The organism is Streptomyces sp. NPDC093018 (genome assembly GCF_040684035.1).
Lineage (GTDB): Bacteria > Actinomycetota > Actinomycetes > Streptomycetales > Streptomycetaceae > Streptomyces > Streptomyces murinus.
Genome location: NZ_JBFBFF010000006.1, coordinates 171,426 through 365,298, shown reverse-complemented (window position 1 = coordinate 365,298; position 193,873 = coordinate 171,426). Strand labels below are relative to the sequence as shown.

General features: G+C 72.7%; 181 protein-coding genes, 8 pseudogenes and 6 riboswitches (1 of these 195 running past the window's edge). Of the genes and pseudogenes, 90 read left to right on the top strand and 99 right to left on the bottom strand.

Translation table 11 applies throughout. The features are described 5' to 3' along the window. Both AB0N90_RS17565 and AB0N90_RS17560 read left to right on the top strand, forming a co-directional pair. The coding region (locus AB0N90_RS17565) for a phosphopantetheine-binding protein (RefSeq protein ID WP_365197359.1) at positions 1 to 228 on the top strand (228 nt) is incomplete at its 5' end. Between the two features lie 133 nt (positions 229 to 361). Next, complete coding sequence (locus tag AB0N90_RS17560; RefSeq protein WP_365197356.1) at positions 362 to 1,591, top strand: MFS transporter; 1,230 nt, start codon at positions 362 to 364, stop codon at positions 1,589 to 1,591. A gap of 49 nt (positions 1,592 to 1,640) precedes the next feature. Here AB0N90_RS17560 and AB0N90_RS17555 read toward each other — a convergent pair. After that, positions 1,641 to 2,239 (bottom strand): annotated as a pseudogene (locus AB0N90_RS17555) (FAD-binding oxidoreductase); the annotation flags it as partial. A gap of 57 nt (positions 2,240 to 2,296) precedes the next feature. Here AB0N90_RS17555 and AB0N90_RS17550 point away from each other — a divergent pair. Then, positions 2,297 to 2,734, top strand: a complete 438-nt coding sequence (locus AB0N90_RS17550; RefSeq protein WP_361672715.1) for a MarR family transcriptional regulator — start codon at positions 2,297 to 2,299, stop codon at positions 2,732 to 2,734. An 87-nt stretch (positions 2,735 to 2,821) separates the two neighbouring features. Beyond that, the gene (locus AB0N90_RS17545; RefSeq protein WP_365197354.1) at positions 2,822 to 3,406 is read left to right on the top strand and encodes an isochorismatase family protein; all 585 of its coding nucleotides are present in this window, start codon (positions 2,822 to 2,824) and stop codon (positions 3,404 to 3,406) included. A 120-nt stretch (positions 3,407 to 3,526) separates the two neighbouring features. On the opposite strand, the gene AB0N90_RS17540 is transcribed toward AB0N90_RS17545, so the two are convergent. From AB0N90_RS17540 to AB0N90_RS17530, 3 genes are all read right to left on the bottom strand, one after another. Next, positions 3,527 to 3,712 carry a hypothetical protein gene (locus AB0N90_RS17540; RefSeq protein WP_365197351.1) on the bottom strand — a complete coding sequence of 62 codons (186 nt, stop codon included), beginning with the start codon at positions 3,710 to 3,712 and terminating at the stop codon, positions 3,527 to 3,529. Positions 3,713 to 3,860: 148 nt separating this feature from the next. After that, positions 3,861 to 4,229, bottom strand: a complete 369-nt coding sequence (locus tag AB0N90_RS17535) for a DUF6479 family protein (RefSeq protein ID WP_365197349.1) — start codon at positions 4,227 to 4,229, stop codon at positions 3,861 to 3,863. Between the two features lie 65 nt (positions 4,230 to 4,294). Beyond that, on the bottom strand, positions 4,295 to 4,579 hold the full coding sequence (locus tag AB0N90_RS17530; RefSeq protein WP_361672724.1) for a hypothetical protein: 285 nt from the start codon (positions 4,577 to 4,579) through the stop codon (positions 4,295 to 4,297). Positions 4,580 to 4,819: 240 nt separating this feature from the next. On the opposite strand from AB0N90_RS17530, the gene AB0N90_RS17525 reads away from it, so the two are divergent. From AB0N90_RS17525 to AB0N90_RS17505, 5 genes are all read left to right on the top strand, one after another. Next, positions 4,820 to 6,955, top strand: coding sequence for a SpoIIE family protein phosphatase (locus AB0N90_RS17525; protein WP_361672725.1), 2,136 nt, complete (start codon positions 4,820 to 4,822; stop codon positions 6,953 to 6,955). A 434-nt stretch (positions 6,956 to 7,389) separates the two neighbouring features. Continuing rightward, positions 7,390 to 7,605 (top strand): type A2 lantipeptide, encoded by a 216-nt coding sequence (locus tag AB0N90_RS17520; RefSeq protein ID WP_361672727.1) that lies wholly within the window; start codon positions 7,390 to 7,392, stop codon positions 7,603 to 7,605. Positions 7,606 to 7,708: 103 nt separating this feature from the next. Beyond that, positions 7,709 to 8,515: an HlyD family efflux transporter periplasmic adaptor subunit gene (locus AB0N90_RS17515; protein ID WP_365197346.1), complete on the top strand. Its 807-nt coding sequence runs from the start codon at positions 7,709 to 7,711 to the stop codon at positions 8,513 to 8,515. Then, complete coding sequence (locus AB0N90_RS17510; RefSeq protein WP_365197343.1) at positions 8,512 to 10,737, top strand: NHLP family bacteriocin export ABC transporter peptidase/permease/ATPase subunit; 2,226 nt, start codon at positions 8,512 to 8,514, stop codon at positions 10,735 to 10,737. The genes AB0N90_RS17515 and AB0N90_RS17510 overlap by 4 nt, the downstream gene beginning before the upstream one ends. Then, entirely contained in the window at positions 10,737 to 13,571 is a 2,835-nt protein-coding gene (locus tag AB0N90_RS17505; protein ID WP_365197340.1) for an NHLP bacteriocin export ABC transporter permease/ATPase subunit, read from the top strand. The genes AB0N90_RS17510 and AB0N90_RS17505 overlap by 1 nt, the downstream gene beginning before the upstream one ends. A 49-nt stretch (positions 13,572 to 13,620) precedes the next feature. Here AB0N90_RS17505 and AB0N90_RS17500 read toward each other — a convergent pair whose 3' ends face one another. Beyond that, on the bottom strand, positions 13,621 to 14,499 hold the full coding sequence (locus AB0N90_RS17500; protein WP_365197390.1) for a ribonuclease BN: 879 nt from the start codon (positions 14,497 to 14,499) through the stop codon (positions 13,621 to 13,623). A 246-nt stretch (positions 14,500 to 14,745) separates the two neighbouring features. Between AB0N90_RS17500 and AB0N90_RS17495 the strand changes: the two genes are divergently transcribed. Next, a complete protein-coding gene (locus tag AB0N90_RS17495) occupies positions 14,746 to 15,822 on the top strand; it encodes a galactosyldiacylglycerol synthase (RefSeq protein WP_365197388.1) in 1,077 nt (358 codons plus the stop codon). Here the strand turns inward: AB0N90_RS17495 and AB0N90_RS17490 are convergent, their stop codons facing one another. Genes AB0N90_RS17490 through AB0N90_RS17480 form a run of 3 tightly spaced genes read right to left on the bottom strand, consistent with a single transcriptional unit; the run spans position 15,823 to position 18,346 of the window. Further along, complete coding sequence (locus tag AB0N90_RS17490; protein ID WP_365197339.1) at positions 15,823 to 16,584, bottom strand: polysaccharide deacetylase family protein; 762 nt, start codon at positions 16,582 to 16,584, stop codon at positions 15,823 to 15,825. Next, complete coding sequence (locus tag AB0N90_RS17485; protein WP_365197336.1) at positions 16,577 to 17,488, bottom strand: DMT family transporter; 912 nt, start codon at positions 17,486 to 17,488, stop codon at positions 16,577 to 16,579. Before AB0N90_RS17485 ends, AB0N90_RS17490 begins: the two co-directional genes overlap by 8 nt. A 6-nt stretch (positions 17,489 to 17,494) precedes the next feature. Further along, on the bottom strand, positions 17,495 to 18,346 hold the full coding sequence (locus tag AB0N90_RS17480) for an SDR family NAD(P)-dependent oxidoreductase (RefSeq protein ID WP_365197333.1): 852 nt from the start codon (positions 18,344 to 18,346) through the stop codon (positions 17,495 to 17,497). 280 nt (positions 18,347 to 18,626) lie between these two features. On the opposite strand from AB0N90_RS17480, the gene AB0N90_RS17475 reads away from it, so the two are divergent. The 4 genes from AB0N90_RS17475 (at position 18,627) to AB0N90_RS17460 (ending at position 22,229) form a co-directional block, all read left to right on the top strand. Continuing rightward, positions 18,627 to 20,129: an MFS transporter gene (locus AB0N90_RS17475; RefSeq protein WP_365197331.1), complete on the top strand. Its 1,503-nt coding sequence runs from the start codon at positions 18,627 to 18,629 to the stop codon at positions 20,127 to 20,129. 219 nt (positions 20,130 to 20,348) lie between these two features. After that, positions 20,349 to 21,344 carry an iron-containing redox enzyme family protein gene (locus tag AB0N90_RS17470; protein WP_365197330.1) on the top strand — a complete coding sequence of 332 codons (996 nt, stop codon included), beginning with the start codon at positions 20,349 to 20,351 and terminating at the stop codon, positions 21,342 to 21,344. Between the two features lie 14 nt (positions 21,345 to 21,358). Beyond that, positions 21,359 to 22,051 carry a HemK2/MTQ2 family protein methyltransferase gene (locus tag AB0N90_RS17465; protein ID WP_365197328.1) on the top strand — a complete coding sequence of 231 codons (693 nt, stop codon included), beginning with the start codon at positions 21,359 to 21,361 and terminating at the stop codon, positions 22,049 to 22,051. Continuing rightward, on the top strand, positions 22,032 to 22,229 hold the full coding sequence (locus tag AB0N90_RS17460; RefSeq protein WP_085568099.1) for a CDGSH iron-sulfur domain-containing protein: 198 nt from the start codon (positions 22,032 to 22,034) through the stop codon (positions 22,227 to 22,229). Before AB0N90_RS17465 ends, AB0N90_RS17460 begins: the two co-directional genes overlap by 20 nt. Positions 22,230 to 22,444: 215 nt before the next feature. Here the strand turns inward: AB0N90_RS17460 and AB0N90_RS17455 are convergent, their stop codons facing one another. After that, on the bottom strand, positions 22,445 to 22,879 hold the full coding sequence (locus tag AB0N90_RS17455; RefSeq protein ID WP_085568909.1) for a subtilase-type protease inhibitor: 435 nt from the start codon (positions 22,877 to 22,879) through the stop codon (positions 22,445 to 22,447). 342 nt (positions 22,880 to 23,221) lie between these two features. Then, positions 23,222 to 24,208 carry an alpha/beta hydrolase gene (locus tag AB0N90_RS17450; protein ID WP_365197325.1) on the bottom strand — a complete coding sequence of 329 codons (987 nt, stop codon included), beginning with the start codon at positions 24,206 to 24,208 and terminating at the stop codon, positions 23,222 to 23,224. Positions 24,209 to 24,352: 144 nt separating this feature from the next. Here AB0N90_RS17450 and AB0N90_RS17445 point away from each other — a divergent pair, with 144 nt between their 5' ends. After that, positions 24,353 to 25,003 (top strand): helix-turn-helix domain-containing protein, encoded by a 651-nt coding sequence (locus AB0N90_RS17445; protein WP_365197323.1) that lies wholly within the window; start codon positions 24,353 to 24,355, stop codon positions 25,001 to 25,003. 297 nt (positions 25,004 to 25,300) lie between these two features. On the opposite strand, the gene AB0N90_RS17440 is transcribed toward AB0N90_RS17445, so the two are convergent. After that, entirely contained in the window at positions 25,301 to 25,780 is a 480-nt protein-coding gene (locus tag AB0N90_RS17440; RefSeq protein WP_365197321.1) for a hypothetical protein, read from the bottom strand. Positions 25,781 to 26,040: 260 nt separating this feature from the next. On the opposite strand from AB0N90_RS17440, the gene AB0N90_RS17435 reads away from it, so the two are divergent. Next, positions 26,041 to 26,418, top strand: a complete 378-nt coding sequence (locus AB0N90_RS17435; RefSeq protein ID WP_365197318.1) for a barstar family protein — start codon at positions 26,041 to 26,043, stop codon at positions 26,416 to 26,418. 287 nt (positions 26,419 to 26,705) lie between these two features. On the opposite strand, the gene AB0N90_RS17430 is transcribed toward AB0N90_RS17435, so the two are convergent. Both AB0N90_RS17430 and AB0N90_RS17425 read right to left on the bottom strand, forming a co-directional pair. Beyond that, a complete protein-coding gene (locus tag AB0N90_RS17430; protein ID WP_365197315.1) occupies positions 26,706 to 27,302 on the bottom strand; it encodes an NAD(P)-binding domain-containing protein in 597 nt (198 codons plus the stop codon). Between the two features lie 43 nt (positions 27,303 to 27,345). Continuing rightward, a complete protein-coding gene (locus AB0N90_RS17425; protein ID WP_365197313.1) occupies positions 27,346 to 28,176 on the bottom strand; it encodes a 3'(2'),5'-bisphosphate nucleotidase CysQ in 831 nt (276 codons plus the stop codon). A 139-nt stretch (positions 28,177 to 28,315) separates the two neighbouring features. On the opposite strand from AB0N90_RS17425, the gene AB0N90_RS17420 reads away from it, so the two are divergent. Next, positions 28,316 to 29,221: a LysR family transcriptional regulator gene (locus AB0N90_RS17420; RefSeq protein WP_365197310.1), complete on the top strand. Its 906-nt coding sequence runs from the start codon at positions 28,316 to 28,318 to the stop codon at positions 29,219 to 29,221. Between the two features lie 47 nt (positions 29,222 to 29,268). On the opposite strand, the gene AB0N90_RS17415 is transcribed toward AB0N90_RS17420, so the two are convergent. Then, the gene (locus AB0N90_RS17415) at positions 29,269 to 30,477 is read right to left on the bottom strand and encodes an MFS transporter (protein ID WP_365197308.1); all 1,209 of its coding nucleotides are present in this window, start codon (positions 30,475 to 30,477) and stop codon (positions 29,269 to 29,271) included. A gap of 103 nt (positions 30,478 to 30,580) precedes the next feature. On the opposite strand from AB0N90_RS17415, the gene AB0N90_RS17410 reads away from it, so the two are divergent. Next, positions 30,581 to 31,414, top strand: coding sequence for a helix-turn-helix transcriptional regulator (locus AB0N90_RS17410; protein ID WP_365197305.1), 834 nt, complete (start codon positions 30,581 to 30,583; stop codon positions 31,412 to 31,414). A 135-nt stretch (positions 31,415 to 31,549) separates the two neighbouring features. On the opposite strand, the gene AB0N90_RS17405 is transcribed toward AB0N90_RS17410, so the two are convergent. Both AB0N90_RS17405 and AB0N90_RS17400 read right to left on the bottom strand, forming a co-directional pair. Further along, a complete protein-coding gene (locus AB0N90_RS17405) occupies positions 31,550 to 31,927 on the bottom strand; it encodes a hypothetical protein (RefSeq protein WP_037652724.1) in 378 nt (125 codons plus the stop codon). Positions 31,928 to 31,930: 3 nt separating this feature from the next. After that, complete coding sequence (locus AB0N90_RS17400; RefSeq protein ID WP_037652492.1) at positions 31,931 to 32,170, bottom strand: hypothetical protein; 240 nt, start codon at positions 32,168 to 32,170, stop codon at positions 31,931 to 31,933. 210 nt (positions 32,171 to 32,380) lie between these two features. Here AB0N90_RS17400 and AB0N90_RS17395 point away from each other — a divergent pair, with 210 nt between their 5' ends. Both AB0N90_RS17395 and AB0N90_RS17390 read left to right on the top strand, forming a co-directional pair. Beyond that, positions 32,381 to 33,103: a 2OG-Fe(II) oxygenase gene (locus AB0N90_RS17395; RefSeq protein ID WP_365197302.1), complete on the top strand. Its 723-nt coding sequence runs from the start codon at positions 32,381 to 32,383 to the stop codon at positions 33,101 to 33,103. Positions 33,104 to 33,231: 128 nt separating this feature from the next. After that, on the top strand, positions 33,232 to 35,631 hold the full coding sequence (locus tag AB0N90_RS17390; protein ID WP_365197299.1) for a SpoIIE family protein phosphatase: 2,400 nt from the start codon (positions 33,232 to 33,234) through the stop codon (positions 35,629 to 35,631). Here the strand turns inward: AB0N90_RS17390 and AB0N90_RS17385 are convergent. Then, on the bottom strand, positions 35,618 to 36,166 hold the full coding sequence (locus AB0N90_RS17385) for an RNA polymerase sigma factor (protein WP_361672785.1): 549 nt from the start codon (positions 36,164 to 36,166) through the stop codon (positions 35,618 to 35,620). The two genes, AB0N90_RS17390 and AB0N90_RS17385, sit on opposite strands and share 14 nt — an antisense overlap. 46 nt (positions 36,167 to 36,212) lie before the next feature. On the opposite strand from AB0N90_RS17385, the gene AB0N90_RS17380 reads away from it, so the two are divergent. The 4 genes from AB0N90_RS17380 to AB0N90_RS17365 all read left to right on the top strand — a co-directional run bounded on the left by AB0N90_RS17380 (position 36,213) and on the right by AB0N90_RS17365 (position 40,317). After that, positions 36,213 to 37,610: a serine/threonine-protein kinase gene (locus AB0N90_RS17380; RefSeq protein WP_365197296.1), complete on the top strand. Its 1,398-nt coding sequence runs from the start codon at positions 36,213 to 36,215 to the stop codon at positions 37,608 to 37,610. 160 nt (positions 37,611 to 37,770) lie between these two features. Continuing rightward, positions 37,771 to 38,472, top strand: a complete 702-nt coding sequence (locus AB0N90_RS17375; RefSeq protein WP_365197293.1) for a DUF4232 domain-containing protein — start codon at positions 37,771 to 37,773, stop codon at positions 38,470 to 38,472. A gap of 84 nt (positions 38,473 to 38,556) precedes the next feature. Next, positions 38,557 to 39,810, top strand: a complete 1,254-nt coding sequence (locus tag AB0N90_RS17370; RefSeq protein ID WP_365197385.1) for an SLC13 family permease — start codon at positions 38,557 to 38,559, stop codon at positions 39,808 to 39,810. Between the two features lie 15 nt (positions 39,811 to 39,825). Then, entirely contained in the window at positions 39,826 to 40,317 is a 492-nt protein-coding gene (locus AB0N90_RS17365; protein ID WP_361672793.1) for a universal stress protein, read from the top strand. Between the two features lie 14 nt (positions 40,318 to 40,331). On the opposite strand, the pseudogene AB0N90_RS17360 reads toward AB0N90_RS17365, so the two are convergent. After that, positions 40,332 to 40,529: pseudogene (locus AB0N90_RS17360) on the bottom strand (helix-turn-helix domain-containing protein); the annotation flags it as partial. A gap of 4 nt (positions 40,530 to 40,533) precedes the next feature. Here AB0N90_RS17360 and AB0N90_RS17355 point away from each other — a divergent pair. Beyond that, a pseudogene (locus tag AB0N90_RS17355) lies at positions 40,534 to 40,722 on the top strand (phytanoyl-CoA dioxygenase family protein); the annotation flags it as partial. Between the two features lie 17 nt (positions 40,723 to 40,739). Here the strand turns inward: AB0N90_RS17355 and AB0N90_RS17350 are convergent. Next, positions 40,740 to 41,708: an aldo/keto reductase gene (locus tag AB0N90_RS17350; RefSeq protein ID WP_361672795.1), complete on the bottom strand. Its 969-nt coding sequence runs from the start codon at positions 41,706 to 41,708 to the stop codon at positions 40,740 to 40,742. A 101-nt stretch (positions 41,709 to 41,809) separates the two neighbouring features. On the opposite strand from AB0N90_RS17350, the gene AB0N90_RS17345 reads away from it, so the two are divergent. Beyond that, positions 41,810 to 42,616 carry an endo alpha-1,4 polygalactosaminidase gene (locus tag AB0N90_RS17345; RefSeq protein ID WP_361672797.1) on the top strand — a complete coding sequence of 269 codons (807 nt, stop codon included), beginning with the start codon at positions 41,810 to 41,812 and terminating at the stop codon, positions 42,614 to 42,616. Positions 42,617 to 42,753: 137 nt separating this feature from the next. Then, on the top strand, positions 42,754 to 43,611 hold the full coding sequence (locus AB0N90_RS17340) for a hypothetical protein (protein ID WP_365197289.1): 858 nt from the start codon (positions 42,754 to 42,756) through the stop codon (positions 43,609 to 43,611). On the opposite strand, the gene AB0N90_RS17335 is transcribed toward AB0N90_RS17340, so the two are convergent. From AB0N90_RS17335 to AB0N90_RS17320, 4 genes are read right to left on the bottom strand one after another with little or no spacing between them, the layout of a single operon-like run. Beyond that, positions 43,608 to 44,150 carry a flavoprotein gene (locus AB0N90_RS17335; RefSeq protein ID WP_365197286.1) on the bottom strand — a complete coding sequence of 181 codons (543 nt, stop codon included), beginning with the start codon at positions 44,148 to 44,150 and terminating at the stop codon, positions 43,608 to 43,610. The two genes, AB0N90_RS17340 and AB0N90_RS17335, sit on opposite strands and share 4 nt — an antisense overlap. Beyond that, on the bottom strand, positions 44,147 to 45,046 hold the full coding sequence (locus AB0N90_RS17330) for an MOSC domain-containing protein (protein ID WP_365197284.1): 900 nt from the start codon (positions 45,044 to 45,046) through the stop codon (positions 44,147 to 44,149). Before AB0N90_RS17330 ends, AB0N90_RS17335 begins: the two co-directional genes overlap by 4 nt. Before the next feature lie 47 nt (positions 45,047 to 45,093). Continuing rightward, positions 45,094 to 45,870 carry an alpha/beta fold hydrolase gene (locus AB0N90_RS17325; RefSeq protein WP_365197282.1) on the bottom strand — a complete coding sequence of 259 codons (777 nt, stop codon included), beginning with the start codon at positions 45,868 to 45,870 and terminating at the stop codon, positions 45,094 to 45,096. After that, the gene (locus tag AB0N90_RS17320) at positions 45,867 to 46,865 is read right to left on the bottom strand and encodes an LLM class flavin-dependent oxidoreductase (protein ID WP_361672809.1); all 999 of its coding nucleotides are present in this window, start codon (positions 46,863 to 46,865) and stop codon (positions 45,867 to 45,869) included. Before AB0N90_RS17320 ends, AB0N90_RS17325 begins: the two co-directional genes overlap by 4 nt. 349 nt (positions 46,866 to 47,214) lie before the next feature. Between AB0N90_RS17320 and AB0N90_RS17315 the strand changes: the two genes are divergently transcribed. From AB0N90_RS17315 to AB0N90_RS17305, 3 genes are all read left to right on the top strand, one after another. Beyond that, the gene (locus tag AB0N90_RS17315; protein ID WP_361672812.1) at positions 47,215 to 48,084 is read left to right on the top strand and encodes an AfsR/SARP family transcriptional regulator; all 870 of its coding nucleotides are present in this window, start codon (positions 47,215 to 47,217) and stop codon (positions 48,082 to 48,084) included. A gap of 384 nt (positions 48,085 to 48,468) precedes the next feature. Beyond that, positions 48,469 to 49,923, top strand: a complete 1,455-nt coding sequence (locus tag AB0N90_RS17310; protein WP_365197279.1) for an NAD(P)/FAD-dependent oxidoreductase — start codon at positions 48,469 to 48,471, stop codon at positions 49,921 to 49,923. A 205-nt stretch (positions 49,924 to 50,128) separates the two neighbouring features. Further along, complete coding sequence (locus AB0N90_RS17305) at positions 50,129 to 51,094, top strand: alpha/beta hydrolase fold domain-containing protein (protein WP_365197277.1); 966 nt, start codon at positions 50,129 to 50,131, stop codon at positions 51,092 to 51,094. A gap of 49 nt (positions 51,095 to 51,143) precedes the next feature. Here the strand turns inward: AB0N90_RS17305 and AB0N90_RS17300 are convergent, their stop codons facing one another. From AB0N90_RS17300 to AB0N90_RS17280, 5 genes are all read right to left on the bottom strand, one after another. Beyond that, entirely contained in the window at positions 51,144 to 51,602 is a 459-nt protein-coding gene (locus AB0N90_RS17300; RefSeq protein ID WP_365197275.1) for a hypothetical protein, read from the bottom strand. Positions 51,603 to 51,708: 106 nt separating this feature from the next. Continuing rightward, a complete protein-coding gene (locus tag AB0N90_RS17295; protein WP_365197273.1) occupies positions 51,709 to 52,092 on the bottom strand; it encodes a hypothetical protein in 384 nt (127 codons plus the stop codon). Between the two features lie 139 nt (positions 52,093 to 52,231). Beyond that, positions 52,232 to 53,779, bottom strand: coding sequence for a long-chain-fatty-acid--CoA ligase (locus tag AB0N90_RS17290; protein ID WP_365197270.1), 1,548 nt, complete (start codon positions 53,777 to 53,779; stop codon positions 52,232 to 52,234). Positions 53,780 to 53,811: 32 nt separating this feature from the next. Then, positions 53,812 to 58,347: a beta-ketoacyl synthase N-terminal-like domain-containing protein gene (locus tag AB0N90_RS17285; protein ID WP_365197268.1), complete on the bottom strand. Its 4,536-nt coding sequence runs from the start codon at positions 58,345 to 58,347 to the stop codon at positions 53,812 to 53,814. Positions 58,348 to 58,372: 25 nt separating this feature from the next. Continuing rightward, positions 58,373 to 58,699 carry an acyl carrier protein gene (locus AB0N90_RS17280; RefSeq protein ID WP_274506008.1) on the bottom strand — a complete coding sequence of 109 codons (327 nt, stop codon included), beginning with the start codon at positions 58,697 to 58,699 and terminating at the stop codon, positions 58,373 to 58,375. Positions 58,700 to 58,834: 135 nt separating this feature from the next. Between AB0N90_RS17280 and AB0N90_RS17275 the strand changes: the two genes are divergently transcribed. Further along, on the top strand, positions 58,835 to 60,289 hold the full coding sequence (locus AB0N90_RS17275; RefSeq protein WP_361672825.1) for a CoA transferase: 1,455 nt from the start codon (positions 58,835 to 58,837) through the stop codon (positions 60,287 to 60,289). A 74-nt stretch (positions 60,290 to 60,363) separates the two neighbouring features. Next, the gene (locus AB0N90_RS17270; RefSeq protein WP_361672828.1) at positions 60,364 to 60,921 is read left to right on the top strand and encodes a carboxymuconolactone decarboxylase family protein; all 558 of its coding nucleotides are present in this window, start codon (positions 60,364 to 60,366) and stop codon (positions 60,919 to 60,921) included. Between the two features lie 197 nt (positions 60,922 to 61,118). Here the strand turns inward: AB0N90_RS17270 and AB0N90_RS17265 are convergent, their stop codons facing one another. The 3 genes from AB0N90_RS17265 to AB0N90_RS17255 all read right to left on the bottom strand — a co-directional run bounded on the left by AB0N90_RS17265 (position 61,119) and on the right by AB0N90_RS17255 (position 63,191). After that, positions 61,119 to 61,328: a ferredoxin gene (locus AB0N90_RS17265; protein ID WP_037652461.1), complete on the bottom strand. Its 210-nt coding sequence runs from the start codon at positions 61,326 to 61,328 to the stop codon at positions 61,119 to 61,121. 12 nt (positions 61,329 to 61,340) lie between these two features. Further along, on the bottom strand, positions 61,341 to 62,570 hold the full coding sequence (locus AB0N90_RS17260) for a cytochrome P450 (protein WP_365197263.1): 1,230 nt from the start codon (positions 62,568 to 62,570) through the stop codon (positions 61,341 to 61,343). A 162-nt stretch (positions 62,571 to 62,732) separates the two neighbouring features. Then, positions 62,733 to 63,191: a nuclear transport factor 2 family protein gene (locus tag AB0N90_RS17255; protein WP_365197261.1), complete on the bottom strand. Its 459-nt coding sequence runs from the start codon at positions 63,189 to 63,191 to the stop codon at positions 62,733 to 62,735. A gap of 190 nt (positions 63,192 to 63,381) precedes the next feature. On the opposite strand from AB0N90_RS17255, the gene AB0N90_RS17250 reads away from it, so the two are divergent. Beyond that, positions 63,382 to 63,831, top strand: a complete 450-nt coding sequence (locus AB0N90_RS17250) for a nitroreductase family deazaflavin-dependent oxidoreductase (protein WP_361672835.1) — start codon at positions 63,382 to 63,384, stop codon at positions 63,829 to 63,831. Between the two features lie 81 nt (positions 63,832 to 63,912). Here AB0N90_RS17250 and AB0N90_RS17245 read toward each other — a convergent pair whose 3' ends face one another. Beyond that, positions 63,913 to 64,977, bottom strand: coding sequence for a cation diffusion facilitator family transporter (locus AB0N90_RS17245; RefSeq protein WP_365197258.1), 1,065 nt, complete (start codon positions 64,975 to 64,977; stop codon positions 63,913 to 63,915). Positions 64,978 to 65,114: 137 nt separating this feature from the next. Here AB0N90_RS17245 and AB0N90_RS17240 point away from each other — a divergent pair, with 137 nt between their 5' ends. Next, on the top strand, positions 65,115 to 66,131 hold the full coding sequence (locus tag AB0N90_RS17240) for a glutathione S-transferase C-terminal domain-containing protein (protein WP_365197256.1): 1,017 nt from the start codon (positions 65,115 to 65,117) through the stop codon (positions 66,129 to 66,131). Positions 66,132 to 66,159: 28 nt separating this feature from the next. Continuing rightward, positions 66,160 to 66,435, top strand: a pseudogene (locus AB0N90_RS17235) (DUF4235 domain-containing protein); the annotation flags it as partial. A gap of 114 nt (positions 66,436 to 66,549) precedes the next feature. On the opposite strand, the gene AB0N90_RS17230 reads toward AB0N90_RS17235, so the two are convergent. Continuing rightward, entirely contained in the window at positions 66,550 to 67,014 is a 465-nt protein-coding gene (locus AB0N90_RS17230; RefSeq protein ID WP_128793078.1) for a pyridoxamine 5'-phosphate oxidase family protein, read from the bottom strand. A gap of 147 nt (positions 67,015 to 67,161) precedes the next feature. Continuing rightward, positions 67,162 to 68,025 carry a hypothetical protein gene (locus AB0N90_RS17225; protein WP_365197253.1) on the bottom strand — a complete coding sequence of 288 codons (864 nt, stop codon included), beginning with the start codon at positions 68,023 to 68,025 and terminating at the stop codon, positions 67,162 to 67,164. Positions 68,026 to 68,153: 128 nt separating this feature from the next. Here AB0N90_RS17225 and AB0N90_RS17220 point away from each other — a divergent pair, with 128 nt between their 5' ends. Both AB0N90_RS17220 and AB0N90_RS17215 read left to right on the top strand, forming a co-directional pair. Continuing rightward, positions 68,154 to 69,104: an NADP-dependent oxidoreductase gene (locus AB0N90_RS17220; protein ID WP_365197251.1), complete on the top strand. Its 951-nt coding sequence runs from the start codon at positions 68,154 to 68,156 to the stop codon at positions 69,102 to 69,104. 126 nt (positions 69,105 to 69,230) lie between these two features. After that, positions 69,231 to 69,611, top strand: coding sequence for an anti-sigma factor antagonist (locus tag AB0N90_RS17215; RefSeq protein WP_365197248.1), 381 nt, complete (start codon positions 69,231 to 69,233; stop codon positions 69,609 to 69,611). A gap of 20 nt (positions 69,612 to 69,631) precedes the next feature. Here the strand turns inward: AB0N90_RS17215 and AB0N90_RS17210 are convergent, their stop codons facing one another. The 8 genes from AB0N90_RS17210 to AB0N90_RS17175 all read right to left on the bottom strand — a co-directional run bounded on the left by AB0N90_RS17210 (position 69,632) and on the right by AB0N90_RS17175 (position 76,771). Then, on the bottom strand, positions 69,632 to 70,576 hold the full coding sequence (locus tag AB0N90_RS17210) for a ribose-phosphate diphosphokinase (RefSeq protein WP_037652440.1): 945 nt from the start codon (positions 70,574 to 70,576) through the stop codon (positions 69,632 to 69,634). A 43-nt stretch (positions 70,577 to 70,619) separates the two neighbouring features. Beyond that, positions 70,620 to 72,791, bottom strand: coding sequence for a glycosyltransferase family 39 protein (locus AB0N90_RS17205; protein WP_365197244.1), 2,172 nt, complete (start codon positions 72,789 to 72,791; stop codon positions 70,620 to 70,622). A 153-nt stretch (positions 72,792 to 72,944) separates the two neighbouring features. Continuing rightward, positions 72,945 to 74,714 (bottom strand): complex I subunit 5 family protein, encoded by a 1,770-nt coding sequence (locus tag AB0N90_RS17200; RefSeq protein WP_365197242.1) that lies wholly within the window; start codon positions 74,712 to 74,714, stop codon positions 72,945 to 72,947. Then, entirely contained in the window at positions 74,714 to 75,073 is a 360-nt protein-coding gene (locus AB0N90_RS17195; RefSeq protein ID WP_361672855.1) for a sodium:proton antiporter, read from the bottom strand. The genes AB0N90_RS17200 and AB0N90_RS17195 overlap by 1 nt, the downstream gene beginning before the upstream one ends. Beyond that, the gene (locus AB0N90_RS17190) at positions 75,070 to 75,810 is read right to left on the bottom strand and encodes an MnhB domain-containing protein (protein WP_365197239.1); all 741 of its coding nucleotides are present in this window, start codon (positions 75,808 to 75,810) and stop codon (positions 75,070 to 75,072) included. Before AB0N90_RS17190 ends, AB0N90_RS17195 begins: the two co-directional genes overlap by 4 nt. Continuing rightward, a complete protein-coding gene (locus AB0N90_RS17185; RefSeq protein WP_037652431.1) occupies positions 75,807 to 76,067 on the bottom strand; it encodes a hydrogenase subunit MbhD domain-containing protein in 261 nt (86 codons plus the stop codon). Before AB0N90_RS17185 ends, AB0N90_RS17190 begins: the two co-directional genes overlap by 4 nt. Before the next feature lie 60 nt (positions 76,068 to 76,127). After that, a complete protein-coding gene (locus AB0N90_RS17180) occupies positions 76,128 to 76,580 on the bottom strand; it encodes a monovalent cation/H+ antiporter complex subunit F (protein ID WP_365197237.1) in 453 nt (150 codons plus the stop codon). Next, positions 76,577 to 76,771: a hypothetical protein gene (locus tag AB0N90_RS17175; protein ID WP_361672861.1), complete on the bottom strand. Its 195-nt coding sequence runs from the start codon at positions 76,769 to 76,771 to the stop codon at positions 76,577 to 76,579. The genes AB0N90_RS17180 and AB0N90_RS17175 overlap by 4 nt, the downstream gene beginning before the upstream one ends. A 293-nt stretch (positions 76,772 to 77,064) precedes the next feature. On the opposite strand from AB0N90_RS17175, the gene AB0N90_RS17170 reads away from it, so the two are divergent. Then, positions 77,065 to 78,306, top strand: a complete 1,242-nt coding sequence (locus tag AB0N90_RS17170) for a family 16 glycosylhydrolase (protein WP_365197235.1) — start codon at positions 77,065 to 77,067, stop codon at positions 78,304 to 78,306. 9 nt (positions 78,307 to 78,315) lie between these two features. On the opposite strand, the gene AB0N90_RS17165 is transcribed toward AB0N90_RS17170, so the two are convergent. Next, a complete protein-coding gene (locus AB0N90_RS17165; RefSeq protein WP_365197232.1) occupies positions 78,316 to 78,561 on the bottom strand; it encodes a hypothetical protein in 246 nt (81 codons plus the stop codon). A gap of 141 nt (positions 78,562 to 78,702) precedes the next feature. On the opposite strand from AB0N90_RS17165, the gene AB0N90_RS17160 reads away from it, so the two are divergent. Both AB0N90_RS17160 and AB0N90_RS17155 read left to right on the top strand, forming a co-directional pair. After that, positions 78,703 to 79,743, top strand: coding sequence for a PHP domain-containing protein (locus tag AB0N90_RS17160; RefSeq protein ID WP_365197229.1), 1,041 nt, complete (start codon positions 78,703 to 78,705; stop codon positions 79,741 to 79,743). A 21-nt stretch (positions 79,744 to 79,764) separates the two neighbouring features. Beyond that, a pseudogene (locus tag AB0N90_RS17155) lies at positions 79,765 to 80,313 on the top strand (HAD family hydrolase); the annotation flags it as partial. Positions 80,314 to 80,605: 292 nt separating this feature from the next. Here the strand turns inward: AB0N90_RS17155 and AB0N90_RS17150 are convergent. Next, positions 80,606 to 81,508, bottom strand: a complete 903-nt coding sequence (locus AB0N90_RS17150) for an alpha/beta hydrolase (protein ID WP_365197227.1) — start codon at positions 81,506 to 81,508, stop codon at positions 80,606 to 80,608. Positions 81,509 to 81,741: 233 nt separating this feature from the next. On the opposite strand from AB0N90_RS17150, the gene AB0N90_RS17145 reads away from it, so the two are divergent. The 3 genes from AB0N90_RS17145 to AB0N90_RS17135 all read left to right on the top strand — a co-directional run bounded on the left by AB0N90_RS17145 (position 81,742) and on the right by AB0N90_RS17135 (position 83,921). Then, positions 81,742 to 82,773 (top strand): SDR family oxidoreductase, encoded by a 1,032-nt coding sequence (locus tag AB0N90_RS17145; RefSeq protein WP_365197224.1) that lies wholly within the window; start codon positions 81,742 to 81,744, stop codon positions 82,771 to 82,773. 50 nt (positions 82,774 to 82,823) lie between these two features. Next, a complete protein-coding gene (locus AB0N90_RS17140; RefSeq protein WP_365197221.1) occupies positions 82,824 to 83,099 on the top strand; it encodes a hypothetical protein in 276 nt (91 codons plus the stop codon). Between the two features lie 69 nt (positions 83,100 to 83,168). Beyond that, entirely contained in the window at positions 83,169 to 83,921 is a 753-nt protein-coding gene (locus AB0N90_RS17135) for a dienelactone hydrolase family protein (RefSeq protein WP_365197218.1), read from the top strand. A gap of 41 nt (positions 83,922 to 83,962) precedes the next feature. Here the strand turns inward: AB0N90_RS17135 and AB0N90_RS17130 are convergent, their stop codons facing one another. Then, positions 83,963 to 85,255 (bottom strand): ROK family protein, encoded by a 1,293-nt coding sequence (locus AB0N90_RS17130; RefSeq protein WP_365197215.1) that lies wholly within the window; start codon positions 85,253 to 85,255, stop codon positions 83,963 to 83,965. A 308-nt stretch (positions 85,256 to 85,563) separates the two neighbouring features. Continuing rightward, positions 85,564 to 86,082: a DUF3626 domain-containing protein gene (locus AB0N90_RS17125; protein ID WP_365197213.1), complete on the bottom strand. Its 519-nt coding sequence runs from the start codon at positions 86,080 to 86,082 to the stop codon at positions 85,564 to 85,566. Positions 86,083 to 86,165: 83 nt separating this feature from the next. On the opposite strand from AB0N90_RS17125, the gene AB0N90_RS17120 reads away from it, so the two are divergent. From AB0N90_RS17120 to AB0N90_RS17110, 3 genes are all read left to right on the top strand, one after another. Continuing rightward, positions 86,166 to 86,660: an FBP domain-containing protein gene (locus AB0N90_RS17120; protein ID WP_365197211.1), complete on the top strand. Its 495-nt coding sequence runs from the start codon at positions 86,166 to 86,168 to the stop codon at positions 86,658 to 86,660. 125 nt (positions 86,661 to 86,785) lie between these two features. Then, on the top strand, positions 86,786 to 88,036 hold the full coding sequence (locus AB0N90_RS17115; RefSeq protein WP_361672892.1) for an aromatic acid exporter family protein: 1,251 nt from the start codon (positions 86,786 to 86,788) through the stop codon (positions 88,034 to 88,036). 88 nt (positions 88,037 to 88,124) lie between these two features. Further along, complete coding sequence (locus tag AB0N90_RS17110; protein ID WP_365197208.1) at positions 88,125 to 89,318, top strand: lactonase family protein; 1,194 nt, start codon at positions 88,125 to 88,127, stop codon at positions 89,316 to 89,318. Here the strand turns inward: AB0N90_RS17110 and AB0N90_RS17105 are convergent. Both AB0N90_RS17105 and AB0N90_RS17100 read right to left on the bottom strand, forming a co-directional pair. Next, entirely contained in the window at positions 89,286 to 90,011 is a 726-nt protein-coding gene (locus tag AB0N90_RS17105; protein WP_361672897.1) for a DUF2470 domain-containing protein, read from the bottom strand. The genes AB0N90_RS17110 and AB0N90_RS17105 overlap by 33 nt on opposite strands. A 245-nt stretch (positions 90,012 to 90,256) precedes the next feature. Beyond that, positions 90,257 to 90,862, bottom strand: a complete 606-nt coding sequence (locus AB0N90_RS17100) for a TetR/AcrR family transcriptional regulator (protein WP_365197205.1) — start codon at positions 90,860 to 90,862, stop codon at positions 90,257 to 90,259. A 121-nt stretch (positions 90,863 to 90,983) separates the two neighbouring features. Here AB0N90_RS17100 and AB0N90_RS17095 point away from each other — a divergent pair, with 121 nt between their 5' ends. Then, positions 90,984 to 92,561, top strand: coding sequence for a cytochrome P450 (locus AB0N90_RS17095; protein WP_365197203.1), 1,578 nt, complete (start codon positions 90,984 to 90,986; stop codon positions 92,559 to 92,561). Between the two features lie 714 nt (positions 92,562 to 93,275). Here AB0N90_RS17095 and AB0N90_RS17090 read toward each other — a convergent pair. Further along, the gene (locus AB0N90_RS17090) at positions 93,276 to 94,133 is read right to left on the bottom strand and encodes a pentapeptide repeat-containing protein (RefSeq protein WP_365197201.1); all 858 of its coding nucleotides are present in this window, start codon (positions 94,131 to 94,133) and stop codon (positions 93,276 to 93,278) included. A 207-nt stretch (positions 94,134 to 94,340) separates the two neighbouring features. On the opposite strand from AB0N90_RS17090, the gene AB0N90_RS17085 reads away from it, so the two are divergent. Next, the gene (locus AB0N90_RS17085) at positions 94,341 to 95,495 is read left to right on the top strand and encodes a glutathione-independent formaldehyde dehydrogenase (protein ID WP_365197199.1); all 1,155 of its coding nucleotides are present in this window, start codon (positions 94,341 to 94,343) and stop codon (positions 95,493 to 95,495) included. Positions 95,496 to 95,540: 45 nt separating this feature from the next. Here the strand turns inward: AB0N90_RS17085 and AB0N90_RS17080 are convergent, their stop codons facing one another. Together AB0N90_RS17080 and AB0N90_RS17075 are read right to left on the bottom strand one after the other, a co-directional pair. Further along, entirely contained in the window at positions 95,541 to 96,842 is a 1,302-nt protein-coding gene (locus AB0N90_RS17080; protein ID WP_365197197.1) for an alpha/beta fold hydrolase, read from the bottom strand. Positions 96,843 to 96,980: 138 nt separating this feature from the next. Beyond that, entirely contained in the window at positions 96,981 to 97,256 is a 276-nt protein-coding gene (locus tag AB0N90_RS17075) for a hypothetical protein (protein WP_361672911.1), read from the bottom strand. Between the two features lie 153 nt (positions 97,257 to 97,409). Between AB0N90_RS17075 and AB0N90_RS17070 the strand changes: the two genes are divergently transcribed. From AB0N90_RS17070 to AB0N90_RS17055, 4 genes are all read left to right on the top strand, one after another. Beyond that, positions 97,410 to 98,165, top strand: a complete 756-nt coding sequence (locus AB0N90_RS17070; protein ID WP_365197195.1) for a (Fe-S)-binding protein — start codon at positions 97,410 to 97,412, stop codon at positions 98,163 to 98,165. Next, positions 98,162 to 99,637: a LutB/LldF family L-lactate oxidation iron-sulfur protein gene (locus AB0N90_RS17065; protein ID WP_365197192.1), complete on the top strand. Its 1,476-nt coding sequence runs from the start codon at positions 98,162 to 98,164 to the stop codon at positions 99,635 to 99,637. The genes AB0N90_RS17070 and AB0N90_RS17065 overlap by 4 nt, the downstream gene beginning before the upstream one ends. Next, positions 99,634 to 100,278, top strand: coding sequence for a lactate utilization protein C (locus AB0N90_RS17060; protein WP_365197189.1), 645 nt, complete (start codon positions 99,634 to 99,636; stop codon positions 100,276 to 100,278). Before AB0N90_RS17065 ends, AB0N90_RS17060 begins: the two co-directional genes overlap by 4 nt. Positions 100,279 to 100,366: 88 nt before the next feature. Continuing rightward, complete coding sequence (locus AB0N90_RS17055) at positions 100,367 to 101,521, top strand: betaine/proline/choline family ABC transporter ATP-binding protein (protein WP_365197187.1); 1,155 nt, start codon at positions 100,367 to 100,369, stop codon at positions 101,519 to 101,521. Between the two features lie 84 nt (positions 101,522 to 101,605). On the opposite strand, the gene AB0N90_RS17050 is transcribed toward AB0N90_RS17055, so the two are convergent. From AB0N90_RS17050 to AB0N90_RS17040, 3 genes are read right to left on the bottom strand one after another with little or no spacing between them, the layout of a single operon-like run. Further along, positions 101,606 to 102,541, bottom strand: coding sequence for an ABC transporter substrate-binding protein (locus AB0N90_RS17050; RefSeq protein WP_365197185.1), 936 nt, complete (start codon positions 102,539 to 102,541; stop codon positions 101,606 to 101,608). Next, a complete protein-coding gene (locus tag AB0N90_RS17045) occupies positions 102,538 to 103,209 on the bottom strand; it encodes an ABC transporter permease (protein WP_361672926.1) in 672 nt (223 codons plus the stop codon). The genes AB0N90_RS17050 and AB0N90_RS17045 overlap by 4 nt, the downstream gene beginning before the upstream one ends. Continuing rightward, positions 103,206 to 103,886: an ABC transporter permease gene (locus AB0N90_RS17040; protein ID WP_037652380.1), complete on the bottom strand. Its 681-nt coding sequence runs from the start codon at positions 103,884 to 103,886 to the stop codon at positions 103,206 to 103,208. The genes AB0N90_RS17045 and AB0N90_RS17040 overlap by 4 nt, the downstream gene beginning before the upstream one ends. Positions 103,887 to 104,134: 248 nt before the next feature. On the opposite strand from AB0N90_RS17040, the gene AB0N90_RS17035 reads away from it, so the two are divergent. From AB0N90_RS17035 to AB0N90_RS17005, 7 genes are all read left to right on the top strand, one after another. Next, a complete protein-coding gene (locus AB0N90_RS17035; RefSeq protein WP_361672928.1) occupies positions 104,135 to 104,992 on the top strand; it encodes a MoxR family ATPase in 858 nt (285 codons plus the stop codon). After that, positions 104,989 to 106,341, top strand: a complete 1,353-nt coding sequence (locus AB0N90_RS17030) for a VWA domain-containing protein (RefSeq protein ID WP_365197182.1) — start codon at positions 104,989 to 104,991, stop codon at positions 106,339 to 106,341. Before AB0N90_RS17035 ends, AB0N90_RS17030 begins: the two co-directional genes overlap by 4 nt. 160 nt (positions 106,342 to 106,501) lie before the next feature. After that, the gene (locus tag AB0N90_RS17025) at positions 106,502 to 107,470 is read left to right on the top strand and encodes a pyridoxal-phosphate dependent enzyme (RefSeq protein WP_365197180.1); all 969 of its coding nucleotides are present in this window, start codon (positions 106,502 to 106,504) and stop codon (positions 107,468 to 107,470) included. A 159-nt stretch (positions 107,471 to 107,629) separates the two neighbouring features. Next, the gene (locus AB0N90_RS17020; protein ID WP_365197178.1) at positions 107,630 to 108,082 is read left to right on the top strand and encodes a hypothetical protein; all 453 of its coding nucleotides are present in this window, start codon (positions 107,630 to 107,632) and stop codon (positions 108,080 to 108,082) included. A 61-nt stretch (positions 108,083 to 108,143) separates the two neighbouring features. Next, the gene (locus tag AB0N90_RS17015; RefSeq protein ID WP_361672937.1) at positions 108,144 to 108,797 is read left to right on the top strand and encodes a SigE family RNA polymerase sigma factor; all 654 of its coding nucleotides are present in this window, start codon (positions 108,144 to 108,146) and stop codon (positions 108,795 to 108,797) included. After that, positions 108,794 to 109,144, top strand: coding sequence for a hypothetical protein (locus AB0N90_RS17010; protein ID WP_365197175.1), 351 nt, complete (start codon positions 108,794 to 108,796; stop codon positions 109,142 to 109,144). The genes AB0N90_RS17015 and AB0N90_RS17010 overlap by 4 nt, the downstream gene beginning before the upstream one ends. An 84-nt stretch (positions 109,145 to 109,228) precedes the next feature. Beyond that, entirely contained in the window at positions 109,229 to 110,194 is a 966-nt protein-coding gene (locus AB0N90_RS17005) for a pirin family protein (protein ID WP_361672941.1), read from the top strand. Positions 110,195 to 110,380: 186 nt separating this feature from the next. On the opposite strand, the gene dacB is transcribed toward AB0N90_RS17005, so the two are convergent. Then, the gene (gene dacB, locus AB0N90_RS17000; RefSeq protein ID WP_365197172.1) at positions 110,381 to 111,952 is read right to left on the bottom strand and encodes a D-alanyl-D-alanine carboxypeptidase/D-alanyl-D-alanine-endopeptidase; all 1,572 of its coding nucleotides are present in this window, start codon (positions 111,950 to 111,952) and stop codon (positions 110,381 to 110,383) included. Here dacB and AB0N90_RS16995 point away from each other — a divergent pair. Next, complete coding sequence (locus AB0N90_RS16995; protein WP_365197392.1) at positions 111,909 to 112,073, top strand: hypothetical protein; 165 nt, start codon at positions 111,909 to 111,911, stop codon at positions 112,071 to 112,073. The two genes, dacB and AB0N90_RS16995, sit on opposite strands and share 44 nt — an antisense overlap. Here the strand turns inward: AB0N90_RS16995 and AB0N90_RS16990 are convergent. From AB0N90_RS16990 to AB0N90_RS16980, 3 genes are all read right to left on the bottom strand, one after another. Continuing rightward, positions 112,070 to 112,813 carry a DUF4097 family beta strand repeat-containing protein gene (locus AB0N90_RS16990; RefSeq protein ID WP_365197169.1) on the bottom strand — a complete coding sequence of 248 codons (744 nt, stop codon included), beginning with the start codon at positions 112,811 to 112,813 and terminating at the stop codon, positions 112,070 to 112,072. The genes AB0N90_RS16995 and AB0N90_RS16990 overlap by 4 nt on opposite strands. 122 nt (positions 112,814 to 112,935) lie before the next feature. Next, complete coding sequence (locus AB0N90_RS16985) at positions 112,936 to 114,273, bottom strand: FtsX-like permease family protein (protein ID WP_365197166.1); 1,338 nt, start codon at positions 114,271 to 114,273, stop codon at positions 112,936 to 112,938. Beyond that, complete coding sequence (locus AB0N90_RS16980) at positions 114,273 to 114,998, bottom strand: ABC transporter ATP-binding protein (protein ID WP_365197164.1); 726 nt, start codon at positions 114,996 to 114,998, stop codon at positions 114,273 to 114,275. The genes AB0N90_RS16985 and AB0N90_RS16980 overlap by 1 nt, the downstream gene beginning before the upstream one ends. A gap of 162 nt (positions 114,999 to 115,160) precedes the next feature. Between AB0N90_RS16980 and AB0N90_RS16975 the strand changes: the two genes are divergently transcribed. Beyond that, positions 115,161 to 116,333, top strand: a complete 1,173-nt coding sequence (locus AB0N90_RS16975) for a sensor histidine kinase (protein WP_365197161.1) — start codon at positions 115,161 to 115,163, stop codon at positions 116,331 to 116,333. Between the two features lie 36 nt (positions 116,334 to 116,369). Further along, a complete protein-coding gene (locus tag AB0N90_RS16970; RefSeq protein ID WP_361672964.1) occupies positions 116,370 to 117,035 on the top strand; it encodes a response regulator transcription factor in 666 nt (221 codons plus the stop codon). 1,011 nt (positions 117,036 to 118,046) lie between these two features. Here the strand turns inward: AB0N90_RS16970 and AB0N90_RS16965 are convergent. Next, entirely contained in the window at positions 118,047 to 118,916 is an 870-nt protein-coding gene (locus AB0N90_RS16965) for a helix-turn-helix transcriptional regulator (protein WP_365197158.1), read from the bottom strand. A 114-nt stretch (positions 118,917 to 119,030) separates the two neighbouring features. Between AB0N90_RS16965 and AB0N90_RS16960 the strand changes: the two genes are divergently transcribed. Both AB0N90_RS16960 and AB0N90_RS16955 read left to right on the top strand, forming a co-directional pair. Beyond that, positions 119,031 to 119,729, top strand: a complete 699-nt coding sequence (locus tag AB0N90_RS16960; RefSeq protein ID WP_365197156.1) for an SDR family NAD(P)-dependent oxidoreductase — start codon at positions 119,031 to 119,033, stop codon at positions 119,727 to 119,729. A gap of 98 nt (positions 119,730 to 119,827) precedes the next feature. Further along, a pseudogene (locus AB0N90_RS16955) lies at positions 119,828 to 120,728 on the top strand (transposase); the annotation flags it as partial. 36 nt (positions 120,729 to 120,764) lie between these two features. On the opposite strand, the pseudogene AB0N90_RS16950 reads toward AB0N90_RS16955, so the two are convergent. Further along, positions 120,765 to 120,854, bottom strand: a pseudogene (locus AB0N90_RS16950) (DUF1772 domain-containing protein); the annotation flags it as partial. Between the two features lie 75 nt (positions 120,855 to 120,929). Here AB0N90_RS16950 and AB0N90_RS16945 point away from each other — a divergent pair. The 3 genes from AB0N90_RS16945 to AB0N90_RS16935 all read left to right on the top strand — a co-directional run bounded on the left by AB0N90_RS16945 (position 120,930) and on the right by AB0N90_RS16935 (position 123,751). Then, positions 120,930 to 121,814, top strand: a complete 885-nt coding sequence (locus AB0N90_RS16945) for an alpha/beta hydrolase (RefSeq protein ID WP_365197382.1) — start codon at positions 120,930 to 120,932, stop codon at positions 121,812 to 121,814. A 59-nt stretch (positions 121,815 to 121,873) separates the two neighbouring features. Continuing rightward, a complete protein-coding gene (locus AB0N90_RS16940) occupies positions 121,874 to 122,539 on the top strand; it encodes a nitroreductase (protein WP_365197153.1) in 666 nt (221 codons plus the stop codon). A gap of 237 nt (positions 122,540 to 122,776) precedes the next feature. Further along, on the top strand, positions 122,777 to 123,751 hold the full coding sequence (locus AB0N90_RS16935; protein ID WP_365197151.1) for a hypothetical protein: 975 nt from the start codon (positions 122,777 to 122,779) through the stop codon (positions 123,749 to 123,751). Between the two features lie 35 nt (positions 123,752 to 123,786). On the opposite strand, the gene AB0N90_RS16930 is transcribed toward AB0N90_RS16935, so the two are convergent. From AB0N90_RS16930 to AB0N90_RS16910, 5 genes are all read right to left on the bottom strand, one after another. Beyond that, entirely contained in the window at positions 123,787 to 124,902 is a 1,116-nt protein-coding gene (locus AB0N90_RS16930; RefSeq protein ID WP_365197148.1) for an NAD(P)/FAD-dependent oxidoreductase, read from the bottom strand. 212 nt (positions 124,903 to 125,114) lie between these two features. Further along, on the bottom strand, positions 125,115 to 125,468 hold the full coding sequence (locus AB0N90_RS16925) for a DUF190 domain-containing protein (RefSeq protein ID WP_365197145.1): 354 nt from the start codon (positions 125,466 to 125,468) through the stop codon (positions 125,115 to 125,117). Beyond that, a complete protein-coding gene (crcB, locus tag AB0N90_RS16920; RefSeq protein ID WP_365197142.1) occupies positions 125,465 to 125,950 on the bottom strand; it encodes a fluoride efflux transporter CrcB in 486 nt (161 codons plus the stop codon). Before crcB ends, AB0N90_RS16925 begins: the two co-directional genes overlap by 4 nt. A gap of 208 nt (positions 125,951 to 126,158) precedes the next feature. Further along, on the bottom strand, positions 126,159 to 126,467 hold the full coding sequence (locus tag AB0N90_RS16915; protein ID WP_365197140.1) for a hypothetical protein: 309 nt from the start codon (positions 126,465 to 126,467) through the stop codon (positions 126,159 to 126,161). 419 nt (positions 126,468 to 126,886) lie between these two features. Then, the gene (locus AB0N90_RS16910; protein ID WP_365197137.1) at positions 126,887 to 128,140 is read right to left on the bottom strand and encodes an MFS transporter; all 1,254 of its coding nucleotides are present in this window, start codon (positions 128,138 to 128,140) and stop codon (positions 126,887 to 126,889) included. Between the two features lie 158 nt (positions 128,141 to 128,298). Here AB0N90_RS16910 and AB0N90_RS16905 point away from each other — a divergent pair, with 158 nt between their 5' ends. After that, entirely contained in the window at positions 128,299 to 128,841 is a 543-nt protein-coding gene (locus AB0N90_RS16905; protein WP_361672997.1) for a Chromate resistance protein ChrB, read from the top strand. Between the two features lie 28 nt (positions 128,842 to 128,869). Here AB0N90_RS16905 and AB0N90_RS16900 read toward each other — a convergent pair whose 3' ends face one another. From AB0N90_RS16900 to AB0N90_RS16880, 5 genes are all read right to left on the bottom strand, one after another. Then, complete coding sequence (locus AB0N90_RS16900) at positions 128,870 to 130,426, bottom strand: hypothetical protein (RefSeq protein WP_365197134.1); 1,557 nt, start codon at positions 130,424 to 130,426, stop codon at positions 128,870 to 128,872. Then, on the bottom strand, positions 130,423 to 131,982 hold the full coding sequence (locus AB0N90_RS16895) for a hypothetical protein (RefSeq protein WP_365197132.1): 1,560 nt from the start codon (positions 131,980 to 131,982) through the stop codon (positions 130,423 to 130,425). The genes AB0N90_RS16900 and AB0N90_RS16895 overlap by 4 nt, the downstream gene beginning before the upstream one ends. A gap of 58 nt (positions 131,983 to 132,040) precedes the next feature. Continuing rightward, positions 132,041 to 133,318, bottom strand: coding sequence for a phosphopyruvate hydratase (eno, locus tag AB0N90_RS16890; protein WP_365197129.1), 1,278 nt, complete (start codon positions 133,316 to 133,318; stop codon positions 132,041 to 132,043). 282 nt (positions 133,319 to 133,600) lie between these two features. Further along, positions 133,601 to 134,368, bottom strand: coding sequence for a hypothetical protein (locus AB0N90_RS16885; RefSeq protein ID WP_365197127.1), 768 nt, complete (start codon positions 134,366 to 134,368; stop codon positions 133,601 to 133,603). Between the two features lie 19 nt (positions 134,369 to 134,387). After that, on the bottom strand, positions 134,388 to 134,927 hold the full coding sequence (locus tag AB0N90_RS16880; RefSeq protein WP_365197125.1) for an NUDIX hydrolase: 540 nt from the start codon (positions 134,925 to 134,927) through the stop codon (positions 134,388 to 134,390). Positions 134,928 to 134,958: 31 nt separating this feature from the next. Continuing rightward, positions 134,959 to 135,025, bottom strand: a riboswitch (Fluoride riboswitch). 150 nt (positions 135,026 to 135,175) lie between these two features. After that, positions 135,176 to 135,241: riboswitch (Fluoride riboswitch) on the top strand. Between the two features lie 136 nt (positions 135,242 to 135,377). Here AB0N90_RS16880 and AB0N90_RS16875 point away from each other — a divergent pair. Genes AB0N90_RS16875 through AB0N90_RS16845 form a run of 7 tightly spaced genes read left to right on the top strand, consistent with a single transcriptional unit; the run spans position 135,378 to position 143,382 of the window. Beyond that, on the top strand, positions 135,378 to 136,340 hold the full coding sequence (locus AB0N90_RS16875; protein WP_365197122.1) for an NADH-quinone oxidoreductase subunit H: 963 nt from the start codon (positions 135,378 to 135,380) through the stop codon (positions 136,338 to 136,340). Further along, complete coding sequence (locus tag AB0N90_RS16870; protein WP_365197120.1) at positions 136,340 to 137,023, top strand: hydrogenase; 684 nt, start codon at positions 136,340 to 136,342, stop codon at positions 137,021 to 137,023. Before AB0N90_RS16875 ends, AB0N90_RS16870 begins: the two co-directional genes overlap by 1 nt. 7 nt (positions 137,024 to 137,030) lie before the next feature. Continuing rightward, positions 137,031 to 138,503, top strand: coding sequence for a proton-conducting transporter membrane subunit (locus AB0N90_RS16865; RefSeq protein WP_365197118.1), 1,473 nt, complete (start codon positions 137,031 to 137,033; stop codon positions 138,501 to 138,503). Further along, positions 138,500 to 140,020 (top strand): NADH-quinone oxidoreductase subunit C, encoded by a 1,521-nt coding sequence (locus tag AB0N90_RS16860; protein ID WP_365197115.1) that lies wholly within the window; start codon positions 138,500 to 138,502, stop codon positions 140,018 to 140,020. The genes AB0N90_RS16865 and AB0N90_RS16860 overlap by 4 nt, the downstream gene beginning before the upstream one ends. Further along, positions 140,020 to 140,820 carry an NADH:ubiquinone oxidoreductase gene (locus tag AB0N90_RS16855; RefSeq protein WP_365197112.1) on the top strand — a complete coding sequence of 267 codons (801 nt, stop codon included), beginning with the start codon at positions 140,020 to 140,022 and terminating at the stop codon, positions 140,818 to 140,820. Before AB0N90_RS16860 ends, AB0N90_RS16855 begins: the two co-directional genes overlap by 1 nt. Next, positions 140,817 to 142,895, top strand: a complete 2,079-nt coding sequence (locus AB0N90_RS16850) for a proton-conducting transporter membrane subunit (protein WP_365197109.1) — start codon at positions 140,817 to 140,819, stop codon at positions 142,893 to 142,895. The genes AB0N90_RS16855 and AB0N90_RS16850 overlap by 4 nt, the downstream gene beginning before the upstream one ends. Positions 142,896 to 142,923: 28 nt before the next feature. Beyond that, positions 142,924 to 143,382 (top strand): universal stress protein, encoded by a 459-nt coding sequence (locus tag AB0N90_RS16845; RefSeq protein ID WP_361673030.1) that lies wholly within the window; start codon positions 142,924 to 142,926, stop codon positions 143,380 to 143,382. A gap of 78 nt (positions 143,383 to 143,460) precedes the next feature. Here AB0N90_RS16845 and AB0N90_RS16840 read toward each other — a convergent pair whose 3' ends face one another. The 16 genes from AB0N90_RS16840 to AB0N90_RS16765 all read right to left on the bottom strand — a co-directional run bounded on the left by AB0N90_RS16840 (position 143,461) and on the right by AB0N90_RS16765 (position 168,543). Further along, on the bottom strand, positions 143,461 to 144,408 hold the full coding sequence (locus AB0N90_RS16840) for a methionyl-tRNA formyltransferase (protein WP_365197108.1): 948 nt from the start codon (positions 144,406 to 144,408) through the stop codon (positions 143,461 to 143,463). Positions 144,409 to 144,482: 74 nt separating this feature from the next. After that, positions 144,483 to 145,508, bottom strand: coding sequence for a 3-deoxy-7-phosphoheptulonate synthase (locus AB0N90_RS16835; RefSeq protein WP_365197106.1), 1,026 nt, complete (start codon positions 145,506 to 145,508; stop codon positions 144,483 to 144,485). Then, positions 145,508 to 146,911: a DHA2 family efflux MFS transporter permease subunit gene (locus AB0N90_RS16830; RefSeq protein WP_365197103.1), complete on the bottom strand. Its 1,404-nt coding sequence runs from the start codon at positions 146,909 to 146,911 to the stop codon at positions 145,508 to 145,510. The genes AB0N90_RS16835 and AB0N90_RS16830 overlap by 1 nt, the downstream gene beginning before the upstream one ends. Continuing rightward, positions 146,908 to 156,948 carry an amino acid adenylation domain-containing protein gene (locus AB0N90_RS16825; RefSeq protein ID WP_365197100.1) on the bottom strand — a complete coding sequence of 3,347 codons (10,041 nt, stop codon included), beginning with the start codon at positions 156,946 to 156,948 and terminating at the stop codon, positions 146,908 to 146,910. The genes AB0N90_RS16830 and AB0N90_RS16825 overlap by 4 nt, the downstream gene beginning before the upstream one ends. A 1-nt stretch (position 156,949) precedes the next feature. Further along, a complete protein-coding gene (locus AB0N90_RS16820) occupies positions 156,950 to 157,735 on the bottom strand; it encodes an ABC transporter ATP-binding protein (protein WP_136103497.1) in 786 nt (261 codons plus the stop codon). Then, entirely contained in the window at positions 157,732 to 158,706 is a 975-nt protein-coding gene (locus AB0N90_RS16815) for an iron chelate uptake ABC transporter family permease subunit (protein ID WP_365197097.1), read from the bottom strand. The genes AB0N90_RS16820 and AB0N90_RS16815 overlap by 4 nt, the downstream gene beginning before the upstream one ends. A 17-nt stretch (positions 158,707 to 158,723) precedes the next feature. Continuing rightward, on the bottom strand, positions 158,724 to 159,746 hold the full coding sequence (locus AB0N90_RS16810) for an iron chelate uptake ABC transporter family permease subunit (RefSeq protein WP_365197094.1): 1,023 nt from the start codon (positions 159,744 to 159,746) through the stop codon (positions 158,724 to 158,726). Then, positions 159,743 to 160,741, bottom strand: a complete 999-nt coding sequence (locus AB0N90_RS16805; protein ID WP_361673050.1) for an ABC transporter substrate-binding protein — start codon at positions 160,739 to 160,741, stop codon at positions 159,743 to 159,745. Before AB0N90_RS16805 ends, AB0N90_RS16810 begins: the two co-directional genes overlap by 4 nt. A 143-nt stretch (positions 160,742 to 160,884) precedes the next feature. Then, positions 160,885 to 161,739, bottom strand: coding sequence for a siderophore-interacting protein (locus AB0N90_RS16800; protein WP_365197090.1), 855 nt, complete (start codon positions 161,737 to 161,739; stop codon positions 160,885 to 160,887). Beyond that, the gene (locus tag AB0N90_RS16795) at positions 161,736 to 161,975 is read right to left on the bottom strand and encodes a phosphopantetheine-binding protein (RefSeq protein WP_085568006.1); all 240 of its coding nucleotides are present in this window, start codon (positions 161,973 to 161,975) and stop codon (positions 161,736 to 161,738) included. Before AB0N90_RS16795 ends, AB0N90_RS16800 begins: the two co-directional genes overlap by 4 nt. A 60-nt stretch (positions 161,976 to 162,035) precedes the next feature. Continuing rightward, positions 162,036 to 163,238 (bottom strand): isochorismate synthase, encoded by a 1,203-nt coding sequence (locus tag AB0N90_RS16790; RefSeq protein ID WP_365197087.1) that lies wholly within the window; start codon positions 163,236 to 163,238, stop codon positions 162,036 to 162,038. 253 nt (positions 163,239 to 163,491) lie between these two features. Then, positions 163,492 to 163,722, bottom strand: coding sequence for an MbtH family protein (locus tag AB0N90_RS16785; RefSeq protein ID WP_361673060.1), 231 nt, complete (start codon positions 163,720 to 163,722; stop codon positions 163,492 to 163,494). Positions 163,723 to 163,741: 19 nt separating this feature from the next. Next, the gene (locus AB0N90_RS16780) at positions 163,742 to 165,166 is read right to left on the bottom strand and encodes a SidA/IucD/PvdA family monooxygenase (RefSeq protein WP_365197084.1); all 1,425 of its coding nucleotides are present in this window, start codon (positions 165,164 to 165,166) and stop codon (positions 163,742 to 163,744) included. Between the two features lie 207 nt (positions 165,167 to 165,373). Further along, entirely contained in the window at positions 165,374 to 166,006 is a 633-nt protein-coding gene (locus AB0N90_RS16775; protein ID WP_365197083.1) for an isochorismatase family protein, read from the bottom strand. Positions 166,007 to 166,021: 15 nt separating this feature from the next. After that, entirely contained in the window at positions 166,022 to 167,686 is a 1,665-nt protein-coding gene (locus AB0N90_RS16770; protein ID WP_365197080.1) for a (2,3-dihydroxybenzoyl)adenylate synthase, read from the bottom strand. 62 nt (positions 167,687 to 167,748) lie between these two features. Further along, on the bottom strand, positions 167,749 to 168,543 hold the full coding sequence (locus tag AB0N90_RS16765) for a 2,3-dihydro-2,3-dihydroxybenzoate dehydrogenase (RefSeq protein ID WP_365197077.1): 795 nt from the start codon (positions 168,541 to 168,543) through the stop codon (positions 167,749 to 167,751). Between the two features lie 666 nt (positions 168,544 to 169,209). Between AB0N90_RS16765 and argB the strand changes: the two genes are divergently transcribed. Beyond that, positions 169,210 to 170,166: an acetylglutamate kinase gene (gene argB / locus AB0N90_RS16760; RefSeq protein WP_365197074.1), complete on the top strand. Its 957-nt coding sequence runs from the start codon at positions 169,210 to 169,212 to the stop codon at positions 170,164 to 170,166. Here argB and AB0N90_RS16755 read toward each other — a convergent pair. Both AB0N90_RS16755 and AB0N90_RS16750 read right to left on the bottom strand, forming a co-directional pair. Next, positions 170,140 to 170,592: a GNAT family N-acetyltransferase gene (locus AB0N90_RS16755; protein WP_365197072.1), complete on the bottom strand. Its 453-nt coding sequence runs from the start codon at positions 170,590 to 170,592 to the stop codon at positions 170,140 to 170,142. The two genes, argB and AB0N90_RS16755, sit on opposite strands and share 27 nt — an antisense overlap. A 92-nt stretch (positions 170,593 to 170,684) precedes the next feature. Beyond that, positions 170,685 to 172,133 (bottom strand): MFS transporter, encoded by a 1,449-nt coding sequence (locus tag AB0N90_RS16750; RefSeq protein ID WP_365197069.1) that lies wholly within the window; start codon positions 172,131 to 172,133, stop codon positions 170,685 to 170,687. Between the two features lie 214 nt (positions 172,134 to 172,347). Here AB0N90_RS16750 and AB0N90_RS16745 point away from each other — a divergent pair, with 214 nt between their 5' ends. The 3 genes from AB0N90_RS16745 (at position 172,348) to AB0N90_RS16735 (ending at position 175,006) form a co-directional block, all read left to right on the top strand. Next, positions 172,348 to 173,040, top strand: a complete 693-nt coding sequence (locus AB0N90_RS16745) for a helix-turn-helix domain-containing protein (protein WP_365197066.1) — start codon at positions 172,348 to 172,350, stop codon at positions 173,038 to 173,040. 123 nt (positions 173,041 to 173,163) lie between these two features. Beyond that, complete coding sequence (locus tag AB0N90_RS16740) at positions 173,164 to 174,102, top strand: alpha/beta hydrolase (RefSeq protein WP_365197064.1); 939 nt, start codon at positions 173,164 to 173,166, stop codon at positions 174,100 to 174,102. A gap of 148 nt (positions 174,103 to 174,250) precedes the next feature. After that, positions 174,251 to 175,006: a class I SAM-dependent methyltransferase gene (locus AB0N90_RS16735; RefSeq protein WP_365197061.1), complete on the top strand. Its 756-nt coding sequence runs from the start codon at positions 174,251 to 174,253 to the stop codon at positions 175,004 to 175,006. 34 nt (positions 175,007 to 175,040) lie between these two features. Here AB0N90_RS16735 and AB0N90_RS16730 read toward each other — a convergent pair whose 3' ends face one another. From AB0N90_RS16730 to AB0N90_RS16715, 4 genes are all read right to left on the bottom strand, one after another. After that, positions 175,041 to 176,555, bottom strand: a complete 1,515-nt coding sequence (locus AB0N90_RS16730) for an amidohydrolase family protein (RefSeq protein WP_365197059.1) — start codon at positions 176,553 to 176,555, stop codon at positions 175,041 to 175,043. A 192-nt stretch (positions 176,556 to 176,747) separates the two neighbouring features. After that, on the bottom strand, positions 176,748 to 177,419 hold the full coding sequence (locus tag AB0N90_RS16725) for an isochorismatase family protein (RefSeq protein ID WP_365197056.1): 672 nt from the start codon (positions 177,417 to 177,419) through the stop codon (positions 176,748 to 176,750). Between the two features lie 16 nt (positions 177,420 to 177,435). Continuing rightward, the gene (locus AB0N90_RS16720; protein WP_365197053.1) at positions 177,436 to 178,140 is read right to left on the bottom strand and encodes a DUF2470 domain-containing protein; all 705 of its coding nucleotides are present in this window, start codon (positions 178,138 to 178,140) and stop codon (positions 177,436 to 177,438) included. Positions 178,141 to 178,291: 151 nt separating this feature from the next. After that, on the bottom strand, positions 178,292 to 179,656 hold the full coding sequence (locus AB0N90_RS16715; RefSeq protein WP_365197051.1) for a beta-1,3-glucanase family protein: 1,365 nt from the start codon (positions 179,654 to 179,656) through the stop codon (positions 178,292 to 178,294). Between the two features lie 544 nt (positions 179,657 to 180,200). Here AB0N90_RS16715 and AB0N90_RS16710 point away from each other — a divergent pair. Continuing rightward, positions 180,201 to 180,635: a VOC family protein gene (locus AB0N90_RS16710; protein WP_365197048.1), complete on the top strand. Its 435-nt coding sequence runs from the start codon at positions 180,201 to 180,203 to the stop codon at positions 180,633 to 180,635. A gap of 59 nt (positions 180,636 to 180,694) precedes the next feature. Here the strand turns inward: AB0N90_RS16710 and AB0N90_RS16705 are convergent, their stop codons facing one another. The 3 genes from AB0N90_RS16705 to AB0N90_RS16695 form a co-directional block, all read right to left on the bottom strand. Further along, positions 180,695 to 181,945 carry an MFS transporter gene (locus AB0N90_RS16705; RefSeq protein WP_365197045.1) on the bottom strand — a complete coding sequence of 417 codons (1,251 nt, stop codon included), beginning with the start codon at positions 181,943 to 181,945 and terminating at the stop codon, positions 180,695 to 180,697. Further along, on the bottom strand, positions 181,942 to 183,081 hold the full coding sequence (locus tag AB0N90_RS16700; RefSeq protein ID WP_365197042.1) for a PLP-dependent cysteine synthase family protein: 1,140 nt from the start codon (positions 183,079 to 183,081) through the stop codon (positions 181,942 to 181,944). Before AB0N90_RS16700 ends, AB0N90_RS16705 begins: the two co-directional genes overlap by 4 nt. A 117-nt stretch (positions 183,082 to 183,198) precedes the next feature. After that, entirely contained in the window at positions 183,199 to 183,627 is a 429-nt protein-coding gene (locus AB0N90_RS16695; RefSeq protein WP_365197039.1) for a hypothetical protein, read from the bottom strand. 116 nt (positions 183,628 to 183,743) lie between these two features. Here AB0N90_RS16695 and AB0N90_RS16690 point away from each other — a divergent pair. Then, positions 183,744 to 184,027, top strand: a pseudogene (locus AB0N90_RS16690) (heavy metal translocating P-type ATPase); the annotation flags it as partial. Here the strand turns inward: AB0N90_RS16690 and AB0N90_RS16685 are convergent. After that, positions 183,963 to 184,601 (bottom strand): phosphatase PAP2 family protein, encoded by a 639-nt coding sequence (locus AB0N90_RS16685; RefSeq protein ID WP_361673102.1) that lies wholly within the window; start codon positions 184,599 to 184,601, stop codon positions 183,963 to 183,965. The pseudogene AB0N90_RS16690 and the gene AB0N90_RS16685 sit on opposite strands and share 65 nt — an antisense overlap. A 234-nt stretch (positions 184,602 to 184,835) precedes the next feature. Further along, positions 184,836 to 185,042 (bottom strand): DUF2180 family protein, encoded by a 207-nt coding sequence (locus AB0N90_RS16680; RefSeq protein ID WP_365197036.1) that lies wholly within the window; start codon positions 185,040 to 185,042, stop codon positions 184,836 to 184,838. A 167-nt stretch (positions 185,043 to 185,209) separates the two neighbouring features. After that, a riboswitch (Fluoride riboswitch) is annotated at positions 185,210 to 185,281 on the bottom strand. A gap of 196 nt (positions 185,282 to 185,477) precedes the next feature. On the opposite strand from AB0N90_RS16680, the gene AB0N90_RS16675 reads away from it, so the two are divergent. After that, the gene (locus tag AB0N90_RS16675; RefSeq protein WP_365197033.1) at positions 185,478 to 185,714 is read left to right on the top strand and encodes a hypothetical protein; all 237 of its coding nucleotides are present in this window, start codon (positions 185,478 to 185,480) and stop codon (positions 185,712 to 185,714) included. A 100-nt stretch (positions 185,715 to 185,814) separates the two neighbouring features. After that, positions 185,815 to 185,964, top strand: a complete 150-nt coding sequence (locus AB0N90_RS16670) for a hypothetical protein (protein WP_365197030.1) — start codon at positions 185,815 to 185,817, stop codon at positions 185,962 to 185,964. A gap of 38 nt (positions 185,965 to 186,002) precedes the next feature. Here AB0N90_RS16670 and AB0N90_RS16665 read toward each other — a convergent pair whose 3' ends face one another. Then, complete coding sequence (locus AB0N90_RS16665) at positions 186,003 to 187,304, bottom strand: GAF domain-containing SpoIIE family protein phosphatase (protein WP_365197028.1); 1,302 nt, start codon at positions 187,302 to 187,304, stop codon at positions 186,003 to 186,005. Between the two features lie 565 nt (positions 187,305 to 187,869). Between AB0N90_RS16665 and AB0N90_RS16660 the strand changes: the two genes are divergently transcribed. The 6 genes from AB0N90_RS16660 (at position 187,870) to AB0N90_RS16635 (ending at position 192,683) form a co-directional block, all read left to right on the top strand. Beyond that, the gene (locus AB0N90_RS16660; protein ID WP_365197025.1) at positions 187,870 to 188,064 is read left to right on the top strand and encodes a hypothetical protein; all 195 of its coding nucleotides are present in this window, start codon (positions 187,870 to 187,872) and stop codon (positions 188,062 to 188,064) included. Positions 188,065 to 188,151: 87 nt separating this feature from the next. Continuing rightward, positions 188,152 to 188,215, top strand: a riboswitch (Fluoride riboswitch). Between the two features lie 122 nt (positions 188,216 to 188,337). Then, complete coding sequence (locus AB0N90_RS16655; RefSeq protein ID WP_361673116.1) at positions 188,338 to 188,622, top strand: DUF211 domain-containing protein; 285 nt, start codon at positions 188,338 to 188,340, stop codon at positions 188,620 to 188,622. Next, complete coding sequence (locus AB0N90_RS16650; protein ID WP_365197023.1) at positions 188,619 to 189,170, top strand: hypothetical protein; 552 nt, start codon at positions 188,619 to 188,621, stop codon at positions 189,168 to 189,170. The genes AB0N90_RS16655 and AB0N90_RS16650 overlap by 4 nt, the downstream gene beginning before the upstream one ends. A 95-nt stretch (positions 189,171 to 189,265) precedes the next feature. Further along, a riboswitch (Fluoride riboswitch) is annotated at positions 189,266 to 189,329 on the top strand. 42 nt (positions 189,330 to 189,371) lie between these two features. Continuing rightward, on the top strand, positions 189,372 to 191,039 hold the full coding sequence (ettA, locus tag AB0N90_RS16645; RefSeq protein WP_365197020.1) for an energy-dependent translational throttle protein EttA: 1,668 nt from the start codon (positions 189,372 to 189,374) through the stop codon (positions 191,037 to 191,039). Between the two features lie 23 nt (positions 191,040 to 191,062). After that, the gene (locus tag AB0N90_RS16640; RefSeq protein WP_365197018.1) at positions 191,063 to 191,449 is read left to right on the top strand and encodes a hypothetical protein; all 387 of its coding nucleotides are present in this window, start codon (positions 191,063 to 191,065) and stop codon (positions 191,447 to 191,449) included. A 22-nt stretch (positions 191,450 to 191,471) separates the two neighbouring features. After that, positions 191,472 to 192,683, top strand: coding sequence for an MFS transporter (locus AB0N90_RS16635; RefSeq protein ID WP_365197016.1), 1,212 nt, complete (start codon positions 191,472 to 191,474; stop codon positions 192,681 to 192,683). 45 nt (positions 192,684 to 192,728) lie between these two features. On the opposite strand, the gene AB0N90_RS16630 is transcribed toward AB0N90_RS16635, so the two are convergent. Continuing rightward, positions 192,729 to 193,070, bottom strand: coding sequence for a hypothetical protein (locus AB0N90_RS16630; protein WP_365197015.1), 342 nt, complete (start codon positions 193,068 to 193,070; stop codon positions 192,729 to 192,731). A gap of 252 nt (positions 193,071 to 193,322) precedes the next feature. Continuing rightward, positions 193,323 to 193,387: riboswitch (Fluoride riboswitch) on the top strand. Positions 193,388 to 193,604: 217 nt separating this feature from the next. Here AB0N90_RS16630 and AB0N90_RS16625 point away from each other — a divergent pair. Beyond that, on the top strand, positions 193,605 to 193,873 hold the 5' portion of the coding sequence (locus AB0N90_RS16625) for an inorganic diphosphatase (RefSeq protein ID WP_346075531.1). It continues 220 nt past the right edge of the window; 269 of the gene's 489 nt are visible here — the first part of the coding sequence; its start codon is at positions 193,605 to 193,607; the stop codon falls past the right edge of the window.

The window sequence follows — 193,873 nt, the reverse complement described above, 5'->3', positions numbered from 1 at the left end:
CTGGACCTCGAACGCGTCGGCATCGACGACAACTTCTTCGAACTCGGCGGCCACTCACTGTCCGCGACCCGACTGGTCAGCCGGATACGGGCGGCCTTGGGCGTCGACCTTTCCCTCGCGGACCTGTTCGAAGGGCCGACGGTGGTCCGGTTGGCCAGCCGGCTCGACGAGACGAGGCGCGCGACTGCCACCGCGCGGCCCAGGCTGCGGCCCCGCGGACAGGGATGAGCCGGCCTTCCGGGTCGGTGACGACCTGCACGCGAGGCAGGTCGAGTGCGGTAGGCCAGGGAACCAACAGGGCTCATGGAGCGGCAGGTTGAGACTTCACTTCCGAAGCAGACCACTTGGTACGGTGCCCGTCATGGGGGAATCACTCGCGCCGTTGGCGCATCCGGCTTTCCGTTGGCTGCTCAGTGCCCGCGTAACGACCATGGCCGGCAACGCGATGGCGCAGATCGCGCTCGTGTTCGCCGTACGGGACGTGACCCAGTCGGTCACGGCGCTCGGTGTCGTCGTGGCGGCGCGCTCGATCGCGAACCTGGTGTTCCTGCTGTGGGGCGGTGTCGTGGCGGACCGGCTGCCCCGCCAGTTCGTGCTCGTGGGGTCGTCCGCGGTGTCGGCGGTGAGCCAGGGGCTTCTGACCGTCCTGGTGCTGACCGGGACGGTGTCCGTGCCGGCGTTCGTCGTACTGGCGGCCGTGAACGGCATGTCGAGCGCCTTCGCGTTCCCCGCCTCCTCGGCGCTCACGCCGCAGACGGTGCCCACCGAGCAGCGGCAGCGCGCCAACGCGTTGCTGCGCCTCGGGCAGAACTCGTCGACGATCGCGGGCGCGTCCCTCGGCGGCCTGCTGATCGCGTTCATCGGCCCTGGCTGGGGCCTGGGGGTGGACGCGCTGTCGTTCGCGCTGTCGGGCCTGTGCTTCGCGTTCGTGCGTGTACCGGCGGCCGGGGTCGCCGCCGAGCACAGGCCGGGGGTGCTGTCCGAGCTGCGGATCGGCTGGACGGAGTTCGTCTCGCGGAGCTGGGTCTGGGGCGTGGTCGTGGCTTTCGTCTTCGTCAACGCGGCGCACGCGGGCGGCACGATGGTCCTCGGCCCGGTCCTCGCGGACACCGTGATCGGGCGTGAGACGTGGGGCTTCGTGCTGGCCGCGCAGACCGTGGGCATGGTCGCCGGTGCCTTCGTGGCGCTGCGGATCAGGGTGCGCAGGCTGCTGTTGCTCGGCGTGGCGTGCGTGGCGGCGTTCGCGGGCCTGCCGTTGGCGCTCGCCATGTACCCGAAGCCGTGGCTGCTCATGACCACCGCCTTCGTGGCCGGGCTGTGCCTTGAGCAGTTCGGCGTGGCGTGGGAGACATCGTTGCAGCACCACGTGCCGGCGGAACGGCTCGCGCGGGTCTACTCCTACGACATGCTCGGGTCGATCGCGGCGGTTCCGCTGGCCCAGCTCGTGGTCGGCCCGGTGTCGCAGGCCGCGGGGATCACCGCGACCCTGATCGGTTGCGCGACGATACACGTGGTCGCGACGGCCGCGATGGTCGCTTCGCGGTCGGTGCGCGCGGTGGAGAACGTCGCCTCGGTCCAGCCGGCGGGCTGACACGGTGACGTCCCGCCCCGCCGGCAGGGTTGGCGCGAGTCCGAAGGATGTCGAGAGAGTCGAGGTAGGCGCCCTCCTCGCGCACCAGCTGGGCCATGCGCCCGTCCAGGGCCTCCAGCCGAGTGGGCGAGCAGTGCTCCGGGAGGCGGGGGACGTCGTCGGCGACGGCGCAGATGTCGTCGTGGCCGAGGACGAGCAGCGACTGGTACGGCGGCACGGGCAGGAGGTCGGGTTCGGCGCGCAGTGCGGTCACGACGGTGCTCTCGCTGCCGATGAGCGCCCTGGCCACGTCGAAGCCGTTCTCGGACAGCAGGGAGTCGGGGTTGTGGCCGGAGACGCGGCGCCGGATCCTCGGGTAGCCGCGGCGAATGCCGGCCAGGTGGTCGGTGGCGATGCGGTCGAGGCCGGGGTAGATCTCGCCGGGCGGGGTGGGGCCGGCCCAGGCGCCCTGCCCGTCATAGGCGAGGATCTCCAGGCGCCGCACCAGTTGTTGCCGATCATGCCGCCGGGGGAACAGTGGCTGTGGGCGGACGGCTTGGGGCCGAACTGGGGCTGGTGGCGGGCGAGTCGGGCGTCGAGTTCGTCGAGGACGGGGGCGGCGAAGCACGCGTCGGTCGTGTCGCCGGTGCCGCCCCTGAGTTTCTTCAGGCAAAGCTGAACAGTTTCAGCTGGACAGTCCAGCCTGACGGACCTAGGGTGATCGGCGTGGAAGACATCTCCGACGCGGCGGTCCGGGCGGCACGCGATCTACGGGTGGCGTTCAGCCGGCTGCGGCGCCGTATCCGCGAGGTCGCCCAGGACGCGGACCTGACTCCGTCGCAGGAGTCGGCGCTGACCCTGGTCGGCAAGCACGGCGCGGCCACCGCGAGCGCGCTGGCCGCCGCCGAGGGGGTGCGCCCGCAGTCCATGGCCACCACGCTGGCCGGGCTGGAGCAGCACGATCTGATCCGCCGCGCCCCCGACCCGGACGACGGCCGCCGCCAGCTGGTCACCCTGACCGACGCCGGCCGGGCCCGTGTCGAGGGCAACAAGCAGGTGCGCGAGGAGTGGCTGGCGCGCGCCTTCCAGGACCGGTACAGCGACGAGGAACGGCAGACGATCCTGGCGGCGCTGGAGCTGATGCAGCGGCTGTCGCGGCCGTAGCCATGGAACGGACACGCTGAACTCCGCACACCCCCGAACGACCCTGAACGACCCCTGAAACAACCCCTCGAAAGGCCTGACCGACTCATGTCGCTCACCACGCTCGACCCCCGTACCGCCCTCGTCGTGATCGACCTCCAGCACGGCATCGTGGGCTCCCCCACGCAGCCGCACTCGGGCGCCGACGTGCTGTCCCGCTCGGTGGAGCTGGCCGAGGCGTTCCGCGCCCGGAACCTGCCCGTCGTCCTGGTCCGGGTGTCCTTCGCCGCCGACTTCTCCGACGTCATGCCCGGCCGCACCGAGCAGCAGGGCGGCGGCGCGGCGTTCCCGGAGGGCTGGGACGTCATCGTCGACGAACTGACCGGTCACGCCGGGGACATCCAGGTCACCAAGCACAACTGGAGCGCCCTGTTCGGCACCGACCTGGATGTGCAGCTGCGCCGCCGCGGCGTCACCCAGATCGTGCTGACCGGCATCGCCACCAGCATCGGCGTCGAGTCCACCGCGCGTGACGCCTACGCCATGGGCTACCACGTCACCCTGGCCACCGACGCGATGGCCGACCGCGACGCCGCGACGCACGCGCACAGCGTCGAGAAGATCTTCCCGCGGCTGGGCGAGACCGGCACGACGGCGGAGATCCTTGAGCTGCTGGCGAAGACGCACGGCTGAACTCCCTCTCCGGCGACGCACGGCTGAACTCCGCGGCCGGACAGCGCGGCGGCCCGGTTCCCTCGTCCGTACGAGGGGCCGGGCCGGTGCGGTGCCGGGGGCCGCGGATGTGCCGCGCGCTCAGTCCTCGCCACGCACGATGGTGTCCTCGGGGCCGTTTCCCGGCCGCCAGGTCCCGGTGCGGTCCGGCACGGCGGGAACACAGGTACGCACCCCCAGGTCCGGGCGGTCCCGGCGGCTGTGCGCCTGCGCCCACCCCGTCTCGGCCCGCGGTATGTCCGGATTCTCGGTCGGCTGCGCGATCACGTCGTGTCATCCACCCTCTGCGTACGGCGTCCGGCGGGACCGGTACATCGGCCCCGCGGACCTGGTCTCGGCTTTCCGCCGCGGGTATCCGCCCGGCGTCACCCGTAAACGGGGGCCGCGCGTAAACGGGGGCCGCGCGGCGGGCCGTTCAGGTACGGCCGCCGCCACCGCCGCCGAAGGAACCGCTGGACCCCGGTGACCAGCGCGGACGCCGCTGGTCGTCGGCGCGCCGGGAGCGGATGTTGTCGAGCTGGTGCGGGGTGAGCCGCTCGCTCCCGTCATCGGCCCTCGGCACATCGCGGGGCTCGCGCATCTCGCTGGTCTCGCGGACCGGGCCCGTCGGCGGCAGCTTGGGCTGCTCCTCCGGGCGCGGTGGGGCGGGCTCGCGCTGACGCACCTCGAAGCCCAGCCGGAACGCCCAGATCAGTCCGCCGACCAGGACGACCCCGGCGACCAGGATGAGGACGTAGCCGAAGACCTGCCTGCCGGTGGCCGCTTCGTACATGGCAGTGTTCATGGCCGCCGGGTACCCGGGGCGAGCCGACGAATACCGGCTCACATGGGCCTTTCCCCGGCCGCCGGTCAGCCCGTCGGCGGTCTCTCGCCCGCCGCGGCGGCGCGTTCCACCTCGGCCTCGATGTCGGCGCGCGGGCGGCCGGTGTCCTTCGCGTACTCGCTCAGCGCGGTCTGCACATCGCGGGCGAGGTCGCGCCAGGCCCGCAGGGCGGTCTCATAGGTGCCCGACTGGGCGCCGGTCATGCCGCGTTCGGCCGGTGGGCCGTACGTCTCCCGCAGCTCCTCGACCGTGGTGTGCGCCGCGTCGGCCGCCCGCTGCTTCTGCACCAGTTCCTCGAAGGTGTGTGCCACCCCATCGAATCTAGGCGCGGTCCCGTCGGCGCGCCTGTCCAACCCGCAACCATGCACTCCGACACGCCCGACCCGCTCCAGGCGGCCGGCGCCGCGGCTTGGCCGCTGGTCACGACGGCGAGTCGTACCGTCCCCGCCGCCCGGCACGCCACCGGGGGCGCGCTCGCCGTGCGCGGGACGCCGTCACGGGGGAGTCTTGATCCGGGATGCGACACGCGGCCGTAGGAGGAGGTGGTCGGCGTGTCCGACGGGCCAGGGCCCGCACGGGCGGCGGCCGCCGGGACACCCGCCGGTGAGCCGGTGCTGTCGGTCGCCCTGGCCGCGATGATGGAGGAGGTGCACGCCCACTCCGGCGCCGTGTACCTGCTCAGACCCGATGAACCGGTCCTGGAGATGGCGGTGCACGCGGGCCTGCCCCGGGCGTTCGCGGCGCCCTGGGAGCGGCTCGGGCTCGGTGCGTCGGTGCCGGTCGCGGACGCGGTGCGCAAGCGGCGTCTGATCTGGGTGGGCGGCGAGGAGGAGATGGCGGGGCGCTATCCGCGGATCGCGGTGGTGCTGCCGTACTCGTTCGCGCTGGCCGCGCTGCCGCTGGCGACCGCGCGCGAGGTGTACGGCGCGGTGTTCGTGACCTGGCCCGGGAGCCATCCGCCGGAGCTGTCCACCGAGGAGCGCGTGCGGCTGACGGCGTCCTGCAAGCGGCTGGCGCTGCGGCTCGCCCGGGCCGCGAAGGAGCGCAGGCCGCTCGGCCGTGAGCGCGATCTGCTCGCGGCGCCCGGACCCGAGGTGGCGGGCACCCTGGGCTCGGTGGAGGCCGCGCGGATGGTGGACCGGCTGCCGTACGGCCTGGCGTCGCTGGATCTGCACGGCCGGATCGGCTACGTCAGCCCGGCCGCCGCCACCCTGCTCGGCAGGACCCCGGACGAACTGCTCGGCGCCCTGCCGTGGGTCGCGGTGCCCTGGCTGAACGATCCGACCTACGAGGACCGCTACCGGGCCGCGCTGCTGAGCCAGCAGCCCACCTCGTTCGTGGCGCTGCGGCCGCCCGGCGACTGGCTGTCGTTCCGGCTGTATCCGAGCCTGACCGGAATCAGCGTGCGCATCGGGCGGACGCGCCCGATGGCCGACGTGGCGCCGGCCGCCGCCCCGGTGGCGGCGGGGCCGTCCCGGCTGGTGACGATCTCCCAGGTGCTGAACCTGGCGGGGGCGCTGACCGAGGCGGTGGGGGTGCGGGACGTGGTGCGGCTGGTGTGGGACGAGCTGGCGCCCGCGGTGGGCTGCCGGGCGCTGGCGATCGCCTCGCCGCAGGACGGCCGGCTGCATCTGCTGGGGCACCGGGGGTACGACGATCCGAGCGTGGTGGAGCGGTTCGAGGGGCTGCCGCTGTCCGAGCGGACCCCGGGCATGCGGGCGCTGAGCAGCGGAGTGCCCGCGTTCTTCGAGTCCCGGGAGCAGCTGGGGCGGCTCTACCCGGAGCGGGAGGAGAGCCCGGACGGCTTCGCGGCGTGGGCGTATCTGCCGCTGATCGCCTCCGGACGGCCGGTCGGCACCTGTGTGCTGGCGTATGCCGAGCCGCGGCTCTTCCCCGCCGACGAACGGGCCGTGCTGACCGCCCTCGGCGGGCTGATCGCCCAGGCCCTGGAGCGCGCGATGCTCTACGACGCCGAGCACCAGCTGGCGCACGGGCTGCAACAGGCGCTGCTGCCGCACTCGCTGGCGTCGCTGCCGGGTGTGGAGGCGGCGGCCCGGTATCTGCCGGCCACCCATGGCATGGAGATCGGCGGCGACTTCTACGACCTGGTCGCGGCCCGGCCCCTGACGGCGGCGGTGATCGGGGATGTGCAGGGGCACAACGTGACGGCGGCGGGTCTGATGGGGCAGCTGCGCACCGGGGTGCGGGCGTACACCGCGGTGGGGCAGGGCCCGCACGAGGTGATGGCCAGCACCAACCGGCTGCTGATCGACCTGGGCGCGGAGCTGTTCGCCAGTTGTCTGTATCTGCGCCTCGATCCGGCGGCCGGGCTCGCCGTGATGGCGCGCGCGGGACATCCGCCGCCGCTGCTGAGGCGGCCCGACGGGCAGGTGCGGGTGCTGGACCTGGCCGGCGGCCCGCTGCTCGGCATCGACGCGGCGGCGGCGTACCCGACGACCGAGGTCGCCCTCACGCCCGGTTCGGTCCTCGTCCTCTACACCGACGGCCTGGTGGAATCGCCCGGCGTGGACATCGAGGACGCCCTGGCGGAACTGGGCGCACGCCTCGCGGAGTTGGGCGACCTGCCGCTGGAGACCCTCGCGGACGAACTGGTGCGCCGGAGCGTGCCGGCGGGGGCGCGGCGGGACGATGTGGCGCTGCTGCTCCTGCGCGCGTGCGGCGACTGAGAGCACCGGCAGCTGAAAGAACACGTGCAGCGATCGCTCCATGACGTTCAGTTCCTGGAACGTACCGGAATCCCCGCTTCAGCGAATCTGCACATTGAATGCTCAACCAAGCCACCGCGGTCAGCGCTTCTGCACATCCGGGCGCCCCCGGCCCGCCCCGGGCGGGTGCCGTGCCGGACGCGCCGACCGAGGCAACCCCGCGGCCGCGACGATGCCGTGCCGCATGTGAAAAAGTCGCCGACAAGCCGTGCCCGCGCCTGCACGGTTGCACCCCCTCGTGGATCAAGTTCCCTGGTGAGAGCCCTGTTTGAGTGGAAGCGCGGACGGCGTGCGTGCTTTGATCCTTCGCACCGCGGCCCGCCTCCTGTTGATCGCCTGTCGACCGGAGAGGCCGTTCCCCCCTTGTGAATATCCATATGAAGGGAAGTTCCATCATGAACTCCACCTCCCAGGTCCAGACCGCCGAGATCGCCGACGCCGAGCTGGACGCCGTCTCCGGTGGTCTCCAGGTGAACGCCCTCAGCACCGTGACCGGCGCCGTCAACGGCATCGCCCCGGTCTCCGACCTGGCCAACACGGCCATCGGCACGGTCGAGGGTGTCACTGGCCTGAACGTGGCCCCGGTCACCGGCCTGGTCGCCGGTCTCTGACCGAGCCCTCTTGTGATCCGTCGGTCCCGGAGCCGTCCCCCGGCTCCGGGGCTCTCGGGCGTCCCGACACATCCGCGACTCCCCCACAGGTGAGGGAAGTTCCGTGCAGTTCCGCCAACAGGCCCTCGCCAAACTCCAGTCGCCCCAGGAGCTGGACCTCCCGGTGCGGCTCGCCCGCCCGCAGGGCCGGCTCGCGCTCGGGGTCACCGTCGCCGTCATGGCCGCCGCCTCCGTCTGGGCGGTGACCGGTTCGGTCGCCTCCACGGTGAGCGCGGGCGCCATCCTCACCCACGGACAGGGCAGTTACGTCCTCCAGAGTCCCGTGGCGGGGCAGGTGACGGCCGTCCTCGCCCGCCAGGGCCGGCAGCTGCCCGCGAACGCCCCCGTGGTCAAGGTCCGTACCCCGCAAGGGGATTCGGTGGTCCGCACGGTCGCCGCCGGCCGGATCACCACGCTCGCCGCCAGCATCGGGCAGATCGTGCAGACCGGCACCGACGTGGCCGCCGTGGAGAAGGTCGCCCACGCGGACGACCCGCTGTACGCGACCGTGTACGTCCCCGCCGAGAACGCCGCCGCCATCCCCGCGGGCGCCGCCGTGGACCTCACCGTCTCCTCCGTACCGGCGCAGCGCTACGGCGTGCTGCGCGGCCGGGTGCGCTCGGTGGACCGGGCCGCGCAGTCCGCGCAGTCGATCGCCGCGTTCCTCGGCGACAGCCAGCTCGGCCGGCAGTTCACCAAGGACGGCCGTCCGGTCGCCGTGACCGTGGAACTGGACAACTCCCGTACCACCAAGAGCGGTTACCGGTGGTCGACGGCCGACGGGCCGCCGTTCCGGCCGGCCTCCATGACCCTCGCCGCCGCCTCCGTCCGGCTGGCCGACCAGCACCCCGTCGATTGGCTGCTCCCGTGACGACCGCTCCGCAGGAGACCCGCGGCCGCAGACGCGCCGCCCCCGCCCGGCGTCCGGCCCCCACGTCCCGTACCGGCACGGTCCGTACGCCCACCGTGCTCCAGATGGAGGCCGTCGAGTGCGGCGCCGCCGCCCTCGCGATGGTCCTCGGCCACTACGGGCGGCACGTCCCGCTGGAGGAGCTGCGCATCGCCTGCGGTGTGTCCCGGGACGGCTCGCGCGCCAGCAACCTCCTGAAGGCGGCGCGCGGTTACGGCCTGACCGCCAAGGGCATGCAGATGGACCTGGCCGCCCTCGCCGAGGTGCGCGCCCCGGCCATCCTGTTCTGGGAGTTCAACCACTACGTCGTCTACGACGGGACGGGCCGCCGCCTCGGCCGGCGCGGCGTCCACATCAACGACCCCGCCAAGGGCCGCCGTTTCGTGCCCCTGGAGGAGTTCGACGGCAGCTTCACCGGTGTCGTCCTGGTGCTGGAACCCGGCGCGGAGTTCACCCGCGGCGGGCGCAGGCCGGGCGTGCTCGGCGCGCTGCCGGCCCGGCTGCGCGGCACCGCGGGCACCCTGCCCGCCGCGGTGCTGGCCAGCCTGCTGCTGGTCGCGGTCGGCGCGGCCGTACCGGCGCTGAGCCGCACCTATATCGACATGTTCCTGATCGGCAAGCAGACCTCGCTGCTGGGGGTGCTGTTCACCTCGATGGCCGCCTGTGTGCTGCTCACCCTGGTGCTGACCTGGCTGCAGCAGGCCAATCTGCTGCACGGGCGGATCATCTCCTCCACCCTGACCAGCGCCCGTTTCCTGCGCCATCTGCTGCGGCTGCCGGTGACGTTCTTCGCCCAGCGCTCCCCCGCCGACCTGGTGCAGCGCCTGCAGTCCAACGACCAGGTGGCGGAGACGCTGGCCCGCGATATCGCGGCGGCCGGCGTGGACGCGATCGTGGTCGTGCTGTACGCGGTGCTGCTCTACACCTACGACCCCCAGCTGACGTTCCTCGGCATCGGCGTGGCCCTGCTGAACATCGTCGCCATGCGGCTGGTGGTACGGCTGCGCGCGACCCGCACGGCCAAGCTGCGTGCGGACACCGCCCGGTTGACCAACACGGCATACACCGGGCTTCAGTTGATCGAGACGATGAAGGCGACCGGCGGCGAGGACGGCTACTTCCGCAAGTGGGCCGGGCAGCACGCCGCCACGCTGGAGGAGCAGCAGCGGCTCGGGGTGCCGAGCGCCTGGCTCGGGGTGGTCGCCCCGACGCTGGCCACGTTCAACAGCGCGCTGATCCTGTGGATCGGTGGGCTGCGCGCTATCGAGGGGCATATCTCGGTGGGTCTGCTGGTGGCCTTCCAGGCGCTGGTCACCCGCTTCACCGCGCCGCTGACCCGGTTGAACGGGGTGGCGGGCCGCATCCAGGACTTCGCGGCCGACGTGGCGCGGCTGAAGGACGTGGAGAACTTCCAGGCCGATCCGCTCTACGCGCGGGGCGGCCCCGGCGACGAGACGCGGCGGCTGCGCGGCCATGTCGAGCTGGAGAACGTGACGTTCGGCTACAGCCCGCTGGACAAGCCGCTGCTGACCGGCTTCGACCTGACCGTGGGGCCGGGGCAGCAGGTGGCGCTGGTGGGCGGCTCGGGCAGCGGCAAGTCCACGGTGTCCAGGCTGATTTCGGGCCTCTACGCGCCCTGGGACGGGGTGATCCGGATCGACGGCCGCCGCCTGGAGGACATCCCGCGCGGCGCGCTCGCCGCCTCCGTCTCCTTCGTGGACCAGGAGGTGTTCCTCTTCGAGGGCTCGGTCCGCGACAACATCGCCCTGTGGGACCCCTCGATCCCGGACGAGGCGGTCGTCGAGGCGCTGAAGGACGCGGCCCTGTACGAGGTGGTGGCGCGCCGGCCCGGCGGCATCCACGGCAGAGTCGAGCAGGACGGCCGCAACTTCTCCGGCGGGCAGCGCCAACGCCTGGAGATCGCGCGGGCGTTGGTGCGGGGGCCGAGCGTCCTGGTGCTGGACGAGGTGACCAGCGCGCTGGACGCGCAGACCGAGCTGGTGGTGATGGACAACCTGCGGCGGCGCGGCTGCGCCTGTGTGGTGATCGCGCACCGGCTGAGCACGGTCCGCGACAGCGACGAGATCGTCGTGCTCCAGCACGGCACGGTGGTCGAACGCGGGCGGCACGAGGAGCTGGTGGCGCGCGGCGGCGCGTACGCGGCGCTGGTCAGGGAGCGTTGATGACATCCGTTCAGGAGGGGCGGGAGGGTTACGACGGCGACCTGGTGCTCGGCGCCCTGGGCACGCTCGGCACCCGGGTCGACTGCGCCGGATTCACCCGCCTCGACCTGGCGGGCCCCCAGGTGCTGTGGCTGGTGGCGGCCGGTGCCCTGGACCTGTTCGCGGTGGACGCCGACCAGCAGGGCCACTGGCACCATCTGGGCCGCCTGGAGGCGGGCGCGCTGCTGCTCGGCCCGGTCGCCGGTCCCCGGCACACCCTGGTGGCCCGCCCGGTGCGGGACTGCGTGGTGCACCGGGTGAACCTGCGCGAGCTGTACCAGCAGACGGCCACCCAGACCTGGTCGTACGACGAGTACGGGCGGCCGCAGTACGTGCCGCCCGCGTCCAGCCCGCTGGAGTACGCCCTCGCGCTCGGCGTCGGCCGCGGCCTGTCCGTCCTCTTCCAGGCCGCGCTGGCCGAGGAGCGGCCCGAAGTCCCCGCGGACGACGACGTGTTCTGGATGCAGGTGCCGCCCGGCAGCGTCCAGTACGGCTCCCTGTACGGCGCGGAGGCCGCCGCCGATCTGCTGATGGACCCGGCGCTGTGGCAGTCGCTGGTCGACCAGCAGTACCGGCTGCTGACCGCGCTGGACCGCTGGATCGAGCAGCTGGAGCGCAGCCATGAGACGCGAACGGCCGCCGGGATCAAGGCGGGTGAGGCGGCGGGCGCCCAGGCGGACCGCACCCTGCTGGCCTCGATCGGCCGCCGCTCGGAGCGTCGTACGACGGCCGCCGACGCCGATGCCACGTACGCGGCCTGCGCGTTGGTCGCCGAGGCCGCCGGGATCAGGCTCGCCGAGCCCGCGCGGAGCGGCGGCGAGAGCGAGCGCCTCGATCCGGTGGAGCGGGTGGCGCTGGCCTCCCGGGTGCGCACTCGTGCCGTACGGCTCGAAGGACGCTGGTGGCGGGAGAACGTGGGCCCGCTGGTGGGGCGGCGGGCGCTGTCCGGGGCGCCGGTCGCCCTGCTGTGGCGGCGCGGCGGCTATGCGGCCGTCCACCCCGGCAGCGGCCGGGAGACAGCCGTCGGCAGGGCGAACGCCGAGGAGTTCGAGCCGCGCGCGGTGATGTTCTACCGGCCGCTGCCCGACAGGGCGCTCTCGCCGCTCGGGCTGCTCCGGTTCACGCTGGGCGGCGCCCGCGGCGATCTGCTCGGGCTGCTGCTCGCGGGCCTGGTGACGGTGGCGATCGGCGCGCTGGTGCCCATCGCGACCGGCAAGGTGCTCGGCGAGTACGTGCCGAGGGCCGAGGAGGGCCCGATCGTCCAGGTGTGCCTGGCGGTGCTGGTGAGCGGGGTGGTGTCGGCGGCGTTCACCCTGCTGGAGAACCTGTCGATCCTGCGGCTTGAGGGGCGTGTCGAGGCGGCGCTGCAACCGGCCGTCTGGGACCGGCTGTTGCGGCTGCCCACCCGCTTCTTCACCCAGCGCTCCACCGGTGAACTGGCCAGTGCGGCCATGGGGATCAGCGCGATGCGCCGGATGCTGGCGGGTGTCGGCCCGGTGGTCGCCCAGTCGGTGACGGTCGGCGCGATGAATCTCGGTCTGCTGCTGTGGTACAGCGTGCCGATGGCGCTCGCGGCGATCGGCATGCTGGTCGTGATCGCGGCCGTGTTCCTGGGGCTCGGGCTGTGGCAGGTGCGCTGGCAGCGGCGTCTGGTGGTGCTCGGCAACCAGCTGAACAACCAGGCGTTCCAGACCCTGCGCGGGCTGCCCAAGCTGCGGGTCGCGGCCGCCGAGAACTACGCGTACGCCGCGTGGGCACGGGAGTTCGCGCGCGGCCGGGGGCTCCAGCAGAAGGCCGGGCGGATCAAGAACCTCACCGCGGTGCTCGGCGCGGTCTATCTGCCGGTGTGCTCGCTGCTGATGTTCATGCTGCTGGCGGGCCCGGCGCGGGGCACCCTGTCGGCGGCGGACTTCCTCACCTTCAACACCTCGGTGACGATGGTGCTGACCTCCGTCACCCAGCTGACCGGCTCGCTGGTGTCGGCGGTGGCCGCGCTGCCGCTGTTCGAGGAGATCCGGCCGGTCCTCCGGGCCGCCCTCGAGGTCCGCGCCGGGAGCACCCGGCCCGGTCCGCTCACCGGCGCGCTGGAGGCCCGCAAGCTGTCCTTCCGTTACTCCGAGGACGGCCCGCTCGTCCTGGACGGTGTCGACTTCGCCGTACGGGCCGGGGAGTTCGTGGCGGTCGTGGGTCCCAGCGGCTGCGGCAAGTCCACCCTGCTGCGGCTGCTGATCGGCTTCGACCGGCCGGTCTCGGGCAGTGTCCTGTACGACGGCCAGGACCTCGCCGCCCTCGACCAATCGGCGGTGCGCCGCCAGTGCGGGGTGGTGCTCCAGCACGCCCAGCCCTTCACCGGCTCCCTCCTGGACGTCATCTGCGGCACCGAGCCGTACACCCCCGAGGAGGCGATGGCGGCGGCCGAGATGGCGGGGCTCGCGGAGGACATCGCGCGCATGCCGATGGGCCTGCACACCATCGTCTCCGGCGGCGGCTCGGTCTCCGGCGGGCAGCGCCAGCGGCTGATGATCGCCCAGGCGCTGATCCGCCGCCCCCGCATCCTCTTCTTCGACGAGGCGACCAGCGCGCTGGACAACGACACCCAGCGCATCGTCATCGACAGCACCCGCAAACTGAACGCCACCCGTGTCGTCATCGCCCACCGCCTGTCCACGGTCCTGGACGCGGACCGGGTGATCGTCATGGAGGACGGCCGCGTGGTCCAGCAGGGCAGCCCGGCCGAACTGCTCGCGGACACGACGGGCCGGCTGCATGAACTGGTGCGGCGGCAGCTGACGTAGGTCCGGGCCGTCGTACCCGGCGCGGGGCGTCCCGACCGCGACAGGTCCCCTAAGGAACCTCGTCCTCCCCCGGATGCCCCCTCTCCCCCGGATCCCCGGTCTCCCCCGGGTCCCCACTCTCCCCGCCGTCCTCGTCCCCATGGCGGCGCAGATGGACCGGCATCACCCAGTGGTGCTCGCAGAACCAGCGGCCGAACAGGGCGCCGCCGTAGATCACGAAGCCGACGCCGATCAGCCAGGACTCCAGGACGAGGACGGTGCCGACCGCGCCGTAGCTCAGCGCGTTGGTGACGATGAGGGGCGTGAAGACGAGGTAGGAGAAGGCGCGCAGCCCGGCGAGGCCCACCATGGTGGCCAGCGCGCCCGGCAGCAGTTCCCGCCAGCGGACCTGGTCGCCGAGCAGGAAGTGCTGCCCCCACCAGAAGAACAGCACACCGCTGAGCCCGGACAGCAGGATCCGCTGGGAGCCGTGCAGCGCGGCCTTGGTCGCCACCTCCTGGTAGAGGTAGGCCGTCAGCACGATCAGCCAGGTGGCCTGCCGCCAGACCCGGTGCCAGGGCCCGGCGGCGAGGCCCCAGATGCGTTCGTAGGCGTTCTGCACGCTGCCCCCGAAGGACACGCCGAACACGGCGAGCAGTACGGCGCTCCAGGCGCTGGTGGTGCCGATGACATTGTGCGGGGGGCTGATGACGTCCGTGACCACGCGCGCGGAGGGGCCGGACAGTCCCATCCCGTCGGTCAGCCAGGAGGCGAACCCGCCCTGGACCAGCGGGTCGGCGGCGGCGACCACGATCAGCAGCGGGGCCAGCGTCACCAGCGCCAGGGTGGCGAAACCCATGGCCCGGTGCATCAGCTCCAGCTCCCGGCCGTGCGCGAACAGGGCCTGGACGCGGATCCACCGCCAAGCGCGGTGCAGGCCGCGCCGCAACCGACTCACGGCACCTCCCGTGCTCACCGCCGCGCGCGTGCGGGTCCGGCGTGAACGCGCGCCTGGCTTCACTCTGGCACGGTCCGGGCGTCCCGCCACGGAGGAGTCGGCCAGTCGGGTCCATCGAGGCGGTGCGACACGGCCCGGGTTGCCCGGTTCGGCCGTCCCGGCCCCGGAGAATCGGTCTCCGTGTGCGCATCTGCCGCGGTGCCCCGGCGGCGCCGGACGCTGATCCTGAGCGCGAGCATGGGAGCAGGACATGACACGGTCGCCGCCGAACTGGCGCGGCGGGCCGGGGGGTACGGCCATGAGCCGTACGTCGTCGACGTGCTGACGCTGCTGCCCCGCGGGTTCGGGGCGGGGCTGCGCGGCTGGTACCGGGCGGTGGTCCGGCACGCGCCCTGGGTGTACGCCGGGGTCTACGAAGCGTTCCTGCGCGGCGGTCCGGGCGGCACCCGGCCCAGCGGAGTGCCCCTGGCTCGGCTCGCCGGGGAGCGGCTGCTCGCCCTCGTGGACCGGGTGGACGCCGATGTGGTGGTGTCGGTCTTCCATCTGGCCGCGCAGCTGACCGGGCATCTGCGGGCGCGGGGGCGGCTGCGGGTGCCGAGCGCGGTCTATCTGGTCGACTTCGCGGTGCACCGGCAGTGGCTGCACCCGGGCAACGACCGCTATCTGTGCCTGACGGACGCGGCGGCCCGGGAGGTGCGCGGGAGCCTTCGGGTGGCGGCCGTGCCGACCGGTCCCGCCGTGGCCCCGGCGTTCTCGGCGCCGGCCCCGGGCGCGGCGCGCTGGCGGGAGCGGTTCGCCGGGCATGCGCCGGGCCGGCCGCCGGTGCTGCTGTCCGCGGGTGCCTGGGGCGCGGCGTCCCGGCCGGAGGCCACCGCCGCGCTGCTCGCCGGTGCCGGGTATCTGCCGGTGGTGCTGTGCGGTCGCAACCGGCGGCTGTACGACCGGATCGGCCGGGTTCCGGGGGTGCTCGCCCTGGACTGGGTCGCGGACATGCCGGGGCTGCTCGGCGCGTCGTACGCCCTGCTGGACAACGCGGCCGGTCAGACCGCCGTCCAGGCCCTCGCGGCCGGGCTGCCGGTGATCGGCTACCGTCCGCTGCCGGGCCATGGTCTGGAGGGCGTCCACCGGATGGCCGACCTGGGGCTGTCGGTCCTCGCCCCGGACCCGCCCGGTCTGCTGAAGGCCCTGGCCGGCCTTCCCTCGTCCGCCCCGGCGCGGGCGGCACAGGCCCGCGCCCTGTTCCGGGCGGACCCGATGGCGGCGGTGGCGGAACTCGCCGAAAACGCCAAGAACGCCGGCCCCTCGTCTTCCTGATCAGCCGATCCCGTGCTCCCCCAGCGGCCCCACCGTCAGCCCCGTCTCCCGGCAGTCCCCGACGATGCCCGGCAGGGCGCCGAGGGCCGCTCGCCAGCAGCCGGGCGCGGACTGCCGGTCCGAGTCGTGGAGCAGGATCGTGCCGCCGCCCCGCAGCTGCGCGGTGACCAGGGCGTGCACCGACTGCGGGGTGGCGTCCGCGCGCCAGTCCTTGCCCCAGGCGGACCACAGGACCGGTCGCAGCCCCACGCGCCGGGCGGCCAGCCAGCGCGGGGAGGTGAGGATGCCGTAGGGCGGCCGGTACCAGCGGGGGCGGCGGCCGGTGAGGTCGTGGACGGCGCGGGCGGTGCGGGCGACGCCCTCGCGTTCGCGGGCGAGCGCGGGGTGCCAGGGCCGGTCGTGGCGCCAGCCGTGCACCGCGATCTCGTGCCCGCGCAGGGCGGTCTCCGCGACCAGCGCGGGATGGCGCACCGCGTGTTCGCCGAGCACGAAGAAGGTGGCGCGCACACCGAGGCCGTCCAGCGCGTCGAGGAAGCGTGGTGTGGCGACCGGGTCGGGGCCGTCGTCGAACGTCAGGGCGACATGGTGGGGCGCTCCGGTGCCCGAGAGCCGGGGGAACAACGGCAGCCGTACGGCGGGGAGCCAGGTGGCGGCCGGGCCGACCTGGGCGCCCGCGAGCCCGAGCGGCAGCAGCGCGGCGGCCGTACCCAGGGCGCGCGCCGACGGCGAGGATGCCCGCCACGGGATCAGGTGTTCACTCATGGCGGGTCCGGACCTCACTGCCGTCCGGCTCGGCGGGTGCGTCCCAGCCCCGCCCGGCGGAGAGCGTGTTGGCCAGTCCGATGCTGCCCGCGCCGATCAGCACGATACCGATGGCCTCGGGGATCATCCGCAGCCCGAGCTGCACGGACTCCTCGAACAGCGCCCAGCCGAGCGCCACGCTGGTGAGCGCGTCGCCCAGGGTGAGCGCGGGCTGGGAGGCGGCCAGCGATCCGGCGCCGAGCGCGCTCTGGAGCAGCAGGAAGGCGACGAGCCCGACGGCGGCGGTGGCGTACGGCGACCAGTGGGAGAACATCACCCCGGGCCCCAGCCGCAGCCGTCCCACGCTCTCCTTGAGCAGCGCGGCGGTGGTCGCGAAGGACACGGCGGAGGCGAGGCCCAGCAGCGCCGCGCGGGCGGGCCCCCGTACCGTACGGGCGGCCAGCACCAGCAGCAGGACGACGGCGCAGGCCACCCCGCCCGCCATCAGCCAGGCCCGGGAGGTGGCGTCGTCGCGGCCCGGGCGCGGCGCGGCCGACAGCAGGAAGACGGCCAGCCCCGCGGCGAGCGCGACGAACGCCAGCCAGGTGCGGCGGCCCGGGCGGCGCCGGAAGACGAGGCCGCCCACGATCAGCGTGAACAGCAGCTCGGTGGCGAGCAGCGGCTGGACCAGCGAGAGGCTGCCCACGGCCAGTGCCCAGCCCTGCATGACGGCGGACAGCATCAGCAGGGCGACGCCGGCCAGCCAGTCCGGGCGCCGCAGCAGTCGCCGCAGCCCGCGCAGCAGCGCGCCGGCCCCGCCGGGTTCCGCCGGGGTGTCCACCGCGGCGGCCCGGCGTTGCAGTACCGAGGAGGCGGCGTTCGCCAGGGCCGAGCACAGGGCGAGGCCGACCGGGAGGGCGAGCACGGGCGCTCACCCGAAGCGGGCGGCGAGCCGCCGGTAGAGCCCCGGCGCGGCGCCGCGCACCCGGGCGGGCAGCCGCAGCCAGCCGGGCACGTACACCTCGTCGGTGCCGCGCCGTACGGCGGTGAGCACGGCGTCCGCGACCCGCTCGGGCGGCACCGGGCGGGGCCAGGTGCGCCGGTAGGGGGCGCCGCGCCGGTCGAAGAAGGGGGTGTCGACCACGCCGGGGACCACATGGGTGACGCCGACGCCGGTGCCGCGCAGTTCGTAGCGCAGCGCGTCGGCGAACGCGGCCACGGCGGCCTTGGCCGCGGAGTACACCGCCTCGCCGCGCACGCCCACACTGCCCGCGACGGAGCCGAGCAGCACGATCCGTCCGGAGCCGGCCGCGACCATGTGGGGCAGCAGTCCGCGGACGAGGTGCAGGGTGGCCAGCAGATCGGTGCCGATCAGTTCGTCGATGCGGGCGCGGGGCATGCCGGTGAACTCGCCGGCCCAGCCGACACCGGCGCCCGCCACGAGCAGGTCCACGCGGCCCAGGTGGTCGAGGGCGGCCTCGGTCACCCGGCGGTCGGCGCCGGGCCAGCTGAGGTCGGCGGCGACGGTCAGCGCCGACATCCCGGCGGCCACCTGCTCCAGACGGGTGAGGTCGCGGCCGTTGAGCACCAGCCGCCAGCCCCCGTCGGCGGCCAGCCGGCGGGCCACGGCCGCGCCGATTCCGGAGGAGGCGCCGGTCACCAGGGCCGTGCAGCGGGGTGTCCGCTGATCGGCGGGCCGGGCGCCGGGATCCGCCGCCGGGCCGGACTTCGTCACCGGCCGAGCGCGGTTCGACGGTCCTGCGGGGGACGGGGCGTGGGACATGGTGGCGACCTCATCGCGACGGCGTGCGGGATCCGCGGGCTCCTGGGCCAAAGCCCACGGTGTATCCAGGGCGCCACATCCGGATACTCCGCGCACGTGGAAGCGGCGCGGACGGGGGCCCGGCGGGCTGTTCCGTCGCCGTGTGGCCGCGCTTTTCCGGGCGCGACAGCGAAACGTTGCCGTTTCGCTCAAGCTGGTCTAGCCTCGATGCGTACGAAACCGTTTCGTTTATGTACGCCGTATGGCTCGCGCGTGAACGACTTCCCTGGAGTGGTTCCCCATGTCCCAGAAGACCCTGACCGACGACCCCCGAGCGGGGACCGGGGCGGCACCGCACGATGCCTCGCCCCGGCGGTGGTGGATCCTCGCGGTGATCGCCGTCGCCCAGCTGATGGTGGTCCTCGACGCCACGATCGTGAACATCGCCCTGCCCTCCGCCCAGCGCGACCTCGGCTTCTCCGACGGCAACCGGCAGTGGATCGTCACCGCCTACGCGCTGGCCTTCGCCTCGCTGCTGCTGCTCGGCGGCCGCATCGCCGACCTGTTCGGGCGCAAGCCCGCCTTCCTCGTCGGCGTCGTCGGCTTCGCCGGGGCCTCCGCGCTCGGCGGCGCCGCGAACGGCTTCACCATGCTGGTCGTCGCCCGCGCCCTGCAGGGCGCCTTCGGCGCGCTGCTCGCACCGGCCGCGCTGTCCCTGCTCAACACCACGTTCACCGACGCCCGCGAGCGGGCCCGCGCGTTCAGCGTCTACGGCGCGATCGCCGGGGCCGGCGGCGCGGTCGGCCTGCTGCTCGGCGGACTGCTCACCGACGCCCTGGACTGGCGCTGGACGCTGTACGTGAACGTGGCCATCGCGGTCATCGCCTTCGCGGGCGGCTGGATCCTGCTGGGCAACCACCGCGACGCGAGCCACGCCAAGCTGGACGTGCCGGGCACGGTCCTGGTCGCCGCCGGACTCTTCTCCGTGGTCTACGGCTTCTCCAACGCCGAGAGCCACCACTGGCACTCCCCGCTGACCTGGGGCTTCCTGCTCGCCGGCGCCCTGCTGCTCGCCGCGTTCGCCTGGTGGCAGACCCGTGCCGCGCACCCCTTGCTGCCGCTGCGGATCCTGCTGGACCGCGACCGGTCGGCATCCTTCCTCGCCGTGCTGATCACCGGTGCCGGCATGTTCGGCGTGTTCCTCTTCCTCACCTACTACCTCCAGCTCAACCTCGGCTTCAGCCCCACCAGGACCGGTGTGGCGTTCCTGCCGATGGTCGGCGCGCTGATGGTGGCGGCGCAGCTGGGCACCACGCTCCTGGTGCCGCGCCTCGGCCCGAAGACGGTCATCCCGCTGGGCTTCGCCATCGCGATGGCCGGCATGGCCTGGCTGACCGGCATCGGCCTCGGCTCGCACTACAGCGGCGCCGTGCTGCCGCAGCTGATCGTGACGGGCTTCGGCCTCGGTCTTGTGATGCCGCCCGCGATGCAGCTGGCCACCGGCGGGGTCGCCGCCGAGGACGCGGGCGTGGCCTCGGCGAGCGTCAACGCCATGCAGCAGGTGGGCGGCTCGGTCGGTACGGCCCTGCTGAACACCCTCGCGACCAGCGCCGCCACGCACTACGTGACCGGTCGTGACGCCACCAGCAAGCTGGTCCAGGCGCAGGCCACGATCGAGAGCTACACCACCGCCTTCTGGTGGTCGGCGGGCTTCTTCGCCGCGGGCACCGTGCTCACCTTCCTGCTCTACCGGCGCGGGGTGCCGCGGCAGGACGCGGGCGCGGCGGCGGTCGTCCATATGTGAGGCCACCCGGCCCGGCGGAGCCGCCGAGGGGCCACCTGGACCGAGGGGCCGCCGTCCGCAGGGAGACGGCGGCCCCTCGCCCATGTCCCGGGGACCGCACGGGGCACACGCCGGACCCGCGCGCGGGTCCGGACACCCAGGCCCAGGAACAGTCGGGCGGCGACCGGACCGCACCCGGACGGCGCCACTGACCTGCCCGGATCCGGGTACCCGGCCGCCATGAACCGAAGAGGACCCGAGCTTCCGCCCGCACGGGGCCCGCTGTCCGCGGCGCTCGTCGCACATCTGCGCGGCACCGGCCCGCTGCCCGCCCCGGCTGACTTCGGGGACCCTTACGGGGACGACCCGCAGCTCGCCCTGTACCTCTGCTACGAGCTGCACTACCGCGGCTTCGCGGGCGTGCCCGCCGAGGCCGAGTGGGACCCGGACCTGCTGCGTCTGCGGGCCGCCCTTGAGCACCGCTTCCTGGCCGCGCTGCGCGCCGACACCCCGGGGCACGAAAGCCTGGACGACGCGCTCGGCGCGCTCCTGGTGGAACCGGCCGAGGGCACCGGCGTCACTCATTTCCTGTGTGCCGAGGGCGAGTTGTGGCAGCTGCGCGAGTACGCGGCACAGCGCTCCCTGTACCACCTGAAGGAGGCCGACCCGCACGCCTGGGTGCTGCCCCGGCTGTGGGGCCGGGCGAAGGCGGGGATGGCGGCGGTGGAGTACGACGAGTTCGGCGGCGGCCGGGCCGAACGGGTGCACGCGCGCCTGTTCGCCGGCCTGATGCGGGACCTGGGCCTGGACACCGCGTACGGCCGCTATCTGGACGCGGCGCCCGCCGAGATGCTGGCCGTCGTCAACCTGATGTCCCTGTTCGGGCTGCACCGCGCGCTGCGCGGCGCGCTGGTCGGCCACTTCGCGGACGTGGAGATCACCTCCTCCCCCGGCTCCCGGCGGCTCGCCGAGGCGCTGCGCCGCACCGGCGCGGGAGCGGCCGCGCAGTTCTTCTACGACGAGCACGTGGAGGCCGACGCGGTGCACGAACAGGTGGTCCGGCACGAGGTGATCGGCGGACTGCTGGAGGAGGAACCGGAGTTGGCCGCGGACATCGCCTTCGGCATCGACGCGACCGAGTATCTGGAGGACCGGCTCGCCCGCCGGCTGCTCACCGAGTGGCGCGCGGCCCGGTCCTCGCTGCGCATCCCCCTCGAACAGCCGAGCACGATATAAGCCATATTTTCGAAATGTCCGGGTACTCGCGTCACGTGATCGCTTTGCTGCTTCCGGGCGTCTACGCCCCTCAGGACGACACCGCGCTGCTGGCCGAGGCCCTGGGCGAGGAGGCGGTGCCCGCCGGGGCGCGGGTGCTCGACGTGGGCACCGGGAGCGGGGCGCTGGCACTGGCGGCGGCCCGGCGGGGTGCCGAGGTGACCGCGGTGGACGTGTCCCGGCGGGCGGTGTGGACGGCCCGGCTGAACGCCCTGCTGTTCCGGCTGCCGGTACGGATCCGGCGCGGCGACCTCTTCGCACCGGCGCGCGGACGGTCGTACGACGTGATCCTCGCGAACCCGCCCTATGTCCCCGCCCCGCACGGCGGGCGCGGTCCGCACGGTGGGCAAGGTCCGCGCGGCCGGTCCCGGGCCTGGGACGCGGGCCATGACGGACGGCTGCTGCTGGACCGGATCTGCCGGGACGCACCCACACTGCTGGCGTCCCGGGGCGTGCTGCTGATCGTGCAGTCGGCGCTGAGCGACCCCGGGCACACCCTGGAACTGCTGCGCGGCGCGGACCTGAAGGCCGCGGTGGTGCGGCGGCGCCGGCTCGCGCTGGGTCCCGTGCTGCGCTCCCGGGAGGACTGGCTGCGCCGGCGCGGGCTGCTCGCGCCGCACGAGAGAACGGAAGAGCTGGTGGTGATCCGTGCCGAACGAACCCGCTGACCGCGCCCGCCGGATCACCGTGCGGCGGCGGGGGCCGCTGCTCGTGGAGGGTCCGGTCGAGGTGGAACTGGAAGACGGTACGACGGTGTCCTCGGACCGCTTCCGTGTCGCTCTGTGCACCTGTCGGCGCAGTCGCCGCTACCCGTGGTGCGACACGAGCCATCGACGCAAGGCCTGAGCACCGTTCGTTTTTCGCCGCTCCCCGGGAGGCCCCCCACGGGCCTGTCCGGGGAGCGGCTCTGTGTGCCGGAATACCGGCGGGCGACCCCACTTCGCCCGGCGGTCCGGCGCGAGATCACGGGTTCCCCGTTCCGAGAGGTCCGCACTCCCCAGTCACGGTCCTGATCCGGTGTGTACGGAGACCCTGCGATCCCGGTCCTTGGGCAGCCCTCGCTAGAACGCGAAGAGGCTGCCGCCGACGGCGTCCCGCTCACAGGAGTTGCCGAACGTGCGCTCGTAGCTGACCCGCTGGCCCTGCCACACGCCCTGGGCGGTGACGACCACGGGGTCGTAGAGCTTGTTGCACCAGACGTCGTCGCGCGCCTTGAGGGCGGCGAAGTCGCCGCCGACACCGCGCAGTTCCGCGCAGGCCGCGGGGGCGGCCGGGTGGGTGCCGGAGGAGGTCGGGGCGCAGCTGAGTGTGACGGCGCGTTCGGGGGTCGCGGTGGCCGCTTCGCCGCCGTGGCCGATGGTCAGCACCAGCGCCGAGGGGGCGTAGAGCGAGGCCGGGGCGGCGTCCGGGGCGGCGACGGCGGCCCCGGTCAGGGGTCCGCAGACGGCGACGGCCGTGAGGCCGAGGGCCGCTGCCCAGCGCGCGGTGTTCCGCATGGTATGCATCCTTCCGCTCGAACTAGACGGGTGCCGGCTCCGTTTCCGGTAGGACGTCGGAGCGGCGAGCGCCACTCTGCCGAGTCCCCGCCGGAAACACACATCGACCCCACAGGTTTCGGTAACATTTCGTGTTGAAGCAGTGGCGTGAAGTCACGGAATTCGAACGGCGGGGCCCCGGAACTGGGCGGCGGGAGCCCCTGAGAAGTCGTCAATTGGCCGAAAATCAGCGGTTATTTAATCGTCCGGAAACATTCCGACACCGCCGTCCCGGACCCCCTTCATGACTCCCTGTGTTCACCCGAAGATCACCGTCCCGAGCGGGCCGGGGTGGCCGCCGGTTCAGCCCTGGAGGGTGGCGAGCCAGTCGGTCAGCAGGCGGTTGACGTCGCCGGGGCGCTCCTGCTGGATCCAGTGGCCGCAGCCGTCCAGGAGGTGGGAGGCCGACAGGCCGGGGAGGGTGGTGGGGTAGGCGTCGATGGCGTCGGACATCCAGGTGGTGGAGGCGTCCAGGGCGCCGCCGATGAACAGGGACGGCTGTGCGATCGGGGCTCCGCGGTGCGGGGTGAGGTCTTCCCAGTCCCGGTCCATGTTGCGGTAGCGGTTGAGCGCGCCGGTGACGCCCGTGCGTTCGAACTCCCCGGCGTAGACGTCGAGATCGTCCTCGCTCAGCCAGGCCGGGAGGACCCCCGCGGGGAAGCGGTCGCGCAACAGGCCGCCGCGGGCGACGAAGTGCGGGTCGGGCGCGCCCTGGGCCGGCATGGTGTCGGCGGACAGCGCCGCGTAGAAGCCCGCGAGCCAGCCCCGGACGTCGGGCTCGATCTCCGCCTCGGCGCGGCCCGGCTCCTGGAAGTAGGAGACGTAGAACTCCTGCTCGGGGCCGCCGATCCGGCCGAAGACGTCGGTGGGGCGGGGGCCGCCGGGCGGCGCGTAGGGGACGCTCAACAGGCCGACGGCGCGGAAGACCCCGGGGTGGAGCAGGGCGGAGGCGGCGGCGATGTTGGAGCCCCAGTCGTGGCCCACGACCACCGCGTGCTCCTCGCCGAGGGCGCGCACGACGGCGACGTTGTCCGCCACCAGGTCCAGCATCCGGTAGGCGTCGGTCGCCGCTGGCTTGGAGGAGCGGCCGTAGCCGCGCACGTCGATCGCCACGGCCCGGTAGCCGGCCGCGGCGAGGGCCGGGAGCTGGCGGCGCCAGGAGTACCAGGACTCGGGGAAGCCGTGCACGAGCAGGACCAGCGGGCCGGTGCCCTGCTCGACCAGGTGCAGGCGCCCGGCCGGGGCCTCGACGGTGCGGTGGCGGAGCGCGGCGGTGGGCTCGGGCTGCATGGGTTTCTCCTCGGTTCGCGGTGGGTGCGGCTGTCCGTCGATCATGCGACGGGGCACCCGCCCGACGCGATCAGCGTTGCCGTTCTGGCAAACTCGCAGAACAGAGGGGTGGAGCGGCACGGTCTGCACAAGGGAGCGGGAGTGATGGCGGTCGACGAGATGGACGCCACCCTGGCCGCGATGGGGCCCCGGTTGCGGGCGGCGCGTGAGCGCCACGGCGCCACGCTCGCCGGTGTCAGCCGCTCGACCGGCATCTCGTCCAGCACGCTGTCCCGGATCGAGACCGGCCGGCGCAAGCCCACCCTGGAGGTGCTGCTGCAGCTGTCGAAGGAGTACGGCGTCGGCCTGGACGAGCTGGCCGGCACCGCGCCCGCCCCCGGGGCCGAGCCGCGCCCCACGGCGCCGCTGAGCTTCGGCGACGACAAGGCGGTGCTGCCGTTGACCCGGTACGTCGGCGGCCTGCACGCCCACAAGCATGTCCTGCCCGCCCTCGGGGACCCGCCCGCGCGTCCTCGTCAGGTCTCCCACGACGGCTACGAGTGGCTGTGCGTCCTGTACGGACGGCTGTGGCTCGCGCTCGGCGACCAGGACCTCGTCCTGACCGCGGGGGACGTCGCCGAGTTCGACACCCGCACCCCGCACGGAGTGGCGAACGCCGGCCCGGGCGGTCCGGTCGAGTACCTGATCATGTTCGGCCCCCAGGGCGAGCGCCTACGGCCACGCACCCCTGCGACCGCAGACCGCGGAAACCACCGGCCCCATCGTGCCCGCCCCGACCGGGAACAACAGCCGTAGGCTCCAGAACCCGCTTCGACAGGACAGCGACATCACGACGCGCACACAGGTCCGCGGCCAAGGGCCGCCCACGTTCCCGGAATTCACGCACTGCCGACCGCGCGACGTCCAGGGCCCGCAACGGCGAGCGCGGCCGGGACGGCCGGAACCGCCCCGGGGTCCCCGGGCCGTACCGCTCCAAAGGGTGAGCAACGTCCACGTACACGCTCGACTCGCCCGATCGCCTGCTCACTCATCAACGGGAACGCTCAGCCACAACGGGTGCGGCCGAGCACCCGAGTCGGCCGGTCGAGTACCTCACCTGGACACCGTGGGCTCCCGGTCGGCTCCGAGATCGAAGCGCATGGCGTCACGAAGTCGAGTGAGCGCGGTCTCGTACTCGGCGCGGCCACCCGAGTACGCCTCGTCCCCGGCGAGGGTGCCGGCCGCGGCGAGATCCCGTACGTCACGTAGCCGGCGAAAGGCGCTCTCGGAGGCGACGAATACGTTCGACGCTGCGGTGATCGACATCTGGTAGCGCACGCCGTAGCACGGAGCGAAGCTGTCGCGGGCGGAACGCTCTCGTTCGACCAAGTCCACGCTCTGATTGCGTGCCAGGCTACGGAAGTCGTTGCGGGCCTGAGAGAGGCACGCGAGGTACTCGCCGTAGAGAGCACGTCGTGCGCTGATGAGGCGGTCATCCTGCTCCCGTCGCCAGCGGCTGCGGTCGAGTAATGCGGCGGAAGCGGTCGCGATCAAGGCGCCGACCACGGCACTGGCCAGTGTTGTCCAAGGCATGGCCAGAGGGTAGGACGCGTGCCGACGCGTCAAAAGCCTGCTGAACGCCGGATGCTCAGTCGGCCACCGACAACAGCGCCCTTCGCACCGTAGGGTCGGGACAGGTCGACCGAAGACCCACGGCACCCCACGGCCAAGCACTGGCAGGGCTGCACGGACATGCACGACTTCCTGGACCAGATTCACGGCGGAGCCTTCAGCCAGTGGCTCGGAACACGCCTGGGCGGCACCGGTCCACTCGGCTCCCCGGCATCGAATACATGATCAACACGTTTGTCACCTTCTTCTGGCGCAAGCGTCTCCTCACACAGGCGACCGAACGTCTCGAAGACCGCGGCTTCCGCGTGATCTGTCTGGAGGCCGGCCGATGGAGCACGGAGCGAGATATGCACCGTGCCATGGCCGCGGCCCTGGACTTCCCCGACTACTACGGGCACAACCTGGACGCGCTCAACGACTGCCTCGGCGACGTGGCCTGCTACGGCGGCTACGACGACGCTCCCGAGGGCGCCGGACTGGTCCTCGTCCTCACCGAGACTACGACCGGTTCGCGACGGCCTGCCCCAGGGCGGCCCAGATCGTCCTGGACATCATCGCCGACCAGGCCAGGGAGGCAGCTGTACTTCGCCGCCGTCTGATCTGCCTGGTCCAGAGCAACGACCCGCAGATCCGGTTCGAACCCGTCGGAGCCATGCCCGTCATGTGGAACAGCGATGAATGGGCGGACGTGGACTCGATCATGCTTCACATTCGGGGCTCCGGCGACGACGTTCTCGGACCAACAGCTCCATGACCGTGTGATCGGATCCGCTCAGTGATACGCCCGAATGGTCACGTCCGGTGAAGGCCCAGGTCGACGCCGCGGGCGTTCGTGGTAGTCGACCGGGCGTCCGGATGGCCCGGGCTGCGCGGCCGAGGGCCGTGGTCAGCGGGCGATCGTGATGGCGAAGGGTGCGAATCCGTTGGACCGGAGGATGTGCGGTACGAACAGGATCGCGGCCTCCGTGGCGCGGGCGGTGATGATTCCGCCGAGGTCGGTGATCCATTCCGTGCGCCAGCCGAGGCTGATGAGCAGTTCGCGGACGGTCCGCTTGGCCTGTGGGTCCTCGCCGGAGAGGAAGGCTTCGGGGGCCTGGGTGAGGGTGGCCGGGGCGGTCATCACCGGGAAGAGCATGGTGTTGAGCGTCTTGACGACGCGCGTTTCGGGGAGCGCTTCCTGGAGTCGCTCGGCGAGGCTGGAGCCGGGGTAGATCAGGTCGGCGGGCAGTCCGTCGGGGCCGTCGACGGTGGCGTTGGAGACGTCGATCAGGATCTTGCCGCGCAGTTCCTCGCGCAGGGCGGCGAGCCGGTCCAGCGAGCCCGCGCCCGGTGTGGCGTTGATGACGACCTGTGCGGTGCGGGACGCCTCGGCGGCGGCGCCCGGCGTGCGGTCCGCCACCCTCACCTCGTGTCCCGCCCGGGTGAGGGCCGTGGCCAGGTTGCCGCCGACGCGGCCGTTTCCGAGGACGGTGATCGTGGTCATGGTGGTCTGGTTCCTCCGTGTGTGCGGGTGGTGGTGCGCGCGGTCAGCGGGTGAGGGTGGCGACGGCCTGGGTGTGGATGCCGGGCGCGGCGGCCAGGAAGCTCTCGCTGTGCGGGGTCCAGGGGCGGCCCTCGGCGTCGGAGATCCGGCCGCCGGCCTCGGTGACGAGCAGTGTCCCGGGCAGGAGGTCCGCGCGGGCACCGGCGAACTGCCAGAAGGCGTCGATCCGGCCGGCGGCCACGTTCAGCAGGTGCAGGGTGGCGGGGACGGCGGTGCGGACGACCAGTGCGTCGGCGAGCATGGCGGTGATCGAGGAGCCGACGCGGCGCACGACGTCGTCCTCCTCGTCGGGCCGGGCCTGGCTGGTGGCCACGATGCTCAGGCCGAGGTCCGTGGTCGGGGCGACGTCGAGCGGCCGGCCGTCGAGGTGGGCGCCCGCGCCGGTGAGTGCGGTGTAGGTCTCGCCGGTCATCGGCAGGTGGACCGCGGTGAGCACGGGCCGGTTGTCGCGCACGAGGGTGGCGGTCACCGCCCACTCCGGCAGGGCGTGCAGATGGTTGATGTTGCCTTCGGCCGGGTCCACGACCCACCATTCGCCGGGCGGCAGCGCCCCGCCGTCCAGTTCGTCCTCGACCCAGCCGGCGTGCGGGCGCAGGTCCGTGAGGCGGGGGCGCAGGATGTCGAGGGCCCTGTCGTCGTTGGCGGCGAGGGCGCGCATCAGCTCTGCGCGGGTCCGGTAGCGGGTCACCTCCCCGAAGTGCTCGCGCAGCGCGGATCCGGCCGCGCGCACGGCGGTCGCTGTGCGGTCGAGGAGGGTGGCGTCGGAGGTGGCGTCGGAGGTGGCGACGCCGGCGGTCTCAAGGGTTTTGGACATGACTGAACTCCCTCTGGACGGTGGTGGGTTGAGGCTGGTCGGGCCGAGCGGTGCGCTCCGGTCCTGCGCTCTGGTCTCGAAGGTATAGAGCCCTTTGATTAACTTCAAATGCATGTCAGACACGGCTAGGATTACTCGTATGCAATTGGATTTGAACCTCCTGGCCGCGCTCGACGCGCTGCTGGAGGAGGGCAGTGTGGCCGGGGCGGCTGCCCGCCTGCATGTCACCGCCCCCGCGATGAGCCGCAGTCTGGGCCGGATCCGGCGCACCACCGGGGACCAGATCCTGGTGCGCACCGGGCGGACCATGACCCCGACGCCGTACGCGATCGCCGTACGGGAACAGGTGCACGAGCTGTTGCACCAGGTCCAGGGGGTGCTGGCGCCGAGCCGTGAACTCGATCTGGCGACGCTGGAACGCACCTTCACGCTCCGCTGGCACGATTCCCTGGTCGCCCTGAGCGGCCCCGCACTGCTCGCGGCCGCGCGCGCGGAGGCGCCGGGCGTCCGACTGCGCTTCGTCGCGGAATCGAGCCTCGACACACCGGAGTTGCGGCGCGGCGAGGTGGACCTGGAGGCCAATGCCAATCGCCCGAGCGCACCGGACATCCGCGCCGAGAGCGTGGGCGAGAGCCGCCTCGTCATCGCCGTCCGGCAGGGGCATCCCCTCACCCGTGGCAGGACCGTCACCGCGGAGCAGTACGCCGCCGCCGAGCATGTGAACGTCTCGCGGCGGGGCAACCTCGCCAATGGCATCGACGATGCCCTCGCGCCGCTCGGCCTCACCCGCCGCGTGGTGGCCACCGCGCCCACGGAAGCGGCCGCGCTGGAGTTCGCGCGCGGTTCCGATCTGCTGATCAGCGTCCCCGAGGCCACCACCCGGTCCGCCATCGCCGACCTCGGCCTGGTGGTGCTCCCGCTGCCGCTCGAACTGCCCTCGGCACCGGTCTATCTGTCATGGCATCAGCGCTACGACACCGACCACGCCCACACCTGGCTGCGCGGGCTGGCACGGACCGCGCTGACCCTGCGCGGAGCGCCGTAGACGGACGATGAGGCCCCAGGGGAAACCCTCCGGGGCCGGACGGAGGATCAGGACTCCGGGCCCGGGCGGGGGATCAGGGTGTGGACGGCGGCGGCCGCGAGGGCGATGGCGATGCCGGTCAGGCACAGCGCGCGGGCGGTCACCCCGTGGTCGACCAGGATGCCGCCGAGGGCCGCGCCGAGGGCCTGGCCCAGGTAGATGCCGGAGGAGTTGAAGGAGATCACGACGCTGGGCAGCGTCGGCGCGAGCGCGGTCAGCCGGTGGTTGTTCGGGGTGGCCAGGGCCCAGCCGGCGGCGCCGTTGAGCACCATGACGACGATCACGAGGGCCATCGAGGTGCACACGGTCAGCGCCGCCAGGGTGACGATCAGCAGGGCGATCGCGACGCTGAGGGTGCGGGCGGCGCCCAGCCGGTCGGTGAGCCAGCCGCTGCCGAAGGAGCCGAAGATGCCGCCGGCGCCCCAGGCGAGCAGCGCGGCCGCGAGGCCGGTGCCATGGATGTGGGCGATCTGTCCGAGCACGGTCGCGGTGTAGGTGTAGACCATGATGCTGCCGCCACTGGCCAGGAGCATGAAGGCCACCATGGCGACGACCCGGCGCTCGGCCAGCACGGCGAACCGCTGCGCGAGCGGGATCGCCGGCGGGATCGGCGGACCGGGCAGCACCACCAGGACACCGAGCAGGGCCAGGGCGCCGACGGCCGCGACGAAGACGAGGCCGGCCTCCCAGGACAGGTGCTGGCCGATGGCGGTGCCGACGGGGACGCCGAAGACCGTGCCGACGGTCAGACCGCCCAGGATCACCGACAGCGCGCGGCCCCGGGCGGCGGGCCCGGCGAGCGCGGCCGCGGCGGCGGAGGCGTTCGGTGTGTACAGGGCCGCGCCGAGACCCGCGACGACACGCGCCGTGAGCAGCAGGGGCAGGTTGGGGGCGGCGGCGGAGGCGAGGTTGGCGAGGACGAACAGGGCGAGCGCGACCGCGAGCAGGGGCTTGCGGGGCAGCCGGCTGGTCAGCGCGGCCAGGAATGGCGCGGTGAGGCCGTAGGTCAGCGCGAAAGCGGTGATGGTCTGCCCGGCGGCGCCGGTGGAGATGTGCAGACCGTGAGCGATCTGCGGGAGGATGCCGGCCAGTACGAACGAGTCGGTGCCCATGGCGAACGAGCCGAGGGCGAGGACGGCGACGGGCCTTCCCCAAGCGGGCGAAGACGGGGCGGGGGCGGGGCTGTTGATACCCGCGGCGGTCGATGACGTGGTCACGAGAACAGCGTGCGGCGGTTCCCGAAGGGGGTACAGAGGGGCAGTCATGCTGGTGTAATGACCACCAGGACAGGGCCGTTCGGGGGGTGCTTGGATGACCGGCATGCAGCGTGAGCTCCTTGCGGCGTTCCTGCGCTCCCGGCGCGAGGCGCTCTCCCCCGAGCGGGCTGGGCTGACTCCCGGTCGGCGGCGCCGCACCCCGGGACTGCGCCGCGAGGAGGTTGCGCAGCTCTCCGGGGTGAGCCTGACCTGGTACACCTGGCTGGAGCAGGGCCGGGACATCCGGGTGAGCCGGCAGGTCCTTGAGGCGCTCGCGCACACGCTCCAGTTGACCCCGGCCGAGCGGCGGCACCTGTTCACGCTGGCGGAGACGGCGCTGCCGGCCGAGCGGCCCGAGCCGGTCGCGGTGAATCCGACCCTGCGCAAGCTGGTGGAGACCCTCGACCCGTTCCCGGCGCATGTGATCAACGACTGCTGGGACCTGCTGGCCGCGAACCGCGCCTACGCGTCCCTGGTCGGAGGTCTCGATCAGTTGCCGCAGGAGGAACGCAACAGCATCTGGCTGCTGTTCACCCGGCCGCAGATGCAGTCCCTGCTGGTCGACTGGCAGCGTGAAGTCCGCGACATCCTGGGCCAGTTCAGGATCTCGGTGGGGCGCAACCCCGACGATCCGCGGACCACGGCGCTCATCGACACCCTGACCAGGTCCAGCGGCCAGTTCCGCGCACTGTGGTCCGAGCATCCCGTGCGGGCGTTCCAGCCGACCCTCAAGCGGTTCAGCCATCCGACGGCCGGGCGGCTGGACCTCGACTACACCAAGCTGGATGTCACGGAGACGCCCGGACAGCATCTGGTGGTGTTCATGCCGTCCTCGGAGGAGGACGAGCGGGCACTGGCGCGCCTGGTCGAGGAGTCGGGGCAGGCGGCGCTGCTGTAGCGCGGGCGGCGGGCACTCGCCCAGGGTCACCCCTCCCGGATCGCGGGACCGACCGCGCGCGGCGCCTGGACGGACGGGCTGAGGGCCCTCCGCGCGCGGGTGTCCGGACTCGTACCCGAACTGGTGCTCCGGTGTTCAGATCTGCCAGGAGCGGAGCCGGTCGGCGGCCCCGTAGACGTCCGCCTTGCCGGAGATCAGATCGCGGGCGAGGTCCACCAGCGCGCCGTACGGCGGGTCGATGCCGGCGCCGCTGACGAACATGTAGGCGACCGCGGTGGCGCAGGCGAAGCGGGCGTTGGCCGCGGGCAGCGGCTTGAGCAGGGCGAGGGTGTGCAGCAGGGCGGCGGCCCGCCAGGCGGGGTCGGAGTCCACCCCGAGCCGGGGCGGGTCGACCCGGTGCCGGGCGACGGCGGCGACCAGAGCGGAGAAGTCGTCGACCGTGGGCTGCTCGGGCAGGACCTCTTCATGCCGCTGGAGCAGCCACGGGACATCGATATGGATGACGGGCGGCATCACTCAGGCGGCCTCGCCCCGTGCGGGCGGCTCGTCCTCGGGGAACGCGGCGGCGAACTCCTCGGCGTGCGTGGTGAAGAAGCTGCGGAACGCCGCGGCGCCCTCCTTCAGCGCCCGGTGCCGGGCGATGTCGGCGGCGGCGGCCTCGCGGACGAGGGCCTTCATCGACGTACCGCGCTCCTTGGCGATCTGCCGCAGGTCCTCTAGTTCCCGGTCACTGAACTCCACGTTGAGAGCTGGCATGGACCAAACGGTACCGCTCGGGTATTCACCCGTAAATTCCCGCAGGTCACGTCATCTCCGCTGCGGTACCGGCGGCGGCACCGGGACACCCGAGGGCCGTGTCCGATTCCCGCCGGTCCCCCGGCGTCCGGCGGCGCAGACTCGGCACGGACGACGGTTTCCGAGGGCCGTTCCCGAGGATCCACCGGGCCCTTCGAGGAGGCACCGCACATGGAGTTCACCCCGGCCGAGGGCCGCCGCCGGGTGGCCGGCACGGACTGGCCCGCGCTCGCCGCCGAGCTGGACGAGATCGGCTGCGCCGCCACCGGGCCGCTGCTGACGCCCGCCGAGTGCGCGGAGCTGGCCGACCTGTACGACCGCCCGGAGCTGTTCCGCACCACGGTCGATCTGGCCCGGCACCGGTTCGGCTCCGGCGAGTACCGCTATTTCACCCACGATCTGCCCGCCCCGGTGGCCGCGCTGCGCGGCGCGCTCTACCCGCGGCTGCTGCCCCTCGCCCGCGACTGGGCGGTGCGCCTGGGCCGCCCGGCGCCCTGGCCGGACACCCTGGAGGAATGGCTGGCCCGCTGCCACGCCGCGGGCCAGGACCGCTCGGCGCAGATCCTGCTCCGCTACGGCCCCGGCGACTGGAACGCCCTGCACCGGGACGTCTTCGGGGACCTGGTCTTCCCGCTCCAGGTGGTGGTCGCCCTGGACGGGTACGGCGACGACTACACCGGCGGCGAGTTCCTGCTGGTCGAGCAGCGCCCGCGCGCCCAGTCCCGGGGCACCTCGACCGCCCTGCGCCGCGGCCATGGCCTGGTCTTCACGACCCGGGACCGCCCCGTGCGCTCCCGCCGCGGCTGGTCGGCCGGCGCGCTGCGGCACGGGGTGAGCACCGTACGGTCCGGACGGCGGCGCACGCTGGGGCTGGTGTTCCACGACGCGAGCTGATCACCGCACACCACAGGTACCGGCGCCGCCCGGGGGCCTGGCGTCCACCGGTGTGCGGGAAGCACTAGGCTGGGGGTCGCGAGGGGTGCCACCTGTTCACTGTGAGTGTGCGCTTGGGAGCGGCGACGATGAGCCGGGTCTATCCGTTCGACGAGGCGGCGACGGCCCGAGCTGTCATCGATGACGACGGAACGCTGGTGGAGTGGAACGAGGGCGCGCGGCGCCTGCTCGGCCACCCCGCCGACGCGGTCGTGGGCCGCCCCGCCACGCAGCTGCTCATCGGGCCCGCCCCCACCCTGCCCCGGGCCTCCCGCTGGCACGGCACGCTCACCGTGCGCCACCTGGACGGCCGCAGCGTCGAGGTCTGGCTGCTCGCCCGGTACCGCCCGGCCCCCGACGGCGCGGGCAACCGGTGGATCCTGGTCACCCCGGTGCCCCGCACGGAACCGCCCGTCGCCGACGATCCGCTGGGCGAGGCGGGCCTGGTCCAGTCGCCGTGCGCGACCGCGGTGTACGACGAGGAGCTGCGGCTGCGCCGGATGAACGACGCCATGTCCGTGGTCTCCGGGCTGCCGGAGGACCACGCGCGGGGGCTGCGGTTCACGGAGCTGGTCGACGGTCCGCAGAGCGAGGAACTGACGCGGGGCATGCGCGAGGTGCTGGCCACCGGCCACCCGCTGGACGTACGGACCTTCATGCGGGCCGGCGGCGAGAGCCGGGCGCACGCCTGGCTCGCCCGGATGGCGCCGGTGCACGACCGCGCGGGCCGGGTGCGGGGCGTGTGCCTGGCCGCGCACGACGTCAGCGACAGCCACCGGGCCCGGCAGCGCCTCCAGCTGGTCAACGAGGCGAGCATGCGCATCGGCACCACCCTCGACGTCACCCGTACGGCGCAGGAGCTGGCCGACATGTGCGTCCCCGCGCTCGCCGACTTCGTCACCATCGACCTGCTGGACCCCGAGGAGTACGGCGGCGAGCCCCCGGCCCGTGTCGCCACCCCGGTGACCCTGCGCCGGGCCGCCCACCGTTCGGTCCTGGACGGGGTGCCGGAGGCGGTGATGGAGCCGGGGCAGACCGAGCGCTATCCGGGCGGCTCCCCGCAGGCGGACTCGCTGACCGCGGGCCGCACACTTGTCTTCTCCAGGACAGCGGGCGGCACCAGCCCCTGGATGAACTGGAACAGCGCCCGCACCCGGCAGGTGCGGCGCTTCGGCATCCACTCCACGATGTCGGTCCCGGTGCGGGCCCGCGGCCTGACCCTGGGCGTCGCGGTCTTCGTACGGCACCGCCGCCCGGACAGCTTCGACGCCGACGACCGGATGCTCGCCGAGGAGATCACCGCCCGGGCCGCGGTCTGCATCGACAACGCCCGGCGCTACTCGCGCGAGCGGGAGACCGCCCTCGCCCTGCAGCGCAGTCTGCTGCCCCGCACCCTGCCGCGCACGGCCGCGCTGGAGGCGTCCTCCCGGTATCTGCCGGCGGCGCGGGCCGGGGTGGGCGGCGACTGGTTCGATGTGATCCCGCTGTCGGGGCTGCGGGTCGCGATGGTCGTCGGGGACGTGGTCGGGCACGGCGTCCAGGCCTCGGCCGCCATGGGCCGGATGCGCACCGCCGTACGCACCCTCGCGGACATCGACCTCGCCCCGGACGAACTGCTCACCCACCTGGACGACCTGGTGGTGCGGCTCGCGGAGGAGACCGGCCGGGACGGCAGCACCGGCGAGGTCGGCGCGACCTGCCTGTACGCGGTCTACGACCCGGTGTCGCGGCGCTGCACCCTGGCCCGCGCGGGGCATCCGCCGCCCGTCGTGCTGCCGCCGGGCGGCCGCCCCCGCCAGCTGGACCTGCCCGCGGGCCCGCCGCTGGGCCTGGGCGGACTGCCGTTCGAGTCCGCCGAGGTGGACCTGGCGGAGGGCACCGTGCTCGCGCTGTACACGGACGGTCTGGTCAAGTCCCGGGACGGGGACCGGGATGCCGGCCGCGCGATGCTCTTCGAGGCGCTGAGCGCGGGCGGCGGCTCGCTGGACCTCTCCTGCGACCGGATCCTGCGCACCCTGCTGCCGACCGGCGGCGCCGCCGACGACGTGGCGCTGCTGCTCGCCCGCACCCAGGGGCTGCCCGCCTCCCAGGTGGTGACCTGGGACATCCCGGCGGACCCGGCGCTGGTCGCGCCGATCCGCAAACAGGTGGTGGAGCAGCTGGACGTATGGGGGCTGAGCGAGGCGTCGTTCACGGCGGAGCTGGTGGTCAGCGAGCTGGTCACCAACGCCATCCGCTACGGCGCCCATCCGATCCGGCTCCGGCTGATCCAGGACGCGGCCACGCTGATCTGCGAGGTCTCCGACACCAGCCACACCGCCCCGCATCTGCGCCGGGCCAAGACCTTCGACGAGGGCGGCCGGGGGCTGCTGCTGGTCGCCCAGCTCACCCAGCGCTGGGGCAGCCGGCACACCGGGGACGGCAAGACGATCTGGGCGGAGCTGCCGCTGTTCGAGGAGGACGACCAGCCGCCGGTCAGAGGCTCGTGAGCCAGGGCCGTACCTGTCTGCGGGCCTCGTGCAGCCGGGACTTGAAGGTGCCGAGGGGGATGCCGGCGCGTTCGGCGGCCTCGGCGTAGTCGAGCTGGCAGATGTCCCGGTAGACCAGCGGCGCGACCAGCTGCGGGTGCTCGCGCTCCAGCCGCTCCAGCGCCTCCAGCAGATCCACCCGGGAGCCGGCGATGACGCTGGTGGTGCGCGGGTCGACGGCGTGCGCCGGCTCGATGGCGACGGGCTGCTCGGCGGCCCGCCGCTTCAGCTCGCGGTACTTCTGCCGGCAGCAGTTGGCGACCACGGTGTACAGCCAGGTGCTGAAGCGGCTGCGGCCCTCGAAGGTGCCGATGTGCCGCGCCACTTGGAGCAGCACGTCCTGGGCGGCCTCCTCGGCGTCCTCCCGGCAGGGCAGGAAGCGCCCGCAGCGGCGTACGACATCGGGCCGCAGCTCGGTCAGCAGCCGGTCCAGGGCCGCCGGGTCCCCGGCGGCGGCATGCCGGGCGAGTTCCTCCACCGGCGCCTCGTCCTGCACGTCACGCTCCCCTTCGAGTCGATCTCAGGGCAGGCATGATAGTCGTATGCACTCCCTGGAGCGGATCGGCCGCTACCGTCTCGAACGGCCGCTGGGCACCGGCGCCTTCGCCACCGTGTGGCTCGCCCACGACCCGGAGCTTCAGGCCCCGGTGGCGGTGAAGGTGCTCGCCGAGAACTGGTCGCACCGGCTGGACGTCCGGGAGCGTTTCCTCTCGGAGGCGCGGCTGCTGCGCCGGGCCGGTTCCAGCCGGGTGGTGCAGGTCTACGACATCGGTGAACTCCCGGACGCAAGGCCGTACTTCGTGATGGAGTACGCCGACGGCGGCACCCTCGCCGATCTGCTGCGGGACGGCCCGCTGCCGGTGCCGGACGCGCTGGCGCTGACGGCTCAGGCCGCGCGGGGCGCCGCCGCGCTGCACGAGGCGGGGATCGTGCACCGCGACATCAAGCCGACCAATGTGCTGCTGCACACCGCCCCGGACGGCTCCCGGCGGGTGCTGCTGGCCGATCTGGGGCTCGCCAAGAGCCTGGCGCAGGGCTCGGTGCTGACCCTGGCGGCGGGCTCGGCGGGCTACCGGCCGCCGGAGCAGGCGGAGCCCGGGGCGGGCATCGACGAGCGGGCCGACGTCTACAGCCTGGGCGCGGTCGGCTACGAGCTGGTCACCGGGAGCGTGCCGGGGCCGCCCGGCAAGGTGGTGCCGCCCGCGCGGCTGCGGCCGGGCCTCGGCGAGGACGTGGCACGGACGCTGTTGCGGGCGCTGGAGCCGGACCGGGCCAGGCGCTGGCCCGGCGCCGCCGAGTTCGCGGCCGAGCTGGACCGGCTGGCGGGCCGGCCCGCGGCCGAGGGGAGGACCGCGCGGCCCCGTCTCGACCGGGTCCGGGGGCGGCTGAACACGGTGACGCTGTCCGTGGCCGCGCTGGTCGCCGCCGCGCTGGCGGCGGTCACGGTGACCGTGGTGCTCAACCGCGGCGGGGCCCCGGAGCAGCCGCGGGTGGCGGACGCGGGCGGCCGGGTGAGCGTCCGGGTGCCCGCGAGCTGGGACCGCGAGCTGCGCGACTCCGGCTGGGACCCGCATGTGCTGGGCCTGGGCTCCGGGCATGAGCCGGGTCTGGTGGTGGCCGACGACCTGGCCCGCTGGCCCGATCTGGCCGCCCCGGTCGACGGTGTGTTCGTCGGGGTCAGCGCGCACGGCGATGTCACCGCACGGGTGAAGGCGCTCGCGCACTCCGGCTGCCACTACTCCAGCAGCCGCGATTTCCGCGGTGCCGACTGGCACGGGCTGGTGCGGGCCTGGAGCGGCTGTCCGGACGGCGGTTCGATCACCGAGTCCGCGCTCGTCCCGGCGGGCGGCGCCACCGAGCCGCAGGTGTATGTGCAGCTACGCCAGCGGGGTGACGGCGACGCCACCGATGGCGTACTGCGCTCCCTGCGGGTGCGCTGAGGGGTGAGCCGAGGGTCGGTCCGGGGCCGAAGCGGGGAAAAGAACCCTCGTGTTCCGAACTTTTCCCACCCTCCGTGCATCGGAGTGGGGTGACGGCGCACTCGGCACCGTAGGCACGCGTCCCTCCGCGTGCCCCGACCAACCAGGAGTGTTGAGCGACATGGTGTACACCCCACGGTCCGCGCGGCGCGGAGCCCTGTTCGCGGGCTCGGTCGCCGTGCTGGGCCTGCTGACCGCCTGCGGCACCGGCCAGACCGTGCACAGCAGTTCCCCCATGACGTCCTCGGGTACGGCGGCGCCCGCGACCGGCGACTCCTCCGCACCGGCGCCCTCCGACACCGCGACCACGCCCTCCCCCGCCTCCTCCGCGCCCACCGGCGCCCCCTCGACGGCGCCCACCCGGGCGACCGCCACCTCGGGCGGGGGCACCACCGCCGCGGCGAGCACCCGCTGCCACACCTCCGAACTGCGGGCCTCCGTGGGCCGCAACGACCCGGGCGCGGGGCAGGAGAACTTCCCCGTGGTGCTCACCAACACCTCGGGGCGCATCTGCACCGTGCGCGGCTTCCCGGGCGCGGCCTTCGTGAACGCCTCCGGCGGCCAGCTCGGCCCCAACCCCGGACGGGAGTCGGGCTCTTCGACGACGGTCACGCTCAGGCCGGGCCAGAGCGCCTGGGCCGGGCTGACCTTCTCCAGTCCGGGGGTCAGCGGCGCGAAGACGGCCAAGCCGGCGGCCCTGCTGATCACGCCGCCGGATGAACGCGATCATCTGAAGGTGACGTGGACGGGTGGTGAGGTCCCGGTCTCCGGCAACTCCTCGGCCGTCTTCCTGACCGTGTTCAGCCCCGGCACCGCTCCCTGACCGTCCGCCCCGGCCGTCACGAGGCGGCCGGGGCCATCTGTTTTCATGGGCGGGAAAGCGTGATCGAATCCGGAAGGACCCGCCCTGAACAGCGCGCTCGCCGAAGCACTCTCCGTGGTACTGCTCCTCGCGGTGCTCGCCTTCGCCGTGGTACGGCCCTTCGGGTGGCCGGAGGCGGTCATGGCCGTCCCGGCCGCCGGGATCGTGATCGCCTCCGGCGCCATCTCCCTCGACCATGCCCGCGCCGAGGCCGAGCGGCTCGGCCCGGTGGTCGGCTTCCTCGCGGCCGTCCTCGTGCTCGCCCACTTCTGTGCCGTGGAGGGCCTGTTCCGGGCGTGCGGGGCGTGGATGGCCCGCTGGGCGGCGGGGCGTCCGGTACGGCTGCTGACGGCGGTGTTCGTGCTCGCCTCCGCCATCACGGCCGTACTCAGCCTGGACGCCACGATCGTGCTGCTCACCCCGGTGGTGTTCGCCACCGCCGCGCGCACCGGCGTACGCCCCAAGCCGCATGTGTACGCCTGCACGCATCTGTCGAACACGGCGTCGCTGCTGCTGCCGGTGTCCAATCTGACGAACCTTTTGGCGTTCGCGGCGAGCGGGCTGAGCTTCACCCGGTTCGCCGGGCTGATGGCGCTGCCGTGGCTGGCGGCGATCGCCGTGGAGTACGTGGTGTTCCGGCGGTTCTTCGCCGGTGACCTCGCGGCGGCGGCCCCGGCGGGCCAAGACACCGGCGAGCCGCCCGTCTTCCCCCGGTTCGCGGTGGTGACCGTCGTCTGCACGCTGGCCGGGTTCGTGGTGGCCTCGGCGTTCGGCGTCGACCCCGCCTGGGTGGCGGCGGCCGGGGCGCTGGTGCTGGCCGGGCGGGCGCTGCTGCGCCGCGAGGCGACCCCGGTGGCGGTGGTGCGGGCGGCGGCCCCGGCGTTCCTCGCGTTCGTGCTGGCGCTGGGCATCGTGGTGCGGGCGGTGGTGGACAACGGGCTCGCCGATGTGCTCGGGCATGTCGTGCCGGATGGCACCGGGCTGCCCGCGCTGCTGGGGATCGCCGCGCTGGCCGCCGTCCTCGCGAACATCGTCAACAATCTGCCCGCCGTGCTGGTCCTGCTGCCGCTCGCGGCCCCGGCGGGTCCCGGCGCGGTGCTCGCGGTGCTGCTCGGGGTGAACATCGGCCCGAACCTGACCTACGCCGGGTCGCTGGCCACGCTGCTGTGGCGGCGGATCGTGCACCAGCACGAGCACGGCGTGAACCTCGGCGAGTTCACCCGGCTGGGTCTGCTCGCCGTGCCGTCCTCCCTCGCGGTCGCGGTGGTGGCACTGTGGGGGTCGCTGCACGTTCTCTGACGGGAGGCCGACCCGATGCGGGTGATCGTCTGGCTGGTCGAGGGCACCTGGCCCGCCTGTGTGGACGCCGTGCGCACGCATGCGCCGCAGTCCGCCGAGGTGGTGCTGCTGCATGTGAGCGGGCCCGATGTGCCCGGGGTCGCGCACGGCGCCTTCGCGGGACTGCTGGGCCGCGGGCACCCCGAGCGCGATCCCGGTGACCTGCTGGAGGAGCTGGGCGGGACGTCGGCGGCCGAACTCCTGGCGGCGGCGGCCGAGCGGCTGGGCCGGCCCGCCGTGCGCGAGGAGCGGGCGGGCCGGGTGGAGCGGGAGGTGGTGGCCGCCGCCGAGGGGGCCGATCTGCTGGTGCTGGCCCGGGACGGCGACCGCTCCCGGCTCGGACCGCGCAGCCTCGGCCCGGCGGTCCGCTTCGCCGTCGACCACGCCCCCTGTCCGGTCCTGCTGGTCTGGCCCGAACCGGCCCCCGGCCTCGCGACCATCCCGCCTCCACCGCCGCACCACCCCTGAGACCCCCGTCCCCGTCACGGCCGTCGCCCCGCGCGCCGGTCGCCGGGCGGGGCTCCGTAGCGGTCCCGGAAAGCCCGGCTGAAGTGGGAGGGGCCGGGAAACCCGGAGGCCGCGGCGACCCGTTCCACGGCGAGGTCGGTGACCTCCAGGATCCGGCCCGCGTGCCGCGGCCGGGCCTCGCGCAGGGCACGCATCGGGGGCCGTCCGGTCCGCTCCGGCTCGGGCCCCGACCGCAGCGCCGACCGGTTCCGGCACTCCTTCGCCGGGCACTGCGTGGGCCGTTCGGCGCGGCACATCGGGGCGCACTACCGGACGCTCACCATGTCCGGGGCACGGGTGCGGCTGCCGGAGAGCGCGGGCGCGGGTCCGTGCGGCGCGGAGTTCGCGCCGCACGGACCGCACTGAGCGGGGCCGCGCAGGGCTCAGTGACCGCTGATCGCGCGCGGTGTGTAGGGCCGCTCCAGCTCCTCGATCTCCTTGTCGCTGAGGGTGAGTTCGACGGCGGCGACCGCGTCCTCCAGGTGCCGGGGCTTGCCCGCGCCGACGATCGGGGCGGTCACCGGGCTCTGGTGCAGCAGCCAGGCGAGGGCCACCTGGGCGCGCGACACGCCCCGCTCCCCGGCGATCCGGGTGACGGCCTCCACGATCGCGCGGTCGCCCTCCTGGTAGAGCTTGCCGCCGAAGACGTCGTGCTCGCTGCGCTCGGTGACCGTGCCCCAGTCGCGGGTGAGGCGGCCCCGGGCGAGCGGGCTCCACGGCAGCACACCGACGCCCTGGTCGACGCAGAGCGGCAGCATCTCCCGCTCCTCCTCGCGGTAGAGCAGGTTGTAGTGGTCCTGCATGGAGACGAACTTCGTCCAGCCGTGCCGCTCCGCCGTGTACTGGGCCTTGGAGAACTCCCACGCGTACATCGAACTCGCCCCGATGTAACGGGCCTTGCCCGCCTTGACCACGTCGTGCAGCGCCTCCATCGTCTCCTCGATCGCGGTGGCGTGGTCGTAGCGGTGGATCTGGTAGAGGTCGACGTAGTCGGTGCCGAGACGGCGCAGGCTGTGGTCGATCTCGGTCATGATCGCCTTGCGGGACAGCCCGGCGCCGTTGGGGCCCGGCCGCATCCGCCCGTGCACCTTGGTGGCCAGCACGATGTCGTCGCGGTGCGCGAAGTCCTTGAGCGCCCTGCCGACGATCTCCTCGCTGGTGCCGTCGGAGTAGACGTTGGCGGTGTCGAAGAAGGTGATGCCCGCCTCCAGCGCCTGCCGGATCAGCGGACGGGCGGCCTCCTCGTCCAGGGTCCATTCGTGGTTGCCGCGCTCCGGCACCCCGTAGGTCATGCAGCCCAGACAGACGCGCGACACGTCCAGGCCCGTCGAACCGAGCTTCACATACTGCATCGTTGCTGCTCCTGCCTTCGGGACGGGTGATCTCGGCCGAGCCTATGACGTGGCCGGACACCGCCTTGACGGTCGACGCGTTTGAACGCTTTGATCCAGACATGTTCCGCGCCGCGTCACTCGTCGTACTGGCCGTCACCGTCTCCGTCCTGACGGGCTGTGCGACCACCGGAAAGGACGACGGCGCGCAGCCGCCCCCGGTCCGGCTGCCGCCCCGGCACGCCGGGTTCGACTACCAGATCGGCGGCGCCTATCCCCCGCCGTCCGGCGTCCGTATCGTCAGCCGCGACCGGTCCGACTCCCCCGCACCGGGCCTGTACAACATCTGCTACGTCAACGCCTTCCAGGCCCAGCCCGCCGAACGCGCCTCCTGGCCGCGTGACCTGCTGCTGCGCAACCGGCACGGCAAGGTCGTCATGGACAAGGACTGGAACGAGGCGCTGCTCGACATCGGCACCCCGGCCAAGCGCAAGCGGGTGGCGCGGCGGGTGGACGGCTGGATCGACGACTGCGCGCGCAAGGGCTTCGACGCCGTGGAGCCGGACAACTACGACAGCTACACCCGCTCCGACGGGCTGCTCTCCCCCTCCGACGCGACCTCGTTCATCGCCCTGCTGTCCCGGCACGCGCACGACCGGCACCTGGCCATCGCCCAGAAGAACACCTCCGAACTGGCCGGCCTGCGGCGCCGGGCCGGGCTGGACTTCGCGGTGGCGGAGGAGTGCGGGCAGTACGACGAGTGCGGGGTGTACGCGAAGGCGTTCGGGGACCGCGTGGTGGACATCGAGTACACCTCGGACGGACTGCGCAAGGCCCTGGCCGGCTGGGGCAAGCGGCTGAGCATCGTCCGCCGGGACCGGGACGTCACCACTCCGGGCGCCTCCGGGTATGTGCGGGCGGTGCGTTAGGGCCTGTCCGGGCGGAGGTGTTGCTGCCCCCAGGTGACCGTTCGGCGTGGGAGGCGGTGGAGGGTCGTACCGTCGGATGATCCTCGTGGGCAGGCGACCGGCGCCCGGCCGGTCACCGGCCGCCCGGGAGGAACGCGGTGCCGACTCGTCCGACCACCCTGAGAGCACTGACCGGGGCGGCGCTGCTGCCCCTGGCCCTCGTCACCCCGGCCTGGGGCAGCCCGGCCGCCGCCCCGGCCCCGAAGGCCGAGGATCCGGCCACGCTGTGCGCGGTCGCGGGGACGCTGCGCGGCGATCACGGCCAGCACGCGCTGGTCAGCCTGTGCGCGGGCAGCGGCACCCCGCAGTTCGCGGTCTCCGCCCCGGCCTCCTGCGGCCGCGCCGGCACCCGGGTCCGCTACAGCTGCCGCACCAACGGCACCTGGTCCGCCAAGCGCTCCGGCAAGACCCTGGCCGGCGGCCCGCTGCCCGGTTCGGGCGACTATCCGGGGCCCGGCACCTACGACATCACGGCGACCGTACGGGTACGGTCCGCGCCCGCCGGGGTGGACCTCACGGGCCAGGTGCGGGCCACCCTGACGCTGACCGCGCCCAAAGCACCGGCCACTCACGCCATCACCGTCGACCGGACGACGCTGCGCCGCAACACCACGACCACACTCGTCTACACGGTGCGCCGGGACAGTACGGAGGGCGACGGCAGCGCCCGGTTCGGGCTGATCGGCGAGGCGGGCAGCGGTGTCCGGATCGCCACCTCCGACGCCCGCTGCGTCAACCCGCTGGTGGGCAGGTACCCGGCGAAGACCCGGCTGCCGTACTCCCTGGACTGCGCGCTGACCGAGCTCCAGCCCGGCCACCCGGAGCAGGTCGAGGTCCGCGTCACCGTCGGCGCCACCTGCTCCACGGTGGTCTCCAAGCTGGGCTACTGGATGCCCGACGGCCAGGCCCTGTACACCGGCGGCATGCTGGAAGGACCCGAACTCACCTGCTCCTAGGCTCGTTCCAGCAGGTCCAGGGCGGTCGTCCAGGGGAACGCGGGGCGGCCGCCGCCGGGGCCCGGCTCGCCGGAGTACGGGTCCCCGAAGCGCACGCCCATCCCGCGCAGCCGTACCAGACTGTGCTGGTAGGCGGGATGGGCGGCCAGCGCACCGCCCACACAGGGCAGCACCGCGATCGGCACCCCGAGGCCCGCGGCCTCGCACAGGGTGCCGACGGCCAGGGTGTCGCCGATGCCCGCCGCCCATTTGTTGACGGTGTTGAAGGTGGCCGGCGCGACCGCCACCGCGTCGGGCGCCGGGAACGGCCGCGGATCGGCCGGAGACCGCCACGCCGACCGTACGACCCTGCCGGTACGGGCCTCGACCGCCGCGACGTCGAAGAAGCCGCCCATCGCGACCGGGGTGGCGATGACCCCGACCTCCCAGCCCCGCTCCTGCGCGGCCGCGATCAACTCCTCGACCCCGGCGGCGATACCGGCCGCGCAGACGACGACGTACAGGAACGGCTTCTCGGATGCTCCGGCGTGTTCGGTCACCCGGGAAGCGTATCGACCGGCGGCGGGCCGAGGCCCGGTCCGGTGATCCGCTGCTTCCCGGTGTCCACGGTCACCGGATCGCCCGTGCGGACGGTGCCGGGCTCCAGCACGTCCAGGTAGACGCCGACGCAGGACAGTGGGCCGAGGGTGCGGACCGGGACGCGGTGCTCGCGGGCCACGGTGCGCATGATGCCCGGGTCGGCGGGCAGTTCATCGTGGCGCAGGGCCGGGACCACGCAGCGGGGCGTGGGGACCGTGACCCGGAACAGGGCCGCGCCGATCCGCAGGGTCGCGCCCGGCCAGGAGTCCTCGGGGAAACCGGGGCCGCCGGGGAGGTCGACCACCAGGTTCGGCCGGAAGCGGCGGGGGTCGAAGTCGCCTGCGGGGCAGGCCTGGTGGAGCCGGCGCAGGCTCGCCGTGGTGACGAGGTGGACCGTGCCGTGGTCGAAGAAGGTGCCGGGGGCGACGCGCCCCGAGGTGATGAGGTCCCCGGTCTCGTCCGGGGACGCCGTCGCGCGCAGCACGTCCGGGAGGCCGCCCTCGTACCCGGGCACCGCGCGCTCCAGGGTGCCGTGCTCCGGCGGCTTGTCCGACACGGTGACCTGACGGCCGAGCAGCTCGGAGAGCCGCGCGTCCAGTGCCGCGGTCCCGGCGGCCAGGACGGTGCCGTCCGGCAGCTCGACCCGGGCCGTGCCGGGGCCGGTCAGCCGGGCGCGACAGCGCAGCAGCGGCTCCCACTTGCGTGGATGCTTGGCGCTGCCGACCGCGCCCGCCGCGTCGAGCACCGCGAACCTCCGGTCCCCGGACAGGCCCCGCTCACCGACCCGCACGGCCGTCAGCGCCTCGCCGAGCATGGATTTCACCGGGTACCGGCGCACCGCCGTCACTGTTCCCATCGGCCGATTATGCGATCCTCCCGCCTCTCCGTGGCGGGATGCGGTCGTCAGACCCGGGCGGACAGGCGGCGCAGTCGGCGGTCCAGGCTGTGCTGGAGGGCCGCGGTGTGTTCGAAGAGGTAGAAGTGGCCGCCGGGGAACTGGGTCGTGCCGAGGAAGTCGGCGCAGTGGTCGGCCCAGGCGGCCATGTCGCCGGGTGCCACGATCGGGTCGGCGGTGCCGCAGTAGGCCGCGACCGGGCAGGGCGCCGGTTCGCCGTCCTCGCGCAGGCTGCCCGCGGCCAGGAAGTCGGCGCGCAGCGCGGGCATGATCGAGGCCAGGGTGGCCGGATCGAGCGTCGTACCCTCCGGCATCAGACCCAACTGGCCGACCCGGTCGAGGAGTTCGTCGTCCGACATGGTGGCGACGCGGGCCAGTTCGGCGGCCGGTTGCAGGGCCGGGGCCCAGGCCGAGACGCCGAGGAGCGCGGGGGCCGGCAGGCCGTTCCACGCGGTGGCCACGGACAGCCGGTAGGCGAGCAGCGCGCCGAAGCTGTGGCCGAACAGCAGATAGGGCCGGCCGTCGAGTTCGGCCTCGAAGACCTCCAGGAGCGCGTCCAGCAGGGGCTCCACATCGCTGAACGGCTCCTCGTCCAACCGCTCCTGGCGGCCGGGCAGTTGCAGGGTGCGTACGTCCATGGTGGAGGGCAGGGTGGCGGCCCACGCCTGGTAGGCGGGGGCGGTGCCGCCCGCGTGCGGGAAGAGGAACACCTGGTGGTCGGCGTGCGGATCGGCCCCGGCGGTGGTGAACCAGCGGGCACGTCGGGTGCGGCCGGCGGTGCTCATGTGCTCTCCTGATCTGTCTGGCGGGCCGTGGACACGAGTACGTCCGCGATCTCCCGCAGGTGTGTCTCCGGTCGCAGCGATCCGATGCGGAGCAGGATGTGCCGGGCGCCCGCCCGCACATAGTCGGCGAGGCGCTGCGCGCAGTGCTCGCTGGGCCCCCACGCACAGGCGCGCATGGCCGACATCTGCTCCAGGGCGCGCCCGTAGCAGTGTTCGAGGTAGTCGTCCAGCTCGATCCTGGCACCGCGCTCGTCGGGGCCGACCGTGACCGTGAGATACAGGGCCGGGGTCACCGCCCCGGCCCGGCGTCCCGCGCGTCGGCAGAGGTCCTCAAGGCGGCGCCGGGCACCGGCGTAGGACTCGGCCGAGGTACGGGAGGACAGCCAGCCGTCGTAGAGGCGGGCGGCCCGTTCGAGCGCGCGGGCGCCGTCGGCACCGGCGGCGAGCCACAGCGGCGGTCCGTCCAGCGCGGCCGGGCAGATCAGCCGGTCCAGGCCCTCCTCCTGCCAGTGCCGGCCCGTGAAGTGCGTGGGCGCGCCGGGCCGGGTGCTGCTCCAGGCCGTCCGCCACAGCGCGGTGACCTCGTCGAGGGTGCCGGCCCGAGCGGCGGACGAGGCGCCCACGGCGGCCGGTTCCTCGTCGGTCTCCGGCACCGGGAAGCCGGATCCCACACCGAGGACGAGCCGGCCGGAACTGACGTGGTCCAGGCTGCTGACCATGCTCGCGGCCATGAGCGGGTGGCGCAGCGCCGGTGTCATGGCCGCGGTGCCCAGCAGCACCCGGCGGGTCACCGCGCCCACGGCGGACAGCACCACCAGGGGGTCGAGCCGGGGGCGCGCGGTGAGCGATTCGCCCGTCCACAGGGAGTCGAAGCCGAGCTGTTCGGCGCGTCGCGCGAAGTCCAGCAGGGAGGAGGCGCTGTGCTCGCCGAGGATCGCCTGCTCCCGGGTCGGCAACAGGACCCCCACACGGAGCGGCTGACGAACGGGCCCCATCACACACCTCTTTCTGCGGTCGCGGTCGGCGGTACCCGCGATCCAAGCAACCGCACCTGACAGGTTCCTGATCGTTCGATGAAAGCGGGCGCGGGAATTGAAAAACCGTTAATGCGGTGTCTTAACCGGCCGTGGCTGGGCTCGATAATCGGCACGCAGGGATGGCGAACACGCAATCCTGATGCCCGAAATGCACCCATCCGTCCCCACATCACCGGCGGAAATCAGCATTGTTGCATTGGACACGCACTGGCCTGGAAGCGACGGCCGCCTCTGCTCGATACTTGCGGTTGCGAAGGTTACTGGAGTCAATTAAAGGAACCCGCGTACGGCTCGGCAGGAGGAAAAAGTGATCACCTATTCGCAGTTCGAGGACGCCCATCCGAACAACGACCGGAGACTGCCTTCCGGGCCTTCGGCTCGTGACGTTTCCCCGGCGCGTCCGGTCTGCGCGTTCCTGGGCCCCCTGGAGGTGCGCACCGGCGGCCGTACGCACACCGTCGGCGGCAACCGGCAGCGCACCCTGCTGGCGGCGCTGCTGGTGAGCCCCGGCCGGCCGCTGGCCGCCGAGCAGCTGTACGCCGAGCTGTGGGGGGAGAACCCCCCGCCCACCTTCGAGAACTCGCTCCAGGCCCATGTGTACCGGTTACGCCGGACCCTCCAGCAACTGGCCGGGCCGGACGGCCGGGCACCCGAGCTGCTCACCCGCTCGTCGGGGTACGTACTGGAGCTGGGCGACGAGGAGACCGACGCGGCGGCCTTCCGGCGGCTGGCAGGACAGGCCCGCGCCTGCGCCCGGCACACCCCCGACCAGGCGCTTCACCTGCTCGACGAGGCACTGGCGCTGTGGCGCGGCGCGCCCTTCCAGGACGTGGCCCAGGGGCCGATGTCGCAGAGTGTGGCGCTGGCCCTGGAGGAGGAGCAGCTGTGCGCGGTCGAGGACAAGCTCTGGCTGGAGATACAGCTGGCGGACCCGGTGCACAGCATCAGTGAGCTGAAGCGGATGCGCACCATCCACCCCTGGCGGGAGCGGCTGACCGAGATGCTCATGCTGGCCCTGTACCGGACCGGGCGGCAGGCCGAGGCGGTGGAGACGTACAACAGCACGCGGCACCGGCTGGCGAGCGAGCTGGGCATGGAGCCCTCGCTCAAGCTGCGCCAGCGGCTCCAGCAGATCCTCAACCAGGCGCCCTCCCTGGACGCCGCCGTGCCCGCCTAGCGGCTCGGCGGCAGGCAGCGACGAGGCTGCGGCAGTACGCCCGGAAACCGCCGGGGGCGTACCGCCGCAGCCTCGTTCTTCGTTTCCGGTCCGGGCTTCATTCCGAGGAGTCCGCGGCGCGTCAGCTCCGTGTCAGCGCATCGCGCGAGACTATTCCTCGCGCATACCCCGCACAGGAAGTCGACGCGAGCACGAAGAGAGCGCTGTCAAAGCGTTATCAGGTGCTTTTATCCTTCGAGTCGGCGAGGGTTTATTTGCCGCATCCTTTTCTACTGCAATCCTCATGAGCAAATGTCTGTCCTCGGTCCATCAGTCGTTCTTCAGCCGTCGATCAGCAGCCCTGTCCAGGGTGGACCGCGAAGAGGCACTACGAAGGGGATGACTATGGACGAGGACTTCGAGATCGTCATCATCGGCGCCGGGATGTCGGGCCTCGGCATGGCCGCCCGTCTCAAGGAGGCCGGCCGGCACACGTTCACGGTGCTGGAGAAGGCCGCCAGGATCGGCGGGACCTGGCGCGACAACACGTATCCCGGCGCGGCCTGCGACGTACAGTCCCATCTGTACTGGTACTCCTTCGGCGAGCAGCCCGACTGGAGCCGCACCTACGCCGGGCAGCCGGAGATCCTGCACAACCTCGAACGGTTCGCCGGGAGCCAGGGGCTGACGGAGCACATCCGCTGCGGCACCGAGGTCACCCAGGCCACCTGGTCGGACGAGGACGGCCGCTGGCTGCTGCGCACCGCGCGCGGCGAGCGGCTGCGGGCCCGGGTGCTGATCACCGCGTGGGGACAGCTCAACCTGCCGGCCTGGGCGGGCATCGAGGGCGCGGAGCGCTTCACCGGGACCCAGGTGCACACGGCGCGCTGGCCCGAGGACCTGGATCTGACGGGCAAGCGGGTCGCCTGCATCGGCAGCGCGGCCAGCGCCGTCCAGCTGGTGCCCGCCATCGCGGGGGACACCGAGCGGCTGACGGTGTTCCAGCGGTCCGCCAACTATCTGCTGCCGCGCCAGGACCAGGCCCTGAGCGACGACGAGCGCGCCGAGCTGCTCGCCGAGCCGCACCGCTACGACGAGCTGCGCGAGGGCCTCTACCGCGAGCGCGACGGCTGGGCCGTCGGCCTGCGTGACGACGGCAACCCGGTGCGGGACGAGTTCCTGCGGGTGGCCAAGGACCATCTGGCCGCGCAGGTCGCCGACGAGGGGCTGCGCGACCGGCTCACCCCCGACTACGCGTTCGGCTGCAAGCGGGTGCTGATCAGCGACGACTACTACCCGGCGGTCTCCCGCGACAACGTCGAGCTGGTCTCCGAGCCCATCACGAGGATCGAGCCGGAGGGCATCAGGACCGCGGACGGGCGGCTGCACGACGTCGATGTGATCGTGCACGCCACCGGCTTCCAGCCGCTCGACCGCACCGGCGGGGCGGAGATCGTCGGACGGGACCTGCTGACGCTGCGCGAGGCGTGGAAGGACGGCCCCGAGGCGTATCTCGGGGTGTCGGTCAGCGGCTTCCCGAACATGTTCATGCTCTACGGCCCGAACACCAACCTGGGCCACCACTCGATCCTGTTCATGGTGGAGTGCCAGATCGACTACATCCTCAAGGCGCTCGGCTCCCTCGACGGCGACCGCAACCGCACCCTGGACGTCACCCCCGAGGTGCAGCGCCGCTACAACGAGCAGCTCCAGCGGGACCTCGCGGGCACGGCCTTCGCCGCCGGGTGCGCCAGCTGGTACAAGACGGGCGACGGGCGTGTGGTCAACAACTGGCCCGCCAGCATCGAGGCGTACAAGGAGCGCACCGCCGTCTTCGAGCCGGAGGACTACACCCGCTAGGCGGTTCTCGTTCCGCTCCCGGCCGGGGCCTGCCAGGCTCCGGGAGGCGCCGCGGCCGCGTCGCGTTCGGCGGTCCCGAGCGGCGGCAACGCCTCGGTGCCGCCCGTGCGTTCACGGTCGCCGTGCCCCGGCCGGGCGCCCGCGCGGTCAGGTTCCCCGCTTCGGGCGACGCCCCCCTGTTCCGATCCCGGGAAGGAAAGAGACCATGGCCTACGACATCGACCCCGAGCTCGCGACCGCGCTGGCCGCCCTGCCCAAGGCCCCGAACGGCGCCCTGCTGGACCTTTCCGACATCCGCGTGTGCCGCGAGCAGGTGGCGGCGGCCGAGGAGTGGCTCCCCGCGCCCGACCCGGACCCACGCGTCAAGATCGAGACGCTGAGCCTGCCGCGCGCGGACGGGACCGTGCTCGACGTGCTGATGTTCCACCCCGGCGACGCCGACCGCGCCCGCCCTGCCCTGGTCCACTTCCACGCCGGTGGCCAGGTGCTCGGCAGCGCCCATGACCGCACGGCCCGGGCGTACGGCGCTGATCTGGCGCTGCGGCTCGATGTCGTCCTGGCCGCCGTCGACTACCGGCTGGCGCCGGAGACCCCGGCGCCGGGCGCGGCCGAGGACGGCCACCTGGCGTACACGTATCTGACCGCGCACGCCGCCGAGCACGGAATCGACCCGGACCGGATCGGGCTCGCGGGCGCGAGCGGCGGCGGGGCGGTCGCCACGGCCGCCGCGCTCATGGTCCGTGACCGCGGTGGGCACCCGCCGCGGCTGCTGTCGCTGCACTACCCGATGCTCGACGACCGGAACGAGACCCGCTCCAGCCGGGAGATCACCGGCCTCGGTGTCTGGGACCGGCAGGAGAACCTGTACGCCTGGGCGGCGGTGCTGGGCGACCGTGCGGGGGCGCCGGACGTGCACCCGTACTCCGCGCCCGGCCGCGCCACCGATCTCGCGGGCCTGCCGGACACCTTCATCGCGGTCGGCCAGTTCGACGCCTTCCGCGACGAGGACATCGACTTCGCGCGGCGGTTGCTCGCCGCCGGTGTCCCGGTCGACCTGCATGTCTACGCGCACGCCTTCCACTCGTGGGACGTGTTCGCGCCGCACTCGGCTCTGGCGAGGAGCTTCGAGCAGACCTGGCACGACTATCTGCGCCGCCATCTGCACGGCTGAGCCCCGCCGGACGGCACCGAGCGGACGCCCTCCCGGCCGGGGCGTCCGCTCACGCCGTCCACGCCCGCACCGCGCCGCCGGTGAACTCCACGAACTGCCCGGCGCCCGGGTGGTGTTGAGTGGGGAAGAAGCCCGGCACCACGCCAACGAGCCTTCCCGTGGCGGGATCCCACGCGGACAGGCCCGCGGTGCCCTCGGCGTCCCCGCCGCTGAACAGACGGGTGCCGTCGCTGAAGAACTCTCCCGACGGGCCCTCGAACGAGGCGAGTTCGACGGCCGCCGCCGGGCACCACGGATCGTCCCGGCCGGTCCGGGTCGTGTCGAAGATCCGCGCGCCGGGCCGCATGACCTCCTCGTCGTCGCCGAGGCCCGCGACGGCGACCCTGGTCGAGCCGATCCAGGTCATGGGCCGGTCCCAGCAGTACGCCCGCCCGCAGAGCGGGACCCGTCCCGGACCGTCGTACAGGACGCCTCTGGTCTGCTGTCTGGGCTCACCCGAAGGCACCATGAAAATAGTCGCGATGGTCTTCCGGGCCGGCCGCTCGTCGGTGGGCTCGACAGGTGACCGAGCCAGCACTGCCGTCCGCGCGTTGGACACATCCAGCCGGTTCCAGTCAGTGCGAAGCACCCGGCACGGTCTCCTCGTGGCCCCCCTGGTTGTCCAGGGCGAGCGTGGTCCGGCCGGTTCGCAGGTCGATCACCTCGCCGTACCGGCCGTAGTCGTTGACCACCGCGGCGAGCATCCCGTCGCCGGACGCGTGCAGCCGCCGACGGCACCGGTGGCCGGACCACGGCTCGCGGTCCGACTCCGTCGCGAGGGTGGTGGCGGCCACCGGCTCATGGACCCCGGCCGCCATGTCCCAGCGGCCGATCGTCCCGTCCGCGCCCAGCACCAGCCACACCGGCCGCCCGGCACCGCTCACCGGCGCCAGAGCGGCGATCTGCCCCACGCCCGCCGGCACCGGGACCTCCCGGACCCCGCCCTCGCCACCGATCAACGCCGTTCCTCCCCGGAGGCCGGACCCGAGCCGAACGGGCAGCATATCCAGGCGGGTTCACCGGACCGGGGGTCCTCCCGTACGACGTCGGCCCGCCCCCTCGGTGAGGTGGCGGGCCGGTGTCGTACGCGAGGTGCGGTCAGCTCTTCGCGGCGGCGAGTTCGTCGCGTACCGCCCGGCGCAGGACCTTGCCGCTGGGGTTGCGGGGCAGGGCGTCGGCGAAGTCGTACGACGTGGGCATCTTGAAGTCCGCCAGCCGGCCGCGCAGGAAGAGGTGCAGATCCCTGGCGCCCGCCTCCTGGCCGGGCTCCAGGACCACCCGGGCGTGCACGGACTCGCCCCAGCGCTCGTGCGGCAGGCCCACCACGGCGGCGCCGGACACGGCGGGGTGCCGGGCGAGGGCGTCCTCGATCTCCTTCGGGTAGACGTTCTCGCCCGCCACGATGATCATGTCGTTGACGCGGTCGCGGACGTAGAGGTAGCCGTCCTCGTCGAGGCAGCCGGCGTCCCCCATGTGCACCCAGCCCTCCACCACGGTGCGCTCGGTGGCCTCGGGCAGCCGCCAGTAGCCGAGCATCCGGGCGGGGGTGCGCACACAGACCTCGCCGACCTCGCCGGTGGGCAGCACCCGGCCCTCCGGGTCCTCGATGCGCACCTCGATCCCCGGGTAGGGGCGGCCCGCCGCGCGCAGTCGCGGGCTGCCGGGGACATGGTCGGCGGGCGGCAGACAGACGGCGAAGTTGCCGGTCTCGCTGCTGCCGTAGATCTGGAGGAAGTCGCAGTCCATCAGGTCGATCGCCCGGCTCAGCAGGTCCTCGCCGATCGGCGAGCCACCGTAGACGATCTTGCGCAGCGAGCCGAGGGCGCCCCTGGCGGCGGCCGGTTCGAGGAGCATCAGCTCCAGCATGGCGGGTGCCACGATGCCGGTGGTGACCTTCTCCTCCTCGATCACCCGCACCGCGTCGGAGCTGATGAAGGCGGGCAGCGACACCACGGTGACACCGGCGTTGAACGCCTGCATCGCGTAGGAGAGGCCACCGATGTGGAAGCCGGGCAGGCCGATCAGGCTGCGGTCGCCGGGCTTCCAGTCGAGCCAGTCCAGGCCGTTGTCGTCCATCGCCTCGGCGACGTTGAAGAAGCTGCGGTGCGGCAGGACGACGCCCTTGGGCAGCCCGCTGGTGCCGCTGGTGTAGATCTGCACGACGGGGCTCTCCGCGTCGTCCGACGCCTCCCGGCCGCCGGTCCGCCGCGGGCCGGCCTCCGCGGGCACCGCGTCCTTGCGGGCGGCCAGGGACTCGGCGTCCGGCGTGTCGGCGTCCAGGCAGAGCAGGGTCCGCAGCGTGGGCAGCCCCTTGCGCACCTCGGCGGCCACCGGCAGATGCTCCTCGTCCACCAGCAGCACCTGGGTGGTGGAGTCCCGCAGGATGTGGTCCACCTCCTGGGGGGTCAGCCGCCAGTTGACGGGGACCAGGACCGCGCCGGTGCGGGCACAGGCGAAGGCCAGCTCCCAGTACTCGACGGCCTCCTTGCCGAGGTAGCCCACCCGGGCGCCGGGTACGACGCCGGCCGCGCGCAGCACCTCGGCCGTTCGCGCGCTCTCCCGGTCGAGTTCCCGGTAGGTGAGCGACCGTCCGGCGCAGACGACGGCCGGCTGCTCGGGCCGGAACGCGGCCTGGCGGGAGATCACTTCCCCCAGGGTCCGTGATCGCGTGGCTGTGGTCATCGGTGTGCTCCCGTTCCCGCCTCGTGTGCCGGTGCCTCGGCACCGGACAGCAGTTCTTCGATGTATGCGCCGAGCAGGTCCACGCCGGGCCGGTCGAAGGTGACCGACGCGGGCAGCGTGATCCGGAAGGCCGCCTCCAGCGCGTTGCGGATCTCGACCGCGTTGAGCGAGTCCATGCCGAGGGCGGCCAGTTCGGCGTCGGGTTCGATGTCGTCGGCCGACTCGAAGCGCAGGACGTCCGCGAGCCGGGCCCGCACGATGGCGTTGATCCCGGCCGAGCGGGCGGCCCCCGGGGTGTCGGCCAGCGCGTCCACACCGGTCGGCGTCCCGTCCGCGGCAGAGCCAGAGACCAGCTCGGCGAAGAGCGCGCTGGGCGCCCTGCGGGCCACGAAACGGTTCCAGTCGCAGCGGCCCATCAGGACCTGGGCGCGCCCGGCGTCCAGCAGCGCGGGCAGCGCGTCGGTGGCCTCGTCCTCCTCCAGGAGCGTGATGCCCTGGCCCTCCCAGCTGCGGACCAGCGAGGAGCTGAGCTGCCGGCCGGGCTCCCGGGGCACCCAGGGGCCCCAGTTGACGGCGGTGGCGGGCAGCCCGGCACCGGCGCGCTGGGCCATCAGATGGTCGAGGAAGGCGGCGCCCGCACCGGCACCGGTCTGCGTCGCGGCGCCGAACAGGGCGCCCGCCGTGGAGCAGCCGAGGAAGAAGTCCAGCTCGGGCAGGCCCGCGGTGGCCTCGTGCAGCAGCCAGGCGCCGTAGACCTTGGCCTGGAACACGGCGTCCAGGCTCTCCCAGGTCTGCTGGGCGAGCGGCAGGTCCCGCGCGGCCTCCTGGGCGGCGTGCACGACTCCGCCCACCGGGGGCGCGGTGGCGGCGAGTTCGGCCAGGACGCGGGTCACGTCCGGCGCGGAGCCGAGGTCGCAGGCATGGACCTGGACCGTGACGTCGTCGCCGAGGGCCGGGGCGGGGCCGCCGGTGCGGCTCAGCAGGGCCAGATGGCGGGCGCCGAGGGCGACGAGGCGGCGGGCCAGGGCCCGTCCGACCATGCCCGTCGCGCCGGCCACCACATAGGTGCGGTCGGGGCGGACGGTGAGGGGGCGGGAGTCCGCGGGCACGGGGTCGGCCGTGCGCAGCCGCCGTACCCAGCGGCCGCCGTCGCGGTGGACGATCTCCAGCTCGCTCTCCTGGGCCGCCAGGCACTCCCCCACCAGTCCCGCGGCGCCGTCGGCGCCGGGTGCCAGGTCCAGCAGGGTGACCCGGTAGCCGGGGAACTCCGCGCCCAGGGCGCGGCCGAAGCCCCACAGGGTGGCGGCGGCCGCCGGTTCGGCGTTCTTGTCGCCGGGCAGGTGCTGGGCGCCCTCGGTGACCAGCCACAGCCGCTGGCCCCGGCCGAATCCCGCGCGGGCCAGTGTGTCCAACACGGCCAGCAGCTCACGGTAGTTGGCCTCGGACTCGGCGCGCAGCCGGGCCGCTCCCGTCTCCTCGCCGCTGTGGGCGCGCCACAGCCAGCACACATCGGTGGGCGGCTCGCCCGCCAGCGCCCCGGCGAGGGCCGCGGGGTCGGGTAGGACATCGAGGGTGACGCCCTGGGCCGCGGCCGCCTCGGCGAGGGCGCGCGGCAGCCGGTCCGTGCCCCCGGCGACGAGGACGCGCCGTCCGTCGCGGCGGATGTCCGGCAGGGGCTGTGCGACCCAGTGCTGCTCGTAGAACAGGCCGCCGTTCGCGCCCTGTTGATCCTCGCCGGTCCGCTCCGCCTGCCAGGCGGCCTCGGCGGCCCGGCGCTGCGGGGTGGGCAGCCAGTACCGCTTGCCGTCGAAGGGGTACGACGGCACGGGGATCCGGCGTCGCGAGGCGCCCTCGTGGTAGCCGGCCCAGGAGATGGGCACGCCCGCCTCGTACGCCTTGGCCAGGGACCGGCGGACCATGTCGCCGTCCTGGTCGTCGCGGAAGGTGCTGCTCAGCCAGACGTGGTCGGCATCGCCGGCCGAGGTCCTGGCCAGCGCGGTGAGCGCGCCGGAGGGGCCGAGCTCCACGAAGACGTGCCGGCCGCGCTGGTCCACCGTCTGGACACCGGCCTCGAACTGCACGGGTTCGAGCAGGTGGCTGATCCAGTACTCGGGGTCCGCCATCTGCCGGCCGCGGGCCACGCGTCCGGTCACGTTGGACACCAGGGCCATGCCCGGGGTGCGGAACTCGACACCGGCGAGGACCTCGCGGAACGCGTCGGTGATCTCCGCCATCAGCGGCGAGTGGTAGGGCACGGCACCCTTCAACGGGGTGAATTTCACGCCCCGTTCGGCCAGCTTGCGGCCCGCGTCGGCGAGCGAGTCGTGGCCGCCGGTGAGCAGGCACTGGCCGGGGCCGTTGACGGCGCCGATGGTCAGGTCCGGGTAGTCCTCGACCAGCGGGGCGACCTCGGCGGCGGGCGCGCCGACCGCGGCCATGCCGCCCTTGCTGCGCAGCGCCTCGCTCAGCCGGCCGCGGGCGGCCACCAGGCGGGCGCCGTCCTCCAGCGAGAACAGCCCGGCCACCGCGGCGGCGGCGAACTCGCCCAGGCTGTGGCCCATCAGCACCGAGGGGCGGACGCCCCAGGACAGCCAGAGCCGGGCCATCGCGTATTCCAGGCTGAACAACGCGGGCTGGAGGTAACGGGGTTCGTGGATGCGCTCGGGTGCCTCGCACTCGCCGCGGATCAACGCGCCGAGCGGGACGCCGAGCAGCGGGGTGAGGATGGCGTCGCACTCGTCCAGGGCGGCGCGGAAGACCGGGTACTGCCGGTAGAGCGCGGCGCCCATGCCGGGGTACTGGGTGCCGGTGCCGGAGAAGAGGAAGGCCACCTTCGGGGCGCTCGCCGAGCCGCCGCGGGCGGTGCCCGCCGCCAGGGACTCGACCCGCTTGCCCAGGGCCCGTACGGCGCCGTCCCGGTCACCCACCACCTCGGCGATCCGGTAACGGAAGTGCGCGCGCCCGGTGTTGGAGGTGCGGCACAGATCCGCGAGCGGGGTGTCGGGGTGCCGGTCCAGGTGGTCGAGGTAGCGCTCGGCGAGCCGGCGCAGCGAGGCGCGGCTCTTGGCGGACAGCGTGAGCACGGCGCTCGGGCGCGCCTCGGCCTGCGGCGCCTCGGCGGGTGCGGCCGGTGCCTCCTCCAAGATGACGGAGGCGATCGTGCCCGTCACGCCGAATCCGTTGACCATCGCGCGCCCGGGGCCGGTGCCGGGCCAGGGCCGGCACTCGGTCGGCACGGTGACGGGGGCCTCGTCCCAGGCGATGCGCCGGGAGGGGGTGACGAGGTTCAGATGCGGGAAGACCGTACGCTCCCGCAACTGGAGCACCGCCTTGATGAGCGAGCCGGCCCCGGCCGCGCCCTCCATGTGCCCGATGTTGGTCTTCAACGAGCCCACCACCATGGGCCGTTCCTTGGTGTGCGACTGCGCGAACACATCGCTGATCGCGTCCATCTCGGTGGGGTCGCCGAGCGCGGTGCCCGTGCCGTGGGCCTCGACGTAGTGGATGTCGCCGGGCGTGAGCCGGCACCGGGCCAGGGCGGAGCGCATGACCTGTTCCTGGGCGGCGCCGTTGGGGGCCGTCAGGCCCGCGCTCTCGCCGTCCTGGCCGACCGCGGAGCCCCGGATCACGGCGTGCACGGTGTCGCCGTCCCGCAGCGCGTCGGACAGCCGCTTGAGGACCAGCACCCCGCAGCCCTCGGCGCGGGCGTAGCCGTCGGCCCGCTCGTCGAAGGTCTTGCACCGCCCGTCGGCGGAGAGCACCCCGCCCAGCTTCAGGATGGTGTGGTTCTGCGCGTTGTGGATGACGTTGACACCGCCGCTCAGCGCGATCCCGCACTCGCCGCCGCGCAGGGCCTGTACGGCGAGGTGGGTGGCCGTCAGCGACGAGGAGCAGGTGGTGTCGACGGTCAGGCAGGGGCCGCGCAGCCCGAGGAAGAACGACATCCGGCCCGAGACGGCGCTGTGGGTGAGACCGGGCGCGAGGTAGCCGTCGAGGTCGGCGGGGGCGAGGTCGGTGGACTCGAAGATGTAGTCGAGGGTGGTGACGCCCATGAACACGCCGGTGTCGCCGTGCCGCAGCGAGGTGGGGTCGATGCCCGCGTGCTCCAGCGCCTCCCAGGCGGTCTGGAGGGCCAGCCGCTGCTGGGGGTCGATGTAGGGAGCCTCCTTGGGGGAGATCGAGAAGAAGGCGGCGTCGAAGCGGTCGACGTCACGGACGAAGCCGCCGCTCGGCAGGTCGCCGTCCTGCCCGTCGGCTCCCGCGCCGTCGCCCGGGGCCATCTGACGGCGCTCCTCGGCCGGCAGCGGTCCGATGCCCGAGCGGCCCTCGCGCAGGAACTCGGCGAATGTGTCGACGTCGTCGTTCCCACCCGGAATACGCAGCCCCATCCCCACGATGGCGATGGGTTCGTATTTCTCGCGTTCCAGGGCGGCGAGCGCCTCCGCGTTGGCGGCGAGCGCTTCCTCCTTGCGTCGCAGTTCGGCGAGTACGGCGGCCAGTTCGGCCGCCGTAGGATTCGATGTGTCCGACATTTATTCCCTCCGGTCAGGAAAAAGATCACGCACAAAGATGGTCGATCAACTGACCGGCGGTCGGATGGCCGAAAAGGGCGGCTGTCGAAATCTCGCGACCCAGCTTCCGCTCCAGGGAAAGCTTCACCTCGCTCAGCCGCAACGAGGTGAGCCCCAGGTCGAAGAAGCCCACGTCCAGGGCGAACTCCTCGCGGTCGGTCATGAAAAGGGCGTTTCTGAACTCCTTCACCACCAGGTCCTCGATGAGCTCCCGGCGCTCGTACTCCGGCAGGTGATTGAGCTCCTCCACGGCGGGAAAATCATGCGACATCCACGTCACCGCCTCTCTACGAATCGACTGCTTCAGGACCACCGAACCAGCCCTTCCTGATAGTGAACTGATAGCTGACTGATGACGGTTCGACTTTCATCAGCAGCGCTCCACACCCCCTTCGAAAATGGCACTCGACCGGTTTACCTTCACCTCATCGGTGCTATGTTTCCGGGCATGGAAGAAAACGAATTCGATCTGATCGGTGAATTAGACAGGACACTGAAGACGCTCGGTCTGTCGCGGGACGGCGCGGTCAGCGAACTCGTCGTGCGCGGACAGGATCCGCTGGTCCCCTCGACCATCCGGCTGGGCTCGGCCATGGGCATAGCCCTGCTGTCCGCGGCCGTCGGCGCGGCACAGATCTGGCAGAGTGCGACGGGCCGCCCGCAGCGTCTCGGCCTGGACCTCGGGCAGGCGATGCACCAGCTGACGCCCTACCTCGGCGGCGGCAACACGCTGAACGGCTACGGCTCCAACATGGGCAGCGTCCTCGGGCTCGGCGGCGGGCTCGCCCCCGCGCTGTGGGACCTGTACCGCACCGCGGACGACCGCTGGGCCATCCCGATCGCCTGCTATCCGAGCACCCGCGACGCCTTCCTCGACATGCTGGGTACGGCGCACACCCGCGAGCACATCGGCGCGGCCGTCGCACAGCGGATCTCCTGGGACCTGGAGGAGGAGGCGGCCGACCGGGGTGTCCCCCTCGCGATCGTCCGCAGCCGCGAGGAGTTCCTCGCGCACCCGCAGGGCCGGGCCGTGCTGGACGAACCCCTGGTGGCCGTGGAGCGGGTGGGCGACGCCCCGCCGCGTCCGCTGCCGGCCGGTGCCCAGCCGCTGTCCGGGCTGCGCTCCCTTCAGTTCACCCATGTCTTCGCGGGCACCGCGGCCGGCCGGGTCCTCGCCGAGCAGGGCGCGGACGTGCTGCATGTGTGCGAGCCGAACGCCTTTGACCACGATCTGTGCTGGAACGAGACCGGTGTCGGTCTGCGCTCCGCCCGGCTCGCCCTGGACTCCGGCGGCGACGGCCGACGCGCCTTCGAGGAACTGCTGCGCACCGCCGATGTGTTCGTGCACAACCACCGGGCCGGGAAGATGTCCCGGCTCGGGCTCAGCCCCGAGGAGTGCGCCGAGATCTCCCCCGGCATCATCCATGTGTCCGTGCGCGCCTACGGCCACAGCGGCCCCTGGCAGGACCGGGGCGGCTTCGACCAGCACGCCCAGGCGCTGACCGGCGTCAACTGGAGCGAACGACGGGACGGGCGCCCGCAGTTGCCGCCCGGCCGGATGCTCAACGACTACCTGGCCGCGTATCTCGTCGCCGCCGGTGTCATGAGCGCGGTCCTGCGCCGTGCCCACGAGGGCGGCAGCTACCGGGTCCGGGTCTCCCTCGCCGGTGTCTCCAACTGGGCCTACCAGCTGGGCACGTTCACCCCCGAACAGGTCGAACGGCTGCTGCCCGCGACGCCGTTGGTCCCGGCGGAGCGCCTCACCCGGGCGACCCCGCTCGGCGAACTCTCCCTCGTGGCCCCGCCGGTGACCCTGAGCGAGACCCCGCCGGCCTGGCGCGGCCCGCTCCTCGTCCCCCGCGGCTCGTCACAGCCCCGCTGGCTCGACGACCAGGGCTCCTGACCTCCCCCACCCCTGGCCCCTTGGCCCCTTGCCCCCTTTGTGCCTTGTGCCGACCCGTCCCAAGGAGAGACCCCATGTCCCGCATCCCCTGCCTCGACACCGAGGCGCTGCCCGAATCCCTGCGCTCGCTCAGTCAGGGGCGCATCATCAACGTGTACCGGATGCTCGGCCACGCGCCCCGGTCGGTCACGCAGATCGCCCGGCTCGGCGCCTCGCTCTTCGCCGACGCCAGCCTCGGCGCGATGGACCGCGAGCTCCTCATCCTCACCTACGGCACCGTGTTCGAGGCCGAGTACGAGTGGGCGCAGCACGTGCCCATCTCCCGGGCCGCGGGCGTCACCGACGAGCAGCGCGCGGCTCTGCGCGCCAAGCGGTACGACGCCGACGTGTTCACCCCGGCCCAGCAGGCACTGGTCACCTTCGCCGCCGCCGCGGCCGCCTCGCCGCTCGTGGACGACGCCCGTTACGCGGCCGTCAGCGCCCACTACACCGAGGAACAGATCGTCGAGACCCTCGTCCTGGCGGGCTTCTACTTCCTTCTGGCCCGCGTCTGCACCGTCCTGGACGTCGAGATCGACGCGGCGGAGAGCGACGAGCTGGTTCGGATGGCGCAGAGCATGCACGCCAACTGAATCTCCGGCGACGGACGGCGGGTGACGGGCCGGGGCAGGCGGCAGCGGGGGTGGGCCGGGGCGGCGAACGGCCGGCCGGCCGAGCCCACCGTCCGCCGCCCCGGCCCACCCCCGTCGTCCCGTACTCGATCCACCCGGTCCGCTCGGCCCGCTCGGTCCGCCCGGGCCGGCCGGTCCGCTCAGGCTGCTCGGTCCGCCTACGCCTCCGCCGTCGCGGAGTCCGTCACGGTGATCGCGCCGACCGGGCACGCCCGGGCCGCCTCGCGGACGTTCGGGTCGCCCGCGCCGTCCTCGCGGCCGGGGATCAGCATGCTGAACCCGTCGTCGTCCTGGGTGAACACGCCCGGCGCGGTCAGCGCGCACTGGCCCGCGCCGATACAGACGTTCTTGTCGATCTCGATGTGCATGAGCTGAGCCTCTTACCAGGTCACGGGGAGTTCCAGCATCCCCTGGATCGTGTCGCCGGGTTTGAAGGGGATCTCCTCGGCGGGCGCGGCCAGCCGCAGTCCCGGCAGCCGGGCGAGCAGGGTGCCGAGGGCGATCTCCAGCTCCGCGCGGGCCAGGTTCTGGCCCAGGCACTGATGGATGCCGAACCCGAACGCCACGTGGTGACGGGTGGGCCGGTGGAAGTCCAGGGCGTCGGGTTCGTCGTACTGGCCCGGGTCCCGGTTGATCACCGACGTGGAGAAGAAGACGCCCTCACCGGCCCGGATCGTGGTGCCGTCGATCTCGATGTCCTGGAGCGCCACCCGGGCCAGCCCGTCGGCGATGGACAGCATCCGCATCAGTTCCTCGACGGCCGCGGGCAGCAGCGCCGGATCCGCGCGCAGCTCGGCCAGCCGGCCGGGGTTCTGGAGCAGGGTGAAGGTGCCCAGCGAGATCATGTTGGCGGTCGTCTCATGGCCCGCGACCAGCAGGATCACCGCGAGTGAGACAACATCGGCGCGCTCCAGCGTGCCCTGGCCGAGCTGCTGATGGACGAGGTCGTCGAGGACGCCGTCACCGGGCTCGGACTGCCGGGCCTTGGCGTCGACGAGGCCGCCCAGATACTCCTCCAGGCGGTCGCGGGCCCCCTGGCTGTCCGCGGCGGTCGGCCCGCGCAGCAGCCGCCGGGACTGCTCCTCGAAGAACTCGTGGTCGGCGTAGGGCACGCCGAGCACATCGCAGATCACCATCGACGGCACGGGCAGCGCGAAGGCGGAGACCAGATCGGCGGGCGGTCCCTGCTCGATCATCGTGTCCAGCAGGCCGTCCACGATCCGCTGGATGGCCGGTCGGAGCCCGCCGGCGCGTTTGAGGGTGAACGACGGGATCATCATCCGCCGCTGCCGCTGGTGCTCGGGGTCGTCCTGGCCGAGCAGCGCCACCCGGCGGTCGCGGACGCCCTCGAAGCGGGGGGAGATCGACGGGAACTCGCCGCGGCGGCGGTCGCTGGACAGCCGGGGGTCGGCGAGCAGGGACCGGGCGATGGCGTGCCCGGTGACCATCCAGACCTCGCGGCCGTCGTACAGGGTGACGCGTGCCAGGGGCCGGGCCTCGCGCAGCGGGGCGTAGCCGGTCGGCGGGTGGTAGGGGCAGGTGCGGTCCTGGGGGAAGGCGACGGGGTCGGCCGGGGTCGCCGGGCCGGTGATGTCCGTCAGTTCCGTCATGGAAAGACCTCGCAGACGAAGAAGTGCGTCGTGCCGATCTTCATTAGATGCCTCAGGCACCTATGGGTCGATGACAAGTTCAGCCACTTCAAGGATCCTCCCGATCCGTCCGAATCGCGAAGGTAGGAGGGTCCGGTTCCGGCCAGACGGCGCAACCGCCGCTCACCGCGCCCCGGCGGCCCCCTCGGGCGGGGCGAAGGCGCGGGCCACGGCGAGGCTGTCCTCGTACACGTGGTGGCGTACGACGAGGCCCTCGCGGACCGTGAGGTGCAGGGCGAAGCGGGCGGTGTAGGAGCGGCCGGTCGGTGCGGCCGTCTGCCGTATGACGCCGAGGACGACCGCGTCCTCGCCGTCGACCAGGATCCGCTCGACGCCGGTGTCCGCCTTCTCGGGGACATGGTGGGCGGCCAGCTCCCGGAAGTGGGCGGCCACATCGGCGCGGGTGGCGCGGTGCCGGATCCAGGGGGTGTCCGGGCGGCCGTGCTCCTCCTCGGGCCAGTCCAGCCGCCAGTCGCAGTCCACGGCGTACAGCTCGGCGATCCGGTCCGGGTCGCCCGCGCCGATCCTGACCAGGAGTTCCTGGACCGCGGCGCGAGTGTCGGGGGTCGGGTCGTACGTCATGGCGGGCACTCCCGGGGTCGGGGACGGACTCGGTGGACGACCACTGTGCCAAGGGCGGTGCGGGTGACGCGATGACCGCGGAGGTAATGATCGGGGCGGTGCGGGGAAGCACGGTACGGATGAAGCGTGCGGCCGCCGGTGTTGGAACCGGTGCACATGCATGCGTGGGAGCGACGAAGGGGACGGATCCATGCCTCTCAAGGGTGAGTACGAGCCGAGCCCGGAGCAGTGGGTACGCGATCAGGTGGAGCTGTACGAGAGCTCCGGCGGGACGAAGGGGAACACTCTGCTGGACACCGGGATGCCGGTCATCGTCCTGACGACGAAGGGCGCGAAGAGCGGGAAGATCCGCAAGACGCCGCTGATGCGGGTGGCGCACGAGGGCGCGTACGCGGTGGTCGCCTCGCAGGGCGGCGCGCCGAAGCACCCGGTGTGGTACTTCAATGTCAAGGCCGATCCGCATGTCGAGCTTCAGGACGGCCCGGTCAAGCAGGACATGCGGGCCCGTGAGGTCACCGGCGACGAGAAGGCCCGGTGGTGGGAGCGGGCGGTCGCCGCGTACCCGCCGTACGCGGAGTACCAGCAGAAGACCGACCGGCAGATCCCGGTGTTCGTGCTGGAGCCGGCCGAGGGGAGCTGACGGGCATCGCCGAGGCGATGCCCGCCGGAGAATTCTGCACCCGGCAGGTGTGAACCCGCTCCGGCACGGGCAGTCGTGCCGTCAGGCCCCGCCGCGTTCCCCCGTCGCGGCGGGGCTCTGCCGTGCCTCGCCGTCCGGGCTGTCGGTGACGTCGAGGAAGATCTGGTCGGCGGCCGGGAACGTCGCGGCCAGCGAGCGCTTGATGCGGTCGGCGGCCTCCTCGACACGCTCGCTGTCCAGGCCCGGCACCAGGTCGATACGGGCGGCCACCAGGGTGGAGTCGAGGCCCAGTTTCATGGTGAACAGCGACTCCACGCTGTCGATCTCCGGCTGCGCCCGCAGCAGCGCGCCGATACGCCCGCTCAGCTCCGGATCGGCGGCCTGTCCGATGAGCTGATCGCGGGCCTCGCGGCCCAGCCGGTAGGCGACGTAGACCAGCAGGACCCCGATGGCGAGCGAGGCGGACGCCTCCCAGGCGACCTGCCCGGTGGCCATGTGCAGGGCCATCCCGGCGATCGCCAGGCTCACGCCGAGCACCGCCGTGCCGTCCTCGGCGACCACCGTGCGCAGCGCCGGATCGCGCAGTGCCGCCCGGCCGCCCCGCGCGCGCACCTGGTGCAGGGCGCGCAGCAGCGAGCCGCCCTCGGCCAGCAGTGCCACGGCCAGCACGACGAGGCCCACCACATAGCCGCGGGACGTCTCCCGGGTGCCCTGGCGCAGTGCCTCGCAGCCCTGGAAGAAGGAGAAGCAGCCGCCCATCACGAAGATCCCGACGGCGGCGAGCAGCGACCAGAAGAAGCGTTCCTTGCCGTAGCCGAAGGGGTGCCGGGCATCGGCGGGGCGGCGGCTGCGGCGCAGGGCGGCCAGCAGGAACACCTCGTTGAAGGAGTCGGCGACCGAGTGCGCGGCCTCCGACAGCAGCGCGGGCGATCCCGAGAGCACCCCGCCGACGGCCTTGGCCGCGGCGATCAGCAGATTGGCCCCGAGGGCGACGAGGACGGTGACCCGGGTACGGCGGTCGCTCGCCCGGCTGCGCCGCTCGCGGGTCCGCGCCCGGCGGTCGGTGGCCCCGGTGCGCCCGTCGGCACCGGCGGCACCCGCCGGGGCGGCCCCGTGCTCCTGTCGCTTCGGTGATGTTCCACTCACGGGGGCCGACTGCCCGGGGGCCCGGGAATCACACCGTGCGGGCGCCCGGAAACGGGGAAGTCGGTGCTCTGACGGAGAAGTCGGTGCTCCGGGGACCCCGGCGGTGAGCGTCCGGGACCCGGCGGCGAGGAGGAGACATGGGCGGTGACGGCAACCGCGCCTACGGCCACAAGAGCTTCAGCCGGTCGCGCAGCCATTTCCGGGACCGGATCACGGCGGACGGCCGGGACGGGTGGCCGGTGGCGGCGGGGCGCTACCGCCTTGTGGTGTCGCGCGCGTGCCCCTGGGCGAGCCGGGCGGTGATCTCCCGCCGGCTGCTCGGTCTGGAGGACGCGCTGTCCATGGCGGTCGCCGACCCGATCCAGGACGACCGCAGCTGGCGGTTCACCCTGGATGCGGACGGCCGGGACCCGGTGCTCGGCATCCGCTACCTCAGCGAGGCGTACGACCGCCGCGAGAGCGGGTATCCGGGCGGGGTGAGCGTGCCCGCCGTGGTGGACGTGGACAGCGGGAAGCTGGTCACCAACGACTACCAGCGGCTCACCCTGGACCTCGCCACCGAGTGGACGGCCCTGCACCGCGAGGGCGCCCCCGATCTGTATCCGGCGGCCCGCCGCGACGAGATCGACGAGGTGATGGCCGGGGTGTACGGGGACGTCAACAACGGCGTGTACCGGGCCGGGTTCGCCACCCACCAGGAGGAGTACGAGAAGGCCTGCGCGGGCGTCTTCCGGCGGCTGGAAATGATCGCCGAACGGCTGGCCGGACAGCGGTATCTGGTCGGCGACACCCTCACGGAAGCGGACATCCGGCTGTTCACCACGCTGGTCCGGTTCGACCCGGTCTACCACGGCCACTTCAAGTGCAACCGCTGGAAGCTGGCGGAGGACCCGGTGCTGTGGGCGTACGCCCGTGACCTGTTCCAGACCCCGGGGTTCGGCGACACCGTCGACTTCGACCACATCAAACGGCACTACTACCAGGTGCACTCCGGTATCAACCCGACGGGCATCGTGCCGCTCGGCCCCGATCTCGCGTCCTGGCTGAGCCCGCACCACCGCGAGGAGCTGGGCGGCCGGCCCTTCGGCGACGGCACGCCCCCGGGCCCGGTGCCCGAGGGCGAACGGGTGGCCCCCGCGGGCCGTCCCGTATGAGAACCCCCTGACGAGGAAGGAGTCATCCATGTCCAAGTCGAAGAAGACCAAGCTCCCCTTCGTCTATCAGCCGATCGGTTTCGTGCTCAGCTGGGCGAGCGGCGCGGTCGCCGGTCTCGCCTTCAAGCAGGCGTGGAAGGCGATTCGGCACGAGGACGACGCGCCCACCGCTCTGGACGAGGACCGCCGGCTGCGCGACATCCTGCTGGCCGCCGCCCTGCAGGGCGCGATCTTCGCGGTGGTGCGCAGCGCCGTGGACCGCACCGGGGCCAAGGCCATCGCCCGCTCGACGGGCGTGTGGCCGGTGGCCGAGGACCACGAGAACGGCACGGAGGGCAAGGCGGGCAAGGTCGGCAAGGAGAGCAAGCGGGACAAGGGCGGCAAGCGGGGATGGCGTTGAGCGGCCGCCCGGACGGTCTCAGTCGTCGAGCAGCCACCGGCCGTCGCGCATGAGAACCCGTCCGGGCAGCTCGTTCGCCTCGCGCCAGGCCTGGATGCGCTCGGGGACGACCCGGAAGTACAGATAGCGGGTGGCGAGCCGCCGGGGGTCGAAGCCGGTCTTGCCCGCGAAGACCTCCGCGTCCTCCTCGGGCAGGTCCTCCGGGCTCACCGACTGCACGCCGCCGTCCACGACGACGACGTCCCGGGTCGTCCCGATGCCGAGCCTGACCCGGCCGCTGTCGACCAGATTGCGGCCGGTGGGGCTGTCGGCGGGGGTGGCGAACAGCAGGAGGGCGCCGTCCCAGACGAACGACAGCGGCACCAGATAGGGCGCGCCGCCGTCGGGTCCGGCCGTGGCCACCCAGGCGTCCTCGTCATGGTCCAGCCGGTGCAGGGTGTCCTTCTTGCGCTGCTCGGCGGTGCGGGCGGGCGGCGGGGTCATCGGGTTCGGCCTCCTGAAGGGGTGCGGGTGCGCTCCAGTGTGGCCGCCCGGACGGGCCCACGCATCAGGGCCCACGCATCAGGTTCGGCCCCGGCGGCGCGTCTTCGCGCACCGGGTGCGTCCCCGGCGTACGCCCGGCACCGGACCTCAGTCGCAGTCGGCCCCCGCCTTCAGGCGGGGCCATGCCTCCACCCCGTGGGACGTACGGATGTAGGCCGTGGCCCGGCCGGGGGTGAGCCACAGCCGCTCGTCGCGGTGGCGGTACCCGGTGTCGTACGCGTCGGCGGGCAGGGCGCGCAGCCGGCCGACGTACGGCCCGCCGAGGTAGCCCTCGCGTGCGAGGACGCCCTCGGGGTCGCGGACGTAGATCCGGTCGCCCAGGCCGAGAAAGCGGGCGGACCCCCAGTCGCAGTGGTCGGGACCGGGTGAGGTGGCGAGCCGGGTCACCGGGACCCGTCTGCCGTCACGCCCGGTCCAGATCTCCCACCCGGTGGTGGCGGTGAACCGCTCGGGGAGTTCGGCCGGGTCGCAGGAGGCGCTGGTCTCGGGGCCCCAGCCGGGCCGGTCCCGCTGGTCCCTGGCCACCACGACGGCCACCTTGGTACGGCCGCCGACGTCGAAGGAGTAGAGCACCCGGTCGGCCTCCCGGCGCTCCACCCGGTAGCCGTACGCGGGCACCTCCGGCTTGTCCATGTCGAAGTAGCGGGCCAGCCCCTCCTCGGGGGTGGCGCCGCCCTCGGCGGCGCTCCAGGGGTCGGACCCGCCGCCGTCGAAGATCTTCCCGTCGCACTCCAGCGCCCGCCCGGCCGCCCCGGAGGCCGCGAGCAGCGCCCGGGTGCCGCTTCCGCCCGCCTCCGCGGTGCGGACGTGGAGCGGTCCGCCGTACGGCCGCGCGGGCGGGGTCCCCCGCACCACCAGGCCGGGACCGCGTCCCGTCCCGTGGCCGCCCACGCCGCATCCCGCCACCACCACGGCCGTCACCGCCACCACCGTCCTCGGCCCTGCGCGCATGCTCCGCCCCCATCTCGTCGCGTTCACCGGATCCGTACGACCCCTGGACGCGGGAGCGGGCCCGAACGTTCGGAACTCGGTCATGGTGCCGGTCCGCCGCGGGGCGGCGCGGGGCAGGCTGGGGGACCATGAACGATGTGACCACCATGCGAGCCATCGGCCAGGACGTCCTCGGCGGCCCCGGGGTACTGCGGGAAGTGACGCTGGAGCGGCCGAAGCCGCGGCCGAACGAGGTGCTGGTCCGGGTGCGGGCCGCCGGGCTGAACCCCACCGACTGGAAGCACCGCGCCACCGGCGGGTTCCTCGGCGAGCCGCCGTTCGTGCTCGGCTGGGACGTCTCCGGGGAGGTCGCCGAGACCGGGATCGGCGTGGCCGAGTTCCGGCACGGCGACGAGGTGTTCGGCATGCTGCCCTACCCCTTCGGACACGGCTCGCACGCCGAGTACGTGATCGCCCCGGTCCGCGCCCTGTGGCACAAACCCGCCTCGGTCGACCACACCCAGGCGGGCGCGCTGCCCCTGGTGTCGCTGACCGCCTGGCAGGCGCTGACCGAGCGGGCCGGGGTACGGCAAGGACAGCGGGTGCTGGTCCAGGCGGCGGCCGGCGGGGTCGGGCATGTGGCCGCGCAGATCGCCGCGGCGCACGGCGCCCATGTGATCGGCACGGCGAGCGCGGCCAAGCACGACTTCCTGCGGGAGATCGGCGTGGCCGAGCCGGTCGACTACCACTCCACCGATGTCACCGAGGCGGTACGGGACGTGGACATCGTCCTGGACACCCTCGGCGGCGAGACGGCCCTGCGCTCCCTGCGGACACTGCGGCCCGGCGGGATCCTGGTGTCGATCCTGCCGGTGGGCTCCCGCGAACTGTACGAGGAGGCCGAGCGGCTCGGCGTACGGGCGGTACGGATGCTGGTGGACGCCGACCGGGCCGGAATGCGGTCGGTCGCGGAACTCGTCGAGTCGGGGAAGCTGAGGGCATCGATCGCCGGGACGTACCCGCTGGCCGACGCCGCGAAGGCGCACGAACAGGGGGAGACCGGGCGCACCACGGGGAAGCTGGTGCTGCTGGTCGACTGAACGGCCCCCGGACACGCGCGAAACCCGAAGACATATGTCAATCGAACATGCTCAAATTCCTTCCATCGAGGGTAACTTGACGGTCGGAGATCCGACGTCCGGGCGCGGGTGGGAGGTGATGCCGAGGTGCGACGGGAACCCGTGTCCCTCACCCGGCATCTGCGTGTGTACGCATACCGTGCGTACACCGTCCTGGAGTTCCGGGGCGAGATCGACATCATCGCGGCGGACGAGATCCTTCCGCTGCTGGACCGGATCACCGGCCGCCCCGGCGCCCGGGTCGTGCTCGATCTGCGGCCCGTGGAGTTCTTCGACTGCTCGGGGCTGCGCCTGCTCTACCGGGCGCGGGCCCGGATCCTCGGCCACGACGGGCAGTTGCACCTGGTGTGCACCCACCCGCTGACCCTGCGCGTCCTGCGGGTGACGGGCCTGTCCCGGCTGCTGCCGCCGCACGCGACGACGGACGCGGCCCTGGCGGGAGCCGGGATCGCGTCCGGTTCACGGTGAGGGGGCGTCCCCCGGACGGCTCACCCCTCCTCGAACAGGGCGCTGACCGACTCCCCGTTGTGGATGCGCCGTACCGCCTCGGCGAGGGCCGGGGCGATGGACAGGACGCGCAGCTTGTCGCTGTGCTCGTCGGCCGGGATCGGCACGGTGTTGGTGCAGACGATCTCCAGCACGTCCGGCTGCTCGCCGAGCCGACCCAGCGCACCGGCCGCGAACAGCCCGTGCGTGCACGCCACCCGGATCGAGCGCGGGCCCAACTCGCGTAGCCGGTCCAGGAGTTCGAGCACGGTGCTGCCCTTGGCGATCTCGTCGTCCAGCACGATGACGTCCCGCCCGGCGATGTCGCCGATGACGGAGCTGATGCTCACCCGGTCGTCCGCGTACCGCTGCTTGGCGCCGGCCGCCACCTGTGCGCCGATGCGCCGGGCGAAGGCGGCGGCCTCCTTGGCGTTGCCGAGGTCCGGGGAGACCACGGTGGTGCGCGAGAGGTCGTACTGCCGGAAATGCGCGGCCAGTTCGCGCAGCGCGTGCAGATGGTCCACCGGCACCGAGAAGAAGCCGTGCACCTGCGGGGAGTGCAGGGTCATGGCGAGGACCCGGCTCGCGCCCGCGGCCACCATCAGATCGGCGACGAGCCGGCCGCCGATGGAGATCCGGGGCGCGTCCTTCTTGTCGGAGCGGGCGTAGGAGTAGTGCGGCATGACGACGGTGATCCGGGAGGCGGAGGCGCCCCGGGCCGCGTCGCACATCAGCAGCAGCTCCACCAGGTGTTCCTGCACCGGCTTGACCAGCGGCTGGATCAGGAACACATCCCGTTCCCGGCAGTTGGCCTGAAGCTGTACCTCCAGGCAGTCGTTGGCGAACCTGCTGACCCTGGTCGGGCTCAGCGGCACCCCCAGATGCGCGCAGACCTCCTCAGCCAGTTCGGGATGGGCACTGCCGCTGAAGACGGCGATGTCTCGCACGATCTGCTCCTCGCATGATCATTCCGGGCTGCCGCCGCTCATGCTACTGGCCGGGACCGCAGCGGTAGAGCGTCCGGGCGGTCCGTCCGGGTGCCGGGGGCGCGGCGGGGGTGTCCGTGCCGCCGTACGCCGAGGCGGGGACCTTCGTGCAGGTGGCCTCGACCCGGTCGGCGATCCGCGTGGCCGCGGTCGGCCCCGCGGCCGTGTTCCCGGTACCGGCGGCCAGCGGGCCGAGCCCCGCGGGGCCGCCCACGAGCACGTACCGGACCTGTCCCGCGGCCACCAGCCGCTGGAAGTCGGCCGGTGCCGGGAAGGGCACCTTGCCGCTGAACCCGCCGAGCGGCAGGACATCGGCGCCCGCCGAAAGGATGTACGGGGAGGCGGCGTTCCAGTTGGTGGTGGCGAACACATAGCGCGCCCCGCCCCGGTGGGCGCGGGTGTAGTCGAGGAGGCGGCGTTCGTCGGGGGTCAGGGCGCCGTCCGAGGCGATGCCGGCCAAAGCGGCGAAGCCGGACGGGGAGGCCGTGCGCGCACCGACCGCCTGCGGTCCCGAACTTCCCCTCCCCCGCTCCCGGTCGGGACTGGTCGGGCCGACCGAGCCCATGCCCGAGGTGCCGTACGCCGGGTTGAAGACCTGTACCGCCCAGGCGCTCGGGGCGACGAGCACGGCCGCGAGGGAGGCGGCCAGCCCGGCGAGCGCCAACCGGCCGCCGGTGCGCGGCCGTTCGGGCCGGGCGAGGGCCAGCAGGACGACGGCGGCGAGGCCCAGCGCGGCGACCGCGGGGGCGAGCCAGGGCAGGAAGGCGGCGGCGAAGCGGTCGGCGAGGCACGCGCTCCACACCGTGGTCGCCGCCACCGCGACCGGCAGCGCCCAGGCGCGCCGCCCGCCCGCGCGGTGGGCGCGCCACATCAGCACCGTCCCGGCGCCGGTGAGCGCGGCGAGCGGCACCGCGATCACGCCCATGTAGTAGGTGTGCGGGCCGACGCTCCCGGCGCTGAACACCAGGAAGTACACGGCGAGCCAGGTGCCCCACAGCAGGAACCCGGCGCGCGAGGCGTCGGTGCGCGGCCGGCCCCGCCGCCAGAGCAGCCCGCAGACGACGGCCGCGGCGGCGAACGGGTAGAACCAGCCGGTCTGGGCCGCAAGGGTGGTCCCGAACATCTTCGCCCACCCGTTCTGCGCGCCGCCGAACCCGCCCGCGGCCAACGGGGAGGCGTCCGGGGCCGGCTGCGCGCCCTGCCGCTCGGACGTCCGGTGCGCGTCCGCGTGTACGGCCCCGGGCCCGGCCGCTCCGCGCTCCCGGTCGCCCCGGTGCCCGCCCCCCTGGGTCGCGCTCACGCTCCCGGTGGCGGCCGCGCTGATGCCGAGCGAGCCGAAGCGGTTCAGGAAGTTGTAGCCGACGACCATGCTGAACGCGGAGTTGTTGGTGGTGCCGTCGACGTACGGGCGGTCCTTGGCGGGTACGAGGGTCACCGCGAGCATCCAGGAGGCCGAGACGGCGGTCGTCACCAGGGCCGCCAGGCCGAGGTGGGCGAGGCGGCGGCGCAGCGCGAGCGGGGCCGAGACCAGGTACACCAGGGCGAGGGCGGGCAGCACGGCCCAGGCCTCCAGCATCTTCGCCTGGAAGGCGGCGCCGACCCAGACCCCGGCCAGCAGCAGCGGGCGCAGCCGGCCCGCCCGCGCGGCCCGCTGGGTGGCCTCGGCGGCGAGCAGCAGGCACAGGGTGAACGCCGGGTCCTCCACCGAGGTGCGGAACAGGCCGACGGCTACCGGGGTCACCAGGAAGGCCGTGGCGGCGAGGAGGGCCGCGTGCGTCCCGGCCCAGCGGTGCACCAGGCGGTACAGCACCAGCAGACTCGCCACGCCCTCCAGGACCTGGGGCAGGGTCAGGGTCCAGGGGTGGAAGCCGAGGAGGCGGGCGGACAGGGCCTGCGGCCACAGGAATCCCGGGGATTTGTCGAGCGTGATGGAATTCGCGGGGTCGAAAGAGCCGTAGAAGAACGCCTTCCAGCTCCCGGTCATGCTGCGCGCCGCGTCGGCGTAGAAGGTGTGGTACTGGCTATGGGTGATGCCCCATGCGTAGAACACCGCGGCGAGGACGGTGAGGAGCAGCAGTGCCGGACGGGCGTACGAGGGCTCGCCCACCGGGGCTTTCCATGGTGCGCGGCGGCCGGTGCCGGTGGCGGCGGCCGCGTCGAGAACGTTCGTTGCCATGCCCGGAAGTTTTGGTCACGCCGGACGCCCGGCACGCCGTGTCGCGCCCTCTTCAAGGAAACTCTCATCGCGAGCAGAGCAATTCTTTGAACGCACGATGCGGAATTTGCTCCGGTAAAGCAGAGTCATTACCCGGGGCGCGCTGAACCCCGCTCAGCCGCCGAGCGCCCCCGGCAGGGCCAGCGCCGCCAGCAGGGTGGTGCCCAGCAGGAGCCAGGCGACGTAGTCGCCGACGTGGCCGGACTGGAGGCGGCGCAGGGGTGTCATCCAGGCGGGGGCGGCCGGGCGGTGGGAGCGGGTGACGGCGGCGGTGGCGAGGGCCACGGCGAGAGCGGCGGAGACCAGTCCGAGCAGGACGCCGTGCGGCGTCCAGGCGGCCGAGGCGCGGGCACCGCCCGAGCCCGCCTCGTTGACCGAGCGGGCCACGATGTCGCCGAAGCCCGGGACGGTGCCCACGGCGAGGGCTCCGGCGAGCAGCACGGCCGGGACCGTCGTCATGGTGTCCGGCACCCGGCGCAGCAGTCCGGAGGTCTCGGGCCGCTCCGCCGAGCCGCTGGTCTCGTACGCGTCGGTGTCCTCGGGGGGCGGCCCGAGCCCGAGGAAGACCCGGGCGGCGACCCGCAGCACCGCGCCCGCCGTGACCGCGGACGCGAGCACGTACACCACCGTGAGGGGCCCGCCGACCGCCTCCTCGCTGACCGCCTTGCCGAGCCCGGTGCCGAAGGGCGGCAGCCCCGCGAGGGCGAGCCCGCCGGCCGCGAACAGCACTCCGGTGGCCCGCAGTTCGCGCGCCCGGCCGTGCAGTTCGTGCTCGTCCACGCTGCCGAACCGGTCGAGGAGGGCGCCCGCGCAGGCGAACAGGGCGGCCTTCGCCCCGGCGTGCCCGAGGATGTACAGGGCGGCTCCGTCGTCGCCCTCGGGGGTGAGCACGCCGACGGCCACCAGGAACAGGCCGGTGTGCGCGATCGTGGAGAAGGCGAGCAGCCGTTTGATGTGCCGCTGGTACCAGCACATGACGGCCCCGGTGACGGCCGTGAGCACGCCGAGGGTGACCAGGGCGCGGGTCAGGTCGGCGGCCGGGATGCCGCCGGGTCCGGCGAAGACGGTGCCGTAGACGCGCCAGACGCCGTAGACACCCAGTTCGACCATCACCCCGGACAGCAGCATGCACACCGGGGTGGGGGCGACGGCGTGGGCGTCGGGGAGCCAGAAGTGGAAGGGCACGGTGGCCGCCTTCACCAGCAGCCCGGTCAGCACCAGGACGAACGCGGCGAGGACCAGCGCGTCCGGCCCGCCGTGCCCGGCGGAGGCGTCCAGGCCCCGGCCGATCTTCGGCATCGACAGCTCGCCGGTACGGGCGTAGAGCAGGCCGATGCCGGTCAGCATGGCGTACGCGCCGAGCGAGTTGACGACCCCGAAGGTCAGCGCGCCCTGCACGGCCTTGGCCTCGTCGATGCGGAAGCCGGTCAGCGCGTACGCCACCACGCTCATCAGCTCGAAGAAGACGAAGGCGTTGAACAGGTCGCCGGCGAGGGCGAATCCGCACATGGCGCCCTGGAAGACCAGCATCAGCGCGGGGAACGAACCGGCGTGGCCGCGCGGTGGCTCGTCGAAGTAGCGCCAGGAGTAGGCGAGCGCGGAGAGGGTGAGCAGGCAGACGAGGGTCGCCATGCCGAGGGAGGGGCCGTCCCCGATCACCTCGATGCCGACGCTCTCCCCGCCGACGGGTACCCAGCCGCCGACCCATTCGACCGTGGGCGGCGAGGAGTTGAGCAGCAGGACGAGGGCGAGCGCGGCCGTCGCGGCGCTGACGAGGAGGCCGGTCAGCTCGGCGGCGGGGCGCGGCAGCCGGCGCCCGGCGGCGGCCAGCAGGGCGGCCCCGAGCAGCGGCACCGCGACGAGGAGCGGAAGCAGATGGTGCATCAGCCGCGCAGCTCCCGCAGTTCGTCCGGGTCGAGGGTGCCGTGCCGCTTGACGATCTGGAGCACCAGGGCGAGCAGCAGCGCGGTGACGGTGGCGCCGACCACGATGTCGGTGAGGGTGAGGGCCTGCACCACCGGGTCCACCAGTGGCCGGGTGCCGGGTTCGATGTCCGAGAAGACGGGCGCGGTGCCGCCGGACCGGTAGCCGACCGCCAGCAGCAGGATGTAGGTGGACACCTGGCACACCGAGAGGCAGCCGACGGCATGGATCAGATTGCGGCTGGTGGCGAGGCCGTAGCAGCCGGTCAGGAAGACATAGGCGGCGATCAGGTACGGCAGGAACTGCATCAGTGCGCTCATCCGCCGTTCTCCTCCACGATCTCCACGGCCTGGTCGAGGAAGTTGGCGAGCAGGACGACGACCGCGCTCGCCACCTCCATGCCGACGGCGGCGTTCAGCAGCGGTACGAAGCCGCCGGAGGACAGCGTGTCGAACGTGCCGTACGGCAGCAGCGTGTTGGCGAGGAACGCGGTCCCGGCCAGGACCCCGGCGAGGCCCAGCACCAGATAGGCGCAGACGGACAGGGCGTCGGTGGCCTCGAAGGCGCCGAGGGGGCGGACGCGTTCCAGCGCGCGGTAGTCGGCGCCGAGGTAGAGCAGGTGCAGGGCGGTCGCGGCGACCACTCCGCCCTGGAAGCCGCCGCCGGGGCTGAGCTGGCCGTGGGCGACGATGTACAGGCCGCAGACCAGGGCGACGGGGACGACGAGGAGGGCGTAGCGCCGTACCGGCCGGGCCACTTCGGCCGGCCGCGGCCGCTCACGGTGTTCGTCGCGGGCCTGGCGCAGCAGCACCACACAGCCGAGGACGGCGGCGAACAGGATGCTCATCTCGCCGAGGGTGTCGTAGGCGCGCTGGTCGAAGTTGACGGAGGCGATGGTGTTGGCGGTGTGCCGGGCGAGGGAGGCGCGCACGGCCCGGGTGCCGTAGGGGTGCGAGCGGCCGCCGAATCCGGGCAGGTCGAGGCAGGCGGCGGCCAGCAGGGCGGCGAGCCCCGCACCGCCGACGGCGAGCAGCCACAGCCGCAGCCGCCGGCTCATCGCGCGCCGTCCCGGTCCCGGCGGCGGCGCCGGATCTTGCGCACCGACAGCATGATCAGCAGCGGGGTGAGGGCGGCTCCCACCGCGAGTTGGGACAGGCCGACGTCGGGGGCCTGGAGCACGGTGAACAGCACGGCGAGGAAGACGCCGAGGACGGAGAGCACCAGGGCCTGGCGGGCGGGGTCGCGCTGGGCGACGGCGGCGGTCGCGGTGGCGGCGACGAGCAGCAGGGCCACGAGGATCAGGGCATCGGACATACGGCACCTCTCCCGTCCCCGGTCCCCCGCCTGTTCCCCCGGCCGCCTTCCCGTCCCGGGTCAGCCACCCCGCACCCCCCGGAAGCCGCCCGCCAGGGCCCGGGAGGCGATCAGATTGCCGCCGATCAGCAGCGCGCCGATCACCAGGAGTTTCACCATGGCCCGGCCCGGTCCGGTGGCCGCGCAGAGAGCGATCACGACCGCGGCGCCCACTCCGGCCACGGCATAGGTGAGTCCCCAGGCGCTCGGTCGCCGCCCCTCCAGGTCCTCGTGCAGCAGCCGGGCGAAGACCAGGGTGCCGACCGGTCCGAGGAGGGCGAGCAGCAGGGCGAGGTCGACGTAGGCGGGGCGGCCGTACCCCTGGGCGAGCAGCAGCAGGGCCGGGCACAGGGCGGCGGTGGTGAGGTTCTGGGCGACGACGCGGCGGGCGGTGGGGCCGGTGGTCACGCCCCACAGGGCGGCCGCCCCTCCCCCGCCGAGCTCGACGGTCGCCGCCAGGATCCAGCCGTTCACCGCCAGGTCACCGCCCGCCGGCCGGCCCGTGCCAGCAGCGCGCCCACGGCGGCGACGCTCGCGCCCACGATCCGCTCCAGGGTGTCGACGGTGCTGATCAGCACCAGCCAGAGCAGGGCCAAGGCACCCCACCACAGGAGGAGTTCACCGCCGGCGAGGAGGACCGCACGAGGCGTCGTACGCCGTCGCATCCATCGCCTCCTCTTTCCCCGCTCTCGTCCGGCCGTCTCCGGTTCGCGGCGGTGTGTCCGCTTCGCCGCTCGGTGCATCCAAGCACCGCCGGGGCCCTGGCGGGGCGGCGGCACGCGGGTCCGCGGGCGGAGTGCCCCGGGAGCGTGAACGGAAACCGGCGGGGGTGCCGACCCGTCGACAGCGGGTCTGTACCAGCCTCTTGACGCCCCCTTATCTCACTCCTTAAATCAAGAGACATTGCTTCATCCGAGAGCCTCTCCCCCCAGAGCCTCCCCCCACCGATCGGAGAGCCATGGCCTCCCCCCGTCTGCTCCGCGGCTGCCTGTTCGCCGCCCTGTCCGCCGCGCTGGTCGGCGCGGCCGCCGTCGGCCCCGCGCAGGCGCGCCCCGCCGGCCGGATCGCCCCCGCCGCGACCGTGAGCACCTTCTCCGACACCTTCGACGGGCCCGCGGGCTCGGCGGTCGACTCCTCGAAGTGGACCCAGGAGACGGGCGACAACGTCAACAACCACGAGCGGGAGTACTACACCTCGGGAACCAACAACGCGGCCCTGGACGGCCAGGGCCATCTGGTGATCACGGCCAAGAAGGAGAACCCGGCCGGATACCAGTGCTGGTACGGCAGTTGCCAGTACACCTCGGCGCGGCTGAACACGGCCGGGAAGTTCGAGGCACGGTACGGGCATGTCGAGGCGCGGATGAAGATCCCGCGGGGCCAGGGCATGTGGCCCGCGTTCTGGATGCTCGGCACGCCGGTGAACTGGCCGGACTCGGGCGAGATCGACGTGATGGAGAACGTCGGATTTGAACCCTCGACCGTGCACGGCACCATCCACGGTCCCGGCTACTCGGGCTCGGGCGGCATCGGCGCCGCCTACAGCCTGCCGAACGGGCAGGCCTTCGCGGACGGCTTCCACACCTTCGCCGTGGACTGGGCACCGGACTCGATCACCTGGTCGGTGGACGGCACCGTCTACGAGCAGCGCACGCCCGCCGACCTGGGCGGCAAGACCTGGGTGTACAACGACCGCCCGTTCTTCCTGATCCTGAACCTCGCGGTCGGCGGCTACTGGCCCGGCGACCCGGACGGCAGCACCCCGTTCCCGGCACAGCTGGTGGTGGACTCGGTCTCCGTCACGACCAGCGACACGGCGGCGGGGCTCCCGATCCGGGGGCTGGCCGGCAAGTGCGCGGACGTGGCCGGCGCGAACTCCGCGAACGGCACCCCGGTCCAGCTCTACGACTGCAACGGCACCGCCGCGCAGTCCTGGACGGTCGGCTCGGACGGCACGATACGGGCGCTCGGCAAGTGTCTGGACGTGACCGACCGGGGTACGGCGGACGGCTCGACGGTCCAGCTGTGGGACTGCACCGGCGCCGCCAACCAGAAGTGGACCGTCACCGGTGCGCACGACATCGTCAACCCGCAGGCGAACAAGTGCCTGGACGCCACCGGGAACAGCTCGGCCGACGGCACGCGGTTGCAGATCTGGACCTGCACGGGCGGCGCCAACCAGAAGTGGACGGTGGGCTGAGCCGGCGGCTCAGTGCAGGGTCCAGGTGTACTTGCCGCCGCCGACCCAGCGGACCACGTCCGGATCGTCGAGGTCGTGGATGGTGATCCCGTAGGCGGCGGCGACCTCCAGCACATCGGTGACGTTCCTGGCCGCGCCGATCACCTCCCCGTCGATCTCCATGATCCGGAAGGGCGGCTCACCCGGCTTCCCGGGGCACACGCCCAGCACCCAGATCCGCGGCTGGGGGATGTAGGGGGCTGCTTGTTCGGTCATGCAATTCAGGTTAGGACGGAACGTCCTGGAAGGGAGATTCGCGAGCCCCGATCGCCGTAGGGGCGCGGCGCCGCCCGGGGGGGGGTGCGGGTGGTGTGTTCCCCGCGCCCCTGAGGGGCGCCCGGTGTCAGCCTTGGCCGTATGGAACCCGTCGCCGCCCTGGAGCGGATCGCCTTCCTGCTGGAGCGGTCGCTGGCGCCCGGCTATCGGGTGCGGGCGTTTCGAACGGCCGCCCGGGTGCTGGACGAGCTCCCGCCCGGGGAAGCGGCCGCGCGGGCGGCGGACGGATCGCTGGAGTCGCTGAAGGGCATCGGGCCGAAGACGGCGCAGGTGGTGCGGGAGGCGCTGGCCGGAGAGGTGCCGGGATATCTGCGCAAGCTGGAGGAGGAGAGCGAGGACATCGGCCGCGAGGGGCCCGGTGCCGCGCTCCGGGCGCTGCTGCGCGGGGACTGCCACACGCACTCGGACTGGTCCGACGGGGGCAGTCCGATCGAGGAGATGGGGCGAGCTGCGGCTGCGCTCGGCCATGAGTGGACCGTCCTCACCGATCATTCGCCGCGGCTGACCGTGGCCCGGGGCCTGTCCGCGGAGCGGCTGCGCGAGCAGCTGGAGGCGGTCGCGGACCTGAACACCCGCTGGGCGCCGTTCCGGCTGCTCACCGGCATCGAGTGCGACATCCTGGACGACGGCTCCCTGGACCAGGAGCCCGAGCTGCTGGAGCGGCTGGACCTGGTCGTGGTGTCCGTGCACTCCAAGCTGCGGATGGACGCCCGCGCCATGACCCGCCGCCTGGTGGCCGCCGTACGCGATCCGCACGCCGATGTCCTCGGACACTGCACCGGTCGCCTGGTCACCGGCCGGGGGCGCCCGGAGTCGCGGTTCGACGCGGACGAGGTGTTCGCCGCCTGCGCCGGGTCCGGCACCGCCGTGGAGATCAACAGCCGCCCCGAACGGCTGGACCCGCCCCGCCGGCTGCTGCGCCGGGCCGTGGCCGCCGGGACCCTCTTCGCGATCGACACCGACGCGCACGCGCCCGGCCAGCTGGACTGGCAGATCCTGGGCTGCGCCCGCGCCGAGGAGTGCGGGGTACCGGCCGAGCGGGTGGTCACCGCGTGGTCGGCGGACGAACTGCTGGGCTGGACGCGCGAGGGACGGGTCCCGGCGCGCGTGGCGGGAACCTGACGTGGTACCCGGTCCCGAGCCGTGCCCATGCACGCCGTGCTCCGGGCCGTCGGCCTCGGCTCCCCGGACCTGATCGCGCAGCTGCTGGGCGAGGACCGCGAGCAGGACGCGCGGCTCAGCGCGGCGCACAAGGCGCTGTACGGGCAGTACTTCGACCGGCTCCCCGCCCTGCCGGGCGCCGGTGAGCTGCTGCGACGGCTGCACCGGGACGGCTGGACGGTCGTCCTCGCCACGTCGGCGAGCGGCTCGGAGCTGGGCGCGCTGCGCCGGGCCATCGACGCGGACGAGGCGATCAAGGCCACCGCGAGCAGCGACGACGTACAGGAGGGCAAACCCGCTCCGGAGCCGGTGGAGCACGCGCTGGAGCCGGCCGGGGTGCCGGCCGAGCGGGCGGTGTTCGTCGGGGACACGGTGTGGGACATGCGGGCGGGCGCCAGGGCCGGGGTGCGGTGCCTGGGCGTGCTGTGCGGCGGGATCCCCCGGGCCGATCTGGCGGAGGCCTGCGCGCAGGCGGTCTACGCGGACCCCGCAGATCTGCTCGCCCACCTCGGCGACAGCCCGCTGACCTGAGCGTTTCCCGTGTGGCACAGGTCACCGGCGGGGATGGAACAGCGGCTGCCGGCCGCCCGTTGAACCAGGCGTGGGTACGGACGGGACAGTGTCCCCGGGCCTCACCTTCTGCCCACAGGGACGATCGTTCGGCTGAAGCCCTGTGGAGCCTTTCGCCGAGAGGCGACCGCCGTCCGCACCCACTCTCAGACCGCCCCGGCCGTGAATCCCCCCGTCACGGCCGGGGCTTCCTCGTTTCCCCGGCCGTCCGCCCGGTCGGCTTCCCGCTCGCTCGCCCCCTGCCGGGGGCTGCTCATCCGCCGATGCCCGCCGCGGCCAGCATCCGGCAGATCCCGGTGGTGGCCGTGGTGGCCGCCGTGGCCCCGGCCGCGCCGAGGAACTCCCGCAGGTCCGCGGTGAGGCGTTCCGCGTGGGTGAAGAACAGGCCGTGGCCGCCGTTCTCGTACACCTTCAGGACGGCGTCCGGCACCAGCCGGGCCAGCCGCTCACCCGTATGGGCGAGGGGCGCGGAGGTGTCATGGGTGCCGTGCACGACGAGCACGGGTACGTCCACGGCGGGCAGCTCGGCGGTGAGGTCGAGGCCGGTCACGACGGACCGTACGGCGGTGGCGGCGCGCGGCGTGGCCACCAGACAGCGGTCGATCAGATAGCGCGTACAGGCGTCGGAGACCTCGTTTCCCGCGCTGGTGACGGCGAAGAAGGCGTCCGCGAAACGGGTGAACCAGGCGGGCCGGTCACGCCGGAAGAGCTCCTCGTCGGCCCGTACGAGCGCCGGATCCAGGCCGTCGGGCAGCCCCTTCGAGCGGACGATGCCCGGACTGACCCCGCACACCAGCGCGGCCCCGGCCACCCGCGACGAGCCGTGCCGGGTCAGGCAGCGCACCACCTCGGCGGTGCCGACGGAGTGCCCGATCAGGGTGGCCTCGCGCAGGTCGAGGTGGTCGAGGAGCCCCTGGAGGTCGTCGGCGAGGGTGTCGAGGTCGTATCCCGACCAGACGTCGTCCGAGCGCCCGTGACCGCGCCGGTCCAGGCCCACGCAGCGGTACCCGGCCTCGGCGAGCGGCAGCATCTGGTGCTCCCACATCTCATGGCCGAGATAGGCGCCGGCGACGAAGACGGCGACGGCACCGCGGGCGGGACCGTGGTCGACGTAGTGCAGCCGGGTGCCGTCGACGGGGCTCTCGTAGTACGGCATGGGGGTCCTCCTCGGGATACGGCGCGCGCGGCGGCGGGCGCGTGGGGGCAGCGGTCCGCCGATGATCCCGATGGTGCCGAAAACGGACCGCGCGGTCGATTACCCGGCACGTCAAGCACGTGTGTCCGAGTCCCCGGTACGCGTGTGCGGGCGAGTCGCCCGGGTACCCGGCCGGTCGTCGCGGACCCGCGCCGCAAGGCGGACCCTTCGCCGAAGGACGGAAGGAGCCGAAGGTGAGCAGCTCAGCGGGGAGCACGGTGGTGGTCACGGGGGCCACCGGCAATGTCGGTACGAGCGTGGTGCGCCTGCTCTCCCAGGATCCCGAGGTCGCCTCGGTACGGGGCCTCGCGCGCCGGATGCCGCAGTGGTCGCCGCCGGGGACCGAGTGGTCCGCCGTCGATCTGGCGTCGGACCGGGCGGATCTCGCGGAGCGGTTCGCGGGCGCGGACGCGGTGGTCCATCTGGCGTGGGCGTTCCAGCCGACGCACGATCCGGCGGCCACCTGGCGGACCAATGTGCTCGGCGGCATCCGGGTGTTCGAGGCGGTCGCCGCGGCCGGGGTGCCGGTGCTGGTGCACGCCTCGTCCGTGGGGGCGTACTCACCGGGTCCCAAGGACCACGCGGTGGACGAGTCCTGGCCGACGCACGGCTGGCCGGACGCCGCGTACTGCCGGGAGAAGGCGTATCTGGAGCGCACCCTGGACGTGTTCGAACGCGATCATCCGGACGTGCGGGTGGTGCGGATGCGGCCGGCGTTCCTGTTCAAGCGGGAGTCGGCGAGCGAGCAGCGTCGGATCTTCGGCGGCCGCTTCCTGCCAGGATCGCTGGCCCGGCCCGAGCTGCTGCCGGTGCTGCCGGACGTGCCCGGCCTGCGCGTCCAGGCACTGCACACCGACGACGCCGCCGAGGCCTACCGGCTCGCGGTGCGCTCGGGGACGGCCCGGGGCGCCTTCAACCTCGCGGCCGACCCGCCGCTCGACGCCGCGGTCCTCGGCGAACTGCTCGGCGCACGTCCGGTACGGCTCCCGCGTACGGCCGTCCGCTCGGCCGTCGCCGCGGCCTGGAACCTGCGTCTGCTGCCGGCGTCCCCGCATCTGTTCGACGCGGTACTGCGGCTCCCGCTGATGGACTGCGCTCGCGCGCACGAGGAGTTGGGCTGGCGGCCCCGGTGGACGGCGACCGAGGTACTGGAGGAGTTCCTGGAGGGACTCCAGCGGGGCGGCGGGCTGGACACCGCGCCGCTGCACGGCCGCAAGGTGGGCTGACCCGCGATGACGCTCTGACCGCACGGCAAGGAGAGGAAGGCGAGAACATCATGGCCGCACAGCGCGCACAGGAACCCGTCGGGGCACCGGAGCCGGACCCGGTCCCCAGGGACATGCCCGACCAGCAGGCGCGATCCGACGATCCGTGGGACCTGCCCGCGGACAAGGGCGGCGGAAACGACGAGGACGACGGAGACGGCGGGGACGGCGGGGCTCCCGGGGACGAACTGCCGGACACGGACGAGGCCGGTACCGGCCCCCGCGGCGCGCCGCACACGGGCACCGTCCACCCCGAGCATCCGGGCCCGGACGAGTCACCTGCCTGAACGTCCGCCGTCCCCCGCGCGGTTGATCTCCCTTGCGCGGGTCGGCGACGCGGGCAAGGATGGTCGATCATGCCCACCGAGACTCTGCGCATTCCCACCCCGGACGGCGTCGCCGACGCGTTCGCCGCCTTTCCCGACGACGACCGGCCCCATCCCGCGGTGCTGGTGTACCCCGACGCCTTCGGCCTGCGGCCGGTGCTGGAGGAGATGGCCCGGGAACTGGCCGGACACGGGTACTACGTGCTCGTGCCCAACGTCTACTACCGGCAGGGCCCGGCGCCGCTGATCGACCTGCCCGAGCACATCGGCGAGGAGATCCGGCCCAAGGTCATCGCCCAGCTGATGCCGCTGGTCGACGCGCACACCACCGAACGCGTCCTGCGCGACGCCGACGCCTACCTCGCCTTCCTGGCCGACCGGCCCGAGGTCGCCGCCGGGCCCGTCGCCGCGATCGGCTACTGCATGGGCGCCGTCCTGGCCATGCGCACCGCGACGGCCCATCCGGACCGGGTGGCCGCGGTCGCCGGGTTCCACCCCGGTTTCCTGATCACCGAGGAACCCGACAGCCCGCATCTGCTCATCCCGGAGCACCTCACCGCCGAGGTGCATCTCGGCCTCGCCGAGCAGGACATGACGCCCGAGGGCATCGCCACGATCGAGGAGGCGTTCGAGGCCGCGGGGGTCCGTCACAGCACCGAGGTCTACCCCGGCGCCGTCCACGGATTCACCATGTCGGACACCGACGCCTTCGACGCGGCCGCGTTCCAGCGCCACTGGGACCGGCTGCTGCCGCTCCTCGGCCGCACTCTCACCGAGGCCTGAGGCTCCGGACCAGGGGTTCCTGAAGGCACGTCAGGCGCACGTCACGCGCCCGGAGTCCGCTCCCGCAACGCCGTCCGCCAGGCGGGGAGCGGGCTCTCGGGGGCCGGGGCCGGGCGGTGGCCGCCGCTGGTGAAGAAGTCGGCCAGGGGGAGGATCGCGGCGCCGACGGTCACGGCGTCCGGGCCGAGGCGGCCGAGTTCGATGGTGACCTTGTCGGCGGGATGCCGCAGGGCGTACGTCGTCGCATGCCGGCGCACGGCGGGCAGGAAGCGGGTGCCGAGCTGGAGCCCGGCCCAGCCGCCGACGATGATCCGCTCGGGCTGGAAGAGGTTGATCAGGTCGGACAGGCCCGCCCCGAGGTACTCGGCGGTCTCCTCCAGGACGGCCAGTGCCACCGGGTCCGCCGCGGCGGCGTCCGCCGGGTAGGCGGCCGCGAGCATGGCGGTGAGCGCGGTCTCCTCGTCGGCCTCGGCCGGCGGCCGGCCGCCCTCCTCGCGCCAGCGGGCGAGCAGCGACTCCGCGCCCGCGTACGCCTCCAGGCAGCCCGGAGCACCGCAGCGGCAGCGGCGCCCGCGCACCCGTACCGTCAGATGCCCCCACTCGACGGCCCGCCCGCGCTCCACCTCGGGGGTCACCAGGCAGGCGCCGACGCCGGAGCCGAACAGCACGACGACGGCATTGCGGGCACCGCGTCCGGCGCCGAACCACATCTCGGCCTGGCCCAGGGTCTTGGCGCCGTTGTCGATGAAGTACCGCACGCTCTGCGGCAGTTCGGAGGTGGCCCGGAGCAGCTGCTCCAGCGGGACCGCGTCCCAGCCGATGGTCTGCCCATGGACGACGGCACCCCGGTCGGCGGTGTGCTCCACGATGCCGGGGACCCCGACCCCGATGCCCAACAGCCGCTCCGGCACGGCCTCCTGGGCTTGCAGCACCTCGGCGACGCCCTCGCGGATATGTCCGGCGATGACTTCGGCGTCGTACCGTTGGGCGGTCAATGGGCGTTCGGTGCGGGCGAGTTCGTTCAGGGCGAGGTCGAACAGCTCGACCCGCACCCGGGTCTCGCCGACGTCGACGCCGATCATCTGTCCGCTGTCCGGGGCGACGCGCAGCAGCGTGCGCGGCCGGCCGCCGTCGGAGTCGACGCTGCCGGCCTCCTCGACCAGCCCGTCGGCGACCAGATCGGCGACCACATTGCTGACCGACCCGGAGCTGAGACCGGTGGCCGGCCCCAGCTCGAACCGGCTCAACGGACCGTCGAAGTACAGCCGCTGCAACACGGCGGTACGGTTGCCCCGCCGAAGGTCACGCACCGTGCGCCCGTTCCGCCCCGCCATGCGGCTCCTTTCACGAACCATGCCCGACCTGCAACATACTCCTTCGGGCGACCGGAACGCGACTTTCCACCAACCCTTAGTTCATGCTGTGAGCTAAGCAAGAACCCCATGCGTTCCCCCCACCGGAACGAAACCACCGACTCAGCCCGCCACCCACACCCCCTCGGCACACGCCGTACCCGCCCCCTCCGGCGCGCCGAAGCGGGCCAGGGTGTGCCAGAGCGTTTGCAGGTGGACGCGAGCTATCCCAGCGCTCCGGTGGAGACAGTCGCCCGGCACCTCCCCTTCCTCCCGAAATAGCACCCCGGTTACGTCCTCACCTCCGACGGCCTCCTGAACCCGTCCGCCTCGGCGAGGGCGATCAGGCTCAGTGCGGCGGCCGTGCCGAAGTCCGTGGGCTCCGCGGCGCTGTCCGGGTAGCAGAAGGTCGCGCGGGCCGTGGCGTGGGCGGTGAGCCGTAGGTGTGAGGAGCCGAAGCGTGGGGCGGCGCCCACCAGTTGGCGGCGGAAGTCCAACGCGCCGTACACCGGCCGCTCCGCGGGCTCGGCGTCGTCGTAGGCGCCCCCGAAGATCCGGCTCTCCCAGCGCCACCGGTCGCCGCGCCGGTGCGCGGTGAGCCCGCCGTTGCTGGTGCCGGTGACGAATTGGGAGTGGTAGACGCCGTCCCTGGCGAGCGAGGTGAGAATCGGCAGGCCGCCCGAGAGCCGGTCCGGGTGGAAGTTGAGGGTGATGCGCGGGCCGGGGGCGAGCGGGGGCCCGCAGGCTCGGGCGGCCACATGGCGCAGCGCGCGCAGGGCACGGGTCGAAAGCCCGTCCGGGAAATCCACTGGCCTACCCTCCCCTGAGGTACCTAGGCTGATCAGGGGCCCTATCTTCCCGGGTCCGGCGCACGTACGACGAAGGATTTTCCATGAAGCCGCTCACCGAGCAGGACATCCGCAGCTCTTTCGTGAACTGCTCGAAGGGTGAGGCCAAGCGGCTCGCCGTGCCGCGGGACCTGGAGGAACGGCCCTGGGAGGACCTGGACTTCCTCGGCTGGCGGGATCCGGGCGCGCCCGACCGCAGCTATCTGGCCACCGAGCGGGAGGGCAGGCTGGTCGGCGTCGCGCTGCGCTACCCCTCCTCCCAGCGCGGCTTCCTGCACCGCAGCATGTGCTCCCTGTGCCTGACCACCCATCGCGGCGGCGGGGTCTCCCTGATGACCGCGCGCAAGGCGGGCACGGCGGGCCGCGAGGGCAACTCGGTCGGCCTGTACATGTGCACGGACCTGGCGTGCTCGCTGTATGTGCGCGGCAAGAAGACCCCCGACACCGGGATGCGGATCGAGGAGAGCCTGACCGTGGCGGAGCAGATCGCGCGGACGACGGGCAATCTGGCCGCGTTCCTCGACAAGCTGTACGTCTGAAGGCTGTACGTCAGAAGGCTGTACGTCTGAGCTCACCGGCCCCACCCCCGCCGTACGGCCCAACCCCGCGCCCCCCCTCGAACAGCCACGTTCGACGCACCCGAGGAACGGGAACAGGCCAAGGGATGCACTGGGTACACAAGGGGACCGAGGGGCTGCTGCGCCTGGCGAAGCGTCGCCGGGAGCCGGTGGTCGTCCAGACGCTGCGGTCGGCCACGGCGGCGACGATCGCCTATGTCATCGCGCTCCGGCTCAGTCCGGAGCCGGCCCCGCTGACCTCGCCGCTGACCGCGCTGCTGGTGGTCCAGGTGACGTTCTACGCCACCCTCACCAACGGCATCCGCCGGGTGAACGCGGTGGTGGCCGGCGTCCTGGTCGCCATCGCCTTCAGTGTGCTGGTGGGCCTGACCTGGTGGAGCCTCGCGCTGCTGATCGTGGCCTCGCTGGGCGTCGGCCATCTGGTGCGGGTGGACGAGTACGTCGCCGAGGTGGCGATCAGCGCGATGCTGGTGCTCGGGGTGACCACGGTCGGGTTCACCGCCTGGGCGCGGATCGTGGAGACGCTGATCGGCGCGGTCGTCGGCACCGCCTGCAATCTGCTGCTGCCGCCCCCGGTGTGGGTGGACGCGGCCGGCCGGTCGATCGAGGACCTGGCGCGCCGGGTGCGGCAGTTGATGCTGCGGATGGGTGAGGAGGCCGCGGACCGCATCCCCTGGGAGCGGGCGGCCGAGCGGCTGCACGAGGCGCGCCGGCTGGACCAGTACATCGCGGAGGTCGACGCCTCGCTGCGGCAGGCCGAGGACAGTCTGCGGCTCAATCCGCGGGTCAAGGAGGGGCTGCTGCACCGGGTGGTGCTGCGCACCGGTCTGGACACGCTGGAGATCTGCACGGTGGTGCTGCGGGTGCTGGCCCGTTCCTTCACCGACCTGGCGAAGGCCCGCGAGTCCGATTATCTGTTCCCGCCCCGGGTCGGGGCGACAGTGGAGGAGCTGCTGTCGGAGATCGGCGACGCGGTGGTCAGCTTCGCGGTGCTGGTGACGGCCCATCTGAGTGCGGACGCCGAGTCCGCGGAGTCCCGGCTGACGGCCGAGCTGCACACCGCGGCCGGCACCCGGGACCGGCTGGCCGAGCAGCTGCGCGAGGAGATCAGCGCGGACTGGGCGAACTGGCAGCTGCTGGGTGCCGTACTGACCGAGACCACCCGGATCATCGACGAGATGGACACCGAGCACCGCACCCACCGGCTGCTGGAGGAGCTGGACCGGGTCTCGCGCGAACAGCGCGCCAAGCTGCCCCGGATGACCCGGCTGCGCGAGCGGCTCGGGGTGCAGGAGGAGCTGTGGCGCCGTACGGGCTTCGGCGACCGTGCGCGGTGAGCGGGCGGGAGCCGGTGCCGGGCTTGCCCTTCGGGCCCGGCTCGGGCGAGGGTGGCCGTGCACGACCGGGACGACCTGAGGTGGGCGCATGAGCACGCGAGCAGGGGCGGACGGCCGCTGGAGCAGGCGCAGATTCATCGGGATGGGCACGGGCGCGGCCGCCGTCGTGGCGGTGCCGGCCCCGGCCGCCCCTCCCCCGGACCCCGCGCCGTCCGGCGCTCCGGGGCGCCGGCCCGCCGAGCGCGCCGACGGACCCCGCCCGCTGTACGTGGGCACGTACACCTCCGTGCCGGGCGGCGGCACCGGCATCGGGCTCGCCTCGTACGACCCGGAGTCTGGCCTGATCACCGGGTCCGGGACGCTCACCGGGGTCCCCGACCCGTCGTACCTCGCCGTCCATCCGGACGGCCGGACCCTGTACGCCGTGGACGAGCGCCAGGACGGCGGGGTGACGGCCGTACGGCTCGCCGACCGGCGCGTCCTCGGTACGCGCAGCACCAGCGGCGCGGGCCCCTGCCAGCTGTCGGTGCACCCGTCCGGGCGGTGGCTGCTCAGCGCCAACTACACCTCGGGCAGTGTCGCCGTGCATCCGATCGACGCCTCGGGCGCCCTGGGCGAGCGCACCGACCTGGTCACACACACCTCGCCGAAGCCCGGTCCCGGTCAGGAGGGGCCGCACGCGCACCAGTTCCGCGCCGGTCCGGGCGGCCGCCATCTGCTGGCGGTGGACCTCGGCACCGACACCGTCTACACGTACCGCCTCGATCCCGCGAAGGGCACGCTCACCGAGGTGAGCCAGGCGCACACCCGGCCGGGCGCGGGGCCGCGTCATCTCACCTTCCACCCGGGCGGGCGGCACGCCTATCTGGCCAACGAGGTGGACGACACGGTCGTGGTCTGCGCGTACGACCCCGGCACCGGCCGGCTGGCCATCGGCGAGCCGCAGTCCACGGGCGCCACCGGGGACGTCACCAACTATCCGGCGCAGCTGCTGGTCACGGCGGACGGCCGGTACGCCTTCCTCGCCAACCGCGGTCACAACAGCCTGGCCAGGTACGCCGTCGAGGCCGACGGGGCCCGGCTGCGGCTGCTCGGCACGGTGCCGGTGGGCGGAGACTTCCCCCGGCAGATCGCCCTCTCGCCGGACGGCCGGCTGCTGTTCGCGGCGAACCAGCGCTCCGGCACCGTCACCGTCTTCCATGTGGACGCCGACCGCGGTGAACTGCGGTCCGCGGGCGAGCCGTTCGTGTCACCCGTCGCCGTCTGCGCGCTGCCGCTGTAGCGTCCGGGGGCACCCGGCGGCGCTCGCCTGCGCCAGCAGGGCGTGCACCCGCTCGGTGAGCTGGCCGAGGTCGTCGGCGGGGGTGTGGAAGGCCAGGCGTACATCGCCGTGGGCGCGGGTGCGTTCGATGCGCAGGGTCAGTCCGTGCCGGTCGACGGCGAGCGGCAGTACCCGGATCGCGGCGTGCAGGCTCTCCGGCCGCACCAGCCGGGTGAGCCGCTCCACGGCGTCCGGGTGGGCCTCGGCGAGATGGGTGAGCAGCCCGGCCTCGGCGACGGCCAGCGGGTCGGGGCGGGCGGTGGCGAACTCGTCCGGGTCGACGAGTACGGCGCCGCAGGAGCGCCGCAGCACCACCCGGGCGGGGTGGAAGTTCAGGGCGCCGTCGGCCGGGGTGAGCCGCCCGGCGAGCCAGAGCCGGGCGCGGATCCGGTCGCGCACGGCCACGGGGGCCACGTCGGCGAACTCCAGTACCGCGCGGGAGTCCTGGCGCGGGAGGCACAGGGCCGCCCCGTGCAGGGCGCTGTCCTCGGGCACGGTCAACAGCACCGCGCCCTCGTCGGTCACGGTGTGCGCGCCGACGTACTCCTCGCGGGCGCCGCCCGCGGTCACCGCGCACGACCACGCGGCGGCGAGCACCGAGCGCGCCTGTTCCGCCGCGCCGGGGGCGGCCGTCCATGCCTGGGTGTCACCCATCCCGAGACCTCCTTAGGTAAGCCTTGCCTAACCTAGCGGAGATCGTGGCGCGCGCCAACCAGGCGCCCCGGTTCTCACCCGACGTTCAGATCTCTGGCGGCGGCGAGAAAGGAGCGATGAGAGCAGGCGCCGGAGGAGCGGGTCGGCCCCGAGGCCCGGCTCCAGGTCTTCCGTCATGTGGGTGACAAGTGGCTCGCATGTGGGTGACAGGTGGCTCGATCGGCGCCGGGCCACTCGTCCGAGTCTCAGGCGATGGCGCCGAGCAGCGCGCGTGCGCACAGATCGCGCACCTGTTCCCGGCTCAGCTCGCCCTCGCGCAGCCACTCCAGGCAGACGGCGGTGGTGAAGGCGAGCCAGCCGCGCACGGCGAGGCGCAGCTGCGGGACGCCCTCCGAGACCGGCCCGAACTCGGGGTCGGCCGCGAGGGCGGCGAGGATCTGCTTCTCCTGTGCGGCCAGGGCCCGTTGATAGACCCTGCGCACCGCCTGGTCGCCCGCGGCGTCGGCGCGGTGGAAGGCGCGGAAGCCATGGGCGTGGGCCTCGACATAGCCGAGGTAGGTGTCGAGCCCCGCGGTCAGCTGCTCGCGCGCCGGCACGCCCGGCTCGGCCGCCGTCATGCGCAGCATCCGCTCGCTCTCGCGCTCCACGACCGCCGCGAAGAAGTCCCGCTTGGTCGGGAAGTAGTGGTACAGCAGCCCCCGGGACACCCCGGCGAGATCGGCGACCTGCTCGATCCACACCTCGTCGTACGGGCTCTCCGAGAACAGTCGCGCGCCGACCGTCAGCAGCTGCTCACGGCGTTCGCCGGTGCTGAGGCGGCGCCGGGCGCGCTCCCCCTGGTTCGCGGGCATGGCGTCACTTTACTTGACGTCGGTTCAACAAGCGGACCAGACTGAGGGCGTTGTTGAATCCACGTATAACAAGCGTGTACCGGGGGCTCGACGTCCCGCCGGGTCAAGGGAGATCGGCGTCATGGCGCAGACGACGGAGAGCGCGCGGACCACGGATGCGACCGGGGATCCGCGGCTGCCGAAGGGCTTCCGCAGTGCCGAGCTGGGGTGGCCCGAACTGGACCGCATTCCGCATCCGCCGCGCCGGCTGCCGCTGCTCGGCGATGTGGTGGGCGTCGACCGGCGCAGGCCCGTCCAGGACTCGATGCGGTTCGCGCGCGAACTGGGCCCCGTGTTCCGCCGCCGGATCTTCAACAAGGAGATCGTGCTGGTGTGGGGGGCCGGGCCGGCCGCCGATCTCGCCGACGAGTCCCGGTTCGCCAAGCATGTCGGGCTGGGCGTGGCCAACCTCCGGCCGATCGCCGGGGACGGGCTGTTCACCGCGTACAACCACGAGCCCAACTGGCAGCTGGCGCACGACGTCCTGGTGCCCGGGTTCAGCCGGGACGCAATGGAGGGCTACCACGGGATGATGCTGGCGGTCGCCGGGCGGCTGACCGACCGCTGGGACCGCGAACTGGCCGCGGGGCGCCCGGTGGACGTGCCCGGGGACATGACCAAGCTGACCCTGGAGACGATCGCGCGGACCGGGTTCGGGCATGACTTCGGCTCCTTCGAGCGGGACCGGCCGCATCCCTTCGTCTCGGCGATGATCGGCACGCTGACCTACGCCCAGCGGCTCAACGCGGTGCCCGGCCCGCTGGCCCCGCTGCTGCTGCGCGGCGCGGCCCGGCGCAACGCGGCCGACATGGCGTATCTGAACCGCACGGTCGACGCCCTGGTCGAGGAGCGGCGCGGGTCGGGCGGCGGTGCCGGGGATCTGCTGGACCGGATGCTGGCCACGGAGCATCCCTCGACCGGCGAGAGATTGTCCGCGCAGAACGTCCGGCGGCAGGTCATCACCTTCCTGATCGCCGGGCACGAGACCACCTCGGGCGCGCTCTCCTTCGCCCTCTACTACCTCGCCCGGCACCCGGACATCGCCGCGAGGGCGCGCGCCGAGGTGGACCGGGTCTGGGGTGACACCGGGCGTCCGGGCTACGAGCAGGTGGCCAAGCTGCGCTATGTGCGCCGGGTGCTCGACGAGTCGCTCCGCCTGTGGCCGACCGCGCCCGCGTTCGCCCGTGAGGCCCGCCGGGACACGGTGCTCGCCGGGGACCATCCGATGCTCCGGGGCGCGTGGGCCCTGGTCCTCACGCCCATGCTGCACCGGGATCCCGCGGTCTGGGGCGAGAACGCGGAGGACTTCGACCCGGACCGCTTCACCCCGCAGGCGGTGCGCACCCGCGCCCCGCACACTTTCAAGCCCTTCGGCACCGGGCTGCGCGCCTGCATCGGCCGCCAGTTCGCCCTTCACGAGGCCACCCTCGTCCTCGCGCTCCTCCTGCGCCGCTACGACCTCCACGCGGACCCCGCCTACCGGCTGGAGGTGACGGAACGGCTGACCCTGATGCCGGAGGACTTCCGGCTACGGCTGTCGCGCCGTGCGCTGCCCGCCCAGGCGGCGGAGCCGGGCCCGGCGGCGGAGCGGGGGGACGGCGGGGCTCCGGGGGGCGGCTGCCCGGCGCATGCGGACGAGGGTGCGGAGAGCGGGGGTTGAGGTGAGCGGGGGTTGAGGTGAGCGGAGGCTGAGGAGAGCGGAGGCTGAGGAGAGCGGGCCTCGGGTGTGCCGCAGGTGTGCCTCGGGTGTGGGATACCCGGCATACGGGCGGGTGGCGGGGACGACGGTTCAGCAGCGGTCCGCGAGACGCGGGATCAAGCGGTCGGCGAGACGCGGGATCAGCGGGATCAGGGTGGTTTCGGGACCGGCGGGGGCCGGTTCGGAGACCTTCGGCGGCCCGGCGGCGGGGGGACCCACGCGGGCGACGCCGGCACGCGGGCCGCTCCGGAAGCGCTGACGGAGCCCTGGTGCCGCGTCGGCGGGTGGCGCGCCGCACCGGCGGCCGCCGCAACGGGCCGCACCGCGCACCTGCCGGCCCATCGGCTCGCGAACTGCCGCGCCGGCGGGGGCACGTTGTTGTGCGGGCGGGCGGGAGGCCGGGCCCCGACACGGCGTTTCCCGGCCGTGCCCGCGCGCGTCCGCCACCCTCGGGCCCCGTACCGCGTGCTGACCACTGGTGTGTGAAGCGTCCCGGTCACGGCCGGCTGCCGGGCCCGAGCAGTCGCCGTCGAGCCATGCCCGCCGCCCGTCACCGCCACTCGCACGGCGACACCTCGCCGCGACCACGGCGGCACCCCGGTCCGCACCGCTCCCGCACCGGAGTCCGCCCCGTCCTGGCCCCCCGACGCCCCGGTCACTCCGCCGCGGTCGGCGCTACTCCCCCGCCGCCCCCGCCCAATGCCCCGGCCTGTTCAACGTTCCCGGCAGTTTCGTTCCCGCGTTCCCCCTCGCCGCGTTCACCTGCGGCTGGGTGAGGAAGAAGGCGCCGGTCAGATCGGCGTCGGAGAGGTCGGCGTCGCGCAGGTCGCTGCCGATCATGTCGGCGTCGCGCAGATCCGCGCCGGTGAGGTCGGCGGCGATGAGGTAGGCGCCGCGCAGGGTCGCCCCGCGCAGGTCGGCGCTCCGGAGCCGGGCGCCCATCAGGTCCGCGCCCCGGCGGTCCTTGCCCTTGCCGCCCTTCTTGCCCTTGCCACCGGCCGCACCGGCCCGCACCAGTTCGCTGGTGCGCAGCAGGAGGACGTTGATCTCCGCGCGGTGCGCGGCGACATCCAGCGCGGCCAGGTCCTCGGCGGGCAGCAGGGTGAGGCGTTCGGTCTTTGCCAGCGCCCGGCGCAGCTCGGGGTGGACGGACCGGGCGGCGGGCAGGGACAGCGCCTCGGTCAGGTACCAGAGCAGCTCGTGCAGCTGTCGTACGACGGGAAACACCTCGAACATCCGGCGGGCCCGGTCCTTGGGCGCCGTGCGCCAGTCCTGCCCGTCGAAGGTGTGCCGCGAGACCTTCTGGCCCGCGCCGAAGCAGTCGTAGACGGTGCAGCCGGTGAAGCCCTTGTCCCGGAGCCGGGCGTGGATGCCGCAGCGGTGGTCGGCGGCGAGGTTGGGGCACGGCCTGCCCGCGGGCTTGTCGAGCGCGAAGTCGGCGGACGCGGCGAAGGGCAGCGCGACGCAGCACAGCCCGAAGCAGCTCCCGCAGTCCCCGCGCAGCTCCGGAAGCCCGGCTGTCTGATCTGGCATGAGCACAGCCTACTGGCGCCGACCAGCCGGAATCCCGGCCCGTCCGGCCGGGGGTTGCGACCCTCGCCCTACGGGAGTTACCTGGAAGTACCGGCGGTGAAGCGCGCGCAGGGGGCTCCGGCACATACCGGGGGCCCGGGCCGACGCCTGCTCCCCCGGACCTGGCTCGCCGCCGTCGTCCAGCGTTCCACGCGGAGGTGACCCAAGGTGAAAGCCGTCGTCTACGAAAAGCCGTTCAGCGTGGCGGTGCGAGACGTCGATGATCCGCGGATCGAGCACCCCAACGATGTGCTCGTACGCGTCACGTCGACCGCGATCTGCGGCTCCGACCTGCATATGTACGAGGGCCGCACGGCGGCCGAGCCGGGCATCGTCTTCGGCCACGAGAACCTCGGGGTGATCGAGGAGATCGGCAGCGGTGTGACCTCGCTGTCCGTGGGCGACCGGGTCGTGATGCCGTTCAACGTGGCCTGCGGCTTCTGCAAGAACTGCCTCGCCGGCGAGACCGGCTTCTGTCTGACGGTGAACCCCGGCTTCGCCGGCGGCGCCTACGGATATGTGGCCATGGGCCCGTACGAGGGCGGTCAGGCCGAGCATCTGCGGGTGCCCTTCGCCGACTTCAACTGTCTGAAACTGCCGCCGGGCGAACAGTTCGAGACCGATTTCGTGCTGCTCGCCGACATCTTCCCGACCGGCTATCACGGCTGCGAGCTGGCCCAGGTGGCCCCCGGTGAGAGCGTGGCCGTCTACGGCGCGGGTCCGGTGGGCCTGATGGCCGCGTACTCGGCGCTGCTGCGCGGCGCGTCCAAAGTGTTCGTGGTGGACCGGGTGCCGGAGCGGCTGGCCAAGGCCGAGCAGATCGGGGCCGTCCCCATCGACTTCACCCAGGGCGACCCGGCCGAGCAGATCAGGGCGCAGACGAACGGCGAGGGCACGGACAAGGGCGTGGACGCCGTCGGCTACCAGGCCCAGGCGCACGACGACACCAGCCACGAGGAACCCGCCATCGTCCTGAACGCGCTGGTGGAGACGGTACGGGCGACCGGCAGGCTGGGCGTGCCGGGGCTGTATGTGCCGTCCGACCCGGGCGGGCCCGACGAGCACGCCAAGCACGGCCAGCTCCTGGTCTCGATCGGCAAGATGTTCGAGAAGGGCCAGAAGATGGGCACCGGGCAGTGCAATGTGAAGCGGTACAACCGCCAGCTGCGCGATCTGATCATCGCCGGGCGGGCCGAGCCCAGCTTCGTCGTCTCCCATGAGCTGCCGCTGGACCAGGCACCGCAGGCGTACCAGAAGTTCGACAAGCGGATCGAGGGCTACACCAAGGTCGTACTGCACCCGGGACACGCGCTCGCCGCGTGAGGTCCGGGGGTCCGGGCGCCCGCACGGGTGCCCGGACCCGCTGTGTCACACCTCGTCCCGGACCACCGCGAGGAGCCGGTCGAGGACCCGGGGCGCGCCGCTGCGCAGCCCGTCGTGCTCGTACTCGTCGGTGACCCAGGTGCGCAGTCCGCGGATGGTGCGGGCGGTGCGCAGCGAGTGGCCGGCGTCGACGTACATGTCGTCGTGGTAGACGGCCGCGGCGACCGGGACCTCGTTGGCGGCGAGGCGGTCGCGGTCGTACAGCGGGGTCCAGTCGGTGCGGGCGGCGAGCAGCTCGGCGGTCTCGCGCAGCGGGCGCAGGGCGGGGTCGGTCTCGAACATCCAGGGGTGGATGGTCTCGCCGGTGAACAGCAGCGGCTCGTCGCCGGCGAGCGTCTTCGCGGCGTCGAACCGGGGGAACTCGGCGCGGACGCGTTCGGCGGCCCAGGCGGTGGGGCGGGCGTCCTGGCCGTAGATCGACTCGTGGACGAGGGCGTAGAGGGGGTGGCCCGCGAACGACAACAGGCTCTGGACCTGCTCCTGGAAGGCGTCCGCCAGCTCGGGTCCGGCCGGGGTGCGGACGAACGCGTCCGCGAGGAGGTGGTGCAGGCGGTGGCTGCCGTCGCCGCCGCCGAGCATCAGGCCGAGGGACTGGAAGGCCTCGACGGTGAGGCGGTAGCCGTTCGGCAGGACCACGTCATGGGTGAGCAGGTGGTCGGCGATGCGGCGGGCCCGCTCGATGTCCTGCGGGTAGCGGGCGTAGTGCGCGGTGACCTTGCGTTCGATGCGGGGGTAGGCGGCGCGGTAGACGTCCTCGGCGTGGACGTCCAGGGCGGGCAGGCCGCCGGTGATCAGGGCGGTGTTCAGTCCCTCAGGGGCGAGCGAGAGGTACGACACCGTGCAGAAGCCGCCGAAGCTCTGGCCGAGGACGGTCCAGGGGGCGCCGCCGGTGACCTCGGCGCGGACGGCCTCGCAGTCGCGCACGATGGAGTCGGCGCGGAAGTGGGCGAGGTAGTCGGCCTGTGCGGCCGGGCCGCCGCGCGCCGGGAGGGTCTGCCGGGTGGCGGGGGTGGAGCTGCCCGTGCCGCGCTGGTCGAGCAGCAGTACGCGGTACTCGTCGAGCGCGCGGTCGAGCCATGCCTGCCGCCCGATGAAACGATTCGCCCCGAAGCCGGGACCGCCCTGGAGGTACAGCAGCCAGGGCAGTTCCTTGTCCGCCTTGTCCCCCGCGACCACCTCCCGTGCGTACAACTCGATGCGCTCCCCGCCGGGATCGGCGTGGTCGAGGGGCACGGTGAACCGGCGATCGGTCAGAACGACGCCGGGCTGGCGGTAGCTGATGCTCAACGGGTCTCCCGGGAGGGGTGGGGTGGACGGGTCAAGTTCAGCACATGGGCGGTGGGGCCGGGTGGACGGGTGGTGGGGCCGGGTGGACGGGTGCCGGGCCGCCGCGGAGCCGCGGGGCTTCGTCCACGGCGTAAGGCGTCACGGGCCGGAGTACCGGAAGACGCCCTCCGCGATGTCCTCCAGCGCCTCCGCGCCGATGACCGCTTCGAGCGCGTCCCCGACGGTCCCCCGCGCGCGGGCCAGCCGGGCGGCCACCCGACGGTCCACCAGGTAGTCGGCCAGGATCGCGGGATCGGCGCCGGCCGCGAGCCGGGACAGGATGCGGTCGAGGGAGACCACGTACTCCTCCAGATCCCGGAACAGCAGCAGGGCGTCCTCGGCACCCAGCGAGAACTCCGCGTTCGGAAGGCTCATCCCACCACCCGGTCAGCTGCGACGTCGCACCGCTGAACCCGGCGCCCTCCGCACATGCTAGGCCCGCGCCACGCGCCGGATCCCCGGTCCGCGCCACCGTCCCTTCGGCGACTAGGCTGCATCGCGCCCCGTGATCCCTCCCGAGGAGCCGCGATGCGTGTCGCCCTGTTCCTGACGTGTGTCAATGACACGCTCTATCCGGAGACCGGGAAGGCCGTGGTGAAGCTGCTCGCGAGGCTGGGGGTCGAGGTCGAGTTCCCGATGGGGCAGACGTGTTGCGGGCAGGCGCACTACAACACCGGGTACCGGCATGAGGCGGAGCCGCTGGCGCGGCGGTTCGCGGAGGTGTTCGAGGAGTACGAGGCGGTCGTGACGCCCTCCGGGTCGTGCGGGGCGATGGTGCGGGAGCTGTATCCCCGGATGGGCGAACGGGCCGGGGCGGAGGGCCGCGGGGACTCGCTCGCGCGGACCGTGGCGCCCGTGGTGCGAAGGACGTACGAGCTCACGGAGTTCCTCGTGGACGTGCTGGGCGTGACGGACGTGGGCGCCTGGTACCCGCACACGGTCACCTACCATCCCACCTGCCACGGCCTGCGCAGCCTGGGCCTCGGGGACCGGCCGCGCCGCCTGCTGGAGGCGGTGCGGGGGCTGGACCTGGTGGAGCTGCCGGGCGCGGAGGAGTGCTGCGGGTTCGGCGGCACCTTCGCGGTGAAGAACGCCGCGGTCTCGGCCGCGATGGGCACGGACAAGGTGCGCAACGCCGAGTCGACCGGCGCCGAGGTGCTGTGCGCCGCCGACAACTCCTGCCTGATGCACATCGGCGGCACCATGACCCGCCTGAAGGCGGACATGCGCCCCGTCCACATCGCGGAGATCCTGGCGAGCACGGAGGAGGACCCCGCGCGATGAGCGGCACATTCGTCGGCATGCCGGCCTTTCCCGAGGCCGCGCGCACGGCCGTGGACAACCCCACCCTGCGCGGGAATCTGCGGCACGCCACCCACACCATCCGCGCCAAACGCGCCGGCGCCGTAGCCGAGTTGGCCGACTGGGCCGAGCTGCGCGAGGCGGGCCGCCGGATCAAGGACCACACACTGCGCCATCTCGACCGCTTTCTGGAGCAGTTGGAGGCGTCGGTGACCGCGGCCGGCGGCACGGTCCACTGGGCCGCGGACGCCGAGGAGGCCAACCGGATCGTGGCCGAACTGGTCAAGGAGACCGGCGAGTCGGAGGTCGTCAAGGTCAAGTCGATGGCGACCCAGGAGATCGGGCTGAACGAGGCGCTGGAGGCCGAGGGCATCCGCGCCTACGAGACCGATCTCGCCGAGCTGATCGTGCAGTTGGGCAAGGACCGCCCCTCGCACATCCTCGTCCCGGCCATCCACCGCAACCGCGGCGAGATCCGCGACATCTTCGCCCACGAGATGGCCGCCTGGGGCCGCCCCGCCCCCGAGGACCTGACCGACACGCCCGCCGATCTCGCCGAGGCGGCCCGGCTGCATCTGCGGGAGAAGTTCCTGCGGGCCAAGGTGGGCATCTCCGGCGCCAACTTCATGGTCGCCGAGACCGGCACCCTGGTCGTGGTGGAGTCCGAGGGCAACGGGCGGATGTGCCTGACCCTGCCGGAGACCTTGATCTCGGTCGTCGGCATCGAGAAGATCGTGCCCACCTGGCGCGACCTCGAAGTCTTCCTCCAGACCCTGCCCCGCTCCTCCACCGCCGAGCGGATGAACCCGTACACGTCGATGTGGACCGGCACCAGGGACGAGGACGGCCCGCGCGCCTTCCATCTCGTGCTGCTCGACAACGGCCGCACCGACACCCTCGCCGACCGGGTCGGCCGCCAGGCCCTGCGCTGCATCCGCTGCTCGGCCTGCCTCAATGTCTGCCCCGTCTACGAGCGGGCCGGCGGCCACGCCTACGGCTCCGTCTACCCCGGCCCCATCGGCGCCATCCTCACGCCCCAACTCCGGGGCACCGCCAGCGAGATCGACGCCTCCCTGCCGTATGCGTCGAGCCTGTGCGGCGCCTGCTACGAGGTGTGCCCGGTCGCCATCGACATCCCCGAGGTGCTGGTCCATCTGCGTGAACGGGTCGTCGAGGGCGGCCCGGCGGTGCGGGGCGGCAACAAGGTGGTGCTGCGCCCAGCCAAGGGGCACGCGGCCGAGCGCGCCGCGATGCGGGCGGCGGCCTGGGCGTTCGGGCACCCGGGCGCCCTGCGCACCGGCCAGCGGCTCGCCGCCCGCTCCCGCCGGCTGCATCCCCGTACCCTGCCGGGTCCCGGCCGGGCGTGGTCCGGCACCCGGGATCTTCCGGCGGTGCCCGCGGAGCCGTTCCGCGACTGGTGGCAGCGCACGCGCGGCGGAGAGGACGCCAAGTGAACAGCAGGGAGCGGATCCTGGGCCGGGTGCGGCGCGCCCTCGCCGACGTGCCCGCGGACGACGGATCGTACGAGGAGGCCGTGCCCCGGGACTATCTGCGCGAGCACGGGAAGCGGACGGTCGAGGAGACGGTCGATCTGCTGGCCGAGAACCTCGCGGACTACCGGGCGATCGTGCACCGCACCGACGCGGCGGATCTGCCGCTCCTGATCACCCGGCTGCTGGCCGCGCACGGCTCCACGGAGGTGCTGGTGCCGCCCGAGCTGCCGGCCCGGTGGATGGCGGCGGCCGACCCGGCGCGGGTCCACGACCGGGCGGAACTCACCCCGCGGCGCCTGGACCGGGTCGCCAGCGTCGTGACCGGCTGCGCCCTGGCGATCGCCGAGACCGGCACCCTCGTCCTCGACGGCTCCCCCGACCAGGGCCGACGCCGTATCTCGCTGATCCCCGACCACCACATCTGCGTGGTCCGGGTCCCCTCGCAGGTCGTGGCGTCGGTGCCGGGGGCCCTCGAACGCCTCGACCCCACCCGCCCGTTGACCTGGATCTCCGGCCCCTCGGCCACCAGCGACATCGAACTGGACCGGGTGGAGGGCGTCCATGGGCCGCGCACGCTGGAAGTGATCCTGCTGGACGACTGAACCAGCGCACTGAACCAGCGGACTGAACCACCGGTGAGGCGCCCGGCGTCACCGCGCGTCGTACCGGCGGCGCCGTTAGCGTGAGGACATGATCCGGTTCGAGCAGGTCACCAAGCGCTACCCGGACGGTACGACGGCCGTGGACGACCTCTCCTTCGAGGTGGCCGAGGGCGAGCTGGTGACGCTGGTCGGCCCCTCGGGCTGCGGCAAGACGACGACCATGATGATGGTGAACCGGCTGATCGAGCCGACCTCCGGGCGGATCAGCGTCGACGGCGAGGACATCGCCGCGGTCGACCCGGTGCGGCTGCGCCGCCGTATCGGCTACGTCATCCAGCAGGTCGGTCTCTTCCCGCACCGCACCGTGCTGGACAACACCGCGACCGTGCCCGCGCTGCTCGGCTGGAAGCGGGCGAAGGCACGGGCCAGGGCCGCCGAACTGCTCGACCTGGTGGGCCTGGACCCGAAGACGTACGGGCCGCGCTACCCGGAGCAGCTGTCCGGCGGCCAGCGGCAGCGGGTCGGCGTGGCGCGGGCGCTGGCCGCGGACCCGCCGGTGCTCCTGATGGACGAGCCGTTCGGCGCGGTCGACCCGGTGGTCCGCGAGCAGTTGCAGGACGAGTTCCTGCGGATGCAGGCGGCGGTGCGCAAGACGGTGCTGCTGGTCACCCATGACATCGAGGAGGCCGTCCGGCTCGGCGACCGGATCGCCGTGTACGGACAGGGCCGGATCGAACAGTTCGACACCCCGGGGGCGGTGCTGGGGGCGCCCGCCACGCCGTACGTCGCCTCGTTCGTGGGCGCGGACCGGGGCCTGAAGCGGCTCTCGGTGACCGCGATCGAGCCGGACGATCTCCAGCAGCCGCCGGTGGCCCGGCCGGACGAGCCCGCCGAGCGGGCGCGGCAGCGGCTGAGCGAGCAGGGCGCGCGCTGGGCGGTGGTGCTGGACGAGCGGGGCGATCTGCACGGCTGGGTCGGGGTGGCGGACCTCGCGGCGGGCGGCACGGTCGGGGGGCTCGCCCATCGGATGACCGCGTGGGTGCCGGTCGGGGCGCCGCTGAAGCAGGCGTTCGGGGTGATGCTCCAGTACGACGCCGGGTGGGTCGCGGTCCTCGACGGGGCGCGCTTTTTGGGGGTGCTGACCCCGGCGAAGCTGCACGAGGCGCTGCGCCGCTCGGTGGACGCGGACGCGCGGGGCGTGGCGCGCGGGCAGGTGCCCTTCGACTCGGTGTCCGACGCATGAGACCGGACGCGTGAGACCCGACGCATGAGACCTGGCGCATGAGACCTGGCGCGTCAGACCCGGCGCGTGCGGATGCGGGAGGACCTATTTCAGCAGGCCCTTGTCCTTGAGGTAGGCGCGGGCCACGTCGGCGGCCAGTCGGCGCCAGCTGTCGACCTGCTCGTTCAGGTCGGCCAGGTCCGCGGTGGTCAGGACGTCGTTGAGGCGGCCGAGGGCCTTGGTGACTCCGGCGCCGCCCGCGCGGGCGCGGTTGACGACCGGGACCACGTAGTCGGCGTTCTGCAGATGCCGGTCGTCGGCGAGCAGGACCAGGCCGAACTGGTCGAGGGTAGCGTCCGTGGTGGTGGTGAGCACCAGCTGGTCCCGGCCCTGCTGCACCGCGCGCTTGGCCGGGGTGGTGCCGACGCCCTTGGGGTCGACGCCGGTGACATCGATGCCGTACTCCTGTCTCAGGCCCGGTGCGCAGTACGGCCGTTGCACGCATTCGTCGCCCGCCGCGAGCCGTACCTTCAGGCCGGAGGCGCCGAGATCGCTGAGCGTCTTGAGGTGGTGCTCGCGGGCGTAGTCGGCGCTCACCGCGAAGGCGTTCTGGTCGACGGCCCGGCCCGGGGGCAGGACGGTGAGTCCGCGGGGGGCGGCGAGCGCGCGCAGGGCGTTCATCGTGGTGTCCAGGTCGGGTGAGCCGACCGGTTGTGCGTCGGTGCCGTGGACCTTGGCGTTCAGCCAGTCCGCGAAGGTGGCGGCGAACTCGGGCACGACGTCGATCTGGCCGGACTCCAGGGCGGGTTCGTACAGCTCCCGGTTGGAGACGGTGAGGATGGAGGTCTTGTACCCGGCCCGGTTCAGCAGCTGGGCGTACATCTGGGCGAGCAGATCGCTCTCGGTGAAGCCGGCCGAGCCGATGGTGAGGTGGTGGCTGTCCCCGGGCGGCGCGGTGACCCGGCCGCGGTTCTCCAGGGAGGGGCCGGTGGCACAGCCGGTGAGAGCGAGGAGCACCAGCAGCCACAGGACGCGTCTCATCGCCCTCCCCTCGCCCACGCGGGGCCCAGCCGTTCGGCGATCTCGAAGCCGCCCTCCACGAGAAGCGCGAACACGGCGACCAGCAGGGCGCCCGCGACCACCTGGGGTGTGCTGGCGAGGTTGAACCCCGCGGTGATGATCCGGCCGAGCCCGCCGCCGCCCGCGAGCGCCGCGATGGTGGCGGTGGCGACGAGTTGTACGGCCGCGATCCGCACCCCGTTCATCAGCAGGGGGAGCGAAAGGGGCAGTTCCACGTGAAACATCAGTTGTCGGCCGGTCATGCCCATGCCCCGGGCCGCCTGGACGACGCCCCGGTCGACCTCGCGCATCCCGACATAGGCGTTGGTGAGCAGCGGTGGCACCGCGAACAGCACCAGGGCGACGACGGTGGGGCCCTCGCCCCAGTTGCCGACCGGGGTGAGCAGCAGCAGGACCAGTACGGCGAAGGTGGGTACCGCCCGGCCGACGTTGGAGATGTTCACGGCGAGCGCCCCGCCCCGGCCGAGATGGCCGAGGACCAGGGCGACGGGCAGCGCGATCAGACAGCTCAGGACGAGGCAGACGACGGTGAGGAGGAGGTGCTGGAGCAGCCGGTGCCACACTCCGTTGTCGCCGGACCAGTGCGCGGGGTCGGCGAGCCAGTCCCAGCTGGCGGTGAGGGTGCTCATCCGCGTGCCGCCCTCGTCCAGGGGGTGATCAGCCGCTGTACGCCCAAAAGCAGCAGGTCCGCGGCGACCGCGATCAGCACGCAGAGCACGGAGGCGGTGAGCACCTGGGCCTTGAAGTAGGTGTTCATGCCCGCGTAGACGAGGTTCCCGAGGCCCCCGTAGCCGACGATCGCGCCGACCGTGACCAGGGAGACCGCGGAGACGGTGGCGATGCGCAGCCCGGCCATCGCGGCGGGCAGGGCGAGGGGCAGTTCGACGGTGAGCAGCAGCCGGATGGGGCCGTAGCCGAGGCCGCGCGCCGCCTGCCGGGTCTCCTCCGGGACCGCGCGCAGGCCCGCGAGCAGGTTGCGGACCAGGAGGGTCAGCGAGTACAGCACCAGGCCGGCGACGACCAGGGTGGCGGACAGGCCGTAGAGGGGCAGGAGCAGGGAGAACATCGCGAGGGACGGGATGGTGTAGAGGATCGTGGTGAGGGCGAGCACCGGTCCGGCGGCCCAGCCCCAGCGGCGGGCCAGCACCGCGAGCGGCACCGCGATGAGCAGGCCGATCAGGACCGACAGGGCGGTCAGCTGGAGGTGCTGGACGACCGCGTCGAGCAGGATGCCGCGGCGGCTGCTCAGATAGGCGCCGCAGATCCACTCGTTGCGCGCGAGACAGTCGTCGGGGGCGGCGGTCACGGGTCCATTGGACCGGCGGGCGGGGCGGGGTGCGCGTGGTGGGGGGCCGTACGAGGGAGGGACGTACAGAGGAAGGGGACGTACGGGGAGGGGCGTACGTGGGAAGAGGCGTACGGCGGTCGTACGGCCGGGCGGTGCGGCCCGGCCGGGGGCCATGCGTGACAGGGGTGCTGAACAAGCGCTTAGATAGAAGGGCTTGGGTGGCATTCGTCGCCCGGCTCGCTCCCCGATCCCGCCGGAGGACCCCGTTGTTCACGTCCGTCGACGACGTCTCCGCCCGCCTCGCCGAGACCGGCTACCTCGCCTCGCCCGCGGTCGCCACCACCGTGTTCCTCGCGGCCCGGCTGGGCAAGCCGCTGCTGGTGGAGGGCCCCGCCGGGGTCGGCAAGACCGAGCTGGCCAAGGCCGTCGCCCAGGTGGCCGACGCCCGGCTGGTGCGGCTCCAGTGCTACGAGGGCGTGGACGAGTCCCGGGCCCTGTACGAGTGGAACCACGCCAAGCAGCTGCTGCGCATCAGCGCGGGCCGGGACGAGAGCTGGGACGAGACCCGGACCGACATCTTCAGCGAGGAGTTCCTGCTGCCGCGCCCGCTGCTGACCGCGATCCGCGGCGACGAGCCGACGGTGCTCCTGATCGACGAGACCGACAAGGCCGACGTCGAGATGGAGGGCCTGCTGCTTGAGGTGCTCAGCGACTTCCAGATCACGGTGCCGGAGCTGGGCACGGTCACCGCGACCCGCCGCCCGTTCGTCGTGCTCACCTCCAACGCGGGCCGGGAGCTGTCCGAGGCGCTGCGCCGCCGCTGCCTGTTCCTGCACATCGGCTTCCCGGAGGAGGAGCTGGAGCGGCGGATCGTACGGCTGAAGGTGCCGGGCCTGCCCGAGGCGCTGGCGGAGTCGGTCGTCCGGGTGGTCGGGGCGCTGCGCGCGATGGACCTGCGCAAGGCGCCGTCCGTCGCCGAGACCGTCGACTGGGCGCACACCCTGCTGGCGCTGGGCGCGGACACCCTGGACGAGACGGTCGTACGGGACAGTCTCGGGGTGATCCTCAAGCACCAGGACGACATCCAGAAGGCCGCGGCCAAGCTCGACCTGGACGCGCTGTGACGGATCCCGCCGAGCGGATCACCGGCCTGGTCGGGGCGTTGCGGGCGCACGGGGTGCGGATCGGCACCGGGGAGACGGTGGACGCGGCCCGCGCGGCCGAGGCGCTGGGGCTCGGTGACCGGGAGCTGCTGCGCGAGGGGCTGGCCGCGACCCTGCTGCACGGCCAGGCCCAACGCGCCGTGTTCGACCCGGTCTTCGACCTCTACTTCCCGCGCGGGGTGGGTGCCCCGGACGCCGGTCCCACCGACCGCGAGAGCCTGCGCGACCGGCTGGCCGAGGCGCTGACGGCCGACGACCGCGCCCTGATGGCCCAGTTGGCGGCCCAGGCGGTCGACGGGCTCGGCGGATACGGGAGTTCACCGGGATCGGACGGCTGGTCGGCGTACCAGACCCTCGAACGGCTGCGCCCCCAGACCCTGTTGGCGCGGGTGCGGGCCGAGGTACGGGCCGGGGCGGGCGCCGGCGGTGACTTCGCCGACCGGTTGCTGGACGACGAGATCCGGCGCCGTATCGAGGAGTTCCGGCGGCTGGTCGGCGCGGAGGCGCGGCGCCGGGTCGCCGAGCGGCGCGGGCGGGACGAGATCGCCCGGCGCGGGGTGCGCCCGACGGCCGACCGGGTCGACTTCCTGTTCGCGAGCAGGGACCAACTGGCCGAGCTGCGCAGGGCCGTTCAACCGCTGGCGCGCAAGCTGGCCACCCGGCTCGCCGCGCGCCGCCGCCGGGCCGCGCGCGGCACCGTCGATCTGCGCCGCACCCTGCGCTCCTCGCTGTCCACGGGCGGCGTGCCGATGCGCCCGGTGCTGCGGCGGCGCCGTCCGGTCCGCCCCGAACTGGTGCTGCTCTGCGATGTGTCCGGCTCGGTGTCGGGCTTCTCCGACTTCACGATGCTGCTGGTGCAGGCGCTGCACGACCAGTTCAGCAAGGTCCGGGTGTTCGCGTTCGTCAACCGGCTCGACGAGGTCACCGGCCTGCTCGACCACGGCCGCGCCGACCCCGAGGGCCTCGGCGCCCGCATCCGCGACGAGGCCACGCTCACCGGCTGGCACGGCAGCAGCGACTACGGCATGGCGCTGGGCGAGTTCACCGAGCGGTACGGCGCCGCGGTCGGCCCGCGCACCACGGTGTTCGTGCTCGGCGACGCCCGCACCAACCAGAGCGACCCGAATCTGCCCGCGGTCCGCGAGATCACCCGGCGGGCCCGGCGCGTGTACTGGCTGAACCCGGAGCCGGCCGGCCAGTGGGGCACCGGGGACTCGGCGGCGCCGGCGTACGCGGAGCTGGTGGAGATGCACGAGTGCCGTACGGCGCGGCAGCTCGGGGGGCTGGTGGGGCGGCTGCTGCCGGTGTGAGGGAGCGGCGGTGGGGGCAGCGGTGGGGCGCCGGCCGCGGCGGAGTGACGTACAGGACCTACTGTGATCGACTGATCGTCGTACCGCCATCACCGCGCCGAGGGCTCCGGCCCTCCGCCCACCGCACCGAGGGCCCGCCCTCCTCCCCCGAGGATCAGCCATGACGCACCCGCCCGTGCCGCTCGGCACCTTCCCCACCCCGCTCGAACCGGCGCCCCGGCTGGCCGCGGCGCTGGGGCTCGGCCCGGAGGACCTGTGGGTCAAGCGGGACGATCTGACCGGTCTGGGCGGGGGCGGCAACAAGATCCGCAAGCTGGAGTGGACGGTGGGGGCGGCCCTCGCCGAGGGCGCGGACACCCTGGTGACCACGGGCGCCGCGCAGAGCAACCACGCCCGGCTGACCGCCGCCGCGGCCGCCCGGCTGGGGCTTGACGTCGTCCTGGTGCTGCGCGGCGCCCCCGGTGCCGCCCGCTCCGGGAACCTCGCGCTCGACGGGCTGTTCGGGGCCCGGCTCGCCTGGGCGGGCGAGGTGGACCAGGCGGGTCTGGACGCGGCCGCGGCCGAGGTGTGCGCCCGGCTGCGCGCGGACGGGAGGCGCCCCGCGCTGATCCCGTTCGGCGGGTCCGGGACCCTGGGCGCCCGGGGCTACGCGCGCTGCGGCGAGGAGCTGCGCGCCCAACTGCCCGGTCTGCGCACGGCGGTGGTCGCGCTCGGCTCGGGCGGCACCATGGCGGGCCTGGTCGCCGCCCTCGGCACCGGCTCCGTCCTCGGCGTCGACGTCGGCGCGCTGGCCGACCCGGCCGCCGCGGTGGCGGCGTTCGCCGCGCCGCTCACCTCCAAGGAGGTCGGGGCGGAGCGGCTGCGGGTGCGGCGGGACCAGGTGGGCGCGGGGTACGCGGCGCTGACGGAGCCGGTGGCCGAGGCGCTGCGGCTGGCCGCGCGCACCGAGGGGATCGTGCTGGACCCGACGTACACGGGCCGGGCCCTGGCCGGGCTGGCGGCGGCGGTGCGCGACGGCGACGTACGTCCCGGCGAGAAGACGGTGTTCGTGCACACCGGGGGGCTGCCGGGGCTGTTCGGTCATGCGGCGGCGGTGACGGCCGCGGAGGAGGGGGCGGGGACTTACTGAGGGGGCGGGTCCGAGGGGGCGGGTCCGGGGGGATTTCGAGGCGGTGAAGGGCGTACGAAAATTCCTCGGCCGCCACCCGCAACCTCGACCGGGGTCGGACGTCTGTCCGGGTGGAGGCCTCCACTTCGACCAGTTGTCCGACCAGCCCAGAAGGAACCCATGTCCGCACACCGTGTCCCCCGCCCGTTCCGCGCCCGCAAGCTGCGCACCGTCCTTGGGGTCTCCGCGCTGGGCGCGGCGCTCGCCGTCACCGGCACCGTGGCCGCGCAGGCCGCGCAGTCCGACCACCACGCCGCGGCGACGCCGAAGCCGGTGCCGTCGACCCCGTCGCGTACGGCCACGCCGAGCCCCGTGCCGTCGGTCCCGGGCGGTACGTCGACCCCGCGTCCCGTCCCGTCGACCCCGAACGGTACGTCGACCGCGTCCCCGGTACCGTCGGTCCCCGGCGGTACGTCGACCCCGCGTCCCGTCCCGTCGGTGCCGGGCGGTACGGCGACCCCGTCGCCGGTGCCCGCGCCGCCGCACTCCGGGACCCCGTCGCCGGTGCCGTCGACGCCCGCACACCCGCACCACAGCTCGGCCGTTCCGGCGCCGGTTCCGGCGCAGCACTGAGGTAGGGCGGGTGCGGGGAGCCGTCGCAGGACGGTTCCCCGCACCCGGTCCCGGGAGATCCATGACGACAGCCACACCACCGGCGGCCCTGCCCTGGGAGAGGTCCGGAGCCGCCCGGCTCCCTTCCCTGCGGCGGCGGTTCACCCGACTCCTCGCCCGTATCAACATGGACACGGACACCGTGTCCGGGCCGCGTCCCCCGACCGCGGGGACGGCCGCCCCCGAACCCCCGCCCGGGATCGAGGAGTTGTACCACCACCGCCGGCTGCCCCTGGTGCGCCTGGCGGTGCTGCTGGTGGACGATCTGCCCACGGCCGAGGACGTCGTACAGGACGCCTTCACCGCGCTGTTCCGGCGGCACGGCCATCGGCTCGCCGCGCTGGACGACCCGGAGGCGTATCTGCGGACCAGTGTGGTCAACACGGCCCGCTCGGTGCTGCGTCGGCGCAGGACCGTACGGGCCCATCCCCCGGTGCCGGAGGGGCACGCGCCCGCGCCGGAGGAGGACGTGCTCATCCATGAGGACCACCGGGAGGTGCTGGCGGCGCTGGGCACCCTGACCCGGCGCCAACGGGAGGTACTGGTGCTGCGCTACTGGTCGCATCTGACGGAGGCCGAGATCGCGGCGACGCTCGGTCTGTCGAGAGGGGCCGTCAAGTCCACGGCCAGCCGGGCCCTGGACGCGCTCGGCCGGCGTCTGGAGGGTCTGCGATGAACCACTTTCCCGTCGACGGATCCGTCCGGGAACCCGTCGAGGAACGGCTGCGCGCCGCCCTGGCCGCCCGCGCGAACGCCGTCGCACCGGCCGATCTGCGCCCCCTGCGCCCGCCGACCGACGCGCTCAAGGCCCACCGGCTGTCGCTGCGCGGCACCGTGGTGGGGCTGCTGGCCCTGGCGGCGGTGGCGGCCCTCGTCCTGTTCGGCCTCCACGACGGCGGGAGCCGCCCGGCGCCGCCGGCCCACCAGCCGCGTCCGACCGTCGGCACCCCCTCGCCGATGCCGAGCTCCGCGTCGCCCTCGCCCGTGGCGAGCCCGTCCGCCCCGGAGCCGGACCCGCGGTGAGGACGATGAGCACGGTGGACGCGGTGGCGAATTGCACCCGTCCGCGCTCACCGGTCCGGCATCGGCACCGCTAAGTTGGGCGGCATGAGCAACCTTGACCGCGCGCCCGAGCCGACCGTCTGCGGTGGCCGTGGCTTCGTCGTCGCCGAACCCGTCCGCGAGCTGCTGAGCCCCCGTCACGTCAAGCTGGGGGAATCGACCGAGGTGCGCAGGCTGCTGCCGAACCTCGGCCGCCGCATGATCGGCGCGTGGGCCTTCGTCGACCACTACGGCCCGGACGACATCGCCGACGAGCCCGGCATGCAGGTCCCGCCGCACCCCCACATCGGGTTGCAGACGGTCAGCTGGCTGCACGAGGGCGAGGTGCTGCACCGCGACTCCACGGGCAGCCTCCAGACGATCCGGCCCCGGCAGCTGGGCCTGATGACCGCGGGGCGCGCGATCAGCCACTCCGAGGAGAGCCCCCGCCCGCACGCCCGTCTGCTGCACGGCGCCCAGCTGTGGGTGGCGCTGCCCGACGCGCACCGGCACACGGAACCGAGGTTCGAGTTCCACGCCGAGCTGCCGACGGTCACCGCGCCGGGGCTGACCGCCACGGTGCTCCTCGGCGACCTCGACGGCTCCGTCTCCCCCGGTACGGCCTACACCCCGATCGTCGGCGCCGACCTGGCCCTCGCCCGGGGTGCGGATGTGCGGCTGCCCCTGGACCCCGACTTCGAGTACGGCGTCCTCGCGATGTCCGGCGAGGTCCATGTGGACGGCGTACCGGTGCTGCCCGGTTCGATGCTCTACCTCGGCTGCGGCCGCTCCGAACTCCCCCTGCGCGCCGAGTCCGACGCCGGGGTCATGCTCCTGGGCGGCGAGCCCTTCGCCGAGGAGCTCATCATGTGGTGGAACTTCGTCGGGCGTACCCAGGAGGACATCAAGCAGGCACGTGAGGACTGGATGAGCGGGTCGAGTTTTGGGGAAGTGAAGGGGTACGCCGGGGATCCGCTGCCTGCACCGGAGCTGCCGCCGACGCCGCTCAAGGCGCGCGGCCGAGTGCGATGAACCGGTGTTTTACTACCTGCCCGGACAGAGTCCCGGCAGGGTAGGAGGCACCCCATCAGGTTCACTGACCCAATGCCGACTTTCCTGACGGTCAGTCGGGTCGCTGTGGAGCGCCGTAGGTCGCGCCGTCGGCTCGTTGCAACCATCCTGGGCGCCGGAAAGCCGGGAGACCGCATCGCGTGTCCATTACCCCTTGGGTGACTTGTAGATGTCAGCAGCCATCGCTCCCAGTTGCTTGTTGGCCCTGAGCGCGAGGTCGATGGCATCACCCACGGAATTACTGGGCACCGGGATATTATTCACGTATATCGCGAAGGCATAGCGATGGCCGTCCTTCGCGTCGATATAACCTGCGAGCGCCTTCGTGCCGAGAGCCAGTTTTCCATGGTAGGCGCTGACCAAGGTGCCAGTCTTCGCTCGGATGTGCCCTGCGGCAGGATTAGTTCGGTCGATTACATCGGCAAGCGAACCATCGACCCCGATACTCGGCATGGAGTCGTAGAAGACGTCAAAGTCGTCCTGTCGGGCGAGGTACCGCAGCAATGAAATCTGCGCAGTCGGCGTCGCCTTGTCGCCGGGCAGGCCCTGGGCATCGACAAGGGTGAATGATTGCGGATCGACACCGGCGCGAGCAAGGAATTCCCGCTCGATCTTCATCCCGTCCGCATAGGTCCGTTGGCCGCGCTGCACCGCCATAAGAGGTGGCAGAAGATTCGCCCCGAGGTTGTGGCTGACCTTGTTTATCAGCTTTGCGTATTCCTTGAAAGGCGGCGATGTGTAGGATGCCAATACAGGCATCGCATTCACATCCTTCGACGGCGGGAGTTTACTACTGGGGTTTGCTCCTGTTGCAGGGGAAGCCACGCTCACGCCGTTTCGAGCCAGTGCCTCGACCAGGACGGTCCGGGCAAAGGCCGCCGGGTCAGGTACCTGGTACGTCGTCACGAAGGGAGCCTTCGCATCCGCCGGTACGGAACCTCGCACCCGGATATGCCCAGGCGTGACACTTTCGGTCGTCACCGCAGGCTTGCTTCCAGCAGGCGTGGTTGCCACCTGTGCGTCGACGCTGAAGGCTGCCGTCTTTGGACGCCAGTCAACCTTCGCCGGCCCGCCGGATGCGCCCGGCGTGATGAGCACGTCAATCAGGTTGTCATTGATGACGGTTGGGGTGACCGGCACCCCGCCGATGGACACCGGATCCCAGAGTCGGTTGTCGATCACCACGTCGCCGTCGATCCGACGGACACCGCTCGCGGCGACCTGCCGGGCCAGTTCGTTGATGCCCGCCAGGGGATCCTCTTGAGTAAGGGTTGCCTTCCCAGGTACAGCATTGGCGTCATAGTGGTCAAAGTCAGGTACGTCGAGTTTTCCTGACGCAGTGGTCCGCCCACCGAGCGCCAGATCGCCGCTGCCCACCATAATCAGGTTTCCTGAAAGCCGTCCGTCAGGCGATACCGTACCTGAATGGACCACCGGAGTGCGGAAATGGTGGTCGTCGCCCAGGACATCGAGCGCGGCACTCACTGCAAAAGTCTTGGCCGTCGAGCCGGTCATGAACAGAGAATCGGCGCCCTTCGATTGGACGACTTCTCCGGTCTTCAGGTCGGCCACTTGCACACCCCACTTACCGGACGACCATGGTGCCGTGTTCATGAGTTTCTGCAGATCGGCACTTACTGGCGCGGTACTTTTCGATGGGAGGATTGAATGGTCCGTGGAGCTGTTGGAGCATGCCGACGTTGCGACAGCAGCCGCCATCGAAGCAGCAATGATCAGAGTTGCGTGCGGCCGTACCCGGCGGGCCCTGCACCTGAAGATGCGCGAGGATCTACTAGACATTATTTCTTTCCTGGTCTATTTTCGTTGGCGCCAGAGCTAAGATGCCTTGCCAATGACAATATCGCCGTTACGCGTGTGAGCCTTCACAAAATGGCCGCTCGTGTCGTCTTTCGTGACACCCACGGTGATGTCGCCCTTTTTAGCGGCCGTGTCGACTGCGTACGTCGCCTCCGGCAGGTCGAGCTCAATGTTGCCGTCATGGCTTTGCGCATCGACGCGGTCAGGCACAGAGGCGAAGCTCAGATTGCTATCGCCGTTTCGTGAGGTGACTGTGACCGATTCTGCGGAGATCCTGTCGCCTTTGATGTTTCCGTCGCGACCTTCCAGATCCAGGTTGGTTCCGCTGAGGTCCGACACCTGCACGTCGCTGTTGCCGGCTTTGGCCGAGAAGTCGGCAGTGAAGCCTGTGGCTTTAATAATACCCTTATCGTTCTCGGCAGTGATCGCGACATCGCGCGGTACCTTCACGGTGTACTTCGCACCGCAGTTGACGGAGAATCCCGTGCAGTCCAGCGAGAGCCTGAGAATGCCCCCTTCGAGATGCCATCCGGATTCTATTTCGCCGCCTACTTTTTTACCGCTGACCTGCCGCGTCACCCGAACGCCCTTGACATCGGCGGCTACGAGTTCCAGGTCGGCGGAGTCGGACTTCACGGTCAGGCTGTCCCCGCTGAAATCAAACACTTTCGATTCCACGATTTTATTCGCCGGGTTGGTGTCGTCAGGACTGCATCCTGTGGCTGCGACAGCGAGGACCGCGACACCCCCGAGGACGAGCACAGCGTGAGGCCTCATTCCCATTGATTCATTCCTTCGTCATTCTGGACATGCGGGTGACGCACGCCGTTCATGGTGGTGGTTGGTTCAAAGGGCGCGATCGCGCCGGTGGCGAGTTCGTTGCCTCACGAGCGCAGAGCCCGGGCTGCGACCGTGCGCGACACACGGGCGGCTTGGAGGGCCAGAGCGAGGCAGGTGGTCACAAGCGTCACGCCGGCGAGCACACCGAGAGTCGCCCAGGGGAGGCCGTCCAGAACCCGGACGACGCTGATCTTGGCGCCCGCGGCGATGGTGGCACTCGTCACCGCGATGGAGATCCCGCCGAAGATGATCGCCGTCCCCGCATAGATCACTCCCTCATAGATCGTGGATCGGGTGACCACGCCTGGTCGCGCACCGGCGACCGCCACGATGGCGGAATCACGTGTGCGTTCCCGCCCGACCAGAGCGATCACAGCGAGGCCGCCGACCCAGGACACGACGAAGACCCAGCCCAGTACGACCAGGACATCGTCCAGCCCGGCGGCGCTTCCGGGCATGACGTTCCCCATGACCATGAAGAGTCCGACGAACGACAAGGAGAGGGCGAAGGGCAGCACCGTGGTGACGCTTCTCGCCGCGCGGGTGCGGCACGATTGCACGGCGAGGCGCCAGGCGACACCGCGCGAGGGCACGAGTGCGGTCCAGAACCTCATCAGAGGTGTGAGCACCCACGGCCCCATCAGCAGCAACAGGCAGATGAGAAAGAGGTCGCCGGCGAAAGCGAAGGCCGTCCGCTGTTCGATCCCGCCTTCGAGTTCGAGTCCCAGCCCAGGAATCCACATCCCGACCACACCCGCGAGAAGGCAGAGGGCGAGAACACTGCGCGTGACGCCGGGCCGCGCCGGTGGATCGGAGAGGTCTCGGAACGCGCGCATCTCCGGTGTCCTGGCGGCGCGGCGTGTGACTCCCCAGCCGCCGAGCAGACACGGAACCACTCCGGACAACACGCTCGCCCCGACGTGCCAGAGCCGGAATCCGGCCGTGGCTCCGTGCAGGTCGAGTCCCGTGGCCGTCCACTGCGAGAGGGCGGTGCTCGCGACAAGAGGGGCCAGCGGTACTGCCAGCGCGCCGGCTGCGGTGCCGAGCACGATCAGTTCCGTGCGCAGAATGGATCTGATGCGATTGCGCGGGATCCCGAGGATCGCCCACAGGGCGTGATCGCGTCGCTGGGTCGTCAAGGTCAGTCCGACGGTGGACGCGACGATGCCCACGGCGGCAAGCACGGTGAAGAAGACGATGTTGCCGCCGAGTGCGATCGACGCGGAGACCATCCGCGCATCACCCGCCGCTCGCGCTGCCGAGACGGCGGTGAACATGGCGATGACCGAGCCCGCTGAGCATGCCGCACCGACCACTGCGCACAGGAACGTCCACCACCACATGGACGCCTGCATCCGAATGTCCGACAGGACAAGTCGCATCACGATGCCTGCTCACCCGCTTCGTCCTCCGACTGCGCCGCGAGGACGGCATCGCTCACCGCGTGGGAGTCGCCACCAGGAATGACGGCGTGCACTCGCCCGGACCCCAGCACCACGACCTGGTCAGCACGTGCGGCTGCATGAGGATCGTGTGTGACCATGAGGACCGTGGTTCCCTGCGAGGGAAGCGCCTGCAGCCAATCGAGCACAACGTGACCCGACTTGAGGTCGAGCGCGCCGGTCGGCTCGTCGGCGAAGACGATCCGCGGCTGATTCGCGACGACCCGGGCCACCGCGACGCGTTGGCGTTCCCCTCCGGAGAGCCGGTCGGGGCGCCGCCGGGCGTGCTGGGCGATACCGAGCCTCGACATGGCGTCGCCGACTCTCGACCTGGGCACCCGATGGCCGGCGAGTCGCGCCGGCAGGGCTATGTTGTCCTCGACCGTCAGCGAGCTGACGAGGTTGTACTCCTGGAAGATGAATCCGACGTTCTCACTGCGGAATGCGGCCTGCTTGCGAGGGGGGAGCGACACGACATCCGTTCCCAGGACCTCGATGGAACCCGCGGTCGCTTGCTCCAGACCAGCCATGCAGAGCAGGAGCGTCGACTTGCCCGACCCGGAGGGGCCGACGATGGCGGTCAGCTGGCCTTCGGGGATGTCCAGGTCGATATCGTGCAGGACGCGCGCCGTCTCGCGTCGACGGCCCGGGACGGGGAAGTCCATATGAAGGCCGCGCAAACGGATGCATGGCACGGAAGCGGCAGCTGAGGTAGGCATGCATCGAGCTAAGCAGGGCGCGGCGGGAGCCACACGGGTGTCTGCACTGCTTGAAGGTAGACCTAGGTCTACCTTTTGCGCGATCCGCAGTATGCGACAATTACGGGCATGGCGCAGATTCGTATTGCCCGGAGGGTGCTGACGGAATGCATCGAGGCAATGGCTTTTCCGATTCTGCTGCTTTCCATTCTCATCGCGCCGGTCTCGGCCCCGGTGGTGGCGGAGGCGGACCGTTCGAGAGCCCGGTGGTGCGGCGTCGAGACGATGCCCCTGAAACCCTCTGACCACAGCTGGGCCCAGTGGGTGGCACTTCGGCTGCGTTCACGGTCGATGTGGCGCACCGACCTCCCAGTCTTGGTGACCGCCGTACCCCTGTCCGCACTGTCACTGCTGGTGGCCTTCTTCGGATTCATCGGCGCTGCCGCGTTGGTGTTCTCCCCCGTCTTCTGGCTCTTCGGTATCGCTGCGCAGGTCGGTCCATTCACCCCTGAATCCGTCGGGGAAACCCTCCTGGCGATGCCCGCAGGCATCATTCTCGGCGCGGTCACCACTACCGTACTGACCGGCGCATCATTTCTTCGCGACTTCCTCCTGCGTGCCTTCTCCAGAAGCCGGGACCCGGATCTGGTCGCGAAACTGGAGGAGCTCCGGACCAGTCGGGCTTCGTTGACAGCGGCCTTCGAATTCGAGCGACAGCGCATCGAACGCGATCTGCACGACGGCGCCCAACAGGAACTCGTCGCCGTCGTCATGCGTCTCGGGATGCTGGAAGCCACGGCCGCAGCCGCAGCCACCGATCAGGAACGAATCGTGCGGCTGGCGCGGCAGGCCCGGGCTCACGCGGAGCGCGCACTCGAACGGCTGAGGGACACGGTGCGCGACATCCATCCCCGCGAACTGAGCGACCTCGGTCTCATCGCCGCCGTCCGAGAGCTGGCCGCACGATCACCTTTGCGGGTTGAATTGACCAGCACCGGCGATGACACCCAGCTTTCGTCACAGACCGCGACCGCCGTATACTTCACGGTGTCCGAAGCCCTGACGAACATCTCGAAACACGCAGATGTGGGAAGTGCTCGGATCGATCTACGATGCGCCACGACAGACGTACATGTGCGGGTGCATGACGATGGTGTCGGCGGTGCGAGAATCGACACGGGCTCCGGGCTCGCCGGACTGCGCGAGCGAATGCGAAGTGTCGGCGGGAATCTCGAAATCATCAGCCCACAGGATGGCGGGACGCTCGTTGTGGCGTCCGCTCCCAGTCAACCCCCATGGTGATAAATTGAAGCAGGAAATTCCCCGGGGAGGGGGGTCATGAGAATTGTTCTGGCAGATGACAGCGTGCTGATAAGGGCCGGCATCCGGGAAATCCTGACCTCCCACTCTTATGATGTCATCCGCGAATGCGAGGATGCCGGCGAACTGGTCGCCGCGGTCGATGAGCTGGTGCGCGCCGGAGCCGCCCCGAACATGGTGATCACGGATGTCCGAATGCCCCCCAGAAACACCGACGACGGACTGCGTGCCGCGATCGATCTGCGCTCCCGTCACCGGGACCTACCGGTGTTGGTTCTCTCCGCCTACGTCACGGGCCCCTATGTGAGGGAGCTTCTGAACGGCCCGGGTGCCGACGGAGCCGTCGGGTACCTGCTCAAGGAGAAAGTGGGTAGAGTCGCCGACTTCCTGCGGGCTGTCGAGACGGTCTCCGCAGGTGGCGTCGTGATCGATCCCGAGGTTGTTCGCCATGTCACCCGCGCGGACTCGCCGCAGGGGCCGCTTGCCCGGCTCACCGCTCGTGAAAGGGAAGTGCTCGCCCACATGGCCGAGGGGCGCTCCAACGCGGAAATCGCGGCGGAGCTGTTTCTTTCTGGCGCTGCCGTGAGTAAGCATGTGGCGAACGTTTTCGTGAAGCTCGGCATGCCTCCCGACGAGGACAATCGACGTGTCAAGGCCATTCTGACCTGGTTCGAATACAACTGAGGATCGCATCCGCCGGGCACCGTCCAGCAGCGCCCACAGCTCCGTGAGCCCCGCGCCGGTGCCGCAGGTTCTGGGGGGCTCTCAACACGTGTCGGCCCCAGAATCCTGGTCCCTTACGGGGCCTGTCGGACCAGTGCATGTCGGGGCAGCTTTGGTACGCCGGGGGGCGGCCGGCTAACGAGCTCGTGCACGGTAAGCAGTGGTGTCGCTCATGTGCTCGCGGCGGCCGAGGTGGCGCGCCAGGGCCCGCCAGTTCTTCAGGTGGGCGATGCCGTGTTCGATGCGGATGCGTCGCGAGGAGTGGGCTTTTCGCTGTCGTCCGTGCATCTCCTCGTACCAGTCGGGGGCGTTCTACGCCCGGCGGCCGGCCGGCGGACCCGGATTTCGGTGCCGTCGATGAGCCCGGTCTTCCCGTCGGCACCGAGGTGGTCGATGACCTCGGCCAGGGTCCGCAACCGCACCCCCGACCGCGGCCTGGACGCAAGCTTGACCTGGTGCCGTTCGTGCCACAAGGGGCCCAGCTCTGCGACGAGTTCAGCGATCACGTTGGCCGACAGGCCCGTGATCCTACGGTCGCTGATGATCGCGGTACGAGACGCGTTCCCCATCACACGACCATGATCGACGATCAGAAGCTCGACGCCTCACCGCTTACCGTGCACAAGCGACTTACACCTACGGCCGGACATCACCGGCGGGACCGGCTGCCCACTCTCGCCGCCATTCGCGAACTACACATGATCACCACCAACGCCCGCAAGGTACTCAGCGCGCCCCATACCTACGACGAGATCCGCCGGTTCCCCGCTCCTGATGAGGCCCGGGTGTGCTGCATACGGCAGCGGTCTCATCCTCTTCGGGTTCGGGCCGGGGGCCGAAGGGACCGTGTTCCCCGGGGCCGGTGGCGCCGAGGATGCCGAGATCCCTCCAGCGGTGCAGCGGCACGGGGATCACTGTGCCTTCCGTTCCGGGCCTGTGAGAGTACAAGGGCGTCCCGTCGCGCGGGGCGGATCAGTTGCGTGTGCCGGCCGGCGGGCCGACGACGGTGGTGAGCTGGAGTTTGGTCTCGTCCTCGCTGCCCGGCGCGGCGGTCATGATGACGATCTTGAGCTCGGTGTCGCCGTCGGCCAGGACATCGCAGTCCACCGTGACCGGGCCCACCGACGGGTGATCGACCCTCTTGCGGACCTCACGGTTCGCGGCCACCTCTCCCTTCGCCCACAGCTCGGCGAACCTCTCGTTGCCTGCGTTCAGGTCGCGAACCAGCGCGGCCAGGCGGCTGTCCCGGGGGAAGCGGCCGGTGGCGCGGCGTAGATCGGAGACGAGGGCGGCGTCGGTGGTGTCGGGGTCCGTATCGGTGACCGGCCACAGCACGAGGGGGGTGTGATCGACGTCCACCGGGAACCTGTCGCGGGCGAAGTTGCGCATGCGCGGCGGCGAGGCCAAGGGGTCTCCCAGCAGGGCAGCCCACCCGTGGTTCCACCACACCAGTTGCCAGTCCGCCGCGAACACGGCCACCGGTACGTCTCCGAGGCGGACGAGTACCCGTTGCATACCGGGCGGGAGATGGTCGCAGATCGTGCCGTCCGCCGGCGGCACGATCTGGGCCAGCCGGTAGAGGTGGTCCCGCTCGGCGGTGGACAATTGGAGGGCGCGCGCCAGGGACGCCACCACCGACGCCGAGGGTGTCGTGGCCCGCCCCTGCTCCAGACGCACGACGTAGTCGACCGACACTCCGGCCAGGTCGGCCAGTTCCTCGCGCCGCAGCCCGACAGCCCGGCGCTTGCGGACGACCGGCAGCCCAGCGGCTGACGGGGGCAGCCGGTTCCGCCACACGCGGATCATCGCGCCCAGTCCAGCTCCGGGGGGTGTCGTCGTCATGCTCTCCATCCTCCCGCGTCCCCGATCACATGCGGGGACGCGAGGGTGGTACTGGTCTTCCCACCGTCGAAGCGTCCCTGGTCCGGCTCCCTCGTCCAGGCAACCATCGAAGGCATGACGATCACTTTCATCACCGGAGCCAACAAGGGCATCGGCCGCGAGACCGCCCGCCGCCTCATCGCGTGCGGTCACACCGTTCTCCTGGGAGCCCGCGACCGTGCGCGGGGTGAGGAGGCAGCCGCCGCGCTGGGCGTACGCTTCGTCCCCATCGACGTGACCGACGACGCGTCCGTGGCCGCCGCCGCCGCGGACGTCGCCGAGCACGAGGGCAGGATCGACGTCCTGATCAACAACGCGGGCGTCCAGGGTCCCTTCGGCGATCCCGGCGATCTCACCGCCGCCGACGCCCACGCCGTCCTCGACGTCAACGTCATCGGCGTCGTCCGCACCACCACCGCGTTCCTGCCGCTGCTGCGCCGCTCGGACGACCCCGTGATCATCAACGTCAGCAGCGGCATGGGCTCCCTCGCCTTCACCCACGACCCCGCCCGGACCGAGTCGCATGTCGTCGCGCCGCTGTACGCCTCCTCGAAGGCGGCGCTGACGATGTTGACCACGCAGTACGCCAAGGGGCTCAAGGGCGTTCGCGTCAACGCCGCCGACCCCGGCTACACCGCGACCGACATAAACGGTCACAGCGGCTCCCAGACCGTCACCGAGGGCACGGACGCGATCGTCGCCCTCGCCACCGAGGGGCCCGGTGCTGGCACCGGACGCTTCATCGACCGCCATGGCGAGATCGCCCGGTCCTGACACCGGCGGTCCGGAGACTGCCGCCTCCGACCAGCGTGAGAACCTGGGGCGACCGTCACGCCAGCCCTTCGACCTGCTTCTTCAGTTGACGGAGGCTCATTCCACTCCCACCGTCGCCGGAGTTGGAGTCGGTGTTCGCGCGGGTTGCGGGCCGGTTCTCGAGGGTGGATCTGCGGTGGCGGGTGCGGGACTACGTGCGTGGTCTGCTGGCTCCAGCGAAGCGGAAGAACGGCTGGCGGCTCGCTGAGTACGCAGGTCACCGCGGGCCGGCAGGCTTCCGGCATCTGCTGAATGGTGCGGCCTTGGACGTCGACGCGGTCCGGGACGACGTGCGGCGGTACGTCGCCGAGCGCCTCGGCACCCCAGAGGGGTCCTGATCGTGGACGACACCGGTTTCCTCAAGAAGGGCACCACGTCCGCTGGGGTGCAGAAGTCCTGGACCTCGGATGCGGACCGGTGCCGGTTGGCGAAGATTCCTGACAGCCGCGTCTTCACGACCAAGGGCGAGTTGGCTCGCGGGATGATCCTGCGGGCGCTGGCCTCATCCTTGCCGATCGCCTGGGTGACGGGCGACTGTGCGTACGGGCAGGAATGGCGCATGCGCCGCACCCTGGAAGAAGCCGGGGTCGGCCACGTCCTGGCCGTGCCGAAGTCACAGCAACCGCACGCTCCCTTCGGCCGTATTGACCAGGCTATCGCCGATGCCCCCGGCGAGGCATGGAAGCGCTATTCCTGCGGTGACGGCGCCAAAGGCCCGCGCCTCTACGACTGGCCCGCCGCAGCCTGACCCGCCCGGACGAGATCGCCTACTACGTCGCCTACGCCCCGGGCGGCACCAGCGTTGTTGAGCTGGTCCGGATCGCCGGCTCGCGCCGGGCGATCGAGGAAGCCTTCCAGGCCGCCAGGAACGAATGCGCCCTCGACCAGTACGAGGTCCGTCGTTGTCCGGGCTGGTACCGGCACATCACGCTGGCCATGCTCGCCCACGCGTTCCTGGCCGTCGTCGCAGCCCGGGCAACCGAAAGGGGGGCCGCAGTGGAGGCGGTCCCAGCAGTTCATCTGCTGCTTCCAGCCGGCGGGCCGGTAGTCAGCGGTCGACGTCTTGCCCCGGTTGTTGATCGGGACCGGCGGCAGTGTCGTCGCCCAGTTTCTCTGTGCCATGGCGAAAGTCGGGTGCGGGACTTCAGGTCCATGGACATGATGGTGATCATGACTGGTTACACCGACGTTCCTGCCCGGCTGGGTGAAAGTGCGCTGTCCGACGGGCGGCTGCTCGGCTGGGCGGAGTGGGGGCCGTTGGACGGGACGCCTGTTGTGCTGTGTCCTGGTGCGGCGACGAGCCGGTGGCTCGGATTCGGCGCAGGCGTGGTCGAGGCGCTCGGAGTGCGTCTCGTCTCTGTGGATCGTCCGGGTCTCGGTGTCTCGACGCCCGCCCCTGGGCGGACCTTCTGCGACTTCGCCGGAGATATGCGCCAACTCTGTGTGCAGCGGGGGCTGGAGCGACCTGTTGTGGTCGGGAATTCGCAAGGCGCGCCCTTCGCACTTGCCTGCGCCGCGGAGGGGGTCGCCTCGGCACTGGCTGTCGTCTCCGGTGCGGACGAGGTCGCCAGGCCGGAGTTCGCTTCCGTGCTGAACGCGGACCTGCGTGGTCTGGTCGAGCGGACCGCGTGCGACCCGGCCGGTGCCGAGGAGTTCTTCGCGGGCTTCACCGCGGATGCGATGTGGGACATGGTCATGGCCGGGAGCCCGGGGTGTGACCTTGCCGTGTACCAGAATCCCGATTTCGCGGCCGGTTACCGCAGGGCCTTGGACGAGGGATTCGCCCAAGGCGCCGCCGGCTACGCCCGTGACACGGTCCTGGCGATGGGGCGGTGGCCGTTCGCCCTCGACGAGATCGCCGTCCCCGTCGACATCTGGTACGGCGAGCAGGACACCAGTCACTCACCCGACAACGGAGCGCTGCTCGCTGCCCGTGTGCCCGGTGCTCGTCATCATGTCGTGCCGGGGATCGGCGGTGCCCTGCTGTGGACTCATGCCGAGTCGATCCTCACATGCCTCCTTGAAAGGATCAGCACCGGCCAGTAGACGAGCGGATGTCCGACCAGCTCGGCAGTCGAATTCGACGAGTGGGAGGAAGAGCGGGCGTGGATGTGTATGACGCCGTGGACAGTCGCCGGGCTGTGCGGGCGTTCAGCGATGAGCCGGTGTCCAGAGAGATACTCGAACGCGTGCTGGCCGCAGCGACACGGGCTCCGTCCAGTGGGAACCTCCAGCCATGGCATGTGTACGTCGTGACCGGCGAGCCCCTGGCCGAGCTCAAGAGGCGCGCCACAGCCAGGGCACTGGCCGGGGACCCGGGTGATGAGCGGGAGTACCCGATGTACCCGGCCGAACTGACCTCGCCGTACGTGGACCGCTTTTCCGCCGCGGCTGCTCAGCGGTACAAGGCACTGGGAATCGAGCGCGACGACCCCGAACGGCCCATGAAAATCGCCGCCTTGAACTCGCAGGCGTTCGGAGCCCCGGTCGTGCTGTTCTGCTACCTCGATCAGACGATGGGGCCAGGGCAGTGGGGGGACGCGGGGATGTACTTGCAGACGGTCATGCTGTTGCTGAGGGCGGAAGGGCTGCACAGCTGCCCTCAGGTGATGTGGACGATGTATCGCGAGACCGTCGGCCAGATCGTCGGAGCCGATGACGGGCTCGTACTGTTCTGCGGCGTCTCGGTGGGCTTCGAGAAGGTCGGCGTGCCACGGCTGCGTACCGGGCGGGCGGACCTGACGGAGGCCGTGAGCTTCATCGGAGTGTGACCGGCCACGCCGACCTGGCATCGGCCTCGACCCTCTCAACTCGTGGTTCAGACCATCGTCCGGCGTCGCCCGCGGCTCGATCCGGCGTGGCCGGTGGGTCGTCGGCGCGCCGGTTCGCCATGCCCTTCCAGCTGCCCTCCCGGCTGCCCTTCCGGCCCTTGCGGGGGTCGTATCGAGAGCCTAGCGTCGGCCCTCGGAGCCGACAGCGGCCTGAGTGACCGGAGGGCTGGTCAGCGCGTGCGAGACAGAGCGACATCCCCGGTGCCGGAGGCGCCCGCGGCGGCGCGGAGGAGGCAGATACAGGGCCCGGAACCGCAGTTCGCCGCCGGACGGGCGCCGCGACCCGCCGGGCTCGCCGCCCTCCAGCGGACCGTGGGCAACGCGGCCGTCACCCGGTATGTGCAACGTGTGCAGGGCCAGGGGGATCCCGCTGTCAGGGAGGAGGCGCGGCGCAATGCCGCCGATCCCACCGGGCACGGCGAGTGGGGCACCTTCCGCGACCTGATGGACAAGGTGGGCTTCCCGCAGGACGTCACGGACGCCGCCTGGCAGCTGATCCTGGGCGGCATCGCCGAACAGGGACAGCTCAACGACGAGGCGCTGGCGATGTTCACCGAACGCCAGGAGCAGCGCGACCATCGCGCGTCGAACAGCTGGTACCAGGAGTTGGTGCGGCTCATCGGCGACTACCTGGAGATCGACCGGCCGACGATGGCCCTGTGGTCCGGTGGCATCGACACCAGCGTCTACGCGCGCTCCAAGGGCCATACGCCCCTGGAGTCCACTCCTTTCGGCAGTGTGGTCAACGAACTCCAGCTGACCATGGACTGGATGCTCAAGACGCCGATGTGGAACGTCCTGTCCAAGGCGTTCGTGACCCGCGCCCGCGGTCCCGTCCATATCTTCCTGCGGGCGTACAACCCCGACAGCGTGCTCATCGCGCAGGAGGTCCCGCAGCTGCGCGTGGTCATGGCGCTCAACCCGGCGGTGGAACTCGTCTGGCACCCCGTGTACACCACGGCCGACGGGGAGTTGGTGGAGGTCACCGAGGAACTCGAACTGGCCTCGGACGCGACGTACCGCACCCGGGATCTGTGCGTACGGGCCCTGTACGACTACCTCCGGCTCAAGCACGACCAAGCCAACAGCCGGTCCGAGCGCGCCAACGCGGAGATGGGCGCCCGCCTCGCCTCCAATGGCAACCAGCCGTGACCCCGGGCAGGTAGGAGTGCGTCGACGCGCGGGGCTCAGCTGAACAGCGCGGCCACGCTCTGCGGTGCTTCCTGGCCGAAGAACACCTCCAGGTTGTTCGCCGAGCGGTCGGCGGCGTCGCGACCACGCGGGAACAGCCGCTCCTCGTAGGCGGTGAGCGCGGCTTCGACGTCGGGTTCCTCGACCAACTTGCCCGCCAGGTCGGCGCCGTCGTACATGGCGAGGTTCGCACCCTCCCCGGCGAAGGGCGACATCAGATGCGCGGCGTCGCCGACGAGCGTCACGCCGGGCATCCTGTCCCATTGGAGCCCGACGGGCAGGGCGTGGATGGGCCGGAGCAACGGTTCCGCGTCGCTCCGCGTCACGAAGGCGGTGAGCAGCGGCGACCAGTCGTCGAACTCGTCGGCGAGGCGGCGGAGGCCCGCGGACGGGTCGCTGAAGTCGATCGACCTCAGCCACTCCTCGGGCTTGTTCAGCGCCACGTATCCGCGCACCTGCCCGTCGGCACAGCGATGGGCGATGATGCCGCGGCCCGGCGCGACCGCCATCAGCGTGCCGCTGCCGATCGCGGCCACGCTCGCCCGGCAGTCCTGGGCGCCCGCGGCGAGGGCGATCTCGATGAAGCAGGTTCCGCTGTACAGAGGCTCGGCGTGGGTGAGCAGCGGACGCACCTTCGACCAGGCGCCGTCCGCGCCGATGACCATGTCGGCGCGCGTGGCGGAACCGTCCGCGAAGGCGAGGTCGTAGCCGCCCTCCGCACGGCGGTGGACCGAGGCGAGCTTGTGACCCCACCTGATCGTCCCGGGTGTCAGCGAGTCGATGAGCAGGCGCCTGAGTTCGCCGCGATCCACCTCCGGGCGGGCCGAACCGGGGTCCGCGGGCAGGTCGAACAGGATCGTGCCGTGGCGGTCGACCACGCGCTTGGCGTCCTCGCCCGGCCGGACCAGAGCGAGGAACTGGTCGTACAGACCGGCCGCGCGCAGCGCGACCCGTCCGGTTTCCTCGTGGATGTCGAGCAGGCCGCCTTGCGCACGGGTCGTCGCCGAGGCCTCGCTCTCGTAGATCGTCGCGGTTACGCCGTGGGCCTGGAGCACGCGCGCGAGCGTCAGCCCGCCCAGTCCTGCTCCGACGATGGCGATGGTCTTCCGCATACTGCGCCCCTTTGTCGCGCCGACAGGCGTCGGCGGTGGTCGGCGCCGAAAGCGGGCGGGATGCCCGGTCCCGGCAAAGAGACGCTCATCGATCAGAACCATCCGCATCGATGTATGCGCGATGTCCGGGGGGTAGATCCGCGGGACATCGTTTTTCGCGACCTGGCGACTATAGCCCGGCATCCGTCTCGCGGTCACCGCGGCCGCTCACTCTACGATCGATCGTCCTTGCCACGGCCGATGTAGCGGATGACCTCGCAGTCGTCGAGGATCACGAGGCCCTGACCGACCAGCTCGTCCAGCTCGGGCAGGAACGCGCGGACGCGGTCCTCGGTGTCGACGATGACGATCGCCACGGGCAGGTCCTCGCTCAGGGACAGCAGTCGGCTGGTGTGGATCAGGGACGTCGCCCCGAAGCCTTCGATGCCGCGGAACACGCTGGCGCCGGCCAGCCCCGCACCATGAGCGCGGTGCACGATCTCGGAGAAGAGGGGCTTGTGGCGCCAGGTGTCGTTCTCGCCGATGAAGATGGTCAGCCGCAGGGCGGTCCCTGTCAGTCGCGTCATGATTGCCTCCACTTGGTGACCTGCCGGGTGAGATGCGCGCCCGTCCATACCGCCGCGAGGGCGCTGAGCACGGTCGCGGCGAGGTAGTACAAGCCGGTGCTCGGGCGTCCGTGGTCGACCAGGCGCTGGATGTCGACGACATAGGTGGAGAAGGTGGTGAAGCCGCCGAGGACTCCGGTGCCGAAGAAGGGCCTGACCAGGCGGTGCGCGGCCCACACATCGGTGATGATCACCATGAATATGCCGATGACGCCGCAGCCGATCACGTTCACCCAGAACGTGGTCCAGGGGAAGACATCTCCGGAGGTCGGCCACAGTTGAGCCGCTCCGTAGCGGGCACAGGCTCCTATCGCGCCGCCGACGGCCACGGCTGCGATGATCGACCATTGCCCGCTCTGCAACTCACGCCGTTGCGCGGGCGCGTGCAGATCGACATCGGGGTCGGTGGGTTCGTTGAGGGTGGAGGGCTGAGTCTCTCCCACACGGGTCTCCTACTCGGACGACACCCAGGACACGCCGGGGTGTGCTCTGTCTCAAGTAGGGACCGTTGGCGGCGACTTACTACCGCGGTTTGGGGACGGCGGGCCCCACCGCCGTGCGGCTGCCGATCTTACCGCAGCACCAAGGTAGCGTGCGGCGCCTTGCCGTCCGCTCCTGCCGGTGGAGCGCCGAGGTCCGGGGCGAGGTGCCTCAGGCGGCCCTCTCCTGCTCGCGGGCCCTTTCGGCCAGGTCCCTGACCTCGTCACGCAACTGCCGCAGACCGTCTCCCGGGCGGCCCAGCCCGTGCAGGCGCTGCCGCGCGGCCTCCGCCCGGGCATCAGGACCGATGGGGGCGCCCACGAGGGTGACCGCTTGGTGGAGGATCCACTGGTTGGAGGCGAACAGACGCCCGGCACGCCGGGTGAGTTCATCGAGGCCGACGGCGTCCACGGGCAGTTGGTGAAGCCGTACGTTCAGCTGGTGGTAGCCGGCGATCTGCTCGTCGGCGGTCCGGGCCACCGCATCGGACACTGGGGCCGGCCGCTCACAGGCCGCCACCACGCGAGAGGCGACCGACTGCGCCGCCATACCGTCGTCGAGGACGGCCAGGAGCGCGTACAGCTGCTCCGAGCGTGTCGGTGCGGCGTCTTCTTTCCGATGCGGCCACCAGGCCCGGAACAGATGTCCGGTACGGTGCGGCGGCCCGGCGTGGCCGGTACGGACGGCCTGCCGTGACCGACGCGGTGTTACGGGCGCGTGCATGATGCCTCCCGGTTGTGCGGACACAACCAGGGACCGTCGGCGACACCGGTCGCGGTTGGCGGTGGGCCCCATCACCGATGTGCGAGAACCGCACACCTTCAGTGTGCCCCGTGGTTCAGCCGTGACGCCCCCGTCGCTCCATCGACGGGCCGCGTACGCGTGCTGGGGCGGAAGGTTCAGTGCCGCGGAGTGCGGGTGGCCCACAACAGTGCCAGGGCGGTGACCTGGACGACGGCGACGGTGGTGATCAGGACGGGGATCGAGACCTCGTAGAGGGCCCCGGTCAGGGCGCCGCCGGCCAGCGCGGCGGCGCCCATGATTCCCGCGAAGAAGCCGTACGCGGTGGCACGGCGGCCGGGCGGGACCAGATCGGCGACGGTGGCGCGGAGGGTGGATTCCTGCACACCGACGGCGGCGCCCCACACCAGCGCGCCGAGCACCACGATCCACACCGTGTCGGTGAACGCCAGGAGCGCCACGGCGGCCGAGAGCAGCGGGAGGACGGCCAGGACGCGGGCGCCGTGGCGGTCGTAGAGCCGGCCCGTGGCCAGCGCGGCGAGCGCGTCGGCGGCCATGGCGGCGGCGTACAGCACCGGTACCGCGGCGGTGGGCACCAGATCGCGTACGACCAGATGGTAGGAGAGCACGCCGAAGGTGGCGAAACCGACCAGGGTCATGGCGGTGAAGGCCGCGTACACCCAGAACGCCCTCGGCAGGCCGGGGTTCGGGTATGTGGCGGCGGTGATGCCATCGGGTGCCGGTTCCTCGTCGGAGTCGGAGGTCTCGTAGGCGACGGGGTCGGGCACCCGGGCGCGCAGCCGGACCAGCAGCGCGAGGGCGGCGGCTCCGGGCAGCGCGAGCACACCGAGGGCGGGGGCGTAGTCGTCGCCGGTGAGGGCGAGGATGCCGGCCACGGTGAGCGGGCCGAGCAGGGCGCCGACCTGGTCCATCGCCTCGTGCACGGCGAAGCCGCGGCCGCGCCCGGTGGTGGCGGTGGCGTGGGAGAGCAGGGTGTCCTTGGCCGGGGAGCGGACCGCTTTGCCGACCCGCTCGGCGACCACCAGCGCACACGCCGCCCACAGCGCGCCGGCCAGGCCGAGCACGGGCACGGTGACGGCGGTCAGCGCGTACCCGGCCACCGTCCAGGCCCAGAAGCGGCGGCTACGGTCGGCGAGCGGGCCGGAGAGCAGCCGGAGTCCGAGTGCGGCGGCCTCCCCCGCCCCGGTGACCACGCCGACCACGGCCGCCGACGCGCCGAGGTGGGCGAGCAGGGGTCCGGTGATCGAGCGGGCGCCCTCGTAGACGTAGTCCATCAGCAGGCTGACCACGCCGAACGCCATGACGAACCGCCACGGCGACATGGACGGCCGCGGGGTTGCCGCCTGCGGTGTCGCGACGGTGGGGGTGGGCCGGTCTTCGGCAGACCTCATGTGGTGGCTCCCGGAACGAGGCGGGCGATGACGGCGACCGGTCACGGACACCGCGGGAGACTGCGTGGACCGTTCGATGGAAAAGTAACAGTCGTTAGATTTGGTTGGCAACGGCCGGGCGTTTTGTGGGATGACGTCGGGCGGGACAGACTGGGCGGATGAGTGAACCGGTTACGTGGCTGCTGCTGGCCTACCGCATTCCCAGCGAGCCGAGCCGGCTGCGTGCCGGGGTGTGGCGGCGGCTCAAGGCGCTGGGTGCGATCTATGTGCAGAACGCGGTGGCGGCCCTCCCCGCCGATCCCGCCGCCGAGCGGGCCCTGCGCTCCCTGCGCGCGGAGATCACCCGCATGGACGGCGGCTCGGCTCAGCTGCTGCGGGCCGACGCCCTCGCCGGGGGGACGGACCTGGTCACCGCCTACAACGCCGCCCGCGACGACGAATACGCGGAGATCACCGACCGCTGCCGGGATTTCCTCGCCGAGATCGAGCGGGAGACCGCCGCCTCCCATTTCACCTATGGCGAGCTGGAGGAGAACGACGAGGATCTGGCCAAGCTGCGCGGCTGGTTCGACAAGGTCGTCGCTCGCGACCGGCTCGGCGCACCCGGCCGTGGTGCCGCGGGCAGGGCCGTCGAGGGCTGCGCCGAGGCTCTGGACGGCTTCGCCGCCGCCGTCTACGCCGCCGATGTCGACGCGCCCTGATCACGGCTGAGGCCGTGCGGGCCGGCGCTCATCGGTCCCCCGGGTCCCGGCGGGGTGCGGCCGTGACCTCATCCGGCGGTCGGGACGGCCGTGCGGGTTCGCCGAAGACGTCGCGGTAGAGGTCGTCACCGAAGCTGGTGGGCAGCGGTGCGCCGGGCTGGAGGCGGAAGGTCCTCTTGCCGTCCGCCCGGCGGCGCGCCCGCAGGAACACCGTGCCCTGCGCCGGGGGCCGTTCGTGCAGGCTGCGAGCCAGGTCGAACAGGTGGGTGACGAGCAGGACCTTGACGTCCGACTCCACCAGGGCACGGATGATCTGGCGGCCGATCTCGGAGCCCTCGCGTTCGTTGGTCGCCGCGAAGGATTCGTTGAACAGCACCATCGCGCCGGGCGTGAGCCAGCCGACGACATCGCTCAGCCGGGCCAGCTCCTCGTCGAGCTTCCCGCTCCGCATATCCGCGTCCTCTTCACGCCGGTAGTGGGTGAACAGGCCCGTACGCACGTCCGCGGTGAGGGAGTCGGCGGCGACGAACATGCCCGCCTGCATCATCAGCTGGGCCAGGCCGACGCTGCGCAGAAACGTCGACTTGCCGCCCTCGTTGGCCCCCGTGACCACGATCAAAGGGGTCCCGTCGGCGTCGACGTCATTTCCCACCACGCGTCCCTCGCGGCGCAGGCTCAGGCAGATGTCGTACAGGCCGCGGCAGTTCAGTGCGGGACGGCCGGTGGGCAGCGGGACGGGCAGGCACGACGGCGCACCCTGGGCGGTCAGCTTCTGGTGGAGGTTCAGGCAGCAGACGTAGAAGCCGAGTTCGAGGCTGAGCGTGGTGAAGAAGCTCAGGATGTGGTCGGCGGATTGCGCCAGCGCGTCGGCCGCGAGGCCGAGGCCGCGGTCGCGCAGTTCGGCCAGAGCGCGGCTGCCTTCCTCGTCCCGGTCGGGGAGGCGATAGGTGTACGCGGGCGGGCCGCCGGTGGTGAGGCGTGCGCGCCAGCCGGGCCGGGGGTTGGGGCGGCGCAGCACGAAGTCGCGGCCCTTGCAGCCCTGGCCGAGCCCGCAGCTGACGAGGACGCCGTTCTTGAACTTCAGACGGCGCAGATGCTCGTCCATGACGTGGAAGTAGGCGTCGTCGAGTTCGGTGCGGAGCATGTCGAAGAACCGGACCAGGCCCGGGGACTCGACCTGCGCCGCATGCTCGTCACCGATCTTGCGCAGCGCGCGCAGTTGCCCGGTGAAGATGTCCATCATCTGCACCGCCCGGCGCAGGACCGAGTCGGGGCTGCGCAGGAAGGTCGGCCAGACACGGTGCTCGGCCGCGATCGTCTCCACGACCAGGCCGAACATCTGCCGCAGCAGATCGGGGTGCCGGAGCCAGTCGCGCAGGATCCGCTGCCGGTAGACGATCGCGGCGGGGTCGGTCAGGGAGGTGAGCACGACCCGCCGGGCCACGTCCCTGAGGAATCCGTCCCCCTGCGCCATGGCGTCGAAGAGGGTGTCCAGACCCAGATCCCGGGTCAGATCCGCCGCCTCGGGGCCGAGCGGCGCGTCCCGGTCCGGATCCCCCTCGGCCTGGAGCAGACATGCCTTCATGACCCGGTCCTCCCGTCGGCGCCTTCGCGGATCCGGTCCCTGAGCCGCTCGTACGTCAGGCCGTACTTGTCCGCGATGGCCAGGGCGTACGACAGCCCGTCCGGCTGCCGTCGTACGACGCGGAAGGTCCGCGTCGCCGGATCGCCGGGGACGACCGTGCTGGTCATGCTGACCGTGGCCGGTCCCAGCCGGGACAGCTCGTCGACGAAGGAGACGCACACGCACAGCGAGCCCCGTTCGATGAGCTGCTGCAGCACCCGGGTGCCGAGGACCACGGCGTCGTCGACGGTGGTGGAGGTGAAGATCTCGTTCATGATGACGACGCTGGACGCGGTGGCCCGGCTGAGGATGGCGTGGACGCGGACCAGGTCGTCCTGGAGCTTGCCCGAGAGATCCTGCAGGTTCTCCCCGCGTTCGAAGTGCGTGAAGATCCGGTCGCACAGCAGCAGCCGGGCCTCGGCACCCGGTACGGGGCAGCCCAGCGCGGCCAGATGGTGCAGCTGACCGAACATGCGGGCGAAGGTGGTCTTGCCGCCCTGGTTGGGGCCGGAGACCACGATGACGCGTTCCGCGCCGTCGAGGCGGAAGTCGTTGGGGACCACCCGCAGGCCCTCGGTGAGCAGTCGGTCGGCCAGGACGAGGTCGAACACGCCCTGGCCGGCCAGGTTCTCCGGCGTCCGGGACAGCCTCGGGTAGCACCACGACAGGCCGGCGTCCCGCAGGCGCCCCGCGAACTCCCGGTAGGCGAGGTAGAACTGCACCTCGCGGTCGAAGACCGCCAGCGTGCGGTCCACGAACGCCTGATGGCACCGGCGGAAGCGGTCCAGGGCGGCGAAGACGTCCGGGAAGAGAAGCGCGACCCGGTCCAGGACGGCCTCCTCGACATGGTTCATGTCGACGTAGTCCCGATGGGCGAGGCGGTGGCTCTCGGCCTGCGCCTGCTTGAACTTCTCGAAGGCGGCCAGGACTTCGGCGCCGTAGTCGGCTTCCTGCGCGTAGCGGGTGACCCTGACCTTGCCGCCGCCGATGGTCATGCAGTAGCGGACCGAGGCCAGTGCCCGCCGCACGTTCTCGATATCGGCGGCGAGCCGCTGGTGGCTCTCGGAGCCGGTGCGGTGCGCGACGTGGTCGCGCAGGGCGTTCAGGGCCCGGGAGTCCGGGTCTGCCGCGTCCAGGGCCGCGGCCAGGGCGGCGACGGCACGGCAGTAGGTCTCGGCCGCGCCCAGGAACCAGCTCTCCTGCTGGTAGGGGTGGCGCAGTTGCTCGGCCAGGGTCAGCTGGCGGCGCATCTCCCGCATGTCCTCGGCGAATTCCTCGATGCCCGTGCGCAGGGCCTCGTCCTGCAAGTCGCGGAAGACCTGCTGCCGGTGGTCGATCGTGTCCGGGTTCGTCAGACGGGCGTGGAAGAGCGGCTTCAGCTGGTACTGCCCCCGCCCGGAGGTCAGGGAGGCGACGAGCTGGTCGAGGTTGAGGTCGTGGAAGTAGGCGGGTTCGTCCCGCGCCGAGGCGGCGGCCTGCTCGGCCGGTTCGGTGAAGAGCACGCTCAGGAACGACAAGGCGGCACCGTCCCTTTCCTCGTTCTGGTCGTCCCCCTCATCGGTCTGGTCGTCCGTCTCATCGTCCTGGTCCGTAGTCCAGCTCGGAGTGACGGGAGGCGATGCGGGTGAGCCGGTTGTACTTCGCGACGCGCTCACCGCGTGCCGGTGCGCCCGCCTTGAACAGGCCGCATCCCGATCCGACGGCGAGGTCCGCGATGAAGGTGTCCTCGGTCTCCCCGGAGCGGTGCGCGACCATGGCGTCGTATCCGGCGTGGCGGCAGACGGCGAGCGCGCGCAGTGCCTCGGTGACGGTGCCGACCTGGTTCGGTTTGATCACCGCCGCGTTGGCGATGCCCTCGTCGACGGCCCGGCCGATGAGGGCCGGGTTCGTCGCGAAAAGGTCGTCGCCGACCAGCCGCACCCGTCCGCCGAGTTCCCGGGTGAGCTGGGCCCAGCCGGTGCGATCGTCCTCGGCGAGGGGGTCCTCGATGCTGTGGACGGGGAAGTCCGCGGTGATCTGCCGGTAGCGGGCGATCAGGTCCTCGCTGGTCAGTTTCTCGCCGTTCACCAGGTACCGGCCGTCCGGCCCGCGGATCGCGTCCGCCGCCACGTCCAGGGCGATGGCCACGCCCTCGCGGCCCGGCTGGTATCCCGCCTCGCGGATGGTCCGCACCAGCAGGCGCAGGATCTCCTCGGGCTCGGACAGACCGGGTGCGAAGCCGCCCTCGTCACCGAGCCGGGCCACGCCGCGGGAACCCTCGGCACCCGCGAGTCGCCGGCCCAGCCGGCCGTGGATCTCCGCTCCGGCACGCACCGCCTCCGTCATGTTCCGCGCTCCGAACGGGGCGATCATGAAGCCCTGGACGTCGAGGGGGTTCGCCGCGTGCAGACCGCCGTCGACGACGGTGAAATGCGGCACCGGCAGGACGGGGGTGACACCTTCGGGAACGAGGTACTCCCACAAGGGCCTTCCCCACCGTGCCGCGGCGGCTCGGGCCACGGCCATCGACACGCCGATGAGGGCGTTGGCGCCGAGCCGTGACAGGTCGGGGGTGCCGTCCAGGTCGGTCAGGGCCCGGTCGAAGGAGGCCTGGTCGGTGAAGTCCCGTCCGTGCAGGGCGTCCGCGATCTCACCGTTGACATGGCTGACGGCCAGACTCACCCCTTGGCCGAGAAAGCGAGCGGGGTCGTGGTCGCGCAGTTCGACGGCCTCATGGCGGCCCAGAGAGGTACCGGAGGGCACCCCCGCATGGCCGACGGCTCCTCCGGCGAGGCCGGCGGTGACGGACAGCGTCGGACGGGCCCGGGAGTCGAGGATCTCGTCGGCGCGCAGCACGGTGATGCGAAAGGGCATGAAGGTCCTCCTGCCGGTGTCGACAGGGACCGTTGGCGGCGCGCGGCCGCGGATGACGGCGAGCCCCTCCGCCGTGCTGCACCTCCAGGGTAGACGCAGAGTCCGGGAGGGGCCGTCCGGCTCCCGGATCGTATGGAACGGGGTCGCATCGAACCGGGGCGCATCGAACCGGGTCGCAGGGAAGCAGGTCGCAGGGAAGCGGATCGCAGAGAGGCGGATCGCAGGGAAGCGGATCGGCCTTTCCGGCGCCGGGGGGTGGTGCGGAGCACATGGCCGCGCGGTTCAGCTCCGGCCGATTTCCCGTGGCAGTTCGAGGGCGAGTACTCGGTCGGCGTAGACGAAGGTCTCGAACCGTGAGCCGTCCGGGACTCCTGGCTCCGCTTCGAGATGCCGCAGGGCGTCCAGGACCGCGGGGGTGTCCAGGTCATGGTGGAAGGCGCGGTCCAGACGCCGTGCGGTCCCGGCGTGCATCGGCCGTGACGGTGCGTCGGCCCAGACGGCCACCTGGTGCCGCCAGTGATCCAGCAGTGCCCGGGCGCGGGTCACCTCCTGCGGACCCAGACGCGCCGGACGTGTGTGACCGTGGCCGAGAAGTGCCAGCCGCAGGGCGAGGGGGTCCTGCTCCCCCGCCGTCACCGCGTCCAGCCCGCCGGGCAGTTGCGCGGATGCCACCGCGACCATGAGCCCATGGCCGGGACGGCGGTTCCTGGCCCCGGGAGCCAGAACGTGCACGTCCACCGGGGCGCCGAAGGGAGCCCAGTACCGGGCATCGGGTGTGGTGACCGAGGGAGGATGGATTCCCAGCAGGTCGGCCGCGCCGCGGAGGGCCTCCGCGTTCTCCGGCGGGCGGGTGTCCACGTACCCGGTGACCACCTGCACACCGTCCAGTTCCGCGATCCGGAACAGCACATCGGCGATCAGCAGTCCGCGCAGGTCCCCGGTTCCGTCGAACTGCCCCGTCGGCGAGGTGTCCACGCAGACCCTGAGCAGCCCGCCGGACGTTCGGGGGATCTCGGCGGGTGTCAGGGTCCGGGCGTCAGTGATACGCACGGTTTCTCGTCCGGTGGGTTCAGTGGTCCGTCTGAGGACGGGGCCGTCCCCGGAGCCGGGTGTACAGCCGGTCGAGCGCCGGTGGTTGCGGCGGTCCGGAGGCGGTGCCGTTGTTCGGGCGCCAGAGATTGCCCAGGTAGGGGGCGTACCGGCGCACTCCGTGGTGGAAGAAGCCGGGCAGATGGCCGGCCAGCGGTGGTTTCATGTGCAGGTCCGGCAGCCGTGAGAAGGCGACGAACTCCGGTTCCATGCCGGCTTCCTGAGGCTGGAAGGTCTGACCGCTCGCGGAGCCGTGGGCGGCGAACACCAGGTCCACGGTGCGTCGCCCGCCGTGCGGATCCACCGCTTCGAGGACGAAGGCCACCCGGGTCGGTTCCACCGCCAGTCCGGTCTCCTCCCTCATCTCCCGTCGGGCACAGGCGGCCATGCTCTCGCCGACGCGAGGACTGCCCCCGGGCAGGACCCAGTCGTCGAGTTCCTTCGAGGTGCGGTGGACGAGCAGGACCGACTGGCCACGGAAGAGGATGGTGGAACAGCGCAGAACGATGTCGTCGGGCATTCTGCCGATCTCCTCGCAGAGGGGTGCGGGATTGCCGGTAGAGGCCATCAGCACGACATTCGTCTGCGGTTGCGGCGAGCCTCATCGCCTTGTCGACACTTTTATCGCCTTGCCGACGTCTTCATTGTGCGGGCCACCGGCAGCGGAGGGCAACCGTAGGCCGCGGGCATCGCCGCGGGGACGCCCGTTCCGTCCTTCGAGTGGCCGTCGGTCTGTCGCGTTGACGGAAGGCAGGCCCACACCCACCATGGGTCGAAGGCGATGAGGCTCGCCTTCGACCGCGGACGTGCGCCGCTGATGGCTTCTACGTGTGGAACGCACCTTCTGACCGGGTGCTCTCATGGCGGAGGCAAAGGCGATGACGACACCCCGCGGCACCACCTCCCCGGGCGATCACCCGCCCCGTGCCCGGTCCCGTCCTCCAGCCCCCGGCGTGGGGCAGGCGATCCGGTGAGCGCCACCCTTCCGGTGCCGCTGGTGCAGGCCTTGCAGCCGGTGACCGTGCTGGTGGCCGCTCCCGGTCTGTCCGGGATGATCGCCAAGATCGAGGCCCGGCTCCAGGGACGGCGCGGGCCCCGGGTGCTCCAGCCCTACTACGACCTGGCCAAACTGTTCCGCAAGGAGTCCCTCGCCCCCGCCGGGGCCAGCTGGTTCTTCCTGGCCGCTCCGGTGGTGGCCATGACGGCCTATCTGACAGTGCCGCTCCTGATTCCGGTACTGACCAGTTTCGGGCTGCCGCTGGGCTACATGGGCGACATCATCGGCGGCGGCTTCCTGCTCGCGCTCGCCAGCTTCTCCGTGGCGGTGGCAGCCGTCGAATCCGGCGGCCCCTACGCCCAGTTGGGCGCGAGCCGGGCGAAGACGTTCGGGGCGATCACCGAACCGGTGGTGCTGTTCGTGGTGTTCACCGTCGCCCTGGTCACCGGCACCGACCTGCCCTACGCGCAGGCCGCCACGGTCCGCTCCTCCGCCGACCAGATCATCCGGCCCGCGCATCTGCTGGCGAGCGCCGCGCTGTTCCTGGTCATCCTGTACGAAACCGCCCGCATCCCGGTCGAGACGCACACCGGCACCAATGAGTTCGGGATGATCGAGGAGGCCCGTTCCTTCGAGCACTCCGGCCCCTACCTCGCGCTGCTGAAATGGGGCTCGGCCTGCAAACAGCTGATCCTCTACACGATCCTGATCGATGTCTTCCTCGCCCCCTGGGGCCTTGCCTCGACGACTCAGTTCCACTCGGTCGCGCTGGCCGTCCTCGCGCTGCTGGGCAAGGCCGTGCTGCTGGGCTGTGTGGTCGCGGTCATCGACAACAGCTTCGCGAAGCTGCGCCTGTTCAAGATCACCGAGTTTGTGTCCGCGGCCTTCCTGCTCGCGGTGCTGGCCGTGTTCACCCTCTACCTGGGAGGCGGCTGATGCAGTGGGCGGCGATGACGGGCCCGGCGCCGACCACCTTCGAGGGAGCGACGAACACGGTGGCGGTGCTGTTGCTGCTGACCGAGTTCGCGATGCTGCGGGCCACCTTGTCGCGCTCCCAGGTACGGCTGTACGCGGTGCAGTCGTTGCTGGTGTCCGTGCTGGCGGCGATCGTGGCCGCCGAACGGGGCGTACCCGAGCTCTATGCGCTGGCGGTGGTGTCACTGGCGCTGAAAGTGGTGGCGGTGCCATGGGTGATCACCCGTCTGCTGCGCGATGCCCGGGTGGAGATCGCCGGCTCCGGGGCGCTGAGCGTGGCCTGGGCGACGCTGCTCGCCCTCGCGCTGGCCGGGTTCGGGTTCTTCGCGGTCGGCTCACTGGACATCCGGAGCCGGTTCCTGCCGCACGCGGCACTGGGCCTGTCGGTGGCGATCGTGCTGGTGGCGTTCGTGCTGATGATCGTGCGCCGGGATGTGGTCTCCCAGGCCGTCGGCTTCTTCTCCCTGGAGAACGGCGTCTCGCTCGCCTCGCTGGTGGTCGCGGCCGGCATGCCGCTGATCATCGAAGTGGCCTTCCTGTTCGACCTGTTGGTGGCCGTGGTCGTCTTCGGAGTGCTCATGCGGGTCCACCATCACCGCACCGAGTCGCTGTCCACCGAGTCACTGACCATGCTGCGGGGGTGAGCGCACCATGACCGTCGCTCTGATCGCTCTGGCACTGCTCCCCCTGCTGCCGGCCGGTGCCGCGCTGGTGGCGCCGGTGCGGGTCACCCAGGCGCTCACCGTGACCGTGTCCCTCGCCGGTCTCGGCCTGGCCCTGGCGCTCGTACCGGACGCGGGGCGGCGTGACCTGCGGACCGGATTCCTCCGCGTGGACGCCCTGTCCGCGGTGTTCGTGCTGGCCACCGCGTTCGTCTACGCGGCCTGCGCCGCGCACAGCATCGGCTATCTCCGGCATGACGAGAAGGCCCGCGACTTCCCGCGCTATGCCCGCCGCTTCTATGTCGGGTTCAACCTGTTCGCCTGGTCCATGCTGTGCGCACCGCTGGTGGACGGGCTGGCCCTGCTGTGGATCGCGGTGGAGATCACCACGGTCGTCTCCGCTCTGCTGGTCGCGGTGGAGAACACCGAGGGCGCCACCGAGGCCGCCTGGAAGTATGTGCTGATCGCATCCGTCGGTCTGGGTATCGCCCTGCTGGCCACGATCTTCATGTACTACGCCGGCGCCCAGGCGCTGGGCCAGACCTACGACCTGGCGTTCGACCCGCTGGTGAAGGCGGCCCCCCGGCTGCCGGCCGGCCCGGTGCGGCTCGCGTTCGTGCTGGCCGTGCTCGGCTTCGGCACCAAGGTCGGCCTCGTGCCGGTGCACACCTGGCTGCCCGACGCACACGCCGAGGCCCCCACCCCCGTCTCCGCGATGCTCTCCGGGTCCCTGCTCGCCGTCAGTTTCTACGCGGTGCTGCGCTACTACCAGATCACCGCCGCGGCCGTCGGCAGCCACTTCCCCCGCACGGTGCTGCTGGTGTTCGGGATCGCCTCGCTGCTGCTGGCCGCCCTGTACCTGCTGGACCAGCACGACATCAAACGCCTGCTGGCCTACTCCAGCGTGGAGCACATGGGCATCCTCGCCATCGGTGTCGGCTTCGGCGCCACCCTCGCCCTGACCGGGGTGCTGCTGCATGTGCTGGCCCACGCGGCGGCCAAGGCCAACGCGTTCATGGGGGCGGGCGCGCTGGTGCGCAAGTACCGCACCAAGGAGATCCGGCGGCTGCGTGGCGGCGCCGACCTGCTGCCGTGGTCCGCGCCGCTGTTCCTGACCGCGGTGCTCGCGCTGTCGGCGATGCCACCGTTCGGGATCTTCCGCAGCGAGTTCCAGATCGTCGCCGGGGGCCTGCGCTCGGGCCGGTACAGCCCCGCCGCCGCGCTGGTCGTCCTGGTCACGGTCGCCTTCATGGGCCTGGCCCGCACCGCCACCCGCGTCGTCCTCACCCCGGTGGCCGTACCGGACGACGGGACGGCACCGGTACGGGGCGAGCCCAGCGTGTGGATGGTCGTACCCGTCCTCGCCGGTGTCGTCGCACTCGTCGTCCTCGGTCTGCACCCGCCCGCCGGTCTCGTGCACCTCCTCGCGCGCGGCGCCGCCGAGCTGGGAGGCACGGCATGACCGGCCCCCGTGAGGCGTTCACCGTCCCCCGCCGGGACCTGCCCGGCTGGCGCGCCCGGCTGCTGGAGCTCACGAGCGGGACCGATCCGGCCCGGTTCGCGGGGCTGTTCGGATCGGCCGCGGCCGACGGGAGCGTGCGCCTGACCGCCGTGCTCTTTCCGTCGCAGGCCGAGGAGCCGCTGATCCTGGAGACCCTGCTGCCCGCCGCGGACCTGTCCTACGAGACGCTCAGCCTGCGCCTGCCCGCCGCGTTCTGGTACGAGCGTGCCCTGCACGACCTGTTCGGCGTCGAACCCACCGGTCACCCCCGCCTGGACCCGCTGCTGCTCCCGCTCACCGACCCGGCCCACACCCCGCTGCCCGGCAAGGCGCGCCGGCCCGAGCCGCTCACCCCTGAGGAGAGCGCCATCCCGCGCACGGTGCTGGGCCCCGGCGTGTTCACCATCGCGCACGGCCCGGTCCGCTCCGGCGTCCTGGAGTCCGTCGAATACCTGGTGGAGACCCCTGGTGAGGACATCCCCCGCATCCAGATCCGCGTCTTCCACAAACACCGCGGTGTGTCCAAGAGCTTCGAGCAACGCCCCCTCGAAGACGCGGTGCTGGTGGCCGAGCGCGTCGAGGGGACCGCCTCGGTCGCCCATGCCCTGGCGTTCTGCCACGCCGTCGAGCGCCTCGCCGGGATCGAGGTGCCGTGGGCGGCCCGGCTGGTGCGCTCGCTGCACGCGGAGCTGGAGCGGATCGCTCAGCACCTCGATGTGATGGTGAAGCTGACCGAGGCGGCCGGGCTCGCGGTGGCCACCGCCCGCTTCGGCCTGCACAAGGAGCGGATGCTGCGGCTCGTGGGCCGGTTGTGCGGCAGTCGCTTCGGCAGGGGTGTGGTCGTGCCGGGCGGTGTGCACGCGCTTCCGGCTCCGGGCCCCCACGAGATCGACCATGAACTCGCCCGTCTGCGCCGGGACATCACCTCCGACGGGCGGGCGGCCATGGCCACCCCGTCCTTCCTGGACCGGCTGCGCACCACCGGCCCGCTGGATCCGCTGCTCGCCCGCGCACACGGCGCGCTCGGTCCGGTCGGCAAGGCGTCCGGCAGCGCGCCGGACGGCCGGTACGAGCGCCCCTACGACGCCTATCCCTCCCTCGGCCTCGGCCCGCTGCCCGAAGACACCGGCGGCGACGCGCTCGCCCGTACCCAGGTGCGCTGGGCGGAGATCGAGCAGTCCTTCCGCCTGCTGCGGCAGATCACCGAAGAACTCCGCGAGACGGCGGAGGGGGACGCGCTGGCGGTGGCGGCTCCCGGGGACCTGAACGGGGAGGCGGCCGGATGGGCGGAAGCCCCGCAGGGCGAAGTGCTCTACCTGGTGCGGTTCGAGAACGGGCGGGTGGCGCGCTGTGTGCCGCGCTCGGCGTCCTTCCACAACCTGGTGCTCCTGCACGAGGTGTTCGCCGGGGACATCCTCACCGACTTCCCCTTCATCGAAGCCAGCTTCGGCCTGTCGATCGCGGGGGTGGCACTGTAATGCCCTGGTTCTGGCGCGGACTTCGCGAGGGCGTGGTCACCACCCGCTACCCCGGGCGGCCCGACCCGTACGCGCACGCCCTGCCTGCCGCGATCTCCGTCAGGACCGGCGCGTCCCCGGTGACACCGGCGGAGGCGCGGGAGCTGTGCCCGACCGGTGCCATCACCGCCGATCCGCACTCCGGGGCGGCCCGGGTGGACCGTGGCCGGTGCATCCTGTGCGGCCGTTGCACCCGGAGCCGACCCGACGTCTTCACCGCGGGGTACGGTGCCGAGACCGCCGTGCTCGCCCGGTCCGCACTCGTGGTTCCCCGGCTGGAGGAGACGGACGAGGCCCTGACCGGCCTGCGCCGTGAACTGGCCCGGCGCACCGAGGCGTTCCGCCGTTCCCTGCACATCCGGCATGTGGACGCCGGGTCCGACGGCAGCGAGGAATGGGAGATCGCGGCCCTCCTCAACCCCGTCTACGACATCCACCGGCTCGGCCTGTTCTTCACCGCCAGCCCCCGCCACGCCGACGTCCTGCTCGTCACCGGCGCCGGAGCGCGCGGCATGGCGGCGCCCCTGCGCCGTACCGTCGAGGCGACGGCCAGGCCGGTCGTGGTGATCGCGGCGGGCACCGACGCATGCGGCGGCGGCCTGTTCGACGGCAGCTACGCCACGCACGAGGGCGGCATCGCCGCCATGACCGGCGTCGACATCTGGGTACCGGGCTCCCCGCCCGGTCCCTTCTCGCTGCTGCACGCGCTGCTGCTGGCCACCGGCCGGCTCACGCTCGCGGGGAAGGCGACGCGAGCATGACCGCACTGATCATCACCGGGCTGCTGCTGTTCGCCGCCGCCGCGCTCATCGACGCGCTGGTGGGCCCCGCGGGCAAGCGGCTACGGCCGGCGCAGCTGCCGTATCTTCTCTGCGCGGCCGGTTCCGTCTGTCTCGCCGCCACCGGGGCGCGGGCCCTGGCCGACCCCGGCGCGAGCGTTCGGCTGAGCTTCGGCACCTGGCTCGGCTTCGGCACCAGCCGCCTTTCCGTGGACCAGCTGACCGCGCTGTTCTGGCTGCTCACCTTCGGCGTCGCGACGGCCGCCTGCCTCACCGCCGCGGGCTGGGCGCCCCGGCGCGTGGCGCACCGGGGGACGGCCGCCTGGACCGCGCTGGTCCTCGCCGCCGTCGCGGTGGTGCAGAGCGCCGACAACGCCTTCCTGTTCCTGCTCGCCTGGGAAGCCCTCACCGCGGGCTTCTACCTCCTCGCCGGGGCCGACCGGACGCGCCCGGACTCCATCACCGCGTCGGTCGTCACCTTCGTCTTCGGCAAGTTCTCCGGCGCCGCCCTGCTCATCGGTCTGCTGCTGCTCGCCTCCCGAAGCGGCGGCTTCTCCCTGGCCGGTTTCGCGCAGGTGCCCCCCGGCCTGCTGCACAGCACCGCCTGGATGCTCCTGGTCGTCGCCTTCGCCATCAAGGTCGGCCTGGTCCCCGTCCAGGTGTGGATGCCCCGCGGCTACGCCGCCGCACCGGCCGGAGTGCGCGCCGTGCTGGCCGGGGTCGCGGTCAACGCGGGCTTCTACGGCCTGTGGCGCACCCTCGATCTGCTCGGCCCGCCCCCGGCCTGGCTCGCTCTGACGCTGCTGCTGGTCGCCGCCGTCACCGCGTTGCTCGGTATCGCGCACGCCGCGGTCCAGGGGCGTCTGGAGCGGGTGATCGCCTATTCCAGCGTGGAGAACGCCGGTCTGATCTGCACCGGTTACGCGGTCGCCCTCGTCGGCGCCCGCCTCGACGAGCCCCCGCTGCTGGCCGTCGGCCTGCTGGCGGCCACCCTTCAGGCCACCGCGCACGCCGTCGCCAAGACCCTGCTGTTCGCCGGGGCGGCCTGCCTGGAGTCGGTCGCCGGGACCGGCGATCTGGAGCGGCTGCGGGGCATGGCCCGCCGGTTGCCCTGGGCCGGGACCGGGCTGGCGATCGGTGCGATCACGCTGGCCGGGCTGCCGCCGACGGCCGGGTTCGTCTCCGAGTGGTTCCTGCTGGAATCGCTGTTGCAGCAGTTCCGGCTGCCGCATCTGCCGTACGCGCTCGCCCTGGCCGCCGCGGGCGCCCTGATCGCCCTGACGGCGGGCTTCGCCTCGGTGACGTTCGTCCGTGTCGTCGGGATGACCGTCCTCGGACCGCGCACGGAGGAACGCCTCGCGCGCGAGCCGCGGCGCGTCGACCTCGGGGCCAGCGGGCGGACGGGGATGCTTCTGCTGGCCGTGGGCGGTCTGGCGACGGCCGCGCTGACTCCGCTGGAGCTGCGCGTGCTGGCGAGGGGCCTGTCCGGCCTGGTGCCCGCCGCGGTGAGCGGAGGCGCGCTGAAATCCGCCTGGGTCACCCAGCCGGTCTACGGCGACTTCTCCATCCTCTCGGCATCGTGGCTGTGGGTCACCATGCCGCTGCTGGGCGCCGCCGTGGTCGTCGTGCTGCTGCTGGGAGCGTCCCGGGGGCGGGCACTGCGCGTGCGCCGGGTGCCCGCCTGGCGATCGGCCAGCGGCGGCGTGCACGGCGACGACCAGTACACGCCCTTCGGCTACGCCAACCCCACCCGCCGCATCCTGGGCGCCATCCTGCTCACCCGGACCCGCACCGCGCTCCTGGCACCCCGCTCCCCCGGCGGCCCGGAGCCCACTCCGGGAACAGGCGTCCGGCCGGCCGCCACCGGAGCGGTCCTCGGCTACTCCTCCGATGTGATGGAAGTGGTGGAAACCTATGTCTACCGGCCGTTGGTCCGGCCACTGCGTGGTCTAGTGACCCTGGCCAAGCGTCTGCAGTCCGGACGCCTCGACGCCTATCTGGCCTACATGCTCATCACCCTGGTCGCTGTCCTCGCCCTGGTGACGGCCCTGGCGTGACACCCAGTACGAGACAGGAGAGGCCCCGATGTCCGTATCCCCGTACCACCGGATCCTTGTCGGCTGGGACGCCTCACCCGCCTCCCACCAGGCCCTGGCCACCGCTCTGACGCTCGCCGACGGCGACGGGGTCGTCATCGCCCGCGCCGTCCTCACCCCCGCCCAGCACACCGAGACCGGCGGTGAACAGCATCGTGACCTCGACGCCCAGCGCCGCTGGCTGAGCGCCGAGTACGACAAGGCGCTGCGGGCCGGGGCCACGCACGGTGCCCGGGTGCGCCTGGAGTGGGGCGAGGACACCGACATCCCCAAGGACCTCGACGGCTGTGCCCATGACCACGGCTGCGATCTGATCGTCCTCGGCCGTCACGGCGAGGACAGCCATCTGCGCGTCTCGGGTCTCGGACCGGTGGCCCGGACCCTCGTCCACAGCACGCGCCTTCCCGTGCTCCTCGTCAGCCCTCCCGAGTCCGGGCAGAGCGAATGACCCTCGCGGGACAGCCGACCGGGCCGCCGCGGCTTTCGCGCGGTCGGCCCGGTCGGCTGTCGGAGGCGGGGCGGTCGGTCAGGGGTGGGTGGTGAGGTAGCCGCCCATGGCCGTGAAGTACTCGGTCGCGGGCAGTTCGCGGCCGTCGTCGGTGCGGACGCGGGTGATGGCCAGTCCGTGGTTGCGGCCGGTGCGGGCGTCGGCGCCGGCGACGATCACCACGCCGTCGCCCTCGCGGTAGAAGATGCGGCCCGGAGTGCCGCCGTAGCGGCTCTGGGAGACGACGGCGCCGAGGACTTCGAGGCGCTTGCCCCGGTGGTGGGTGAAGGAGGCCGGGTAGGGGGCGGACTGGGCCCGGATCAGGCGCTCCAGGTCCTCGGCGGGCCAGTTCCAGTCGATCCGGATGTCGTCCTCGGCGCGCTTGTGGAAGAAGGTGGCCTCGGACCGGTCCTGCCGGGTGAACTCGGTCTGTCCGGACGCGATGAGGTCGAGCGCGCCGATGGTGACGGGGGCGATCAGGTCGACGGTCTTGTGGAACAGGTCGGTCGCCGTGTCCGAGGGGCCCACGGGCACGGCTCGCTGGGCGACGATGTCACCGGCGTCCAGTTCCTCGTTCATCATGTGGGCGGTGACGCCGACTTCCTTCTCGCCGTTGATGAGGGCCCAGATGAGGGGGGAGAAACCGGCGTACTTCGGCAGCAGCGAGTCATGCACGTTGAGCGTGCCGCGGCGGGGCAGGGAGTAGACGCGCGGCGGGATCCAGGTGCGCCAGTTGTTGGCGACGATGATGTCCGGGTCCGCCTCCTTGAGCAGCGTGAGCAGTTCCTCGTCGTCGGGCCGGTTGCGGATGACGACCGGGACGCCGTGCTCCGCCGCCAGGTCCGCCACGGAGTCGCTCCAGATCTTCTCGTAGGCGTGCTCGCTCCTGGGGTGCGTGACCACCATGACCACCTCGTGGTCGGAGTCGAGGAGCGCTTGCAAGGTCCGGTGACCCCAGGTCTGGTAACCGAACATGACGACTCGCATGGAGATTCCTCCTTGGAACAGGGTCTGCGGGAATAACTTAGGTAAGGCTTACCTAATTCGCAAATGAGTGGGGGTCAGGCGTGCGTGCCACGGCGGCGGTTGACGGCCCGCGCCAGCAGGTCGAGCAGGGGAAGGGTGCGGGACCAGCCCAGGCAGGCGTCGGTGACGCTGACGTCCCGGCGCAGCACGGTCGCCGCGAGGTCCTGCCGGCCGTCGGAGAGATACGACTCGATCATCACACCGGCGAGGCCCGGCTCCCCGTCGCCGAGCCGCCCGGCGAGGTCGGCGACGACCTCCGGCTGACGGTTGTGGTCCTTGCCGCTGTTGCCGTGCGAGGCGTCCACCACGAGAGACGGCGGCAGACCGGCCGCCGCCAGCAGCGACCGGGCGTGCTCGGTGCCGGCGGCGTCGTAGTTGGGCACCCGGCCGCCCCGCAGCACCAGATGCGCGTGGGAGTTGCCGACGGTGTGCGTCACGGTGAGCCGGCCGTCCGGTGCCAGCACGGGCAGGGCGTGCGGGTGGGAGGCGACCTGGACGGCGTCCACGGCGGAGGCCAGATCGCCGGAGACGCAGTTCTTCATGCCGACCGGCATCGGGAGCCAGGAGGCCAGGTGCCGGTGCGGCTGGCTGGCCACCGTCCGGGCACCGATCGCGGCCCAGGACACCGTGTCGGCCAGGTAGGGCGCGAGGAGCGGGTCGACGAACTCGTAGGCGAGGGGCAGCCCCAGGGCGGCGGCCTCGGTGAGGAAGGCGCGGCCGGTGCGCAGACCGGCCGCCAGGTCGCTCTTGCCGTCGAGGGCGGGGTAGTTGAGCAGCCCGGTCCAGCCCAGCGCCGTGCGCGGCTTCTCCAGGTAGGCCCGCAGGACGACGACCAGGTCGTCCGAGTAGCGGCGCGCGGCGGCGGCGAGCAGGCTCGCGTACTCCAGGGCGGCGGCGGGATCGTGGACCGAACAGGGACCGGCTATCACGAGCAGCCGGGGGTCCCTGCCGTCGAGTACGGCGGCGACGGTCTCGCGGTGCTCGGCGACGGCCCGGGCCGTCGCGGTGGACAGCGGAAGGGCCGTGGTGAGATCGGCGGGGGCGGGCAGTGTGTGCATCATCAGGCTCTCCTGAGGGCGCGGGTCCGGGGCAGTCTCGTCGTCCCGGCCGCGGCCAGCAGCCCGAGTCCGACGACCCACCAGAAGGTGTCGGCGAACGCCGCGGGGACGTCCTGGTGCCGGGCGCCGAGCCGGTCCTGGAGGACCACGGCGAGGGCCGCGGTCCCCAGGGAACCGCCGACGGTGTTGAGGAGGTTGAGCGCTCCGGAGGCGCGGGCGATCTGCTGGGGTTCGATCCGGCTGTAGACGATGTTCATCACGGGGGCGCCGATCATGGCCATCCCGAAGCCGCGCACCAGGAGCGCCAGGGCGATCGCGATGTCGGGCAGTCCGTGGTCGAGTTGGGTGAAGGGGACCGTGCCGGCCAGGACCAGGGTGACGCCGGTGACCACCAGGGTTCTCGGGGCCACCTTGTCGATGGTGCGGTTGACCAGCACGGATCCGGCCGCCGCGCCGAGCCCCTGGGGGGCCAGCAGCAGTCCGGTCCCCCAGGCGGACAGGCCGCGTCCGCTCTGGAAGTACAGCGGCAGCAGGAACGTCGTACCGAACACGGACGCGCCGAGGACCAGCAGGGCCAGGGCCGCCGCGCCGAGCGGGGGCCGGGTGAACAGCCGCGGGTCGATCAGCGGGGTGCCCCGGGTGCGCAGGCCGTGCACGACGAAGCCCGCCAGCATGAGCAGTCCCGCGCTCACTCCCACGGTCGCCGCGGCCGTGTTGCCGTGGGCGACCTCGGTCAGGCCGTACACCAGGACGGCGAGGCCGGGTGACAGCAGTACGGCTCCCCGCACATCGAACGCGGCCCGCCGGGACGTCGGTTCCAGCACCGGCACATGGCGGCGGGCGAGCAGGATCGCGGCTGCTCCGATCGGCAGGTTGACCAGGAACAGCCAGGGCCAGGAGGCCGCCCCGAGCAGGGCGCCGCCGGCCAGCGGGCCGAGCACCGGTGACAGCAGCGGGACGACCGCGACGACGCTGATCACCCGCCCGGTGCGGGTGGGTCCGGCGATCCGGGCCAGCAGGGCCTGCCCGGTCGGCGGCAGCACCCCGGCGCCCAGGCCCTGGAGGACCCGGAAGACGATCAGGCTGGTCACGGACCAGGACAGGGCGCACAGGGCCGATCCGCACAGGAAGACACCCACGGCGACCAGCCAGACCCGCCGGCCGCCGAGGCGGTCGGCGAGCCAGCCGGAGGCGGGTACGGCGGTGACGACGGCCAGCAGATAGGCGGTGCTGACCCACTGGATCTCGGCGAGCGAGGCATGGAACTCGTCCGCCAGGGTGTCGATGCCGACGCTGACGATCGTGGCGTCGATGGACGCCATGAACGTGCCGAGGACCAGGATGAACGCGATGCGCAGCAGCGGCCCGTCGACCTTCTCGGCCGGTGCGGCGGTCTTCTCCGTCATCGCCGCTCCAGCAGGGTGCGGACGTCACGGTCGAGGTGGTCCTCCAAGTGGCCCAGCAGGTCGAGGAGTTCCTCGGCGAGTCCGTCGGCGGCGGCCGCGGACCGGTGGGCGAGCACGCCGGTCCAGGTGTCGCCGTCCGGCATGACGGTCAGGGTCACCGGGTGGTGGGTGGCCTCGCGGAAGCGGGTGCCGGTGAGGGTGAGTCCGGGGGCGGGCTCGCGCAGCCGGTCCCGGTCCACCGGGTAGTTCTCGAACACCACGAGGCTGTCGAAGAGCCTGCGCCGCCCGGTGACGCGTTCCAGGTCGGACAGGGCCACATGCTGGTGTTCGACCAGGGTGCGCTGGCGGGTCTGGAGCGCGGTGAGGGCCTCGGCGAGGGTGCCCGTCAGCCGGGCCCGTACCGGCACGGTGTTGGCGAGCAGTCCGACGATCTCCTCGACGCCCTCCAGCTCTGGGGGCCGGCAGGCGACCATGGCGCCGAAGCAGACGTCCTGGTGCCCGGAGCGCCGGGCGAGCAGCACCGCCCACGCGCCCTGCACCAGGGTGCTGCGGGTCAGTCCGCGGCGGGCCGCGAGCCGGGTGAGCCGGTCCACCAGCGGCGCGTCGAAGGTGATCACCTCGGGTTCCTGCCAGGCGGGTCCCGGTTCGCCTGCGCCCAGGTAGTCCCCTTCGGGCAGACCCGCCAGCTCATCGGCCCAGACGCCGAGGTCGGGCTCGTGGGCGGCGCGCCAGGCGAGGTAGTCGCCGAACGGCACGGGAGCGGGCAGTTCCGCCTCCTCGCCGCGCAGCCGTGCCGTGTAGAGGGCGAACAGCTCGGTGAGGATGCGGGGCGCCGACCAGCCGTCGGAGAGCACATGATGGCTGGTCAGGACCAGGTCGAAGCGCCCGGGGTCATGGCGGATCACGGTCAGCCGGATCAGCGGGCCCGCGCCCAGGTCGAACGGTTCCGCCAGGTCGGCGGCCAGCACTTCCTCGGCGGGTCCCTCGCAGACCCGGAAGTCCGGTTCCGGGGACTTCGGTACGAGCGCGAGGTCCGCCGGGAACACCGCGCCCAGGTTCGGGTGCCGGGCCAGCAGGTCCGCTCCGGCGCCGCGCAGCGCGTCGATGTCCGGCGATCCGGTGAAGGAGAAGGCCGACTGCACGGTGTAGGGGTCGGGGCGTTCGGTGCGCGAGTGCCGCAGCATCACCTCCTGCAACGGCGTCAGCGGCTGCACCTCGGCGATCGGCCGGCCGGCGTCCAGCGTGCCGATCTCCAGCCCGCCGATCTCCGGCGCGGCGGCGACATCGAGCAGCGCGGTCCGCAGATGTTCGGCCAGCCGCTCGATCTCGGCGCCGGCGAACAGCGCGCCGGGCCAGGTCAGGCGGATACCGAGCCGGTCCTCGCGGACCAGCGCGTTGACCATCAGCGCGTGCGGCAGCGGCATGCCGTCGGTGCCGCCGGAGCCGAGCGGGTCCGCGTCCGGCGGTGCCTGCCAGGCGGTCTCGGTGTCCGGGGCGCCCGGATAGCGGCCGAGGTAGTTCCAGGCGATCTCGGGTGCGACCGGGTCCAGCAGTCCGGCCGTGGTGAGGATGCCGTGGCCCAGTCCGTCGCCCTGGGCGCGCAGCCGTTCGGCGACCGCCTTCGGGTCGTCGTCGGCGTCGAGCAGCATCGGGTGGACGGCGGTGCACCAGCCGACGGTCTGGGAGAGGTCCGCGTCGGCCGGGCGGCCGTGGCTCTCCAGCGCGACGAGCAGCCGCGGAGTGCCCCGCCAGGCGCGTACGGCCCGAGTGAGCGCCGCGAGCAGGGGCGCGTCCGGTGTGCTGCGCAGGGCGGCGGGCAGGGCGGTGATCAGGGCCCGGGTGGTGTCGGCGTCGAGGGTGATCTCGTGGTGCGCGGCGGTGGCCACGGTGTCCAGGGCGGGGTCCAGCGGCCGGGCCGCCAGTGCCTCGGTGGCCGTCATCCCTCGCCAGTGCGGCAGTTCGGCGCCGCGGTCGGCCTCGCGCAGGGTGCGCGCCCAGGCCAGGAAGGACAGCCCGTGCCGGGCGGGGGTGCCGCCTTCGTACGCGTGGCGCACGTCGTCCAGCAGGATGCGCCAGGAGACGCCGTCCACGAGGAGGTGATGGGCGATCAGGACGAGCCGGCCGGGCCTCGCGGCTCCGGCATCGAGCCAGATCGCGCGCAGCAGCGGTCCGGTGCGCGGGTCCAGCGCGGCGCGGGTCTCGGCGGTCCACTCGTCGGCCAGGGCGCGCAGGCCCTCGGCCGTGAGGTCAGGCGCCACCGGCACCCGGACCAGCACCTCGGCTCCGGTCACCGTGCCGGCCGGCGGGATCCGCAGCGCGTCCGCGACCAGATGGGCGCGCAGCACGTCATGGCGGGCCAGCACCTTGTCGAACACGGTCCGCCAGGCCTGCTCGTCACCGCCGGGCGGTACGCAGATCTCCGTCCACTGGCAGAAGCCGTCGGCGGCGGTGCCCGCGCGGCGCAGCAGGTCCCGCATGAGGGGGGTCAGCGGGGCGTCGCCGACCGCCGGGGCCAGGTCCTCGGTGAGGGCCCGGGCGCGGGCGGCGATCCCGGCGACCGTGGCGCCCTCGAACACGTCCCGCGCGGTCAGTCCGAGTCCTCGGCGGCGGGCGCGGGAGACCACCTGGAGGGAGACGATGCTGTCCCCGCCGATCGCGAAGAAGTCGTCGTCGGGCCCGATGTCGTCGCTGCCGAGGATCTCCCGGAAGACCTCCAGCAGCATCGCCTCGGCGGGCGTTGCGGCCTCGCGCCGGTCGGCCGCCGCGGTGTCGGGGGCGGGCAGGGCCGCGGTGTCGAGTTTTCCGCCGGGGCCCAGCGGCAGCCGGTCGAGCACCACCAGCGCGGTGGGCACCATGTGGTCGGGCAGCCCGGCGGCCAGGTGCTCGCGGAGCCGGGCGGTGTCGCACTCGGCGCCGTCGACCGGGATGACGTAGCCGACGAGCCGTCCCTCGCGCAGGACCACCGCACAGGCGCGCACCTCGGGGTGGCGGGTCAGCGCGGACTCGATCTCGCCCAGCTCGACCCGGAAGCCGCGGATCTTGATCTGGTGGTCGGCGCGGCCGAGGAACACCAGCTGTCCGTCGGCCCGCCAGCGCACCAGGTCGCCGGTGCGGTACATGCGTTCGCCGGGCGGTCCGAAGGGGTCGGCGACGAACGCGGCGGCGGTCAGGTCGGGCCGGCCGAGATAGCCGCGCGCCAGGCTCGGTCCGGCGAGGTACAGCTCGCCGGTCACACCGGTGCCCACGGGGTGCAGACCGCGGTCCAGGACGTAGGCGCGGACATTGGGGTCGGGGCGGCCGATCGGCAGCGGGCCGGGGTCGTCCGGATCGTACTTCCAGGTGACGGAGTTGATGGTGACCTCGGTGGGGCCGTAGGCGTTGAACAGCGCCCGCCGGCCCTCGCCCCAGCGCCGGGCCAGTTCGGGGTCGAGGCGTTCGGCGCCGACCACGAAGAACACCTCGGGGTCGACGGTGCGGTCGTCGGGCATCGCGGCCAGGAACGACGGCAGCAGGTTCACGCCGGTCACCCGGTGCTCGACGATGTAGTCCAGCAGTTCGTCCCCGGGAACGCGCACCTCCTCGGGGGCGATCACGGAGGTGCCGCCGGACAGCAGCGGCACCATGGTCTGCCAGAACGCCACGTCGAATCCGGTCGAGGCGAAGTGCAGATAGCGGTCGTGCTCGGTGACCTGGACGACGTCCTCCTGGAGGGCGATCAGGTCGGGTACGCCGCGGTGGGTGACGCCGACGCCCTTGGGCCGTCCGGTGGTGCCGGAGGTGTAGATGACGTAGGCGAGCGCGTCCTCGGTGAGGCCGGTGCGGGCCTCGGCCGGGTCGGTGCCGGGCAGCCCGGCGAGGGTGGCCGGGTCGTCCAGGCGCAGCACCGGCAGGTCGCGGGCGGTGGGCAGTTCGGCGCCCGTGGTGACGGCGGCGGCCGGTGCGAGGTCGTCCAGCATGTACGCCAGCCGGTCCCGGGGGTAGCTCGCGTCCATCGGCACGTACACCGCGCCCGCCTTGGCCACGGCGAACAGCGCCACCGTCATCTCGATGTCCCGGCCTAGGAACACCGCGACCGGGTCCTGCGGGCGCACGCCGCGCCGGATCAGCGCGTGCGCGAGCCGGTTGGCCTCCCGGTCCAGTTCCGCGTAGGTCAGGGCGCGGTCGCGGCAGACGAGGGCCTCGGCGTCGGGCTTGCGGCGCACCCAGGAGGCGAACTCTTCCAGCCAGGGGCCGCGTGCACGGACCGGGCGGGCCCCGGTGCCGGTGTGCAGCATCCGCTCCCGCTCGTCCTCGTCGAGCAGGGGCAGGGCGAGGACCGGCCGTGCGGGATCGGCGACGATCTCGCGCAGCAGATGGTGCAGTCGGCGGCCGTAGTCGCGCACCGTCGGCTCGTCGAAGGCGCTCGGCTGGTAGCCGAGTCCGATGGTGAGGGTGTCCCCGGGGAGCACGATCACGGTGAGCGCGTAGTGGGTGGCGTCGGTGATGTCGACCGCGGCCAGGTCGAGTCCGGGGGCCAGCGGGGTGCGGGCGCGGTCGGAGAGCGGGAAGTTCTCCATCACCAGCATGGTGTCGAAGAGTTCACCCGTGCCCGCGATCCGCTGGATCGCGGGCAGGCCGACGTGGTGGTGGTCGGCCAGTGCGACGCTCTCGGTGTGCACTTGTGCCAGCAGGTCCCGGGCGGTCGTGTCCTGGGTGTGCCGCACCCGCACCGGGATGGTGGTGCCGAGCTGGCCGATCATGCCGGCCACGCCGTCCACCTCGGCGGGCCGCCCGGACACCGGGCAGCCGAACACCACGTCGTCGCGGCCGGTGAGCCTGCCGAGGAGCAGGCCCCACGCGGTCTGGAGCACCGTGGTCAGGGTGACGCCCCGGTCGCGGGCGAAGGCGCGCAGCCGTGCGCTGAAGTCCGGGCCGAGGTCGAGCGTGACCCGGCCGGGCCGCTCGACCGAGGTCCCGACCGTCGCCGGTGCCAGCCGGGTGGCGCCGTCGACTCCGTCGAGTGCCGCGCGCCAGGCGGCCAGGGACGCCTCGCGGTCCCGGCCGGCCAGCCAGCGGTAGTACTCGCGGACATCGGCGGCCGGGGGTACCTCCGGGCCGCCGCCCAGTTCGGCGTAGATGCCGAGCAGGGTCCGGCCGACCAGCGGCATGGACCAGCCGTCCAGCAGCGCGTGGTGGTTGGTGATCACCAGTTTGTGCGCGGCGGGGCCGACGCGGGAGAGCAGGAAGCGGATCAGCGGCGGCCCGGACGGGTCGAAGGGGCGCGCCAGTTCGGCCCGGACGGCCCGCTCGAAGTCGTCGTCCCGGCGCCATTCGAGGGTGGCCTCGGCGGGCACCACCTGCACCACCTCGTCACCGGTCTGCGCCAGGTGCACCCGCAACGACGGGTTGCGGCGCAGCAGTTCGCGCGCGGCCCGCGCCAGCCGCTCGGGGTCGAGTTCGCCTTCCAGGGTGGTCACGGCCTGGACGACGTACACATCGGTGTCCGGGTCGTCGCGGACCAGGGTGTGGAAGGACAGTCCGACCTGGAGCGGGGTGGCGGGCCACACGTCCTCGACGGGGCCTGAGCGCTCCAGCGCCCGGATGGTGTCCTGGTCGAGGTCGACCAGCGGGAGATCGGACGGGGTCAGGCCGCCGGTGGCGTGGCGGGCGTGGTCGGCCAGCAGTTCCAGGGCCCGGTCCCACGCCGTGTGCAGGGCGGCCACCGTGTCGGCGCCGATGACACCGGTGGCGGCCGTCCACTCGACGGCGAGCCGGGGCGTGTCCCCTTCATGGACGAAGCAGTTGAGGGCCAGCACCTGTTCCAGTGCCTTGGCGCCGGGTTCGAGCACCGAGAAGGCGTCCTCCTCGGGCAGTTGCCATCCGGTGCCGGTCAACGGCGCGAAACGGCCGAGGTAGTTGAGCAGCACGTCCGGCGGCGGTACGGCGGCGAGTTCGGCGCCCGCCGGGTCCAGGTGGCGGAGCACGCCGTAGCCGAGTCCTCCTGCGGGGACGCCGCGCTTGGCCTCCTTGGCCGCCCGCAGCACCTCCCCGGGATCGCCCGCGGCCGGTACCCGCACCGGGTACTCGCTGGTGAACCAGCCGACGGTGCGGGCGAGATCGAGGTGTTCGCGGCCGTGTCCCTCCAGGGTGACGGTCACCGCGTCCCCGTCGGCGCCCCACTCCCGCAGTGCCAGGACGAGGGCCGCGAGCAGGACCTCGTCGACCCCGGCGCGATAGGCCGCGGGCAGCGTGGTCAGCAGGGCCTCGGTGGCGGCCGGGGAAGCCATGGTGACGGACCGGTGGGCGGTCGAGACCGTGTCCTTCGTCCGGTCCAGGGGCCGGGCGCCGAGACGGGTCGCACCGGCGAGGGCGGTGCGCCAGTGGGCCAGTTCGTCCCGGCGGGTTCCGGCGGCGCCCTGCTCGGCGAGGACGGTGGCGTGCCGCCGCCAGGAGGTGCCGACCGGCTGCGGGGTGCCGGTCGGCTGCGGGGTGCCGGTCGGCTGCGCGGTGCCTCCGGTGCAGGCCGCGTGCAGATCCGGGATGACGATCCGCCAGGAGACGCCGTCCATGGCGAGGTGGTGCACGACGAGGACCAGCTCGTCCGGGGTGTCCGCGCCGGTGCGGATCAGGGCCGCCCGCAGCAGATCGCCCCGGCGCGGGTCCAGTTCGCCTGCCAGCCGCCGGGCGACCGTGGCGGCGTCCTCGCCGTGGACCTCGGTGACGACCGCGGGCACGGAGCCCCGGGGCAGGATCTCCAGGCCCTCGTCGCCGACGCGCAGCCGGAGCGCGTCGTGCCGGTCGAGGATCGTCCGTACGCCCATGAGGGCGGTGTCGAGGGTGAGTTCGGGGACGCGCAGGGCCGTCCACTGGGCGTATCCGGCGACCGTGTCGATGTCCGGGTGGGCGTCGAGCAGCTCGCGCACGATGGGCGGCGCGGTGACGGGCCCGGTCGGCTCGTCGGCCGGTTCGTCGCTCTCCTCGGCGCGTACGGCGGAGGCGGCGAGGGAGGCGAAGCTGCGGCGGGCCAGCAGGTCCCGGGGCCGCAGTTCGAGGCCCAGCGCGCGCAGCCTGCCGCTGACCGTGATCGCCGTGATGCTGTCCCCGCCGAGGGTGAAGAAGTCGTCGTCCACACCGACCCGTTCGACCTCGAACACCTCGGCGAGCGCCGCGCACAGCAGGCGTTCCCGCTCGGTGCGGGGCTCCCGGCCGCCGCCCGCGGCGACGGGCGCGGGCAGCGCGGCGCGGTCGAGCTTGCCGTTGGGGGTGAGGGGCAGCGCGTCGAGCACCACCACGGCGGCGGGTACGAGGTGTTCGGGCAGCGACTCGGCCAGCCGGGCGCGTACCGCCTCGGCGGTGACGGTGGCGGACACGACGTATCCGACCAGCCGGGCGGAGCGCACGGCGGCGGCAGCGGCGGTGACTCCGGGCAGCGCGGCCAGCGCGGCCTCGACCTCGCCGGTCTCCACCCGGTGGCCGCGCACCTTGACCTGGCCGTCGGCACGGCCCAGGTAGTCCAGGCCGCGGCCCGGGACCCAGCGCGCCAGGTCGCCGGTGCGGTACATCCGCTCGCCGGGCGGCCCGTACGGGTCGGCGAGGAAGCGCTCCGCGCTCGTAGCGGGCATGCCGAGGTAGCCGCGGGCCAGGTGCGGGCCCGCCAGGTACAGCTCGCCCACCGCGCCCGGCGGCACCGGGTGCAGGGCGTGGTCCAGGACGTAGGCACGGGTGCCCGCGAGCGGCCGGCCGATGGTGGGAGCGTCCCCGGTGAGGGGCGCGGTGGTGCTGTCCACGGTCGCCTCGGTCGGCCCGTACATGTTGCGGGCGGTGACACCCGAGGCCACGACCCGCTGCCACAGCGCCGGGGGTGTGGCCTCGCCGCCGAGGACGAGCAGGGCCGGACGCAGCTCCAGCAGTCCCCCGTCGACCAGGGCCGCCGCCATCGACGGCGTGGTGTCGACGACATCGATGCCGTCCCGGGCGTACGCCGCGAGCAGCGCGTCGGCGTCGCGGACCGTCTCGGCGTCGTAGACGTGGAGTTCGTGCCCGCACAGCAGCCATACGAGGTGGTCGAAGGCCGAGTCGAAGGCGAACGAGTAGGTGTGGGCCACGCGCAGTCGCCGGCCCGTGGCGCGTTCCGTCTCGGCGACGACGGTGGCGCGCTGGTGGTGCAGCAGTGCGGCGAGGCCCCCCGACCGGCCGAGCACGCCCTTGGGGCGCCCGGCGGAGCCGGAGGTGTGGATGACGTAGGCCAGGTGCTCCGGGTGGCGGGGCGCGGCCAGTTCGGCCGGTGCCAGCGGGGCGCCGGACAGCGGTTCGGCCTCGGCGAGCAGGGTGTCCCAGGGGAGCCCGTCGACCGTGCCGGAGGTGACCACCAGGGCCGGGCGGGCGTCCTCGACGAGGGCGCGCAGCCGCTGCGGCGGATAGGCGGTGTCCAGGGGGAGGAAGGCCGCGCCCGCGTCCAGGACCGCGAGCAGGGCGGTGACCAGGTCGCCGGAGCGGGGCAGGGCGAGGGCCACGACATCGTCGGGTCCGATGCCGCGGGCCCGCAGCGCGCGGGCCAACCGGTGTACCCGGCCCGCCAATTCCGCGGCGGACAGCCGGTCCGGGCCGCAGACGAGGGCGGTGTCACCGGCGGGGGCCGTGGCCGCCATGGCGTCGAGCGCGTCCGGCACGAGGAGCGGTGCGCCGGGCAGGGCCGCGGGCGTCCAGGGGGCCGGGACCTCGCCGTCGGCGCCGCCCATCGGCACGCGTGCCACGGTCCGGCCGTCCAGCAGGCCGTTCAACAGCGCGCGGAATCCGGCCAGTTTGCCGTCGACGCTCTCCTGGTCGTGGTCCCGGGCGTCCACCTCGAAACCGAGGTGCAGTCCGCCGTCGGGGGTGGGCAGCACCGCCAGGCCCATGTCCTCGGGCGGGCCGCCCGCGACATTGCGCATCAGGCCCGTCGCCCCGGCGAAGTCCAGTGCCAGGTCGAACGCCTTGAGGTTGATCCCGCGGCCGTGCAGCAGGGCGCCCGCGCCGGGCACCCCGAGGTCGCGGGGCAGGTCCTCGCCCCGGTAGCGCTGGTGCCTGCGCGTCTCGCGCAGCGTGGCGGCGACCCGGCGGGTCAGCTCGCCGAAGTCGTCCCCGCCGTACACGTCCACCCGCAGCGGCAGCACATTGACGGCCATCACCGGGGTGCGCAGTTCGGCGGCGGCGGTACGGCACATCAGCGGCAGCGCGAAGACCACGTCCGTGCGGCCCAGCACGCGGTGCAGGAAGGCGGCGTAGCAGGCGATCAGCGCCTCGCCCCAGGTGGCCTTCTCCCGGTCGGCGAACTCGCGCAGCCGGGCGGTCTGTTCGGGGGTGAGCCGGGTGCGGGCGCTCAGCGAGCGGCCGGAGGGTTCGGCGGAGGTGCGCACGTCGTCCAGGTCGGGCAGCGGGGTGAACCGGTCCACCCAGTAGGCGCGGTCGGCCGCCGCGCGCTCGCTCTCCCGGTACTCGCGGTCCGCGGCGACGACGTCCGCGAGCGTCCCGAAGGTGCCGCGCGGCGGTTCGGTCCCCCGCACCAGGGCGGTGTAGTGGGCGGCGGTGCGGCGGGCCACCATGGCTCCGCTGTAGCCGTCGAAGACCAGGTGGTGGCCCAGCTGGGTGTACCAGACCTCCCGGTCGGAGAGCCGGATGACGACGGGCTCGTACAGCGGCCGGTCCACCATCTCGCGGCAGGTCTCGGCCGCGCGGGCCCGCTCGGCCTCGACCAGGGCGGTTGCCGCGGCCGTGGGGTCGCTCGCGCCGCCGACGTCGATGATCCGGGGCGGCTCCACCGGGGTGTCGCTCACCGTCTGGCGCGGTCCCGCGGGGGTGTCGTACACCCGCAGGCGCAGGCTCTCGGCCTCCTCGGTGGTCGCCCGGACGGCCTCGGCGAGCGCCCGCGGGTCGATCGGCAGCTCGCCGCCGGATATCTCCACCACGTCCCCGACCACGTAGTACGGCGAGTCCGGTTCCAGCCGTTGCGCGTTCCAGATGCCCGACTGGGCGCCGGTCAGGGGTAGCAGTCGGTCCGCGGGGGCGGGTGGGGTGGTCAACTCACTCTCCTTGCAGTGTGGGGACGACCATCGGGGTGGCGGCCACCGGGTCGGGCACGATGACGCTGGGCAGGTCGAAGACGTCCTTGATCAGCGCGGCGTCCACGATGTCCGCGGGCCTGCCCTCGGCCACCACCCGTCCGTCGCGCATGGCGACCAGGTGGTCCGCGAAGCGGCACGCCTGGTTGATGTCATGCAGTACGGCGATGACGGTGCGGCCCTGGTCGCGCAGCTGGGCCAGCAGGCGCAGCAGTTGGTACTGGTGGGTGATGTCCAGGAAGGACGTCGGTTCGTCGAGCAGCAGGTACGGCGTCTGCTGGGCGAGCGCCATGGCGATCCAGACCCGCTGCCGCTGCCCGCCGGACAGCTCCTGGACGGGCCGGCCGGCCAGTTCGGTGACGCCCGCCGCAGCCATCGCCTCGGTGACGGCCCGCTCGTCGCTCTCGGACCACAGGGACAGCAGCGACTGGTGCGGGAACCGGCCGCGGGCGACCAGTTGCCGGACCTTCACATCGTCCGGGGCCAGCGGGTCCTGGGGCAGGAAGCCGACCTGGCGGGCGAGTTCCTTGGACGGGTACGAGCCGACCTCGCGCCCGTCGAGTGCCACCTGGCCCTCGGCGGGGCGCAGCAGCCGGACGAACGCGCGCAGCAGGGTGGACTTCCCGCAGGCGTTGGGGCCCACGATCGCGGTGAACGCGCCGTCGGGTATGTCGAGGCTCAGCCGGGTGGCCACCACCCGGTCGCCGTAGCGCAGGGTGATCTCCCGCGCGGTCAGGCGTGCGCTCATGCGCGCCGCACCTCCTTGGTCAGCAGCCAGATCAGATAGCAGCCCCCGACCGCGGTGCTCACCACGCCGACGGGCAGTGCGACCGGCGCCAGCAGCGCCTGGGCGATCAGGTCGGCGCCCTGGAGCAGGACGGCTCCGGTCAGGGCGGCCGGGAGCAGCGGGATGCCCGCCGAGCCGGCCAGTCGGCGGCCGATCTGCGGAGCGGCCAGCGAGATGAACGCGATCGGTCCGGCCACCGCGGTCACCGTCGCCGTGCAGCCGACGCCGACCACGACCATGAGCAGCCGCAGCCGGCCGAGTGCGACCCCGGTGGTGACGGCGAGCGGGTCGCCGAGGGCGGTCTGGTGCATGGCGCGGGCCTGGACGGCGATGGCGGTCAGCAGTACGGCGATCACCCAGAACGGGATCCACAGGTCCGACCAGTCCACGCCGTTGAGCGAACCGGCGCTCCAGCCGACCGCGGCGATCGCGATGTCCAGGTCGGCGCGGAGCACGATCCAGGAGTTGAGCGCGGTCACCATCGCGTTGACCGCGATGCCGATCACCACGAGCCGCAGCCCGGAGAAGCCCCGGTCGGCGGAGAGCAGATAGACCACGGCCGAGACGAGCAGTCCGCAGACCACCGAGGAGGTGGCCAGCTGGGCCGAGGTGCCCGAGAGCACGGTCATCGCGAACAGGGCTCCGGTGTAGGAGCCGGCGTCCAGGCCGATCACGTCGGGGCTGCCGAGCGGATTGCGGGTCAGGTTCTGGAAGATGGCTCCCGCCACCCCGAGCGCTGCCCCGAAGACGGCGCCCGCCGCCACCCGGGGCAGCCGCCAGTCGAGGATCACCACCGACTGCTCCCGCCCGGTCAGGGCGGACAGCACCTCCCCGGGGGTGGCCCAGGACGCGCCGTAGCACAGTCCCAGCAGGCCGAGCGCGAGGACCAGGGCGGCCAGGACGACGGCGACCAGCAGCGGGCGGCGTGCCACCCGCGGCGCGTATCCGGTCACAGTGCCCCCGCCCCGTAGCGGCGGACGGTCCAGATCAGCATGGGGCCGCCGAGGAACGCGGTGACGATGGCCACCGGCATCTCCCCGGTGGGCAGCAGCACCCGGGCCGCGGTGTCGGCGGCCAGCAGCAGCACGGGACCGAGCACCATCGAGTACAGCAGCAGCCAGGGCGCCGAGCCGCCCGCCGCCCGGCGGGCGAGGTGCGGCACGATGAGGCCGACGAACAGGATGGGGCCCGCCACCGCGGTCGCGGCGCCGCTGAGCACGGTGATGAGCACCAGCGTGACGGCCTGGGTGCGGGCCACCCCGGCGCCCAGGGTCTGGGCCACGTTCTCGCCCAGGGCCAGGGCGTTCAGGGACCGCCCCAGTGCCAGCGCCGCCACCAGGGCGACGCCGATGGCGACGAGCGGCAGGGCCAGCGGTTCCTGTTCGCGTCCGGCGAGGGTGCCGACCGACCAGAACCGGTAGGCGTCGAACAGTTTCGGGTTCATCAGCCGCAGCCCGAGGGCGATGCCCCCCAGTACGGCGGTGAGGGCCACGCCGGTGAGCACGAGGCGCAGGGGCGCGCGCCGGCCCACCGACAGCACCAGCAGGGCGGCCAGCACCGAACCCGTGACGGCGCACAGGAGTTGGCCGCCCTGGCCGCCGGCCAGGCCGAGCGCGGCGCCGACCGTGACCGCGAACCCCGCGCCCGCGGTGACCCCGAGGATGCCGGGCTCGGCCAGCGGGTTGCGGGCGAGCGTCTGGATCAGCGCGCCCGCGACCGCCAGGGCGGCACCGACGGCCGCCGCCAGCAGCGCCCGGGGTGCCCGGACGTCTCGTACGATCACGTCGTCGTTCGTTCCTCGGTAGTCGAACAGGGCCCTGACCACGTCGGCGGGGGGCACGGCGTGGGCGCCGACGGCGATGCTGAGGACGGCGGCCGCGGCCAGCAGGACCAGCCCGCCGATGAGCAGGCCGGTCCGCCTCAGGTCCCGCCCGGGTGTCTCCCCCTGGTCGGGGCGGTCCGTAGCGGTCACTTGTCCAGCAGGGGCGCGAACGCCTTGTCGATCGCCTTCAGGGTCTTGAGGGCGTCGAGGTAGGTCGACGCCTCGGTGTAGGCGATCGGGAACGTCATCTTCTTCTTGACCGCGGGCAGGTTCTTCCACAGCTTCGAGTCGAGGACGTACTTGACCGAGTCGGGGACGCTGCCGTCGGCGTTGACCGAGTAGGTGATGGCGTCGGCCTGGCCGAGCGAGTCGGTGATCTCCTCCATGGAGGGGTATTCGCTCACGGACTTGGAGCCGGGTCCGGCCTTCTTGACCTTGCCGTAGTAGTCGGCGCCGACGTCCTGGGCCACGTTGGTGCCCCACGAGCCGTTGAACTCGCGCTGGAAGGTGCCCTTGGAGGTGTCGCCGTACGCGCCCACATGGCCGAGCTTCAGCTGGGGCAGCACCTTCTGGTACTTCTTCTTCAGCTTCGCCGCCTCGGCCTCGTACGTGGCCTTGTCGGACTCGTACTTGGTGAGCACGCCCGCCGCGTCCGCCTGCTTGGTGGACACATCACGCCACTGAGAGGGCAGGGTCGGGCCGATCGCGACGACGGGGGCGATGGACTTGAGCCGCTTCATGTCGATGTCGCCGAGCACCGGGACCGGGACGCCGAGCACGATGAGGTCGGGCTTGGCCTCGGCGATGGCCTCGTAGTTGGTCTCCGACGCCTGCTCGCCCGCGACCTTGGTCAGCTTCTTGTAGGTGGCCATTTCCTGGCCGTCCATCATCGGCTCGCCGCGCTGCCAGGAGGAGATGCCGACGAGCGGGGCGCCGGCCTCGATCAGCGTGGGCACGGCGTAGCCGGTGGCCACCACGCGCTTGGGGTGGACCGGGATCGTCACCTTGCCGTTGTCCGCGGTGAACACCCGGGTGTCGTTCTTCTCGGGCTTGCCCGCGGCATCGTCGTGGGACGATCCGCACGCGCTCAGGGTCAGGGCCAGTGCAAGGGCACCGACGAGACCCGCTGATCTGCGCGTGAACATGTGCGACTCCTTCTGACGTGCGAGACCGGTCCGCTCCATCGAGCGGGTGTGCCTCGGTCCATGGGCCTTCCGGCAGGTCGCCGGAAGGAATTCGTGGGTGGGGAAGTGGGGAAAGTGGATAAGACGTGCGGGCCGACGGGCCGTCAGTGCTCGTGCTCGTCGTCGAAGTCGGCGATGCCGCGCTTCCAGTAGCCGGTGATCTCGTAGTCGCCGCGGTCCAGGCGCAGTTCGTCGCGGACCCAGCGCCGCAGCGGTTTGATCTGCCCTGCCTCGCCGGCGATCCACGCGTACAGCCGCTCGCCCTCGGCGACGGGCACCGCGGTGACGGCCCGTTCCAGGGCGTCGCCGGTGCCCGCCGGGCGGTCGCCGCGGTGCAGCCATTGCACCTCGACGGCGGCGGGCGCGGACAGTTCGATCTCCTGGGCCGCGTCTGCGACTTCGATGAACGCCCAGCCCTTCGCGTCCCGGGGCAGTTCCTCCAGCCAGCGCGCGACGGCGGGCAGTGCCGTGATGTCGCCGACCAGCAGATAGCGGTCGTAGACGGGCGGGACGATCAGCCCGCCGGGCGGGCCCGCGACATGCAGGACGGCACCCGGGCGGGCCCGCTGGGCCCAGTCCGAGGCCAGGCCGCCCTCGTGCGGGGCGATGTCGATGTCGATCTCGCCCGCCTCCGGGTCGTAGCGGCGCACGGTGTACTCGCGGGAAGTGGGCGCGGGGCGCGGCCACTTCAGCAGGTCGCCGTCGGGTTCCGGGAGCCGCAGCGATCCGTCGGGCTCGGGGAACAGGAGCTTGACGTGGTCGACGGGCGAGTGCGCCTCGAACCCCTCGGTGCCCGGCCCGCCCAGGGTGATCCGCAGCAGACCGGCGCCGACCGTCGTGGTGCGCACGACCTCGGTGCGGCGGACCCGGATCGGGTAGCGCACCTTCTCGGGGCGGCGCCCGGCCAGGACCTCCTCGATCCGTTCCAGGTGCCCGGGCCGGTGTCCGGTGCGGCTCATGCCTTCTCCCCCGTCAGGAGGGTCTGCCAGTGGGCCAGTTCGGGGCGTTCGGCGAGATCGGGCAGTTCGAGTTCGGCGGCGCCGTCGGCCCGCCAGCGCTCGACGAGGGTCATCAGCCGTACCGAGTCGAGACCGAGGTCGCGCAGGTCGTCGTCGGGGGCTATCTCGGAGGGAGCACAGCCCAGCAGGTCCGCGACGTCCGCGCGGATGCGCTCGGGTGACAGTGCCTCACTCATCGGTTGACTCCTCTGGAATACGGGTGCTGACGGGGGGCGCGGCCGGGCCGGCGGCGCGGCTCATACGAGGTGCTCAAGGCCGAGGGCGCGCAGCAGGGTGCGGAACTTGGCGGAGGTCTCGGCCAGTTCGGCCTGCGGGTCGGAGCCGGGGACGATGCCGGCTCCGGCGAACAGCCGTACGGTGCGGTCGCAGACCTCGGCGCTGCGGATCGTCACCGCCCACTCGCCGTCGCCGTCGAGGCCGCTCCAGCCGACCATCCCCGCGTAGTAGCCGCGGTCCTCGGGCTCCAGCTCCGCGATGGCGGTGAGCGCCCGGGGCGCGGGCACCCCGCAGACGGCGGGCGTGGGGTGCAGCGCCTCGGCCAGGCCGAGCGCGGAGCAGGCCGGGTCCAGCGGGTCCCGCAGCCGTCCGGTGATCCGGGTGGACAGATGCCACATCGTCGGTGTCCCGATCACCTCGGGACGCTCGGGGACGTCGAGGTCGACGCAGAACCGGCCGAGCACCTCGGCCACCTGGGCGGCGGTGTGCGCGTGCTCGCCGAGGTCCTTCGCCGAGTCGCGCAGCCGCGCGATCCGTTCCCGGTCGAGCGTCTCGTCCCCGGCCCGAGGGGCGGACCCCGCCAGCGGGTTGGCGACCACGAGGGGGCCGCGCCGGGACACCAGCAGTTCCGGGCTGGCGCCGACCAGGGTGCGCGGGGCGGGGTCGCCGGGGGCGGTGACATCGGCGGCGAAGGCGTAGGATGCCGGGTCGGCGTGGACCAGCCGGGTCAGCAGCGCGGGCACGGCCACCGGCTGGTCGCCGGTCAGCTCCAGGGCACGGGCCAGCACCACCTTGCGCAGCTCGCCGTCGCCGATCAGCTCCAGCGCCCGGCTCACCGCGGCGGTGTAGCCGTCGGGTGCGGGGCGGGGCCGGACCTGCCAGCCGGTGCCGGGTCCTGGCTCGGGCAGGTGGACGGCCATGGCGGCGGGGGCGCCCGCGCGCCGTACGACCGCGGGGACCAGCAGTCCGGCGTCGCCGTCGGGGCGGAATCCGGCGGCCCCGACCACGACGGGATCGGGCAGTCCGGCCGCGGCGGCCGCGTCCAGTGCCTCGGCCGCGGCGCGGGCCCGGCCGCCGCTCCCGGCGCGTACCCGGGAGTGCACACCGTCGGCGAGCAGGGTGCCGCGGGCCGAGGAGAAGTAGAACGAGCCGGTGAGGTAGGCCGCCAGCAGGTCGGAGGGCCGGTGTACCGGGCTGGGGCGCATCAGGGTGGATAGGGACACGTCGGTGCATCCTTCATTCGGGCGTGCGGTCTGGGCGCCGGCGGCACGGCGGTTTCTCCGGGGTGGTGGAGCGAGAACATCGGCGGGGGTTCCGGGCGGGGAGGCAAGGGCTCCAGGAACCTGGCCGGATACGACAATCTCACCAGATAGTTAGGTTAGCCTCACCTTATTAAGGGAAAGGCTCGGCGGTCAACAACGCGTCCGTGCAAGGGACTTGAGGGCAGGAGTGCGCCGCCCGCCGGGCCCCTGGCTCTCAGGTGCCCGACGCCGCGGACCGTGCGTGCTCGATCAGGCTCGTCGGCCGCATATCGGTCCAGTGCCGGCTGACATGAGCGAGACACGCCTCGCGGGTGTCCTCGCCATGGGCGACGGTCCATCCGGCGGGTACGTCGGCGAACGCGGGCCAAAGGGAGTGCTGGTTCTCGGCGTTGACGAGGACGAGGTAGCGGGCGCTGTCGTCCTCGAAGGGGTTGGTGGCGGCCATGGCCGGTCTCCTGGCGAGGTCAGGGGGTGGGGAGGGGAACGGTGCCGGTCTCGGCCGCGAGGCCCGCGGTCTCGGCATCGGCGCCGGTGCGCTGGGCCCGGTCGAGGAGGAGCGCGTCGCAGATCTCACCGGCGCGCACGGCGAGGGTGGACAGCAGGGAGGAGGTGATGCCGTGGGTGTGTTCGGTGGCGGCGCCCTGGAGGTAGATCCCGGCGCGGACGGCGTCCGTGGTGGCGATCCGGTGGTCGCGTCCTATGCGCAGGCGTCCCTGGCCGTCGGTCAGGCAGTGTTCGGCCAGCGGGCCGAGCAGGGTGCGGGGGTCGGAGGGCCGGTAGCCGGTGGCCAGGACGACGGCGTCGCAGTCGAGGGTGGTGGGGTCGCCGCCGATCAGGGGGCGCAGCACCGCGCGGACGCCGTGCGGGTGTTCTTCGACGGCGGTCAGGGCGGTGGTGTTCAGGATGCGCAGCCGCTCGGTGCCGGCGACCTTCTCCTGGTAGACGGTGCGGTAGAGCTGTTCGATCAACTCGCCGTCCACGACGGAGTAGTTGGTGTTGGCGTGATAGCCGAGCAGGGACTCCTTGACCTCGTCGGGCGCGGCGTAGAAGTCGTCGACGGCCGCCGGGTCGAAGATCCGGTTGGCGAAGGGGCTGTCGTCGGCGGGGCTGTAGCCGTAGCGGCTGAAGACGGCGCAGATCTCCGCGTCCGGGAACTCGCGGTGGAGGAACTCGGCGGCCTCCGCGCCGGACTGGCCCGCCCCGACCACCACGAATCGCCGCGCCGGCCGGTCCTTCAGGGCCGCCGCCCGCGGCAGCAGCTCCGAGCTGTGCCACACCCGCGGTCCCGGCGTCACGTTCTCCGGGAACCGGGGCACCAGGCCCGTGCCGAGGACGACGTTGCGCGCCCGCAGCACTTCGTCGACGGGGACGTCCCCGGCGGCGGGGTCCGGGGCGAGGGAGCCGGAGCCGGGGCGGGTGTGGACCTCCAGGACGGAGGCGGGTACGTCGCCGTCCGCGGCCGGGCGCAGGGCGTACACCTGGCGCCCGTACCGCACCTGGTCCTCCACCATGGCCGCGCACCAGCGGAGGTAGTCGTGGAACTCCACGCGGGTCGGGAAGAACGACTTCTGGTTGATGAAGTCGGCCAGCCGGCCCTTGTCGTGCAGATAGCGCAGGAAGGTGAACCGGCTGCCCGGGTCCCGCATCGTCGCCAGGTCCTTCAGGAACGACACCTGCATCGTCGCCCCCGGCAGCAGCATTCCGCGGTGCCAGCCGAACTCCCCCTGCCGCTCCACGAACACCGAACGCAGTCCACGACCGCCGCCGTGCGCGTTCTGCTCCGCGACCGCGACGGCCAACGCCAGATTCGCCGGACCGAAGCCCACACCGACCACATCCTGGACCGGCCACTGACCCGGCCCACCGGCAACCGCACGCCCTGCTGACATCTTCGCCCTTCGACAAGGTCCCGCGAGGGACCGGCAATTGATTTTCATTTAGGCAAGCCTCGCCTAAGTTTTCCTAGGTTCGGGCAGGCGTCAAGACCAATCGGCCCACCCGTACCGACATCGAGAAAGAGGAGTTGATGATTCATCAACTAGTCGCCGCTGCAGGCGACTTGCCGCACCAGCTCGTGTGCGCGCGGCGGCGGTCGCTCAGAAGCTGTCGACCGCCTGGTCCGTGGTGACCACCATCGCGCACCGGCCGGCCGCCCAGCGCAGGGCCATCTCGTGGTCCTCGCGGGAGAAGTCGGCCACGGCGTCGGCCACCACGAACGCCTGGATGTCACGCATCCACGCGTCGCAGGCCGTCGCCACGACACCGATGTGCGCGTACACACCGACGACGACCAGCTGGTCCCGGCCCTGCTCCCGCATCAGGTCCGCGAGGTCGGTGCGGACGAACGCGCTGTATTTCCATTTGGTCAGCGTCGTGTCGCCGGGCCGGGGTGTCACGGGTTCCGGAACGGCCAGGGCCGCCGGGTCGTCGGCCACGCCCGGTCCCCAGAAGTCGAGTTGGAGTCCGCGTTCCTCGGGAGTCTGGCCGCCGCGCTGGACCGAGTAGACCACGGGCGTCCCGGCCCGCCGGGCCGCGTCGAGCAGCCGGGCGGTGTTGTCCAGCATGCCGGTCAGCGGCTGTTCGCCGGGCGGGAAGGCGGAGAGGAAGTGCTGCTGGAGGTCGTGCACCAGCAGCACCGCCCGCGCCGGGTCCACGGACCAGGTGACCCGGTTGTCCGGCAACTGGGCGGCGGTGGGCAGGGGGTAGCCGGTGATGGACGGAAGTGCCATGGGGACAGGGGCCTTTCAGCGCTGCTCGGAGGAGGCCGCGGCCGAGCGCAGCCCCTTCTTGCTGACCTTGCCGACGCCGGTCTGCGGGAAGGCGTCGACGAAGCGGACGAGGTCGGGGACCTTGTAGGCGGCGACACCGCGCGCACGGACGAACGCCTTGATCTGGCCGGCCGTCGGCGGCTCGGCGTCCGCGCTCAGGATCACATGGGCGAGGGTGCGTTCGCCGAGATAGTCGTCGGGCACGGCGACCAGGGAGACGTCGTGGACCGCCGGGTGGGCCAGGATGATGTTCTCGATCTCCTCCGGTGCGACCTTCTCGCCGCCCCGGTTGATCTGGTCCTTGGCCCGCCCCTCCACCACCAGGTGCCCGCTCGCCGTCCGGCGGACGATGTCACCGGTGCGGTAGAAGCCGTCCTCGGTGAACGCGGACCGGTTGTGCTCCGGAGCCCGCCAGTAGCCGCGGATCGTGTAGGGGCCCCGGGTGAGCAGATGCCCGAACTCGCCGTCGGGCACGTCCCGGTCGGTGTCGTCCACGATCCGGATCTCGTCGTCGGGCGAGATGGGCAGGCCCTGGGTGGTGACGATCGTCTCCGGATCGTCGTCGAGGCGGGTGTAGTTGACCAGTCCCTCGGCCATCCCGAAGACCTGCATCAGCCGGCAGCCGAGCGCCGGCTCAAGCCGCCGCGCCGCCTGCTCGCTGTACTTGGCCCCGCCGACCAGCACCAACTCCAGGCTGGACAGGTCGCGTTCGCTGCGCGGCGCGCTGTCCGTCCACAGCAGGGCGAGCGGCGGCACCAGGCCGGTCATGGTGATCCGCTCCTGCTCGACCAGGGCGAACGCGGTCGTCGGATCGGGCTTGGGGCACATCACGACGCGGCCTCCGGCGTACAGCGTGCCAAGCCAACCGGGGGAACTCATGGGGAAGTTGTGGGCCGCGGGCAGGACGACCAGGAAGCGGGTGTCCGCGTCGACACCGCAGATCTCGTTCGAGCCGCGCAGGGAGTAGAGGTAGTCGTCGTGGGTGCGGGGGATCAGTTTGGACACCCCGGTCGTCCCGCCCGACAGCTGGAGGAACGCCAGTTCGTGCGGCCGCGGTTCGGGCCCCGGCCCGGACGGGTCGCACGGCACGTCCGACAGCGCCGTGTGCCCGCCCGGATCGCCCGCCACGAAGACCTCCCGGAGCCCGGGGGCGTCCCGGCGGACCCGGGTGGCGAGGTCGCGGTGGTCGAAGCCGTCGTGCACATCCGGGATCACATAGGCGACGGCCTCGGAGAAGGCGCAGAAGTGCGTGATCTCGGTGTCGCGGTGGGCCGGCAGCGCGAACACGGGCAGCGCGCCCAGCCGGAACAGGGCGAAGACCACTTCGGCGAACTCGGCGGTGTTCGGCAGCTGGACGACCACCCGGTCCCCGCGCCCGATGCCGCGCCCCGCGAACCCGGCGGCGAGCCGGTCGGCGGCCTCGTCCAGCTGCCGGTACGTCCGGGTACGGCGGCCGGGCGCGAAGTCCACCAGGGCGACCCGGTCGGGATGGGCGGCGGCCCGCTCGCGGAGCATGCGGCCGAAGGTCTCGCCCCGCCAGTGACCGGCCCGCCGGTAGCGCTCGGCGAACTCCTCGGGCCAGGTGGGCGCGTCCACACCCGGGGTGAGGCCCGAGGGGGCGGGTATCGGTTCGATGGTCACGGCAATGGCTCCACGATGTTCGGCGGGGTTCGTCACAGGGCGGCGGGGTGCGCCGAGGGCGGTCAGGCGCGCAGGGTGGCGCCGCCGTCCACGTACAGGTCGTGCAGGGTGATGTGCCGGGCGCGGTCGGAGACCAGGAAGGCGACGGCGTCCGCGATGTCCGACGGCTCGGCGATCCGGCCGAGCGGAATGCCGGTGCGGTACGACGCCAAGTCCCCCTCGATCACGGCCTGTCGGCCGCTGTCGGGGCCGCCGGGCGCCCGGTCCCACATGGCGCGCTGCATGTCCGTGTCGGTGGAGCCGGGGGACACGGTGTTGCAGCGCACCCCGTACGGGGCGACTTCGAGGCCGAGGCACTTGGTGAACATCACGGCGGCGGCCTTGGAGGCGGCGTACGCGGCCATTCCGGCGCGGGGCACACCGGCCGCGTTGGAGGCGACGGTCACGATGCTGCCCCGGCGCCGGGCGGTCATCCGGCGGGCGGCGGCCCGGCAGACGTGGAAGACGCCATCGGTGTTGACCGCGAACACGGCCGCCCAGTCGGCGTCGTCCAGGTCGACCACGGCCGCGCCGCGCAGGATGCCCGCCACATTGACCACGATGTCCAGGGGTCCCAGGGTCCGTTCGGCCTCGGCGACCAGTTCCTCCACCGCCGCGGCGTCGGTCACGTCCAACTCCCGGCCCGTGACCCGGCCTTCGTGCCGTGCGGACAGTGCCGCCACGGCCGCGCCGTCCACATCGGTGGCGAGCACCCGCGCGCCCCGGGCGGCGAGTTCCGCGGCCACGGCGGCGCCGATGCCCCGTGCCGCCCCGGTCACCAGGGCGGTACGACCGGCCAGTTCGGGCTCGCCGCTCATATGGCGGCCCCTTCGGATCGGGCGCCTGATCGGCGAACGGCAGATCGGGATCTGTGGGATGACTTCATGGCCTCAGGTTTCCGGCAGACACGCAACGGATACGACCACCCGGGGGGACACCATGGCCCACCCCCAGCGACTTAGGTAAGCCTAACCATACCTTTACCTGCACGGTGATCGTCAACGTGGGCCGCGATGTCGCCCTGATCACTCCGCGATCCCAAGTCCCCGTTTCGTCGCACGGGTTGTCGCCGGGGCGCCGGGTGAGCACCCGTGCGGCATGCGGGCCGCGTCGTCGGGTAACGTCCCCGGGGACGACGTCGCAACGGCCGTTCCCGGTCGCCGCGTCGAGCTGTCGGACGCCGGGGCGGCGGGACCGCCCGCCCCACCGCGCAGTCGCCGCGCAGCCTCCGCACGGACGTCACCGCGCACCGGACACACCGGTCCGCGCCGCGGCATTCCGTCGCACCCGCCCGTCCGGCCGCACCGCGCCGGACGGGCGCGCGCCGCCGGCCCCCGGCCACCCGACTCCGCACCGCGCGCACGGCCTTGTGCCCGCAGCGGTCCGTCGCCGGGCCGCGCGAACCGACCCCGCCGACCCCATGGCCCCCACCAGTGCCCCACCAGTGCCCCCACCAAGGGCCTCAGCGAAGGGACGAACACCCGATGACCTCGACTTCCGCGCCTACCGCAGCCGCCGCTCCCCCACCGGCCGACCCCTTGCCCGACCTGGAGGCGTCCCTGGGCAAGGTGGTCGTCGTGAAGTTCGGGGGCCACGCCATGGTCGACGAGGCGCTGCAACGGTCCTTCGCGCGGGACGTCGTTGCGCTGCTGCGGGCCGGGGTCCACCCGGTGGTGGTGCACGGGGGCGGGCCCCGGATCAGCTCCCTGCTCGACCGGCTCGGCCTGGAGGTCCGCTTCACGGCCGGGCTGCGGGTCACCACCCCCGAGGTCCTCGACGTGGTGCGGATGGTGCTCGCCGGACAGGTGCAGCGCGAGATCGTCGGCCTCGTCAACGCGCACGGCCCACTGGCGGTCGGACTGACCGGCGAGGACGCGCACACCCTCACCGCCGTACGCAGACCGGCCTGGGTGGACGGCGATCCGGTGGACATCGGGCTGGTGGGCGATGTCGTCCGGGTGGACCCCGAGACGATCCTCGCGCTGCTCTCCCGGGGCCGCGTGCCGGTGGTGTCACCGCTCGCCAGGGGAGCCGGGGGCGAGGTCTACAACGTCAACGCGGATCTCGCGGCGGCGGCCCTGGCGGGCGCCCTGGGCGCCGAGCGGCTGATCGTCCTCACCGATGTCGCCGGGCTGCACGCCGACTGGCCGGCCGGCGGCGAAGTGATCGAGCGGCTGACCGCGACGGAACTCGACGCGCTGCTCCCGGACCTGACGGGCGGCATGGTGCCCAAGATGGAGGGGTGCCTGCGGGCGGTGCGGGCGGGGGTGCGGGCGGCCCGCGTCATCGACGGACGGGTGCCGGGCGCCCTGCTGCGGGAGGGCTTCCAGGACCGGGGCACCGGCACCACCGTCTTCCCGGACCGGGCCGACGAGCGCTTGGCGGACGCCGACCGGCCCGGCCGTCCGCACCGGTCACAGGGCCCGGCGCAGCACCCGTGACCCCGGGCGGGGAGCGAGCCCGGCCGGCCAGGTCAGGGGCGTGTCGGTCACGGTGAACCCGTGGCGCAGGAACAGCGCGGCACCGCCGCTGGTCGCGGCGAACACCGTACCGGCCGAGCGGGCCGCGGCCTCGGCGAGCAGCGCGGTCAGCAGGGCCGTACCGACTCCCCGGCCCTGACTGGCCGCCGCCACACAGAAGTTGTAGACGACGGCGGTACGGCCGGTGTCCCGTCCCTCGGGTGCGGCACAGAACCTGAGCCCCGCACAGCCCTCGACACGGCCCGTCGCCGACTCGGCGAGCAGGAAGTCGTCCACGTCGCGCGCGTACCGCGCCATGGGCCGCTCGCGCAGCTCGCCGGTCCGGGCGAACACCCGGGAGAGGCGGTGCAGCGCGAGCGCGTCGTCGCGCCCGGCCGGACGCACCACCACCAAAGGCGAAGGACGAGAAGGACGCGGGATCGGTACGACATGGAGTGTGGAGCGGGAAGTCACCGTGCTGTCCTCACTGGATCTGGTGGTCAGGCGGGGGCGTGGTCCTGCTCCGCCGCGGGTCCGGGGACCGCCGCAGGCTCCTCCCGGCGCGTCGCGGGCGCGAACACGGCGGCGATGACGGCGGCCGCGGCGCAGAAGGCGGCGGTCACGAGGAACGCCCGGTCGTAACCCTCGACGAGCTGGTGGACCCGGTCGGCCGGGGCGGACGAGGCGCCCGGTGTCGCGGCGACGGTGGTGAGGATCGCGAGCCCGAGGCTGCCGCCGATCTGCCGGGCCGCGTTGATGAGACCGCTGATCAGCCCGGCCTCGTGCGGGGCGGCGGCGCCGGTGGCCAGGGAGGTGTTGGCCACCATGCACAGGCCGACGCCGGTCGACGCCACGAGCGAGGCCGGCAGGAATCCGGTCAGGAAGGTCGAGTCGGCGTGCATCAGGCCGAAGAGCAGCATGCCCGCCGCGCCGAGCACCAGACCCGCGGTCAGTACGGCGCGGGCCCCGAAGCGGGTGGCCAGCCGGCCGGAGAGCATGGATCCGACGACGGTGCCGAAGCAGAAGGGCAGGAAGGCGGCGCCCGCGCGCAGCGGCGAATAATGCAGGACGTTCTGGAGGAACAGCGAGGCGAAGTAGAACCCGGCGACGGTGGCGGCGCCGAGGAACAGCACGATCACATTGGCCAGCCACACCGGCCGGGCGCTGAACACCCCGAAGCGGACCAGGGGTTCGGCGGCCGCCCGCAGCTCCCAGACCGCGAAGGCGGCTCCCGCCACGACGGCCACCGCGAAGGAGACGAGGGCGCCGCCGGTCCCCCAGCCGTGTTCGCCGGCCCGGATGAGTCCGTTCACCAGGGCGGTCAGGGCGACGGTGACCAGGAGCGCGCCGGGCAGGTCGAGGCGGCGTATCCGGGTCGTACGTCCGTCATGGACGGACAGCCGGGCCAGGATCAGGGCGGCGGCCACGATCGGCACGTTCACGAACAGCACCCAGCGCCAGGACAGCCACTCGGTGAGCACCCCGCCCAGCAGCACCCCGAGCGCGCTGCCCGCGGCGGACACCATGGCCCAGATCCCCACGGCACGGGCCCGCGCGCGGGTCTCGCGGAAGGTGACCATGATGACGGCCAGGCTCAGCGGGGCCAGCAGCGCACCGGCCAGGCCCTGGCCCGCTCGTGCCGCGATGAGCTGGCCCGGTGTCTGCGCGAAACCGCCGAGCACGGAGGTGACCCCGAACACCCCGAGCCCCAGGAACATCGCGACGCGATGCCCCACGAAGTCGGCGAACCGGCCGCCGAGCAGCAGCAGTCCGCCGAAGACCAGCGTGTAGGCGTTGACGACCCAGGACAGCCCGCCGGGCCGGAATCCGAGGTCACCGGCGATCGAGGGCAGCGCCACGTTCACGACGCTCACATCGAGGACGACCATCACCTGCCCCAGACAGGCGGTGGCGAGGACCAGTCCGGGGCGTGGCCGGGGCCCTGACACCCGGTCGGATCCTGTGCCGGATCCCGTGTCGGATCCTCTGTCGGATGCGGTACCAGGCGCGGTACCGGGTGCGGTCCCGGACGGTGTCTCGGTCATGGCGCACTACTCCCGTTGCTCGGCGCGGCCCCCTGCCGCGCGACGACGCGAACAATGTACGCGTAAGGCATGCCTAACTTCCACCTCGGACCTGCGCGAGAAGTGGGAGGATGACGGCATGTACCGCCCTCCGCAGACCTCCGACCCCGACCCGGCACGCCGACGGCGCGGGGTGCCCAGGTCGCAGCCGAGGCCGGGGCTGACACCCGAGGCCGTCGCACGGGCGGGGCGGGAGCTGATCGAGCGCGAGGGCCTGGACGCGCTCACCATGCGGGCGGTCGCGGCCGAACTGGGCACCGCCGCCGCGTCGCTGTACCGCCATGTCGCCGACCGTGACGCGCTGCTGCTGGCGATCCTGGAGGACATCGCGTCCCGGCTGCCGGTGGCGGTGCCCGGCGCGACACCCGCGGAGCGGCTGTTCAACCGGCTGATCACCGCGCACGACTACATGGCCGAGCACATCTGGGTGCTGCACATCCTGATCCGCGGCGAACTCGTCGCCCGCAACGCCTTCCCGTTCAGCGACGCCTGCCTGGCCGACTTCCTCGCGGCGGGCCTCACCGAGCGCCGGGCCTCCACCGCGTACCACGCCTGCTGGCACCTCACCACCGGCGAACTGCTCAACGAGCACCCGCTCACCCCGCCGCCCCAGCCGAGCCAGCGACAGCAGGCCCTCGCCTCGGTGGACCCCGCCGAGCTTCCCGCGCTCGCCCGGGTCCGCGAGGCGGAGCTGCGCGAGGGCCGCGACGGCTACGCGACAGCCCTCAAGGCCCTGCTGACGGCCTTTCTGCCCGAAGCGGCGGACTTCTGAGGGGCCGACGACCACGAACCGCCCCACCGCCGAAGTCGAGGGTACCGCTCCGACCGAGTCATAAGTTAGGTTTACCTAAGTTGCTTCCGTGTCGGCCTCGGGCCGACGGCGAGGGGGATTCCTATGGCTCGGCCGTACACCCAGGGCGAGTCCGTGTGGGTGCCCACCCGTGACGGACGACGGCTGCACGCGATGGTCCTCGACACCCGCGAGCCGGACGCCGGGCCGCCGGCTCCCGGCCGGGTGCCGCCGACGGTCGTGTTCGAGGCGGGGGTGGCGGCCGACCGTTCCTCCTGGGCCGGGGTGCAGCCCGCGGTCGCCCGGTTCGCCCGTGCGATCGTCTACGACCGCGCCGGTCTCGGCCGCAGTGCGCCGGATGCGGCGGGGCGGACGCTCACGCGGATGGCCGACGACCTGGGCGATCTGCTCGACCACTTCGGGCCCGGCCCGTTCGTCCTGGTCGGGCACAGCGCCGGCGGCCCGATCGTACGGCGCGCCGCGGCCGACCGCCCCGACCGGGTCACCGGCCTGGTGCTGGTCGAGCCCACGGACGAGGCCGCCGATGTGCTGTTCTCGCCGGGCTTTCGCCGGATGAGCCGGATCGTGCCCCGCGTCTACGGTCTGCTCGCCCGCCTCGGTCTGCTGCATCTGCTGCATCGCCCCCTGCTCCGGGCCGCGCCCGCGGACGTACGCGCGGCGATGCGGCGGGAGGCGTTCACGCCGGGGGCGATGTCCACCTGGGCCGAGACCAACCGCACCTTCCTGGACGAACTCGCCGCCTGGCGCGACACCCCGCCCGACGCCGGTGACTTCGCGCTCACCGTCGTGTCCGGCGCCCGCGCGGGCAACGGCATGAGCCGCTCGATCCGGGCCGCCGCGAACGCCTCGCACGCCCGCCGGGCCGCCGTCTCACCGCGGGGCCGGCAGGTGATCGCCGAACGCTCCGGCCACTACGTCCCGTTGACCGAGCCCGGCCTCGTCGTCGACGAGATCGCCCGGCTCGTCCGGCAGCCGGACGCCCCCGAGCCGAAGCGGCCCCTACCCGAGGACCGAAACGGCTGACGGCGCACCCCAAGTGCCCGGAAGAACGGCCCTGACCGGCTGCCGCCGCACCACAGGTACTCCGCCGACCGACCTGAACGACTGCCCCCGCACCACAGGTACTCCGACGACCGACCGAAACGGCTGACCCCGCACCGGAGGTGCCCCGATGACCGACCGAGCCGCACGAACCGCCGCCTACGCCCCGTCGCCGCTGGACGACCGGGCCCGCGCGGTGGCCGACCGGCTGCACGCCCGCAGCCGTCGTCAGACCCGCACCGCGCTCGCGCCGGTCCTCGCCCACGCCGTCAAAAGCCGGGTGCGCGAGGGCTCGTGGGACCCCACCGGGTCGGCGCACGGCAAGGCGTGGCTCGCCGACAAACTGGTCGCCCTCGATCCGCACAAGGCCGCCCTGTGCTACCAGTTGTGCCGCGCGACCGGCGCCCGCCGGGTCGTCGAGGCAGGCACTTCCTACGGCGTGTCCACGATCTATCTCGCCGCGGCGGTCCGCGACAACGTCGCCGACGGCGCGTCCGCGCGCTGCGCGGACGACGGCCTGCCCGAGGCCAAGGTGTTCGGCACGGAGCACGAGCCCGGCAAGGTCGCCGAGGCCCGTGCCAACATCGCCGCCGCGGGAGTGTCCGAGCATGTCGACATCCTCGTCGGCGACCTGCGCGAGACGCTGGCCACCCTGCGGGGCCCCATCGACTTCATGCTGGTCGACATCTGGATCCCCATGGCACTGCCCGCGCTGCGGATCGTCACACCGCTGCTGCGTCCCGGCGCGCTGGTCGTCTGCGACAACGTGGTCAGCGGGCGCCGCCGGTACGGCGACTATCTCGCCCATGTCCGCGACCCCGCCGGGCCGTTCACCTCCGTCACGCTCCCCGGGCACGGCGGCCTGGAGGTGTCCCGCAAGAAGTGACCGCCCGGGACCGGCCGTTGTGGCCGCCGCCGGGTCACACAGCCGTCGGGGGAACGGAGTCGTACGGGCCGTGGGTCCAGCGTCCGCCGGTCATCGTGGCGTGCACCGGCATCGCCCGCAGCGTGGCCGCGTCGGCCTTCAGCGGGTCCACGTCCACGACGACCAGGTCGGCCGGGTCCCCGACCCGGACGAGCCGCCGTCCGCGGGCCGCCGCGACCAGCGCGTCGGGTACGGACAGACGCTGTTCCGGGTGCCAGGCGGGACGTCCGTCGTCGGTACGGCTGACGGCCGCCGCGACGGCGAGCCAGGGGTCCAGCGGGGACACCGGGGCGTCCGAGCCGAACTCCAGCCGGGCGCCGGCCGCGTGCAGGGCGGCGTAGGCGAAGGCCCGGTCGGTGCGCCCGGCCCAGTGCCGGTCGGCCACGTCCCGGTCGTCGGTGGCGTGCCGGGGCTGCACTCCGGCCGTGACCCCCAACTCCGCGAAGCGCGGCAGGTCTTCGGGGCTGAGCAGTTGCGCGTGCTCGATCCGGCCGCGGCAGCGCACTGCCGCGAAGGCGTCCAGGGCCACCTTGTTGGCGCGGTCCCCGATGGCGTGCACGGCGGGCTCGATGCCGTGCGCGGCGGCCCGTCGCATCAGCCGTACCAGCTCCTCGGGCGCCGTCTCCTCGATGCCGTGCGCGCCCTCGGTGCCCTCCAGGCCCGGATAGGGGTCGTGGCACAGCGCGGTACGGGTGTTGAGCGAGCCGTCGGTGAACAGTTTGAGGGGGCCCACCCGGACCAGCTCCGGATGGCGGCCGACCCCGCTGCCGGTGCGCAGGCCCCGGGCGAGGGCCGCGTCGAGGCGGCTGGGATAGACGGCCGCCGCCACGCGCACGGCGGGCGGGATGTGCGCCGTACGCCGTGTCCAGTCCTCGACCGTGTCGCCGTACTGGAAGTCGATGACACCGGTCACCCCGCGTGCGGCGGCGGCCCGGCAGGCCTCGGCGATCCGGTCGTCGACCACCTCGACAGGCGGCTTGGGCAGGGCGGACAGCGCCTCATGGGTCTCGTGCTCGCGCAGCAGCCCGGTGGGGTGGTCGCCCCGGCCGACCAGCGCCAGGGCCGGGGAGTTGAGCCATACGGCGTGCAGATCGGCGCTGACCAGGGCCACCGGGCGGTCCGGGAGCACCGCGTCGAGCAGGTTCTTGTGCGGGGCGTCGGACCACAGCCCGTCCCGGAAGCCGTACCCGAACAGGACGGTGTCGCGGGGGCCGCCGGTCTGCCGCCGCACCAGGTCGGCGACCGCCCGTGCGGAGCCGGTGCCGGCCAGATCCAGGCGGTGCCGGGCGTTCGCCCACTCCGCCAGGTGGACGTGCGCGTCCCACAGCCCCGGCAGCAGGACGCGCCCGTCGAGGTCCACGACCCGCTCACGGCCGCCGGGTGCCGCCCGGTCGCCGTGCTCCGCGCCGGTGACGACATGGGTGATGGTGCCGTCGGCCACGCGGACCCGGCCGAGCGGACCGCCGGCGCCGAGCCGCACCCGGTCGAGTACGAGCGCGAAGTCGGTCATGAAGCCTCCCTGGAGGACGCCGGGCGGCTCTTGGCCGCACGACCGGCGAGAAACGCGGCCTCACCTTACCCAGGGCTGCGGGCAGGCGGGATGTGAACGGTTGGGACGTGAACCGGTGGGATGTGAACCGCGGTGGCCCGCCCGGCCGTTCGCCGTCGGGCGGGCCACCGCCTCGGCGGGCCCCTGGCGTGCTCAGATCGCCAGGGTGTCCGCGGGCCGGCCGCGGAGATCCGCGCGCACGGCCTCGGTGACGGTGACGGTCGCGCAGGTGGCGGCCAGCCAGTGGACGGCCATGGCGTGGTCGGCGGCCGTGCGGTCGGCCATGGCGTCGGCGACAACAAACGGTTCGAGGTCCTGCATCCAGGCGTCGGCCGCCGTGAGCAGTACGTCGGTGCGCGCCGCCGCGCCCACGACCACCACCTGGTCGCGCCCGAGTTCCTTCAGGCGCGAGCGCAGCCGGGTGCCGGCGAACGCGCTGTACCGCTTGGCCGTCAGGACCGTGTCGCCGGTCTCCGGCCGCAGGACGTCCACGACGGCGCGGGCGTCCGTCTCGGTGGGCGGTGCGAGCGGGACCGGCGCGGGGAACACCGGCCCCGGCCCCTCTCCCCCGACCGACCGCGACCCCGGTATCCGCGTCACATACACGACGGGCACTCCGAAGCAGCGGGCGGTATCGGTCAACCGGACGATGTTGTCGAGGAGTTCGGCGACCGGCGCGGTCTCCCGCAGGGCGCGCAGCACGTACTCCTGCATATGCTGCACGACGAGTGCGGCGCGGCACGGATCGAGGCGCCAGCAAGGGCCGCCGTCCGGCAGCGACGCCGCGTCGGGCATGGGGTACGGGACGACGCTCGAGGACGTCATGGTCTCGCCTTTCGGCTCAGGCCAGCAGATGGCCGGTGTGGGAGAGGCGGCGCGCCGCCGACAGCAGGGCGTGGATCTGCGGCCCGACATGGTCGAGGTCGCGCACGGGGGTGCGGAACGGAATCCGGGCGTCGTGGTGGGTGCGCCGGCGTTCCAGACGGAGGGTCAGGCCGTAGCGGTCGATGGCCACCGGGACCACCTTCGTCACGCCGGGCTCCGGGCGTGGCCGTACGAGCCGCAGCAGCCGGGGCACGAGATCGGCGTGCTCGTCCACGAGGTGGGTCAGGATGCCCGCCTCGCAGGTCGCCAGCGGATCGAGCTCGGTCGCCTCCAGTTCCTGGAGGGTCACGTACGCGCGTCCACCGGAGTCCTCCAGGACGCCCTGCCCGAACTCCATGCACGTACTGTCCACGGCGTCGGGGTCGTACGGCGCGCGCAGCACCCCGGTCAGGGTGACCCGGGCGCGCAGCCGGTCGCGTACCGGCGTGGGCGCTATGTCGGTGAGTTCCAGGCGGACCGGCACCCGTGCGGGGGACGGGGTGCCGGTGCCTTCCCAGGCGGCGTGCAGATGGAAATGTCCCATCGCACCGGTGCCGTCGAGTCGGCGGATCTCATGGTGCCGGCCGTCGCTGACGACGGTCATCGAGTGGGCGGCGGCCAGGATCGACCGGACACGCTCGGCGGCCGTCGGCGCGCTGGCAGGACTGGGGGTACGACGCATCCGGGCCCTCCAGGACCAGGGAAAGTAAGGTAAGCCTAACCTAACTCACACCTCGTCCGATTGGCCAGTCACCCCGGGCGCACAGAGCCCCTCCACCGGCCGGGACGATCACCGGTGAAGGGGCGTGCGCGTGTGCCGGGCGTACGGTCCCTCAGTAGCCGACCGCGACCTCCATCCACTGCGGGCCGTCCATCGAGGTGTACGCAGCCTGGCCCGCCACGTCGTCGTACGGGAAGCCGTACGCCAGGTGGCCGATGGCGTGGTCGTGCCAGTACTTGGCATACCAGTTGGCCGGGTCGCCGCCGTAGAACTTCGACGGGTCCTGCTGCTGCGCGGCCGGCAGGTCCGCGGTGTGCCGGTTGAGCGCGGCGCACAGGGCCGCGTTGGAGGCGAGGGACCCGGCGCAGCCGAAGATGTTCGAGGTGGGTTCGTTCACGCCGACCGAATTGGCGTACGCCGTGAAGTAGTTGGCGTTGGCGCCGCCCGACCGGAAGCTGGGGTCGCTGCCGGGAGCGATGATCCGGTACGGCGCCTGGGTCTGGGCCAGGACCTTGAACTGCTGCGGCACGGAGTTCTGGAAGTTCTGGAACACCTGGTCGCGGGTCATGGTGAACAGGTCCTGGGCGTCGCCCAGTTGGACGTCCTGTCCGCTGTGCGAGTGCAGCCGGATCGCCAGCGGCAGACCCCAGGCGTCGACCCGGGTGGTGTTGCCGCTGAACGAGGACGTGCCGGTGGTGAACTCGATGAAGTCGTAGTACTGGCCGTTCGGGGAGCCGACGTAGAAGTACATGCGCTGGGCGGGAGCGGCGACGATGTCCACGTAGGGCTGCTCGGCGATGGAGTGCTCCTGGCCGTTGTAGCTCCAGTAGACCTGGCTGTCCGGGTAGGCGCCGCCCGTCCGGTTGAGGACCTTCACCTTCATGACGGCCGAGGACGGCGGGATGTCGTCGGTGGTGCCCCAGAAGTCGTCCGGGGGCGTGGTGCCGCCGGAGCCGCCGTAGACCTGGAACTCCCAGAGGGAGTAGCCGTACGGGGTGGCGCGCTGGGTGCCGTACATCCGGACGTACCGCCCGGAGCCGCTCACGTTCAGGTTCTGTACGCCGCCGGTGCCGGCGGTGGTCGAGTAGACGGTGGTCCAGGGGCCGTTCGGGTCCGTGGCCGTCTGGAGGGTGAAGGCCTTGGCGTAGGCGGCCTCCCATTTCAGGGTGACCTGGGTGAGGGGCTGGACCGAGCCGAGGTCGACCATGATCCACTGCGGGTCGGCGAACGCGCTGGACCAGCGGGTCTGATCATTGCCGTCCACCGCCTGCGCGGCACCGAAGGAGGCGTTCTCGGTGGAGGAGGCGGTGGCGGGTCTGCCCTGGGAGAGCAGGGTGCCCGCGGCGCGGGCGGGGCTCTGGGAGGTGACGGTGAGTCCGAGCGCCGCGACGAGCGCGATCAGCAGCGCGAGGACGAGATGGGGCCGGGACCGGGGTCGTCCCGGCGCGCGGCGTGGTGAGGCGGAGCCGACTGGCATGGGCGTACTCCTCGAACGGGTGGGGACCGTGCTGGAGACCGAACCGTGACGCAGCCTGAGAGCGCTCTCGGGTGAGGGTGATGGTGGCAAGCTCCCCGGGGCCAGTCAATGGGTTGTTCACAAATGAACGGCACCACAGCGGAATTCGTTCGGCTCTCGAACACCGGGCCCGCGTCGGCGGTGTCGGCCGACCTCGTCCGAACCGGCCGAAGGGGCAAGCACGGCGCCCACGACGCGGGAGCGAACAGGCCGGGAGAGGGCGACCCGGATGAAGCGCAGACCCCGCCCCGGGCGGCAAAGTAACCGGTCACCGCATGTGACCTGGGCCACACGCCCGTAAGCCTTCCCATCGGACGGCCGGAGGCGTACGTTCCGGTTTACCTCGCGATGGCGCCCCCAAGGCGTCGGCCCGCCGAGCCTGGGACGGCGGGCCAGCGGGGGCCAATATTGCCCCGCGCCGGTCGGCATGGCCTGCCGTCCGGTGGACAACGTGCCGCTTCAAAAAGGCAGTTGAACGGCGGCGCACCCCTGCTATGGTGCGCCGATGTCATCGATCAAGAAGATCCAGGTCACCTTCGACTGCGCGGACCCCGAGCGCGTCGCCCGGTTCTGGTGCGAGGTGCTGGGCTACGAGGTTCCGCCGCCGCCGGAGGGGTTCGACACCTGGGGTGATTTCGATCGTTCGCTGCCTGCCGAGCGGCAGGGCGCGGCGTTCGCCTGTGTCGATCCCTCGGGCGAAGGGCCTCGGCTGTTCTTCCAGCGCGTTCCCGAAGGGAAGGTCGTGAAGAACAGGGTGCACATCGATGTGCGGGTCGGCACCGGGCTCGTGGGCGAGGAGCGGCTGGCCGCGCTGGAGGCCGAGTGCGCGCGGCTGGTCGCGCTCGGTGCGGTGCAGGTGCAGGTGCTGCGGGCCGACGGCTTCAACGAGTCCTGCATCGCGATGCAGGACATCGAGGGCAATGAATTCTGTCTCGACTGAGGTCCGCCCCTCCCCCGGGCGGTCCCGCCGGCCAGGCCGGGACCGCCCGGGAGCCGGGATCACACCGGGGCGAGTCGAGGCCCTGGCGTGGTCAGACGGCCGGTACGGGCCAGCGCCGCGACGGCCGTCGCGCAGGCCGCCCCGGTGACGGTCAGCGCCGTCCAGGTCAGCCAGGCGACATCGTGGCGGGCGGCGACGTCCCAGAGGGCCCCGGTGCCGAGGTTGCCCAGGGTGACGCCGAGCCCGGAGACCGTGTTGTAGAGGCCGTAGTGGGTGGCGACCAGGCGGTTGCCGGACAGCGCGACGACCGTGTCCATCTCGAAGGGGTAGACGATCGCGGACCCGGCGGCCAGCAGGACCACGGCCACCACCAGGGAGGCGAGCACGGCCGCCGAGGAGCCGCGCGGGCACAGGGCCAGGGGGACGAAGGCGAGTCCCATGACCGTCAGCCCCCGCACCAGGGCCTGGCCGCTCTGCCAGCGGTTCTTGGCCCAGCCGGTGAGCCGTAGCTGTCCTGCGACGGCGACGGCGGCCGAGATGACGAACAGAGCGCTGGTGGCGGCGGTCCCCTCGGCGCCGAGCGCGTCGGCCGCGGCCAGCGGCAGCGCGAGATAGACCTGGAACGTCAGGACGTACGAGCCGATCATGGCCGCCGAGAAGAGCAGGAACGGCCGGTTGGCGAGGATGGCGCGCCACTGCGCCAGGACACCGCAGGTCTCGGTGTTCTCCGGGTGCCGGTGGCGGGCGGGCAGCGCGCGCCATTGCAGCAGGGTGAGGGCGGCGAAGACGGCGGCGGCGACCGTGCACACGAGCCGGAAGTCGGCGGCCAGCAGGGCGAGTCCGACGAGCGGGCCGAGCAGCATGCCCGCCTGGTAGTAGACGTTGAAGGTGGCGAAGGCGTCCACGCGCCGCTCGCCGGCCTCGGTGGTGAGGCAGGCGCGGACGGCGGGATTGAACAGGGCGCCGGCGAAGCCCGTGGCGGCGGAGGCCACGATGAGGGCGGGCAGGTTGTCCACCCAGCCGAGCAGGCCGAAGCCCACGGTGCGCAGGAGGCAGCCGGCCATGATCGGGACCTTGTGGCCGAGGCGGTCGGCGAGCGTGCCGCCGACGAGGAACATGCCCTGCTGGGAGAAGTTGCGGACGCCGAGCACGAGTCCGACGGCCCAGGCGGCGAGGCCGAGGCCGTGGGACAGATGGGCGGCGAGGTAGGGCATGAGCATGTAGAAGGCCAGATTGATGGCGAACTGATTGGCCATCAGCAGCCTTGCCGCGGGCGGGAAGGAGCGGGTCTGCTGCCACAGCTGCTTCATCGAGCCGCTCCCACGGGGGCGTTCAGCACGGGACGGGCGAGCGGGTCGGCGACGCGGGTGCAGCGCGTCCAGCGGGTGACGGTGCGCTCTTGCGGATCGCCGATCTCGTCGGGGTCGTCGGCCGGCGGAGGCCCGAGCAGATCGTGGCGGTGGCAGTAGGGGTCGTCGAAGACCGTGCCGACGTAGCGCTGGGGGCCGTCGGGGAAGACGGTGGCGATGCGGTGCTCCGCGGGCATGGTGCGGGCCAGCCAGCGGGCGACGAGGGCGACGGCGCCGACGCTCCAGCCGCCGGTGGCGTAGTGGTGGCGGGCCAGGCGCCGGGCGGCCCACACGGACTCGGGGGCGGCGACCCAGTGGACCTCGTCGAAGAGGTCGTAGGCCACGTTGCGGGGGTGGATGCTGGAGCCCAGGCCACGCATCAGACGGGTCCCGGCGGGCTGTCCGAAGATGGTCGAACCTGTCGTGTCGACGCCGACGATCCGCAGGCCGGGGAAGTAGCCGCGCAGCACGGAGCCGATGCCCGCGGAGTGGCCGCCGGTGCCGACGGAGACCACCAGGGTGTCGATCCGGCCGAGTTGGGCGACGAGTTCATGGGCGAGCGGGGCGTACGCGGCGATGTTGTCCGGGTTGTTGTACTGGTCCGGGCACCAGGCGTCCGGGCGCAGCGCCAGGAGTTCCGCGACGCGCCGCCGCCGGGCCTCCTGCCAACCGCCGTGCGGGTGCGGTGTGTCGACGACGTCGATCGCGGCGCCGTACGCGGTGAGCAGGCCGGTCATCAGCGGTTCCATGCCGGGGTCGGTGACGACGGTGACCGGATGGCCGTACGTCGCCCCGGCCAGCGCCAGGCCGAGGCCCAGGGTGCCGGAGGTCGACTCGATGAGGGGCGCGCCGGGCGCGAGCGGTCCGCGCTCCCGGGCGGCGCGGACCATGTGCAGGGCGGTACGGTCCTTGATCCCGCCGGGGTTGAGACCTTCGAGCTTGGCCCAGAAGCCGCGGTCGGACGCGGTGAAGGGGGCGCCGATCCACAGGACCGGGGTGCCGCCGACGAGGCCGGCCGGGGTGTGCAGGGGGCGTTTGGCGTCGGCCAGGATCTGGGCCGCGGGCATCGGCCGTGCGGTGGGGGTGGGTTGGTCCATGGCGTGCTTCTCCTGCGGCCGGTGCCGTACGGGGCGACCGGCCGGTGGCGGTGGGAAGGGGACGGAGGTGATCGTCCGCCGTGCGGCCCACGGGTGTGGGGCACGGCGTGGGAGCGATCAGGTCCGCCACACGCCGAGTCGGGCCCGGGCCTCCCCGGCGGGTGCTGCCGGGGGCCGTGGGTGGAGCCGGTGACGCGCCGGTGGGGCAAAGAGGTGGAGGTCCGCGGGAGCGGACGGCGCAACGGCGGCGAGGAGCGGCGCGCCCGTACCGGCCTCGCGCGGCTGGACGGTCGGCTGGTCCAGGCCCGAGCAGTGGGCTTCCCCGCCGGGGTCGGGTGCGCTCTGCCCGGCCGCGGTCATCCCGGGCCGGTCGCCGGGAAGCTCCCCGGGGGTGGTCGCCGAGGCCTGGGCCAGGACGTCGGCGCGGGCGTCGGGGGATGCCGTCGGGCCGTGGCAGCAGCCGAAGAGGTGGAGGAGCGTGGCGAGCAGCAGGACGAGCACCGCTCCGGGCCGTGGCACGGAGCGGTCGTATCGCGTGGAGGACACGGCCCGCATGGACACGAAGAGTAGCCGGGTGCGTGCGTGAGGTTTCCGTCAACCGGCGCCCTGAAGTGGGCGGTTACGGAGCGATGTTCACCGCATCGGGTGAATTCCCCGGCTGCGACCTCGCGCTGGAGACCGCCGACGCGGTGATCCTCCGCGACGAACTCGCCACCGCCCCGCCGTCGTACGGCTTTCCCGCCGGGCCCGGCGCCCGGTGGTGCAGAACCTGGTCATCGCCGCGGTGTTCATCACCGGCCTGCTCGTGTGGAACCTGGCCGGCACCCTGCCGCTGCCGTTCGGCGTCGCCGGGCACGAGGGGTCCATCGTGATCGTCGGGCTCAACGGACTGCGTCTGCCGGCGGACGGTGCCCGGCGCCGGGCGGGTGCGGGGAGCGGGCTGTGAGATCTGGTGTCGTGGCGGTCCGGGCGATCCGCGCCGCCGCCGTCAGCCAGCCGTAGCCGAACAGCCAGCCGCCGAGGACATCGGTGGGCCAGTGCACCCTCAGGGCGAGGCGGCTGAGGCCGACGGCGCAACCGGCCCCGTAGGCGGCCGTGCGCGAGCCGGTGACCAGGCCGGTGGCCAGCAGGGCGGTCGCCGTGTGACGGGAGGGGTAGCTCGCCCCGTGGCAGGACGCGAACCGACCGGCCCCCGGCGGACGTTGACGGCCGACGGCCCGGCACATCGCGGTGCGCGTCACGTCGCCCACGGCCAGGACCGCGAGGGGCAGCCAGCGATCCGGAGCCGACCGGCGGGTCCGGCCGTCCGGGCGGCGCAGGCAGCGCAGGGCGGTCGCCGTATAGGCGACCGGGCGCGATCCCAGCACGGTCACGGCCTGCCACGCCCGCCGGGACAGCTCCGTGTGCGGGGCGGGCACCCTGATGCCCCGGTCGAGCGGGGCCAGGACCTCCTCGTGCCGGGCCGCGACGGACAGCAGGGCCGCGCCCAGCAGTCCGACGGCCGCACGGCTCCGGCTCATGGCTTCCGGCACGGGTGTTCGTCCCTTCCGGATCGATGTGTGCCGGGGGTGCGCCCTCCCCTCGGGCGGCGCACCCCCGGCATGTCCTTCCGCGCGATCGAGGCTCGCGGGTGTGGGCCTCGGTGGGACCCGCGCCTGAAGGACGTTCTCACGACGAGCGGGGGGAGTCCGCGCGCGGCTCCGGCCCGTCCCGTCGATGGCCATGGCGGCGGCTGCTCGCCCCGCCGGGCCGGGTCAGCCATCGCTCTCGGCGGCCGTGCAGGTGCCGCACAACATCCGTCGTGCGGCGCGCGGTCTCGTCGCCAGGCCCGTGCCGGCCAGCTGGTGGAGGACCTGTGGCCGGGCGTGCGCGTGCCGGTGGCAGACGCCCGCGCCGCAGGTACGGCAGACGGCGACCGCCGCGGCCTCGATGTCCAGGCCCTGGCAGTCGAAGCAGTTCATCGCCGACCGCCGTTCCGGAGGGCGGCGGGGAGACTCGCACCCCGGGGACACGAGCACGGGCACGGACATGGACACGAGCCCGCGGGGCTTCCTGGCGTGCCGTGTGAGCGGCGGTGGGTCTCAGAGGGGGCGGGCACCCGGTACCTCCCGAGGGCATGCGTTCCTGACGTCGGTCAGGAACCATCAGCCGGAGGGCGGTTCGGACCGAGGTCCAGGCGGGATCCATCGCCGGGGTCGAGTCAACAGGTGTGCGCGGCCACGGTCAAGTGCTTCGTGCTCCGGCCGGTGCACGGACGCCCGCCCGGCCGCGCACCGGTTGTCCGGTTCGGCGGACGCTTCTACGGTGGAACGGCATACGGCGGAGGGGCTCGCCGTCAACCGCGGTCGTGCCGCCAACGGTCCCTGTTCGAAGTCCGAGCAGGGAGGACCGCTGCCATGGCCGGCCGTCGTACGAAGGATCGTGAGAAGGGCCCCGTCGGGCTCGTCGCCATGCTGCTGCTGTGCCTGCCGGGTGGCGCCGTCCTCGCCGGGTTCGCCGGTCTCCTCCTCGGCCTGCCGCTGCCCGCCACCGCGCTCGCCGCCCTGGTCATCGGGGTCGGTACCTGGCTGCCGTCGGCCGTGCGGAGCCGCTCGGTGCCGGACGGCGGTTCGTCGCCCGGCGAGACGCCGTAACCGGCTCGCGGGCGGACGCGTCATGTCTCGCTCCTTCGCCACCGTTGTCGTGCATCCACCGGATTCCCGGGGCCGTCGGGTCACCGTGGAAGGCAGCACCATGGGGTACGCGCGCGGCGCGGTGGACGTGCTGTGGCTGGTGTGGGCGGCCGGGCTGGACCCGGACGAGGTACGGCTGGACGACCCCGACCGGGTCGAATGGCGCGGCGCGGGGCCCGAGGTGTGGACCAGCGATGAGCAGCCGCCGTAACGGCCCGTGCAGTGACCGCCGTAACGGCCCGTGGCGGCTCAGGGGACGCGCAGGGCCAGTACGGCGACGTCGTCGTTCTGGACGTCGCTCATCCGGGAGAGCAGTTCGTCCCGGAAGACGGCCAATGGCTCGCGGGCGAGTGCGGCCGCGTGCTGGCGCAGCCGGGTCAGGCCGCGGCCGATGTCCTCGCCGGGGCGTTCGACGAGGCCGTCGGTGTACAGGAGGAGGGTGGCGCCGGGCGGCAGGGTGATGGTCGCCGTCTCCCGCGCGAGCGCGGGGTCCACCCCGAGGATGGGGGCGTGCCCTTCCTCCAGCAGCAGCGTGTGGCCGTCGGGCTGGGCCAGCAGGGGCGGCAGGTGGCCGGCGTTGGTCCAGGTGAGCCGCCACGGCCCGGCGTCGGGGGTCTCGATGCGCGCGATGACGGCCGTCACCAGCTCGATGCTGGTCAGGCCCTGCATCACCCGGTCCAGGCGGCACATGATGCCCGCCGGGTCGTCGCCGCCGCTGTCGTAGGCGAGCGCGCGCAGCATGTTGCGCAGCTGCCCCATCCGGACGGCGGCGGCCAGGTCGTGGCCGACCACGTCCCCGATGGCGAGCACGGCCGAGCCGTCGGGCAGCGGAAAGGCGTCGTACCAGTCGCCCCCGACCTCGGCCCGTTCGCGGGCGGCCAGATAGCGGGTGGCGAGCTGGAGGTGGTCCAGGCCGGTCAGGTCGGGCAGGAGGGAGAGCTGGAGCTGCTCGGCGGTGTGCTCCTGGAGCGCGTACAGCCGGGCGTTGTCCAGGGCGAGGGCCGCGCGCTGGCCGAGGTCGGCGGCGAGCGCCTGCTCCTGCTCGTCGAACGCCGGGGCCCCGGTGCGGCGGACGAAGGTGAGGGCGCCCAGTTCCTGCCGTCGTACCCGCATGGGCACGATCAGCGCGCGGTGGGCGCCGAGCGTCCGGTACAGGGACCACTGGGCGGCGCGCAGCGGATCGGCCGGGTCGGGTTCGCCGAAGTCGGTGACCACGACGGGGCCCGCGCCGCGCAGCACCTTCGCCAGCGCGCAGGCCGAGTCGTCCGGGCCGGGCAGCAGCCCGCCGGACAGCACGCGCAGCGCCCGTTCGGTGTCCCGGTCGGTGACCGTGAGACGTCGTACCCCTTCGCCTTCGACGACGTCCACGACACAGGCGTCGGCCAGCTGGGGCACGACCAGCCGGGCGAGCCTGCGCAGCGACTCCTGCGCGTCCAGTCCGGAGGCCAGCGCGCGGCTCACATCGGCGAGCAGCCGCAGCCGGGCCGCGGCGACCTCCGGTGGCAGCTCCTCGGACGGCGTCGCCGCCGGTGGCGTCGGCTCTCGTTTCATGACGCTCCTCCGGGCGTCCCCGGGGCGGTGGGGATTCGTTCCGGACCGCCTGTCCGGTGGGATCGCGGGTAGAGGCCGTCAGCGCGGCGCGGACCGGGCGGTCGCGCACGGCGAGCCTCATCGCCGTCTTTACGCACCGATGCCCCGCCGGGGCGCCGCGCAATCCCCCCTCACTCCCCCTGGCCAGCGGCGGCGGACGTCGCCCGCGGCCGTACCGTGGAGATGAGACGGACGGTGGAGGGGCCCACCGCCAACCGCGGCCCGGCGCCGCCGACGGTCCCTGCCCGACGAGGGTGGTGATCCGGATGGATGAAGACCAGGGCCGGGCGAGCGAATGCCAAGGCCGGATGAGTGAAGGCCAAGGTCGGGTGGGTGAAGGCCGGAGGCGGGTCGGCACACGCCAGGACCGGACGAGTGACGGCCGGAGGCGGGACGGCGCACGCCAGAACCGGACGAGTGAAAGCCGGAGGCGGGACGGCGCACGCCAGAACCGGACGGGTGAAGGCCGAGGGCGGGTGGGCGGTCGGGTGGTCGCCCGGTCGCCGCGGGCCGATGGTGGCGCGGCATGAGCGGCCTCGCCGACCCGGTCGCCCGTGTCCTGCGCTACGGCACCGGGCCCGCCGCCCGCCGGGCCGCCGCCGCGGAGGCCGACCGGCTGTGGGCGCGGGGGATCGCGGCGCGCGCGGTCTTCCGGCCGGAACACGGCGGCTGGGCGGTCCTCGTCCTCACGGCTCCCGTCAGGAAGCGCCCGCGCGGGTGACGAGCGGCCGCTCATGGCGGCGAGACACGGGCGGGCAGGGCGACATCGGCGCGGCGGACCTGGCAGGACGTGCGCCGGGTGGCGCACTATGGAGAGGGCGATGAGGCTCGCCCTTGACCGCACATCCCGTGCTGATGGCCTCTGCCTCTCCCGGCCGGACAGCCGCCGCGGCTGCCCGCCGACGATGACGGGTCAGGAGGCTGCCATCACCTTGTCACTCTCCAACTCGCCCTCCGCCCCGGCTGCCTGAACCCCCGCCAGAAGGAGTTGGACATGCCCGTACGACGGCTGGTCCTGGACGTCGACAAGACGATCGACGAGCCCGATCTGATCCACCTCGCCTCGGTGATCGAGTCCGTGTCCGGGGTGAAGGCGGTGAACATCGCGGTCACCGAGATCGACATCGAGACCGTCGGCACGAACGTCACGGTGGAGGGCGACGACATCGACGTCGACGCGCTGACCGAGGCGATCCAGCACACCGGCGCGGTCGTCCACAGCATCGACGAGGTCGTGGCCGGCGCCTATCTGCTGGACAACAAGCCGCGTTCGCGATGACCCCGGCCCACGGGCTGCGGATCCTGGCCGCGCGGTCCCTGCTGCCGCTGGTCCTCGGCCTGGTGGACGGGCTGCTCAACGCCCTGACGCTGGCCGCCGCCTCGCTGGTGGGTTCGGGCGCGCCGGTCAGCGCCTCGCTGGCGCTCCGGGTGGGGCTGGTGGCGTTGACGACGGCCGCGTTCGCGGTGTTCGTGGCCGACTACGCCGACCGCCGCGCCTATCTGATCCGCGCCTCACGGCAGTTGAACCTGACCCGGCGGGGGCAGCTGGCCACGACCCGGCTCGGCCGGCTCGCGCTGACGCGCGCGCTCACGGCCACGGTGATCGCCTGCACCGCGAGCTTCGCCGGGGCGACGCTGCCGCTGCTGGCCGGGGCCGCGGCGCCGGATCTGTCGTGGATCGTGGTGGTGCTGGCCGTCGTCGCCCTCACGGCGCTGGGGGCGATCCTGGGGCGTCTGTTCGCGGGGAGTTCCGTGCGGTGGGCGGCGGTGCTCGGCTGCGGCGGGGTGGCCGTGACCTGGATCGGTGTGTGGCTGCACATCGCCTGAGCGCGGCCCCCGGACCCGTGCCTCTCGGGCGCCGACGGCGGTGACCCCGGTGACCGGTCCGGCTGGCGGGGACGGACCGGGTGGGCGCACCATGGACGGAGACGGGCGATGAGGCTCGCCCTTGAGCGCACGTTCCGTGCTGATGGCCTCTGCGAGCACCAGCCGCCGCGTTCGGCGGCCCGGCTTCCGGAGGCATCGCGGATGTATGTGTACACGATGCGCAAGGCCCGTACGGCCCACGGCGACAAGGTCGTCCTCGACGACGTCACGCTCTCCTTCCTGCCCGGCGCCAAGATCGGCGTCGTGGGCCCGAACGGCATGGGCAAGTCCACCGTCCTGCGGATCATGGCGGGGCTGGAGCGGCCCACCGACGGCGAGGCCGCCCCGGCCCCCGGGATCAGTGTCGGGATCCTGGAGCAGGAGCCCCGGCTTGACGACTCGACGACCGTTCTCGGCAACGTCGAGGAGGGCGTCGCGGAGATCCGTGCCGGGCTGCGACGGTACGACGAGATCACCACCCGTCTCGGCGAGGCGGGCGGTGCGCAGACGCAGCCGCTGCTGGACGAACTCGGCGCGCTCCAGGAGCGGTTGGACGACGCCGGGGCGTGGGATCTCGACTCCCGGCTGGAGCAGGCGATGGACGCGCTGCGCTGTCCGCCGGCCGACACACCGGTCATAGAGCTGTCGGGCGGTGAGCGGCGGCGGGTGGCGCTGTGCCGGCTGCTGCTGTCCCAGCCGGACCTGCTGCTGCTGGACGAGCCCACCAACCACCTGGACGCGGAGTCGGTGGCCTGGCTGGAGCAGCATCTGGCGGACTACCCGGGCACCGTCGTCGCCGTCACCCACGACCGGTACTTCCTGGACAACGTCGCCCAGTGGATCCTGGAGATCGACCGGGGCCACGCCTACCCGTACGAGGGGAACTACTCCACCTACCTCCGCACCAAGGCGGCCCGGCTCCAGGTGGAGGGCCGCAAGGACGCCAAGCGGCAGAAGCGGCTGGCCGAGGAGCTGGCGTGGGTGCGTTCCGGCGGCAAGGGGCGCCAGGCCAGGTCCAAGGCGCGGGTGCAGCGGTACGAGCAGCTGGCGAGCGAGGCCGCGCGGGTGCGGAAGCTGGACTTCGAGGAGATCCAGATCCCGCCCGGACCACGGCTGGGCGGCCTGGTCCTGGAGGCCGACCGGGTCACCAAGGGGTTCGGCGACCGGCTGCTGATGGAGGAGCTGTCGTTCTCCCTGCCGCGCGGCGGCCTCGTCGGGGTGCTCGGCCCCAACGGGGTCGGCAAGACCACCCTGTTCAAGATGATCGTCGGCGAGGAGCGGCCGGACGCGGGCACCCTGCGGCTCGGCGACACGGTACGGATCTCCTACGTGGACCAGAACCGCGCCGGACTGGACCCGGACATGTCGGTGTGGCAGGCGGTGTCCGGCGGTGTGGACCACATCCGCGTCGGGGATGTCGAGATGCCCTCGCGCGCCTATGTCGCCACGTTCGGTTTCAAGGGCGCCGACCAGCAGAAGCCCGTGGGTGTGATGTCCGGGGGCGAACGCAACCGGCTCAACCTCGCCCTGACGCTCAAGCAGGGCGGAAACCTCCTGCTGCTGGACGAGCCGACCAACGATCTCGACGTGGAGACGCTGGCGTCGCTGGAGAACGCGCTGCTGGACTTTCCCGGCTGCGCGGTCGTCACCGCGCACGACCGGTGGTTCCTGGACCGGGTCGCCACCCACATCCTGGCCTGGGAGGGCGGCGCCGACTGGTTCTGGTTCGAGGGCAACTTCGCCGACTACGAGGCCAACAAGCTCGACCGGCTGGGCGCGGAGGCGGCCCGCCCGCACCGGATCACCCACCGTCGGCTGGTACGCGGCTGACCGCCCGACTGGAGTCCTGTGCCATGACATACCTCGACCAGGAGGCGGTGGCGGCCCTGCGCGCGGCCCGGCTCATCGTCGTCAACGCCAAGTGGCGGCTGCGCGAGGAACAGGCCCTCGAACGGCTCGCGCGGGTGCGCGGTCTGGCCTGCACCCCGCTCTTTCCCGGGCACCCGGTCATCCAGGTCGTCGCCTACGACGGACAACTCCTCGGCCGGGCCCGGCGCCACGACGACGGACACCGGGCCCGCTGGATCGCCGTCCCCGCGCACACGGCCCGCGAACTCGGCGCCTACCGCACCCTGCACGGCGCCGCCCGCGCCCTGTCCCGCCGGTCCGGCCACGGCCGCCACCGGGTGACCGACCGTCCCGGCGAGGCGCCGCGGCCGAGCCCCCTGCCGTTGTCGTAGCGCCGGCCCGACGGAGGTGTCCATGACCGTGCCCGACCGCCGTGAGCGGAACCCTGCGGCGCCGGGAGGCACGCGCACCGCCCCGGTCAGGGGGGCGGCCCTGCGGTTCGTGCTGCTCATCGGTGTCGTGAGCATGTTCTCGGACATGACACACGAGGGCGCCCGGGGCATCACCGGCCCCTTCCTCGGCTCGCTGGGTGCGAGCGGTCTCGTCGTCGCCCTGGTCGCGGGGACCGGTGAACTGCTCGGCTACGCGCTGCGTTTCGTGTTCGGCTACGCCGCCGACCGCACCGGCAGGTACTGGCCGATCACGGCCGTCGGCTATCTGGTGCAGATGGTGGCGGTGCCGCTGCTGGCGCTGGCCGGGCACTGGCCGGTGGCCGCCGTGCTGATCATCGCCGAGCGCGGCGGCCGCGCCATGCGCAATCCCGCCCGGGACGCGATGCTCGCGCATGCCACCGCCGAGCTGGGCCGGGGCTGGGTCTTCGGCGTGCGCGAGGCCCTGGACGCGGCAGGGGCGATGGTCGGTCCCCTCATCGTGGCCCTGGTCCTGGCCCTGCACGGCGGATACCGGGTCGGTTTCGCGGTGCTCGCGGTGCCGGCCGTCCTCACCCTGGTGGTGCTGGCCGGGGCGTGGCGGCAGTATCCCCGTCCGGCGGAGCTGGACACCGGTGCGGACCTCCCCGACCGGCGCGGCCTGCCCCAGGCATTCTGGATCTACCTGGCCGGCATGGGGCTGATCGCCGCCGCGTACGCCGACTACCCGCTCATCGCCTACCACTTCGGCCAGGCACACATCATCGCCACGCCGTGGATCCCGGTCCTGTACGCGGGCGCCATGGCCACCGAGGCGCTGGCCGCGCTCGCGCTCGGCCGGTTGTTCGACCGGTGGGGTGTGCGGACGGTCGTCGGCGCGACGCTGCTGACGGCGTGCTTCCCACCGCTGGTCTTTCTCGGCGGCGCGGGCACGGCGGTCGTCGGCGTGGTGGTGTGGGGCCTGGGCATGGCGGTGCAGGAGTCGGTGGTCAAGGCGGCGGTGACCGGCATGGTCGGGGCGCGGCGACGGGCCTCCGCGTTCGGCCTGTTCGACACCGGTTTCGGGGTGTGCTGGTTCGCCGGCAGCCTCGCCCTGGGGGCCCTCTACGATCGCTCGGTCACCGATCTGGTGATCTTCTCGGTGGCCCTGCAAGTGGCCGCGATCCCCCTGCTCCTGGTGGTCAGGCGGGTCCGGTGAAGTCGTCCAAGAGCAGGAAGCCGGGAGTCGGGGCCGGGGGCCGGTTCAGCGGTCCAGTGTCCGCAGCAGTTGCATCAGCACGTTCTCGGCTCTCGCGTACGACGTGGAGCCCACCCGGAGCCGCCACACCGCTCCCGGCGCCCGCGTGCCCGGTGCGAGGGGGCGTACCGGACGGGGTGCGGGTGCCGCGTGGGCGGGGACGCTCGCGTCCCGCAGCGCGTCGAGCACAGTGTCGACGTGCCGGGCGGGGAGGTCGGCGATCGGCGCCCAGGAGGTCGCCCGCAGTCCGTTGCCACGGCCTCCCGGCGGCAGCCAGGCGGGCGCGAACAGGCTTGCCGATACGGTGAGTTGTGCTCCGGTGTGCGCTCCGGGCGCGGTACCTGCCATGGTGTGCTCCCCGCTGGTTTCGAGGTCCAGGTGGGTAGGAGCCATCGGCCGGCAGGCAGGTCGGCCACCTCTGTACGGGGTGGTCCCGGCGGGGTCCAGCGCCGGGCGCTGCGCGCACTTCCAGGGTACGCCGCGCCGGTGGACCCGGCCCCGACCGCCCGCGGTGCCGGCGCCGGCCGAAGGCGTAGCCCGTTCGGCGTACCCCGGATGCCTTGCGGCGGCGATCTTCGGGGCACACTATGGGTACGCGCCAAACGCGCCGGTGATGGGGCTCACCGCAACCGCGGCACCATGCCGCTGACGGTCCCTGGTCGAACGGACACGACCAGGAGGAGCCATGCCCGCACCCGCCGCTTCGCACTCCCCCGCCCCGCCCGGCGGCCTTCGCGACGCCGGTACGGCCGCTTGCCACCGCGCACCGCCGCCGTCGGACGGAGGTGTCCGGGCGAGCGCGCCCGGTACCCGTCCCGACGAGCCCGGCCCCCGCCCGCCCGAGCCGCGCCACCGGGCGGCTCCCGTTCCCAGGAGGACACAGTGGAGTTCGATGTGACCGTGGAGATCCCCCAGGGGTCCCGCAACAAGTACGAGATGGACCACGAGCTGCACCGCATCCGGCTGGACCGGCTGCTGTTCACCTCCACCAAGTATCCGGCGGACTACGGCTACGTCGACGGCACCCTGGGCCGCGACGGAGACCCCCTGGACGCCCTGGTCCTTGTCGGCGAGCCGACCTTCCCTGGCTGCACCATCGAGTGCCGGGCCGTCGGCATGTTCGTGATGAAGGACGAACACGGCCCGGACGA

What these genes read in the sequence shown, in the direction of transcription:
- AB0N90_RS17560 (WP_365197356.1), top strand. Translation starts at nt 362, where the DNA reads ATGGGGGAATCACTCGCGCCGTTGGCGCATCCGGCTTTCCGTTGGCTG.
- AB0N90_RS17545 (WP_365197354.1), top strand. Translation starts at nt 2,822, where the DNA reads ATGTCGCTCACCACGCTCGACCCCCGTACCGCCCTCGTCGTGATCGAC.
- AB0N90_RS17535 (WP_365197349.1), bottom strand. Translation starts at nt 4,229, where the DNA reads ATGAACACTGCCATGTACGAAGCGGCCACCGGCAGGCAGGTCTTCGGC.
- AB0N90_RS17520 (WP_361672727.1), top strand. Translation starts at nt 7,390, where the DNA reads ATGAACTCCACCTCCCAGGTCCAGACCGCCGAGATCGCCGACGCCGAG.
- AB0N90_RS17505 (WP_365197340.1), top strand. Translation starts at nt 10,737, where the DNA reads ATGACATCCGTTCAGGAGGGGCGGGAGGGTTACGACGGCGACCTGGTG.
- AB0N90_RS17495 (WP_365197388.1), top strand. Translation starts at nt 14,746, where the DNA reads ATGGGAGCAGGACATGACACGGTCGCCGCCGAACTGGCGCGGCGGGCC.
- AB0N90_RS17490 (WP_365197339.1), bottom strand. Translation starts at nt 16,584, where the DNA reads ATGAGTGAACACCTGATCCCGTGGCGGGCATCCTCGCCGTCGGCGCGC.
- AB0N90_RS17480 (WP_365197333.1), bottom strand. Translation starts at nt 18,346, where the DNA reads ATGTCCCACGCCCCGTCCCCCGCAGGACCGTCGAACCGCGCTCGGCCG.
- AB0N90_RS17475 (WP_365197331.1), top strand. Translation starts at nt 18,627, where the DNA reads ATGTCCCAGAAGACCCTGACCGACGACCCCCGAGCGGGGACCGGGGCG.
- AB0N90_RS17470 (WP_365197330.1), top strand. Translation starts at nt 20,349, where the DNA reads ATGAACCGAAGAGGACCCGAGCTTCCGCCCGCACGGGGCCCGCTGTCC.
- AB0N90_RS17465 (WP_365197328.1), top strand. Translation starts at nt 21,359, where the DNA reads ATGTCCGGGTACTCGCGTCACGTGATCGCTTTGCTGCTTCCGGGCGTC.
- AB0N90_RS17455 (WP_085568909.1), bottom strand. Translation starts at nt 22,879, where the DNA reads ATGCGGAACACCGCGCGCTGGGCAGCGGCCCTCGGCCTCACGGCCGTC.
- AB0N90_RS17450 (WP_365197325.1), bottom strand. Translation starts at nt 24,208, where the DNA reads ATGCAGCCCGAGCCCACCGCCGCGCTCCGCCACCGCACCGTCGAGGCC.
- AB0N90_RS17445 (WP_365197323.1), top strand. Translation starts at nt 24,353, where the DNA reads ATGGCGGTCGACGAGATGGACGCCACCCTGGCCGCGATGGGGCCCCGG.
- AB0N90_RS17440 (WP_365197321.1), bottom strand. Translation starts at nt 25,780, where the DNA reads ATGCCTTGGACAACACTGGCCAGTGCCGTGGTCGGCGCCTTGATCGCG.
- AB0N90_RS17435 (WP_365197318.1), top strand. Translation starts at nt 26,041, where the DNA reads ATGATCAACACGTTTGTCACCTTCTTCTGGCGCAAGCGTCTCCTCACA.
- AB0N90_RS17430 (WP_365197315.1), bottom strand. Translation starts at nt 27,302, where the DNA reads ATGACCACGATCACCGTCCTCGGAAACGGCCGCGTCGGCGGCAACCTG.
- AB0N90_RS17425 (WP_365197313.1), bottom strand. Translation starts at nt 28,176, where the DNA reads ATGTCCAAAACCCTTGAGACCGCCGGCGTCGCCACCTCCGACGCCACC.
- AB0N90_RS17420 (WP_365197310.1), top strand. Translation starts at nt 28,316, where the DNA reads ATGCAATTGGATTTGAACCTCCTGGCCGCGCTCGACGCGCTGCTGGAG.
- AB0N90_RS17410 (WP_365197305.1), top strand. Translation starts at nt 30,581, where the DNA reads ATGCAGCGTGAGCTCCTTGCGGCGTTCCTGCGCTCCCGGCGCGAGGCG.
- AB0N90_RS17405 (WP_037652724.1), bottom strand. Translation starts at nt 31,927, where the DNA reads ATGCCGCCCGTCATCCATATCGATGTCCCGTGGCTGCTCCAGCGGCAT.
- AB0N90_RS17400 (WP_037652492.1), bottom strand. Translation starts at nt 32,170, where the DNA reads ATGCCAGCTCTCAACGTGGAGTTCAGTGACCGGGAACTAGAGGACCTG.
- AB0N90_RS17395 (WP_365197302.1), top strand. Translation starts at nt 32,381, where the DNA reads ATGGAGTTCACCCCGGCCGAGGGCCGCCGCCGGGTGGCCGGCACGGAC.
- AB0N90_RS17390 (WP_365197299.1), top strand. Translation starts at nt 33,232, where the DNA reads ATGAGCCGGGTCTATCCGTTCGACGAGGCGGCGACGGCCCGAGCTGTC.
- AB0N90_RS17380 (WP_365197296.1), top strand. Translation starts at nt 36,213, where the DNA reads ATGCACTCCCTGGAGCGGATCGGCCGCTACCGTCTCGAACGGCCGCTG.
- AB0N90_RS17375 (WP_365197293.1), top strand. Translation starts at nt 37,771, where the DNA reads ATGGTGTACACCCCACGGTCCGCGCGGCGCGGAGCCCTGTTCGCGGGC.
- AB0N90_RS17365 (WP_361672793.1), top strand. Translation starts at nt 39,826, where the DNA reads ATGCGGGTGATCGTCTGGCTGGTCGAGGGCACCTGGCCCGCCTGTGTG.
- AB0N90_RS17350 (WP_361672795.1), bottom strand. Translation starts at nt 41,708, where the DNA reads ATGCAGTATGTGAAGCTCGGTTCGACGGGCCTGGACGTGTCGCGCGTC.
- AB0N90_RS17345 (WP_361672797.1), top strand. Translation starts at nt 41,810, where the DNA reads ATGTTCCGCGCCGCGTCACTCGTCGTACTGGCCGTCACCGTCTCCGTC.
- AB0N90_RS17330 (WP_365197284.1), bottom strand. Translation starts at nt 45,046, where the DNA reads ATGGGAACAGTGACGGCGGTGCGCCGGTACCCGGTGAAATCCATGCTC.
- AB0N90_RS17325 (WP_365197282.1), bottom strand. Translation starts at nt 45,870, where the DNA reads ATGAGCACCGCCGGCCGCACCCGACGTGCCCGCTGGTTCACCACCGCC.
- AB0N90_RS17320 (WP_361672809.1), bottom strand. Translation starts at nt 46,865, where the DNA reads ATGGGGCCCGTTCGTCAGCCGCTCCGTGTGGGGGTCCTGTTGCCGACC.
- AB0N90_RS17310 (WP_365197279.1), top strand. Translation starts at nt 48,469, where the DNA reads ATGGACGAGGACTTCGAGATCGTCATCATCGGCGCCGGGATGTCGGGC.
- AB0N90_RS17305 (WP_365197277.1), top strand. Translation starts at nt 50,129, where the DNA reads ATGGCCTACGACATCGACCCCGAGCTCGCGACCGCGCTGGCCGCCCTG.
- AB0N90_RS17300 (WP_365197275.1), bottom strand. Translation starts at nt 51,602, where the DNA reads ATGGTGCCTTCGGGTGAGCCCAGACAGCAGACCAGAGGCGTCCTGTAC.
- AB0N90_RS17285 (WP_365197268.1), bottom strand. Translation starts at nt 58,347, where the DNA reads ATGTCGGACACATCGAATCCTACGGCGGCCGAACTGGCCGCCGTACTC.
- AB0N90_RS17275 (WP_361672825.1), top strand. Translation starts at nt 58,835, where the DNA reads ATGGAAGAAAACGAATTCGATCTGATCGGTGAATTAGACAGGACACTG.
- AB0N90_RS17270 (WP_361672828.1), top strand. Translation starts at nt 60,364, where the DNA reads ATGTCCCGCATCCCCTGCCTCGACACCGAGGCGCTGCCCGAATCCCTG.
- AB0N90_RS17265 (WP_037652461.1), bottom strand. Translation starts at nt 61,328, where the DNA reads ATGCACATCGAGATCGACAAGAACGTCTGTATCGGCGCGGGCCAGTGC.
- AB0N90_RS17260 (WP_365197263.1), bottom strand. Translation starts at nt 62,570, where the DNA reads ATGACGGAACTGACGGACATCACCGGCCCGGCGACCCCGGCCGACCCC.
- AB0N90_RS17255 (WP_365197261.1), bottom strand. Translation starts at nt 63,191, where the DNA reads ATGACGTACGACCCGACCCCCGACACTCGCGCCGCGGTCCAGGAACTC.
- AB0N90_RS17250 (WP_361672835.1), top strand. Translation starts at nt 63,382, where the DNA reads ATGCCTCTCAAGGGTGAGTACGAGCCGAGCCCGGAGCAGTGGGTACGC.
- AB0N90_RS17240 (WP_365197256.1), top strand. Translation starts at nt 65,115, where the DNA reads ATGGGCGGTGACGGCAACCGCGCCTACGGCCACAAGAGCTTCAGCCGG.
- AB0N90_RS17230 (WP_128793078.1), bottom strand. Translation starts at nt 67,014, where the DNA reads ATGACCCCGCCGCCCGCCCGCACCGCCGAGCAGCGCAAGAAGGACACC.
- AB0N90_RS17225 (WP_365197253.1), bottom strand. Translation starts at nt 68,025, where the DNA reads ATGCGCGCAGGGCCGAGGACGGTGGTGGCGGTGACGGCCGTGGTGGTG.
- AB0N90_RS17220 (WP_365197251.1), top strand. Translation starts at nt 68,154, where the DNA reads ATGAACGATGTGACCACCATGCGAGCCATCGGCCAGGACGTCCTCGGC.
- AB0N90_RS17205 (WP_365197244.1), bottom strand. Translation starts at nt 72,791, where the DNA reads ATGGCAACGAACGTTCTCGACGCGGCCGCCGCCACCGGCACCGGCCGC.
- AB0N90_RS17200 (WP_365197242.1), bottom strand. Translation starts at nt 74,714, where the DNA reads ATGCACCATCTGCTTCCGCTCCTCGTCGCGGTGCCGCTGCTCGGGGCC.
- AB0N90_RS17195 (WP_361672855.1), bottom strand. Translation starts at nt 75,073, where the DNA reads ATGAGCGCACTGATGCAGTTCCTGCCGTACCTGATCGCCGCCTATGTC.
- AB0N90_RS17190 (WP_365197239.1), bottom strand. Translation starts at nt 75,810, where the DNA reads ATGAGCCGGCGGCTGCGGCTGTGGCTGCTCGCCGTCGGCGGTGCGGGG.
- AB0N90_RS17185 (WP_037652431.1), bottom strand. Translation starts at nt 76,067, where the DNA reads ATGTCCGATGCCCTGATCCTCGTGGCCCTGCTGCTCGTCGCCGCCACC.
- AB0N90_RS17175 (WP_361672861.1), bottom strand. Translation starts at nt 76,771, where the DNA reads ATGCGACGGCGTACGACGCCTCGTGCGGTCCTCCTCGCCGGCGGTGAA.
- AB0N90_RS17170 (WP_365197235.1), top strand. Translation starts at nt 77,065, where the DNA reads ATGGCCTCCCCCCGTCTGCTCCGCGGCTGCCTGTTCGCCGCCCTGTCC.
- AB0N90_RS17165 (WP_365197232.1), bottom strand. Translation starts at nt 78,561, where the DNA reads ATGACCGAACAAGCAGCCCCCTACATCCCCCAGCCGCGGATCTGGGTG.
- AB0N90_RS17160 (WP_365197229.1), top strand. Translation starts at nt 78,703, where the DNA reads ATGGAACCCGTCGCCGCCCTGGAGCGGATCGCCTTCCTGCTGGAGCGG.
- AB0N90_RS17150 (WP_365197227.1), bottom strand. Translation starts at nt 81,508, where the DNA reads ATGCCGTACTACGAGAGCCCCGTCGACGGCACCCGGCTGCACTACGTC.
- AB0N90_RS17140 (WP_365197221.1), top strand. Translation starts at nt 82,824, where the DNA reads ATGGCCGCACAGCGCGCACAGGAACCCGTCGGGGCACCGGAGCCGGAC.
- AB0N90_RS17135 (WP_365197218.1), top strand. Translation starts at nt 83,169, where the DNA reads ATGCCCACCGAGACTCTGCGCATTCCCACCCCGGACGGCGTCGCCGAC.
- AB0N90_RS17130 (WP_365197215.1), bottom strand. Translation starts at nt 85,255, where the DNA reads ATGGCGGGGCGGAACGGGCGCACGGTGCGTGACCTTCGGCGGGGCAAC.
- AB0N90_RS17120 (WP_365197211.1), top strand. Translation starts at nt 86,166, where the DNA reads ATGAAGCCGCTCACCGAGCAGGACATCCGCAGCTCTTTCGTGAACTGC.
- AB0N90_RS17115 (WP_361672892.1), top strand. Translation starts at nt 86,786, where the DNA reads ATGCACTGGGTACACAAGGGGACCGAGGGGCTGCTGCGCCTGGCGAAG.
- AB0N90_RS17110 (WP_365197208.1), top strand. Translation starts at nt 88,125, where the DNA reads ATGAGCACGCGAGCAGGGGCGGACGGCCGCTGGAGCAGGCGCAGATTC.
- AB0N90_RS17105 (WP_361672897.1), bottom strand. Translation starts at nt 90,011, where the DNA reads ATGGGTGACACCCAGGCATGGACGGCCGCCCCCGGCGCGGCGGAACAG.
- AB0N90_RS17100 (WP_365197205.1), bottom strand. Translation starts at nt 90,862, where the DNA reads ATGCCCGCGAACCAGGGGGAGCGCGCCCGGCGCCGCCTCAGCACCGGC.
- AB0N90_RS17095 (WP_365197203.1), top strand. Translation starts at nt 90,984, where the DNA reads ATGGCGCAGACGACGGAGAGCGCGCGGACCACGGATGCGACCGGGGAT.
- AB0N90_RS17090 (WP_365197201.1), bottom strand. Translation starts at nt 94,133, where the DNA reads ATGCCAGATCAGACAGCCGGGCTTCCGGAGCTGCGCGGGGACTGCGGG.
- AB0N90_RS17075 (WP_361672911.1), bottom strand. Translation starts at nt 97,256, where the DNA reads ATGAGCCTTCCGAACGCGGAGTTCTCGCTGGGTGCCGAGGACGCCCTG.
- AB0N90_RS17070 (WP_365197195.1), top strand. Translation starts at nt 97,410, where the DNA reads ATGCGTGTCGCCCTGTTCCTGACGTGTGTCAATGACACGCTCTATCCG.
- AB0N90_RS17065 (WP_365197192.1), top strand. Translation starts at nt 98,162, where the DNA reads ATGAGCGGCACATTCGTCGGCATGCCGGCCTTTCCCGAGGCCGCGCGC.
- AB0N90_RS17055 (WP_365197187.1), top strand. Translation starts at nt 100,367, where the DNA reads ATGATCCGGTTCGAGCAGGTCACCAAGCGCTACCCGGACGGTACGACG.
- AB0N90_RS17050 (WP_365197185.1), bottom strand. Translation starts at nt 102,541, where the DNA reads ATGAGACGCGTCCTGTGGCTGCTGGTGCTCCTCGCTCTCACCGGCTGT.
- AB0N90_RS17045 (WP_361672926.1), bottom strand. Translation starts at nt 103,209, where the DNA reads ATGAGCACCCTCACCGCCAGCTGGGACTGGCTCGCCGACCCCGCGCAC.
- AB0N90_RS17025 (WP_365197180.1), top strand. Translation starts at nt 106,502, where the DNA reads ATGACGCACCCGCCCGTGCCGCTCGGCACCTTCCCCACCCCGCTCGAA.
- AB0N90_RS17020 (WP_365197178.1), top strand. Translation starts at nt 107,630, where the DNA reads ATGTCCGCACACCGTGTCCCCCGCCCGTTCCGCGCCCGCAAGCTGCGC.
- AB0N90_RS17015 (WP_361672937.1), top strand. Translation starts at nt 108,144, where the DNA reads ATGACGACAGCCACACCACCGGCGGCCCTGCCCTGGGAGAGGTCCGGA.
- AB0N90_RS17010 (WP_365197175.1), top strand. Translation starts at nt 108,794, where the DNA reads ATGAACCACTTTCCCGTCGACGGATCCGTCCGGGAACCCGTCGAGGAA.
- AB0N90_RS17005 (WP_361672941.1), top strand. Translation starts at nt 109,229, where the DNA reads ATGAGCAACCTTGACCGCGCGCCCGAGCCGACCGTCTGCGGTGGCCGT.
- dacB (WP_365197172.1), bottom strand. Translation starts at nt 111,952, where the DNA reads ATGGCGGCTGCTGTCGCAACGTCGGCATGCTCCAACAGCTCCACGGAC.
- AB0N90_RS16985 (WP_365197166.1), bottom strand. Translation starts at nt 114,273, where the DNA reads ATGCGACTTGTCCTGTCGGACATTCGGATGCAGGCGTCCATGTGGTGG.
- AB0N90_RS16980 (WP_365197164.1), bottom strand. Translation starts at nt 114,998, where the DNA reads ATGGACTTCCCCGTCCCGGGCCGTCGACGCGAGACGGCGCGCGTCCTG.
- AB0N90_RS16975 (WP_365197161.1), top strand. Translation starts at nt 115,161, where the DNA reads ATGGCGCAGATTCGTATTGCCCGGAGGGTGCTGACGGAATGCATCGAG.
- AB0N90_RS16970 (WP_361672964.1), top strand. Translation starts at nt 116,370, where the DNA reads ATGAGAATTGTTCTGGCAGATGACAGCGTGCTGATAAGGGCCGGCATC.
- AB0N90_RS16965 (WP_365197158.1), bottom strand. Translation starts at nt 118,916, where the DNA reads ATGACGACGACACCCCCCGGAGCTGGACTGGGCGCGATGATCCGCGTG.
- AB0N90_RS16960 (WP_365197156.1), top strand. Translation starts at nt 119,031, where the DNA reads ATGACGATCACTTTCATCACCGGAGCCAACAAGGGCATCGGCCGCGAG.
- AB0N90_RS16945 (WP_365197382.1), top strand. Translation starts at nt 120,930, where the DNA reads ATGGTGATCATGACTGGTTACACCGACGTTCCTGCCCGGCTGGGTGAA.
- AB0N90_RS16930 (WP_365197148.1), bottom strand. Translation starts at nt 124,902, where the DNA reads ATGCGGAAGACCATCGCCATCGTCGGAGCAGGACTGGGCGGGCTGACG.
- AB0N90_RS16925 (WP_365197145.1), bottom strand. Translation starts at nt 125,468, where the DNA reads ATGACGCGACTGACAGGGACCGCCCTGCGGCTGACCATCTTCATCGGC.
- AB0N90_RS16910 (WP_365197137.1), bottom strand. Translation starts at nt 128,140, where the DNA reads ATGAGGTCTGCCGAAGACCGGCCCACCCCCACCGTCGCGACACCGCAG.
- AB0N90_RS16905 (WP_361672997.1), top strand. Translation starts at nt 128,299, where the DNA reads ATGAGTGAACCGGTTACGTGGCTGCTGCTGGCCTACCGCATTCCCAGC.
- AB0N90_RS16900 (WP_365197134.1), bottom strand. Translation starts at nt 130,426, where the DNA reads ATGAAGGCATGTCTGCTCCAGGCCGAGGGGGATCCGGACCGGGACGCG.
- eno (WP_365197129.1), bottom strand. Translation starts at nt 133,318, where the DNA reads ATGCCCTTTCGCATCACCGTGCTGCGCGCCGACGAGATCCTCGACTCC.
- AB0N90_RS16880 (WP_365197125.1), bottom strand. Translation starts at nt 134,927, where the DNA reads ATGCCCGACGACATCGTTCTGCGCTGTTCCACCATCCTCTTCCGTGGC.
- AB0N90_RS16870 (WP_365197120.1), top strand. Translation starts at nt 136,340, where the DNA reads ATGCAGTGGGCGGCGATGACGGGCCCGGCGCCGACCACCTTCGAGGGA.
- AB0N90_RS16865 (WP_365197118.1), top strand. Translation starts at nt 137,031, where the DNA reads ATGACCGTCGCTCTGATCGCTCTGGCACTGCTCCCCCTGCTGCCGGCC.
- AB0N90_RS16860 (WP_365197115.1), top strand. Translation starts at nt 138,500, where the DNA reads ATGACCGGCCCCCGTGAGGCGTTCACCGTCCCCCGCCGGGACCTGCCC.
- AB0N90_RS16855 (WP_365197112.1), top strand. Translation starts at nt 140,020, where the DNA reads ATGCCCTGGTTCTGGCGCGGACTTCGCGAGGGCGTGGTCACCACCCGC.
- AB0N90_RS16850 (WP_365197109.1), top strand. Translation starts at nt 140,817, where the DNA reads ATGACCGCACTGATCATCACCGGGCTGCTGCTGTTCGCCGCCGCCGCG.
- AB0N90_RS16845 (WP_361673030.1), top strand. Translation starts at nt 142,924, where the DNA reads ATGTCCGTATCCCCGTACCACCGGATCCTTGTCGGCTGGGACGCCTCA.
- AB0N90_RS16840 (WP_365197108.1), bottom strand. Translation starts at nt 144,408, where the DNA reads ATGCGAGTCGTCATGTTCGGTTACCAGACCTGGGGTCACCGGACCTTG.
- AB0N90_RS16835 (WP_365197106.1), bottom strand. Translation starts at nt 145,508, where the DNA reads ATGATGCACACACTGCCCGCCCCCGCCGATCTCACCACGGCCCTTCCG.
- AB0N90_RS16830 (WP_365197103.1), bottom strand. Translation starts at nt 146,911, where the DNA reads ATGACGGAGAAGACCGCCGCACCGGCCGAGAAGGTCGACGGGCCGCTG.
- AB0N90_RS16820 (WP_136103497.1), bottom strand. Translation starts at nt 157,735, where the DNA reads ATGAGCGCACGCCTGACCGCGCGGGAGATCACCCTGCGCTACGGCGAC.
- AB0N90_RS16805 (WP_361673050.1), bottom strand. Translation starts at nt 160,741, where the DNA reads ATGTTCACGCGCAGATCAGCGGGTCTCGTCGGTGCCCTTGCACTGGCC.
- AB0N90_RS16800 (WP_365197090.1), bottom strand. Translation starts at nt 161,739, where the DNA reads ATGAGCCGCACCGGACACCGGCCCGGGCACCTGGAACGGATCGAGGAG.
- AB0N90_RS16795 (WP_085568006.1), bottom strand. Translation starts at nt 161,975, where the DNA reads ATGAGTGAGGCACTGTCACCCGAGCGCATCCGCGCGGACGTCGCGGAC.
- AB0N90_RS16785 (WP_361673060.1), bottom strand. Translation starts at nt 163,722, where the DNA reads ATGGCCGCCACCAACCCCTTCGAGGACGACAGCGCCCGCTACCTCGTC.
- AB0N90_RS16780 (WP_365197084.1), bottom strand. Translation starts at nt 165,166, where the DNA reads ATGTCAGCAGGGCGTGCGGTTGCCGGTGGGCCGGGTCAGTGGCCGGTC.
- AB0N90_RS16775 (WP_365197083.1), bottom strand. Translation starts at nt 166,006, where the DNA reads ATGGCACTTCCGTCCATCACCGGCTACCCCCTGCCCACCGCCGCCCAG.
- AB0N90_RS16765 (WP_365197077.1), bottom strand. Translation starts at nt 168,543, where the DNA reads ATGAGCGGCGAGCCCGAACTGGCCGGTCGTACCGCCCTGGTGACCGGG.
- argB (WP_365197074.1), top strand. Translation starts at nt 169,210, where the DNA reads ATGACCTCGACTTCCGCGCCTACCGCAGCCGCCGCTCCCCCACCGGCC.
- AB0N90_RS16745 (WP_365197066.1), top strand. Translation starts at nt 172,348, where the DNA reads ATGTACCGCCCTCCGCAGACCTCCGACCCCGACCCGGCACGCCGACGG.
- AB0N90_RS16740 (WP_365197064.1), top strand. Translation starts at nt 173,164, where the DNA reads ATGGCTCGGCCGTACACCCAGGGCGAGTCCGTGTGGGTGCCCACCCGT.
- AB0N90_RS16735 (WP_365197061.1), top strand. Translation starts at nt 174,251, where the DNA reads ATGACCGACCGAGCCGCACGAACCGCCGCCTACGCCCCGTCGCCGCTG.
- AB0N90_RS16730 (WP_365197059.1), bottom strand. Translation starts at nt 176,555, where the DNA reads ATGACCGACTTCGCGCTCGTACTCGACCGGGTGCGGCTCGGCGCCGGC.
- AB0N90_RS16725 (WP_365197056.1), bottom strand. Translation starts at nt 177,419, where the DNA reads ATGACGTCCTCGAGCGTCGTCCCGTACCCCATGCCCGACGCGGCGTCG.
- AB0N90_RS16720 (WP_365197053.1), bottom strand. Translation starts at nt 178,140, where the DNA reads ATGCGTCGTACCCCCAGTCCTGCCAGCGCGCCGACGGCCGCCGAGCGT.
- AB0N90_RS16715 (WP_365197051.1), bottom strand. Translation starts at nt 179,656, where the DNA reads ATGCCAGTCGGCTCCGCCTCACCACGCCGCGCGCCGGGACGACCCCGG.
- AB0N90_RS16710 (WP_365197048.1), top strand. Translation starts at nt 180,201, where the DNA reads ATGTCATCGATCAAGAAGATCCAGGTCACCTTCGACTGCGCGGACCCC.
- AB0N90_RS16705 (WP_365197045.1), bottom strand. Translation starts at nt 181,945, where the DNA reads ATGAAGCAGCTGTGGCAGCAGACCCGCTCCTTCCCGCCCGCGGCAAGG.
- AB0N90_RS16700 (WP_365197042.1), bottom strand. Translation starts at nt 183,081, where the DNA reads ATGGACCAACCCACCCCCACCGCACGGCCGATGCCCGCGGCCCAGATC.
- AB0N90_RS16685 (WP_361673102.1), bottom strand. Translation starts at nt 184,601, where the DNA reads ATGAGCCGGAGCCGTGCGGCCGTCGGACTGCTGGGCGCGGCCCTGCTG.
- AB0N90_RS16680 (WP_365197036.1), bottom strand. Translation starts at nt 185,042, where the DNA reads ATGAACTGCTTCGACTGCCAGGGCCTGGACATCGAGGCCGCGGCGGTC.
- AB0N90_RS16675 (WP_365197033.1), top strand. Translation starts at nt 185,478, where the DNA reads ATGGCCGGCCGTCGTACGAAGGATCGTGAGAAGGGCCCCGTCGGGCTC.
- AB0N90_RS16670 (WP_365197030.1), top strand. Translation starts at nt 185,815, where the DNA reads ATGGGGTACGCGCGCGGCGCGGTGGACGTGCTGTGGCTGGTGTGGGCG.
- AB0N90_RS16665 (WP_365197028.1), bottom strand. Translation starts at nt 187,304, where the DNA reads ATGAAACGAGAGCCGACGCCACCGGCGGCGACGCCGTCCGAGGAGCTG.
- AB0N90_RS16660 (WP_365197025.1), top strand. Translation starts at nt 187,870, where the DNA reads ATGAGCGGCCTCGCCGACCCGGTCGCCCGTGTCCTGCGCTACGGCACC.
- AB0N90_RS16655 (WP_361673116.1), top strand. Translation starts at nt 188,338, where the DNA reads ATGCCCGTACGACGGCTGGTCCTGGACGTCGACAAGACGATCGACGAG.
- AB0N90_RS16650 (WP_365197023.1), top strand. Translation starts at nt 188,619, where the DNA reads ATGACCCCGGCCCACGGGCTGCGGATCCTGGCCGCGCGGTCCCTGCTG.
- ettA (WP_365197020.1), top strand. Translation starts at nt 189,372, where the DNA reads ATGTATGTGTACACGATGCGCAAGGCCCGTACGGCCCACGGCGACAAG.
- AB0N90_RS16640 (WP_365197018.1), top strand. Translation starts at nt 191,063, where the DNA reads ATGACATACCTCGACCAGGAGGCGGTGGCGGCCCTGCGCGCGGCCCGG.
- AB0N90_RS16635 (WP_365197016.1), top strand. Translation starts at nt 191,472, where the DNA reads ATGACCGTGCCCGACCGCCGTGAGCGGAACCCTGCGGCGCCGGGAGGC.
- AB0N90_RS16630 (WP_365197015.1), bottom strand. Translation starts at nt 193,070, where the DNA reads ATGGCAGGTACCGCGCCCGGAGCGCACACCGGAGCACAACTCACCGTA.